Raw genomic sequence first — 194,344 nt, forward strand, 5'->3', positions numbered from 1 at the left:
CCTGGGTAAATGGGGTGTTCCTTCCGGTCCCTACTTGATGTTGCCATTGCTGGGCCCATCTACGGTGCGTGACACCGCTGCCTTGCCTGCCGATTGGTGGGCCGATCCATGGGCGCACAAGGACCCGGTCAACGTCCGCAACATCGGCGTCGGCGTGCGCGCGATCGACCAGCGCGCAACCGTCCTCGAAGCCTCGAACCTGTTCGAAGAGGCCGCCCTCGACCGCTACGAGTTCATCCGTGACGGCTTCATGCAGCGCCGCCAGAGCCAGGTGTACGACGGCGAAAGCGGCCCTGCCAGGGACGAACCGGAGGACGAGCTGGACCAGGCGCCGCCAGCAACGCAGCAGGGTCCGGCAGCGGACACGCAAGTCGCGCCGGAACCGGCGGCGCCAGCCGAAACGCCGCGCAAGTAATGCGCAACCGTAAAAATTGTATGCATATATGAAGTTGGCTTACGCACCGCTGGACGCGGCGCATACTCCAACCTTTCCGCAAACAACGATAAAAGAGAGCTTATGAAACCAATCGCCCAATTGATCGCTACCGCCGCCACGCTCGTCTTCGCCACCAGCGTCATCGCCGCCCCGGCTCCTGCCGCCAATGAAGCGCCGGACGTGCTCGTCAAGCGCATCAGCGCCGACGTCATCGACACCGTCAAGGCCGACAAGGACATCCAGGCCGGCAACCGTTCGCGCATCATGGAACTGGTCAATACCAAGATCCTGCCGTATGTCGACGCCGAAAAAATGACGGCCCAGGCCGCCGGCCGCTTCTGGCGCCAGGCCACCCCGGAACAGCAAAAGCGCCTGTCGGAAGAATTCCGCACGCTGCTGGTCTATACCTATTCCGGCGCGCTGTCCCAGATCAAGAACGAAACCGTCGAGTTCAAGCCGATGCGTGCCGAAGCCGGCGCCACCGACGTCGAGGTGCGTTCGCAGGTGAACGTCGCCCGCGGCGAGCCGATCACCCTGAACTACCGCCTGGCCAAGGGCGCGCAGGGCTGGAAGATCTACGACATCAACGTGCTGGGCGCGTGGCTGGTCGAGACCTACAAGGGCACCTTCGCTGCCGAGATCAACAAGTCGGGCATCGACGGCCTGATCAACAAGCTGGCCGAGCGCAATAAGCAGCTGGCGAACAAGCCGCTGAAGGCGCCGAAGTAAACATGGCCGAAGCAAATCCGATGTTGTCGCTCGACGCCCTGACCTTCGACACCGCCCAGGCGGCGCTGGAGCAGGGCTGCCTGGCGATCCGCGCCGGCGAGACCGTGTTCGACCTCGGCGGCGTGCGCGCCGCCGACTCGTCGGGCGTGGCCCTGCTGCTGGCCTGGCAGCGGCGCGCCCGCGACGCGGGCCAGAAGCTCACGTTCATCAATGTGCCGGCGAACATCGATGCCCTGACGCAGTTGTACGGCCTGGACGGGGTGCTGGCGCGGGGCTGAGCTCCCGGCTTCGCGCTACGTCTTATTCGATGAGCAGACCCGTAGGGTGGACGGGTTCCCCGTCCACGCGTTGAAGCGACCGGGGCGAGCCGTGCAGTGTTTTTGACCGAGGTCGAACGCGTGGACGGGAGACCCGTCCACCCTACGTCCTCCTGTTCCGGTCGTTCCTCCCTCCCCACCGTCCCCGCCAGCCTCTTGCATTCCCGATTTCCCCTATAATGGGTCGTTTCCCCGCCCGGCCTGCGTGCGCCCGCATCGCGGCCACTCCAACAATCAATGACAGCGATCCAGATTAACAGCGTCGAGAAAAGCTACAAGGCCTTCAAGGCCCTGAAAGGCGTTTCCCTGACCATCGAAGAAGGCGAGTTCTTCGGCCTGCTCGGGCCGAACGGCGCCGGCAAGACCACCCTGATCTCCACCATCGCCGGCCTGATCCGTCCGGACGTCGGCAGCGTCGCCATTCACGGCCACGACGTCGTCACCGACTTCCGCGCAGCGCGCAAGAAGCTGGGCGTGGTGCCGCAGGAACTCGTGTTCGACCCCTTCTTTACGGTGCGCGAGACGCTGCGCCTGCAGTCGGGATACTTCGGTATCAAGAACAACGACAAGTGGATCGACGAGGTGATGGAAAACCTCGACCTGACCAGCAAGGCCGACGTCAACATGCGCGCGCTCTCGGGCGGCATGAAGCGGCGCGTGCTGGTGGCCCAGGCGCTGGTGCACAAGCCGCCCGTGATCGTGCTCGACGAGCCGACCGCCGGCGTCGACGTCGAACTGCGCCAGACCCTGTGGAAGTTCATTTCGCGCCTGAACCGCGAAGGCGGCCACACGGTCGTGCTCACTACCCACTACCTGGAAGAAGCGCAGGCCATGTGCCAGCGCGTGGCGATGCTCAAATCCGGTCAAGTCGTCGCGCTCGACACGATGAACGCCTTGCTGCGCCGGGTGTCGGGCTCGCAGCTGATCGTGCACCTGAAAAGCGGAGCATTGCCGCAAGACCTGCGTCACCTGGTCTCGCACGACGAACATGGCAACGGCAGTGGCAACAAATACAGCCTGCGCGTGAACGAGTACGCCGAGGTCGAGCCGATCCTGGCGCGCCTGCGCGAGTCGGGCGCCGTGATCGACGAGATGCAGCTGCAGCAGGCCGACCTCGAGGACATTTTTATTCAGATCATGGAAAAGGGCGCCCTGTGAATTTTATTTCCGTGGGTTTCCGCACCCTGTTCTACAAAGAGATGCTGCGCTTCTGGAAGGTGGCGACGCAAACGATTGCCGCGCCGATCCTGACCGCGATGCTGTACCTGCTGATCTTCGGCCATGTGCTCGAAGGCAGGGTCGAGGTGTATCCGGGCGTGTCGTATACGGCCTTCCTGGTGCCGGGCCTGGTGATGATGAGCGTGCTGCAGAATGCGTTTGCCAACGCCTCGTCCTCGCTGATCCAGTCCAAGATCACCGGCAACCTGGTGTTCATCCTGCTGCCGCCGCTGTCGCACTGGGAAATCCTGCTCGCCTATGTGTCGGCCTCGGTCGTGCGCGGGCTGGCGGTGGGCGCCGGCGTGTTCGCGATCACGGCCTGGTTTGCGCACCTGTCGTTTGCCGCGCCGCTGTGGATCGTCGTGTTCGCGGTGCTCGGTGCCGCCATCCTCGGCACGCTCGGCGTGATCGCCGGCATCTGGGCCGACAAGTTCGACCAGCTCGCCGCTTTCCAGAACTTCCTGATCATGCCGGCCACTTTCCTCGCCGGTGTGTTCTATTCGATCCACTCGCTCCCCGCCTTCTGGCAGGCAGTCTCGCATTTCAACCCGTTCTTTTATATGATTGACGGGTTCCGCCACGGATTCTTCGGGCAGTCCGATATCTCGCCGTGGACCAGCCTTGCCGTCGTCTCCGCATTCTTCGCGGTGCTCGCGGCAGTGGCGATCAACCTGCTGCGGCACGGCTACAAGCTGCGCCACTGAAGCAGTGACTACTTAATATCTAGGAATTATCGTGTCGACCACTCCAGAACTGATCCACAGCTACATCGAAAACGGCCTGCAATGCACCCACCTGCATGTCGAGGGTGACGGCCGCCATTTCTCGGCCCTGATCGTCTCGCCCGCGTTTGCCGGCAAGCGCCCGATCCAGCGCCACCAACTGGTGTACGCAGCGCTGGGCGACCGCATGCGCGAAGAGATCCACGCGCTGTCGATGAAGACGCTGACCCCAGAAGAATACGGAGGCTGAGCATGGATAAACTCCAGATTGTCGGCGGCAAGCGCCTGAATGGCGAGATCGCGGTATCGGGCGCCAAGAACGCGGCGCTGCCCATCCTGTGCGCCGGCCTGCTCACCAGCGGCGACGTCGCCCTGTCGAACGTGCCGCGCCTGCACGACGTCAAAACCATCCTCAAGCTGCTCGCGCAGACCGGCTTGAAGGTGACCCAGGACGACGAGAACGTCACCCTGAACGGCGCCAACATCACCAGCCTGGAAGCGCCCTATGAACTGGTGAAAACCATGCGCGCCTCGATCCTGGTGCTCGGGCCCCTGCTGGCGCGCTTCGGCGAAGCCAAGGTCTCGCTGCCGGGCGGCTGCGCGATCGGTTCGCGTCCGGTCGACCAGCACATCAAGGGCCTGCGCCAGATGGGCGCCGAGATCACGATCGAAGGCGGCTATATCTACGCGAAAGCGAAGAAATTAAAAGGCGCGCGCATCCTGACCGACATGATCACCGTCACCGGCACCGAAAACCTGCTGATGGCCGCGACCCTGGCCGAAGGCGAGACGGTGCTGGAAAACGCGGCGCGCGAGCCGGAAGTGACGGATCTCGCCAACCTGCTGGTCGCCATGGGCGCGAAGATCGAGGGCATCGGCACCGACCGCCTGGTGATCCAGGGCGTATCCGAACTGCATGGCGCCAGCCACGCCGTCATCTCCGACCGCATCGAAGCGGCGACTTTCCTGTGCGCGGTGGCGGCCACCGGCGGCGACATCGTGCTCACCAATACCCGCACCGACATCTTCGATGTCGCGCTGGATAAACTGCGCGAAGTCGGCCTGCAGATGGAGATCGGGCGCGACACGATCCGCGCCCGCATGGACGCGCGTCCGCAGCCGGTATCCTTCCGCACCACCGAGTATCCCGGCTTCCCGACCGACATGCAGGCCCAGTTCATGGCGGTGAACACCATCGCCGCCGGCCCGAGCCGCGTGACCGAGACCATTTTCGAGAACCGCTTCATGCACGTGCAGGAGATGAACCGTCTCGGCGCGCAAATCTCCACCGAAGGCAATACCGCCTTCATCAAGGGCGTCGAGCGCCTGCGCGGGGCGCCGGTGATGGCGACCGACCTGCGCGCCTCGGCCTCGCTGGTGATCGCCGGCATGGCCGCCGAAGGCACGACCCTGATCGACCGCATCTATCACCTCGACCGCGGCTACGACCGCATGGAAGTGAAGTTGTCGAAGGTCGGCGCCGACATCGTGCGCATCAAATAAGCTTCAATCAAGGGCATCATGAGCATCGCAACACAAACGCCTGACGAAGGCCTGATCCTCGCGCTGTCGAAAGGCCGCATCTTCGAGGACACCCTGCCGCTGCTGGAGGCGGCCGGCATCACGGTGCTGGAAAACCCGGAAACCTCGCGCAAGCTGATCCTGCCGACCAACGACCCGAGCGTGCGCGTGCTGATCGTGCGCGCCACCGACGTGCCGACCTATGTCCAGTATGGCGCGGCCGACTTCGGCGTGGCCGGCAAGGACGTGCTGCTCGAGCATGGCGGCGAAGGCATGTACCAGCCGGTCGACCTGAACATCGCCAGCTGCCGCATGTCGGTCGCGGTGAACGCCGGCTTCGACTACGCGAATGCCGTGCGCCAGGGCGCGCGCCTGCGCGTGGCCACCAAGTTCGTCAACACCGCGCGCCAGCACTTCGCGTCGAAGGGCGTGCACGTCGATCTCATTAAACTGTACGGCTCGATGGAACTGGCGCCCCTGGTCGGGCTGTCGGACGCCATCGTCGACGTGGTCTCGACCGGCAACACGCTGCGCGCGAACAACCTGGTCGAGGTCGAGAAGATCATGGACATCTCGTCGCGCCTGGTGGTCAACCAGGCCGCACTGAAACTCAAGCGCGCGCGCTTGCAACCGATTATCGAGGCGTTCGAAAAAGCCTCCACCTCACAAGGCTGAATCATGGCAGTACAGATCCGCAAAATCGACTCCACCGACGACGGTTTTACGCAGCAGCTGCATGCGCTGCTGGCCTTCGAGGCCGCGACCGACGATGCGATCGAGTCCGCCGTCGCGCAGATCCTCGCGGACGTCAAGGCGCGCGGCGACGCCGCGGTGCTGGAATACACCAACCGTTTCGACCGCGTCAATGCGGCCGGCATGGCTGCCTTCGACCTGGCCCAGGACGAACTCGACGCCGCCCTCGCTGCGCTGCCCGCGGCGCAGCGTGCCGCGCTGCAGACCGCCGCCGAGCGCATCCGCGTGTTCCACGAGCGCCAGAAGCAGGAACTGAACGGTTTTACGTACACCGAGCCCGACGGCACGGTGCTGGGCCAGCGCGTCACGCCGCTGGACCGGGTCGGCATCTATGTCCCGGGCGGCAAGGCCGCCTATCCGTCGTCGGTGCTGATGAACGCGATTCCGGCCAAGGTCGCGGGCGTCAAGGACATCGTGATGGTGGTGCCGACCCCGGATGGCGTGAAAAACCAGATGGTGCTGGCCGCCGCCGCGATCGCCGGTGTCACGCGCGTGATCACCATCGGCGGCGCGCAAGCGGTTGCCGCGCTGGCCTACGGCACCGAGACGATTCCCGCCGTCGACAAGATCGTCGGCCCCGGCAACGCCTATGTCGCCGCCGCCAAGCGCCGCGTGTTCGGCACGGTCGGCATCGACATGATCGCCGGTCCCTCCGAGATCCTGGTGCTGTGCGACGGCACGACCGACCCGGACTGGGTGGCGATGGACCTGTTCTCGCAGGCCGAGCACGACGAGCTGGCGCAGGCGATTTTGCTGTGCCCCGACGCCGACTACATCGCCCGGGTCGAAGCGAGCATCCACAAGCTGCTGCCGACGATGCCGCGCGCGGCCACGATCACCACTTCGCTGAGCGACCGCGGCGCCCTGGTGAAAGTGCGCGACATGGAAGAGGCCTGCGCGATCGCCAACGACATCGCCGCCGAGCACCTCGAGATCTCGGCCGAGAATCCTGGGCAGTGGGCCGACCGGATCCGCCACGCCGGCGCCATGTTCCTCGGCCGTTTTTCGTCGGAATCGCTGGGCGACTATTGCTGCGGCCCGAACCACGTGCTGCCGACCTCGCGCACGGCGCGCTTCTCGTCGCCGCTGGGCGTCTACGATTTTCAAAAACGCTCGTCGCTCATCCAGGTGAGCGAAGCGGGCGCCCAGACGCTCGGTAAAGTGGCGGCCGAACTGGCCTATGGCGAAGGCCTGCAGGCGCACGCGCGCAGCGCAGAGTTGCGGCTCAACCCCGTTCCGCTCAAGCAGCCATGACGGACTGGGTCGACCAGGTCTTCTGCGAGGACGCGCTGGCTGGCCTGGCGCGCATCCCGGATGCTTCCATCGACCTGATCCTGACCGACCCGCCCTACAACCTCGGCAAGGACTACGGCAACGGCTCCGACCAGCAAAGCGTCGAAGCCTATCTCGCCTGGACCGAGGAGTGGATCGACGCCGCGCTGCCCAAGCTCAAACCCAACGGCAGCCTGTACATTTTCCTCACCTGGCGCTTCGCCCCCGAGATTTTCGTCATGCTGAAACGGCGCATGACGATGATGAACGAGATCATCTGGGACCGGCGCGTGCCCTCGATGGGCGGCAGCGTGCGCAGCTTCTCCTCGGTGCACGACACCATCGGATTCTTCGTCAGGCGCAAGGATTATTATTTCGACCTCGACGCGGTGCGCATCCCCTATGACGCCGCGACCAAGAAGGCGCGTTCGCGCTCGATCTTCGTCGGCGCGAAGTGGCTCGAGATCGGGTACAACCCGAAGGATGTGTGGAGCGTATCGCGCCTGCACCGCGAGCACCCGGAGCGCGCCGACCATCCGACCCAGAAGCCGCTCGAGATCATCGAGCGCATGATCAAGGCGTCCTGTCCGCCGGGCGGCATCGTGCTCGACCCGTTCATGGGCAGCGGCACCACCGCCATTGCCGCGCGCAACACCGGACGCCGGTTCTGCGGTTTCGAACTCAATCCCGACTACTGCGCCATCATCGACGCGCGCCTGGCCGCGCCGACGCCGGCACTCACCATCAAACAACGCAAGAGCATTGCGCGCGAGGCGAAAGCGGCCATCCGCGCCGCCAGCGCCAGCCCCAGCCCCACCGAGGAGGAAGCATGAGCTTCATCGACAACCTGATCGCCAACGTCATCCGCGAAGACATTCGCGCCATCAGCGCCTATGTGGTGCCGGACGCGAGCGGCTTCATCAAGCTCGATGCGATGGAAAACCCGTATGAATTGCCGCAGGAGCTGCGCGTGGAGCTGGGCCAGCGCCTGGCCGACGCCGTGCTCAACCGCTATCCGGTGGGCACCTATGCCACGCTCAAGGACAAGGTGCGCAGCAAACTGGGCATCCCGGCCGGCTACGAGGTCTTGCTCGGCAACGGCTCGGACGAGCTGATCCAGATCGTCACGACCACGGTCGCGAACCAGAAGCGGCGCGTCACCGTGCTGGCGCCGGTGCCCGCCTTCGTCATGTATGCGCGCTCGGCCCAGTTCGCGGGCGCCGATTTCGTCGGCGTCAAGCTGAAGCCGGACTTCTCGCTCGACATGGAAGCGATGCTGGCCGCGATTGCCCTGCACCGGCCGGCGGTAGTGTTCCTGGCCTATCCGAACAACCCGACTGGCAACCTGTTCGCGGTGGAGGACATCGAAGCCATCCTGCGCGCGCTGGGCGACACCGGTATCGCCGTGCTGGACGAAGCGTATCAGCCGTTCGCCCGCGAAACCTTCATGGACCGGCTCCAGGACTTCGAGAACCTGGTCGTGATGCGCACCGTCTCGAAACTCGGGCTGGCCGGCATCCGCCTCGGTTACATGACGGCCGCGCCCGAGCTGCTGGCCGAATTCGAGAAGGTGCGTCCGCCCTATAATGTCAACGTGCTGACCCAGGTGGCGGCCGAGTTCGTGCTCGACCACGTCGAGGTGCTCGACGCCCAGGCCGCCAGCATCAACGCCGAGCGCGCGACCCTGTCGGCCGAACTGGCGGCGCTGCCGGGAGTCGAAGTCTTTACCTCGAGCGCGAATTTCATCCTGTTGCGCGTGCCCGACGCCGTCGCCGTCTGCGAGAAACTCCGCTCCGAGAAGGTGCTGATCAAAAATTTGAGTAAAATGCATCCCATGCTGGCCAATTGCATCCGTGTCACGGTCAGCACGCCGGAAGAAAATTCCGCCTTCCTGAACGGCCTGAAGGCCGCCCTCGGCGCCTGAGGCCGACGAGTTTCCACGAGTTTTATCCATGACCCGCACCGCAGACATCACCCGCAACACCAACGAGACCCAGGTCCGCGTCTCGCTCAACCTCGACGGTACCGGCCGCCAGAAACTCAACACCGGCGTCCCTTTCCTCGACCACATGCTCGACCAGATCGCGCGCCACGGCATGATCGACCTGGAAGTCGAGGCCGTGGGTGACCTGCACATCGACGCCCACCACACGGTCGAGGACACCGGCATCACGCTCGGCATGGCCATCGCCAAGGCCGTCGGCGACAAGAAGGGCATGACCCGCTATGGCCATGCCTATGTGCCGCTCGACGAAGCGCTGTCGCGCGTGGTGATCGATTTCTCCGGCCGCCCGGGCCTGGAAATGCACATCCCCTGGACCCGTGCCATGATCGGCACCTTCGACGTCGACCTGACCGGCGAATTCTTCCGCGGCTTCGTCAACCACGCCGGCGTAACTTTGCACATCGACAACCTGCGCGGCGTGAACGCGCACCACCAGTGCGAGACCGTATTTAAAGCGTTCGGGCGCGCGCTGCGCATGGCCACCACGCTCGACGAGCGCGCCGCCGGCATCATTCCTTCGACCAAAGGCAGCCTGTAACGCCATGACGAACAAGATTGTTGTGGTTGACTATGGCATGGGCAACCTGCGTTCGGTGGCCCAGGCCCTGCGCGCTGCGGCACCGGAAGCCGACGTGATCATTTCCGGCGAGGTAGCCGACGTCGAAGCGGCCGACCGCATCGTGCTGCCCGGCCAGGGCGCCATGCGCGACTGCATGGCCAGCCTGCGCGCCTCCGGCGTCGAGGAAGCCCTGCTGCGCGCGGCAAGAACCCGGCCGATGCTGGGCGTGTGCGTCGGCGAGCAGATGCTGTTCGAATCGAGCGAGGAGGGCGATACCCCCGGCTTGGGCTTGTTGCCCGGCAAGGTGGTGCGCTTCCAGCTGGATGGAAAAGTCCAGCCCGACGGCTCGCGCTTCAAGGTGCCGCAGATGGGCTGGAACCGCGTACGCCAGACCCGTGCCCACCCGCTGTGGGACGGCATCGAGGACGGCGCCTATTTCTATTTCGTGCACAGCTACTACGCGGTGCCCGGCGAGCGCGACAACACCATCGGCGAAACCGATTACGGCGCGCCGTTCTGCTGCGCCGTCGCGCACGGGAACATCGTCGCTACCCAGTTCCACCCCGAGAAAAGCGCGGCCGCCGGGCTGCGCCTGTACCACAACTTCATCCACTGGAATCCGTGAACGCTGCCGTGTTCACCCCACCGTCACCTAACCGACTACGACCATGCTGCTGATCCCCGCCATCGACCTCAAAGACGGTCACTGCGTTCGCCTGAAACAAGGCGATATGGACCTCGCCACCGTCTTCTCCGAAGACCCCGCCGAAATGGCACTGCATTGGCTGAAAAAGGGCGCGCGCCGCCTGCACCTGGTCGACCTGAACGGCGCGTTCGCGGGTAAGCCGAAGAACGAGCCGGCAATCAAGTCGATCATCCAGGTCGTCCAGGAATTTGCCGAAGAAAACGGCATCGACGAGATTCCGGTCCAGCTGGGCGGCGGCATCCGCGACCTCGACACCATCGAGCGCTACCTGGACGACGGCATCAGCTACATCATCGTCGGCACCGCCGCCGTGAAGAACCCGGGCTTCCTGCACGACGCCTGCGGCGCCTTCCCGGGTTCCATCATCGTCGGCCTCGATGCCAAGGACGGTAAAGTGGCCACCGACGGCTGGAGCAAGATGAGCGGCCACGAAGTGATCGACCTGGCCCAGAAATTCGAGGGCTACGGCGTCGAATCGATCATCTACACCGACATCGGCCGCGACGGCATGATGGGCGGCGTCAACATCGAAGCGACGGTGCGCCTGGCGCAAGCGGTGCGCATCCCGATCATCGCTTCCGGCGGCCTGCACAACCTGGCCGACGTCGAGGCGCTGTGCGCGGTGCAGGACGAAGGCATCGAAGGGGTCATCTGCGGCCGCTCGATCTACGAGGGCACGCTCGACCTGACCTCGGCCCAGCTGCGCGCCGACGAACTGACCGAGGGCGAAGAAGCCTGAGGGCGGACGACAATTTATGCTGGCAAAACGCATCATCCCCTGCCTCGACGTCACCGGCGGCCGGGTCGTCAAGGGCGTCAACTTCACCGAACTGCGCGACGCCGGCGACCCGGTCGAGATCGCGCGCCGTTATGACGGGCAAGGCGCCGACGAGATCACCTTCCTCGACATCACGGCATCGAGCGACGGCCGCGACCTGATCCTGCCGATCATCGAGGCGGTGGCGTCGACCGTGTTCATCCCCTTGACCGTCGGCGGCGGCGTGCGCCGCGTCGAGGACGTGCGGCGCCTGCTCAACGCGGGCGCCGACAAGGTCAGCATGAACACCTCGGCCGTCCAGAACCCGCAGCTCGTCTTCGAGGCCTCGCAAAAGCACGGCGCCCAGTGCATCGTGGTCGCGATCGACGCCAAGCAGACGGCGCCCGGCAAATGGGAAGTGTTTACCCATGGCGGGCGCAACGCCACCGGGCTCGACGCGGTGGCGTGGGCCAAACAACTCGAACAGCTGGGCGCCGGCGAACTGCTGCTGACCAGCATGGACCGCGACGGCACCAAATCCGGTTTCGACCTCGGCCTGACGCGCGCCGTGTCGGATGCGGTCGGGATCTCGGTGATCGCCTCGGGCGGCGTCGGCGGCCTGCAAGACCTGGCCGACGGCGTACTCGAGGGGCATGCCGACGCGGTGCTGGCGGCCTCCATCTTCCACTACGGGCAGCACACGGTCGGCGAGGCAAAACGCTTCATGGCCGAGCGTGGCATCCCGATGCGACTGGACTGACATGCCAAACACCATCACCACGCAGGCGGCGGCCAACGCCAAATGGCTGAAAAAGGTACGCTGGGACGAGCACGGCCTGGTGCCGGTCATCGCCCAGGAAGCGGCCACGGGCGAAATTTTGATGTTCGCCTGGATGAACCGCGACGCCCTGGCGCGCACCGTCGAGACGGGCGAGGCCGTGTACTGGAGCCGTTCCCGTAAAAAACTCTGGCACAAGGGCGAGGAATCGGGGCACACCCAGAAGGTGCTGGAACTGCGCCTCGACTGCGACGAGGACGTGGTGCTGCTGAAAATCGAGCAGGCGGGCGGCATCGCCTGCCATACCGGGCGCCATTCCTGCTTCTTCCAGAAGTTCGACGGCGAGGACTGGCAGGCGGTCGAGCCGGTGCTGCAGGACCCCGACACGATCTATACGAATCCCAAGACAAGCGCAAAGAAGACCCCATGAGCACGACCCTGGCCCGCCTGGCCGACATCATCGAATCGCGTAAGCTCGAAAACGGCGGCGACCCGGCCACCTCGTATGTCGCAAAACTGTTCGCCAAGGGCGACGACGCGATCCTGAAAAAAATCGGGGAAGAAGCCACCGAGACCGTGCTGGCCGCCAAGGATGCGCGCATCTCCGGCGATAGCGCGAAGGTGCTGTACGAATGCGCCGACCTGTGGTTCCATTCGCTCGTCATGCTGGCCAGCTTCGGCCTGAGCCCGCAGCAGGTGCTGGACGAACTGGCGCGGCGCGAAGGCATGTCGGGGCTGGAAGAAAAAGCGGCGCGCAAGGAAGCGTAGCGTCATGCTGGCGTCATCGTACGCCGCTAAGATGAACAGATCGCATGGCGGGACTCGGTGCCACGGCAACCCATTCTGGAGACAACATGGATAACTGTATTTTCTGCAAGATCGTCGCCAAACAGATCCCGGCCGCGGTCGTCTTCGAAGACGAGGACCTGCTCGCCTTCAAGGACATCAACCCGGCCGCGCCGGTGCACTTGCTGGTGATTCCGAAGCAACACGTGAGCACGCTGTCGGACGTGAGCGAGGAGCATACCGCGGTGCTGGGCAAGATGCTGGCGCTGGCGCCGAAGCTGGCGGCCGAGCACGGTGTCGGCATGACGACCGATGCCGAAGGCAAGCGCAGCGGCGGTTTCAAAACCCTGATCAATACCGGGCCGAACGGCGGGCAGGAGGTGTATCACCTGCACCTGCACATGTATGGCGGCCCCCGCCCCTGGCGCGGCCTGGGCACCTGACACGCGCCCATGGCTGCGTTGCAGCGTCTTGCCGTACAAGGCGTACTGTCTTCGACGCTGCGCCTTGCTCCGAGTGCCCCGCACTCAGAGCCCCCGGACGCGTGTCAGGCGCCCTTTGAGGGTAACGAGCGCCTGATACCATTTGACAACATCTTGAACCGGCCACGGATGCGCTGCATCGCTTATACTGGTACGGTAAGCTTCACTGATTTCGGGCGCCTGCGCCCACCGAGGAGATAATCATGGGTTCGATGAGCATTTGGCACTGGGTAATCGTGCTGGTCGTGGTGGTGTTGCTGTTTGGCACCAAGAAGCTGGGCAATGTCGGTTCGGACATCGGCAAGGCCGTCAAAGGTTTCAAGGATGGGGTCAAGGGCGAGGAAGAAAAGAGCGCCGCCAATCCGGCTTCGCCGTCCCAGCCGACCCAGCAGGTAGCGGATAAATCGACCATCGACGTCGAAACCCGCGAAAAGCACCGTTCGTAATCCCGATAAGTTGACAATCGCGCCATGATCGACCTGGGACTGTCGAAGATCGCCATCATCGGTGTGGTGGCCTTGATCGTGATCGGCCCTGAAAAGCTGCCGAAGGTGGCGCGCATGGCCGGCACCCTGTACGGCCGCGCCCAGCGCTACCTGCACGAGGTCAAGTCCGAGGTCAGCCGCGAAATCGAGCTCGACGAATTGCGCAACCTGTCCAAGGAAGTGCACGACACCGCGACCGAGTTCCAGTCCGACGTCGAGCACCACCTCTCGAGCAGCCTCAAGGAAGTCGAATCGGCCTGGCACGGCGACATCCAGCCGGGCATCCCGAGCCCCGCCGCCAGCACCGGCGACCTCGAACGCAAGGCGCGCGACTTCCGCCGCAAGAAGCTGGTGCGTTCGTCGGCCATTCCTGCGTGGTACAAGCACCGCCACGGCGGCAAGACCCGGGTGCTCTCGGGTGCCGCCCGCGTGCGCAAATTCCGCCCCGGCGTGAAATCCAACTCTTCCTTTTTCTAGATCTAGATGACCGACGAAGCGCCAGTCGAAGAAACCTTCATCTCCCACCTCGTCGAACTGCGCGACCGCCTGGTCAAAGCGATCATCGGGGTGGCCGTCGTCTGCATCGCGCTGATGATCTGGCCGGGACCGAAGGAAGTGTACGACTACCTTGCCGACCCGATGCTGCGGTCCTTGCCGGTGGGCGCGAAGATGATCGCGACCGGCGTCGTCTCGCCTTTCCTGGTGCCGATGAAGGTCACGCTGATGCTGGCGCTCATTGTCGCGCTGCCCTGGGTGTTCTACCAGTTGTGGGCCTTCGTTGCGCCCGGCCTGTACGCCCACGAAAAGCGCCTGGTGCTGCCGCTCGTGATCTCGTCCTCGCTGCTGTTCATCGGCGGCGTCGCCTTCTGCTACTTCCTCGTGTTCGGGCGCGTGTTCCACTTCATCGCGGCATTTGCGCCCTCGTCCATCGCGGTGATGCCCGACATCGAAAACTACCTCGATTTCGTCATGTCGATGTGCCTGGCCTTCGGCGCCACCTTCGAGGTGCCGGTGGTGGTGGTGATCCTGGTGCGCATGGGGATCGTCAGCATCGACAAGCTCAAGGAAGTGCGCCCGTATGTCATCGTCGGCGCCTTCGTGATCGCGGCCATCGTCACGCCGCCGGACGTGGTCAGCCAGCTGGCGCTGGCCATCCCGATGTGCCTGCTGTTCGAGCTGGGCCTGCTGGTGGCGCCGATGTTCGTGCGCATGACCCAGGCGCCGGAAGAGCCGGCCTGACTTCACTCGCCGGCGGGCGCCGCCACCTGGATGCGCGCCCGGAAGAACTGGAACAGGACGTGCACCACCGCCAGCACCGGCACCGCAAACACGATGCCGGCCAGCCCCGCCAGTTCTCCCCCCAGCACCACCGCCAGAAACACGATCACCGGATGCACGTGCAGGGCCCTGCCTTGCAGGCGCGGCGTCAGGATATTGCTTTCCAATAGCTGGATGAACAGGAACAGCACGGCGGTAAGCAGCGCCGTCTGCAGCGAGATCGAGAGTGCCAGCAGCACCGCCGGAATCGCCCCGACCCAGGCCCCGAGGTAGGGGATCAGCGCCGTCAGCGCCACCCATGCGCCCAGCAGCAGGGCATACGGCACGCCCAGCGCCGACAGGACCGCCGCCGACAGCGCGCCCTGCACGCCCAGCGACACGGCCAGCCCGCCGAGATAGCGCGACAGCGTAAAGCTGAAGCCATTCCACAGGTCGCGTACGTCATGCCGGTAGCGGTGGGGAGCGACCCGCAATACCCAGTGCTCGAGTTTGCGGGCGTCGGCCAGCAGGTAGACGGCGATGAAGATGAACCCGAACAAGGACATCGCGCCACCGACCGCACCGGCGACGAAGGGCAGGATGGCACCGAGCAGGCGGCGCGCCAGGTCCTGTATCGCGGCCAGCAGGTCGCGCCTGGCATTGTCGAGATACTCGTTGACGGGGAGCGGCAGCAAGTCTTGCGCACCGGAGCGCTCGATCAGTCTCGGCAGTTGTTTGCCGATACGTTCGGCAATCCCGGGAATCGCATTGACCAGGGCCCCCAGCTGATCGAGCAGGATCGGTACCACGCCGATGAAGGCCGTGACGGCCAGCGCGGCCAGCAAGACAAATGACAAACCGATGGCCAGCCCGCGCGGCATGACCCGCGACAGCAGCCTGGTCGGAAACGACAGCACGATCGCCAGCGCGGAGCCGCCCAGCAGGAATTTGAGCAGGCTCGGCACTTGCCAGACCAGCACCAGCAGCGCAGCCAGGGCCAGTGCGGCGAGCCTGTTGCGCGTGCGCCGCGAAACAGGGATGGGCGTGGGCGCGCGGCTCGCCGGCCGGCCCCTGGAGCGCACGGCCGGCTTGCGCGTCGACATGATGGCGCTGTGCTCAACAAGGGCCTGGCCGGGACCCGCGCAAGGTGTTCCTTGCTTCGTCGGCCTGCCGCCCGATCCGGCTCATGGCGCCAGCCAGGGGCTGGCGGCCGCCAGCATCGCCTCCACGCCCATGCGCAGGGTCGGCGAGATAACGGGCGCAAATTGCGGAGAGTGATTCGAGGGAATCTCGTTGGTCTTGCCCTCCTTCTGGAGGCGGTCATACAGCTTGGGGTCGGTGCCGCCGACTGCCCAATACACGGACGGCACGTTCCAGGCCTGCGCGAACCAGGTGAAATCCTCGCTGGCCGAGGCCGGCACGATCTCGGTGACCTTGTCGCTGCCGAACTGGCCCTTGAGCGCCGCCACCACCTTGGGCGTCGCGACCTTGTCGTTGTAGGTCGGCGGGAAACGGCCCAGCTCGGTGAATTGCGGCGGCTTCGGTGCATTCGAGGCGTTCGCTTCCGCGGTGATGATGCGCCTGATCGAATCGAGCACGGTCTTGCGCACCGCGTCGTCGTAGGTGCGGATGTTCAGGTGCAGCGAGGCGTCGTCCGGGATGATGTTGGCGCTGCTGCCCGCCTGCATCGCACCGACGGTGACGACCGCCCCCTCGTTGATGCCGACCTCGCGCGACACGATGGTTTGCAGGCGCATCACGGAGGCGGCGGCCATCACGACCGGGTCGATCGTTTTTTCCGGGGAGGAACCGTGCCCGCCGCGGCCGAAGAGCTTGACCTGCAGGCTGTCGGACTGCGACAGCATCAATCCGACCCGGGTGCCGATGGTGCCGGCGCGCAGGGGCAACACATGCTGTCCCATCACCACGGCCGGCTTCGGGAAGCGCTTGACCATGCCGTCCTCGACCATGGCGCGCGCGCCGGCGCCCGTTTCCTCGGCCGGCTGGAACACGGCCATGACGGTGCCGCGCCAGTTCTTGCGGTTCTCGGCCAGCATCCGCGCCACCCCCATCAGCCAGGTGACGTGCATGTCGTGCCCGCAGGAATGCGCGACCGCGGTCTCGGAGCCGGCATCGTCCTGCGTCATCTTCTTGCTGGCATATGGCAGGCCGGTGTCTTCCTTCATCGGCAGCGCGTCCATGTCGGCGCGCAGCAGCACGGTCTGGCCTTCGCCGTTGCGCAGGATGCCGACGACTCCCGTTTTGCCGACCTGCTCCGTCACCTCGAAGCCCTGCTTGCGCAGCCAGTCGGCCGCGATTTTCGCGGTCCGGGTTTCGTGCATCGCCAGTTCCGGGTTGGCGTGGATGTCCTTGTAGACGGCTTCCAGGTCGCGCAGCAGGGCGGCCGAGGGGGCGGGGAACGCGGACCGGGCCGTTTGCCCGGTCTGTTGCTGCGCCGGCTGCTGTTGCGCATGGACTGCGGGCGCCAGCGCCAGTGCGGCGGCGGCGAGCGCCGCCCCCATCAGCAAACGCGACAGCAAGACAGGGAATCCTGGGGCTGGCTGATGGAGCAGAAGCGAAGGGGGCGGGAAGTGCATGATGTTCTCTCCGTGTAGGTAATCCGGACCATCGCCGGACCATCGCCGGACCATCGCCGGACCAGCGCCGGACCAGTGACGCGCGCAAAGTGGAAACCCTGTCAGAAGACGCCGTACGACAGTCCGATGCCGCCGATCATGGCGCCGGCTGGCTGGCCGGTCTTCATCTTATGCCCGTCGCATGGGCGCGGCGAGCGCCACACACCAAATCGGAGTTGCCAGGGAAACGACGTGCCAAATTCCAGACACTATTTTCCTGTCGGCATGGTTGCCCTGGGCAGGACCGGAAATTGGACTGACCGTAAAACCGTTTGTTCCTGCTCGACATGCAATTTCCGCTCGAAGCGGACCGCATTGTCCGGATAGCGTGCGTCGCCGCTGAGGCGCTTGGTTTAAGGTAGGGACTGGCGTATTGCCGCATGCAAAATTCAACCCCGGAGGAGCCGGCATGGACAGATTTCTGATCGTTTTTCGAGGCGCAACCGTCGGGGAAGAGGAGGGACCGCGCCACCATCCCGAACACTGGAATGCCTGGTTCGACAGCCTCGGCCCGGCGCTGCTCGACCGCGGCGCCTTGAGCCACGGCAGCGTCGAGGTGCCGAGCCGCCTGATCGGCCCCAAGCTGAGCAGCAGCGCCTTGTCCGGCTATGCGATCATCGCCGCCGCCGATTTCAACGACGCCGTGCGCCTGGCCGAAGCCTGCCCGGTCTTCGACGAACAGGGTTCGGTCGAGATCGCCCACCTGCGCTAGGAACCCGGCGGGACAGGTTCTCAGTAAAGCTTCCTGTCAGGTCGGCATTCCGGGCTGCGCGTTCCGGATGCTGTCCAGCACCTCTTGCGCGCGGCCGGCGCCCACCAGCTCGGCCGGCGTCTTGCCGCCGAGCGCGGCCAGCGGCTCGCCCATCCAGGCGCTGGCCGCGTCGTCATTTCCCAGGCTGGCGCGCGCCGCGTGCATGACCGTGTAGTAGGCCTGCGCCTTGCGCGACTGTTCCTCGAAACGATTGCGCAGCGCCGCCAGGGACGCTGGCGTGAGTGATCCTTGTTGAGTCATGTGTCTCCCATGGCGTGAATGATCAGGATGGCCGGATGTGGCTTGGCATCCCGTCATCATACTCCCGATAAATGCGCCGATTGGCGCCGAAAACGCCTGTATTTACGCGCACTTGCCCAGCAGTTCGGGATAGAATCGATGTTTCGTCTGGTAAAAATTGGCATTGCGGAAGTTTCCCGCAGGGTGAAATCAACGGCTCGCCCCTTGCCGCTATTCAGGAATTCATGCAGCGTTCCCCAGCCTCGCCCCCCTCCCAGCATAACAAGCACAAGTACACCGCAGCCGCCTGCGCCCTGGTCGTGCTCGCCGCGTTCGGCGCCGAGACGCTGCGCTGGACGCGCGCCGCCCCGGCGCCCTCGGCACTGAGCATGGCGGCGGCCGCGGGCGGCCAGGCCCGCCTGACCGACATGACGCAATCGCTCATTCCGATGCCGCCGGATACGCCCTCGGCCCATGCGAGCACCCTGGCGACGGTGCCGGGCGGGATGCTGGCGTTCTGGTGGGCCGGCAGCCGCGAGAGCGGGCCCGACGTCAAGGTCTATGCATCCCGTTCGACCAACGGCAAATGGAGCGCGCCCTGGGAAGTGGCGAGCCGCGAATCGCTCGGCAAGATGCTGGGCTTTGGCGTGCGCCGGATCGGCAACCCGGTGACCTGGACTGCGCTCGACGGCAAGGTGCACCTGTATGTCGTCGCCACCGGCCTCGGCGGCTGGGCAGCCTCGCGCGTGGTGCACATGGTGTCGCAGGACGCCGGCGTCCATTTCGAGGTGCGCCGGGTGCTGCCGCTCTCGCCGCTGTTCAATACCAGCGTGCTGGTGCGCTCTTCTCCGGTCGGCCTCGCCGATGGCGGCTGGTGGCTGCCCGTGTATTTCGAGCTGGGCATCAAGTATCCGATGCTGATGGCCTTCGACGGCGACGGCGAACCGGCGCGCCTGGGCCGCATCGGCGAGCGCATGTCGACGCTGCAGCCGGCCATCGTGCCGATGTCGGGCACCGAAGTGCGGGCCTGGATGCGCGACGCCAGCGACGAGCAGCGGGTGCAGCATGCCTTGAGCCGCGATGGCGGCGCCAGCTGGGAAGACCTGCCGGCGCTCGACCTGCCGAACCACAGCACCTCGCTGGCCGCGATCCGCCTCGCCAGCGGCGAACTCCTGATGCTGCACAACCACGTGGTCCCGGGCGGCTCTTCGCGCAGTATCCTGCGCCTGTCGATCTCGAAGGACGGCCACGCCTGGCGCACCGTCGACGACATTGCCAGCGGCAAGGCCGGCGACGAATTCTCTTACCCGACCATGCACCAGGTCGGCGACCAGCTGCACATCACCTACACCCACCAGCGCCAGGCCATCGCCTACCGCGCCTACCGTATCCAGACAGGAGAAAGCATCTGATGAGCTTGCCGGATCTCGCGTGGCAAATTGCCTATGGCCGGCTGGCCTGGGGTGTCGTCATCGCAGCCATGCTGGTCGCGCTGTGGCCGGCGGCAAGGCGCCTGCCGCGTCCAGCCTTCGGCGCCGTGCTGGCCGTGCTTGCGCTGCTGATGGCCTTGCCCGGCGAGGCCTCGCCCGCTTACTGGCTGGGGTTGGCGTTCCAGTACCCGAGCGGCATGCTGCTGGGCTTGTGTCTGCTCGGCCTGCATGCGCGCTGGCAGGGCAGGGCGGCGGGCGACTTCATGCCGCTGTCGGCGGCGGCGGCGATTGCGATCGCCGGTGCCGCGCTCTATCTCGACGCCATCGGCTGGCTGTCGCAGGGTTATTACTACGCCGGTTTCGGCCCGTTCGGGGCGCCGGCCGTGGCGCTGGCCGCGATCGCCGGGTGCGCGCTGGCGCTGCTGCGCGGGCGCGGCGGACGCCAGAACCTGGCCCTGCTGGGCGCGCTGCTGCTGTTCACGCTGCTGCGCCTGCCCACCGGCAACCTGTGGGATGCCGTGCTCGATCCGCTGCTGTGGGCCTGGGCACTGGCGACGCTGGCCAGGCGCGCCGGGCGCCGGATCGCCGGTTTTCCGGCGCGCCGCAAGCTGGCCGAAGCGGACCCCGGCCTGGAACCGGAGCTGCCGGCCTTGCGCACGGCAGCCCCAATCGAACAATTTTCAATCAGTAAGGAGTAGTTTTGGTGGTCAATAGGAAATGGCATACGCATCCGGTAATCCTCATGGCGATTGCCATCAATGTTTTTGTTCTTGGCCTGGCGCTGGCCTGGGCCGGTAATGACTGGGCCTTGGGACGCCTGCTGGTCGAAGATGGTATCGTCGAATGGATGCAGTTCCTCTGCTTTACGGCGACCGCGGCCATGCTTGGCTTCGTCTTCGTCGAACGCCGCGGGCAGCCGGGCACCTCGGCCTTCGAGCTGCTGGTGCTGGCAGGCCTGACCGGACTGGTGGCGCTGGCCGCCCTCGAGGAAATCAGCTGGTTCCAGCGCGTGCTGAACATCACGTCGCCCGAGTTCTTCGTCCAGAATAACCGCCAGGCCGAAACCAACCTGCACAACATGGCAATGGGCAACGGCAGCCTGCACAAGAACGTGCTGCTCAAGCTGATCGTGATCGCCGGCCTGACGCACAACCTGATCTTGCCTTTCCTGGCGCGCAAGCGTCCCGGCCTGCAGCGCTGGGTCGAGCAGATGGGCCTGTACCTGCCGCCGCTGGGCGCCTCGGTGGTCTACGTGACGCTGGTCGCCCTGTCGCACCTGCTGGTCGACCACCCGCGCAAGGGCGAACTCGGTGAGCTCTTCGGCGCCATGCACTACATGGCCACCGTGTTCTACGCCTATTTCGTCGGCGGCAACTACGGCAAGCCGGCCATGTTCGAGGACGCCGTCGCCAACCGCCGCATCTCGGTGCTGTTTGCGATGGCGATGCTGTTCCTGCTGTTGTGCGGCTGGATGCTGAGCGCCGGCGTGGGCGCGGTCGGTTACTGATCGCAGGCCGGGAGGCGGGCAGCGCCGCCAATCAAAAAAAAGCGGCGCCGGGATCTGTTCCCGGCGCCGTTTTTGATTGCGCTGGCGCTGCCTTCAGCGCATCACTCGTAACGCAAGGCATCGATCGGATGCAGGTTGGCGGCCTTGGCGGCCGGCATGATGCCGAATACGATGCCGACCGCGCTGGAAAAGCCGATCGCCATCGCGATCGCCCACCAGGGCACGAAGGCGTCGGGGAAGTTCGGGATCATCTTGGCCGCGCCGAAGCCCAGCAGGTAACCCAGTCCGAGTCCGACCAGGCCGCCGAGCAGCGACAGGGTGGTCGCTTCGATCAGGAACTGCAGCAGGATGTGGTGGCGCTGGGCGCCGAGGGCCTTGCAGATGCCGATTTCGCGGGTGCGCTCGGTGACCGACACCAGCATGATGTTCATGATGCCGATGCCGCCCACCAGCAGCGAGACGCTGACGATGCCGCCCAGGACCATCGTCATCATGCCGATGATCTTCTCGAAGGTTTCTCCCAGCTCGGCCGCGGATTGCACCTTGAACCCGTTGCGCTGCCCGGGTTTCAGTTGATGGGCCGTGCGCAGCAGGCTGGTCAGGCGGCCCTGCACGGCTTCCAGCTGCTCGATGTCGTCGACGGTGAACGTGATACCGATGTCGAGCTTGGCGCCGTTGCCGGCGATCGCCACGCCCACGGCGAACGGGATCAGGACGTAATCGTCCTTGGAAAAGCCGAAGCTTTCGCCTTTCTCTTCGTTCATGCCGATGATCTTGAACCAGTCGCCGCCGATCTCGATGAATTTGCCGACCGGGTTTTCCGGCAACTGCAGCTTGTCGCGCAGCTTGGAACCGATCACGCAGACCTTGCGCCGCGAGCGGTCGTCGTCACCCCGGATGAAGCGCCCATACTGGGGAAACGACTGGCTCGCTTCCTGGTAGGCGGCGGTGACGGCCGTCACCCGCGTAAAAGTCGACTGGCCGGCGTGGCGCACGGTGGTACCGAAGTCGCCGAAGGGGCCAAAGGCCGGCGACACGTTGCTGATGTCGTCGATGTGGGACACGATCTTGTCGAAGTCGTTCATGGTCAGCACGTTGCGCTTGCCCTGCATCGCCTCTTCGAACGGTGTGTCCGAGCGCACGGTCAGGCTGTTCGCGCCGAGCCCCTTGAATTCGCTGCTGATCGAGGCCGACAGGCCCTGGATGATCGACACCACGGCAATGACCGAGGCCACGCCGATGATGATGCCGAGAGACGTGAGAAAACTGCGCAGGCTGTGCGCGCGGATGCTCTGCAGCGCCGAGCGAAAACTCTCGAAGAGGCTAAACATGCGCTGCCTCGCGTGCCCGGAAGGCCTGGCGCTCGCTGTTGACGACGTCGCTCAAGACCTTGCCGTCGGCCAGGCGCACCGCGCGCCGGCAGTGGGCCGCGATGTCCGGCTCGTGGGTCACGATGATGACGGTCTGGCCCTCGGCGTGCAAGGTGTCGAACAGGTGCATGATGTCGGCCGCGGTCGAGGAGTCGAGGTTGCCGGTCGGTTCGTCCGCCAGCAGGATCGAGGGTTCACTGCACAGGGCGCGGGCAATCGCCACCCGCTGCCTCTGGCCGCCCGACAACTGGTTCGGCAGGTGGTCCATGCGTTTTTCCAGGCCGACGCGGGCCATCGCCTCTTTCGCCCGCCGCGCCCGCTCGGCGGGGCGGATGCCGCGGTAGATCAGCGGCTGCATCACGTTCTGCAGCGCGGTGGCCCGGGTCAGCAAATTGAAACTCTGGAAGATAAAGCCGATCTCGACGTTGCGGGTGATGGCGAGATCGGTTTCGCTCATCCCGGCGACATCGCGGCCGTTGAGGAAATACCTGCCGCTGGTCGGACTGTCGAGGCAGCCGAGGATATTCATCATGGTCGACTTGCCGGAGCCGGAAGAGCCGATGAAGGCGACGTAGTCGTTGCGCGCGATCTCGAGGTCGATCCCGTTCAGGGCAGCGATCGTCTCGCCGCCCATCTGGTAATGCTTGGCAATGCCTTCCAGGCGGATCAGGGCTGCGCTGCCGCTCATGTCGCGCTGCTGCCGGCGCTGACGGCGTCCCCCGGTTTCAGGTGGCGCAGGATTTTATAGGGGCCGGTGATGACGCCTTCTCCCGCCTTCACGCCACTCAGGATCTGCTGCTGGCTGTCGTCGGAGACGCCGACGGTGACGACGCGCTTTTCCGCCTTGCCGGCGTTGTTCACGAAGACCCAGTGCTCGGTTTTCACTTGCAGCTTGTCGCGCGATCCCTGTTTCTTGGCGACGTTCGTGTTCTCGTCGTTGTTCGACAGCACGGCCTGCAGCGGCAGCGACAGCGACTTGCCGGAGCTGGCCGTGAAGATCTCGGCACGGCAGGTCATGCCGGGGCGCAGCATCAAGCCCTTCGCGTCGGACAGCTTGACCTTGACGTTGTAGCTGCGCGCCAGCGATGCGCCGGCCTGGGGCGCGCCCGGCGTTTGCTTGGGCGAGAGCGGAATGACCGCCACTTCTCCCTTGAGCGGGGTGTCGGGATAGGCTGCCGTGTGGATCGCCACTTCCTGGCCGATGACGATCCTGGCGATGTCGGCCTCGTCGACATTCACTTCGGTCATCATGGTCGAGGTGTTGGCAATCGTCATCAGGCTCGAGCCCGCGATCGCCACCTGGCTGGCAACAGCCGTTTCGCCGACCTTGATGTCGAGTGCCGTGATGGTGCCGCCGATCGGCGCGCGGATCGTGGTCTTGGCCAGCCTTTCCTTCGACTGCCGCAAGATCGCTTCCACCTGTTCCAGGCGCGTGCGGCTGTTGCGCAATTCGATGCGGGCGCCGTCGACGGCAAAGCGGGCATCGTCGATGACGGCGTCGGAGATCATTTTGACGCGGTGCAGCTCGGCCTTGCGTTTGAGCTGGTTTTCCTGGTTCGCCAGGTTCAGCTGTTGCTGCTCGATATTGATGCGCTGCTGCTTGACGGCCGCCTCCTGCTGCGCCACTTCGGCCCGGTAGCTCTGGTCGTCCAGGTGCAGCAGCAGGTCTCCCTTGGCCACTTGCTGGCCTTCCTTGACGAAGATCGTGCTGACCTTGCCGATGACTTCCGGCGACAGCAGCACCTGCTCCTCATAGAGCAGGTGGCCGGAGGCCAGCACCGACGACTTGATGTCGCGGTAACCGATTTTTTCCACCTCCACCGCCCGCGCCGGCTCGGCGCGGGTGAATTTCATGACGACCGGGACGCAGAAGATCGCGGCCAGCGCGATCCCGAGAATATGCTGCTTTTTCATGCAAGTTGGCTCATGCCATAGGCGAACCACAGGCCGTACACGAGGAGGTAGGGAACCAGGACGACCAGGATCGCGGTCGAGCGCTTGACCTTGGCCCAGGTTTCGAAGCCGATCACCAGCAGGAACATGTTCCAGAAGGTCATCAGGCTGACGGTATCCATCAGGCTGGCGAGCGGGTGCGCAATGTCGTAGTGGAACAGCAACTGGTTCAGCGACACGGGATTCAGCGCGGAATAGCTCAGTTGGCCGCTTGATGCCATCAGGATCTGCATCGCGCCCAGGGGCAGCAGCAGGATGGCGGGCACGCTGGACCACGCCGCCAGGGCAAAACCTTTGCCGAACGAAATGCCGCGCGACAGGGCTTTCGAGACGAGCATCAGGTAGACGCCGGTAATGGCGAACACCAGCGGGTAGCCCACCACCGTGCTGCCGAGGGTGGACACTTGCATCATGGTCTTGCTCATGACTTTGGCCGCCGCCTCGCGTTCCTCGGCCGACTTCATCGTGGTCAGCATCTGGTCGAGCAACCAGGCGAAATCGACCATCGAGTAATACCAGAACATGACCGCGCAGGTCGACGCAATCAGCACCAGCATCGGGAACCAGCCCTTCGGCTTGTCCTCGAGCTGCTGGAAGGTCCTGGTCGGCTCGTAAAACATCGTGGTGAAGGCGCCCACCGGAGAGGTGCCGGCGATCGCTGCGTGATTGGTCAGTTCCATTCATATTCTCCTGGTTACCGCGTCTCACGCGCGGCGCGGCCAGAATAGCAGGGAATATTTGCCCAAAAACTCACCAATTGTTTCTAAGTAGCAAATACTTATGGAGGACGGTCCTGCGCACAAGGCAAAAAAACCGGGGCCGCGACCCCGGCAAAAGCACACGCCTGACAGCGTTACGGACAGTTGCCGATGACGTAATAGCCGGGAGCGGTCTGGGCCAGCGTGGACGTGTAGAAGGTATTGTTCAGTCCCATGTTCTGGTTCGAGCCGTTGGCCAGCGCATAGCCGCCGCTGTCGTGGGCGCGTCCGGCCGTCACGTGGGCGTAATTGCTTGAGGTGGTCGCGGTGCAGACGGAATCCGTGGTGCTGGCCGTGACGCTTGCCGAGCGCGCACTTTCGACCCCGCCGTTGCCGACTGCCGACACCTGGTAGCTGTAGCTGGTCGCCGCCGCCAGGCCGGTATCGGTATACCCGGTCGTCGTCAGCGCCGCGGCGTTCACCCTGCTGCCGTTGCGGTAGACGTGATAGCCGATGGCGCCGTTCGAGGCGTTCCAGCTCAGCGCGATGCTGCTGGTGCTGCGCGCACCGATCGTCAGGTTGGCCGGAGCCTGCAGCGCCGGCGCCGTGCCGACCAAAAATTGCGCGATGGCGCAGGCGGTTGAGCTCAGGCCGGTGCTGCTGTCGGTGGCCGTGACGCTGCCGCTGTAGTAGCCGTCGGCGCGGCTGGCGTAGGCCTTGCTGAAGCCGGCGCCGCTGCCGGCCGCGGCGTCGTCCACCGGCGTCGGCCCGTTCAGCACCACCCGGTAGCTGCCGATGGTGCCGCTGGCCGCGCCGCTGACGGTCACGGTGGAACCGGCGACGCTGGCGCTGCACGAATTCACCGTTGGCGGCGCCGCGCGCGCCACGCGCAGGTTGTTCTTGAACCAGAAGTCCATGGCGAAGGCCGGGTAGTTCACCTTGCTGGCGTCGACGTAATTGCCGCTTTGCCCGCCGGGGCCGGCCGGCCAGGCGTGGCCCATGCCGGTCACCACGATTTCCGAGGTGCGCTGCTTGCCGTTCGCATCGGTATAGGGCGTGTTGCTGCCGCCGGTGGGCACGCTCACGGCGGCGCCCTTCGTATAGCTGCCGCCGTAGGCGAGGCGCATGGCCTGGGCGTCGAGCGGGCCGTAGCCCTGCGCCACCGTATAGTCGTTCGTGCCCCAGATCACGCTGGCGACCTGGGTGGCAAACTCGGGCGCATTGGCGCCGGCCAGGGTCTTGCAGTTGTTGGCGGCGGTGGTGGCCGTGTATCCGGACGGGACCGCGCCGATCTGCGAGGTCGACACGCCCGGCGGCGGGCCGGCGTTGATGCCGATGCCGGCGAAGATGTCCGGCGCCAGGCAGCCGAGCACCATCGTTTCGGCGCCGCCCCCGGACAGGCCGGCGACATACACCTGCTTCGGATCGATCGCATACTGCGGGTTGTTGACGAAACGGTTGATCAGGTCGAGCAGCACGCCGGAATGTCCGGTGCTGCGGCTGTGCGTGCTTTTCGCCCAGTCCCAGCAGTGCGCGCCGTACAGGTTGCCGGTGGCGTTCGGCGCCAGGATCACCGCGCCGTACTGGTCGGCGGCGCCTTTCCAGTTATAGCCCTTGTCGCTGGCGCCGTCGATGATGTCGCCGGCCGCGGTCTGGGCGCAGCCGTGCAGCACCAGCACCAGGGCGCGCTTGGCGGCCAGCGCAGGCGCGGTGGCGGGCCAGTAGTAATAGCCGGTCAGCGCGCCGCCGTTGACGGTGTCGGTGGCCCAGGTCTGGTTGCCGCTCCAGGTGCCCGGGCCGGCCTGCACCTGGGCCTGGGCGCCGGCCCAGGGTGCGAGCGCGGCGAGAAAAAGGGCGCGGCGGGCCGCCCGTGAAAACGAAAATGCCATGAAGCCTCCGTTGCGTAGGAATGACTGCGAGACTGCGAAAAAGCCGGACGTGAGGACGCGGCGGTGCAGCAAGGCGCACCACGGGGCCGGCGGGATCGGTAACAGGCGGGAAGACAGCTGCTGCTAGGAGGCGGGCGCAGGAAGGCTGGTGGTCATGGCTGGTCTCCGGCTGTCGTTATGGTTGTTGCGACGGGAAATCGCCAATTGATTGTAGACCGCGAGCAATTGCACACAAGCGGAGCGCAGGCACGCCATTTGTGCGGTTTTGCACAGGATGGGAAGATGGAAGCGGAAAGGGAAGGGGAAAGCGGCAGCGGCCGGCCAGTCTGACTGGCCGGCCGCTGCCGTGTCGTCGCGGACGTGCTTAGAACGAGTGGCGCACGCCGACGTTGAACACCGATGGATCGGCGCCGAAGGCGGTGGCCGGCGGGTTGAAGCTGCCGCCCGCCGAAGTCAGGCCGAACGCGCCGAGGCCGTTGTTGTTCACGCGCGCATAGCTGGTGTACAGGTTGGTGCGCTTGGACAGGGTGTAGGTATAGGCCAGCGAGAAGCCGTTGCCGCGGGCGCCGGTCTGCAGGCGCTGCTGGTGCCCCGCCAGGAAGAACTTGTTGACGCCGGCAGTGTAGGTACCGCCCAGGATGTAGTGCTTGAACTCGTTGTTCGCGCCTTCAGGATCGGCTTCCATATAGCTGCCGCGCACTTCGAACGCGCCCATGGTGATGCCTGCGGCGAACGCCAGTTCCTTGTCGTCGCCGGTCGCCAGGCGCTCGACACGGTGGTAGCCGCCGCCAACGTACACCGGGCCGTTGCGGTATTCGAGCGCGACGCCAGCCAGGTCACCGGATGGATCGCTTGGGGTGCGCTCGCCCGCGCTGTATGCGGCCAGGGCCGTGAAGCCGGCCATGGAGTTGCTCTTGTAGTTGACCGAGTTCGACAGGCGGCGGGTCGCGCGCAGGTTACCGAAGCCAGCCAGGCTGGAACCGTAGAAACCGTGGCCGAGCGGGTCGCCGGACTGGACGACGGTGGCGATCGGGCTGTATTCGCGGCCCACGGTGACGGTGCCGAATCCGCCTTGCAGGCCGACCACGGCGCGGCGCTGGAACAGCCCTGCCGTATCGCCGGCGCCATTGTCGAGGGCGACGCCGGCTTCGAAGTTGAAGAGCGCCTTCAGGCCATTGCCCAGGTCTTCGGTGCCGCGGAAGCCGATGCGGCTGGTCGACTGGGTGCCCGAGCTGATCACGGTGCGGCTGCCGACGCCCGGCGCGTCGCTGTCTTCACGGCCGACCGAGGCGTCGGCAATGCCGTAGATCGTCACGCTGGACTGCGCATAGGCTGCCAGCGGCAGCAGGGATAACAGGGCGATGGCAAGGCTCTTTTTCTTCATTGAAGCTCTCCGGTTGTGGATGATATGGGGTTTCGAAACGCCGTTCTGGCTGTCTCTCAGGACAAAAACGCACTGTTGCAAAACGCTAACGCTATCAGGACAGTAATGATAATGCCACGAATCATTAGCTCCTTCCTCATTTGGTTTCCGAGAAGCATGTACGGTGTGGCCAAAATGTCGCATGATTTATGGCAACACCGTGGTCAAAGCGGGGCGTGTCCGTTGTATGTAGCTGACGGAATAGGCGAATCCCTGTCGTTTTGAACTCAACAAGAACGCTGGGACAGGCAGGCCCATAAAAAAACCGGGGCACGTGGCCCCGGTTCGCTGCTGCGGCAAGCTTGCCGCCCAGTTCCGTCTCAGTCGCGCATCAGTTCCGCGATCATTTTCACCGGCGCGTTGCCGTAGCTGAGGAACTGGTCGTGGAACTGCTTCTGGTTGAAGCGCTCGCCGAGCGCCTGGCGGCGCTGTTCGCGCAGTTCCATGATCTGCTCGTAGCCGCTGAAGTAGCTGGTCAGCTGCACCGACGACAGCTGCACGCGGCGCCATTTTTCGACCGCTTCCTGGCGCGTCTGGAAGGCCTGGCGCGTCAACAGGTCGAGCGCCTCTTCGCGGCCCATGCCGAGCACGTGCACCGAGTAGTCGAGGATGGTGTTGGTGACGCTTCTCAGGTTCCACTTCGAGTACATCAGCCACATCTCGGGCGCATTCCCGCCGTAGCCCGACTCGAGCATCATGCGCTCGCCGTACACGGCCCAGCCCTCGACCATCGCGCCGTTCCCGAACAGCGATTTCACCAGCGAAGGCGAACGGTTCGCGTGCACCAGCTGGGCGTAGTGGCCGGGGATGGCCTCGTGGATGTTCAGGATCTGCAGGATCCACTCGTTGTACTCGCGCAGGCTGCTCTCGGCCTGTTCCGCCGACAGTCCGTCGAGCGGCGTCACGTTGTAATAGGTCTTGTCCTTGGGGCGGTACGGACCCGGCGCGTCGATGCTGGCGCCGGCCACGCCGCGCTGGTACATCGGCGTCTCGCGCACTTCGAGCGGCTTGTCCGGGTCGAGCGTGAGCAGGTCGTTCTTGATCACCCAGTCCTGCAGCAGCGGGATCTGGCGCCGGATCTCGGGGAAGAAGTTTTCGCGCGCGACGTGGCGCGCCGACAGCTTATCGATCAGCATGCCGATTTTCTGGAAGCGGTCCTGCGGCTTGGCTGTCCCGGCCATGTAGCGCGGCCAGAGTTCGTCCGAGATCGCGTTCATGCGCGTGAGCAGTTCCTCGCGCGCGGCCAGGGCCTTGCGGAAGGTCTGCTCGGCAGTGCTGGACGACTGGATCTCGAGCGCGAATTTTTGTTCATACAAGGCCTTGCCGATCCTGAACGGGCGCGCCTTGCCGTTTTGCGACTGCGTCGCTTCCAGCTTCGTCAGGAAGTCGACATAGCCGATGACGGCCGATCCGGCGTTCGCGATGCGCTGGGCGAAGATCGCCTTTTCCTGCGCAGTCAGGATCGAGTTCTGCGCTGCCTGGCCAAGGTCGGCCAGCACCACCAGCGTGCCCGGCGCCTGCGCGATCGCCAGCTGGGTGTGCTCGCGGGTCGGGTTGACGATGCTGGCCTGGGCCGCCTGGTAATAGGCCGGCACGTTCGTCAGGCGCTTGAGGATGGTGCGCAGGCGCTGCGGTTTTGCTGCGTATTCGGTGTTGAGGATCAGGTCGAGCGGCTGGGCGATGTTGTACAGCGCCGGGTTCCATTCGAACTCGCGGAAGGTCGTCAAACGCCAGCGGTCGGTCTCGAGCTTGTTGATCAGGAGCGCGAGGTCGGTGCGCTGGCGCGGCGACAGCTGGCGCGTGTCGAGCTTGCCGAATTTTTCCAGCCACTCGTTGGCAAAGGCGAGCTTTTTCGCACGCGTGGCATCGTCGGGAATGGTCAGGTTGGCGGCGACGTCGAACTTGCCGACCGCGATGCCGCCTTCCGGATCGACGCGCCACAGCGCCGTCAGGTACTGCATCGACAGCGAATCGGCGCGGCGGTCGAGGCGCTTCTCGCTCGCGACCGGCGTTGGCGCCCGGTCGCTGGCGGCCGCGGCACCGGCGGCCAGGCCGGCCGCGGCGGCGACGGCCTTGCCCTTGTTCTTGCCCGTGGATTTGGCGGCGGCCTTGGCCTTGGGAGCGGCCACGCGCTTGGCGGAGCCTTTCGATTTCCCCGCCTTGGCGACGACCTTGGCCGCTTTCGGCTTCGAGGATTTTTTGGTTTCCTTGGCGGCCACTGGCGCCAGGGCGAGGCTGGCGATGATGGCTGCCAGCGCGAGTTTGGTTTTGATCATGTATTCGGCCCGTAAAAATAAAAAGTCGGGTGGGCGGCGCGTCGAGCGTATGGCAACAACCCCATGGCTGCGGCTAGCCCTGGAGGTGCTGTCAGGCGCTGTCGTGGAACGCGGCAGCGCGCCAGATTAGCATTTTTCGCGCCCGCTGCGCGCCTTTGGTGTTGTAACAATCCGGCCAGGTTCGGTTCGAAAAAGCGGCATCATCACATGGATCGCTTGCCGGCGCCAGGCGGGGCGGCCAGCGCGCCGAGCCCCTGGTGCAGCATCGCCAGCATGTCGGCCGGCGACATGCGCGCCGCGGCGTCGCCGCCTTCGAGCAGGCTGTCGGCCAGGTCGCGCTTGTGGCGGTGCAGCTCGACGATGCCTTCCTCGATCGTGTGGCGCGCGACCAGCCGGTAGATCGTCACCGGCCGCTGCTGGCCCATGCGGTGCGCGCGGTCCGAGGCCTGGTCTTCCACCGCCGGGTTCCACCACGGGTCCATGTGGATCACGTAGTCGGCCGCCGTCAAATTGATGCCGACCCCGCCCGCCTTCAGGCTGATCAGGAACAGCTCTCCCTCTCCCGCCTGGAAGGCGTCGACCCGCTTTTTACGCTCCTGCATCGGGGTTGCGCCGTCGAGGTACTGGTAGCGGATCCCGCGCGCATCGAGGTGCCGGCGAATCAGCGACAGGTGATCGACGAACTGGCTGAACACGAGCACCTTGTGGCGGTTCTCGAGCAGGCCCTCGACCAGGTGCGCGAACGCGGCCAGCTTGCTGCTGGCGATCCCGAGGCCGGGGGCGACGAGCTCCGGATTGCAGACCGCGCGCCGCAGCCGCATCATCTCGGCCAGGATCGCGATCGACTTCTGGCTTTGCGGCGCCTCCAGCGCCGCCAGTTTATCGAGCGCTTCACGGCGCAGCGATTCGTACAGCGCCGTTTCCTCCGGCGTCAGCTCCACCGGCAGCACGATCTCGGTGCGCGGCGGCAGTTCCGTCAGTACCTGGCTCTTGGTGCGGCGCAGGATGAAGGGCTGCGTCAGGCGTTTCAGACGCGCGCGGGCGCCGGCTTCGGCACGTTTGTCGTAGTTCTTGTCCTGCTGGGCCTTTTCGATCGGTCCGGCAAAGCGCAACTGAAACTGGTCGGCCGTGCCGAGCAGGCCCGGATTGATGAAGCGGAACAGGTTCCACAGTTCGCCGAGGTGGTTTTCCAGCGGGGTGCCGGTCGCCACCATGCGAAACGCTCCCTGCAGGGCCATCACCGCCTGCGAGCGGCGCGTGGCCGCGTTTTTGAATGCCTGCGCCTCGTCCATCACGATCGTGTGCCACTTCTTCTTGGCGAACAGCGGCGCCTCCAGCTGCAGCAGGCCGTAGCTGGCCACGACCAGATCGAAAGGACCTGCCTCTTCCAGCATCGCCGCCCGTTCGCCGGGACCGAACAAGCTGACGTTCAGGGTCGGCGCGAAGCGCGCGGCTTCCGCGATCCAGTTGGTGCAGACCGAGGTCGGCGCCACCACCAGGGTCGGGCCGTGCGGCGCGCGCAGCAGGATCAGGGCCAGCGCCTGCAGCGTCTTGCCGAGCCCCATGTCGTCGGCCAGGCAGGCGCCCACGCCCCAGTGCGCCAGGCGCGCCAGCCATTCGAAACCTTCCACCTGGTAGTCGCGCAGCTCGGCCTGCAGCGTGGACGGCAGCTGCGGCACATACTCGGCGCTCTCGGCCATCTTTTGCAGGTGGGTGCGCCAGGCTTTATCGACGTCGACGCTACCCGCCTCGAGGGCCAGTTCCTCCAGCGCGAAACTGGCCAGCGGGTGCACGCGCAGCGCTTCCTGGTCGGCATCGGTGTACGCGGCGAGATCGGTCAGGCGCCGGTGCAGTTCGTGGCTCAGGGCGAGGAACTGGTTGTCGCCCAGCGCCACGAAACGTCCCTCGCTGCTGCGCACCTTGTCGAGCAGGTGGCGCAGGTCCAGCACCCGGTTTTCGTCGACCACGATCTCGCCGTTCGCGGCGAACCAGTCCTTGTCGCGCTTGATGTTCAGGCGCACCGCGCTGGCGCTCACCTTTTTGCTGACGCGGAAGGGCTCGCCCTCGGGCCAGGCGATGACGACCCGCTCCGGGTCGAGCTCCTGCAACTGGCTCACCAGTTCCAGGCAGTGGATCGGCGCGCCGAGCAGCCATTCTTCGTGTTCTTCCTCGGCGCCTTCCAAGGCCGGGCAGCTCGCCACCAGCTGGCGTTCGGCTTCGCGCTCGGCGTTCAGGTCGCGCCTGGCCTCGGTGCGCACGCCGTTGAAATCGGCGATCACGCGCTCGGCGCCGCTGCCGGGCGCGTAATAGGCGCCGCTGTCGGGCAGCGGGCGCACCAGGATGCGCATGCGCAGGCCCTGGTGGTAGGGCAGCAGGTGCACGTGCAGGCGGCCATCGGCCGTGATGCGCTCGATGTCGGCCGCGCTGGCGCCGATGTCCGACTGCACGGTGACGATCGAGGAAATCGCGCCGATCGCCTGCAGCACCCGCACCTCGGCCTCCAATGGCACCACCAGCGATTCGCCGACGATGGCGCCGATGCGGCGGTGCTCGTCGCGGATGCGCACCACGCGCAGGCGGGTCGGCGTCTCGCGCGTGACGACCACGTCGCCGGCGCCTTCGCGCACCGGAGGACGCAGCGAAATCGTGACCTGCTCGCGCGCCGCCTTGACCAGCAATTCCGGCTCCCCCGGCAGCAGTTCGACCCGGGTGCCGGGCGCATCGAACCAGAACAGCAGCGGGTGCCCGATCAGCGCCGCCAGCGCCTTGTCGAGGTCGAATTCGTAGCGCAGCCCGCTGCCGTAATACTGGCGCGCGGCGCCGATGGTCGACACCACCAGGACGTCCTGGGCGGTGAGGAAGTCGAGCGTGGCCGCGCTATCGAGCAGGCGTTTCAGCCCGACCGGGCGGCCGCGGCTCCAGGCGCCCTGCGCGTCGCGCTTCTGTTCGCGCGGCTCGAGTTCCTGCACACCGAGGTGCGGATCGTAGCGGACCAGCCAGACCAGGCGCGATTCTTTTACCGCCTCGACGTTCACGGCCGGCTGCAGGTTGATCAAGGCGTTGAGCTGGCGTTCCCACGGCTGTTCGCGCTCGAACCAGTGGCTCATGTCGGTGAAGCGGCCCTGCTGGCGCAAGGCAATCGCGCGCTGCTCGTGCCCGACCGCACCCGGTCCGCCGAGCTGCCCGAGCAGGGCAGCCAGCTGGGCGCTGATGAAGCCGAAGCCGGCGCTTTCCGAGAGCGCCAGCGCTTCCTCGAGGCGCTGGCGCTGCTGCGCCAGTTGCGGCATGCCGAGCCACCAGTGCAGCAGGGCGCGGAACAGCACCGGCTGCAGCGCCGTCTCCCAGTTGCGCGAAGGCAGCACCTCGGCGTCGACCGTGCCGCCGCGGATCTGGCGCAGCATGGAGAGTTGCTGGTACACGGCCGTGTCGTGGCTCTGCACGGCGCGCGTGGCGCTGTCGAGGTAGCTCTCGACCGCCTTTTGATGCTTGCTGTCGGCGCGCCGCAGCAGGGCCGCCACATACAGGTGGCCGCCGATGCCTTCGAATACCTGCTTGCGCTTGCCAGTCTCGCGGCGCAGCAGTTTCAAGGCCGCGTCGAAGCCGGCCAGCGCTTCGTCGATATGGTCGCGCAGGAGCAGCAGCACGCTGCGGTAGAACAGGGCGGTCGAGTCGTCCAGGCCGGCCAGCAGGGCGGCGGCATCGTCCAGGCGCCCGCACAGGATCAGGTGCTCGGCCAGGTTGTCGCGCAGCTCGATCGACGCATGCGGGTCGGCCGCGAGGGCTTCGGCATAGGCGCGGATCGCGGGCGCGGCGCCCGGCTCGCGCTGGACATGGTCGACCAGCACCGCCAGCACCCCGTGCCTCAGTGCCGGGTTGATGCGCTCGACCAGCTCGGGTTCGAAGGGGCGCGCGCAGATCTCGACCAGCGGGTGCAGGTAGGCCGCCTCATGGCAGCGCCGGCAGGCGTCCAGCAGCGGCAGCACCGTTTTCGGGCCGTCGCCGCCGATCAGCGCCATGCGCAGCAGCGATAGCCCCTGGCGGTAGCTGCGCAGTACCGGGTTGCCCTGCCAGTCGCGCCGCAGCGGGCTGACGCTCTCGAACACGTCGCGCAGCTCGGTAAAACGGCCGTGACGCAGCAGGTAGTCGATGGCCGGCCACGCGGCGGGCGGCGCGACGACGGTGCCGCGCGAAGCCAGCTCGCTCGTCAAGCCGCGCTCGCGCAGCTGCGCCAGCTCGCTTGTCAGCGCGTCCTCGGAGGCGAATTCGCCGAGCGGCTCCAGGTGCTCGCGCAGGCGCGTGCGCCCGAACGGCTCGCCGGCCAGCGCCAGCAGGCCGAGGATCAGCTTCTGGTGCGCCGTGCAGGCAGCGAAGGCGTCGGTCAGGCTGGCTTCGGTCATGCAGCCAGGTTTTCGATCTCGACCGATGGCAATCCTTGCGGCGCCGGGATGCCGAACACGCGCAAATAAAACGCCAGCTCCGCTTCCAGCGTGCGCACCACGCTGTCGGCCTTGCGAAAGCCATGTCCCTCGCCCTCGAGCGTGATGTAGGCGACCGGCACGCCGCGTGCGCGCAGGGCATCGACCATGGTTTCCGATTGCTGCGGCGGCACCACCTTGTCGTCCAGTCCCTGGAAGAAGATCATCGGGCGCTGCAAGGCATCGGTATGGTGGATCGGCGAGCGCGCGCGATACACCTGGTCCGCATGCGCTTTCGGCGCGATCAGGTATTCGTTGTAGTGCGATTCGAACTTGTGCGAGTCGGCGTCGAGCCCCGCCAGGTCGGACACCCCGTAATAGCTGGCCCCGGCTTTGAAGACATCGTGGAAGGTGAGGGCGCACAGGGTGGTCAGGCCGCCGGCACTGCTGCCGCGAATGAGCAGGCGTTCGGGATCGGCCAGGCCGTTGTCGGCCAGGTGGCGCGCACCGGCCACGCAGTCCTCGACGTCGATGATGCCCCACTGGCCCTTCAACAGGTCGCGGTAGACGCGCCCGAAACCGGTGCTGCCGCCATAGTTCACGTCCAGCACGGCAAAGCCGCGGCTGGTCCAGAACTGGGTGGCCAGCTTCAGCGTGCTGGTCGCCATCCCGGTCGGGCCGCCGTGGCCGATCACGATCAGCGGCGGCAATTCGCCCGGCTGCGCCTCGAAGTCCTTGTTTGCCGGCGCATAGTGAAACGCGTAGGCGGTGCGCCCGTTGGCGCTGCGGTAGCGGATGCTGCGCGGGACCGACAGGTACTGTACATCCGGCAGGTTCGTGCTCGACTGCACCAAAATGCTGCGCTTCCCCGTCTCCGGGTCGATCAGGGCCAGCTCCAGCGCGATCGTCGGCGAGCCGGCCAGCACGGCGACGTGCTCGGGCGAGACGCGCAATTCGCGGATTTCTTCATAAGGCGTCTCGATGGGTTCGAGCGTGCAGCCGCGCGTGGACAGGCGCGCCAGGCGGCTGACGCCGTCCTCGATATAGGTGCAGACGATTTCGTCCTCGGAGCGGAAGCCGTACATCGAGCCGCCGAAGCTCCAGTGCGGGCCGCCGAACTCCGCTTCGCGCGGGCACAGCGGATGCACGACGCCGTCCTCGAAACGATACAGATTCCACCAGCCGCTGCGGTCCGACACGAAGTGCAGCAGGCCGTCGGGCGACCATTCGGGCTGGCAGATCGATTCTTCCAGGCCGCCGGCGATCAGGCGGCCGTCGACCAGGCTGCCGTCGTCCGCGATGTCGGCCACCCACAGCTCGGTGCTCTGCCAGGGCATGCGCGGATGGTCCCAGCACAGCCATGCCAGTTGTTTCCCGTCTGGCGACAGGCGCGGCGCCGCATAAAAATCGTTGCCGTCGACCAGGATGGTCTCAAGGCCATCGAAGCCGACCGCGCAGATCGTGTTCACGGGATAGGCCTCGCCTGCGAGGTGGTCTTCGCGCACGGCGACCAGGCGCTTGCGGGCGCGATCCGGCACGAAGTCGGCGTAGCGCACCGCGTCCTCCTTGGTGAGCATGCGTGGTTCGGCACCGGCATCGGCCTGGTACAGGTGGTTGTCGGCGAAATGCGAGAACCAGACCGTGCCCTTGTCCACCGCATAGGCGCCGCCGCCGTACTCGTGCACGCGGGTGCGCACGTTAAACGGGGCCGGGGTCAGTTCCGCGACCTCGCCCGCGCGCCAGCGCTGCAGCGTCGTGCGCCCGGCTTCGCTGGCGCGCCCGGCCAGCCACAGCACGTCGGCGCCGTCGAGCGCCACCTGCGACAGCGGCGTGGCGCCGGCCGCAACCACGGCGGCGCTGATCGGGGAAGTCCAGGTGCCGCAGGGAGCGGCCTGTTTGCGGTTCGGCTGGGTCATGGCGTCGGCATTTTTGAAGGTGGAACCGCATTATAAGAGCGTGGGCGGGTGAGCGGCAGCGCGCTGGTGCCTGACGCGCCGGGGCGCGCACCCCGTGGGCAAACGCACGAAAAAGTCGTTTGCTACCAATCCTTACATTGTCGGAAACATTTACAACTGCTGGTTACTTGCAATGAAACAGCGGTCGGTAACTCATCCGTTTCAAATACTTACATGCTTGGCCTGCTAATTGCTTATGTTTTGCGCATCACCAGCGGATGAGTTAGGCCGCAGGGCTGATGCGCCCAGCCGCTGCCGGCGCGCTGTTATCCGAATCCACCTGCTCCGGTGCCGAGCCTGCAGGCTCATGCCTGGACTGGTGTCGAACAACACATTATCGAATATCGGGAGGACTCCACGCCAGATCGACCACGCCACGCCAGTATTGAACTCTTGCCGAAGCGGAGCATCGCCTTCGCTATTTCCTGATCGAGACTGACAACTTGCCCGTTACTGACATGCCGATAAAAATTCTAACGTTCAGTACCCTGTTTCCTAACGCTGCGAAACCCCATCATGGGATATTCACTGAAACGACGTTGAGGCACCAGCTCGCCACCGGCGAGGTCGAAGCGAAAGTCGTAGCGCCTGTTCCCTGGTTTCCATTTTCCCATGAGGCTTTCGGGACATATCACCTTTTTGCCAAGGCACCGAAACGCGAAAACCGCGTCGGTGTGGAGGTATTTCATCCGCGTTATGTCGCGATACCAAAGATGAATATGTATCTGGCACCCTTCAGCATGGCCTTGTCCGCCAGGCCAGTGTTAGGCCGTTTGCTGGACGAAGGATATGAGTTCGACGTGATCGACGCGCATTATTGCTACCCTGACGGTGTGGCAGCGGTTTTGCTCGCGAAGTATTTCAACAAACCGGTCGTGATTTCCGCGCTTGGGTCAGACATCAACGTGCTCATGAAAGATCCGATCGCCGGACGCATGATGCTGTGGGCGAGTGAACAATCGGCCGCAATGATCAGCGTGTGTCAGGCGCTGAAAACCAGGATGGTCGAGTTCGGGATGGATGAACACAACATCACCCCATTGCGAAATGGCGTCGACCTCGCGCTTTTCAGACCGGTCGACCGCGAGGCAATGCGTAGAAAGCTGAACATGAACCGCTTTACCCTGTTATCGGTAGGGCATCTGATAGAAAACAAGGGACATCATCACATCCTGTCGGCCCTGGCCGACTTGCCTGACGTCGACCTGATGATCGCCGGCAGCGGGCCCGACCGGAAGCGGTTGGAAGCGAGGGCACACGCTGCCGGCGTGGCCGACAGGGTGCACTTTCTGGGGCCTTTACCTCAGCCAAGCTTGCGTGAGTACTATGGCGCTGCCGACGCGCTCGTATTGGCATCAAGCCGCGAGGGTTGGGCTAATGTACTACTGGAAGCGATGGCATGCGGCACGCCCGTGATTGCCAGCGATGTGGGCGGGACCGCGGAAGTCGTGTGCGACCCGGCGGCGGGGGTGCTAATGCCGAGTCCAACGCCGCAATGCGTGGCCGACGGCGTGCGCCAGCTGCGCGCTCACTATCCGGACCATGCTGCGACACGTGCTTATGCCGAAGGCTTCAGCTGGAATGAGACCACCCAGGGCCAGATACGGCTGTTCCTCCAGGCAGCACAGCAACGTCGCTTCAACATTCCAGTACTGTCCGGTTGATATGGCGAATTCGGCAAAGGAAAAAGTCGCGCACGGTGATGTCCCGCTCGTCGCGCATCTCGTCTACAGCTTCGGGTGCGGCGGGTTGCAGACGCTCGTGGCGGAATGCATCAATCGCATGCCGGTGCAGAATTATCGTCACGCAGTCATCTGCCTGACCGATGCGAAAGATGAGGCGGCCAGAATCAGCAGGACGGACGTCGTGTTCCATGACCTGGACAAACCACCCGGGAACAGCGTAACCACGCATCTCAAATTGTGGCGGCTGCTGCGCCGTTTGCGGCCTGCAGTCCTGCATACCTACAATGTCGGAACGATCGAATATCAAGCCATCGCATTGCTGGCAGGCGTTCCGGTGCGGATACACGCAGAGCACGGCCGGGACAGCATCGAAATCGATGGGAAACACAGCAAGTATAATTTGCTGAGGCGACTATTAATTCCCGTCATCGACGCATATGTCCCGGTATCGGCCGATCTCGGTAACTGGCTTCGCCAAACCATCGGCGTACCGGAACACAAGATTGCCATGGTCATTAACGGGGTAGACACAGAACAGTACGTGTCCCCGGATGGTGCTTCCCCGGCGCTACCCCGGCCGTGCTGGATAGGTACGGTCGGGCGCGTTGACCGTATTAAAAACCATGTCGGGCTGCTCGATATATTCGCGGTTCTGCTCGAACGCTTCCCGGCGCCGGCATTCGACCTGCGTCTGGCCATCGTGGGCGACGGCCCCCTGCTCGGGACCTTGCGTGATCGCGTTGCCTCGCAAGGCTGGGGCGAGCGCGTCGCACTGCCAGGCGCTCGCTCCGACATCGCCGACATCATGCGCGGGTTCTCCATCTTCGTGCTGCCATCCCACTCCGAAGCCACACCGGTCGTCATCCTGGAGGCGATGGCGACTGCCCTGCCAGTCGTGGCCAGCCGCGTCGGCGGTATTCCCCAACTCGTCCTGGATCAGCAAACGGGCTTGCTGGCCGACCCGGAAAATACCGCGTCCTTTGTCGATGCGATTTCGACTTACATCAACGATCCGCAGCTGCGAAAAGAGCACGGTGCCGCAGGCCGCGCGCACATTAAGAAAAGCTATAGCGTCGATGCAATGGTCGCCGGCTACGATGCGCTCTACACTCGGCACATGGGACGAAAAGGCAGGCGGCGCTGAGAATCGATGCGCTCTGGTCCAGTTCACAGCCCGCTTCAATCCAGCGCCCAGCGTACGCCGCCGTATTGGCGTGAGATGTATGATCCTTCCATGGCCTGCCAGGCTGAAGCTGGTTCGATCGATCGCTCAAGGAGGACCGCCATGCGCGCTTTGATATTGTCGGCAGCGAGCGTAGTTTGCTTGCTCGGATGCACGACCCCTCAAGAAAAAGCAATGAAGGAACAAGCTGAGATGGAGCGCATGATGGCCGTGTACGGGCCGGCATGCACGCAGCTGGGTTATGCAATGAACACAGACCCTTGGCGCAATTGCGTCTTGCAGTCGGCGACCAGGGACGGCGCCTACCGTAGCGGCGTATCGACGTCGATTTTCGGCGGGTGGGGCAGTGGCGGGCGCGGTTCCGGCATCGGCATCGGGATCGGCGTGGGGCGCTAGTGCCGCCACAAGGGGACCTCCGGCACTGTTAAACTTGCCTGCTCCACACCAAAAATGCTGAGCAAGACATGAAAAGCAGTTCCAGCAGCGCCCTGGTCTATTCCAGCGAGAGCGGGCGCATGTGCCCCGAATGCCGGCACCCCCTTGGGCAGTGCGCGTGCAAGGCCAAGGCCACGCCTGAGGGCGATGGCGTGGTGCGCGTGTCGCGCCAGACGAAAGGCCGGGGCGGCAAGAGCGTTACCCTGGTCAAGGGGCTGGCCCTCGATGGCGCGGCGCTGGCGCTGCTCGGCAAGCAGCTGCGCGCGGCATGCGGCTCGGGCGGCACGGTCAAGGACGGCGTCATCGAAGTGCAGGGCGACCATTGCGAGCGGGTCATGGAGCTGCTCGCCCAGCAGGGACATCGTCCGAAACGCAGCGGTGGCTGACGCTCGAGGACGCCGGACGCCTGCCAGTGCCCGCCGGCTGCGGAGGATGCGATAATACCCCTCTTCTGAGGCCATCCATTGTCTGCCATGCCACAATTTGCTCCGCTCAAGAACGACACCTTTCTGCGCGCGCTGCTGCGCCAGCCGACCGAGTACACGCCCGTCTGGCTGATGCGGCAAGCGGGGCGCTACCTGCCCGAATACCGCGCCACGCGCGCGCGCGCCGGTTCGTTCCTGGGCCTGGCAAAGAATCCGGATTACGCGACCGAGGTGACGCTGCAGCCGCTCGACCGCTATCCGCTGGACGCCTCGATCCTGTTCTCGGACATCCTGACCGTGCCGGATGCGATGGGCCTCGGTTTGTATTTCGCCGACGGCGAAGGCCCGAAGTTCGAGCGCCCGCTGCGCACCGAGGCCGATGTGATGGCGCTGCAGGTGCCCGACATGGCTTCGCTCGACTACGTGTTCAAGGCCGTCACGCAAATCCGCACCGAGATCAATGGCCGCGTGCCGCTGATCGGCTTCTCGGGCAGCCCCTGGACCCTGGCCTGCTACATGGTCGAGGGGCAGGGATCGCGCGAATTCCACACCATCAAAAAGATGCTGTACGCGCGCCCGGACCTGATGCACCGCATCCTCGAGATCAACGCGACCGCCGTCGCCCAGTACCTGAACGCGCAGATCGACGCCGGCGCCCAGGCCGTCATGATTTTCGATTCCTGGGGCGGTGCGCTGGCCGACGGCGCCTACCAGGAATTCTCGCTGCGCTACATGGAACGGGTAGTGAGCCAGCTCCAGCGCGAAAAGGACGGCGTGCGCATTCCGGCCATCGTCTTCACCAAGGGCGGCGGCATCTGGCTAGAGGAGATGGCCGATATCGGCGCCGACGCGCTCGGCCTGGACTGGACCATGAACCTGGGCCGCGCGCGCGCCCTGGTCGGTGACCGCGTTGCCCTGCAGGGCAACCTGGACCCGGCGATCCTGTTCGCCGCGCCGGAGCAGATCCGCGCCGAAGTCGAGCGCTCCCTGAGCGCCTATGGCGCGCCAACGCCGGGTTCCGGGCACGTGTTCAACCTCGGCCACGGCATCTCGCAGTTCACCCCGCCGGAGTCGGTGACGGCGATGGTGGAAGCGGTGCACAGCTTCAGCCGCCGCCAGCGCGCCGGCGCGTGCTGATCTGACACCAGGGTGGCGCTTGCCGCCACCGGTTTTCCCCAATCCACAGCTTTTCGCAGCGCAGCAAAATCACACTTGTTCACATGTTGTAAAACCATGTCTTGCAAGGCTGTGGACATATACAGTATCCCCGTGGATTGCTTAAGTCATTGAAATTGTTGGATTTAATCTTCTGCATGCACGAGAAATGACCGGCGGGAAGCGATTTTTACGTAACAGAAATGATAGCTTGTGCACCCTTGTTCACAAAGTTATCAACAGGCTGGATGGCTCATCAATAAAAATTCCTGTGTTTACCGGCACTTATCATATGCATCGCAGATAATTGTTTAAATCGTCACAGCCCATGGCAATTTACAGGAAGCAAAAACACAGTTATACACAATCGTTGCGGCAGGGTAAGGTAGTTGCTGTGGACTACTTTGATGATGCTAAGTCATTGAATTTGAATGAGTTATTTCTCCTTGGTTTTCTGTGAATCACAGCGGGTTTGACTTAACGTAAACTTCTCCACGGGTCAAGCCCTTCTTTCTCCACAAAGTTGTCCACAGCCTCAAGAATAAGGTCAAGATTGTCGTACTGCATTCTTCAAATCGCCCTCGACACGCCGCTCAACAGCGTGTTCGACTATGGCTGGCCGTATGAAGGCGATGTTGCGCCGCAGGTGGGCCAGCTGGCGCTGGTCAGTTTCGGGCGGCGCGAGGTCGTCGGCCTGATCGTCGCCATCGCCGCCGAGAGCGATGTCCCGGCCGACAAATTGAAGAACGCGATCGCCGTGCGCGACCAGTTGACGCCCCTGTCGCCGCAATGGCTGGCGCTGGCCGGCTTCGCAGCCGACTACTACCAGCGTCCGCTGGGCGAAGTGGCGCTGCCGGGCCTGCCGAAGAACCTGCGGGTACCGAGCACCGTCGCCCTCGACCGCGCCCTGAAAAAAATGGCGAAGTTGCCCCCGCCCGGCGACCCGGCCCCGGTCGACATGCCGCCCTTGAATCCGTCCCAGCAAGAGGCGGCCGACGCCATCGGCGGCGCCACCGGCTTCACGCCGGCGCTGCTGTACGGCGTCACCGGCAGCGGCAAGACCGAGGTCTACCTGCAGGCCTGCGCCCAGGTGCTGGCGCGCGACCCGCAGGCGCAGATCCTGATCCTGGTCCCCGAGATCAACCTCACGCCCCAGCTCGAGGGCAACATCCGCGCGCGCTTCCCAGGCCTGATGCTGGCCACGCTGCACAGCAGCCTGTCCGAAGGGGAGCGCATGCTGCACTGGTTGGCCGCGCACCAGGGCCACGCGCGCATCGTGCTCGGCACGCGCCTGGCGATCCTGGCCTCGCTGCCGCATTTGCAGCTGATCGTGATCGACGAGGAACACGACCCCTCGTACAAGCAGCAGGAAGGACTGCGGTATTCGGCGCGCGACCTGGCGGTGTGGCGCGCGCGCCAGCTCGCCATCCCGATCGTGCTCGGTTCGGCGACGCCGTCGCTGGAAAGCTGGCACCACGCCCAGACCGGGCGCTACGAACTGCTGCAACTGCGCGAGCGCGCCGTGCGCGACGCCGTGCTGCCGAGCGTGCGCCTGCTCGACATGGAGCGCGACAAGCCGAAGGACGGCCTCACCAGCGGCCTGCTGGCGGCCCTGCGCCAGCGCCTGGAGCGCGGCGAGCAGTCGCTGCTGTTCCTGAACCGGCGCGGCTATGCGCCCGTGATCACCTGCGAAGCCTGCGGCTGGATCAGCAACTGCACGCGCTGCACCTCGTTCATGGTGCTGCATAAGCCGGAACACCGGCTGCGCTGCCACCACTGCAGCCTGGAACTGCGCATCCCGCGCCATTGCCCGACCTGCGGCAACGTCGACCTGCAGCCACTCGGGCGCGGCACCCAGCGCTTCGAGGAAGGCTTATCGGCGATGTTCCCGCAGGCGCGCATCCTGCGCATCGACGCCGATTCCACGCGCAAGAAGGGCAGCGCCCAGGAAGCCTTCGACACGGTCCACCGCGGCGAAGTCGACATCCTGATCGGTACGCAAATGGTCGCCAAGGGCCACGACTTCAAAAAGCTGACCCTGGTCGGCATCCTGAACCCGGACACGGCCCTGTTCTCGCAGGATTATCGCGCCAGCGAGCGCCTGTTCGCGCAATTGATGCAGGTGGCGGGCCGCGCCGGGCGTGCAGGTCTCGCGTCCGAGGTGCTGATCCAGACCCGCTACGCCCAGCATCCGCTGTATTCGGCCGTGGTGCGCCACGACTACGACCGCTTCGCCATGAACCTGCTGGAAGAGCGCCACCAGGCCGCGCTGCCGCCCTACATGTACCAGGCGCTGCTGCGCGCCGAGGCGCCGGAGCTGGCGACCGCGATCGCCTTTCTCGAAGAAGCGCGCGACATTCTTCCAACTGATATGGTGACGATCAACGATCCGATCCCGATGACGATGACGCGCGTGTACAACGTCGACCGCGCCCAGCTGCTGGTCGAGTCGCCGTCGCGCCCGGCGCTGCAGGCCTTCCTCAAGGAGTGGTTATCCCTGCTGCGCGCGATGAAGACGCGCGTGCGCTGGTCGCTGGAAGTGGACCCGCTCGACATTTAATCGCAAAACGGCGTATGGTTTGGCGTACACGATGGGGAACAACATGAACACACTACAAGTCGACGTCGCCGTGATCGGCACCGGCACCGCCGGCATGTCGGCCTACCGCGCCGCCAAAGCGCAGGGCGCGCGCACGGTCGTCATCGAAAGCGGGCCTTACGGCACCACCTGCGCCCGGGTCGGCTGCATGCCCAGCAAACTCCTGATTGCCGCGGCCGACGCCGCCCACATGCTCGACGTGGCGCCCGGCTTCGGCGTCCATCCCGGCGAAAAACGCATCGATGGGCGCGCCGTCATGGAGCGCGTGCGGCGCGAGCGCGACCGCTTCGTCGGCTTCGTGCTCGACAGCGTCGAGGATTTTCCGGAACAAGACCGGATCCGCGGCCATGCCCGCTTCACGGGGCCGCATACCCTGCGCATCGACGAGCAGCTTGACATCGAAGCCCAGCGCATCGTGATCGCCACCGGCTCGGCGCCGGTGATGCTGCCGCAGCTGCAGGATGTCGGGCCCGGCGTCGTCACCAGCGACGACGTGTTTTATTGGGACGATCTACCGGGCTCGGTGGCCGTGATCGGCACCGGCGTGATCGGCTTGGAGCTGGGCCAGGCGCTCAGCCGCCTGGGCGTGCGCACCAGCCTGTTCGCGCGCGGCGGCAGCGTCGCCCAGCTGAGCGACCCCGAGGTGCTGCACGCGGCCATGCGCACCCTGTCGGAAGAACTCGACCTGCACTTCCAGACCGAAGTGGTGCGCGCAGAACAGCAGGGCGACCAGATCCTGCTGACCATCCGCGACGCGCTCGGCAAGGAGTCCAGCGCGCGTTTCGACCGCGTGCTGGTCGCGACCGGCCGAAGGCCGAATGTGCACGGCCTCGGGCTGGAGGAAACCGGCCTGGCGCTGCAGGAGAACGGCGTGCCCGTCTTCGACAGCCGCACCATGCAGTGCGGGAACAGTCATATTTTCATCGCGGGCGACGCGAACAACGAGCTGCCGCTGCTGGCCGAGGCGGCCGACCACGGCAAGATCGCCGGAGAAAATGCGGGGCGCTACCCGGACGTGCGGCCGGGCCTGCGCCGCACGGCGCTCGGCATCGCTTTTACGGAACCCAACATCGCCACGCTCGGCAAGAGTTACCGCGCGCTGTGCGAGGACGGGCGGCCGAAGTTCGCGATCGGCAAGGTCTCGTTCGAAAACCAGGGCCGCAGCCGGGTCATGTTGCAGAACAAGGGCATGCTGCGGGTGTATGGGGAATACGGCAGCTGCCGTTTCCTGGGCGCGGAGATGATCGCGCCGCGCGGGGAACACATCGCCCACCTGCTGGCCTGGGCGGTGCAGGCCCACCTGACGGTGCCGCAAATGCTCGACATGCCGTTTTATCACCCGGTGATCGAGGAGGGCGTGCGCACGGCCTTGCGCGACCTGGCGGCCGAGCTGGCGAAGGGGGCGAACCGCACCGATGCGGCCGACTCGGAGCCGGGGACCTGAACTGCAGGGGTGCTTGTGCCGGGGCCCCGCCCCGGCGCCCGCACCGCCGGCGTCAATTCAAATAACTCGCATCCAGCTTGCCCTGCTCGGCCATCTGGCGCACGATGCGCACGGTGTCGATATCGGCTTCCTGGTAGGCCGATTTTTTGAATTCGGCATACATCTGGCTGGCCGGGTCGAGCGCTTCGCCCATCCCGTCGTCGTAGCAAAAGCGCACGAACAGCTGGTACTGGTCGGGCGACTCGATCGTCATGGTCAGGCTCGAGGCGTTGATTTCTCCCTGGGCCGGCACGTCGTAGCGCACTTCCTGCAGCGGCGTGAACAGCACCGTGTCCTCGACGATCAGGTCGCCGTAGCGCAGGCGGCGCTTGAACACGCCGCTTTCGCGCTCGCCGATGGTGCACTCGTCGAGATGCGGGATGAACAGCTTCGGCATTTCCGCGCGAATCACCAGCCCGCGCCACAGCTGCTCGCGCGTGATCGTGTGGGCCAGCGGGTTCATCGGGTCGTTAATTTCAATCAGGTGTTCGAATATCATTGGTTCTCGTGCTTGTAGAGGGTGGCGCCAAAGGCGCATGGTAGCCGATGCAGGCGATTGAGAGCGCCTAACAAAACCTCCATGGCTGCGTTGCAGCGTCTCGCCGTACAGGCGTACTGTCTTCGACGCCGCGCCTTGCCCTGAAGGTTTTGTTAGGCGCTTCAAAAACGCGCTCTTAGTTGGACAGCAGGATCGCATTCTGCCTGCGCTGCAAAAATGCAATGCCGATCAAAATGGCGAAGGAAATTGCCAGCAACACCAGCGCATATGCGTGCGCCGCGCCGTAATTCAACTTTTGCGCTTCATCGTAGAGCGCGATCGAGGCCACCCGCGTCTGTCCTGGAATGTTCCCGCCCAACATCAGCACGACGCCGAACTCGCCCATCGTGTGCGCAAAGCTGAGCGAGACGCCGGTCAGGATGCCGTGTTTCGACAGCGGCATCACGATCGCCCAGAAGGTTTGGCGGCGCGTCAGGCCCAGCGCCAGCGCCGATTGCACCATGTCGCGCCCGACGCCGCGAAATGCTGCCTGGAAGGGCTGCACGGCGAACGGCAGGCTGTAGATCACCGATCCCGCCACCAGCCCGGCAAACGAAAACGGCAGCGGATGGCCGAACACGCTGGTCCAGGCCGCCCCGACCGGCTGCTGGGGTGCCATCAGCATCAGCAAATAAAAGCCGATCACGGTGGGCGGCAGCACGATCGGCAGGCTGACCAGGGTCTCGATAAAAATGATGCCGCGCATCTTGCTGTTGTTGAGCCAATTGGCCAGCGGAATGCCGATGATCAGCAGGACGATGGAGGTGACGGCGGCCAGCCGCAGGGTCAGCCCGATGGCGTCCCACAAGGCGGCCGTGAACTGCGTATCGATCATCGGGTCGCGCCCGGCGGCAGGTCGAAGCCGTTGCGCGCCAGGATCGCGCGTGCCTGCGGTGATGACAGGAAACGCACGAAGCCGGCCGCATGCGGCTGCTGTTCTCCGGCGCGGGTGACGATGGCGCCCTGTTCGATCGGCGCCAGGCCCGTCTGCGGGATCAGCGCATGACGGCCGACGCCTTTCAGTTTGGTCGCGTGCAGGGTCGCAAACGACACGATGCCGAGCTGGGCGTTGCCGGTCTGGACGAATTGCGCGGTCTGGGCAATGTTTTCGCCGACCACGATTTTCGGTTGGGCCGCCGCCCACAGGCCGTCCCGTTCCAGTGCCGCCTTGGCGGCGCGGCCATAGGGCGCAGTGACCGGGTTGGCGATGGCCAGGCGCGCCACGCGCGGATCCTGCACCAGGGCCGCCAGCCCGCGCGCCGGGTCGATTGCCGGGTCGAGCGACCACAGCGCAATGCGGCCGACGGCATAGGGAACCAGCGTGCTGCCGTCGGCCGCGCCGAGCTTGGCGAGCTGGCGCGGATAGTCCATGTCGGCCGACAAAAACACCCCGAATGGGGCACCGTTGCGAATTTGTGCAAAAAAGTTGCCAGACGCACCAAGCGACACCTTGAGCTCGGCATCAGGTGCGGTTTTCCGGTACGCGCCGACCAGTTCGTCGATACAATAGCCGAGATCGCTGGCGGCAGCGACCAGCAGCGGGCGCGCCAGCGCAGGCAGCGCCAGGCTCCACGCCAAGCCCGTCGCCACTGCAAAAATAAGCAATTTTTTCATGCTGAACATTGTAGCGCGCAGCCCCTGCGGCTTCGTTACAATGGTCGGCTGTCTTCAAGAATATTTCCCATGTCCAACGCACCAAAGTTCGGCCTGAACGGGCCGCAAAGCGAAGCCGTGCTTTACCTCGACGGCCCCTGCCTGGTGCTGGCTGGCGCCGGCTCGGGCAAGACGCGGGTGATCACGCAAAAGATCGCGTACATGATCGAGCACTGCGGCTATGACCCGCGCACGATCGCGGCGCTGACGTTTACGAATAAAGCCGCGCTCGAGATGCAGGAGCGCATCGCGAAGCTGCTGAAACAGCCCAAGCAGGCCAAGCAATTGACGGTGTCGACCTTCCACTCGCTGGGCGTCAAGATCCTGCGCCAGGAAGCGGCCGGCGTCGGCTTGAAGGACCGCTTTTCGATCATGGACAGCGACGACTGCTATACCATCGTGTCCGACCTCGGCCTCACCACCGATAAACAGGAAATCCGCCGCATCCAGAATTGCATCTCCTTGTGGAAGAACGGCCTGGTCGATCCGGACGATGCGATCCGCGATGCGAAGGACGAAGACGAGGCCCAGGCCGGCCGCATCTACCGCAGCTATGTCGCCACCCTGGCCGCCTACCAGGCGGTCGATTTCGACGACCTGATTCGGCTGCCGGTGGAGCTGTTCCGCAACAACGAATCGATCCGCGACCGCTGGCAGCGACGCTTGCGCTATCTGCTGATGGACGAGTACCAGGACACGAATACCTGCCAGTACGAGCTGGTCAAGCTGCTCGTGACGGGCCTCGGCAAGAAGCCGATGTTCACGGCGGTGGGCGACGACGACCAGGCGATCTACGCCTGGCGCGGCGCCTCGGTCGAAAATTTAAAAACCTTGCAGACCGACTTCCCGGATCTGCGCGTGATTAAACTCGAGCAGAATTACCGGTCGACCACGCGCATCCTGCAGGCGGCGAATGCCGTGATCGGCAACAACCCGAAGATTTTCGAAAAGTCCCTGTGGTCGGAACACGGCCTGGGTGAGCCGATCAAGGTGCTCGGCATGCAGAGCGACGAGCAGGAGGCCGACCAGGTCGCGATCATGATTTCGTCGGACCATTTTCAGCGCAAAAATAAATGGGCCGATTTTGCGATCCTGTACCGCGGCAACCACCAGGCCCGCATCATCGAGCAGGCGCTGCGCAAGGAACGCATTCCGTACACGATTTCCGGCGGCCAGAGCTTTTTCGACAAGGCCGAAATCAAGGACATCATCGCTTACCTGCGCCTGATCGCCAACGAGGGCGACGACCCCGCATTCATCCGCGCCGTCACCACGCCGAAACGCGGCGTCGGCATGGGCACGCTGGAAGTACTCGGGGAATTCTCGAAGCAGTGGAACTGTTCCTTGTTCGAAGCTGCCTTAAAAGGCGGCATCGAGGCGAAATTGCAGGACCGCCAGCTGCACCCGCTGCGCGACTTCTGCCGCTTCATCAACGAGCTCGAATCGCGCGCCAGCCGTCCGGGCCCGTCCGGCAGCGGCGAAGCGGCCGCCGAGGTGCTCGACGACATGATGAAAGAGATGAACTACGAGCACTACCTGTACGAGAATTTCGACGACCGCGCGGCCCAGGGCAAGTGGCAGAACGTGATGGAGTTTATTAACTGGCTCAAGGAGCGCGGCAACGGCGGACGCGACGGCACCGGCGAGCAAAAGAACCTGCTCGAACTGACGCAGATGGTGGCGCTCATGTCTATGCTCGAGGGCAAGGACGAGGAGCAGGACGCGGTGCGCATGTCGACCCTGCACGCCTCGAAAGGACTGGAATATCCGCACGTCTACCTGGTCGGCGTGGAAGAGGGCATCCTGCCGCACAAGGGCGACCCGGACGACCCGATCGAAAAGATCGCCGCGCGCATCCAGGAAGAGCGGCGCCTGATGTACGTCGGCATCACGCGCGCCCAGCGCACGCTGCAGGTCACCTGGTGCAAGAAGAGGAAGCGCGCCGGCGAACTGGTCCACTGCGACCCGTCGCGCTTCATCAAGGAGATGGCGCTCGACGAGGGCGATGCGGCCCCCAAGGAATCGGAAATCATCAGTCCCAAGGACCGCCTGGCCAGCCTGAAGGCCTTGCTGAATACGCCCAAGCCGGATGCCGGCAAGCTGCTGTCATAATGCCGCCACTTTTTTAAACATGCCAGGAACCGCCGTGGAACACGAAGACCGTTTTGTCGATATCGAAATCAAGCTGGCGCACATGGAAGACCTGGTCGATTCCCTGAACACCACCGTGTACCAGCAGGCGCGCCGCATTGATCAACTGGAAACCATGGTGAACACCCTGGGCGAGCACCTGCGTACCCTGCGCGAGGCCGGGCAGCAGAATCCGGTCAACGAGCGGCCGCCGCATTATTGATTCCTTTTACAATGGGCGCATGACTACCCACCATGCATCGTTTCGCCGGATGGGCGCGCCCGCGCTCGACGTCGCTTTGCAGGACGCGCGCCGGCAGACATTGGCCCTGTTCGATGCCCTGGCCGGCGCCGGCTACGACGGACCGGCCCGGGTACCGCGCCTGGCCATCCTCAATCCGCCGCTGTGGGAACTCGGGCACGTGTCCTGGTTCGCCGAATGGTTTGTCCTGCGCGAGGCCGCCAGCAGCGCGCCGGGCGCTGCCCGCGGGCCCTCTCTGCTGGAGAGCGGCGACCGCTGGTTCGACTCGAACACAGTGGTCCACGCCAGCCGCTGGGCGCTCGACCTGCCCGCACCAAGTGTGATCAAGCAGTATTGCGGCGACGTGCTGGACCGGATCCGCGAACGGCTGGCGCGCACACCCCACGACGACGCGGCCCTGTACCCATTGCGCCTGGCGCTGGCGCACGAGGACATGCATGGCGAAGCCCTGCTGTACACCTTGCAGACGCTCGGAGCCGCCGCGCCTGCTTCTTTCCCTGCCGTGGAGCAGGCGCGGGCTGCCAGCGGCGAGATCGCCTTTGGCGCTGCCCGCTTCCTGCGCGGCGGTGAGCAGGCGCGCGGCTTCGTGTTCGACAACGAAAGGCAGGCGGCCGTGTGCGCGCTCGGCCCGTTCGCGATCGACGCTCGCCTGGTGTCGAATGCGGCCTATCTCGCCTTCATGGGCGATGGCGGCTACGCGTGCCCCGCGTACTGGAGCGCGGCCGGACAGGCATGGCTGAAGGAAAGTGAACGCGCCGCGCCGCGCTACTGGCAGCGCGAAGCGGCAAGCACGGACTGGCACACCCTGGAATTCGGCAGCCGCGTCGCGCTCGATCCGGCCGCGCCGGTGCGCCATGTGAGCTTGTACGAAGCCGAGGCCTACTGCCGCTGGGCCGGAAGGCGCCTGCCGCGGGAAGACGAGTGGGAGGTCGCGGCGACGTCAAACCCGCCCGGCTTCCATTGGGGCCAGTTGTGGGAATGGACGGCGTCGCCTTTCGAACCCTACGCCGGTTTCACGGCCGACCGCTACCGCGAATACTCGGCGCCGTCTTTCGGCAGCTGCCAGACCCTGCGCGGGGCTTCGTTCGCGACGCCGGCGCGCCTGCGCTCGCCCCATTTCCGCAATTTTTATAGGCCCTGGCGCGACGATATGTTCGTCGGGTTTCGTACCTGCGCCCTGTAGCACGCCGCGTCGAGGCCGACCCCTGCCTGCCACGGCACGCCGTACCGGTCAGGCGTGACCGGCACCGCTGTACATCCTTTCAAACTCCCGGATCGGCACCGGCCTGCCCAACAGGTAGCCCTGCAGTGTGCCGCAGCCGCCATCGACCAGGAAGCTGCGCTGCGCTTCGTGCTCCACCCCTTCGGCGACGATGTCCAGCTTGAGCTTGCGCGCCAGGGCGATAATGGCCTCCACGATCGGAACCGCATCCGGATTCAGGTGCACGTCGTGCACGAATGAGCGGTCGATCTTCAATGCCGTCAGCGGAAAGCGCCGCAGGTAAGCGAGCGACGAGTAGCCGGTGCCGAAGTCGTCCAGCGAAAAACGCACGCCCTGGCTGCACAGCTCCCGCATGTGGGCAATGATCTCGGAGACGTTTTCCGCGAAGACGCTTTCCGTGAGCTCCAGGCATAACCTGTCGGCTGGCGCGCCGGTGTGCTGGAGGATGTCGGCCACTTTCCCTGCAAAGTCGTCGCTGCGCATTTGGTGTGCACTGATGTTGACCGCAAGTTCGAGCCTGGCAAGCGTGCGGTCCGTGCGCCAGCGTGCCAGCGCGCGGCAGCTTTCCTCGAGCACGAACTGGCCCAGCGGGACGATCAGCCCCGAGGATTCGGCCAAGCCGATGAATTCGTCGGGCGCGAGCAGCTGGCCACCGGGGTTGCGCCAGCGTACCAGCACCTCGGCGCCGACCAGCTGTCCCTGGCCATCGAACTGGGGCTGGCAGAACAGGACGAACTGCTGCTCGGAGAGGCCCGCGCGCAGGGCGTGCTCAAGCGCCGCCTGGTGCTCGGCTGCTGCCTGCATGTAGGGATCGAAGAAGCGGGCAGTGTTGCGCCCCTCCGATTTGGCGCGGTACATGGCGAGATCGGCCTGTTTGAGCAGGGTGTCGATCTCGGTCGAGGTACAGTCGAAGAGCGCCACGCCGATGCTTGGCGTGCTCAGGAACTGCCGCCCGTTCAGGTGATACGCCTGACCCATCACGGCTTGCAGTTTTTCCAGGACGTGGTGTGTTTCGGCCACGGCCTCGTGCAGGTCCTTGCCGAGCTCTTCGAGCACCAGCACGAACTCGTCGCCACCAAGGCGAGCGAGCTGGTCACAGTCGCGCAGCCGTTCGGCGACCTGGCGCAGCAGCATGTCGCCGACATCATGACCCATCGTATCGTTGAGCAGCTTGAAATTGTCCAGGTCGAGGAAAATGACGGCGCCCATGCGTCCCGAGCGCTGGCTGCGGGCCAGTGCCTTGTCCAGTTCCTCCACCAGCAAGCGGCGGTTCGGCAAGCCGGTCAGGTGATCGAAATTGGCCAGTTCGTAAATCCGTTGCTCGGCAAGCTTGCGCTCGGTGAGGTCGGTGTTGGTGCCCGACACCCGCAGGGCCTTGCCGCTGGGGTCACGGGTAACGAACCCGCGCGACAGGATAGGCAGGTAATGCCCGTCGCGATGGCGCAGGCGCCACTCGACGCTGTAGGTTTCGCGGTCGCCTTCGAGCAGGTCGTTCCAGTAATCGGTCAGGCGCGCTCTGTCGTCGGGATGCATCAGCTCCTGCCAGAGACCGGTATGGCAGCCAAGCTCCCCCGGCAGATAGCCAAGCATGTTCCACCAGCGCTCGGAGTAAAACACTTCGTTCTTGACGAGATCGTAATCCCAGAGAGCGTCAGTCGAACCCTGCAATGCCAGGCGCAGGCGTTCCTCGGATTTTTGCAGCCTTTGTTCTGCCTGTTTCAACGCAGTGCAATCGGTAAAGCACACGACGACCCTGCACAGCAGGCCGTCGATACCGATTTCCGGATAGGCGTTGCAGATCACCCAGCGTACCGATTCCGATCCCTCGCTGCACATGCCGACGACGACCTGCGACTGCTGGCGGCCGGTGTGCAGGACGAGGTTGACGGGGAACTGCTCGGGCGGCATCGGATGACCGTCGTCGCACAGGAAGTGCCAGGCGGTACTGTTGGAAACGGTGCCACGCAGCTGCTCCGGGCTTTGCCCGATCAGTTCGCAGGCAAGCCGGTTAGCATGCAGGATACGGCCGTCCGCGCCGTGCACGACGACACCTGCGGGCAAATGATCAAGCAGGTCGTCGAGTCGACGCTGGATATCCGCGGCAGTGCTGGCGATCATAAGGAGCCCGGCGATAGGATATCAAACGTGCATCCGATGGTAGCACGGACCTGTTGATTCAACTTTGGATGTCAATACGTCCGTGAAAACGCTCCGGTAGCACGCAGTCTTGATGAGCGCGCCTTGTGCAGGGAAGTAGCGCATGCGAGGGTAGGGCTGCACGAATACTTCATCCTACATTGCCTTGCTTCCCAATCGCTCCCCAAGCCGCTTGCCCAGGCACAGCAAGGTCAAGGTCGGCGGCAATCCCCATGGCTCCGGAATCACCGAGGCGTCGCACACGTACAGTCCCGGTGTCTGGGTCTGCAAATGCGCATCGACACCGTCGCCGATGCGCACGCTGCCGCCCGGGTGCGCCGCGAAATGCCAGGATGTAAAGAGGTGACGGGCGCCGGCTTCGCGCAGGATCGCCTTGGCCATGCCGATGCCGTGGGCCAGCTTGCGGCGGTCGCCCGGCTGCAGCGTTTTATCGGCCCAGCGCGGTCCGATGCTGCCGCCGATCTCGTCGCGGATCTTGACCATCATCGACAGGGTGCGGCGGTGCGCGAACAGGCGGTCGACCCGCCCGACTTGCGCCGCAAACGCCGCGTACATCGGCTGCGGCAGGGTCAGGTCGGCCAGCGCGATGCCCTCATCGACCAGGCTCATGCCGGCAGCCATCGGCACCTCGGCGCCGCCGTCGATGTCGTCGACGCTGCCCATCACCGCCACCACCGGATCGCTGAAGAAGGGAGATTCGCGTGGCCCCAGGCTTGATGCGTGCAGCAGGCGCGGACTGCCGATGCCGCCGGCGGCGAGCACGACGAGCGGTGCCGCCACAAGGCGGGCCTTGCCGCCCACGTCGACTTCGACGCCGGCCGCGTGTCCATCTTCCACCAGCACGCGCAGCACGCGGGCGCGCTCGACCAGCTGCGCGCCCAGCGTGCACGCCTCATCGAGAAAATCGCGCGCCGTCCACTTGGCGCCAAAGGGGCAGCCGTAGACGCAGCGCCAGCAGCCGCTGCGGCAGCTGTCTGGCCGGATCATCTTGTCCAGCTTGTGCCAGTCGAGTCCCATGGCGCGCGCCGCAGTCATCATGCGCGCGGCCATCGGGCCGACCAGCGAGTCGGGCAGGGGTGCCATCGGCAGTTCGGCGCCCAGTTGCGCCAGGGCCGGCGCCAGGTCGATGCCATGGCGCGCGAACATGGTCCGGGGTGGCGGGGCGGCCGTCGCAAAATTGATGGCCGAACTGCCGCCAGCCGTGATGCCGGCCACCAGCAGCGAGGCGTCGCGGTGGAGGTAGGCGCCCTTGCCGGGAACGGCGGCCATGGACGCCATCTGCGTGACCGTGCCCGTCAGCGGTTCGGCGCCGCCGCGCTCGAGCACCAGCACGCGCATGCCGGCGCGCGCCAGCTCGCGCGCGGTGCTGGCGCCGCCCGGCCCGCTGCCGACGACGATGGCGTCATACGAAGAACGAAAGATGGGGACCATGGAAGGAGGGGTGTCGGAACACTGCGATGCTACCACGGCGCGTTTCTGCTATGGCGGCGAGAATGTCTATACAACTTTGTATGGGATTGTTTCCAGCGTGCCGACGCAGCAATAAGCCTGCTATGATCTGGCGCGCACCTGTCGGCGGCGATCCCGCGGGCAGCCCTTTCGAGTTCATGAGAGAGACCATGAAACGTCCACAAATGCTCATCATCGCAGCCAGCCTCGCCTTCGTCGGGGCGGCCCATGCAGCTCCCGCCCCAGCACCCGTTACCGCGCCGGCCAGTTCCGGCACAGTGCTCGACGCATCGAATCCCTTCGCCACGCCAAGCCCGCTGCCGTTCAACTACCCGGCCTTCGACAAGATCAAGGACGAGCACTTCCTGCCTGCTTATGCAGCCGGCATGCGCGAACAGCTGCGCGAAGTGGAGGGCATCGCCAACAACCCGAAAGCCCCGACTTTCGAGAACACCATCGTCGCCATGGAGCGTTCGGGCCAGATGCTGGCGCGCGTGGCGGCCGTGTTCTCGAACCTGCAAACGGCCAATACCAACGACCGGCTCGACGCGGTCGACCGCGAAATGTCGCCCAAGCTGGCGGCGCACAACGACGCGATCTACCTGAACCCGAAGCTGTTCAAGCGCGTCGAGACCCTGCACGCCAAGCGCGACAAGCTGGGCCTGGACGCGGAAGCGAAATTCCTGCTCGAGCGCTATTACAAGGAATTCGTGCGCGCCGGCGCCAAGCTGTCGAACGCCGACAAGGAAAAGCTGAAAGCCTATAACGGCCAGATCGCCTCGCTGCAGTCCGACTTCTCGCAGCGCGTGCTGAAGGAAGCGAATGCCTCGGCGCTGGTGGTGAACACCCGAGAAGAACTGGCCGGCCTGTCGGACGCCGAGATCACGGCCGCCGCCGCTGAAGCGAAAAAGCGCGGCCTGGACGGCAAGTACGTGCTCACGCTCGCCAACACCACCATCCAGCCGCCGCTGGCCAGTCTCACCAACCGCGCGGTGCGCGAGCGCCTGCAGGCCGCGTCGATGAACCGCGGCGCGCGCGGCGGCGAATTCGACACGCGCGAGCTGGTGCTGAAACTGGTCAAATTGCGCGCCGAGCGCGCCACCCTGCTCGGCTACCCGAACTACGCGGCCTATTCGCAGGAACTGGAAACGGCGAAGAACCCTGCCGCCGTCAATAAACTGCTGGCCGAGCTGGCCAAGCCGGCGATCGGCAACGCGAAGAAGGAAGCGGCGGCGATGCAGAAGATCGTCGATGCCGAGAAAGGCGGCTTCCAGATCGCCGCCCACGACTGGGCCTTCTACAGCGACAAGGTGCGCGCTGCCCAGTACAACTTCGACGAAAACCAGCTGCGCCCGTATTTCGAGCTGAACAACGTGCTGGTGAACGGCGTGTTCTTCGCCGCCACCAAGGAATACGGCATCACCTTCAAGGAACGCAAGGACTTGCCGGTGTACGACCCCGATGTGCGCGTGTTCGACGTGTTCGACGTCGACGGCAAGCCGCTGGCGATTTTCCTGTTCGACCCCTACGCACGCGGCAACAAGCAGGGCGGCGCCTGGATGAACGAATACGTGTCGCAGTCGCACCTGCTGGGCCGCAAACCGGTGGTGGGCAACCATCAGAACATCCCGAAGCCGGCCGCCGGCGAGCCGGCGCTGCTCACCTACGACGAAGTGCGCACGATGTTCCACGAGTTCGGCCACGCGCTGCACGGCATGTTCTCGAACGTGAAGTACCCGCACTTCTCGGGGACGAATGTGCCGCGCGATTTCGTCGAGTATCCGTCGCAGGTCAACGAGATGTGGGCGATCTGGCCGGAAGTGCTGGCCAACTATGCGAAACATTACAAGACCGGCGCGCCGATGCCGAAGGAACTGCTCGACAAGGTGGTCGCGTCCAAGAAGTTCAACCAGGGCTTCATGACCAGCGAATACCTGGCGGCGTCCCTGCTCGACCAGCGCTGGCACCAGCTGACCCCGGCCCAGATCCCGAACGACGTGCTGGCCTTCGAGGCCAAGTCCCTGAAGGAGGCCGGCGTCGACTTCGCGCCGGTGCCGCCGCGCTACCGCACCACCTATTTCTCGCACTCGATGAACGGCGGTTACTCGGCCGGCTACTACGCCTACCTGTGGAGCGAAAAGCTCGACGCCGACACCGTCCAGTGGTTCGAGCAGAACGGCGGCCTGTCGCGCAAGAACGGCGACCACTTCCGCAAGACCCTGCTGTCGCGCGGCGGTACCGCCGAGGCGATGGACTTGTTCCGCAATTTCCGCGGACGCGATCCGGTCATCGAGCCGCTGCTCGAGCGCCGGGGCTTGACGGGGAACTGAGCGGGCTACCCGATCGATCCGTTCACCGAATGAACACGCGCCGCCCTGCGGTGGCGCGTGGGTTTTTTATTTTTTCAATAGCAACAACATCAATAGAGACTCCATGAACCGTCCTCACATGCTGATCCTCGCTGCCAGCGTCGCAGTCGCCAACCTGGCCTACGCCCAGCCGGCCTCGCTCCTCGAAGCATCGAACCCGTTCGCCAAGCCAAGCACCCTGCAGTACGGCTACCCGGCATTCGACAAGATCAAGAACGAACACTTCGCGCCGGCATTCGCCGAAGGCATGCGCCAGGAAGCGGCCGAGGTCGAAGCGATCGCCAACAACAAGGCCGCGCCGACCTTCGAGAACACCATCGTCGCCATGGAGCGCTCGGGCCAGCTGCTCAACCGCGTGCAGGCCGTGTTCGGCACCCTGAACGGTTCCTACACCAACGACACCCTGCAGGCCCTGGACAAGGAACTGGCGCCCAAGCTCGCTGCCCACAACGACGCCATCCGCCTGAACCCGAAGCTGTACGCGCGCATCAAGGCCTTGTACGACCAGCGCAACAAGCTGAACCTGGACGCCGAATCGAAGTTCCTGATCGAGCGCTACAACAAGGACTTCGTGCGCGCCGGCGCCAAGCTGTCCGCCGCCGACAAGGAAAAGCTGAAAGCCTACAATAGCCAGCTCGCCGCCCTGCAGACCCAGTTCAGCCAGAACGTGCTCAAGGAAGTGAACGCCTCCGCTTTTGTCGTCGACACCCGTGAAGAGCTGGCCGGCCTGCCGCCGAAAGCGATCGAAGCGGCAGCCGTCGAAGCGAAGAAGCGCGGCCTGGAGGGCAAGTTCGTGATCCCGGTCGTGAACACCACCCAGCAGGCGCCCCTGTCGGTGCTGAGCAACCGCGCCACCCGCGAAAAGCTGCTGAACATCTCGATGGTGCGCGGCTCGCGCGGCGGAGAGTACGACAACCGCGACGTCGTCCTCAAGCTCGCCAAGCTGCGCGCCGAACGCGCCGAGCTGCTCGGCTACGAAAGCCACGCTGCCTATTCGCTGGAAGACCAGACCGCGAAGACCACCGGCGCCGTCAATAAACTGCTGGCCGATCTCACCGTGCCGGCCGTGCGCAACGTGAACAAGGAAGCGGCCGAGATCCAGCAGGTGATCGATGCGGAGAAGGGCAATTTCAAGGTCGCCGCCTACGACTGGAACTACTACAGCGACAAGGTGCGCACCGCGAAATACGCCTTCGACGCCAACCAGCTCAAGCCTTACTTTGAACTCAACAACGTCCTGAACGGCACCTTCTTCGCCGCTAATCAGCTGTGGGGCATCACCTTCAAGGAGCGCAAGGACCTGCCGGTCTACGATCCGGACGTGCGCGTGTTCGACGTCTTCGAAGCCGACGGCAAGCACCTGGCCATCTTCACCTTCGACCCGTACGCGCGCCCGAACAAGCGCGGCGGCGCCTGGATGGGCGCCCTGGTCAGCCAGAGCAAACTGCTGGGCCAGAAGCCCGTCATCACCAACAACCTGAACCTGACCAAGCCGGCTGCCGGCGAGCCGACCCTGTTGACCTGGGACGAAGTGCGCACCACCTTCCACGAATTCGGCCACGCGACCCACGGCTGGTTCTCGAACGTGAAATACCCACGCTTCTCGGGCACCAGCGTGCCGCGCGACTACGTCGAGCTGCCGTCGCAGGTCTACGAGATGTGGATGGCCTGGCCTGAAGTGCTGGCCAACTACGCCAAGCACTACCAGACCGGCGAGCCGATGCCGAAGGAACTGCTGGATAAACTGCGCGCCTCGCAGCGCTTCAACGAGGGTTATCGGACGACCGAATACCTGGCCGCTGCCGCCCTCGACCAGAAGTGGCACCAGCTCGGCTCGAAGGCCATCCCGACCGACGTCAAGGCATTCGAAGCCCAGGCACTGAAGGACGCCGGCCTGGATGTCGGCCCGGTCCCGCCGCGCTATAGCTCGACCTACTTCTCGCACGCCTTCTCGGGCGGCTACTCGGCCGGCTACTACAGCTACCTGTGGGCCGAGCGCCTGGACGCCGACGCCGGCGAGTGGTTCAAGGAAAACGGCGGCCTGAACCGCAAGAACGGCGACCGCTTCCGCAAGATGGTGCTGTCGAAAGGCGGCACCATGGACGCGACCGAGATGTACCGCGCCTTCCGTGGCCGCGATCCGGTCATCGAGCCGCTGCTGGAACGCCGTGGCCTGACCGCTAACTAATCGCAGTCAACCTGACGCGGCCCTGCTAACACCAGGTCCGCGTTTTTCATCGTACCTATCATAAGAAGAGAAACCATGAACCGTTCTCACATCCTGCTGGCCGCGGTCAGCCTCGCCGTCGCCAGCATGGCCCATGCCCAGACCAGCGCCCCTGCCGCGCCGGCCGCGCAGGTCCAGCCGGCCACCGCCTTCGACGCCTCGAACCCGTTCGCCAAGCCAAGCACGCTGCCGTTCAACTATCCGGCCTGGAACCAGATCAAGAACGAGCACTTCGCGCCGGCCTTCATGGAAGGCATGCGCCAGGAAGCGGCCGAAGTGGCGGCGATCGCCAACAACAAGGCGGCGCCGACCTTCGACAACACCATCGTCGCCATGGAGCGTTCGGGCCAGTTGCTCAACCGCGTGCAGGCCGCGTTCGGCACCCTGGCCGGTTCGTACACCAACGACACCCTGCAGGCGCTGCAGAAGGAACTGTCGCCGAAGCTGGCCGCGCACAACGACGCGATCCGCCTGAACCCGAAACTGTACGCGCGCATCAAGGCCTTGTACGACAAGCGCAGCAAGCTCAAACTCGACGCCGAGTCAAACTACCTGCTCGAGCGCTACCATACCGATTTCGTGCGCGCCGGCGCCAAGCTGTCCGCCGCCGACAAGGAAAAGCTGAAAGCCTACAATAGCCAGCTCGCCACCCTGCAGACCGCGTTCGCCCAGAACGTGCTGAAGGAATCGAACGCTTCGGCCCTGGTCGTCGACACCCGCGCCGAGCTGGCCGGCATGACCGACAAGCAGATCGATGCCGCCGCCGCTGAAGCGAAGAAGCGCGGGTTGGACGGCAAGTTCGTGATCCCCGTCGTGAACACGACCCAGCAGGCCGGCCTGTCGGTGCTGACCAACCGCGCCACCCGCGAAAAGCTGCTGGCCGCCTCCATGGCACGCGGCTCGCGCGGCGGTGAATTCGACAACCGCGACGAAGTGCTGCAGATCGCCAAGCTGCGCGCCGAACGCGCCGTCCTGCTGGGCTACCCGAACTACGCAGCCTACAACCTGGAAGAGCAGACCGCGAAGAACACGAAAGCCGTCAACAGCCTCCTGGCCGAATTCGCCAAGCCGGCCGTGAACAATGCGAAGAAGGAGGCGGCCGAGATCCAGCAGGCGATCGATGCCGAGAAGGGTGGCTTCCAGGCCGCCGCCCACGACTGGGCCTTCTACAGCGACAAGGTGCGCCAGCAGCGCTACGCGTTCGACGCCGGCCAGCTGCGCCCGTATTTCGAGCTGAACCGCGTGCTGCAGGACGGCGTCTTCTTCGCTGCCAACAAGGAGTTCGGCCTGACCTTCAAGGAACGCAAGGATCTGCCGACCTATAACGAGGACGTGCGCGTGTTCGACGTGTTCGATGCCGACGGCTCGCAACTGGCAATCTTCACGTTCGATCCGTATGCCCGCTCGAACAAGCGCGGCGGCGCCTGGGCCAATGCCTGGGTCCCGCAAAGCAAACTGCTGGGTACCAAGCCGGTGATCGCGAACAACCTGAACGTGGCCAAGCCGGCCGCGGGCGAGCCGACCCTGCTCACCTACGACGAAGTGCGCACCACCTTCCACGAGTTCGGCCATGCGCTGCACAGCATGTTCTCGGAAGTGAAATACCCGCGCCTGTCGCGCGTGCCGCGCGACTACGTCGAGTTCCCGTCGCAGGTCAACGAGATGTGGATGGCCTGGCCGGAAGTGCTGGCGAACTACGCCAAGCACTACCAGACCGGCGCGCCGATGCCGAAGGAGCTGCTCGATAAGGTGCAGGCATCGCAGCAGTTCAACGAAGGCTTCCGCACCACCGAGTACCTGGCGGCCTCGCTGCTGGACCAGGCCTGGCACCAGCTGAGCCCATCGCAGATCCCGACCGACGTCCTCGCGTTTGAAGCGGAAGCCCTGAAAAAGGCCGGCGTCGACTTCGCGCTGGTGCCGCCGCGCTACCGCACGACCTATTTCTCGCACACCTTCTCGGGCGGTTATTCGGCCGGCTACTACGGCTACCTGTGGGCCGAGAAGCTCGACGCCGACACCGTCAACTGGTTCAAGGAAAACGGCGGCTTGACCCGCAAGAACGGCGACCACTTCCGCAAGACCCTGCTCTCGCGCGGCGGCACGCTCGACGCGATGCAGATGTACCGCAATTTCAGCGGGCGCGATGCGCAGGTGCAGCCGCTCCTGGAGCGTCGCGGCTTGACGGGGCAGTAATCCGTTTGTACGTGATGTGACGTTGTACCGCGTGGGCACGAGTGCCCGCCCTACGAACCGGTTTTGTAGGGTGGGCTCTTGAACCCACGCGTTTTTTTCGTGCCCGCGCATACCCCGATCCGGTGTATAACCTGCACCTGATCCCATTCCCAAACAGAACCCCAGCGATGAGTGCTCAATCCCTCCACGGTATTACTTTAGAATCCCTGTTAACCCGCCTGGTCGACCACTATGGCTGGGAGGGGCTCGGCCGCCGGATCGACATTAATTGCTTCCAGAAAGATCCGAGCATCAAGTCGAGCCTGAAGTTTTTACGCCGCACCCCATGGGCGCGCGAGCAGGTCGAGCAGCTGTACCTCGACACCCGCTTCACCAATTAGGCAACAATTAAGCGAGAACCGACATGCTGAACGAGAACGATTCGAACCTGAAGGCGCACCTGAAAAGCCTGCACCGCAGCCTGGCCGACACCGGCGAGGTGGACGAAGAGCTGCAGATGCTGCTGCGCCAGCTCGACGGCGACATCAAGCAGGTGCTCGAGCGCCGCGCCGAAGCCGACCTCGACGCCAACACCTATGGCCTCGCTTCGCGTACCCAGGAACTCAGCGCGCGTTTCGATACGCGCCATCCGACCGTGTCGGCGGCGCTGAAGCAGCTCGGCAACATTCTCGCAAGCATGGGAATTTGAGCCGTCTGCTCAACCACAAGTCATTGATAGATAAGCCATTTTTTAGGGCGAGGAAGAGCGGCCGATAGCGTTTTCCGGTAGAATACCGGCCAATGAACTCCCCATCGAATCTTTTCGCGAGCGTCCCCAAGCGCTCCAGCCGCGCACCTGCCGCGCCCTTCCTCCCGATGACCCGCGCCGAAATGGAGGCGCTGGGCTGGGATTCGTGCGACGTGATCCTGATCACCGGCGACGCCTACATCGACCATCCGAGCTTCGGCATGGCGCTGGTCGGCCGCCTGCTCGAAGCGCAGGGCTACCGGGTCGGCATCATCAGCCAGCCGGACTGGCACTCGGCCGAGCCCTTCCGCGCGCTCGGCAAGCCGAACCTGTACTGGGGCATCACGGCCGGCAACATGGATTCGATGGTCAACCGCTATACGGCCGACCGCAAGATCCGCTCGGACGACGCGTATACCCCGAACGCCGAGCCGAACAAACGGCCGGACCGGGCCGTGACCGTGTACGCCCAGCGCGTGCGCGAAGCCTATCCGGGCGTGCCGGTGGTGATCGGCTCGATCGAAGCCTCGCTGCGCCGCATCGCCCACTACGATTACTGGTCGGATAAAGTGCGCCGTTCGGTGCTGTTCGAATCGAAGGCGGATTTGCTGATCTTCGGAAATGCCGAACGCGCGCTGGTCGACCTCACGCGCCGCATTGCCGCCGGCGAAAACATCAAGGATATCCGCGACCTGCGCGGCACCGCCTTCCTGGTGCCGAACGGCTGGCTGCCGGACGAAGAATGGTCGGTCCACAATTCGACCCGCGTCGACGTGCCGGGCCGCATCGACAAGCAGCCGAACCCGTACGCCATGGCGCTGGAAGACCCGGCCGCCTGTGCGCTCGACAATGCCGCGCCGGAGCCGGTGCTGAAACCGGTCGTGATCATGACGCGCGAGGAGCGGCAGGCCGCCGCCCGCGAAAAGGCGAGAAAGACCGTGGTCCGTTTGCCGAGCTTCGACACCGTCAGCACGGACCCGGTGATGTATGCGCACGCCTCGCGCGTGTTCCACCTGGAGTCGAATCCGGGCAATGCGCGGGCGCTGGTGCAATCCCACGGCGAGCGCGACGTGTGGCTGAACGCGCCGCCGCTGCCGCTCGCCATGGACGAGATGGACAACGTCTACGACCTGCCGTATGCGCGCGCCCCGCACCCGAGCTACGGCAAGGCCCACATCCCGGCCTGGGAAATGATCCGCTATTCGGTCAACATCATGCGCGGCTGCTTCGGCGGCTGCACCTTCTGCTCGATCACCGAGCACGAAGGGCGCATCATCCAGAGCCGTTCGGAGCCGTCGATCCTGCGCGAAATCGAGCTCATTCGCGACACGACCAAGAATTTCGCCGGCACGATCACCGACCTGGGCGGGCCGACCGCGAACATGTACCGCCTCGCGTGCAAGGAAAAAAGCATCGAGGAATCCTGCCGCCGCCTGTCCTGCGTGTACCCGACCATCTGCAGCAACCTCGGTACCGACCACAGCAAGCTGATCCAGCTGTACCGCAAGGCGCGCGCGATTCCCGGCGTGAAAAAAATCCTGATCGGCTCGGGCCTGCGCTACGACCTCGCCGTGCGCTCGCCGGAATACGTGAAGGAACTGGTCACCCACCACGTGGGCGGCCTGCTCAAGATCGCGCCGGAACACACCGAGCAAGCCACCTTGTCGAAGATGATGAAGCCGGGCATCGGCGCCTACGACGAGTTCAAGCGCTTGTTCGAAAAATATTCGCTCGAGGCCGGCAAGAAGCAGTACCTGATCCCGTATTTCATCGCTGCCCACCCGGGCTCGACCGACGAGGACATGCTGAACCTGGCCCTGTGGCTGAAAAAGAACAATTTTAAACTCGACCAGGTGCAGACCTTCACGCCGACGCCGATGGCGATGGCGACGACCATGTACCACAGCCGCAAGAATCCGCTGAAAAAAGTGACCGAGGATTCGGAAGTGGTGGAAACGGCGCGCAGCGGCAAGATGAGAAAAGCCCATAAGGCGTTTCTGCGCTACCACCATCCGGAGAACTGGCCGATCCTGCGCGAGACCCTGGTCAAAATGGGCCGTGGCGACCTGATCGGCAACGGCGAACGCCACCTGGTGCCGGCCTGGCATCCGTCCGAGGATGGGGCCCAGGAAGCGGGCAGCCGCGAAACCGGCGCGCGCACGGCAGGCAAGCGGCCGGCAGGGGTGCCCGCCGCGGTGCCTGGCGTCGAGCGCAAGCGCCCCGGCGGGATGCCGGGGCCGGTGCCGAGGCAGATGCCGTCGATGGCGGCCGCCACCCGGCGCAAGGTCGAGCGCACACCGGTGGCCGCCGCCGCGCCCGCCGGTGTGCGTCCGGCTATCCTGTCGACCATCAAGAGCAAGCCGAAAGCCGGACGCAAATAAACCGCCGACGGCGCTCGACAACAAGCCGGGCCATGCAACTGCATGGACCCGGCTTTTTTATTCACTGTGCATAGGCCAGCGCACCAGTGCCGGCAAAACCGGCGGTGTTGTATCTCGTCTCGAGCGTCAGTACTAAAAAGCGCAATCGTGCAGTCCGCTTTGCGCAAAGCGTGTACTATAAGTTCTTTCAGGAAACACTCGTTAGCTGTTTAACATGATTGGCGGTACTTGCCCGCCATCATCACCCTGCCGGACATCGCTCCGGGCGCAGCCTGTTACGAGGAACACGCAGTGATCGAACTTCACACTTACATGCTGGCAGTCGGCATCGGCAACCTGGCGATTGCCTTGCTGATGGCTGCCTACATGCGCGGCACCCTGCCCACGCCGGGCTTGCGCACCTGGATGTGGGCGCGCATGGTCCTGGGCGCCACCCAGCTGCTTGCCTGCGCGCGCCCGGCCAGCGGCATGACCCTGCTGGCCGTGATCGAATCGGCCGGCTGGACTGCCGGCCTCACCCTCGAGCTGGCGGCCTACGCCGCCTTTTTCGGCTATCCGCAGCTGCGCCGCTATCTCGTGCCGGTGGCGCTGCTGGGCTTGCTTCTGGCCTGCGCGGCGCCGATGACCGGCGTGTCTTCCGCGCCGATGCGTGCCAGCATGTCCGCCATCATGGGCATCGGTTCCTTCCTGGTCGGCGCCGTCCTGCTGCACCCGCGGCTGCCGCGCCCGACCTCGCTGCAGCGCCTGATCGGTTTCAACGACGTCGTGTTCGGCGGCGCGCTGGCGTTCTGGGGCGTGGTGGCGATGGGCGATGGCGCGCAGGCGCGCTCGCTGCAATCGCTGGCCCATGTTTCCGGCTACATGCTCCTGATCGTCAACGGCTTCGGCTTCCTCCTGATGAGCAAGGAACGCGACGACGCGCGCATGGAGCGCCTGGCCACCACCGACGACCTCACGGGCCTGCTGAACCGCCGCGCCTTCTTCGAGCGGGCCGAGGCAGCGCGCATGCAGGCCCTGCGCCAGCGCCAGCCGATTGCGCTGCTGATGCTCGACATCGACCACTTCAAGCAGATCAACGACCGGTTTGGCCATGCCACCGGCGACGAAGCCCTGCTGAAGTTTTCCCTCGCTTGCGGGCAGTCCCTGCGCGAGTACGACATCTTGGGGCGCATGGGCGGCGAGGAATTCGCGCTGGCGCTGCCCGGCACCGACCTCGCGGGCGCGCTGCGCGCGGCCGAGCGCCTGCGCCAGGCGGTGATGGAGACCCAGCTGCTCACTTGCGGCAACTGCTACACGATGACGGTCAGCATCGGCCTGGTCGTGATCGAGCCGGAGGAAGACCTGGCCTCGGCGCTGGCGCGTGCCGACCAGGCGCTGTACCGGGCCAAGCATGCGGGGCGCAATCGCGTCGAAGCCGGCTCACCGCTGCGCCGCCGCGCTTAGCCGCACAACACAGGATCAGTCCCCTGCCGGGGCCAGGTTGGTGAGCAGGTCCTGCACCGCCTGCAGCTGGGCCGGCTTGGTGAGGTGGTGGTCGAAGCCGGCTTCGGCCGAGCGCAGGCGGTCGCTTTCGGTGCCCCATCCGGTCAGGGCGACCAGCCGCATGGTTTCCAGTCCCGGGATGCGGCGCAGCGCGCTCGCGGTTTCGTAGCCGTTCAGGCCGGGCATGCCGATATCGAGGAAGGCCACTTGCGGCAGGAAGCGCCCGGCCTCGGCCAGCGCCGCGATGCCGTCGTGGGCCACCCGCGTCGTATGGCCGCTGGCCTCGAGGATCATCGACAGGGTCAGTGCCGCGTCCACGTTGTCGTCGACCACCAGCACCCGGACGCCCTCGGGCTGGCGCGCGGCTTCGCCACCGTGCTGCCCGCCGCTGCCGGCAACGCCCGCGCCTGCGCCCGCCAGCGGCAGGCTCACCTCGAAGCGGCTGCCGCGGCCGGCGCCGGCGCTGGCGGCCCTGACCGCGCCGCCGTGCAGCTCGACCAGGCGACGGACCAGCGACAGCCCGATGCCGAGGCCGCCCTGGGCGCGTTCGATGTGGCGCTCGACCTGCTGGAACATGTCGAAGATGCGGGTCAGCGAGTCCGCCGGAATCCCGACCCCGGTGTCGGACACCGAGATCAGCGCGGTTTCTCCCTCGCGCCGCAGCGACAGGTCGATGCGCCCGCCGGGCGGCGTGTACTTTGCCGCATTGTTGAGCAGGTTGGACACCACCTGGGTGATCCGGGTGACGTCGGCATCGATCATCAGCGGCTCGTCGGGAACGGCGACGTCGAGGCGGTGGCGGCCGGCTTCGACCAGCGGCAGGCTGGTTTCCACCGCGCTGGCCAGCAGCCCTTTCAGGTCGGTCCGTTCGCGCTTGAGTTCGAGCTTGCCGCCGCTGATGCGGGCGACATCGAGCAGGTCGTCGATCAGGCGCACCATGTGGCCGACCTGGCGCTCCATCATGTCGCGCACGCGGGCCATGGTGGCGGGGTTGTGGCCGCTCAGGCGCATGACGCCGAGCCCGCTGCGGATCGGCGCCAGCGGGTTGCGCAGCTCGTGCGCCAGCGTCGCCAGGAACTCGGTCTTGCGGCGGTCGGCCTCGGACAGGTCGGCCGCCAGCCGGCGCAGCTGCTCTTCGGAACGCCGGCGCGCCGTGATGTCGGTAAACAGCAGGGCCACCTTGCGGCTGCCGGGGCCGCCGATGCGGGTGGCGTAGACGTCGAACCAGCGCCCGAGGGCCGCCGCTTCGTTTTCGAAACGCACCGCTTCGCCGCTCAGGGCCACCTGGCCGTAGGTGTCGAACCAGAAGCGGTCGAGCGTGGGCGCCACCTCGCGCGCGGTCTTGCCCTGCGCGTCCACCAGTCCCGTGTGGCGCTCGAACATCGCGTTCATTTCGAGGAAGCGGTAATCGAGGGCGTGATTGTCCTCGTCGAAGATCATCTCGAGGACGGCGAACCCCTGGTCCATCGATTCGAACAGGGTGCGGTAGCGTTCTTCGCTGGCGCGCAGCTTTTCCGCAGCCCGCTTGCTTTCGGTCGTGTCGAGCACGATCGCCACCATGCCCAGGTACTCGCCCGCAGGGCTGCGCAGCGCGTTGACGCTGGAGGTGGCCGGCACCAGGGTGCCGTCCTTGTGCAGGTAGTGCTTGTCGATGACAAAGGCGGGGCCGCCGGCGGCCAGGGCCTCGACCGCTGCCAGGCTGGCTGCGAGCGAGCCGGGCGCCGTGACGTTGGGCATGCGCAGGCCGATCAGCTCGGCCTCGGAGCGCCCCAGCATCGCGCAATAGGTCTCGTTTGCGAAGGTGATGCTGCCGTGCTGGTCCATCTCGACCACGCCGGTCGCGGCCTGGCCGACCAGCGTCGCGAAGCGCTCGCGGCTCTCGTAGAGCCGGGTCTCGGCCAGCTTGCGCTCGGTCTGGTCGACGCCGTGGACGAGAACGCCCGTGATGGCGCCATCCGCATCGCGCAAGGCCGTAAACACCAGGTCGATGAAGCGTTCTTCGAGCGGCGCGCCGGGACGGCGCTCCAGCATGACGGGCTGGCCGGCGCTGGAATAGGGTGCGCCAGTCCGGTAGACCGCGTCCAGCAGGTCGATAAACCCCTGGGCGGCGATCTCGGGCAGGCCCTCGCGCACGGGCTTGCCCAGCAGTTCGCGCGCGCCGACCAGTTGCAGGTAGGGCTCGTTGATCAGCTCGTATATATGGTCGGGACCGGCGAGCACGCACATGAAGGCGGGCGCCTGGTGGAAGATGTCCATCATGCGCGCGTTGGCAGCCTGCACTTCCCTGAGCAGGCGTTCGCGCTCGGCCTCGGCCTCGACCTGCGGGGTGATGTCGCGCGATACCGCCAGCAGGTTCTGGACCCGGCCATCGTCCGCGCGCACCGCGCTGACCACTACTTCCCACCAGCGCGGCGCGCCCTTCGCGGTCGGGCAGAAGGCCTTCACCTGCCCGCTGCCGCCGGCATGGGCCAGCGCGATCGCGGCATCGATTCCCGCCTGGCTTTCCTGTGGCCAGAACGATGTCCAGAGCGCGCCCGAATACAGGCTGAAGTCGTCGATCTCCATCGCGCACATGCCGTTCCGGTTCATGGCCAGCACCCTGCCGTCATTGCTGAGGATTTTCAAGCAGTCGGGGCTGCTTTCGAACAGTTGCATGCCCAAGGCATTGGTGTCGATGGCGGGACGGGAGGCAGGCGCTTGCTGCATGAGACAGGGTTCCAGGTAAGGGCGGCCGCAAAACGGTTGAGCGGCATGCGAGCTTACGCGATTTTAAAAGAGGAGGGCGCCACGCGGGCTGGACGGAAACGGAAACGAAAATGGAAACGGAAAAAGCAAAAAGGCCCGATAAATCGGACCTTTTTGCTTGATGCTGGCGGAGCGGACGGGGCTCGAACCCGCGACCCCCGGCGTGACAGGCCGGTATTCTAACCAACTGAACTACCGCTCCGTTTTTACTGATCGGTTCTTCTACTAAACTGAATCTGGTGGGCGCTGAGAGGCTCGAACTCCCGACCTAATCCTTGTAAGGGATCCGCTCTACCAACTGAGCTAAGCGCCCCGCTCACTGTATCCAGTTCGTCTGACGTTTGTCATCGCGTCTGAAGAGGCCCGAATCATAGCGTATGGCTTCGCGAATGTGCAAGGGTTTTCCAGAAAAAATATGCAAAACACGTTCCGGCGCCGGTACGGCGCCCGGCCGTGCCGGCGGATGAGGTCCGCGTGGGGGTTGTGACACCATCGTCCCGTCGCCAACGAGGAGCCGATGCCGATGAACTTGCGGGCGACCCTCATCACCGGATGCGCTCGGCACTGCCGGGCCGCTCGCGATTTCGACAGTAACTTTCGATCACAAAGCAATGACTGAACTCAAGTTATCTTGCAGGGTGGCCGGAACACGGTCATTTTCCATGCCAATGACATACTTGAATGTCTTGCCTTATACGCAAGGTAATGGTTGTTGTGACGATGGTAAGGAATCGGTGCCGAAGCTTATTTGGTGTACATACGATCTTTGCAAATAAACGATTTTTTTGTTAATTCGGTCTCGTAAACCGTTGTGAAATCGCCTCATTCGATTCGAAATTCCCGGCGTGCATGATTACTCCGCAGTACATTTTCCAAGCCGCCAGTCGAGGGCGCGCCGGCACACAAAGCCGGTGACCATAAAACAAGGCAACCGCCTTGACGGAAAACTACACAACAAAGGGCTTAACATGAAGTCGACGCATTCGATTCACCCGAGTTTGTTGAAAATCGCTGTCGCAGTCTCCATCGCTACCGGTTCGCTGGGCCTGGCCCAGGCCGCCGGCATCGCCCCCGAAGCCCAGGTCGCTGGCTCGCAACACATCCTCGGCACCGACCGCCTGATCGTGAAGTACAAGGATGCCGGCTCGGCCGTGTTCAAGGGCCAGGGCACGCCGGCCATGACCGCTGCGCGCCAGGCGATCGCCGACCGCGCCGGCCAGGAATTCGGGATGAAGGTCAAGGCGCTGCGCACCACCGCCACCGGCGCCCACGTCCTCAAAATCGACCGCAAGGTGACGAACCAGGAAGCCGAAGCGCTGGCGAAGGAACTGATGGCGCGCGACGCCTCGATCGAATACGCCGAGCCCGACCGCATCCTGCGCAAGATGGCCACCCCGACCGACCCGATGTACACCCAGCAGTGGCACTACTACGAAGCCACGGGCGGCCTGCGCCTGCCGGCAGCCTGGGACAGCTCGACCGGCGTGGGCGCCCGCGTCGCCGTGATCGACACCGGCATTCGTCCGCACGCCGACCTCTCCGGCCAGATCCTGGCCGGCTACGACTTCATTTCCGACGCCGCGATCGCCAACGACGGCGGCGGCCGCGATTCGGATGCCTCCGATCCGGGCGACTGGACCGCCGCCGGCGAATGTGCCGCCGGCGAGCCGGCTTCGAATTCGAGCTGGCACGGCACCCACGTGGCCGGCACGGTGGCCGCCGCCACCAACAACGGCACCGGCGTGGCCGGCGTTGCCTACGGCGCCAAGATCGTGCCGGTGCGCGTGCTCGGCAAGTGCGGCGGCTATACCTCCGACATCGCCGACGCCATCGTCTGGTCGTCGGGCGGCGCCGTGACCGGCGTGCCGAACATCGCAGCCCGTGCCCACGTGATCAACATGTCGCTCGGCGGCGGCGGCGCCTGCGGCACCACCACCCAGAACGCGATCAACAGCGCCCGTTCGCGCGGCACCGTCGTCATCGTCGCCGCCGGCAACGAGAACATGAACGCCAGCAACTCGAACCCGGCCAACTGCGCCGGTGTCGTGACCGTCGCGGCCACCAACCGCAACGGCGCCCGCGCACCGTATTCGAACTACGGCACCGTGGTCGACGTGGCGGCGCCGGGCGGCGACGCCAACGGCTACATCATCTCGACGCTCAACGCCGGCACCAGCTCGCCGGGCGCGGACAACTATGCCGGCTACCAGGGCACCTCGATGGCGACCCCGCACGTGGCCGGCGTGGCGGCGCTGATGATCGCCCGGAACAGCGCGCTGACCCCGGACGAGATCGAGTCCAAGCTCAAGAGCACCGCGCGTCCGTTCCCGGGCACCTGCACCAGTTGCGGCACCGGTATCGTCGATGCCGCCGCCGCCGTGGCTTCGGCCACCGGCACCACCCCGCCGCCAACGACGATCAACGAGACCGAGTCGAACAACACGATCTCGAGCGCGAACGCGGTCAGCGCCAGCGGTACGGTGGTCAACGGCAACATGAGCACCAGCACCGACACCGACTACTTCGTGGTCCAGCTGCCGGCCGGTAAAACCCTGACGGCGACGCTGACCCAGGGTTCGTCGACCAACGACTTCGACCTGTACATCTACAACAGCTCGGGGACGCAGTTGGCCAGCAGCACGAACGGCGCCGGCGCGACCGACACCGCTTCGGTGACGAATACCGGCACCACCACCGTGGCACGCTATGCCCGCGTGCGCTACTACAGCGGCGGCACCGGTTCCACCAGCGGCAAGTACACCCTCAAGCTGAGCTGGTAATCGCTGTTTCGGTAGCGAAGTGAAAAGACGCGCGGCCTGCCGCGCGTCTTTTTTCGTTTGCTCTCGTAGGGTGGACTCCCGAGGCCACCGCCCCTTGCACTCGGAGCCAATTGACGAGATACTGTACGGAATTACAGTAGTCGGCCCCGGCCGCCGCCCGAGTGAACCTCCCCGCACGTAAAATCATCCATTGCGATTGCGACTGCTTCTACGCGTCGGTCGAGATGCGCGACGATCCGTCCCTGCGCGGGCGGCCGCTCGCCGTCGGCGGCCGTCCCGACCAGCGCGGGGTGGTGGCGACCTGCAATTACGAGGCGCGGCGCTTCGGTATCCACTCGGCGATGGCCACCGCCCAGGCCATCAAACTGTGTCCGGAGCTGCTGGTGATTCCGCCGCAGATGGAAAAATACCGGATCGCCTCGCGCCAGATCATGGCCATCTACAGCGACTATACGGACCTGGTCGAGCCGCTATCGCTGGACGAAGCCTATCTCGACGTCTCGAATTCGCCCCATTGCAAGGGCAGTGCCACCTTGATCGCCCAGGAAATCCGCAGACGCATTGTCGAGACCGTCGGCATCACGGCCTCGGCCGGCGTGGCGCCGAATAAATTCGTGGCGAAAATCGCCAGCGACTGGAACAAGCCGGACGGGCTGTTCCTCGTGCGCCCCGAAGAGGTGGACGCCTTCGTGGCGGCGCTGCCCGTCAAAAAACTGCATGGCGTCGGCAAGGTCACGGCCGCCAAGCTGAATAAACTGGGCGCGCAGACCTGTCTCGATCTGCGCGGCTGGACGATGCAGGAGCTGCAGCACCACTTCGGCAACTTCGGCGCCAGGCTGCACGACCTGTGCCGCGGGATCGACTACCGCGAGGTCAGCCCCGAGCGCGAACGCAAGTCGGTCAGCACCGAGGAAACCTATACGAACGACGTGCCGGACCTGCCGGCCTGCCTGTCCCTGCTGCCCGATTTATACGAGCACCTGCTCGGCCGCATCAAGCGTGCCGGTGCCGAAAAATTCATCAATAAACTGTTCGTGAAAATCAAATTTTCCGACTTCCAGCAAACCACCGTCGAGTGCGTGGGCTATGCGCCACACCTGCCGACCTTCGCCCGGCTGATGGAAACCGGCTGGCTGCGCGCCAGCCGCCCCGTGCGCCTGCTGGGCGTGGGCGTGCGCCTGGGCGACACCGAGCACGTCGAGCAACTGCGCCTGTTTGACGAACACACAACACATTAAAACGTTGTTGTTGCCGGCTGAAAATACGGTGACATCAGCGTGTAAAATGTCGTTCCCCTGAAATACTGAGACAACAGAAAGCAACTATGTGGTTCAAGAATCTTCAGATTTACCGTCTGCCCGCACCGTGGGCTTTTACGCCTGAACAAATGGAAGAGGCGCTGGCGCCGCTGGCCTTCACGCCGGCCAACAGCAACGAGTTGCTGCGCCAGGGCTGGGATACGCCGCGTCCGAATGGCGGCTTGGTGCACGTCGTCAACAAGCAGATGCTGATGATGCTGGGCACGGAAAAGAAGCTGCTGCCGGGCTCGGTGATCAACCAGGTGGCCAAGGCCAAGGCGGCCGAGCTGGAAGAGCAGCAGGGTTTCCCGCCAGGCAAGAAGGCGATGAAAGAACTGAAGGAACGCGTGGCCGACGAACTGCTGCCGCGCGCATTCACGATCCGCAGCAACACCTGGACCTGGATCGACCCGGTCAACGGCTGGTTAGTCGTCGATGCCGCCAGCCCGGCCAAGGCCGACGACGTGGTAAAACTGCTGCTCAAGGCGGTCGACCGCATGCCGCTCGAATCGCTGCGCGTGCAGCGCTCGCCTGTCGCCGTGATGACCGGCTGGCTCGAATCGGACGAGGCGCCGTATAACTTCACGATCGACCAGGACACCGAACTGCGCGCCACCGGCGAGAGCCGTGCCGCCGTGCGTTACGTAAAACACTCGCTCGATCCGGAAGACATCCGCCGCCACATCGCCGCCGGCAAGCAGTGCACCCGCCTGGCCATGACTTGGAACAGCCGCATCAGTTTCGTGCTGACCGAATCGCTGGCGATCAAGGGCGTCAAGCCGCTCGACGTGATCAACGAAGGCGGTGCCGTCACCCACAGCGACGACGAGCGGTTTGATAACGACATGATGCTGATGACGGGTGAGCTGGCGAAGATGCTGGCCGACGTGGTCGACGCGCTGGGCGGCGAAGCGAAGGCGTAATACCCCACCGCTTGCCGGGCGCGCCTACCCACCGAAACGGACCCTTGCGGGTCCGTTTTCTATTTCGCCCCCGCCACCTCCTCGCTGGTCGCCGGCTCCTCCGCTTTCCCATTCGTGTATGTCGGCCCCTGGCGGTCCTGGTGCGGCGCCGGCTTGCCCTCCAGCGGCGGCAAGGCTTTCGCCTGCTCCAGGTCGACGCCGGCGATCTCCGCCACGCGGCGCCCGTAATCCTCGTCGCAATGCCACAGGTGCCACACCATGCGCAGCGCAATCGGTTCCGGGCACTGTTTCAGATCGCCGCCGACGTTGTTGACCAGGTCGTCGCGTTCCCAGTCCTCGAAGCTGCGGTAGCGTTCGCCCGCCTGCTTGTAGTCGCTGCGCGTCGCCGTCGTCTGGTAGCGTCCGAGATGGCCTTCCACGTACTGGTGGTAGTCGCGCTGCAGTGCCGGTGCCTCGCGCGTGCCGCCCATCAGGCTCGGCTCGTAGTTGATGTGCTTGTTGTCTCCGCTGTCGTCGACGTAATACGCCATCTGGCCGTCGCGCTGGTTGGTACGTGGCCGTGCCTTTTCTTGTGGCGCATTGATCGGCAACTGCAGGTAGTTCGGCCCGACCCGGTAGCGCTGGGTGTCGGAATACGACAGCGTGCGGCCCTGCAGCATCTTGTCGTCCGAAAAATCGATGCCGTCGACCAGCACGCCGGTGCCGAAGGCCGCCTGCTCGGTTTCGGCGAACACATTGTCCGGATTCCTGTCGAGCACCATGCGGCCCGCCGGCAGCAGCGGGAACTGGTCTTCCGGCCAGCGCTTGGTGTCGTCCAGCGGGTCGAAGTCGAGCTCGGGATGCTCGCCGTCGGCCATGATCTGGATGCAGAATTCCCATTCCGGAAAGTCGCCGCGCTCGATCGCCTGGTACAGGTCGCGGGTGGCGTGGCTGGTGTCGTGCGCCTGGATTTCCGCGGCCTGGGCGGTAGTGAGGTTGCGCACGCCCTGGCGCGGTTGCCAGTGGAAGCGCACCAGGTGGGCCACGCCTTCCTCGTTCACTAATTTATAGGTGTTGACGCCCGAGCCTTCCATTTCGCGGTAGTTGGCCGGAATGCCCCAGGGACTTTTCACCCAGGTGACCATGTGCAGGGCTTCGGGCGAGTTGGCGACGAAATCGTAGAAGCGCCACGGCTCCTGCTGGTTGGTCACCGGGTCCGGCTTGAAGGCGTGGATCATGTCCGGAAACTTGATCGCATCCCGGATAAAAAACACTTTCAGGTTGTTGCCGACCAGGTCCCAGTTGCCGTCGACGGTTTTCAGTTTCACGGCAAAGCCGCGCGGGTCGCGCGCCGTTTCCGGCGAGTCCTTGCTGCCGATGACGGTCGAGAAACGCACGAAAGTCGGGGTCTGCACCCCGACTTCGGTCAGCACCCGGGCGCGCGTGTACTTGCTGGCAGGCTCGTCGCCGATCTTGCCGTAGGCTTCGAAATAGCCGTGGGCACCGGTGCCGCGCGCGTGCACCACCCGCTCGGGAATGCGCTCGCGGTCGAAATGGGTGATCTTTTCGATGAACTGGTAGTTCTCTAGCGTCGCCGGACCGCGCTCGCCGACGGAACGCAGCGACTGGTTGTCGCGCACGGGATGGCCCTGGCGTGTAGTCAGGATGGGACGGTCTGACATGGGAACTCTCCTCTCGGTGCATGGAGAGAAAAGTATAGAAAGTTTATCGGCAGGGCAGCGCTATGCTGCCCCGCGGAATTTTTGTTTGATGGTTTTGCGTATCAGAGCGGCTGGAACACGCCGGCGGCGCGGTTCTTCGTGACGTTGTCCCACGCAAACACCTGGCCATTCATGGCCACGTAGACGCCGGCCGGCAGGGTCTGCGCCACGCCGCAGGCGAAGCCGAGGTTGAACAGGGCGTCCGAATTGGCGATTTCGTAGGGAATCATGGCGCCGGTGAGCACCACCGTCTTGCCGAGCGCGGCGGCACCGAGGACGGCAGCCGTTTGCGGCATGGTGTCGGTGCCGTGGACGATGACGATCGCCTTCTCGCCGGCGGCCTGGCAGGCCTCGAGCACGCGCTGGCGGTCGGCGTCCTGCATGTCGAGCGAGTCGAGCAGGGGCAGCAGCTCGAGCTCGACGGGAATGGTCATGCGGGCACGCTGAAGAACGGCCGGCAAATGGCTTTCTGCAAAGCCGAGCACGCCGGTCAGCTCGTTATAATGTTTGTCGAAGGTGCCGCCGGTGGCGATGAGTCGCAGGGTCATGTCGGTTTATACACGCAGTAAAAAAAGGTGGGTAATGATAGCCGTAATCGGTAGTGTATCCATATGTGACTGCGCTAGAATCGAATGGATCGGATGAGTAGACTGATCTTTTCTTAGGGCATGCCCCATCGAATTCCCATGAAAGCCGTAGCTCCAGGAACCGTTATTTTCCATCGTCATCGCGGGTATGGCGTGATCACCCACGTCAACCTGCTGACCGGCTGGATCTCCGCGCGCTTCGGCAACGAAGCGCGCACGCTCGACCTGAACCTGTCCACCGACGAAGTCCAGCACGCCGACGGCGAGCCGATCCTGTTCCGGCGCGCGCCGCCCGACCGCATGCCGCACGCGCGCCTGATGGCCGTGGTGCGCGCACTACACCAGGCCGGCTACCAGAAGCTGTACCTGTATTCCTGGCCGAAGCCGTCCGGACTGCACTGGCGCTGGCACCTGTTTACGGGACAGCGCAACTGGATGCAGCGCTCCTGGCGCGAAGGCTGGTATGGCTCGGGCGCCGAGTACAACAACAATCCGGTGATGGGCTGGGGAGACTTGCCCGGCGCCACCACCGAAGAGTTGATCCATGCGCTGGCAAAATTCGACCCGCAGGGCCTGGCCCAGGCCCTGGGGCGCGACGAGGACCACACGGCCTGGTTCGCCGACGTGTGCGATGCCTTGCTGCCGGGTTACATGTACAGCCTGAATACCGAGCGCCCGGCCGACGGCCGCCTGATCGAGGCGCCGCCGGTGCCCGTGGTGCCGGTGCGCGCCGGCCTGCAGCCCTATAACGGCCCGGCCATCGGCTGGCCGCCGGGCTGGGCCGGCATGTGGACGAAAGCGCATGCGATGCCGGCGCGGCGCATCAAGCTGACGGGCGAGCCGGAACTGGGCTGAACCGTAGCGTGGTCGGCTACACCCGGCACGATGTCCAGACGCGCCCGATGCGCCGCCCACGCGTTCGACCGGCGAATGCGTAGCCGTGCTATATGCCCCGACCGATCAAGCGTCCATTGAACGCGTGGACGGCAGAGCCGTCCACCCTACAGCGCTTCGGGATTGAGAATATTCGTCGGCTTGCCTGCCGCGAAATTGACCACATTTTCGAACGCGGCGCGGAAATACACTTCGTAACTGTCCTGCTCGACATACCCCAGGTGCGGCGTCGCCAGCACCGTCGGGATGCGCAGCAGCGGCGCATCGGCCGGTAGCGGCTCGTCCGTAAAAACGTCGAGCGCCGCCATCCCCGGCCGGCCGGCGCGCAGCGCCGCCTCCAATGCCTCCGCTTCGACCAGTTCCGCACGGCTGGTGTTCACAAACAAGGCGTCCGGCTTCATGCGTGCCAGGTCGGCGGCGGTGACGATGGCGCGCGTGGCGTCTGCCAGGCGCAGGTGCAGGCTCAGCACGTCGGCCTCGGCGAACAAGGCTGCACGCGACGGCGCAGCCTCATGGCCATCGCTGCGCGCCGCCTGCCGGCTTGCCTCGCTGCCCCAGACCAGCACCCGCATCCCGAACGCCTTGCCATACCCGGCCAGCAGCTTGCCAATCTTGCCGTAGCCCCAAATCGCCAGGGTACGGCCGTGCAGCACCCGGCCTACGCCATTCAGTTGCGGATTGGTCGAGGCCGTCTGCCACAGCCCTTCCTTCAGGTTGTTCGCATAGGGAAGGATCTTGCGGCTGGCTGCCATGATCAGCGCCCAGGTCAGTTCGGCCGGCGCGACGGGCGAACCGACGCCTTCGGCAATGGCGATACCGCGCGCGCTGGCGGCGGCGACATCGACGTGCCCGCTCACCTTGCCCGTCTGCGAGATCAATTTGAGATTCGGCAGCTTCGCCAGCAGCGCGGCCGGCAGACTGGTGCGCTCGCGGATCAGTACCAGCGCCTCGTAGGGCGCGAGCCGGATGGCGAGCTGGCCCAGCCCGCGTGCAGAATTGTTGAACACTTTGACCTCATGACCGTCCAATATTTTGTAACAGTCGAGCGCGGGGGTAGCGTTCTGATAATCGTCGAGAATGGCAATTTTCATCGAAATTGAGCGAAGTTATTGATGAGCACGTAAAAGAATAACGGGTTCCCGGGGAATCGAAGTAGCCCACTACAATAGTCAACTATATTTCCTACATTTTTCATCCTGAAGACCTTGTATCGCGGTTTGTGAGGTGTACAATCGCCCGAATATTAAGGGTTTGACACCATCGAAGTGTATATCAGGCCCTGTTGCATTCGTTCCATGGCGCCTCGCCAGCGAGGCCGTCGACACGACCGCCGTACGCCGCGCTCCACTGGAGCCGGGATTGTCGCAGTGCAATCCCTGGCACACGACGATCCTGCCGTGCCGGGACAAGACAGAATTCTTAATTGGCATTGGAGGTACCATGAACCAGCCCGTGATGGGCGGCGTCGCCGCACTGAACGTTCCCGCTTACATCAAGCACGAAAAGCTTATCAATTGGGTCGCGGACATCGCCGCCCTGACCAAGCCCGACGCCATCTACTGGTGCGACGGCTCGGAAGAAGAGTACGACCGCCTGTGCGCCTTGATGGTCGAGGCCGGCATGATGAAACGCCTGAACCCCGCGAAGCGCCCGAATTCCTATCTGGCACAGTCCGATCCGTCGGACGTGGCGCGCGTCGAAGACCGCACCTTTATTTGCTCGGCCACCAAGGAACAGGCCGGCCCGACGAATAACTGGATGGACCCGGCCGAGATGCGCACGACGCTGAGTGGCCTGTTCGATGGCTGCATGGCCGGCCGCACGATGTACGTGGTGCCGTTCTCGATGGGTCCGCTGGGCTCGCCGATCGCCCACATCGGCGTCGAACTGTCCGATTCGCCTTATGTCGCCGTCAACATGCGCATCATGACGCGCATGGGCAAGGCCGTCTACGACGTGCTGGGCCTTGATGGCGAGTTCGTGCCCTGCGTGCACAGCGTCGGCATGCCGCTGCAGCCGGGCCAGCAGGACGTGCGCTGGCCATGCAACAGCACCAAGTACATCGTCCACTATCCGGAAACCCGCGAGATCTGGTCCTTCGGTTCGGGCTACGGCGGCAATGCGCTGCTGGGCAAAAAATGCTTCGCGCTGCGCATCGCCTCGAACATGGGCTACCAGGAAGCGCAGCAGGGCGGCACCGGCTGGCTGGCCGAACACATGCTGATCCTCGGCGTCGAGTCGCCGGAAGGTAAAAAACAGTATGTCGCGGCAGCCTTCCCTTCGGCCTGCGGCAAGACCAACTTCGCCATGCTGATCCCGCCGGGCTCGTTCAACGGCTGGAAAGTGACCACCATCGGCGACGACATCGCCTGGATCAAGCCGGGCGCCGACGGCCGCCTGTACGCGATCAACCCGGAAGCGGGCTACTTCGGCGTGGCCCCGGGCACCAACGACAAGACTAACTCGAACTGCATGTCCTCGCTGCGCGAGAACGTCATCTTCACCAACGTCGCGCTGACCGACGACGGCGACGTCTGGTGGGAAGGCATGACCAAGGAAGCGCCGGCGCACCTGATCGACTGGCAGGGCAAGGACTGGACCCCGGCGTCCGGCACCAAGGCCGCCCACCCGAACGCGCGCTTCACCGTGGCCGCCACCCAGAACCCGGTGATCGACCCGGCCTGGGACGACCCGGCCGGCGTGCCGATCTCGGCCTTCATCTTCGGCGGCCGCCGCTCGACCACGGTGCCGCTCGTCACCGAGGCGAACAACTGGGTCGAGGGCGTGTACATGGCCGCGACCATGGGTTCGGAAACGACCGCCGCCGCGGGCGGCCAGATGGGCGTCGTGCGCCGCGATCCGTTCGCGATGCTGCCGTTCATCGGCTACAACATGAGCGAGTATTTCCAGCACTGGCTCGACCTCGGCCGCAAAGTCGCCGAGAAGAACCCGGCCGCGCTGCCGAAGATCTACTGTGTCAACTGGTTCCGTACGGATGAGTCGGGCAATTTCGTGTGGCCGGGCTACGGCGACAACATGCGCGTCCTGAAGTGGATCCTGGACCGTACCCAGGGCCAGGCCGGCGGCAACGCCCACCTGTTCGGCACCACGCCGAACTACGGCGACCTGAACTGGGAAGGCATCGACTTCACCGACGGACAGTTCAAGCAGATCACCTCGATCGACCAGGACGCCTGGCGCGAAGAACTCACGTTGCACACGGAGCTGTTCGAAAAGCTGTCCTACCGCCTGCCGCAAGAGCTGGTGGCGACCAAGCAGAAGCTCGAGCAGCAGCTGAAATAAGTTTCTGAGGAGATGGTTGCAATAAGCAACCACATAAGCAGGTAAGGGATAGGCAGCCGCCTATCCCTTTTTTATTTCCTGGAACGCCGGCCACCCCCGCCGGCGCCGGCATCCGCTTTTTCGCAGGCCTGCCGATTTCTGCTGTTCAAACTAGCGCCCCTCCTTCGGTGCGTGGAATAGGCTGTCCTTTTCCACTGTGACCAAGGAGGGACGAGTCATGAAACCGACCATGAAACAGCTCGTTGCGACTTCTGTTGCCGTACTGCTGGCCGGAACGGCCGGCATTGCCGGCGCGCAGGTTGGGGCGGCGAAAGAGGCGGGCACGCCCGGCACGGCGCGCCAGGCCAAGGAAATGAAAAAAGGCATCGAGCACGTCAACAAGGCGGTCCAGGTCGTGCACCGGATGCAGCAAAACCCCGACATGCGGGCCCTGCTGCAGCGTTCGAAAGGGGTGTTCGTGGTGCCCGATTACGGCAATGCCGCCCTCGGTATCGGCGCACGCGGCGGCGCGGGCGTGCTGCTCGTACGCCAGGGCGACACCTGGAGCAACCCGGCTTTCTACAACTACGGCGGCGTTAGCATTGGCCCGCAAGCCGGTGCGGAAGGAGGGGCGATTGCTTTCGTGCTCAATGATCAGAAGGCACTCAACAGCTTCTCGCAGAACAACAAGTTTTCCTTGAATGCCGATGCCGGCCTGACCCTGGTGGACTGGTCGAAAAAAGGCGCGGGCGCTGCCGGCTGGGGCAATATCACGGCATGGGCCGACACCGAGGGCTTGTTCGGCGGCGCGGCACTGAGCGTGGCCGACGTCGATTACGACGAAGACGAAACCGCGGGCTATTACGGACGCCAGGTAGCCGCACGCGATGTCCTGGCCGGAAAGATCAGCAACCCGCAAGCGGCCAGCTTGCGCCAGGCCCTGGCCAGCGCCTCTGCCGGCAAGGCTGGCTCGACCATGGGAAGCAGCGCCACGCATGGCACGACCTCGAGCGGCGAAGGCAAGCGCAGGGACGCGGACGCCGAGCGTAGCCGTTAAGGTGTCGCGCGCAGCGCCCGCGTGACGGACTGCATCGGCCCGGGCGCCGGCCCTGGCCGGGGGAGCGTTCACCCCGGCAGGGCCGTGGACGGGGCCGAGGACCGCTGCAGCCGTCGAGCGAGCGGAGTACTGCGCTCACGCCTGCACCACCACCTCGGTCTTGGCGCCCATAAACTCGTCGAACAGGCGCCGGTGGCAGGCATACGACATCGCGTCTTCCCGTGTGTAATACCCTTCCACCCATCCCAGCAGGAAGGGCAGTTTTTCCTGCTGGGCTTCCATTGACGCGTACTTGTGCGCTTCCCAGGGGCGCCGGCGGTTGTTTTCGAGACAGACGCCGAGGCCGGGATTCATGAATACCAGCTCGGAGCAGCAGGGCAGCGCGCGCTCCGCCAGGTCGCCGTAGCAGCCTTCGGCCACCCAGGCAGCATGGCCGCTGACGAAGGCCAGCAGGTCTGCCCGCACCAGGTCCGGCGCGCGTGGCACGGCGATCTTGCCCGGTTCCCACACGAGGGTGTCCAGGTCAAGGTGGACCAGATCGTGCCGTGCGGCCAGTGCCTTGGCCCGGTGCGATTTGCCCGAGCCCGAGTTGCCGATGATGAGTATGCGCATGGTGTATTCCTTCCCTGTACCTGGCGGCTGTGCCTGCGATTTCCTTGGAGTATTAATATAAGGTATTCAAACGTAGGGCTTGACCCTGACGCAGCGTCAGGCCTCAACCTGTTCCTGCGCTCAAAAGAGAGGACATCAGGAATGCTGCTGAAAATTGGCGAACTGGCGAAACGCACCGGACTGACGGTCCGGGCGCTGCACCATTACGACGCAATCGGATTGCTCTCTCCTTCGGCGCGTTCCGATGCCGGCTACCGGCTTTATAACGAGGCTGACATCGCCCGCCTGCACCGCATCCTGGTGCTGCGCCAACTCGGGATGCCGCTGGCCGATATCGGGGCGACTCTCACCGAACCGCACCTGCCGCTCGCCGGCATGATCGCACACCAGATCGAGATGCTGAGCCGGCAGATCGATGGAGCGAGCATGCTGCGCAGCCGCCTGCAGCGCCTGCACGGCCAGTTGGCGAGCGGGCAGGAGCCGGATCCGGCCGACTGGTTGACTACTTTGGAGCAGATGACGATGTACGACAAATACTTTTCGCAGGACGAGTTGCGGCAACTGCCGCTGTACACCCAGGCCGCGGAGGTCGAGGCGGAATGGAAGGCGCTGGTAGGCGAGGTACGCCAGCTGATCGATGCCGGCGTTCTACCCGCCGCTGCGCAGGCCAGGGCGCTGGCGCAGCGCTGGATGGCCATGGTGGCGCGCGATACCGGCGCCAACCCGATCCTGTTCGCGAAACTGAACACGATGCACACGCAAGAGCCCGCCGTGCAGGAACGTACCGGCATTACGCCGGCGGTGATGGCATTCGTGCTGGCGGCATCGAAGGAGATCCAGTTGACCGCTTACGCGAAATACCTCAACGAGGACGAGCTCGCCTTCATGCGCGCCAACCTCGGCAAGCGCGATGCCGAGTGGCCGCCGCTGGTTGCGCGGGTGCGCACGGCGATGGATGCCGGCTGCGCGCCCGATTCCGCCGAAGCACATGCGCTGGCGCACGAGTGGTTCGACCTTTTCCGCTCGTTTGCAGGGAATAATCCCGTGACCCAGCAAAAAATTCGCCAGGCGCTGGAGAATGAACCGGAACTGAAAGGGCCGGGAATGGTGGACCAGCGCATGCGCACTTTCATCCGTGCGGCGGCCGGAGCAATGCCGCGCGAGTAAGGCCGCGCACCGCAATGCCGCGCCAACGCCACGACAAGCGCGTAAAAAAGGCAGAGCCTCGGCTCTGCCTTTCCTCATGCTGCAACGCGCTTACTGGTTCAGCAGCGGTTTCAGGTACTTGCCCGTCACGCTGGCCGGATTGTCCGCCACCTCTTCCGGGGTGCCGGTCGCGACGATCCTGCCGCCGCCGGCGCCGCCTTCGGGGCCGAGGTCGACGATCCAGTCCGCGGTCTTGATCACGTCCAGGTTGTGCTCGATGATGGCCAGCGTATTGCCCTGGTCGCGCAGGCGGTGGATCACCTTCAGCAGCAAGTCGATGTCGGCAAAGTGCAGGCCGGTGGTCGGCTCGTCCAGGATGTACAGGGTGCGCCCGGTATCGCGCTTGGACAGTTCCAGCGACAGTTTCACGCGCTGCGCCTCGCCGCCCGACAGGGTGGTGGCGCTCTGGCCCAGCTTGATGTAGCCGAGGCCGACGTCGAGCAGGGTCTGCAATTTGCGCGCGATCACCGGCACCGGCTTGAAGAACTCGTGCGCGTCTTCGACCGTCATCTCCAGCACTTCGGTGATGCTCTTGCCCTTGTAGTGCACCTCGAGCGTCTCGCGGTTGTAGCGCTTGCCGTGGCAGACGTCGCAGGGCACGTACACGTCCGGCAGGAAGTGCATCTCGACCTTGATGACGCCGTCGCCCTGGCAGGCTTCGCAGCGCCCGCCCTTGACGTTGAACGAGAAGCGTCCGGCGCTGTAGCCGCGTTCCTTGGCGGTCGGCACGGTGGCGAACAGGTCGCGGATCGGCGTGAACAGGCCGGTATAGGTTGCCGGGTTCGAGCGCGGGGTGCGGCCGATCGGCGCCTGGTCGACCGAGATCACCTTGTCGAAGTGTTCCAGGCCGTAGATCGCGTCGTGCGGCGCCGGTTCCGTCTGCGAGCCGTACAGGTGGCGCGACAGGGCCGGATACAGCGTGTCGTTGATCAGCGTCGATTTGCCGGAACCGGAAACGCCCGTCACGCAGGTCATCAGGCCGACCGGCAGCCTCAATGTCTCGCCCTTCAGGTTGTTGCCGGTCGCATTCGTGATCAACAGCTGGCGCTCCGGGTTGGCCGGGGTGCGCTTCTTCGGCACGTGGATCTTGCGGCGGCCGTCCAGGTATTGCGCGGTCACCGAATGCTCGTTGTTCATGATCTGCTCGAGCGTGCCTTCGGCGATGATCTGGCCGCCGTGCACGCCCGCGCCCGGACCCATGTCGACGATGTAGTCGGCGGTGCGGATCGCGTCTTCGTCGTGCTCGACCACCAGCACACTGTTGCCGATGTCGCGCAAATGTTTGAGCGTGCCGATCAGGCGGTCGTTGTCGCGCTGGTGCAGGCCGATCGAGGGCTCGTCGAGCACGTACATGACGCCGGTCAGGCCCGAGCCGATCTGCGAGGCCAGGCGAATCCGCTGGGCTTCGCCGCCGGACAGGGTGTCGGCGCTGCGGTCGAGCGACAGGTAGTCGAGGCCGACGTTGTTCAGGAATTTCAAACGCGCGATGATTTCCTTGATCACGCGCTCGGCGATGTCCTTCTTGGCGCCCGTCAGTTCCAGGGTCTCGAAAAATTCCAGCGTGTCGCGCAGCGGCTTGTCCGACACTTCATAAATGGCGCGCTGCTGGGCGCCCTGGCCGATCTTGACGAAACGCGCCTCGGTGCGCAGGCGCGCGCCTTCACAGGACGGGCACTTCTTTTCGTTGATGAATTTCGACAGCTCTTCCTTCACCGCCATCGAATCGGTTTCGCGGTAGCGGCGCTGCAGGTTGTTGACGACCCCTTCGAAGGTGTGCTCGCGGATCACGGTGCGGCCGCGCTCGTTCACATAGGTGAACGGGATCGCGGTCTTGCCGGAACCGAACAGGACGGCGTCCTGGGCATCCTTCGGCAACTGGTCGAAGGGTTTGTCCAGGTCGAACTCGTAGTGGGTCGCCAGGTTCGACAGCATCTGGAAATAGAACTGGTTGCGGCGGTCCCAGCCTTTGACGGCGCCGGAGGCCAGCGACAGGTTCGGGAAGGCAACGATGCGCTTCGGGTCGAAGAACTCGATGTGGCCGAGGCCGTCGCACTGGGAGCAGGCGCCCATCGGGTTGTTGAACGAGAACAGGCGCGGCTCGAGTTCCTGCAGCGAATAGCCGCAGACGTTGCACGCAAACTTGTTCGAGAACACGGTTGCCTGCTCGGTGTCCATCTCGTAGGCGACGGCGCGGCCGTCGGCCAGGCGCAGCGCCGTCTCGAAGCTCTCGGCCACGCGCTGCTTGATCTCCGGATTGACTTTGACCCGGTCGATGACCACATCGATCGTGTGCTTTTCCGTCTTTTTCAGTTTCGGCAGGTCGTCGATCTCATAGATCTTGGCTGGATTGACGCCGCTCTGGATACGGAAACGCACGAAACCCTGGGCCTGCATGCCGGCGAAGAGGTCGGAATGTTCCCCTTTGCGGCCGGCCACGACCGGCGCCAGGATCATCAGTTTCGTGCCTTCCGGCATGGCCAGCACGGCATCGACCATCTGCGACACGGTCTGCGCGGCCAGCGGCTCGTGCGGGTGGTCCGGGCAATACGGGGTGCCGACGCGGGCGTACAGCAGGCGCAGGTAATCGTGGATTTCGGTGACGGTGCCCACCGTCGAGCGCGGGTTGTGCGAGGTCGCCTTCTGCTCGATCGAGATCGCCGGCGACAGGCCTTCGATCAGGTCGACATCCGGCTTTTCCATCAGTTGCAGGAACTGGCGCGCATAGGCCGACAGCGATTCGACGTAACGGCGCTGGCCTTCGGCATACAGGGTGTCGAAGGCGAGCGAGGATTTACCCGAGCCCGACAGGCCGGTAATGACGATCAGTTTGTTGCGCGGCAGGTCAAGGTTGATATTCTTGAGATTGTGAGTGCGGGCACCACGAATTCGAATTTCTTCCATTAAATTTTGGCAGGCTTTCAATAAGTTTGTGCGGGGCCGCGCACGATACTGTCGCGGTGAGCGGGCCAATCGGGGGGAATCTGCTAGTTTAACGCGTTTTTGTTCCGGCTGTACATTTGTCCAGTGGTTTGTGTACCAGCGATGCCAGCCTGTCATGCTGCGGGAGCATGCACGGGACTTCCCGGTCCTCCTATGTGGGCAGCATCGCGCGCCGTTCAATGACAAACTGTTCAGGATCCGAAAATAAATCCGCAACAGCGCCCAAGGGGCGCCTCTGTCGGCTGGAATTTTCGCGAACTGCCTCCATTTAAGGCAGCGAAAACGTGCTTTTCGGTCCACCGAAAAATGCTTTTCTCCTACGCCGCTCAGCCTCATAATAGCGTGCTGAATCACCACAGTTCCCTGGCGCTTAGTCAAGTGCAGAGCCAGGGCTCACACACCCTGAAGGAGTCATACCATGGCATCAGTCAACAAGGTCATCATCGTCGGCAACCTGGGCCGCGATCCGGAAATCCGCTACATGCCGAGCGGCGACGCGATCGCCAACATCGCGGTGGCCACCTCGTTCAAGTCGAAGGACCGCAACACCGGCGAGCAAAAAGAGCTGACCGAATGGCACCGCATCTCGTTCTTCGGCCGCCTCGCCGAGATCGTCGGCCAGTATCTGAAGAAGGGTTCGTCGGTCTACGTCGAAGGCCGCCTGCAGACCCGCAAGTACACGGACAAGGACGGCATCGAGCGCTACGCAACCGACATCATCGCCGAGAACATGCAGATGCTGGGCGGCCGCCAGGGTATGGGCGGCGGCAACGACATGGGCATGGATGACGGCGGCGGCTACGAAGCACCGCAGCGCCCGGCACCGCGCCAGGCACCACCGGCGCCGGCAGCCCGTCCGCAGCCGCAGCGTCCGGCACCGAATTTCTCGGACATGGACGACGACATCCCGTTCTGAGGAATACCTGAGACTAGAGTGTAAAGTATTATCCTGAGACCCCCGCGCTGCGGGGGTTTTTTGCTTTCTGAGCAGTGTAAAAAATTGTTGTGTCTGCTTCACAAGTCTTTTACCATGTAGAAACGTAAAGATTTGGAGTCAGTATGGCCCTGTCAATTCGAAGGATCAGGAGTAGTGACGGGGAGCGGCATGCCATCTTGGTCGACGAGGCCGGCATGCCTCTGTTCTATCCCACGCTTTGGATAACGGTAATCCTCCGTGGCGGGGCAAAGGCCCTGAACACAATTCAGAACGCGCTCAACGCGATCAAATGCCTTTACGCTTGGCAGGACTCCCGCGCCATGAATCTCGAGCAGAGGTTTTCTGCAGGAGATCTTCTGGAGGCAAACGAAGTGCACTCACTCAGAGACTTCCTGCAAGAGCGGCTCGGTAACAAGGTGGATCGGAAGGTAGTTCCTCTTGCTCAAAAGAGGAGGGTAGTGAGCGCGAGTAGCCAGTATGCGCGTATGTCTGTGGCAGCAGAATACCTGGGGTTCCTCGCCAGACGACTAAATCCGTCGTCTGAGCAGATCGAACAGCGGATCAACAAAATGGTGGCCCAGATCAAAGCCAATCGCCCTAATCAGATAACAAAAACAATGGACGGCGAGCGGGACGAGAAACATCTCGACGATGCCGCCTTGGACGCGCTCGAGGCCAGACTAAAACCTGGAGCTGAAGGGAATCCATTTATTGATCACACGGTTCAGTTCCGGAATGCTGCCATGTTCGCCATTCTTCGTGCAACAGGCCTGCGCCGCGGAGAGCTACTGAATCTGAAGGTAGACGACATCAATTTCGCGACGAACGTTTTGAAAGTCGTTAGGCGGCCAGACTCCAAACACGATTCCCGTTCGTATCAGCCAGTCGCGAAGACACGCGAACGCCAATTCCCGCTAGATGCTGAACTCGCAAATCGAATCTACGAATACGTAGCGCAGTATCGCAATAGATTTGCCGCCGCCAAGCGGCACGGCTATCTTTTTGTTACGCACGCGCACGGGCCATTCCAAGGGGCACCCCTCTCGAACTCTGGTTTTGGCGAAGTCATCGAGAGCATCAAAGGAATCGCAGGCGCGATTCATGCACACAAACTTCGCCATCACTGGAACTATTCATTCTCGAGCCTCAGTGCTGAGAAAGGCTTGCCTGCCGCGAGAGAGGAAAAGCTGAGGTCCTATTTGATGGGCTGGGAGCCGAACTCTGGTACGGCGGCGATATACAACCGAAGGCACATCAAGAAAGAGGCGGCCGAATCTATGCTGGAGCTTCAGCGCAAGACGTTAGGTAAAAAACTAGGCAATGCTAATGACCGGTAGCGTATCGTCTTTGCAGGTAACTGCTGCGAAGCGCTTTTACGCGCGCGATGGGTATGAGGTCCAGTTTGACACCCCTGTCTGGGTGCTAAGCAAGGACGTAAGTGTGCCAGTTAGTAATGCAGCGGAATATCTAAGCGAATGCCTGCATCAATCGCATCTGGAAGTTCTTGCCTTCTTTGCAAAAGGGAACTCGCCACATTACGTCTGGGTTCTTCATCGGGAATTTTTTTGTTACCTTCGGTTTGTGGGGCGTGCAAAGCAGTTCAGCGTTGAGTCGCTAATTTCCTACCGTGCGTTCTTGGATAAGAAAGGTGAGCCGCGCTTGGCCAGTCTCCGCACGTTCCTCAGAAAATGGTATTCGTTAGGTTACAACGGTGTTCCGCCAGAAACAATTCGGCTTTTCGAAGGATGGAAACTTTCAGGGGGAGAGCGAGGAAACCCCATTCGCTCTATGTGTCCAGAACGCGGCCCTTTGACCGACATTGAAATGGATGCGGTGCTAACCGCCGCTATCGAAGCCTACGAGGGTGGTCGATTGTCGCTGCCTGACATCGCGCTTGCAATGACCGTGATGATGACGGGGCGTCGACCTATTCAGATTACTGCGCTTAAGATTTGCGATCTGCGACCTCAGTCTGACAAGTACTTCCTATACGTACCCAGAGCCAAGCAACGCAAAAACGGCGGATGGCGAAAGTCGTTTAAACAAGTCCCAATCGTGGAGGATCTTTGGTTGCTGCTACAGCAGCAGGCAGAGGCTGTGTATCGAGAATTCAACAGACTCACACATATTACGCCCGATCTGCGTGGAAGATTGCCGCTGTTCGCAGAGTACGCATCGTTGGAAGATATTGAAGATGTTGCTACCCTGCTCGACAGCGATAAGTTGCATATGAAGACCGAGACGCTCGCAAGAACGATGGAGCACGTCGCCAAAGTCATATCAGTAATCAGCGAGAGGACTGGTTCACCGATACACATGAATCCGTACCGATTCCGGTACACCTTAGGCACTAACCTCGGGCGCGAAGGAAAGGGCGAGTATGTTATCGCAGAAGCGTTGGATCACACCGACACGCAGCATACAGGCGTATATGTGAAAAATCTCCCCGAAATCGTGGAACGCATCGACAAGGCTGTCGCGTATCAACTCGCTCCAATTGCACAAGCGTTCCAAGGTGTCATAGTCAAGACTGAAGGTGATGCACGACGAGGCACCGACCCCAATAGCCGCATTTCAAACGGCGTTCAAAACCTGGGAACCTGTGGAAGTTACGGCTTTTGTGGCGCACTGGCGCCCATAGCCTGCTACACCTGCAATCACTTCCAGCCATGGCTAGACGGCCCGCACGAAACCATTCTCCATAACCTGCTTCAAGAACGTGATCGGATTCGCGATCTGACTGGCGACCTCAAGGTCGCTTCAGTAAATGACCGATTGATACTTGCTGTCAGCGATGTGATCTTGCGTTGCCAAGGCAAGAAAGAAGGGGTTGCACATGGCTGAAATTTTGCTGTTCACACCGAAACACGAGTACGACTGCCGCGAGAATCTTGCGGAGTTCGTAGCGATGTGTCGCGAGCGATTGACGGTGTTCGGCGCAGACCTCGATTGGGACGCCGACAATTGGCCTGGGGTGGCGAACTTCACCAAGATTGGTGTTAATTCGCGAAGTTATAAGCGAAAGGATCTCCTTGACGGAGAAATAATACCTTTTGCAAAGGCATACCTTAGATATCAGCAAGGGCATAACCCGACGAAGCTGAAGAATGAGCTAAAAGCACTTCGCTGCATCGAGAAAGCACTTCTACATGCCTGTGGCCGAGCCGATATCACACTGGTTAGCACACAAGTACTAGATGTCGCCGCCGACGTCGCGAAGGAATACAAGGCAACGGCCTATCAAGCCGGAATACAGCTCGTTAAGTTAATCGAATTTCTGAGCGAGAGTGGGATCATTGCCAAACGCATTACCTGGAAAGCCCCGTTCTCCAAACCCAAGGAGTTGGATAGAACAGACTCCGACGGAAAAAGAAAGAGAGCGGAGAAGCTTCCACCAGACCATTGTCTCGAGTATATGGCAGAAATGTTTGTGAACGACCTGAAGTTTCCTCGAGATCGGTTCACGACTTCCATTTTCGCGCTTCTGATGTGTGCGCCATCGCGAATCTCCGAGGCCCAGCTTTTGCCCGTCAACTGTCTGCATTTTGAAAAGGACAGTAAGGGTGTCGAGCAAGTAGGTCTGCGGTGGTGGGCTGGCAAAGGATTTGGAACAGATATTAAATGGATACCCACTATTTTTCAGGATATTGCTCAAGAGGCAGTGCGGCGCCTGGCGGTCCTTTCTGAGCCTGGTCGGTTGCTGGCAAAATATTACGAAGATAATCCGCGGAAATTCTATCGACATGAGGGTTGTCCAGATGTTGATGAGGACGAACCACTTACGCTAAAGCAGGTTGAGCAAGCGCTCGGGTTGAGTTCGAAGAACGGAGGCTCAGTCGGGGTTTTCTTTATGAAATACGAGCCCTACCATGCACTTCGTGCAGCGGGCAGGCCGTTGACATTAGCTTTTCTAAATGAATATTGCCGTAGCCAGCTTCCACAAGGATGGCCGTGGCTGAGGAAGGACTTAGGCATTAAGTACTCGGATGCGCTTTGCTGCTTCCGCATGCACGAGCTTCGTCCCGATCTCAATACAAGTCCGGTGATGCTTTGGGTGCCTGATAACAATGTATTTACGGATGACCTTAAGGTAGTTGTTGGGCGGAACAAAAAAAGCATCTGGCAACGCTATGGTTATAAAAATCTCGATGGATCGGATATCCGCCTGACTTCGCACCAGATCCGCCACTTCCTGAACACTGCGGCCCAGCGCGGAGACCTTGGACAGTTAGATATCGCAAAATGGTCTGGCAGAGCGAACGTTCACCAGAACGCCGTGTACAACCACATGGCAGATGATGAGTATGTTGCTGCTGCCAGAGAAACGGGTATCGGTAATGGGCTGGCCGCCAAAATCAAGGTCAATGCACCGGTCACGTTCGACGATCTGAAGGCTGTCGGCGAAGGGATTGCGCACGTCACCGAGTTCGGATTCTGTGTCCACGATTATTCGATGGTACCGTGCCAGCGATATCGCGACTGTTTGAACTGTACTGAACAGGTCTGCGTAAAGGGCGATCCCGGAAAGTTGGAGCGGTTGAAACTGCAGCGCGATGGTATTCGTCTGCAGCTTGAGAAGGCTAAGGCGGCATCGGCCGATGGCCTATACGGCGCGGATCGGTGGACGCAACATCAACATAAGACGCTGGAGCGGGCGGACGCACTTATTGACTTGCTGGAATCGCCACAAACACCGGACGGCACGGTTATCTGGCTCAGCAATGATCAAGAGCACAGTCCGCTAAAACGGGCGATTGCGGCGCTGTCATCGGAGCCAGCGCTGGAGCAGCCGCCTGAGCCAGATATCGGAGAAATCCGTTTGCTGCTGGCGGGGTTATAGACGTGGCGAAACATTTGACGCCAAAGGATATCGACGCTCTCATTCGACTCCTTGATGCATGGGAAGGAAAGCTGACCTGGGAGATGCTGTGTGATGAGGCCGCGAAATTTGTCGGTTCACGTCCAACACGACAAACGCTTAACACCCATAAGAGGATCAAAAATGCCTACCTAAGTCGTAAGGCGCATCTGAAAACGGGCCTCATCCCATCTAAGAGGCCGGCCAGTTTAGATATCGCTGCACAGAGGATTCGGCGGCTGGAAGGCGAGAATAGTCGTTTAAAGGAAGAGAACGACCGCCTCCTTGAGCAGTTTGTTAGGTGGCAATACAACGCCTATAAGCATGGAATGTTAAAGGCGAAGTTGGATGCTCCCCTGCCTCTAATTGACCGCGATTCTTCCGAAAAGTCGAATCCCAGGTAGAGAAAGTGAGGCCGACCAGTGTCGGCTTCGGGAAACTTATATGTAGCTTTGGCGATGATGGGTGCCAGGAGCGGAGAAATGACTGAAAGCTTAAGCAGCGCAAATCCAATTCGACTTTTCATAGGCGAACTCCTGCAGAATAAGCCTGAGCACGACTGCCTTCGCGCCGTCTACGAAAACTTGGCCAAGAGCGATGGGTGGGCCTACGTATTTGCCAATTTTCACGCGGCCGGCCGACAGATCGACTTGGCCGTTTTCACTGAGAAAACGACTTTGGTTATAGAAGCCAAGGGCTATTTGCTCCCGATACGCGGAAGTGTAAACGGGTTGTGGGAGCAAATCGGTCCGTATGGAAGTCGACAGATCAGCAATGCATACAATCAGGCGCTGGATGCGAAAAATGCGCTCCGCGACGAGATGCAGCGGCTGTGCCGGATTTGGGGATATCCCAATGGGCGTTAGAGCGCCTAACAAAACCCTTTGTTTGTCCTTACAGCAACACCGTACACTGAGCCATTCTGGACGTATGCTCTCGGCCAAGAGCGGACCTTGTCACGTAGGGTCCTGCCAGGGGAGTTACAGCTCTGAAAAGGCAGCAGCGTCGGCTTTGGTGCGCAGCACCTTCACTTTGCCGCGCTGGGTGAGGCCGCTGAGTGAGGTTGGAAGCTGGTCCACCGGGTACTCCTAACGGTGTTGTTGGAAGTATTTATTGAGCACCGATTTATTAGCGTCCTACCAAGCTCTTTCTGGGCACGCACCGTCGCGGTACACTTCCAAGGGTTACTACTTTAGGATGGCCTACGTGCTCTACAAATATCTTAGCTCTGCGCGCATCGACGTTCTCCAGAACTTGAAAATTCGGTTTACTCAACCTTGTGAGCTGAACGACCCCTTTGAGTCAGCGTTGCTTGTGCAGTCGAACGCGTTTCAGGATTGGGAAGCCCAGATGTTGAAAGACGCAGAGCAGTTCATACCGGAGACAGAGGAAGAAAGGGCGGAACTCGAAGAGATAAAGGAAGAGCTTCGACAGAATGCAAGGATGATGACGTCGCCTCAAGCTGTCGGCCGAGAGCTGGCCGATCGTATCAACCGAGCGCAGGGCGTGCTCTCCCTATCTCGTACGAATGACAGTCTCTTGATGTGGGCACACTACGGTGAGTCCCATAAAGGGTATGTGCTGGGATTGGACGATTCCCACCCATGGTTCTACGAGCGGAATGGGCTTGGTGAGGCAACAAAGCCACACAACGTTATCTACACTTCAAGGCGTTCTGCAATCAAGGCAGGAAGTGAAGACTTTTACGACAGGTTGCTCTGCTTTAAATCGCTTGAGTGGGCCTACGAAGAAGAGGTCAGGATTTTCAGGACCTTTGGCGCTAATCAAGAACGGTTTGATCAAAATAACCCGAATGATGTTCACCTCTTTAATATACCTAAAGAGTGCATAAAGGAAATTTTTATTGGAGCAAATGCAATCTCCGATTCAAATTTTGTGGACAAAATTTTCCATGAAGTCTGGCGTAGTCAGTTAGACGTTAAGATTTATGTCGCCTACGTTGATGAGGAAAAGTACGCCCTGAACTTTCGCCCGATTGAAGATCACTGGCCTACCTGAACCGACCATCCCGTAAGCGCTCATGCAAGGTCCGCTTCGGGTCGATAGCGGACGCTAGAATAGGACCGCTTTCGGCCAAGAGCGGACCTTGGCGCGCGATTCCACAACAACCGTTTTCCGATGAATCCAGGGACTGGTACCGACAGACAGCGTAGAGGAGAGTAATTGAAGATGAGTTCGAGCGTCGACTTTCCCGGACATGAGGACAACGTAACGAATATCTCATCCAAGCAGTCACTACATCTTAAAGATCTACTGAAAATTGATGCTCCTAAAATCTCTGTTAGTCATAATTGTTCTGCTGATACTATTTGTCATCGGTATTTTCGCGTATCGACCGGAAAGAAATCCCGACCTCATACGTGCAGTCTATGCGGAGGAAGCATGCGACGCAGCTCGAAAAGCTTTCATGAATGCGCCGCGAGAGGATACATACGCCCATCGACGACATGTCGAGCAGCTTGATGCGGACGTTCGCCGATACTGCGGCTACTAACGAGTAGTGGGCTAGTAGCCTGAGGCGCGCCAGAATTTAGCGTTACGGTAATCCCTGAATGACCACTTAAGGCGTTCTTAACATTAAAAATGCAACAGACTAACTCGTTCTATTTTCAGTGCATAAGCTGCGCTGCTAGTGCATCACAACGCTTTCATATTCGAGGCGGCGCAATCTGTCGAGATTGCTATGAAAGGTTTGCACGCGTTACGGCCGAGCCGATGGCAACGTGGACAGTTGAAAACCTTCAAGACATTGAGCGTACGACGAAGGTTGCCCCTACGCTTATAGCCGTCAAGGCGCCAATGCCGGTACCGGCACCATCCACAGCTGTTACGCATAGGCTGTCCGTCATCCAAAGCTTGCAGTTTAAGAAATACATCCGTGAAAACAGCGGGATGACTGGGGCGGAGGTTGACGAATATCTGAAGGGAATTGCCGATGACGAAAGAGCTGAATTGATGAGCGCGTTCCTTCTAACCATTACGCAAAACACCTCGGCAGTAGGTTCTATTCCCCAGGTCGCAATGCCGCCGGCAGTCGCACTTCCCCTACAAGCGCGACGGTCGAATTCCTCGGCGGTGCCTTCTATCCACATACTGACAGAGAACGCAAATCAGCCGGCCTGCCCAAAATGCCGTTCCACTAAGACTACCTTTAGCAAACAGGGGTTTGGTGTTGGAAAAGCCGCCATCGGTGCCGTACTGACCGGTGGCATTGGCTTACTTGCTGGTGGTATCGGCGCTAACAAAATAAAACTTACCTGTCTCGAATGCGGAAACACGTGGTCAAAAGGTTGACTATTCAGTGACTATCTCCATTAAGTTTGAGAGATCGAGACCGAGCCGCAGGGGCTAATTTGGATCGAATCCCGTCGACGATTCTTTCCAATAGGAAACGTTAAGCCTAGTCGAGTGGCCGAGAACGGCCAAGAGCGGACCTTCAGCTATGGATTTGAAAGGGAGATATGCATGGCAGTGCAACCGAAAACTCCTCAAGAGAAAAAGCGTCTCAGCTACGAGAAAGACCGTCGCAACACGTACGGTGAAAACAGCAAGGCGTCACGCAAAGGCATCCCGTTAGCTAAAGCGCGAGCAAACCGCGCAGAGCGGCACAAGCAGGATCACGTTCTCGCGACAGCAGTTGGCGTTGAGGACAACGACGCCCTGGCTGCTGTTGAAAATCTTGTCCGGAATACGGAACCTCGATACTGGCGTAAGTCCCCGGACACTCCTCTTGGCCAAGTCTTAGACCGGAGAGCTAACAAGTAACAGACGTCCGCAATGGGTCGTTAGCGGACGCTACAATAGTCCGCCGTGAACCGCGACTCGATTTCGCGGTTCACGGCGCTTTAGGGCCAATACGTCGGGCCTTGTATATCAGCTTCATTTTTTGCTTTGCCTCTTCTGGAGTTAGCCCTACTGTTTCACCAGCGTCGGTGATGTAGACAGGATGCTCTACAGAATCCTCTTCGTATGCGCGAATTTCCCGAACTTTTGTCCAACGCCAGGTAGAGACCTTGTCCCTTCGAAAAGGTTCTAGTAGGGAGATATCAACAATTTTTGCAGTTTGGTTATTTTTGAAACGTAAGCAAAAATCGAGTACATCCCGGCTATCCCAAAGGATCGACGTCTGGTAAATCCAGCTGCGCCCCTCCTTCTGGCCGTAGTTGACGAAAACATACAACATTCCCAAAGTGAGGGTTGCAGTACGCCAGGTCGAAAATCCAGGGCCAATGGAGAACATCATCGCCTCATCTGCCGCGTAGGTAGTAATCATCTGCTTCCTCAAAATTAGAAAATGAACACTATAGATTGTAGCCCTATAGTGTTCGCCGTGAGTACATCGTACCTTTTGTGCGGAGGTACTTGTGGTGTTGCTCAAACGGTTCGGAATCGGGTTGCAGAGAGCACGGAAGAGTCGGAAATTGACCCAGGAAGACTTCTCAGTCGTGTCGAGCAGAACCTATCTCAGCAGCTTAGAACGCGGGATCAAAGCGCCGACGATTACAAAAATTGAGGAAATTGCAACGGTAATCGGTGTGCATCCTCTCTCGCTGATCGCGTACGCATACCTTCCTTCTAGCTCGGTAGAACGCGCGGAATTTTGGGAAGCAATTACCGCCGAAATAGGCTCGTTTGACTACGATGCCGCCCCGGATACTGCGGGCAAACTACGCTGAAGTTTCGTCAAGCCAGCTGTTGAGAGCTGCAACCTGGTCGTGACGTTGCGAACAGGTCTGCTTACGACCCAAAGCGGACCTAGTCGACACGCCCATCCTACTTCATTGGAGACTTTGCACTTGCTAGCATGGCCCTGGGGTTCGCTTTCACGAGGAGTCCCTGTGATCAAGCCGGTCCGTAGTGACAAACAACGAAAGCGCCGGCCCTTGCATCGATGGCAGGACAGACGCGGAACGGATGGAATGGCAGCAGACACTGCTGCCCCTGCCGGAATGCCTCGTCTCGCTATGACGCGGCACTACCGGTTACGTCGTATCAGGCCGGCGTGCCGGAATTTTTTTTGCCTGGTTGCGGCGCCGGCTGTGCTGCCTGGCCCTGCATATTGCCCTGGGATGAGGCGCGTTCGGCCCGGCCCTCCGATTGCATGCTGGCGGCCGCGATGTCAGCCGTACTGTGTGGACTTCCGTCGGCTCGGGCGCTATCCTTGCTGCCCCCTTGCGTCCCATCTTGTTGAAACGGTTCACGGAAATTCTTCATGAATTCCTCTTTCTGGCGTGCATTGGCTTCGACCTGTTCCGCGGAGACACGCGTCACCTCGTCCGCCAGTGCCTGGGCCGTACGCGACGTTTCACGGCCATGCTGCTGGGTGACGCGTGCGAGATCCACCTGCGATCCTGCCGCAATACGGGAAATATGCTGCTGGTAGGCGTGCATATGTTCCGTAGCCGATTTGGTATCAGGCAGGATCGTGCCGGCGAGGGCGCTGCTCTGCCCGCTCGCCAGCATGCGCCGGCCAACGCCGAGGGACTCCTCCAACATGTCCTGGCCGAGCTTGAAATTTGCCTGGCATACACTTTGAAACGAGGCCGACAGCGACTGCGAAAAATCGTTGAAAAAGGCGAACTGCGAGTCGAGGTGCGAACGCAGGGCCGGATTGACGGATTGAGTAAATGGAAACATGAGCTACCTTTCAGTTGAGCCGTACGGAGTACGCTCACTGTCAGTACAACTGGGGGGATTCCTGGCGTACCAGGGAAGAGGCAGCAACTCGCTGCTCGAATGCAGGATCTCGAAGGGACCGTGCGAACAAGACTACTATGCGCTGATTTTTAGCCGCACGGGACGAACTGGGAAAAGTATTTACGTGTATGGAATCCCGGCAAGTGTTGCAACAGAGGGCGGCTTCCGGTTTGCGCCGCCAGCCTCCCGCAGTGCAACCGCGCCTGTCGCAGGAGCGACCTTCTTACGGGTTCTTCAGGATCCAGTCCGTCACGCCAGGCCATACGATGCGCAGGGTCTGTGTGCCCATGAACAAGCCGATATGGCCACCCGGCACAAGCTTCTGGACGATTTTCCCCGGCGGCGTACCGACTAGCGCTGCCGCGCGAAATACCTGTTCCGGCGTCGTGATATCGTCCTGCTCGCCGGCCAGCAGGAACAGAGGCACCTTGATATCGGCGAGCGCGAGGCGGCGCTCCATGCCGACGAACTCGCCCCTGGCAAAACGGTTCTCCTTGAACAGCTGCTCGATCACTTGCAGGTAATAGGCTCCGGGCAGGTCGTTCGCGTTTTCGTACCAGCTTTCAAATTTCGCCGTGCGCCGGACATAATTCGTGTCCTCGATGTTCTGGTACAGCGCGAGGTACTTGTTTGCATACTGCTCGACAGGATGCATGTTCTTCCAGCCTGCCAGCATGAAGCTGCCCGGCATCAGGCCATTGCCGATCTCGACCATGTTCCGGAAGGTGCTCAGCGGCAGGCTATGGGCCAGTTGCCTGATCGGGCCATCGCCCGCGTCGGTGTCGATCGGTGCGCCCGCCAGCACCAGGCTCCGCACCTTCCCGGGAAAGCGCGCTGCGTACATCGCGCCCAGCCATCCGCCCTGGCACAGCCCGACCAGGTGCACCGTACCGCCGAGCTCGTCAATGGCTACGTCCAGGCTGGCCAGATAGGTATCGATGTCGAAGTCGCGCATCTGCGCCGTTGCGGGCTTCCAGTCCGTCACCAGGAGGTGACCGGCGCCGTAAGTGAGCATGGTTTCCACCAGGCTGTGCTCTCTTTCGTAGTCGGCAATCGTCGAGCTGTGCCCGGCAAATGGCGCAATGATCAGCACCGGCACGATGCCGGGACCGCCTGCGGAAAATTCCCGCAGGCGCATGGTGTCGATGTCGAGGCGGATCCGGTTGGGCGATGCCCATTCGGGGGGCGCCGGGTGCTCGATCAAGCCGACAGCCGCGACATAGTCGAGGGCACGTTGCATGTCAGCGAGCATCTCGTTGCCAAACATCGTGGCCGCGACCAAGGGCCAGAACAGCGGCACACTGTGTTCCGTGGACGTTCGAGGCAAGGCGCTAGCGGGCCGGACTGGGGTTTGAAGCAGCATTGATTTCTCCAGGGATGATCGAACGGCTTGTTGACGTGGTGGCCGATTCAGTAGCCATCGGTGCATTGACTTGCTTTGGAAACCGGCGCAACGTGTGGTGGTGATGGAGGCGTCATGCGTACCCTGTTTCTCCTGGTAGACCAAGTGGGGAGCCCTTCCCAAACCGACGAGTCGGCCCTTGACGATGCGCTCGCGTGCACGTTTCCCGCGAGCGACCCGGTCGCCGTGACCTTCCACCCTTCCGCGATCGTTGCATCGGTTCCCGTGGAAATCAGTCAACGCTAGGCACCTGCCCGGTCGATGGTCGCGAGCCCGGCACGAGGCGAAGTCCTACCGCGCCCTCGCCAGGCAGCGGTACCGTTTCAAAGCCGAGTTTGCGTGCCAATGCCAGCAGGGGCCGATTCTGTGCCGCGGTTTCTCCGACGATCTCGCCGGTGCCCCGGCCGCGGCAATAGCCGATCAGCTTGTTCATCAATATTTCCCCCAGCCCCTGCCGTTTCAGGTCGGAGCGCACGACGATGGCGAATTCGGCCCTCGCATTGTCGGGATCGGCCACCACGCGCGCCACGGCCAGCGTTTCCGGCTCGCCCTGCGGGCTCAGGCGGGTCGCCACGAACGCCATTTCGCGGTCATAGTCGATCTGCGTGAAACGGGCCAGCTGCGATGGCTGCATGTCGCGCACGTGGATGAACATGCGGCAGCGCACGTCCTCTGGTGTGAGCGCATGGAAAAACGCCACATGCGCGGCGCCGTCCTCCGGCCGGATCGGGCGCAACGTCACATCCGTCCCATTCCACTTGATCCGTTCTTCGAGTTGCTGGGGATACGGCAGGATGGCGAGGCGTCCGAATGGATCGGCGCCAGGCTCCGATACCGCCACCCGCACGCGGGCATCGAGCGCAATCACCCCCTGGCCGTCGGCCAGCAGCGGGTTGATGTCGAGTTCTGCGATCTCGGGAATATCGATGACGAGCTGGGCCACTTGGATCAGGGTATGGCAGATCGCATCGATATCGGCTTTCGGGCGGTTGCGATATCCCGCCAGCAGCTTCGATATGCGCGTTCGCGAGACCATGTCGCGCGCAAGCACCATGTTCAGGGGCGGCAGGCCGACCGCGTGGTCGGCAGTCACTTCCACCGCGACGCCGCCCTGTCCGAACAGGATGACCGGCCCGAACACCGGATCGGTTGTGACGCCCACGATCAATTCATGCGCCTGCGGACGCCGCACCATGGCCTGAACCGAAAAACCCTGCAGCCGCGCCTCCGGCTGCAAGCTCGACAGGCGCTGGTGCATCGCTTGCGCAGCGGTGCGCACGGCCGCCGGGGTCTCCAGGTCGAGCGCGACGCCGCCCACATCCGACTTGTGGTTGATGTCCGGGGACAGTATCTTGACCGCGACCGGGAAGCCGATGTCCTGCGCGCTCGCCACCGCCGCGTCGACGCTGCGTGCGATCCGCGTCTGCACCACCGGAATGCCATATGCCGCCAGTACCTCCTTCGCTTCCGGCTCCGACAGCATCTGGCGACCGCCGGCCAGCGCACCGCGCGCAAGCGCCTGCGCCTTTGTCCGGTCGGCGGCAATATCGCCCGGCACCGCAGGCGGCACCTGCATCAGCAAATCCTGGTTGCGGCGGTAATGGACGATCTGCATAAAAGCATGTACCGCGTCTTCCGGGGTATCGAAGCACGGGATGCCCGCATCGGAGAACATGGCGCGCGCCTGCGCTACGGCGTCGCCGCCCAGCCAGCATGCGAGGATGTTGCGCGGCGTCGCGCGCGCCAACGGAACCAGTGCCCTGGCGATCTCGGCGCTGGAGACGATCGCCGTTGGCGCATGGATGAGGAGGACCGCGTCGGAACCGGTGTCCTGCAGCAGGGCCCCGAGCGCATCGACATACCGGCTCGCGGGAGCGTCGCCGATGATATCGACCGGATTCGCATGCGACCATGTACGGGGCAGGCACTCGTCGAGGCGGGCCAGCGTGGACGCAGCCAGCACGCCCAGCGTGCCGCCGCTGCATACGAGCTCATCGGTCGCCATGACCCCGGGGCCGCCTCCGTTCGTCTGGATCGCCAGGCGTTCGCCGCCGGACGGACGCACATGCGCCAGGGTTTCCACCGCGTCGAACAGGTCTTCCGTCGACAAGACCCGCAACATGCCGGCGCGCCTGATCGCCGCGTCGTACACGTCGTCGGCTCCTGCCAGGGCGCCGGTATGCGAAGCGGCAGCCTTCGCGCCCTCGGGTGCGCGCCCGGCCTTGAGGATGATCGTCGGTTTGCTGCGGGCGGCGGCGCGCGCAGCCGACATGAACTTGCGCGCATGCTTCAGGTCTTCCATGTAGATCAGGATGGCGCCGGTATCCGGATCGCCCGCGAGGTAATCGACGACATCGCCGAAATCGACATCGGCGCTGTCGCCCAGCGATATGAACTTGCTGAAGCCAATGCCGCGCGAGCTGGCCCAATCGAGCACACCGGTCACCAGCGCGCCCGACTGCGATACGAAAGCGATTTTTCCCGGCAATGCTCCCGTGTGCGCGAAGCTCGCATTCAGACCGATGCCCGGGACCAGCAAGCCGACGCAGTTCGGTCCCAGCAAACGCAACAGGTAAGGCCTAGCTTCATCCAGGACTGCCTGCCTGAGCGTACGTCCCGACGTGTCGTGCAGGGCGCCGAGGCCGGCCGTGAGCACGATGGCGGCGCGTGTTCCGGCCGCGCCGAGTTGGGCAATGATGCCCGGCACCGTGGCCGGGGGAGTGCAAATGACGGCCAGGTCGGGTGCCGTGCGCAGCATCGCGACGCTCGGGTAAGCGGTGCGGCCGGCCAGCATCGTGTGCTTCGGGTTGATCGGATAGATCGTGCCCTCGAAGCCGCCCTCGATCAGGTTGCGCAGCACGGTTGCGCCAACGCTGTGCTCCTTGTCGGAGGCGCCGATGACGGCGACCGATCGCGGGGCAAACAAGTAGTTCAGGTTTCGTATGCTCATTGCTGCCTTTGTCGAATATGCTCATGCGTCCGCCCGGTTGGGCTTACATCGTGATCGCGACTTTCAGAACCCCGTCACGCTGGTGTGCGAACAGGTCGTAGGCTTCCTCGATCCGGTCCAGCTTGAACCGGTGCGTGACCAGCGGCTCCAGGTCGACCCGCCCGGAAGCCACCACATTCATCAGCCGGCGCATTCGCTCCTTGCCGCCAGGGCAGAGGGTGGTGACGATACGGTGGTCTCCCAGGCCGGCGGCGAAGGCGTCGAGCGGCAGCGAAAGTTTGCCGGAATAGACACCGAGGCTGGACAGCGTACCGCCCGGTTTGAGTGCGCGCAGGCAGCTCTCGAAGGTTTGCTGCGTACCGAGCGCCTCGATGGCAACGTCCACACCGCGGCCGCCGGTCAGGCGCATGATCTCCGTCAGCGGGTCGACCCTGGTATGGTCGATGACGACATCGGCTCCGAGCTTTTTCGATACCGCCAGGCGCGCTTCCACGCTATCGACCACGATGATCAGGCTCGCCCCCCTGAGTTTGGCGCCGGCGGTCGCGCACAAGCCGATCGGACCCTGGGCAAAAATCACGACGGCATCGCCGATGCGGATGCCACCCCGCTCCGCTCCGCCGAATCCGGTACTCATGATGTCCGGACACATCAGCACCTGTTCATCGCTGAGCCCGTCCGGGATCGCTTCCAGGTTTGCCATTGCCTGGGGCACGAGCAGATATTCGGCTTGCGCACCGTCGATGGTGTTACCGAAGCGCCAGCCGCCTGCCGCCTTGCCTCCGCACTGGGCCTGGTGGCCATCGAGGCACGGGTTGCATTGCCCGCATGGCGTGATGGCTCCGACCACAACCCGTTGGCCGACGGCATAGCCCGTGACGCCCGCCCCGAGTTCGGCGACGACGCCGACAGGTTCATGGCCAATGGTCAATCCCTCCTTGACCGGGTACTCGCCGGCAAGGATATGGATGTCCGTTCCGCAGATCGTGGTGGTGGTGATCCGAATCACGGCCTCGCCCGGGCCGGCTACCGGAATCGGCTTGTCCGCCAATTCTATTTTTCCAGGGCGGAGAAAGACTGCTGCTTTCATGGTGCGCATGCTGAACCTCCATAGGGTCGCCAGGCAGCGGTGAGAAGCAGGATGCGGACGGCCGCGGTCCACACCGATCGCAAAGATTGCGCTGTACTGCTGCTCTGTCGATGACACGCCAGGCAGGCCATTGGCCCATGCTGGATTGAAAGAGAGTAACTGCCTTGGTACGAACCGGGCTGGCTGTGTCACCGTTGAGGCGCCGGGTCGTGTAGCGGAAGAGCGCCAATCAGAAAGGCGGCGTTGCGGCGATGCTCGATCGACGCCGGACAGGACAAAGCGTTGATGCCTTGGCATGCTTCATCATGGGCGCTATAAGACGACAAAGCAAGCGGTGTATTCGAGCAGGCGCAGCTGTCTTATAAAGCGCGTTGCCATGCCGATCGGCAATGTGTTGTTAATCGGATGATATGACCTGATACGCTCCCGAATGCGTAAGATAATTCCTACGACACAGGGGATTCGGTTAGAGTCGGCAGATGATCCCCCTCCTGACCGTGACACTCACCTCCGAACTCGACGTCATCGCGTCGAGGCGGCGCGCGCGCGAAATCGCAGCGTTCTGTGCCTTCAGCCGGCAGGATCAAACACGTATTTCGACGGCGGTTTCCGAGCTCGCACGGCATGCTTGCGGGGCCGGTGGATCGGTACGGTTTTTGGTGACGAAGGAAGCCGGACGCCAGTCGCTCGTCGTCGTCGTCGAAAGCCGTTCTTCGGCTGGGCTCGACAGCATTACCAGGAGAGACGACAGCCTGCCGGCTGGAGACGTGTTGGTGTCGGCCGCCACCAGGCGTTTCATCGAGCGCTGCGGGTTGACGGCCGACAGTAATGGGGCGCAGGTAACATTACGCATGCCGTTTCCGGCACACACCCGACATCTCGACGTGGACGCGCTGTGTCACGCCATCCGCAATTTCAATGCGCTGCCGGCCAGTGTCGCGTTGTCGGACGTGACCTTGCAGAATCGCCTGCTGAGCGACGTGTTGGCCGACCTGCAGACAAAGCAAGTCGAATTGCTCACAATTTCGAAGGAACTCGAAGAGACGAACAAGACCGTCGAGACCTTGAACCGCCTGCTTTGCGAAAAAGCCGAATCGCTGCTCGTGGCGGACCAGCGCAAGGACGCATTCCTTTCAACCCTCAGCCATGAGCTGCGCGGTCCCCTGTCGGCCACGCTGATGGGAGCACAGCTGCTGCACCGTCATCCCGCCGACCCGGCGCGCGTCAACGACCTGAGCCAACTGATCACCAGGCAGGCCAGCCATATGAGCCGTCTGGTCGAGGATCTGCTCGACGTTTCCCGTATCGGCCGCGGCCTCCTTTCGATCGAAAAGGTACAGGTCGACATGCGCGAAGCAGTCCAGGCAGCCGTCGAGCAGCTGACGCCGGCCCTGCAGAGGCAACAACATAGCATCCAGGTGACGCTGCCGCAGCGCCCGTGCATGGTGGACGGCGATCGAACCAGGCTGGTCCAGATAATCGGCAATCTGTTGGGGAACGCGATCCGCTACACACCCGACGCCGGCCACATCCAGGTGGTTCTGCAATTACATGGGACGTCTCTTGGCCTGGAAGTAGCCGATGACGGTATCGGAATTTCTCCCGAGCTGATGCCGAAGTTATTCGATTTGTACATGCAGGGCGAACCTTCTTCCACCGCACGTACCGGTGGTCTCGGTCTTGGATTGGCCCTCGTCAGGAGTCTGGTCGAGATCCACCACGGCACGGTTTCCGCCACGAGTGCCGGGGTCGGGAAAGGCAGCGCATTCCACGTCATTCTTCCTTTGGCCGCGGGGACTGCCGACATGAGCACGCAGGTCGCCGGTACGGTTTGACACGCCTGTTTGCGGCTAGCGCGCCAGTCGGCGCCGGCGCCCGCGTCGAGCTACTCGTCGTGACGGGCGGGCTGCGTCATTCGCTGCGGTGCATCCGGGGTGTATGCGTAACCCCTTCGTCGTCGTCCTGCAGCGCCCCGCGCTCGGCATGCATGCTGTCGGAAAGCGACTGCTGCTCCTCTTCGCTCACCTCCGGCGGGTCGAGCATGTCGGCGACCATCGCGCGCAACTCGGGCGTTTCCCACGGCAGGCCACACCGTTGCCTGCCATGAATATGGTGCCTGATCTCGCTGTCTTGCTCAGGGCTGAGCGGCAGGCCGCGACAGATGGATGCAGGATCGGATTCCATGACGATCTCCCCTTCGACACGTTAAGAGATAGCTCAAGCTACGCGCATTCCGCTCCCAGAGGCGCGCGTGACGCGGACTACGGGATTGGATCGGCAGACTCCTCACAAAGACGGATGCGAGTACAGTATCTGGACGAGAGCCGTTGCTAATGAGGAAAACTTGTCAGCTAGGTTGTGGTGACCTGGACGTCCGCTTCGGACCCGGAGCGGACATCTATTGCAACGTACGTATTTTCTTGTGGTCTTACTTAAAACGACCTGAACCCCAGTCGTTGCCGATGGACTCACCCATTGTAGTCGCTCACAAGCACGGCTGAAATGCTGTGGCTGCGCATGCTCAGCCCGGCTTGCGTAATGGCGTGCTACCAGTTGCCTGGATTGACGGTCCCTGCACGTGGCCCTGCACAGAACCGTTCTCCGATAATCCATCGAACTGCATGCTTGAGTCTGTGCTCGCGCCTGTGCGTTTAGTATTGCCAGCCGTATGGTCCACCCCATGCCCTTCAGCGCGTTTGATATCGGCTGGCTGGAACGGATCATGGAATTTCTTCAGGGCGGCTTCCTGTTGATGCATGCTGCGAGCGGTTTCCTCGCTGGCAGCGCGCGACACCTCGTATAGTCTCTTCGACCATGGTTTGGCCCGGTTTCGGGGTCGCGTCGCAGACAGTCTGGAAGTATCCAGCCAGGGCCTGCTCAAATCGTTGAATAAGTGAGCTGTGAATGAGGTGGGATCGAACAGCGGGATTACTGGAGGGAGAATCTGGATACGTGAGGAATCCTATTGTATGTCGAGCCGTAACGTATCGCGACCAGAATGTGATCGAAGTCGGCAAAGCTTGATGGATCGAGTAGAGATGCAGCGACGTGCCGTGCTAAATGCGGGACTGGGAATCCTACGAACAAGGCCACTATCCGCCTGTCTCCTCGTGCACGGCACGATTTGCGGCATTATTTTACTGTCATGGTGCCGTGCAAGTTGACCTATAGACCGAGAGTATCTAGCCGAGCAGCAATGCCTGCATCTGGAAAGCATCGAGAGGCTTGCTGAAGAAGTAACCTTGTCCCTCACGACATCCATGCAGTTTGAGGAACGCGAGTTGCGTCGCATTCTCGATGCCTTCTGCAATGACGCGCTGATTCAGGCTCTTGCCCATGCCGATTACGGCACTGACAATTGCTCCATTACCATCCAAGGTCCCATCGATCGCCCTGACGAAGGACTGATCAATCTTGAGCACATCGATCGGGAACTGGTTCAAGTAGCTCAAGCTGGAGTAGCCAGTGCCAAAGTCATCCACGGCGATCTGCACGCCGGTCGCCTTGAGCTTTGTCAGCAGTTCGGCACTGGCAGCGACGTCGCGCATGAGCACGCTTTCGGTTAATTCCAGCTGCACGCAGCCCGGGTCAACGCCGCTCGACTGGAAGACAGTCATGGCATAGCCGAAAAATTCGTGGTGACGGAACTCCAGGGCGGATACATTGATGGCGATCGACACCGGAGCCGATCCGCTATTCCGCCACCGTACCACTTGCGCGCATGCTTCGCGCAGTACCCATCGTCCAATAAGAATGATCAGGCCACACTCTTCCGCGATACGGATGAAGCGCTCTGGTTTTGTCATTCCCCATTCGGGATGGTCCCATCGCAATAGAGCTTCAACGCCCGTAACCTGACAGCTTTCCAGGTCCACCTTGGGCTGGTAGTGCAGTATGAATTCTTGGTGATCGAGCGCCCGGCGCAAATTACTTTCAATCAGCTGGCGTTCAACGGCGCGCGCATTCATCTCCTCGCTAAAAAACTGGTAATTGCTGCGCCCGCGCTCCTTAGCATAATACATGGCAGTATCGGCATTTTTGATCAACGCATCGGCATCCCCTCCGTCCGCGGGAAACACGCTGATACCGATACTGGTCGAGGTATGCAGTTGCTGTCCCTCAATTACGAAAGGCTTCGATAGGGCAATCAGGATTTTTTTGGCCGCCAGCGCGGCATTGTGTGGCCGCTGTTCGTCGGCCAAGAGGATAACGAACTCATCGCCCCCATGACGGCTGACCGTATCCGATAGGCGCACGCAACTAAGCAAGCGCTCCGCCACCGCCTGGAGCAGCCGGTCGCCGGTATCATGGCCGAGAGAGTCGTTGATGTGTTTAAATTTATCCAAATCGAGGAAGAGCAGCGCCGGGCTGGCCGCGCTGCGCCTGGCCATAGAAATGGCCTGCGTGATCCGGTCATGCAGGAGGACACGATTAGGCAGCTTGGTGAGAAAGTCGTGCTGTGCCAGATGCCGCATTGTCGACGTTAGCGCGACGGTATGGGAGATGTCCCGAAATACCATCACGGCACCAACAAGCCGCTCGTTCCAATCGAAAATCGGCGCAGCCGAATCCTCGATAGTCTTTCGTTGTCCACTGCGATTGACCAAGATTACGTCTCCCGCCAGAGCTTGGTCGCGGCCGTTTTTCAGTACCTCGCCGACTGGATTAACAACCAGTTCGCCACTACCGGCATCAACAATGACAAGCACCTCCGCAATCGGCTTTCCACTTGCCTCGGAACGAGACCACCCGGTCATTTCTTCCGCAGCAATATTTAGGTAATCGACACGTCCATGCATGTCGACCGAGATGACGCCATCGCCAATTGAATCGAGTGTGATCTGGGCGCGTGCCAGAGCCACATACGCGCCCTGTTCTACTTTCATGCGCTCGATGACGTTACGTAGAGACTGAGGCACCAGGCTATTGTCGAAATATCCCCGCGATAACCATCCTTGTGCGCCGTGTTGCACGGCCTCCCTCGCGGCGTCCTCTTCCTCAGCCCCACACAGCATCATGATCGGCGTATGGCGCGCAGCATCGTATACCTGCGCAAAGCACGGCAAACCGCGGCCGTCAGGCAACATCTCCATCAAGATCGCGTCGATCCCGCCGCGCTGGATTCGCCCCAAGGCCTGCGCCAGGGTCGACACGTCCTCGACCACGAAGGGGCCGTCGGACGCCTGGCCCAGTGCCTGCTTCAAGGCCTGTACGTCGTCCTGGCGCGCTGAGATGATGAGGATCTGGTTTGCCATGCTGCCTCCGCCATACAGGTTGCCGCGGCAACGCCGCAGCGTCGGCAGATGCCCGGACAGGCAACGGTGCCTAGCCAGTCGAAACGTCTCCCGGCAAGATCGCGTTCAAATGCAGGAACCCATGCAGTCCCATCGCCAGTCGGATACTCCCTGCACCCGGCATTGGCTTGAAGAAGATCCCGACGTAGCCTTTCAGTGGCGACAGCTCGTCGCTCACAGGACGGGAGTATCGACTTCATGCAAGTCAACATCGGCGGATGCGCGCGACTGCTTGCCCAGGACGCTCGAAACCATTGCATCTCGTCCAGCTCGATCAAGCCCATGGCATGCTTTTCGCACCTTAGCCTTCTGCCTGAAACCCATGCTAGCACGAAGCGCGTCTATCGACGCGTGCCCCCATACTTCGCCTGCAACGCTGATGCTCAAAAAAGAATTCGGCGCATTTTCACCATCCGACTGGCGATGGGCGTACACTCGAATCCAGTGTTGCGCATGCAACGCTCTCCTACCTCATGGTCGCCGCCCTTGCGCGGCATGACGAACGCTTTGTCCTCGGTGACCACGATCAGTCCGCACGCTGCGGGCCGTACCCAGGCGAAGCACGACGATGCACCCCATAACCTTGCAGACTCATGCGTCGCATGCCGAAGCATCGGCATGCATGCTCGAACAAAGACAGCAGGAGGATCTATGCGATATCAAATGAAAGCCGTGTTCAACGAGCGCGTCAAGGCCGAGCAGGCGCTGGACCGATTACTTGGCTCGGGATACGCACGCGCTGATGCTCAGCTGGTAACGCTGACCGGCGCGACATCAGCCGTGCATGCCGCCGCGTGCGTCAAGTGGCGTGAGCACTCGGGCACATCGGCCGTCCAACTCCTGTCGCGCTTCCTGCATCACGCACGCGGCGGTGCGGCAGGCGCTGACAGGCCCCGGTCGCCCGACAGCTACCTGCTCACCCTTGCGATCGATTCCGAGTCCGAATCGGATCGCGCTGTATCGCTCGTCTCCAATCTGGTTCGTATCGGCAGCGACGACGTCGGGCTTGACACGTCGGCGCCTTTTCGTTTCGCTCGTCATCTCCACGACAGCGAAAGGTTCCGCAACCGTTCGTGGCAGGAAGCAGCCGGCGATCTGAAGGTGCTATGGGAGGCGCACGAACCCACCGGGGCGCGAGGGGATGCGGCCGAACTGGCGCTGCAACGGGGTTGGGAGAGCATGCGGCCGGAAATCGATAACGATGCTTACCGCCGCAGTCACTGGTACACGAGCTACCTGCGCCACCCTGCGCAGGCCATTGCCAGACAGGACCCTGGTTCGATCCTTGCCGCCGCCGAGAGAAAGGCCGCATGGAAGCGAAAGCATCCCGGCGAACTCACGCCTTGGGAAAACTTCGTGGATGCCGTGAAGCATGGGTGGGAGAGAAGCACGCTGGGAGACGATACAAGCGAGGCCAACTACCGTTCGCATCACGCACGCTACTACCCGCACATGAACTACGACGACCTCGCTCCAGTTTACCGCTATGGGAACAATCTCCGCTGCCGGGGCGCTTTCCAGGGCCGCAGTTGGGATGACGCCGAACCGGAAATACGGGCGGAATGGAAACGCGATCTTCGCGAAGGAAAGCCACTGACCTGGGACGAGACAAAAGCGGCCGTGCACCACGGTTGGGATCAAACGAGGCACTGATCAGGCAATGCATTGAGGGAATTTCCGACCTGTCGACCTGTTCGAGGCCACCCGGCTTGCACGCGCAGCATCGGCGCAAGCCGGATGGTTTGATTCCTTTTGGACCATGACTATATTAAATCGATCAAAGCAGATATGAATTCCCGGCTTGAAACACGCAGAAATGCCGAAGAACGAGCGCTCGTCAATTTCGGCCGCGTTTTGAATCGGGACTGGGGTAGCCCCTATGCGCGACATTTTCTGGAGTCTGTCGGGGTGGAAGAATCAGTCATACAGCGGGTCATCACGCACGGGGAGCCTTTGCCGATTGATAAGTCGCACAGGAGACGCTAACCGAGCCACCGCGCTTTGGACCTTCGTTGCGGACGAGGAAAATCATGGAATTTGTAAATGAAATCATGCTTGACGGCGTGATGTACTGCTTCGAAGAATTTGATCAGGTCGCCAAAGCGCATGCGTGGATCGACGCGCATCGACAGGATACTAGACAGTTCAGGAGTGCATTTCCCGATGCCCGTCCAGTCAGCACCAATCCATACGGCGCAATTAGAAAGCTCGGCGGTTGATGCCGTTCGGATATTTGTGCGTTGCGGGTTAATCAACCTCTTTTCTGTAACGCCGACGCCCCATTGACGAAGTTTTCCGTTCTGGCAAACGGAACTGTCTCTTTCAGGTCTGGCTTGCGCCAATTCTCGACAGACCTGCTAACAGCCGTTTTGCATACTCATTGCGCGCTCTTCGATGCCCAGCTTCCCCGTGCGGCGCCGCTCGTCACCATGACGAAATCGGATTGATTGCCAAGGAATTATGGCAGAGATTGCACCAATTCAACCAACGTCTTTCGATCATTCGATAATGCCAACTGAGTAGGGCTACGGAACGTCGAGCGCGAACGCATGTTAAAAAAATTCAGGCGCCTCGCGCACTCGGTCCGCTGTTGACCCGAAGCGGACATGCGAATCAGGCCTATATTTTCGACAAAAGATGCCGCGTGACGAACAGCATGGCTGCACTTCCAGCCAGCCACATGAGCATGAATGAGCAATAGCGGATGGTGAGTGGGTCCAAGGCTTGCTTCGGTGCGCCAGATATGTGTCCAGTGATACCTACATCAGAAAGCGCCCATGTGACGCACATGGCCATCAAGATGTATGACGCGATTGCTCCAATCCCGACAAACCACCAAAAATGTGGAAGCACGGACCGCCACAGGTATGCGAGAACGCCTACTGGAAATACTGGACCAATAAGACCAAAAGGGATTGCCAAACTAAACGGGTTCATCAGGGAAGATTTCCAGTGAGTTTCAAGGCTTGGGTTCAGTAGTCGAATCGCCGCTCTTGGCCGAAAACCGTCGCTCGGACTGGGTCAGCTTAGCCACGGTCCACTAACCGCACGCCAACGAGGCCCGCTTGGCCTTCTGGTCTCGACTGATCGCTACAGTCGAGGCAAGCCACAGGCTCAGCGCAGCCGCGATGCCTGCGATGCCGCCGCCTAGCGGTGCGGAGACCAGGAAGCCGATGCCAGCAAACAACAGCAAAGATGCGCCGAGCATGTAAAAAGGACGGAACGAGGCAGCGTGGGCGATAGGGAGGAAATGTAAGCCGACGACAAGGGCAATCGCTGGTAGAAGCAGGTCGGGCCGGTGCAAGTTGTTGACGATGTTCGATGCGAGGAAGATGCCGATTCCCTCACCAATGCTACTCCACATCAGTGCTTTTTTGGTTCGCTCGGAAAGGATGACGCCGGTGCCCCCCAGGTCGATCGTGTGTATCGCAGCGGCCCCAATGATCAAGAACACAATGAAGGGCAAAGTCAACATAACGAGCCCAACCTGCCATTGCAAATGCATTGTTAGCGCGGCAAACACCGCACCGAAGAAGCCCATGATTACCGCACCCCGAGCACCCATTTCGTTTCCCTTCTAAAATTGTGGTCAAACAAGTGCCGTTCAGAATACAGCATTGAATTCGGTGAAAATACGCAGATTGTCACGTCTGAATCGCTAGGCAACCGTTGGGCGGATTGTTAGCTGCAAAGGGGGCTTACAAAGGTCCGCTTCTGGCCGATTGCAGACGTTTAGCATGGCTCAGTGTAGGGTGTTTCTGTCAGGACAACCAAGGGGTTTTGTTAGGCGCTCTGAACCGCCCCGGCTTTCGTGGAGGCCGGTTAGTGTGAGTCAGGCCGGGATGGCTTGACTGCTCAGTTGCTTGTAATAGTTTGCCTCAGCTTCGGCCGGCGGTATATAGCCGAGCGGTTCCAGCAGTCGGTGATGATTGAACCAGGACACCCATTCCAGCGTCGCCAATTCGACAGCCTCGCGTGTTTTCCAGGGAGCGCGGCGGTGGATCAACTCAGCCTTGTAGAGCCCGTTGATGGTCTCGGCCAGGGCATTGTCGTAACTGTCGCCCTTGCTTCCCACAGACGGCTCGATGCCGGCTTCTGCCAGGCGCTCGCTGTACTTGATCGACACGTATTGCGAGCCTCTGTCGCTGTGATGGACCAACGCGTTTCGTTCGGGCTGACGCGCATACAACGCCTGCTCCAGCGCGTCGAGCACGAAATCGGTCCGCATCGTGCTGCTGACGCGCCAGCCGACGATGCGCCGAGCAAAGACGTCGATCACGAAGGCGACATAGACGAAACCCTGCCAAGTCGAGACATACGTGAAGTCGCTGACCCACAGCTGGTTTGGCCGCTGTGCCTTGAACTGGCGGTTGACCCGGTCGAGCGGACATGGCGCTTTCGCATCTGCAATCGTCGTGCGTACGACTTTACCGCGCATCACGCCTCGCAGGCCGGCCTTGCGCATCAAGCGCTCGACCGTGCAGCGGGCTACATCGGTTCCCTCACGTCGCAGCTGGCGCCAGACCTTGTCGGCGCCGTAGACCTGCAGGTTCGCCTGCCAAACGCGTTCAATGTCGACGCTCAGCACATCGTCGCGCTGGGCACGTGCACAACGCAACTCAGGGTTACGCTGCTGCGCGGCGTATCGCCAGTAGCCCGACGGCGCGACCTGCATCACCCGGCAGATCGGCTCGACACCGTAAGCATGGCGGTACTGGTCGACGAATGCCCTCACGGCTTGAAGCGGCGGTCGAGCTCCGCCTGGGCGAAAAACGCACTCGCCAGACGCAGGATCTCGTTCGCCTTGCGCAATTCACGCACCTCTCGCTCGAGCGCCTTAACGCGCGCCTCTTCGGCGGTTGTCGGCACTGGACGCTGGCCCGTATCACGCTCCTGCTGGCGTACCCAGCGACGCAACGTCTCCGGCGTACAGCCGATCTTTGCCGCGATCGACGTGATCGCCGCCCACTGTGACTCGTACTGGCTGCCGGCTTCGCTGACCATGCGCACGGCACGCTCGATGACTTCGGGGGAATACTTGGGTTGCTTCTTCATGACTCCATTCTCTCAAACAATGGAGCCTCTACAAAACCCGGGGCGGTTCACTCTTAGAAGGGGCTTCTATTCCCTCATGACAGGAGACGCGATCGGTGACCTCCGCTCATTGTGATTGGGTGGCCATCGCAATGAGAAGATTTTTTTGGCCGCGCACCGTCGAAACGCAACAGTTTCATGTATGATAGAAAGGTCGGCTACCGGCATTTTTTTACCTCTAAGACGGATCTCCTTGCTCGTCAAATTGGCGACGCAAGCTTGATTTCGAAGCTTAAAATTTTCCTATCGACTGCTTACCTTCAATTAAAACGTAAGCCTCTTGATGCCCAGATGCTTTCAGCATCGTCTAACAGCAAGTTAGAGATCGCACCGTGGTGTTGGTCAATTTCTACAATAAGACACCTTCAGGCACCCAGGTCGCTTTAGAGTTGAGTGACGATGAGCTCGTTGTGTTCAATTCGTTGACTACTGGCGCAAGAGCTCTTGCCGCACAAGTGGCAGCGCTGGTCGCCTTTGATTTTAATATGCACAACGGGAATACCATTCCGAAATGGGAAGGTGCCGACTATTTCGTAATGGCCCGCAGAAGCTTCGGCTATCCGGCCAACCGAGAAAAGTTGCGAGCGATTGCAGCGGAATGGGTCAATGCGGGGTGTCCCGGCCAAGTCAAGCGCATCTAGGCCGACGGAGCCAATCATGAGTAGGTTTGTTGATGGATGGTTGCCATCGGTAAGGATGGCCAACGATCATCTTCAAAGAGCGCGAAATGTAAAGTTTTTGAGAGCAAAGAGAGTAAAACTTTACGTAATACTTTACACATTGAAGTGCTATAACCTCACGATACGGGAAATTGATGAGGTAAGGCTGGGCTAACAAAAGGAGTAGTGGAACTTTTTTCACTACAAGGTGTTAACAACCGTTCTAAGCCGCACCGGCACCGCTAGTTCGGTTCACAGAAAAGCGAAGCCATTGATTTGGCTTCGCTTTTTTCATTGGCGCCCCGTAAAGCAGGGCTGGATGAGGGCACGTTTGAGCTGGTCGGATACTTGTGATCACTCTTCTTTGGGAAGAGTTTGTCTTTCTCCGCAGGATATGTCTACAAACGACTCATCTATGCACAGCGCTTGATCTGTCTCAAACCCGCTACGCATAGAAAAAATCCCGCTTCGCTTGTTGGTAGGCTTTTTGACATGGCCGGGAAGCCTGTTGTCAGGATTCCCACAAGTGCGAACCGAAAACGCGGGGTGAAACTCGCGGCGGGGCGCCTTGTTTCTGCTTTTTTGATGATGTCATAGGGACAACGTCGGCAGGGCCACGCCGGGTGGTTTTCTGTCCGGCCTGAGCTGAGGAGAGCATCATGCGTAACTTGAACAGCACCGAGCTGCAACACGTGTATGGCGGCGGCGGCGGCGGCCAGCCTGATGACAAGTGCAAGAGCAACAGCAACAACAAGTGCAAGACCAAGAGCAAGAGCAACAACAAGTGCAAGACCAAGAGCAAGGGCAAGAGCTGCGATTGCTGAGTGAGCGGCCGACAACGCCTTATGTGGACTGTGCGGCCGAGGCAATCCGGCACCGGCAAGCATGACGCCGGCGGTGCCTGAAACGCTTCCCCACTGCACTGTCTTTTTCGGCCCGGGGCAGCGCTGACGCTTCCGGGCCGATTCAGGAACCAGGGGGATACAACATGAAGCGGGAAGGTGAACTGAACGGTACGCTCGCGCAGGCAACAGGATCCGAACAGGAAATGTGGCTGCTGGGACAGGCGCCATTACGTAAATACCTGGATTTCGTCGAAGACATCGGGCGCGACCCGAAAACCATCGACCGCATCGCGCTGGTACAGGAATGGGGCGCTGCCGCCGCCTGGTATGAAGAACTGCGCCGGCGCGAGGCCGGCATTGCCGACCACCTCGACTGCAGGCCGCTCGATCCCGCGCTGTCGCCGGCGGCCGCCGAGCTCCTCGCCAGCGACCGCTTCATACAAACCTTCGACCGGCTGCCGGCGCGGCTGGAGATGGTGGAGCTGGCCCACCTGGTGGTGTGTCAGAACCATGTCACGCGCAGCTTCGTCGACCGCCTCAAGGAACGGCTGGGACCGGACCCGGAACCGTCCGCGCTGTTCCGGTTTTGCCTGCCGGCGCAGGAATGCCCGACCCCGGTACGCATCCGCGAACTCGGCTCGAAACGTTATGAGTTCCGCTCCGACTCGACCGATTTCCGCCTCCATGAAGTCGCGCTGCTCAAACCGCAGCAGTTGTCGGGCTACGCGTCGTTCGGCGCGGTGGCGGCGGCGCTCGGATTGGTGGTCGGCTACAGCTCGAACTTCCTGAATGCGGTATGCGACGACGACAGCGGCCGGCTGTTGCTGCACAACGGTTACCACCGCGCCTGCGCTTTGCTGGAGCTGGGTGTGACCCATGCGCCCTGCGTGGTGCAGACCGTCATGTCGCGCGATGAACTGGACCTGGTGGCGAAACCGCTCGTCGCGAACGACCCGGGCTATTTCTTCAACGCGCCGCGTCCGCCGCTGCTGAAGGATTTCGTCGACCCGCAGATCCGCAAGATCGTGCCGACCCGAAAAGTGTCGCGCGTCATCGAGGTCGCCTTCGAAGTGCGGGAATACATCGGGGACGACGAGCCCATGGAACACTAGCATGCATGACGGAGGTGGCGAACGCGAGCACGGCCCTCTGTGGACGGTGTGGTTGGCCCAAGGCAGCACAGGAAGGCATGACGCGTGCTGGAGTGTGCTGCTCCCCAAGCACCCCGTTTTTCCGGCCCGGGAGTTCGGTGACGCTCCCGGGCCGTCAGCAACCAGGGGATGAAAACATGAAAAGGGATAGCGAACTGAACGAGACGCTGGCGCAGGCGGCGAGTACCGAACAGGAGATGTGGCTGCTGGGACAGGCGCCGTTGCGCAAGTACCTCGATTTCATCGAGGACATCGGCTCTGGCCCGAAGCCGGGCAATCACACTGCACTGGTCCAGGAATGGAGTGCCGCCGCCGCCTGGTACGAGGAACTGGCCGAGCGCGAGCCCGGCATTGCGGACAAGCTCGACTGCAGGCCGATCGATCCCGCGCTGGCGCCACTGGCCGACGAGATCCTCGCGATTGACCGTTACCAGCGCACCTTCGACCATTTGCCGGCCAGGCTCGCCATGGTGGAGCTGGCCCACCTGGTGGTATGCCAGAACCACGTTACCCGCAGCTTCGTCGACCGGCTCAAGGAACGCCTGGGACCGCATCCGGAACCGGCTGCGCTGTTCCGCTTTTGCCTGCCGGCCCAGGACAGCCAGGCGCCGGTGCAAATCCGCGAACTCGGGTCCAAGCGTTATGAATTCCGCTCGGACTCGACCGATTTCCGCTTTCACGAGCCTGTGCTGCTCAAGCCCCATCAATTGGCCGAGTACGCGTCGTTCGGCTCGGTCGCGGCGGCCGTTGGCCTGGTGGTCGGCTACAGCTCGAATTTCCTGAATGCCGTGTGCGACGACGATAGCGGGCGCCTGCTGCTGCACAACGGTTACCACCGCGCCTGCGCCCTGCTCGAACTGGGCATCACCCATGTTCCCTGCGTGGTGCAAACCGTCACCTCGCGCGACGAGCTGGACCTGATTGCGAAACCGATCGTCGCGAGCAGCCCCGGCTATTTCTTCAATGCGCCGCGTCCTCCACTGCTGAAGGACTTCCTCGACCCGAAGATCCGCAAGCTCCTGCCCATCCGCAAGGTGTCGCGCGTCGTCGAGGTGTCCTTCGAGGTGCGCGACTACATGGCCGAAGATTTCGTCACGGACCGCTAGCATGAACGACGGCGGCCGCGAACTCGTAGACGAACGCCCACCCAAAGGCGAGCGTGAACGCGGCAGCGCCGTCGGGGTGCCGCTGTTCCGGCCCGAGGTGCTGCGCCACCAGCAATCGGAATGGCTGGGAACCATCCTGGTCAAGCCACGCGCGATGAACTGGTGGTTTGCCGGCCTGGCGGCGTTGACGGTGCTGGCCATCCTCCTGCTCCTGTTTGCGGCCAGCTACACGCGCAAGGCAGCCGTGTCCGGCTGGCTGGTCCCGCAGCAGGGGATGGTGCGCGTGTTCGCGCCGCGTGCCGCGGTCGTGAGCTCGGTGCTGGTCCGCGAGGGGGCACAGGTGAAGCAGGGCCAGCCGATGGCGCAACTGTCGACGGAAGAGCAGAGCGCCGCGCTGGGCGATACCCAGGCCGGCACCGTGCGTGCACTCGAGGCACAGCGTGCGACGCTGGAGGTGGAAAGGCTGCGCGCCCAAGAGATGGTCGCGCAGCAGCGTGCCGCCCTGACCACCCGCTACGACACGCTCGGGCGCGAGGCCGACAACCTGCGCCAGGAAATCGAGGTCCAGCAAAAGCGCCTGGCGCTGGCACAGCAATGGCAGCAGCGCCTCGGGGGGCTGCAGGGCAGCGGTTATATCTCGGAGCAGCAGGTGCGGGTCGCCGCAGAAAGCGCGCTCGACCAGGCAGCGAAGCTGCGCACGCTGCAACGCGGCGTGCTGTCGCTCGAACGTGAACGCGCCACGGTCAGGGGAGAGCTCGACCAGCTGCCGTCGAAAATGGCGACCCAGGAAGCGGTCATCGCCCGCACCCTGGCCGTCAACAGCCGTGAGCTGGGCGAAGTCGAAGCGCGGCGCTCGCTGGTGATCCCGGCGCCGCAGTCAGGGACGGTTACGGCGGTCCATGCGCATGCCGGCACCGCGGTCGGGCCGGCGGCACCGCTGCTGAGCATTGTGCCGCGCGGCGCCGTGCTCGAGGCGCACCTGTACGCGCCGAGCCAGGCGATCGGGTTCCTGCATGCCGGGCAGACCGTGCTGTTGCGTTACCGCGCCTATCCGTACCAGAAATTCGGCCATGCACGCGGCGTCATCGCCAGCGTGTCGCGCACCGCGATGGAACCATCCGAACTGCCGGCCGTTTTCACTGGCAACACGGCGGGGACTCCGGCCGAAGCGCTGTACCGCGTGACAGTCAACCTCGAACGTCAATATGTCACGGCCTACGGCAAGCCGGCACCGCTGCAGCCGGGCATGCAGCTCGACGCCGACGTGCTGCTCGAGCGGCGCCGGCTGTTCGAGTGGGTGCTCGATCCGTTGTACACGCTGACGGGGAGAATGAACCAATGATGAGCTGGCAAGAAAGCGCAGGATACGGCGGCCGCCTGCCCATGATCCTGCAGACCGAAGCGGCCGAGTGCGGGCTGGCTTGCCTGGCCATGATTGCTTCCTTCCATGGCGAGGGCTACGGCCTGATACAGCTGCGGCGCCGCTACGGCCTGTCGCAACGCGGCGCCTCGCTCAAGGACATGGTCGCGATCGCCGGCCATCTCGGCATGACGGCGCGGCCCTTGCGGCTGGAAGCGGACGAACTGCCGCTGCTGGCGACCCCCTGTATCCTGCACTGGGACCTGAACCATTTCGTGGTGCTCAAGCGCGTCACCGCAGCCGGGGTCGTGATTCACGATCCCGCTTATGGCGTACGGCGTCTGGCGCACGCGGAGGTGCTGCGCCACTTCACCGGCGTGGCATTGGAACTGAGCCCGGCGCCCGGCTTTGTCGCGGCCGAACCCGTGCCGCGCGTGCGGCTGCGCGCGCTGGTCGGCAAGCTGGTTGGAATCCGGCGTTCGCTCGGCGTGCTGGCATGCATGGCGTTGGCCATCGAACTGCTGGGCGTCGTCAGCCCGTTCTTCATGCAGTGGGTGGTCGATGAGGCGCTTGTCAGTGCCGACCGCGACCTCCTGCTCACGCTCGCGCTCGGCTTTTTGTTCATCCTGTTGCTGAGGGTGGCTATTACCGCCATGCGCGGCGCCACGCTGATCGCGATCTCGAGCACGCTCAAGGTCTCCGGACGGGCCAGTCTGTTCGCCCATATGGTGCGGCTGCCGACGCAGTATTTCGAGAGCCGGCACCTGGGGGACGTGCTGTCTCGTTTCGGTTCGCAGGAAACGATCTTGCAGGCGCTGACCACGCATCTGGTCGAAATCATCCTCGATGGCCTGATGTCGCTGATTACGCTGGTGGTCATGTTCGTGTATGCGCCCGGGCTCGCGACACTGGTGGTGTCCGCGGCACTTCTGTATGCCTTGTTGCGTGTAATCTCCTATGCCAGCCTGCGCAATGCTTCGGCCGAGGCCATCGTTTGGGGAGCGCGACGTGACAGCCACCTGCTGGAAACGCTGCGCGGCATGAAGACGATCAAGTTGTTCAATGCGCAGGCGGCGCGCCAGGCCCACTGGCTCGGCCTGCTGGTGCAGACCGTGAATCGCCAGGTGACCACGCAAAAGCTCGGTTTGTTGTTCCGGACCGTGAATTCGACTTTGCTTGGCGTAGTTGCCGTGCTGGTGATCTGGCTCGGTGCGCTACGGGTGTTGGATAACACGTTCTCGGTCGGGATGCTGCTCGCCTTTATCAGCTACAAGGACCAGTTCCTCAGCCGCGTGAGTGGCCTGATCGATAAGGCGATGGAGCTCTGGATGTTGCGCCTGCATGCCGAGCGCCTTGCCGACATCGCACTGACGGCGCCCGAGGACGAGGGCGTCGCGCCCCCGGATGACGGCACTGCGCGCGTGCCGCTGGCGCTCGAGTTGCGCGGACTGCGGTTTCGCTACGGCGCCAGCGACCCCTGGGTCATCGACGGTATCGACCTGTCGATTGCGCCTGGCGAGTCGGTGGCCATCGTCGGCCCTTCGGGCTGTGGCAAGACCACGCTGCTGAGGATCATGGCAAGCCTGCTCGAACCCACTGCGGGCGAGATTCTGATCGACGGGCGGCCCCTGAACGGCGCCGGCCTGGCGCAGTACCGCTCCCAGATCGGCGTGGTGCTGCAGGACGACCAACTCTTCGCAGGCTCGATTGCGGACAACATCAGCTTCTTCGCGGACGCGCCATCGATTCCGCGCGTCCGCGACTGCGCACGCCAAGCCGGCGTGCTGGACGACGTGGACGCCATGCCGATGGGCTTCCATACCTTGATTGGCGACATGGGCACCGTGTTGTCGGGCGGCCAGAAGCAACGCGTCCTGATTGCACGCGCCTTGTACCGTGAACCAACCCTGCTGTTGCTCGATGAGGCCACCAGCCACCTCGACGTGGCCCGCGAGCAGCAAGTCAATGCCGCCATCAAGGATTTGCCGATGACCCGGATCATCGTTGCCCACCGGCGCGAGACGATCCTCTCGGCGCACCGGATCATCGTGCTCGACAAGGGGCGGATCGCAGCCGACCTGCATGGCGAGCGCGGGCGCGAGGAATTCCTGGCGCTGGCCGGCGCCACCCTGGCACCCGAGGAGATCAAAGTGCTGGCCTGATCCTGGTACGACCGTCCAGCTCGAAGGACGCATTCGACAACGAGCTGCAAGGCTCGTTTTTTTTCGCCAGGGGCCGGCCGCCATCGCGAATCGGCCCGGCATGTTTCCGGGTAGCTGGCCCGTTCTGCGCCGCGAATCGAATGCGCAGCAGGATCATCTACAATGACTCGTCAATCCCATCGAGCGACTTCCGGGAGGGTGCCGCGTCCAGCGAAGGAGCGAACATCATGGCCATCGAGCCGACCGACCAGCAAGGCCCCGGTGCTGCCGCGCCAGGTCCGCAAGCGTCCGAAGCGCCGGCAGGCAAGTGGCACCCGCCCCTCGAGCGCAGCCGCTTCGGCGGCACGGCGCGCCGGCCCGAGCGGCCAGTGGAGGATGAGCCGCCGGTCTCGCGCAGCGACCTCAGCAAGGGGCCGCAGGAAGTGCTCGAGGACCGCACCGCGAGCCTCCACTGGAGCGTCCTGGCGATCTCGTCGGTGGTGATCCTCGCCTTCTCGTCCTGGGCCATCCTGATGCCACTCGATGCGCGCGCCACGATGAAAATGGCCGTCGACTGGATCGCGATCAACCTCGGCTGGTACTACGTCCTCACGATGACCCTGGTGATCGGTTTCGTGCTGTGGGTCGCGTTTTCCAAGGAGGGCGACGTGCGGCTCGGTCCCGATCAGTCGCGGCCGCAGTACAAGCTCGTGACCTGGGTCGCGATGCTGTTCGCCGCAGGCGTTGGGATCGACATGCTGTTCTATTCGGTGACCGGCCCCGTCTTCCAGTACCTGCATCCGCCCGCCGGCGCCGGCGGCAGCGCCGCCGCCATGCAGGATGCGGTGGTCTGGACGATGTTTCATTACGGCGTCGCCGGCTGGGCGATGTATGCGCTGCTCGGGATGGCGATGGGATACTTCGCCTACCGCTGGGGCATGCCGCTGTCGATCCGCGCCGCCCTCTATCCGCTGCTCGGCAAGCGGGTGCGCGGCCCGCTGGGCGACGGCATCAGCATCATCGCGCTGGTCGGCACCGTGTTCGGCGTCGCCACCTCGATGGGCATCGGCGTGGTGCTCCTGAGCGTCGGCTTTTCGCTGATCTTCGGGCTCGAGCAAGGGCTGGCGCTGCAGATCGCGCTGGTCATCGGCGCGGTGATCCTGACGATCGCCGCCACCACCTCGGGCGTCGACCGCGGCATCCGCTGGATCTCCGAGCTCAATTTGTGGAGCGCCGTGGCCATGATGGTCTACATCCTCGTGACCGGGCAGACCGCCTTCCTGCTGAACGCCTTCGTCGAGAACGTCGGCCAGTTCCTCGTCACCTTCCCCGCGCGCACGCTGCGGACCTTCGCCTACGAGCCCGGCGGCGCCGAGTGGATGGGCGGATGGACGCTGTTCTTCTGGGCGTTCTGGCTCGCCTGGGGACCCTTTGTCGGCGTGTTCCTGGCGCGCATCTCGCGCGGGCGCACCCTGCGCGAATTCGTGATCGCGGCGATCACCGCCCCGGTGCTGTGCGACTTCATCATCGTGTCGCTGTTCGGCAATTCGGCCCTGTACCAGGTCATGCTCGGCAACATGGACTTCGCCCAGCTGGCGATCGACAGTCCGGAGCGCGGCTGGTATGCGCTGCTGGAAATGTTCCCGGGCGCGATGTTTTTGATCGGACTGGCAACGCTGTCGGGCTTGCTGTTCTACCTGACCAGCGCGAACTCGGGCGCCATGGTGATGTCGAATTTTTCGGCCTCGATCCCCGATCCGTCCCAGGACGGGCCGAAGTGGCTGCGCATCTTCTGGGCCGTGCTCACCGCGCTGCTCACGGTCGCCATGCTGCTCGCCGGCGGCGTGACGACGATGGAGTACGCGACCCTCATCTTCGCCTTGCCGGTGACGATGATCGCCTACCTGGTCATGGCCTCCTTCCACAAGGTGCTGCGCATGGAGCGCGCCGAGCGCGAGGGGCAAGTACTGCACCGGCGCTCGATGGCCCCGGCCGGCGGCCACCTGCCGGAGCGCTCGTGGAAGCAGCGGCTCGAGCAGATGCTCGCGTTTCCGACGCTGCGCCAGGTTACCCAGTTCCTCAACCGGGTGGTGCGGCCGGCGCTCGACGACGTCGCCGCCGAGTTCCGCAACCAGGGTTACGAGGTCGAGCGCAGCGCCGTGACGAATGCCGGCGGCATCGAGGAACCCCTGCTGCGGGTAGCGATGGATACCTTCCGCGCCTTCCACTACCACGTCGCCATCGTCGAGGCGCCGGTGCCCATGTTCTCCGGCCGGATGTCGCGCGAGACCGACGTCTACTATCGCCTCGAGGTATTCACCCAGACCGGTTCGGGAGGCTATGACCTGATGGGCCTGACCCGCCAGCAGGTGATTGCCGACGTGCTCGAGCGATACGAGGCCCACCTGGCCTTCCTCACCTACTCGACGCAGACCGATACCGCATCCGTGCTGACGCCGCCGGTGCCGCAGGACAGCGCCGGCAGCGCCGACCTGGCAGCGAAAAGGGAATGAGGCGTCAGCGCTTGCCGGGCGCCGGGCTGCGCTCGTTTTCTCCCTCGACGATCGTGTACACGTCGCCTGCGGTGACGCCGGCACCGCGCTTGCGCGCGCGCAGGTCGCGGTAGACGGCCGCGCGCATGATCAGCATCGACACTACGGGCGCCGTCATCAGCAGGAAGACGGAAATGATCACCTCGTGGACCACCGCGCGCGCCTGGATCACCGTGAAATACACCATCGAAGCGATCAGGATGCAGCCGGCGCCGAGCGTGATCGTGATGGCAGGGCCATGCATGCGCTGGTAGAAGCTGGGCAGGCGCAGCAGGCCCAGCGTGCCGATCAGGACGATGCTGGCGCCCAGGACCAGCAGCAGTGCGATGGGAATCGCGGCCCAGGCGGGCAGGTCGGGGATGCCGGTCATTCGATGATCTCCCCGCGCATCAGGAATTTCGCCATCGCCACTGTCGAAACAAAACCGACCAGCGCGATCAGGATGGCCACCTCGAAATACACCTGCGTGCCGAAGCGGATGCCCAGCACCAGCGCCAGCACCATGCCGGTCATCCACAAGGTGTCCAGGGCGAGCACGCGGTCGTGCGCGGAGGGGCCGAGCACCAGGCGCAGCGCGCACAGCAGCATCGCCACCAGCACGCACACGAGGGCATAGGCTATCGAGAGTTCAAGCAAGGTCGCCACGGGTGCGCTCCGTTTCAAAGATGTCGATCAGGGGTTGTTCGTAACGGGTCTTGATGGTGTTGATCCACCACTGCGCGTCGTGCAGGTCGAACACGTGCAGCGACAGTTCGTAGCGTTCGGGCAGGATCTCGACCCAGACCGTGCCCGGCGTCATGTTGATCAGGCAGGACAGCATGGCCAGTCCATAGGGATCGCGGATGCTCAGGGGGATCCGGATGAACTGCGAATTGACCTTCTTGTAATCGGCAAACAGGATGATGTGGCTGACGTTGAAGCAGGAGCGCACGATCTCGACCGACGCCATGCCCAGCAGGCGCAGCAGGGTGAGGGGCGCGCGCATGCGCGGGTAGCCGAGCGGCTGCAGGTGCCGCACCAGTAGCGGGATGGCGATGCCGAGCGCGGCGCCGAGCAGGATGCTGGCGGCATCGAAGGCCTGGTTCAGCAGCAGCCACAGCACGCACAGCACCAGCGCCATGACCGGGTGGGGAAGCCAGCGCATGATCGTCCGCTTCATGGGGCCTCCTGGCGGCTGGCAGGGCCGGGCACGGGCGCTTCGGTCAGCACCCGGCGCACGTAGTTGGCCGGGTTGTGCAGGTCGGCGCTGGCGCGGCCGAGATAATCGAACAGCGGGCGCGCCTGGATCGTCATGCCTACCGACAGCAGCAGCAGGGCGCTGATCGGCGCCACTTCCGACAGCTGCAGGCGCGGCGGCGCCATGATTTCCGCGGCCCAGAAGGTGCGTACGCCAAAGCGCATCATGGAAATGACGGCGATCAGTCCCGACACGATGATCAGCGCCATCAGGGTCCAGCCGGTCGCGCCGATGCTGCCGCTCCCGGCTTCCGGATTGAGCAGCGCATGGAACATGCCGAACTTGGCGACGAAACCCGACAGCGGCGGCAGGCCGGCGATCATCAGGGCGCAGGCAGCGAATGCGAGCGACAGGAAGGCCATCGCCGCCGGCACGCCCTTGCCGCGCGGCTCTTCCGGGGTGTCTTCGACGGCCCAGGCTTCCATCGTCAGCGCCAGCATCGCCGAACCCGGCGTGCGGATGCGGTCGATCAGCTCGATCAGGAGCAGGAAGGCGGCCACCGCCAGCGTCGAGCCGATCAGGTAGTACAGGCCGGCCGTCACCAGCGAAGGCTGGCCGTAGCCGATCACCGCCAGCAGCGTACCCGAGGACACCACCGCGCTGTAGCCGGCCATCCGTCCGGCGCTGTCCGAGGACAGCATGCCGGCCGCGCCGAACACGATGGTGGCCATGCCGCCCCAGACCAGGGCGTCGTAGCCGAAGCCGGTGGCCGCTCCGGCCTGGTCCCCGAACAGCAGCAGCCACAGGCGCAGGATGACGTAGGCGCCGACCTTGGTCATCAGCACCAGCATGGCCGCCACCGGCGGCGAGGCGGCGGCATAGGTCGTCGGCAGCCAGAAGCCGAGCGGCCACATCGCGCCCTTGGTGAGGAAGGCCAGCGCCAGCACCGCCGCGCCGACTTTCAGCAGGGCGATCTCGTTGGGACCCATGGCGCCGATGCGCACGGCCATGTCGGCCATGTTCAGGGTGCCGGTGGTGGCGTACATCAGGGCCGTGCCGAGCAGGAACAGCAGCGAGGCCGCCAGGTTGACCGCGATGTATTGCATGCTCGCGCGCAGGCGCTCGGCGTTGTAGCCGTGCAGCAGCAGGCCATACGAGGCCGCCAGCATCACTTCGAAGAAGACGAACAGGTTGAACAGGTCGTGCGTCAGGAAGGCACCGTTGATGCCCATCAGCAGGAACTGGAACAGCGAGTGGAAATGCACGCCGATCCGGCTCCAGCGCTGCATCGCGTAGTGCAGCGCCGCCAGTGCCAGCACGGCGGTCAGCAGCAGCATCAGCGCGGCCAGCCGGTCGGCGACGAGCGCGATGCCGAAGGGCGCGGCCCAGTTGGCCGCGAGATAGACGCCGATGCCGCCCGGCCAGGCGCCGCCGTCGGCCTGCGCCATCAGCAGGCAGGCGACGACCAGCTGGGCCAGCACCGAGGCGTAACCGACTGCGAACTTGGCGCCGTGCCGGCCCTGGGTCAGCGGCACCAGCACGGCGCCGCACAGCAGCGGCAGCAGGACCGGCAGGATGATGAGGTGTTGCGGGAGGAACGCCGGCATCATACTTCCGGCTCCTCGCCGTCGACGTGGTCGGTACCGGTGACGCCGCGCGTGCCGATCATCACCACTAGGTACAGCGCCGTGGTGGCAAAGCCGATCACGATCGCGGTCAGGACCAGCGCCTGGGGCAGCGGATCGGCCAGCACGGACGGGACGATCCGGGTGCCGGCGGGCGTGAACGGCGGCTTGTCGAGCCAGACCCGTCCCATGACGAAGATGAACAGGTTGACCGCATACGACATCAGCATCAGGCCGGTGAGCACCTGGAAGCTGCGCGGGCGCAGCAGCAGCCAGATGCCGGCGCCGAACACGATGCCGATGGCGAGCGAAAGAACGGCTTCCATCAGGCAATCTCCTTGGCCGGGGGAATGGTGGCGCGGGTCGCCCCGGGCGGGGCGCGGTGGCTGCGCAGGGACTGGTGCGCCAGGGCGACCAGGATCAGCATGGTGGTGCCGACCACGACCAGGAACACGCCGAGGTCGAACACGAAGGCGCTCGGCACGTGGATCTCGCCCAGCACCGGCAGGTCCAGGTGCGCCGTGTGGCTGGTGAGGAAGGGGTAACCGAACAGCCAGGCGCCGAGGCCGGTTCCGCAGGCCGTCACCAGGCCCCAGGCGATCCAGCGGTGCGGGCGCAGGCGCAGGCGCGATTCGATCCATTCGGTGCCGCCGACCATGTACTGGACGATGAGCGCCGTGGCGAAGATCAGGCCGGCGACGAAGCCGCCGCCCGGCAGGTTGTGGCCGCGCATGAAGAAGTAGACCGCGATGATGCCCATGAAGGGCAACAGGAAGCGCAGGTAGACGGCCGGGATCTGCAGGTAGCCGCTGCTGGCCTGCTGCGCCGGCGTCTGGGTCGCCGCCGGGTCGACGTCGCTGGCCTGCTGCACCGGAATCGCGATGCTCTCGGGGGCCGGGCGGAAACGCCGCAGCAGTGCGTAGACGGTCAGCGCGACCGCCACCAGCACCGTGATTTCGCCCATCGTGTCGAAGCCGCGGAAGTCGACCAGCAGCACATTGACGACGTTGGCACCGCCGCCTTCGCTCAGCGCACGCTCGAGATAGAAGTCGCTGATGGTGGGCGGCGCCTCGCTCGACAGCAGCGCATAGGTGGCGGCCGCCAATCCGAGGCCGCCGCCGACCGCGACCGCGGCGTCGCGCCCGCGCCGCAGCCAGGAGCTGGCCGGCACCCGTGCCGCCAGGCCGGCCGGCGCGAAGCGCGGCGGCAGCCAGCGCAGGCCGAGCAGGATCAGCACCGTGGTCACCGTCTCGACCATCAGCTGGGTCAGCGCCAGGTCGGGCGCCGACATCCACAGGAAGGTCAGGCTGGTGACGGCCCCGGTGCCGCCGACCAGGATCAGGGCCACCAGGCGGTGGTATTTCGCCTGGTAGGCCGCCCCCAGCGCGCACACCGCGCCGATCACCCACAGCAGGGCAAACAGCGGATCGAGGGCGGACAGGCTCAGCGGCGGCAGCGCGGGCAGGGGCCGCACCACCAGCAGCGGCACCGCCACCATCATCACCATCAGCAGCAGCAATTGCAGTTGCAGGCGCCGGGTGCCGCTCCAGCGCAGCAGCCAGGCGGCCGCCTGCGACAGCGCCAGCAGGCTGCTCTCGTAGGCCTGGGCGCCGTTCAGCCGGTACAGCACCGGCACCCGTTCGCGTTCGGCCAGGCCCGCATAGCGGCGCAGCAGCAGGTAGAACAGCACGCCGCCGGCCAGCGCCGCCACGCTCATCATGAGCGGCAGGTTGACGCCGTGCCAGATGGCGAGACTGTATTCCGGCAGGGGGGCGCCGATCACCGATTGCGCCGCCACCGCCAGCACGTCGCCGACCACGAGATTGGGCATGATGCCGACCGCGATGCACAGCAGCACCAGGCATTCGACCGGGAAGCGCATCCAGCGCGGCGGCTCGTGCGGCTCCTGCGGCAAGTCGGTGGCCAGCGGGCCGAAGAACACGCTGATGAAGCGCAGCGAATACGCCACGCTGAACACGCCCATCGCCACGGCCGCGTACGACATGCCCCAATGCTCGCTGCCGCCGACCTGCATCGTCTCGGCGAAGAACATTTCCTTCGACAGGAAGCCGTTGAGGAAGGGCACCCCGGCCATGGCGGCGCTGGCGACGATCGCCAGCGCCGCCGTCTGCGGCATGGCGCGCCGCAGCCCGCTCAGCTGGATCATGTCGCGGGTGCCGGTTTCATGGTCGATGATGCCGACCGCCATGAACAGCGAGGCCTTGAACACCGCGTGGTTCATCGTGTGGAACACCGCCGCCACCACCGACAGCGGCGAGCCGATCGAGAGCAGGACGACGATCAGGCCCAGGTGGCTGATGGTGGAATAGGCCAGCAGGCCCTTCATGTCGTTCTGGAAAATCGCGAAGAAGGAACCGATCAGCAGCGTGCACACGCCCGCGGCGCCGAGGATCCAGCTCCATTCGGGGGTGCCCGACAGGACCGGCCACAGGCGGATCAGCAGGAAGATGCCGGCCTTGACCATCGTTGCCGAGTGCAGGTAGGCCGAGACCGGGGTCGGCGCCGCCATCGCATGCGGCAGCCAGAAGTGAAAGGGGAATTGCGCGCTCTTGGTCAGGGCGCCGAGCGCAACGAGCACCAGCGCCGGGAGATACCAGTCGTGGGCGCGGATCCGGTCGCCGGCGGCCAGCACCGTGTCGAGCTCGTAGCTGCCGGCGATGTGGCCGAGGATCAGGACACCGGCCAGCAGGCACAGTCCGCCGAACGTGGTGACGGTAAAGGCCATGCGGGCGCCGCGGCGGGCGTCGTTGCGGTGCTGCCAGTAACCGATCAGCAGGAAAGAGGTGACGCTGGTCAGTTCCCAGAAGATGACGAGCTGGATCAGGTTGCCGGACAGGACCACGCCCAGCATCGAGCCCATGAAGGCGAGCATGTAGGCGAAAAAGCGCGCTACCGGGTCGCGCTTGGACATGTAGTAGCGTGCGTACACCAGCACCAGCAGGCCGATGCCCAGCACCATCAGGGTAAACACCCAGGCCAGGCCATCCATGCGCAGCATGAGGTCGAGGCCGAATTCGGGCAGCCATTCGTAGCGCTCGCGCAGGATCTCGCCGTCTCCGACACTGCCGAAGGCGTAGATCGCCAGTCCCAGCGCCGCCAGCGTGACGGTGCCGGCGACGGCGGCCGGGCGGTTGCGCGAACCTTTCGGCAGGCAGGCGGAAATGAGCGCGCCGAGGAAGGGGAGAAGAACGACCAGTGACAGCATCGGCGTCACCCGGTCCGGCGCGCGCGACGCGGTGCGTGTGGCGGCAGGTCAGGAGGTTTCATCAGGCCCTCCCGAGCGGATCAGGAAGGTGGCGCAGGCAAGACCGGCCTGCGATGGGGACGCGCGGCGGCGCGACCGTGCCGGCGGGCGATCGCAATCGATGCTCAGGTCGGTGGCCGGCAACCATCGTTGTTGCCCTACCGTATTCATGCCTTGGTTCACGTACGCCTCCCTCGCGGACAGTCTCGAACCCGCGCTAATGTACCGTTTTTATGGTGATGACGGCAACGCATTAGCCGAGCCAGCCGGTCCAGCCGATGCCCGACAAGGCGTGCGTGCACTCGGGAACCGGCCCAGGGGGCTATTCTAACGGGAAACAAAAGGCACCAAGGATTTTGCGCACCTGCCCGGGTGCGCAAAATCCGGCCGCTCAGCCCAGCGCGGCCTCGATGGCTGCGACCAGCGCGGGGTCGTCCGGCTTGACGTCGGGGGCGAAGCGGGCGATGACCTGGCCGTCGCGCCCGACGAGGAATTTCTCGAAATTCCACATCACGTCCGACGGGTTTTTCGGGCTCAGGCCGTGCTGGGCCAGCTTGTCGGCGAAGGTGCTGCCGTCAAGCTGGCGCGCCTGCGGCTGGGCGGCGACGAGCTCGCGGTAGAGCGGGTGGCGCGCCTCGCGGTTGACCTCGAGCTTCTCGAACATCGGGAAGCGCACGCCATAGTTACGCTGGCAAAAGTCCGCGATCTCGGCCTCGGTGCCCGGCTCCTGGGCGCCAAAATCGTTGCAGGGAAAGCCCAGCACGACCAGGCCGCGTTCTTCGTATTTCTCGAACAGCTTCTCGAGGCCGGCGTATTGCGGCGTCAGGCCGCATTGCGATGCGACGTTGACGATCAGCATGACTTTGCCGCGGTAATCGCCGAGCGTGGCTTCCTGGCCCTCGAGGCGGCGCAGCGGAATGTCGAACAAGTTGGCGCTCATGTGCTCTGTCCTTTGATTGCGGAATCGCTATCCTACCGCGTGCCGCAAAAGCGTGCCGGCCAGGCTGGTTCAACAGGGTACCCCGCGCCGCGCGTGCATCAGCGGCCGGCGGCCGCGTTGTCGAGTTCGCTCAGCTGCTTGAGCCTGCGCGCAGTCAGCAGCGCGCGCCAGCCGGACCCCGGCACCTGCGGGTGGCGGATCGAACCGAACAGTTCCATCGCGTCGCGGTAGGCCAGCCAGGCACGCTGGGTCTTCTCGACGCCGCTCTTGCGGATCGTACCCAGGTAGGACGAACTGGCGGGCCGGGTCAGCATGAAGCGCCGGTAGGTCTCGTTCATTTTTTCTTCCAGGGCGGCGAACTCGGCCTCGGAGAAGCGCGGCGCCTTGCCCGCTTCCGCATCGAGGATGTCGGCGCTGAAGGTGTCGAGTTCGAGCGCTTGCGCGTCGAGCTGCAGCGAGCGCGCGGCGCCGCTGCCGGTGTCGGTTTCGTAGTCGACGCGGTGCTGGGCAAAATACTGCACGGCCTTGGTCGCCATCTCCAGCCCGAGCTGCTCCTTGGCGCTCCAGCCGCGCGCGATGGTGGCGAGCTGGGCTGCGCGCGACTTGTCGCGCTGGCGTTCGCGCACGGCCGCGCACTGGCCGCGCTTGTCGGCGCTGGCGACGTCGTCGCAGACGTCGAGCGCGGCGCGGTCCTCGCCGCTGGCGCGCCGCCGCAGGTGCTGCACCCGCGCCTTCATTTCGTCGACCGGGCTCTGGATGCTGCAGGCGTACTTCAGGGCCAGGTCGAAGTTCGGCGTCATGCCGGCGCCATTCGCATACAGCATCATCAGGACCCCGTGGGCCTGGGTGCGCACCGCGCAGGCGCGCACCTTGTCCCAGTCCGCCTTGCCGGCCTCGGGCAGGTTGAGGGTGTCGTAGTACAGCGCGCCGGCGTCGCAGGCTTCTCCCTTGCCGGCGGCGGCCGTCTGGTGCTCGCGCGGCAGCGTGTGACGCGCGACGCGCAGGCATTGGCGGTACCAGTCGCTACCGCGCAGTACCTCCGGCGGGGCGCCGTACACATTCGGGTAGGGCGCTGCCTGGGCGGCGCCGGCCAGCAGGGTCGCCACGAGAAACGGCCAGTACGCACGGGACATCGCATTCTCCTCAAAAGTTTCCTGTTGGAAGCTTTAACGCTACCGCGAGCCGGACTCGTCGGTGGTGAGGTGGCGCAACCGGCGCGGCGGCGGACCCGGTCGAGCGACTTTTTGATTGCGCGTCCGGAGCCCGTTCTCTCAAGGGTTTTTACATTCCGTAACGGCTTTTTGAGCAGAAATAAATTGATTGCATGCAATACGTTTAACAGCCCGTGCATCGCTGCTAACTACTTGATTTTTCGACTGTGATCGCCATGCAACGCGCGTAAATTTTTTCCGTACGGCAAACCAAAAATGGGATGTGGGTGCGTAAAATTGCCCCCCATCAGCTTCTTGACGCCAACCGTTTGCAGGTTGGCGTTTGTTTTTTCCACCCCTGTTAGCAGTCAGTCACGAACAACCTGGCGCCAGGCATTTACTCAACGATTCAACGATCCATGCAAACCTCTGTTGCCGCTGTCCCCGCCCCGATTTCTTCGTCGCGCCGCTCGGTTCTCGTTCAAGTCCAGGACTATGCCCTGCCGGTGCTGTTTGCACTGTTCGGCCTGGTGATGGGCTCCTGGGCCGGCCGCATTCCCGCCCTCGCCGAGCGTCTGCACGTGTCGCACTCGGCCCTGTCGATGGTGCTGCTGTGTGGCGGCGTCGGCGCCTTGCTGTCGTTCCCCGTATCGTCGTTCCTGATGAGTAAGTTCGGCGCCCGTAAATCGCTGCTGATCTCGGGCCTGGCCCTGCTGGCCGTGCTGGTGTCGATCGGCCTGGCGCCCTCGGTGTCGCGCCTGATGATGGCGGTGCTGCTGCTCGGCATCACCGCCAGTACCTATGACGTCGCGATGAACTCGATTGCCGCCAAGCGCGAAAAAGAGTCCGGCAAGTCGGAAATGTCGATGCTGCATGGCTTGTGCTGTGCCGGCGGCCTGGTCGGCGCCACCCTGGGCAGCATCATGGCCGGCCTCAAAATTGCTCCGGCAACCCACTTCATCATGCTGGCCGGTCCGCTGGCGCTGCTGCTGTGGGGTGCCTGCCAGATGCTCGACGCCGGCGACACCGCCGAGACCGTCGAAAAGAAGAAGTTCGCACTGCCGCGCGGCCCGATGGCGCTGCTGGGCCTGCTGGGCTTCCTGGGCGCAATGTCGGAAGGCAGCATCGCCGACTGGAGCGGCGTGTTCCTCAAGGAACACTTCAACGTCACCGCCGGCATGGCGCCGCTCGGCCTGACCTGCTTCTCGGCGATGATGCTGGTCTCGCGCCTGGTCGGCGACCGGCTCAAGACCCGCTACGGCGCCCAGCGCCTGCTCACCAGCGGCGCGCTGCTGGCCGCCGCCGGCCTGTTCTTCGCGGTGCTGTCGCCGAACGCGTACTTCGCACTGGGTGGCTTCGCCGTCGCCGGCATCGGCATGGCGCTGCTGTTCCCGTTCGTGTTCAGCGCCGCCGGCGCCCACGGCCCGGTGGCGCTGGCCGGTGTCGCCAGCATGGCCTACAGCGGCACCCTGATGGGGCCTCCGGTGATCGGCGCCATCGCCCACCATGTCGGCATGCAGGTAGCCATCGGATATGTCGGCGGCCTGTCGCTGGTCATCGCCCTGGTTGCCAGCCGTACCCGCCTGCTGAAATAAGCCGTTTCAGGTTTTTTTGAAGTCATCGTCGCGCCGGCTCATGCCGGCGCGACGTCTTTCAGCCACTGCCGTGGCGACACCCCCACCAGCCCCGTAAACGCCCGCGTAAAGGCGGGCGCGCTCGTATAGCCGGCCTGGCCGCTGACCACCTTGACCGGCATCCCCTTGCGCAGCAGGTCCTGCGCCAGGCCGATGCGCCAGCGCGTCAGGTATTCTCCCGGCGGCATTCCCACCACGTTGCGGAAGTGCTCGGTAAAGCGGGCGCGCGACATGCAGGCCTCGCGCGCCAGCGTCTCGAGTTGCCAGGGCTCGTGCGGGCGCTCGTGGATGGCTGCCAGCGCCGGCGCCAGCTGGCGGTCCGCCAGGCCCGCCAGCAAGCCGACCGACAGGCTGCCGTGCTCGAATTGGTGGCGCAGCACCTGGATCATCAGCACGTCGCACAGGCGGTCGAGGATCACCTCGCGCCCCTGGTTGGCGCACGAGGCTTCGGCGAACAGCAGCTCGATCGTGTGTTCGAGCGCGCGCACGCTGGAGAAGGGCAGGTGCAGGCATGCGGGCAGCGCGCGCGCCAGCGGATTGGCGCCGCCGTCCTCGAAACAGATGTGGGCGCACAGCAGCTTGGCGCTGGCGCCGTCGGGTACCTCCAGCGCATGGGCGCTGCCGTGCGGGTAGAACACCATGGCCGGCGTGTCCACCCGCAAGGGCGGCAGGCCCTCCTGGCGGAAGATCACGGGGCCGGAGCGCACCAGGTGCAACTGGCCCGCCTCGGTGTCCTGGGCAAATGCATTGGCATCGCAAAAGACCCCGTTGAAGAACACCCGGGCCCGAAACGAGTAACGGCCGACCAGCGATGAGATCTTGTCCATAAGCTCCTTGTCGGATATGCAGCCTATTCTGGACGATCTGCAATCTTTTGAGAAGCATTACCGCTGGACTTTCAGTGTCTCCTAAGTCTCGGGCCAGAGCCTGCGGTGCAGGGCGGCGATCTGTTCCGGCGGCAGGCGCGGCACGCGGTCGATCGTCAGGATGCCGTTCTGCTCGTGCTCGACGTCGGTCAGCTGGGTGTAGCACAGCCCGGCGAGGAAGGGCAGCGAGGCCAGGCCCTCCATCAGGGTGCGATAGCGCAGCGCCAGTTCGTCCTCGTCGCGCACGTTGCCGTAGGAATCGTACAGGCGGTCGCGCCGCCGTTCCGGGCCGCTGGGCGCCAGCAGGTAGCCGCCGACCTCGGAAAACACGATCGGCTGGCCGCGGTACTGGGCGCCCGGCAGGAACAGGGCCTTGGCCTTGTGCCAGCCGGTCTCCGGCGGCAGGCCGGTCAGGCGCGTGCTGGCATAGCGTTCGAGCAGCGCCTCGACCGGGTGCGAGTAATCGTGGATCGTGCAGACGTCGGTGACGTCGGTATGCTGCCAGCCGTCGTTGTCGATCACCGGCCGCGTGGCGTCCACCAGGCGCGTGCGCGACACCATCCGTTCCAGGAAATCGTGCTGGTGCGGATGGCGCATGAGCTCCGGGAAACCGAAGCTTTCGACCACGGGTACCCAGGCGATGATGGACGGGTGGTTGGCGTCGCGCATGACGGCGCGCAGCCATTCGATTTCGAGCCGCTCTTCGGACTCCTCCGACCACGAGCGCGCGTTCGGCATTTCCTCCCACACCATCAGGCCGAGCCGGTCGCACCAGTAGAGCCAGCGCTCGTGCTCGATCTTCTGGTGCTTGCGCACGCCGTTGAAGCCGAAGCGCTTGGCCCAGGCCACGTCTTCGCGCAGGGCCTCGTCCGAAGGGGCCGCGAGCAGGGTGTCGGGCCAGTAGCCCTGGTCGAGCGCCATCAGCAGGAAAATGCGCTTGCCGTTCAGGTGGAACCAGCCGTCCTTCAGTTCGATCGAGCGCAGGCCGACATAGGACTCGACCGTGTCGACCAGCTGGCCGCGGTGCAGCAGGCGCACGCGCAGCCCGTACAGGTGCGGCGCGTTCGGCGACCAGGGCTTGGGGTCGGGAATGGCCGTGCGCAGTTCGAGGGTGGCGCCGCGGCTGGCGGTGCGGGTAGTGGCGCAGACCCGCGGCGATTCGAGGTCATCGAGCACGTCGAGCTCGGCCTCCCATTCGCTGAACGGGCCGTGCAGGTGCACCGAGACGGCCAGCGCGCCGCCCGGATCGGCCTCCAGCACGCGCAGGTAGTCGATGCGCAGCGGCGCCACCGGCTCGAGCCAGACGTTTTGCCAGATGCCGCTGGTGCAGTAATAGTAGATCCGCACCGGCGTGCCCGAGGCCGACTGCTTGCCGCGCGGCTGGTAGGGATCCTGGCGGTCCTCGACGCGCACCGTGACCCGGTTCTGGCCGGGCCGCAGGTAGGGCGCGATGTCGAACGAAAACGGCACGTGGCCGCCCCGGTTGCGGCCCGCCACGCGGCCGTTGATCCAGACGTCGGCACGGTAGTCGACCGCGCCGAAATGCAGCAGCAGGGCACCGCTGCCCCAGTCCTCGGGCAGCTCGAAACTTCGGCTGTACCACATGACTTCGTGGATCTCCTTGCTGCCGATGCCGGACGTCGTGGATTGGTAGGGGAAGGGCACCAGGATCCGCTGCGGCAGTTCGCGGCCATCGAACCAGCGCCCGGCCAGGCCGAGGTTGGCATCGTCGAAAGCGAACTCCCACCAGCCATCGAGGCTGGCCCACTGCTGGCGCACCATCTGCGGACGCGGATAGGGTGCGCTCGGGGTGTCGAGACTGCGCATGATAGGGGTAGAACAGGGGTGGGGAAGGTGACTGGTTTTGTTTTGCGTTCGAATAAAGTGTACACCCGAATCGCATAGAACTTTCAAGCCCCCGCAGGTCTCCAAACATGAGTTCACAACGCAGTTTTTCAGGCGGAGGCGGCCATGGCGCAAGGACTCGATGCAGGCTCGATCACCCTCTATCACGACGCTGTTTTGCAGGTGGCGGAACACGCTTCCGATGCCCCCGGCGCCGGTGGCGACGCCTGGCGCGCGGTCGCGGCGAACCACCGATTTAATTGTTTGCTGTGGCGCGAAGAAGACAAAGCGCGCCGCCAGGACGTTCCCGCCGCCGACATCGCCGACGGCAAGCGCCGCATCGACGCCTACAACCAGCAGCGCAACGATGCCGTCGAGGCGATCGACGAAGCGATTCTCGGCGCGCTGGCGTCGGCAGGCGTCACGCCGGGGCCCGACGCCCGGCTGTCGAGCGAGACCGCCGGCGCCATGATCGACCGCCTCTCGATCCTCGCCCTCAAAATCCACCACATGCGCGAACAAACCTTGCGCCTCGATGCGGGCGCGGCGCACGTCGACGCCTGCGCGGCACGGCTGGGGCGGCTCGTCACCCAGCGCGCCGACCTGTGCGGCTGCCTCGACCGCCTGCTGTTCGAAACCCGCGACGGACGCGCCTACTTCAAGATCTACCGGCAGTACAAGATGTACAACGACCCGGCGCTCAATCCCTGGCTGTACGGCGCCGCGCGCGCGCCGAACGCACCGGGACCGGGGCGGCCGGCATGACCGCCGTCGTCGATGTCCTGATCCCCAGCTGCGAACGGCCGGCGGCGCTGGCGGTGACGCTCACCGCCCTGGGCGCGTCGAGCGGGCCGTCGCTGCGCATCGTGCTGTCCGACCAGTCCGAGCGCGCCGCGGCCGTCGAGCAGCCCGAGGTCGCGGCCGTGCTGCGCTACCTGCGCGCGCGCGGCATCGCCGTCGACACCCACCGCCACCTGCCGCGGCGCGGCATGGCGGAGCAGCGCGCCTTCCTGCTGGCGCAGGCCAGCGCGCCCTTCTGCCTCTACCTCGACGACGACGTCATCGTCGAGCCCGACTTGCTGGCCCGCCTGCACGCCGCCATCGTCGCGCAAGGCTGCGGTTTCGTCGGCAGCGCCGTGCACGGGCTGAGCTACCTCGGCCAGGTGCGGCCGGGGCAGGAACACATCGAATACTGGGAGGGGCGGGTCGAGCCCGAAACCGTCAGGCCGGGCCTGCCGGCCTGGGCGCGCCACCGGCTGCACAGCGCCGCCAACCTGTTCCACGTGCAGTCGCGCCGCGCGCCCGGCGCCGGCACCCGCCTGTACCGGGTTGCCTGGGTCGGCGGCTGCGTGCTGTTCGACAGCGTCAAACTGCGCGCCTGCGGCGGCTTCGATTTCTGGCCGGCGCTGCCGCCCGGGCATTGCGGGGAGGACGTGCTGGCGCAACTGCGCGTCATGGAGCGCTACGGCGGCTGCGGCATCCTGCCCTCGGGCGCCTATCACATGGAGCTGCCGACGACCGTCACCGCGCGCGAGGTCGATGCGCCCTACGTTTTGCTGGGCGCGGCGTCCGCTGCCCAACGCCAGGCCGACGCGGCGGCGCAATGAGCAGGGAGCATGCTGCCGGCAAGCTGGCGGGGGTGCGCAGGATCGGCGTACTGCGGCCAAATGCCGTGGGCGACTTCGTGTTCGCCCTGCCGGCGCTGCATGCGCTCAAGCGAGCCTATCCGGATGCCGAACTGGTCCTGCTCGGGCTGCCGTGGCACGCCGCCTTCCTCGCGGGCCGGCCGGGGCCGGTGGACCGGGTCGTCGTCGTCCCGCCCATGCCCGGCATCGGCCTGCCGCCGGATGCGCCTGACGACGGCACGGCGCTGCGCTTCAGCCGCGCCATGCAGGCGCAGCGCTTCGACATCGCCTGCCAGATGTATGGCGGCGGCAGGTTTTCGAATCCCCTGGCCGCCTCGTTCGGCGCACGCCTGAGCATTGGTACGCGTGCCGCTGGGGCGCCGGCCCTGGATCGATGGGTGCGCCATGCGGAGCCGGGCAACCGCCGCCTGGCCCTGCTCGAAGTGGTGGCGCTGGCCGGCGCCGTGGAGGCGAGGCTGGAGCAGGAGCTGGCCGTCACGCAGGCCGACCGCGACGAGGCGGCCCGCGTCGTGGCGCATGCCGCGCCACAGCCGCTGCGGCCGGCCGGCTCGGCAGAGGATCCGCTCGCCTGGACAGGCGTGCGGGCGCGGGCAGGCGACGAGGACGCGCTGCGGGATGCAGCGCTTGCCGGGGCCCGCACCGCTGCAATCATTTCGTCTGCATGCGGCGCGCCGGCAAGCCAGGAAACGCCTGCACGCCCGGCGCCACCCCTGGTGCTGCTGCAGCCAGGCTCGACTGACCTGCGTCGCTGCTGGCCAGCCGCATCGTTCGCGGCCGTCGGCGACGCCTTGGCGCGCATGGGGGCGCAGGTTGCGGTGAACGGCACCGCAGCCGAGGCGCCGCTGGTGCGCCGCGTGATCGAATCGATGGCAGCGCCTGCCATCGACCTGTCCGGCAAGCTGGGCCTGGGCGGGCTGTGCGGCCTGATCGAGCGGGCGGCATGCGTGGTGTCGAACGATACCGGCCCCCTGCACCTGGCGCTGGCGATCGGCACGCCCGCCGTCGGCATCTTCTGGCTGACGAACCTGATCGACGGCACGCCCTTGCGCCAGGGGCTGCTGCGCGCCGCGCTGTCGCTGCGCCAGGACTGCCCGACCTGCGGCGCTGTCAACCTGAGCAGCCGCTGCCCTCATGAGGCCAGCTTCGTGGCCGATGTGCCGGTCGATCAGGTGATTGCGCTGGCCGCGGACATCCTGCATGAAACCGGGGCTGCTGCCTTGCGCTGGAAGGTGTGAACGCCGCGCGCTATCGCGCTCGCGTGGGTCGCAGGCCATTCCTCAGCCTGTCGAGCGAGCCTTTGACGGAAGCATCGTCGGGCGGGCGCAGTGCGGTCCGGCCGAGGTCCAGGGTGAAGCAGTCAATGTTCGATTCCAGTTCGACGAGCAGTGGAGGCGTCCTGTCATGGGCCATCGAAAAAGGAGATGCCGCGGTTGTCAAAAATTGTATACTGGAAATACCCTCACCAGCGCTTCGACAACCATGAAACGTGTTCTGACTGCCGCCATGATTCTCCTGCTGTCGGCCTGCTCCAGCCCGGAATTGAAAACGGATGAAATGCAGCGCATTGCAGCCTCCATACCGAGCGAAGAGGGGAAGGTTCTGTATGCGACGGTGGCAATCTGGTTGCCGGGTTCCAGTGACTATCGTTTCAAGGCCACCGAGCCCAAGGTTCCGGGTGTGGCTGTCGTGACCGAAAAGGCTTTTTTGTTCCAGCAATGGGGCGGCGTGCGAGGAATGACGAACCTCAAACGTATACCGGTGTCCGAGATTGAAAACGCCCATTTGCTCCCCTTGGGACGAAGCCTGCGGATCGCACTCTACCAACGCGGCGGCTCCGTTGACTCGTTCGCTTCATCGGACGGCGGCGGCGAACTCAGCATGCAACCTGGCACGCGTGAAATACATCGTGTCCTGACCGGGTTGGGTGCCCCATCCTTCCCTGTCTCGCCGCCCTGAGAACCTGTCCCAGTAGGGAATGAGTCGCTGTCGGCGCGCCTGACAAGCGGGGGCGGCCTTGCTCGTCGCGCAGTTGGCAGGCCCGTGGCTTGCCATGCGGCGTCCTCGCGCCTTGCCTGCGTTTGCCGTGCATCGCCTACGCGCATGTCGCCTACGCGCATGTCGCCTACGCGCATGTCGCGCCAGCTTCCTCCTCCCTACTGGGACAGGTTCCAGGAGCGCTCGAAACACGTCCATGCGGCCGGGGCACGCGTGCCATTCACACCCGCGCAACGCCATCGACGCCGCCGCCTCGTCCGTCAGGCTATCTCAGGCGCTGTCCGCTTCTGGACGAATGTCCCCGGCATCTTCAATACGATCGCGTCCGGCCGGCGCTGACATCGAAGGCAGAGCGCTACCAGTAGGGCCACATCCCCGCCGTGCGCTGGCGTTCCGGGTCGGTGTCGGCAAGCAGGGCGCGCGCGTGCTGCAGGACCGCGGCCGAGCGCTGGGCGTCGGGGTCCCAGATGCAGCGGTGCTTGTCGCGGTCGAGCGGTGCCCAGCGCGCGATGTCGGCCTTGCTGAAAATGACCACGCTTTTCAGGCGCAGGCCGGCGGCGATATGCGACACGCCGGTATCGTTGCAGACCAGCAGGCGCGCATTCTTCATCAGCGCGGCCATCGCGCCGATCGAGATCGGTGCGGCCGCATTCACGGCACGTGCCTGCATGTGGCTCGCCACTTCGTTGGCGAGGTCGGACTCGTCGGCCGAGCCGGTCAGCACCACGTTCACGCCGAACTCGGCGGCAAGCCGGTCCGCCACTTCGGCGAAGCGCTGCGCCGGCCAGCATTTGTCGCGCTTGCGGGCGCCCGGATGGACGCAGATATAACTGCCCGGCGCCAGGCCGGCCGCAATGCCGCTCGCCTCGAGTTCCTTGCGGTCGTCCTGCGCCAGCGGGAATTCGAGATAGTCGCCCACGGCGCTGGCGCCGAGGCGCTCGACCAGCCGCAACAGCCGGTCCGGTTCGGCTCCGACTTTCGGATAGGGAAACAGGACGGTGCGTTCGGTGTGGACGGCCTCGCCATCGCGGTAGCCGGCCATCGTGCCGGCACCGAAGCCGGCCACGATGTCGTTGGTGACGGCGCCGTTGCCGTGCAATTGCAGCGCCAGCGTGCAGCGCCGCGCACAGAGGCCGGCGTAGAAGGGCGTGAGTTCCTCGTGGCGCATCGGCTGTTCCGGCAGCAGGGGGTGGCCGGGGAAGGGCACGAAGTCGTCGATATAGGTCTGGAAGCGGCGCGCGAACTGGCGTGCCCAGGGCAGGCCGACCAGCGTGATGCGTGCCTGCGGCAGGGCAGCGCGCAGGGCCCGCAGCGCCGGCACCGCGCACAGCATGTCGCCCAGGTGCAGCGCGCGGAATACGAGCACCGATTCGACCTCGAGTCGATGCAGCAGTGGACGCCGATACATCGCTTCCTCCGTTGGGTGAGATGACGACATGGCTGAGTAATGGATGTCCAGAGAGCCGATGAGCCGATGAACCGGTGGTGTCAATGCCGCAATAAACGGTCCAGCACGTTGCGGGTAATGCGTTCGACCCGGCGGTCGCGGCCGTCGGCCAGCACTTGCGCCCAGTCGGTCGTGCCCGCCGAAAAGACCGTGCCGCCCCGTTCGAACAGGCCGAGCGTGGCCGCGTGTACGCCTTCGCCTGCGGCGTGGCGCTCGCGCGGCGGCAATTCCTGCCAGCGCCGGTCGAGGGGGCAGGCGGCGAGCAGCTGGTAGGCGTCCGGCGTGCCGCCCTCGTCGGCCCAGGCCGACAGGGTGGCCGTCCCGCTGGCGCGGTCGAAGGTGTCGAGCGGTGCGCCGTCGCATTCGTAGCCGGCCAGCGGCGGCCAGGTGTCGGCCCCGAAGGAGGCGCCGCGGGCCAGGCCGGTGCCTTCGAATACCCAGTGGTCCGGTTGCTGGACGATGAAGCCGGAGGTGTGGCGCGCGCCGTCCCACCAGCCGCCGCCGTGGCGGTAGCTGACGCCCGCGAGCCGGTCTTCGGGGCGCCCGGCGCCGTGCGCCGGCCACCAGTGGTCGAAGGCGCCGCGCGGCCCGCCCTGGTGGCAGGCGAGTGCCCGGCCGGCGTCGACCAGGTGCACGCGCCACCAGCACAGGTTGGCGGCGAAGAAGGCGAGGTTGCCGCCGGCGGCGACGAAATCCTCCAGCGCGTTGCGCGTCGGCTCGGTCCAGTATTCGTCGTGTCCGGCCGACACCAGCAGCCGGTAGCGCAGCGGCAGCTCCGGATCGGCGTGGATGTCGAGGTCGGTGCAGAACTCCGGCGTATAGCCCTGGCGGACCAGCCAGCGGATGAAGCGCGCGTCCCAATGGGCGAAGGTCTGGCGGCTCGAGGTGGCGTCGTAATGGTCGGGCGCGCCCCAGGTCGGGCCGCCGATGCCCCCGCCGGGCCGGCACAGCGACACGCGCGCGCCTGGCGGGTCTTTCGATGGCGGCGGGTTGCAGTAGTAGCAGCCGCCACCGCTGAAATTGTAGGCGTGGTAGGTGGCCAGCGGCAGCTTGTAGAGCAGGCCGCTCCGGCGGTTGCCGGGCCGGCCGGCGCCGCGCTGTCCGCGCACGACGAACAGGGCCGCGCCGGCGTCGAGCGCGAGCGAAAGTGGTCCCCTGCCGCCGGCTTCCTCGAGATGGGCGATGTACACCGCCGAGCTCCAGTGCGCCGGCACCGCGAATTCATAGGCCGGCCAGTCCCAGTCGTCGCCGGCGCCACGTTCGCGCGCGCGCTCGCCCGCCAGCCACGACGAGCTGTGCAGCGCCTCGAAACCGTCGCGCCAGCGGTAGAAGTGGACGCGAAAGCGCGGGCTGTCGGTGGCGACGTGCAGCACCAGCCGCTCGCCGGGCAGCACGCTGGCGCGGCCGGGATAGGCGTTGATCATTCCGGCAGCTCCGGCTCGGTGCGCTTGCGCACCAGGTAGGGCGGCATCGCCAGCGCATGCAGCGGCATGCGCCGGAACGAGGCGACCGCCTGGGCCGGCGTTTCGACGATCGGCTCGTCCTTGCCGTTGAACGAGGTGTTCAGCAATACCGGCACGCCGGTGCGTTCGGCAAAGCCGGTCAGCAGCGCGCGCAGCAGCGGATCGTCGTCGGGGCCGACGGTCTGGAGGCGGGCGGTGCCGTCCACGTGGGTGATCGCGGGGACGGTGCAGGCGCGCCCGGGCCGTACCGGGGCGGCGAACTGCATGAACGGCGAGGGGCCGGCGAGGTCGAACCAGGCATGCGCGTGCTCGGCCAGCACGACCGGCGCCAGCGGGCGGAACCATTCGCGCTGCTTGACCCGGGCATTGATCCAGTCGCGGACAATGCCGCGGCGCGGGTCGCCCAGGATGCTGCGGTGCCCGAGCGCGCGCGGCCCGAATTCGCTGCGTCCCTGGTACAGGGCGACTACCTTGCGCGCGCACAGCAGGTCGAGCATGCGTTCGCGCAGGCGGTCCTGGCTCGTGAAACGGTCGACGATCAGGTCGGGCACATCGGCCAGCGCGGCCGCGATGTCGCCCGGCCGCGGCGCCGGCCCGAGGTAGTCGTGGCGCCAGCGGTACGCGCAGGACTGGCCGGCCAGTTCCGTCAGGCCGTACAGCGCGCAGCCGAGCGCGGTGCCGGCGTCGCTCGGCGCCGGCGGGATGAACAGGCCCTGGTAGGGTGTCTCGCGCAGCAGACGCTCGTTGGCCGAGCAGTTCAGCGCGGTGCCGCCGGCGAAGCACAGGTTCGTCATGCCGGTGGTCTCGTGCAGCCAGCGCGCCACGGCCAGCAGCGCGTCCTCGAACGCGCGCTGGCCCGCCGCGGCCAGGTTGGCGCAGTCGGAGAAGCCAACGCCGGGCATGCCGTAGCGGAAGCGCGCGCGCTCGGCCAGCAGGCTGCGCCAGGCGGCAGGAATGGTCACGCGGCAGCCGTCGACCGCGAGCGGCGGCAAGCCGAGCGCGCGCGCATCGCCATGCGGTGCCAGCCCCATGACCTTTCCTTCGTTGCCCTCTCCGGGGAACAAGGCCTGGGTGAGCAGGAAATAGAACATGCCCAGGCCGACGAGGCGGGTGTCGTCGCGGTCCCACAGCTGTTTGCCGATGCAGGCGACCTGCTCGCGGGTCGCCGTATAGAACGAGGACACCTCGCGCCAGTCGCCGGGCACGCCGGCGGCCCCGCTCCAGCTTTCGGTGAACTCGGCGGCCGGGCTGCCCTGGCCGTCGACGACCATGACGGCCGCCTCGCGAAACGGAGATGGGTGGAACACGCTGTACAGGTGCGCCAGGTGGTGCGAGATGCGCGCGCGCCGGCAGCCGGGCGCCAGCACCAGGGTGTCCGCCAGCTCGGCTTCGTAGTCGGGCAGCGAATCGATTTCGGCGTCCGACGAAAAGCACTCGACCAGCACGTCGATCGGCCGCTCGAGCCCGGGCAGCGAAGGAAGATAGTGGCGGCGCAGGTCGCCCGGTTTGCCCCAGTGGTGCTTGTGCCGCGTGAGCCGTTCTTTCTGGATCGCCCACATGAGATCGGAACCGTGCATCAGGCAAATGCTGGCGTCCTGGGTGCGGTTTATGCCGAGCACAACGGGCGCGTCGTTCATCGTCATCTCCTCGTTTTTGTTCAGCGATGGGGCGATCCAGTCAGCACTTTGAGCGCCACGCGGGATGAATAGTTCGGACTGCCGCACGCGCATGATGCAGGTCCGGTCGACGGCGAAATGGCGAAACTTGGCGCGCCATTGGGAGTCAGAGGCGAGGGCGGAATGCCCGCTGCTGCCGGGCTCGTTGAGGCAGGCGGCGGACACGGGGCGCCGGCTCGCGGTATGATGGACCACCTGCTTTCAACCGCTACCGACATGCTGCGCACGCCCCCGACCTTCACCCCGCTGATGGCGCCTCAGGCGCATCCCGACCCGCTGACCTTCCTGTTCCATGGCGGACGCCTGCTCGTGCGCGAGCACGACCTCGCCTTGCCGGACGCCGCCGCGCTGGCCGCGCTCGGCCTCGATCCCGCCCATGTCCAGCCGGTCGGACTGCTGGGCGAGCGCTATTGCCAGGCCGGCTGGCGCGAGACCGACGCGGTGCCGGAGGGCTATGCCTGGCGCGGGCTGCGTTCGCTGTTTTTCGGCGAGTGGGAAGAGCCGATGATGGGCGTGGCCGGACGCGCGGCGCAGGTCGCGGAATGGGCGCGCACGCACCGCTTCTGCGGCGCCTGCGCGCACCCGATGACGCGCGTGGCGCACGAGCGCAGTTTCAAATGCGGCCATTGCGGGCATCTGGCCTATCCGCGCATCTCGCCGGCGATGATGGTCCTGATCCGCAAGGGCGACAGCGTGCTGCTGGCGATGCACATAGCCTCGCCGTCGAAGCGTTTTACGCCGCTGGCGGGGTTTCTGGAGGCGGGCGAATCGATCGAGGAAGCGATCCACCGCGAGGTCTACGAGGAAGTCGGGCTGCAGGTGACGAACCTGCAGTATTTCGCGAGCCAGTCATGGCCTTTCCCGCACTCGCTGATGATCGCCTTTACGGCCGAGTACGCGGGGGGCGAGATCCGGGTCGACCCGAGCGAGATCGCCGAGGCACGCTGGTTCGGCCCGAACGACGAATGGCCGGAGCGCGTGCCGCAGGTCTCGGTCTCGAGCGTGCTGGTCGACGCGCACCGGCCGCCCGGACGCTAAGCGCGCCTAAAAAACCGCCATGGCGGCGTTGCAGCGCCTCGCCGTACCCTCGTACTGTCTTCGGCGCAGCGCCTTGCCCTGACAGTTTTGTTAGGCGCCCTAAGTCTACTCCTAGGACTGCCTGATAGCGGCCGGTATCTCTGATCCGGTCCGCACCTCGACCGCCGCCTGGGCGCGCACCACATCGTCCGGCCGCGCGCCGGTGCCGCGCAACTGCACCGCGCGCTGCAGCAGGTCGAACCAGAACGGCGCGCCGAACAGGGTCGTCGCGGCCGTCACGATCCAGCCCGCCGCCTGCAGCGCGAACGCGCTGTTGAGTACCGGCGGGAAGCTGGTCCAGCCGATCGGCATGGCGAGCAGCTGGCGCAGGGTCTGGGCGTCGAGCGCGCCGGGCACGGCCCCGATGTGGGCTGCCAGCTGCGGCTGCTGCCACAAGGCCTGGAACAGGGCGATGCTGTCGATGTTGAACAGGATTGCCAGCAGCAGCGACAGCAGGAACGAAATCAGCAGCTGGCGCCGCTTGTAGCTGCCCGAGACGCGCTGCATGGCGCTGTCGAACCAGCTTGCCAGCGAACGCTGGAAACGCTCCAGGTCGCCCCCCGCGCGCGCATGCAGCCCCTGCAGCGCGCGCCGCACCTGCGGATCGGCGATGGCATCGATATCGGCGCGCAGGCGCGCGAAGTCGCCCGGCACCTGCTGGATGCTGTCGATCAGGGCGATCGCGAAGTGGGCCGGCTCGACATACGACGGCCGGCTGGCCAGCGCGCGCTCGTCGAGCGTGTTGCCGTTGCTGTGCGGATTGACCAGCGGATGGGCATACACGGCCTGCGCCAGCGCCTCGAAGCGCGGGTCGTTGAGCATGCTTTTGATACCCGCCAGCAGCGTGTTGGCGCGCAGCCGGAAGGCCGCCGCCAGCGCTTCCTGCACGGTGGCGACGATCAGCGCCACCGTGCCGTAACAGAACGTCAATCCGATTGCCAATTCCAGTACCGAGCTTCCGAACATAGGCCGCCTCCAGGGGTTAGGGTCCTCGTTCACGCTAGCGCAAGGGTGTTTTTGATGAGTCCGGTTTGCTCAAGAAAAGGGCAGCGGCCGGTCGCTTCCGCGCATTTTCTATATACTGGCGGCAATCGCATTTTTAGGCGCATTTTTTGAGTGCCTCAGCAGGCCTTCAGGGCAAGCGCGTCGTCGAAGACAGTCCGAGAGTAGGGCGAGACGATGCAACGCTGCCATGGAGGTTTGATTAGACGCTCGCGGGCGCATTTTTAGGATTCCCATGTCTGACAAAGAAATATTCACCGAACACGACTGGCGTCGTCTGCTGACCAGCCTCGGTGAAGATCCGAACCGTCCCGGCCTGCACGAAACGCCGGCGCGGGTTGCCAAAGCCTGGAAGCACTGGACCTCGGGCTACGGCCAGGATCCGGTCGAGGTGCTGAAGGCCTTCGAAGACGGCGCTGAGCAATACAACGAGCTGATCGTGGTGCGCGGCATCCCGGTCTACAGCCATTGCGAGCACCACCTGGCGCCTTTCTTCGGCAAGGCCACCATCGGCTATGTGCCAAACGGGAAAATCGTCGGCCTGTCGAAACTCACGCGCCTGGTCGACATCTTCTCGAAGCGCCTGCAGGTGCAGGAGCGCATGACGATGCAGATCGCCAACGCGCTGATGGAAGTGCTGGAACCGAAAGCCGTCGGCGTCGTGGTGAAATGCCGCCACATGTGCATGGAAAGCCGCGGCATCCGCACCCAGGGCGAGGAAACCATCACCTCCTGCATGCTCGGCGAACTGCAGCCGAACCTGGCGCTGCGGACCGAGTTTCTCGCCCTCGCGCGCGACTGATTCCACCCTGGCCGCAGGGCGCGCGCACGCCCGCCGGGAACCTGTTCATAAACTTCGCCTCAAAGGGATTTTGGGGCGAACGACATGGCCAGGCCCGAATTCCCCAGTGACATTCCACGCGAGCAATTCGAGCTCGTGCGCGACATGCTCGAGGCGGCGCGCCGCAAGACGCGCCCGCGCAAGCACGACCTCTACGACGTGTACTGCGCGGTGCTGTACTTCCTGCACACCGGCGGGGCATGGCGCAGCTTGCCGCGCGACTTTCCGCCATGGCGCACCGTGCACGAATATTTCACCCAGTGGACGATGGTGCGTGACGGCCAGCACACGCTGCTCGAGCAGACGCTCGAGAAGCTGGGGCGCGAACCCGAACTGGCGCAGTTGCACCGGCTGATGCGGCCGCGGTGAGGGCGTGTCCCGGTCGGGACCGGATCGGCTGCGCGCTCGCGGAGCCCTTGCAGCGTTGCGCGGTTGCATCATATCTACTTGCCTTCAGAACATTGATCTGACATCAAGCAGAGAATGGCGTCGACGCGGCCCCTCCTGTCACAATTTGTTGCGATTTCAAACCGTGCGTGCCGAACGGCTGGGCTAAGCTCAGGCATTGTCTCTTTTGCATCAAGCCATGTTCGACGCCCTGAATCACTCGCTGTTTTCGCTTATTAACGCCGCGCCTGGCCTCTCCGGCTGGCAGTTGCATGGCGCCCTCTTTGCCGCCGAGTGGCTGATCATGATCGTGCCGCTTGGGCTGGTGCTGATGTGGACCAATGGTGTGCCGGCGCAGCGCGACGCGGCCGTGCGCGCCCTGTTGTCCGCCGTGATTGCGCTCACGCTGAGCAAGATCATCGGCTTGCTGTGGTTCTATCCGCGTCCCTTCGTCGTCGGGATCGGCCAGACCTTCCTCGACCACGCGCCGGACAGTTCCTTCCCCAGCGATCACGCCACCAGCATGCTGTCGGTGGCGCTTGCGCTGACGCTGTGCCGGCTGCGCGAGGCGCAACGCTTCGGCGTGGCCCTGCTGGCGCTGTCGTTGCCGGTGTGCTGGTCACGGGTCTACCTCGGCGTGCATTGGCCCCTCGACATGGTGTGCGCCCTGGTGGTGTCGGGCCTGGCCGCGGTCCTGGCCAACAGCGGGCGCGGGCAGGCGGTGGCGCGCGCAATGGCCGCGCTGATGCAAGCCGTCTACCGGCGCGTGCTGGCGGCCCCGATCGCGCGCGGCTGGTTGCGTCCCTGAATCAGGCCGGCGGTTTTTCCGCCACCGCCGGCTCGAAGATCAATTCCTTCTTGTCGTCGAGGTGAAACACGCCGAGCGGCTGCCCGGTCACCTGCTCGGGCGCCTCCAGCTCGCTGCAGTCCTGGGTGTCGACGCGCCAGGCCTGGTCGCCGGCGCGCAGGGTGTACTCGTTCTCGCCGGAGGCGAACAGTTCCAGCTCGAGTTCCCCGATCGGCAATTCTCCCAGCGCAATGCGGCGTTGGCAGTCCGGCATGCGCGCCGCGACCAGTTCGAGTGTGACGTCCTTCTTCCAGAACCAGTTTTGCACCGCCCGCAGCGTCAAGGCGTGCTCATTGCCGTCGATATAATACGTGGCCGAGTCATCGACGCAGCCGGCCAGCAGCAGGGGGGCGAGCAGAAGAAGTTTACGCATGCAGGGTTCCGATGTTCGGCGCGGCAGGTGCGGCGCCCCGGGCCAGTATAGAACGCCCCGTTCTCGCCGTGCAACTGAGCGGTATCGGCGCCACGGGCGCCAAGCATTCTCCCGGACTCCGCCGATCGGCGAATTCGGCGATCATGAAACCGTTGTCTTCTCAACCAGCATCCAGATGAAACAGCCCGACTACGAACTGCTCGGCGCCGCGGACGCCAAACCCGTCAAGATGTGGACCCGCGGCGTGCCCGTCGAAGCGGGTGCGAAGGAGCAGCTTGCCAAGCTGGCGCAGTTGCCCTTCGTGTACCACCATGTCGCCGTCATGCCCGACGTGCATATCGGCAAAGGCTCGACCATCGGCAGCGTCATCCCGACGCTGGGCGCGGTGATCCCGGCCGCGGTCGGGGTCGATATCGGCTGCGGCATGATGGCGGCCAAAACCACGCTGCGGGCGCAGGACCTGCCCGACAGCCTGGGTAAATTGCGCAGCGCCATCGAGCAGGCCATCCCGCACGGCATGTCGCCGAAAACCCGCAAGGCCAGCGGACGCGACGTCGGCTCCTGGGACCACCCGCCGCCGCCCGTCGATGCCGGCTGGGCCACGCTCAAGGACGAGTTCGACGCCCTGTGCCGCAAGTGGCCGAAACTGCGCGGCACCAACAATTACAAGCACCTCGGCACGCTCGGGAGCGGCAACCATTTCGTCGAAATCTGCCTCGACGAAGAAGGGTTCGTGTGGCTGATGCTGCACTCCGGCTCGCGCGGCGTCGGCAACGCGATCGGCACCCATTTCATCGAGCTGGCCAAGCAGGACATGCGGCGCCACATGGTGAACCTGCCCGACGCCGACCTTGCCTACCTCGAAGAGGGCACCCAGCACTACCGGGATTACGTGGAAGCCGTCGGCTGGGCCCAGAAGTTCGCACGGGTCAACCGCGAAGTCATGATGCAGAACCTGATCCGCGCAGTGCGCGGCGTGATCACGAAACCCTTCGAGACCCATGTCGAAGCGGTCAATTGCCACCACAACTATGTGCAGCAGGAACGCCACTTCGGCCGCGACGTGATGATCACCCGCAAGGGTGCGGTGTCGGCGCGCGCGGGCGAGCTGGGCATCATTCCGGGATCGATGGGCGCCAAGAGTTTTATTGTGCGCGGCAAGGGCAATCCGGACAGTTTCAATAGCTGCAGCCACGGCGCCGGGCGCATCATGAGCCGCACCGAGGCCAAGCGCCGGTTTACCCGCGTCGACATGGAACGCGCCACGCAAGGCGTCGAGTCGCGCAAGGACGAGGGCGTGATCGACGAGATCCCGATGGCGTACAAGGACATCGACGCCGTCATGCGCGCGCAGAGCGAACTGGTGGAGGTGGTGCATACCCTCAAGCAGATCGTCTGCGTGAAGGGGTGAGCTGGGCGTTTGCGAACGGCGTAGGGTAGGCAGGTTCCCTGCCTACGCGTTCGACCATCGGATGAGTAGTCGCTGCATATGCCCGAGTTGAGCAGACGCTCGTCGAACGCGTGGGCGGAGCCCACCCTACGGTCGTTCGATCCGTTTCGCCTGCAGAGTCGCGATCGCCGCCAGCGAGCCCGGCAAATCGAATTCATGTTCCGGCGCGACCTTGCGCAAGGCCTCGATCGGCGCGTAACCCCAGTGCACGGCGGCAAAGGCGACGCCGGCCCGCCGCGCGGCCAGGGCATCGGTTTCCTGGTCGCCGATGTACAGGGCGGCACCCGGCGCGACGGCGGCGCGCTGCAGCACCTTGCGGATGCGCGCGGTCTTCCCGAAGATCGACATGCCGCACTCGTACTGGCTGATCAGGGCCGCCAGGTCCGGCCCCAGCACGCGGCGCACGTTGTCTTCCGAATTCGAGGACACGATGGTCAGCCCGATCGCGCCGCGCGCCAGTTCGCGCAGGGCGTGGTCGACCTGGGGAAACAGCCGGATGCGGTGCGTGTTCTGGCTCATCAGCGTCTTGAAGCTGGCGGCGGCCAGCGGTAGCTTCCAGGCCGGCATGCCGACGTGGCGCATCATGTCGCGGGTGCCGATGTGGCGCAGCTGCTCGACTTGCGCCGGGTCGATGCGGCGAAAGCCGTGCTGGTCGGCGATCTCGTTAAAAACGCTCAGGAAGAACGGGAACGAGTCGGCAAGCGTGCCGTCGAAATCGAAGATGGCGAGGCGGTAGGTCATGCCAGCAGGGTAGCGGAGCCATGGCAGGCAATACAAGCGTTGCCGTACAAGGCTTGGTAAAACTGCAACAGGGTGGGAGTTGCTCAACCCTGGGCGGCGCGCTCCGGCACCACGAAGGCCAAGCTTTCCTCGAACGAACGCAGCACCATGTCCACGTGCTCCTGCACGGCCGTCTGGCTGACCGTCGCTTCGCCGAAGGGCAGGCGGATCGTCACCAGCAAGGCGTTCGGCAGCTTCGCGCGCAGCTCGTCGGCCACGCGCTGCCATTGTTCGAGCGTGGCTTCGACCGGATAGCTGAGGAACACGGTCGAGACGAGGTCGGCCTTGTCGGGGCCGGAATTGTCCTGGTCCGGGCCGAGCACCGCGCTGCGCGCATCGACACCCAGCTCGCGCAGGGCGCGCACCAGCAACTCGCTGAGCAGGTCGTCGCGCTCGGTGCCCAGGCCCACGCACAGCACCACCGAATGCGAGGGCACGTCGAGCGAGCCCTGCCAGCGGCCCAGGCGTTCCTCGCGCATCTTGCGCAGGTGCGCGCCGACGTTGGCGTCGAGCAGCGAGACGCGTCCTTTCCTGCGCGCCGGCGCGCCCGAGATCGGCGTCAGCGTGGCGGCGACGTCCGCGATCGTGCTGCGGATGCGCGCTTCCTGCTGGGTGTCGATCTGGCCGCTGCGTCCTTCGGTGGTCGCCAGGGCAATGCCCGGCAGCAGGATCTGGTCGCAGTAGCGTGCAAAGCTGTGGCGGCCGAGATAGGAACGGGCATCGGAAATGATGGCGTGCCGCTCGCCGGCCAGCACACGCTGGTAAAAGCGCTGGGCCACGTTCACGTTCGGCACGTCGCCCAGCAGGATCGTCACCGGCTCGAGCGCGCGCACGTGACGTCCGGCCACCACCAGGCACAGCGTGAGCGGGGTCGACAGCAAGAGCCCGATCGGGCCCCACATCGCGCCCCAGAACAGCGCCGAGACGATCACGGCCAGCGGAGAAAGGCCGGAGCTGTGCCCGTACACCTTCGGCTCGACCACGTGCGCCACCACCAGTTCGAGCGCGACGAACATCGCCAGGCAGGACAGGGCGAGGGTCCAGCCGGGGTCGATCGCGGCCACGAAAATGGCGATCAGCACGCCCGCCACCATGATGCCGAGGTAGGGCACGAAGCGCAGCAGGCCGCTCAGGGCGCCCCACAATGCCGCGTGCGGCACGCCGAAGGCCCACAGCAAGATGCCGGTGAGCGCCCCGAAGGTGAAATTGACGACGAACTGCGACAGGAAGAAGCGCGACACGCCGCGCGTGGCGTCGGACAGGGCGCGCACCGTGCGGCTGATCTCGGCCTGGCCGGCGAGCCGGATCACCCGGTCGCGCAGCGACTCGTGTTCGAGCAAAATAAAGACCAGCAGCACCAGCACCAGGCCGGCCTCGCCGATCGGTCCCCAGGCCAGCGCGAACAGGCGCGCCAGCGTGTCGCGCGTGGTGGCGCGCGGCGCGCGGATTTCCACCGGCAGCGGCTGGTTGGCGCCGGTGCTGAGGGTGCCGCGCTTGACCGTCACCGGCGGTAGCGGCGGCAGCGCCTGCTGCGGCGCCACCGCGCTCAGCTCGGCCTCCAGGCGGGCGAACGGACGCTCCGTGACTTCGCGCACCCGCTCGATCTTCGAGCGGATCGCCGCGCGGTACTGGGGCAGGTCGGCCGTGACGGCGACCAGCTGGAAGGCGAGGATGGTGCTCACGCCCACCACGCAGGTGCCGGCCAGCAGCACCGACACCAGGGTGGCGGGCAGGCGCCCGAAACCGACCCGGCGCAGGCCGCGGATCAGCGGCGCCAGCACGAGGCTCAGGATCGAAGCGAGGGCCAGCGGCTGGAGCACGTCGCGGCCGAAGTACAGCAAGCCCAGCACGCAGGTGGCGGTGACGATGGCGCTGGAAGTGATGTATTTGAACAGGGACGAGTCTGAATCGCGCATCGGGCTGGCAGGTAGGTCGGCTTCGTGGGTCCGCTTGTTGATCGACGCCGGCGGCCGATCGACCCGGCCACGCCAGCGCGAGCAGTCTAGCACCAATGGCAACTCGGCAGTTCCCGCAGGCATCAAACCCGAGCCTGGTGCATGGCCCATGTGTATCCAGCGCAACTCCGTAGGGTGGAGCGGGCGGCGAACCGCTCCCGACTCCACCTTGGATGACCCGGAACGCACTCCCCATGCCGCCGCTACGCACGCCGCATTCAACAGTGTGTTTACTTCCCCTGAACGGCCTTACAATCTTGCTAACCTACTATCTGCATTTTCCGAACCTCATGGCCCAAATCCATCCTGCCGGCTGGCGCGAGATGTCCGTCACCGGGAATGCAGCGCGCGAGATCGAAACCCTGGCCCTGCTCGAGCAGCGCCTCTCCGACACGCCCTATCACATCTACCACGGGGTGCACTGGACGAACGTCGAGGCCGGCTTCTCGGTGTACGGCGACGTCGACTTCATCGTGCTCGCCCCCAACGGGCGCATGCTGCTGATCGAGCAGGTGGCCGGCTTCCTCAACGAAACCCGGGATGGACTGCTGAAGAATTTCCAGGGTAAGCCCCGCAAGATCCGCGCCCACATCCTGCACACGATCGAGGGGCTGACCCGGCGCTACCAGGGAGAACTGTCGATCGACTACGTGCTGTACTGCCCCGACTACACGGTGCGCGACCCGAACCTGGCCGGGATCGACCCGCGCCACATCATCGACGCGACCAACAAAGGACGGCTGGCAAGGGTGATCCGCGAGGCGCTGCCGATCACCGACAAAACCGAGGACTTCGACAAGATCACGCGCTTCCTCGGCGACACCCTGAGCTTGCGCCCCGACCCCAGCTCGATGATCGGCTCGGCCACGCAGATGGTGACGCGCCTGTCCGGCGGATTGGCGACCTGGGCGCGGCGGCTGGAATTTGCGCCATTCCGCCTGCGCGTGGTCGGCACGGCCGGCAGCGGCAAGACGCAACTGGCGCTGGCCGAATACCAGGCCGCCATCGACGCCGGCCTGCGCCCGCTCTACGTCTGCTTCAACCGGCCGCTGGCCGACCACATCGAGCGCCTGGTGCCGCCGGGCGGGCGCGTGTCGACCTTCCACATGATGTGCGACGCCTACATGCGCGCCCAGGACGTGACCCCGGACTATTCCTCGCCCGAGGTCTGGCACGACATCGAAACCGCGCTGGCCGAAGTCGCCCTGCCGGAAACCTGGCAATTTGACGTCCTGATCGTCGACGAGGGACAGGATTTTTCGAGCGCCTGGCGCGACATCGTGCTCGGCATGCTGAAAGAAGGGGGACGCGCAATCTGGCTGGAAGACCCGGACCAGAACCTGTACGGACGCCAGATGGTGCAGCTGCCGGGCTGGGTCAAATTGCATTCGGACACCAACTACCGCAGCCCGCGCCAGATCGTGCAGATGCTCAAATCGATCGGCGCCGCGCGCGAGCCGGTCGAGGCGGGCAGCCCTTTCAAGGGCGCCGACATCGAGGAATTGACCTATCCGGAAGGCGACGTCGAGGCGATGCTGGCGCAGACCCGGCGCGCGGTGACGACCTGCCTGGCAGCCGGCTTCGGCCGCCACGACATCGCCATCTGCTCGTTCCGCGGGCGCGAAAAATCGGCCATCCTGAACCTGGACAAGCTGAGCGACGCCCATACGTTGCGCTCGTTCACCGGGGAATACGATTTGTTCGGCAACCCGGTGTTCCGCGAGGGCGGCTTGCTGGCCGAATCCGTATATCGCTTCAAGGGACAGTCGGCGCCGGCGCTGATTTTTACGGAGATCGATTTCGAGGAGATGACGGATCTCGTGCTGCGCAAGCTGTTTGTCGGCATGACGCGCGCGCGCCTGAAACTGGTGCTGGTGATGAGCGACAGGGCCTCGCTGCAGTTGCTGGACCGGATGCAGGCGGACTAGCCGCCCTCCGCGCCGTCTTGCGGCATGGACGCCGCCTGCTTAGCCACCCGCACGCAGTTGCGCCCGCCGTGCTTCGCCTCGTACAGCGCCAGGTCGGCCGCATTCACCAGCCCCTGCATGTCGTTGCCGTGCTGCGGATACGAGGCGACCCCGATCGACGCGGTCGCCGCGATGCGCTGGCCGTCGTGCAGCACCTGGCCGGCGGCGATCGCCAGCCGGATCGCATCGGCGCGTTTGAGCGCGTTCTCGATGCCGCATTCCGGCAGCAGCACCACCATCTCTTCACCGCCCATGCGGCAGGCCACGTCGCAGGAGCGGATGTTCTCGCGCAGCGTCTGCGCCACCTTGCGCAGCACGGCGTCGCCCGCTTCGTGGCCATAGGTGTCGTTGATGCGCTTGAAGTGATCCAGGTCGAGCACCAGCACGCTGAGCGGGGTGCCGCTGCGGCTTGAACGCACCAGCTCGCGTTTCAGCACTTCGTCCATGTAGCGCCGGTTGTAGAGCTGGGTGAGCGGGTCGACGATCGACTGCTGGCGCAGCGACACGCGCAGGCGCACGTTGCTCAGCGCCAGGCCCAGCTGCTCGGCCAGCTGGCCGATCCAGGCGCGCTGGTCCTCGGCGCCCTCGAGCAGGCTGGCGCCCGTGACGGTCAGGCAGCCGATCACGTCGCCCTGCGTCACCAGCGGCAGGCACAGGCGGGGAACGCCGGCCTGGCCCGCGTGGCGGCAGGCCAGGCCCTTGTCGCCGTCGTACTGGTGCGCACGGCCGCGCCGCAAGGCCCAGCAGTCGAGCGCCTCGATCAGTTCCGGCTCGTCCGCGAAGCTGCCCCAGCCCGCCTTGCGCTCGAGCACGTCCCGCGAATTGTTGTACAGGTAGAGGCAGCCGGAGAGCCGGGGCAGCAGGCGCGGCAGGTAGCTGGCCATGATGCCGGCCGACTCGTCGACCGTCTCGGCCAGCTCCAGCGAGTGCATCAGCTCGGCGCTGCGAAAGAGCAGGGCGTTCTGCACCGAGATCCGTTCGCCGGTCACACGCGCCTGCTCGGCCGCCTTTCTCGCCTTGTACTCGGCCGCATTGCGCTGGCGCAGGACCCGCCCGGCAGCGACCAGCACGGCAACCAGGAACAGGATGTTGGTCAGCGTCGCCCCCAGGCTGGCCTTGGCCGCCAGCCTGGACGTCGCCAGCAGCCGCTCGCTGAGCGTGTGGCGGCGCTGCGCGTCGATCGCCAGCTCCTGGCCGATCAGCTGGCGCAGTACATCCATCTGCGCCTTGCCGGTGCCGGCACTGGTGAACGCCGCCGCAGCGTCGAAACCCTGCGTGCGGCGCAGGGCAATAATCCGCGCGACGGTCTCCATCTTGACGGCGGCGGCCTGCTCGATCGCGGCGGCGCGCGCCAGCTCCTCCGGGCCCGTCAGTTGGCGGCGCAAGGCCTCCTGCGTGGCGGGGATGGCGTTCACTGCCGTGTGATAGGGCGCGAGGAAGCGTTCCTCGCCCGTGATGACGAAGCCGCGCTGGGCGGTCTCGGCGTTGAGCAGCTGTTCCAGCAGGGTCAACTGCAAGCGCCCGATCGCCGATGCGCCGCGCAGCTCCGCCATCGCTGTCGTCACCTGCTGGTTGACGAACATCGGCAATGCCGCCACGGTCGACATGACGAGGATGATCGCGCCGGCGGCGACTTTCAGCTTGTTTTCGAATTTCATGTGCTAGGGCCAACACCGACCAAGTCGCAGTGCCGAGGTAAGCACCCCTGAAGCAGCCCCGCGGTGGATGGCGATCGTGACAAACGGAGAGGTTACCACACGCAAACTTACCGGCAGCCACGGGAGCTGTCGCGTGGTAGCGATTCTTCAAGCTCGGCTATGATGGCCCCCCGGTGAGGATTGCCAAGCATGGAACGTGGATGAAAGCAGGAGCAGGAGCAGCAGCACCCGCAGTGGAGCGGGCAGAGTTCGGAGTAATCAATTTATTCAAAGCGGTGGCGGCGCAGCTGATCGTGCTGCATCACCTGGCCTTCTACGGGCCGATGGCGGACCACGCGCGGCCCTTGATGCCGGACCTGATCGACTGGCTGGCCGGCGACGCGCGGATTGCCGTGCAGGTGTTTCTCGTCATTGGCGGCTTCCTTGCCGCAAAATCCTTGTCGCCGGAGGGCCTTCCCGGCTTGGTGAACCCGTTCGCGACGATCTGGCGCCGTTACCTCAAGCTGGCGCCGCCGTTCATGGTGGCGATGCTCCTCGCCATCGGCGCTTCTGCGCTGGCCAGCACCTGGATGATCCACGATTCGATTTCGGCACCGCCGAGTGTGGGCCAGCTGGCGGCGCACGCGCTGCTGCTGCACGACGTGCTCGGCTATGAGGCGCTGTCGGCGGGGGCCTGGTATGTGGCCATCGATTTCCAGCTGTATGCGGTGTTGAGTTTGCTGCTGTGGATGGGTGGGCGCCTCGCGGGGAAGCGGGTGCTGCCGTGGCTGATGCCTTTGGTCGTGACCGTTGCGGTCGGGGCCTCGCTGCTGTTTTTCAATCGGGATTCGGAATGGGACATCTGGGCGCCGTATTTCTTTGGAAGTTACGGCCTGGGTGTGCTCGCCTGGTGGGCGGGCGATTCTGTTCACCGACCGCGCACTGTCGCCGTGCTGCTGCTCATGATCGCGTTACCTGCACTGGTGGCGTTGGCACTGGATTTTCGCAGTCGCATTGCTGTTGCCGTGGCGGTGGCGTGCGTGCTGGTTTTGTTCGGCCGCCTAGGGACCTCTTCGGTCTCCAATGGAGCGTGGAGACTCGTTAGTGTCCTCGGGAAAATATCATATTCGGTCTTCCTGGTTCACTTCCCGGTTTGTTTGTTCGTGAACGCAGTGTTTGTCAGTTTCCTGCCAAGTCAGGGGTCTTTGCAAGCAGTGGGCGCCTTAATTGCATGGGCAGGGAGCCTGGCTGCCGGAGCCATATTTTTCAGATGGGTTGAGTTGCCGATTGGTCGTGCATTGACGCCGTGCTCCGCCGGGCTACCGACGATCGAACGGCGATGGAGCCGCCGTCTACGGGAAAACATGTCGAAGACTCAGGAAGGAACAAATCGCTAATATGAGGGAAACGAAAACCTCGGTGCGCGACGGGTTGGCTCCCTGGTCGAAGCGGCAGTTACGGAAGCTCCACCAAGCATGCAGAAGGCCAAATGCAAAGCCCCCGAGATGGCTGAAAACGTCGCCGGGCCCCCATGTCAGATCCAGCAGCGTTTGCAGGGCCAATATCCACACTGTGGGCTTTACGGGTATCGAGACGTTGCCAGGTAGTTGACCACGGAATTTTGCGCACGCATATAAATGGGCTGCGATGAGGCCCATGATTCCGCCGGATGCACCGATCACCAGTTGGTGCTGCGAGAACGCCATGCTCAACAGGGATCCGCAGATCGCCGATAAAAATACGATATTCGTGAAGCGCGCGGTGCCGAAAAGTGCAACGACATGACGGCCTACGATCGACAGCGCAATGATGTTCAGGCCGAGATGGAAAGGCGACAGGTGGAGGTGGAACGAAGCAAGGAATCGGTAATACTCGCCGGATGCAAAGATGTGCTTGGTGAGCGCGCCACGATAGACTGCGTCGTCATCTATGTGTTCTATTGCGTTTGTGCTAAGTGCAACATACAGTAAAGCGAGAAGCACCGCCAACATATCCGCAACCCACACGTTCCATTGCACCCGCCGCATCGACACGACGGCGGTTTGCTCTGCCGTTTCCGCAGTCTGGTTTTGAATACATAAATCGCTCAAGAGGCGAACGCAACGGTAGAAATCGTCTTGTGAGTGGAAGATACGTCGCTCTATTATTATCGGCGCTTGCTCCTTCTGCCCTACCAATATGTGCGTCATTTCCTTCGATGAATAAAATTCGTGTACCGAGTTAATCGACGTAAGGCGTAGTCGGACTGGTTTTATTGCGAGGCGGGGTATCCGCATCGAGTCGCCGGAAATCGTAATTGGCTGGACTTTGCCTAGGAAATACACTCTTAGCAATGCCAGACTCATCCCTGAGAAGAACAAAACAAGAATGGCTAGGCGCGGATAAAGTATGCGTCCTTCGACGAACGCAAATGACGGAGCCGAAACGACCGCGCACAAAATAATAAGCAGCAGCCGGGTCCGCAACGCTACAAAGGTGGCGTGGCGGTTGACTTTCCAGCTTATGGTCGTGTCTTCCATAATGGCCTCTTGGTAGCTGCATGATGAGTTAGTCATCATGCAGCCTGCTACGCACTCTTACCTTCGAAGCTCAGCCGCGTAGGAAGCGATAGCCAGCCACTCCGGCAAGTACACCGATGGCTATCACGGAAATCGGCGCAGCGGCAAATGCTACTCCCACAGCCGTTGCTCCCCATGCGGCTCCACCAAAGGAGGTATATCCGATCGCACCGGCTAGAGCGAGTGCACCGCCTGCCTCAATCTTGTGTTTCTCTGCCAGAGAATCCAACAGCCCGCACCCGGATACACATTCAATTTCGCTTTCACTGAGGGTTTTCATTATCTTCTCCAATTAAATGAAATTCTTCTGGGCTTAAAAAGCACCAGCACCTATGGCAGACCCGTCCGCCAACAAATTCATTTTATTTGAACGAGGCGAGGGTAGAGTTGATTAAAGTTGGATGTTGCTTTGTGGAATTTAAAATTTGGGCGGATTTATATTGCAGTTAGCAAATAAAGCAGAATTTGTGGGCGAAATTATCTAATGCGTGGGGTGATGCATATTCATGGGTCGATTCGTTTGTATAACCCTAAAAAATCTCAGTCTGTTATCGCGATGTAGGGCACATGTGTGGCGAAATTTTCCAGTCGTGGCGATTTTGTTGGGGTCACATTAAACGCATGAAAAAAAGCATTACTGATTGACCTTAATGCCAGACTCCGGAGAATCTAATCGGAATCTTTTTGCTGACGCTCTTGCAACCAGCTCACCGCACGCTTTGGCAGCATTAAGTTGCCGGGATTTTGGCGTAATTCCCGCAGTCGCGGATGACGTGGAGCCCCTCTTGTTTATCGTAGCTATTGTTCCGTGCCGACCGCAACCAGATGGCAGCAACTTCGGGGGTTTTCAGGGCCGCGCCCAATACCTTCCCCGAGCTGGGGCGTACGGTGCTGTCCCGTTACGCCGCCATGCTTTCTTCCTCTTCACGCAACTTCTGAAGATCGCTTTGAAGGTAATCATGCTTGATTTCCCCCTGTTGCAAGACGACAACGCGCTGGGCCATGCCAATCGTTTCGGGTCGGTGTGCCACCAGAATCCGAGTCAGATCGAGCGTCTTGATGGCTGCATTGACCGCTTGTTCATTCCAAACGTCCAAGTGACTGGTCGCCTCATCGAGGACGAGGATCTTCGGCCCTTTATAGAGCGCGCGGGCTAGCAGGAGCCGTTGTTTCTGACCGCCGGATAAGCCGCTGCCAATGTCACCGATCAGGGTGTTGTAACCCATCGGCATGGCCGCAATCTCCGGATGGATCGCCGCCAGCTGTGCGCATATCTGAACGCGCTCGAGATCGGTCGTCGGAGAGAAGAAGCTGATGTTGTCGGAAATCGACCCGGCAAAGAGGCCATCGTCCTGCATGACCGTCCCGATGAGACTCCTGAAGTTAGCGTTGCCCATCTGCGGCAATGTCATTCCATCGATCAGGATGTCCCCCTCGGTCGGTTCAAGCAAGCCCAACAATAACTTCATCAGCGTCGTTTTGCCGCATCCCGAAGGACCGGTCACCGCAATGCACTCACCGGCAGGAATGACGAGATTGAGATTCTGAACGATGAAAGGCTCAGCGTCGCCATAGCGGAAGGAGACATTGCGAAACTCGATCGATGGGTTAATGGCATCCGTATCGATTTCGGATTCTTGGTTACCCGCCTCCGGCTCGGTCATAACAATGTCGGCCAGTCGGTTGCCATGCAGCCGCAGCATTTTCAGCTCGAATACCTTGTCGACGAGACCGGTCATGCGGGAGCTGAACTGGTCCTTGTAACTGATGAATGCGAACAGCATCCCGACGGACAGCATGTTGTCCAGCACCAGGGTCGCGGCCAGCCAGATCACCAGTACTCGCTCGCCGCTGAACAGGAAGGTGTTCGCGCTCTGGTAGGTGACGCCGAGTTTGGCGATGCGCAGGTCCGCATTGAACTGTTCGATCAGGGCGTTCATCCAGCTGGCGCGGCGTTCCTCGCTGCGTCCGAACAGGCGGATGCTCTGGATACCACGGACCGATTCCATGAAATGGGTCTGCTGTGTTGCCGCATGGATGATCTGCTCCGCCGTCGCGTCGCGCAGCTTGCCGAAGATGGCCAAGCGCAGCAGGATGTATAGGACAACGGCCATGCAAGCAATCGCCGCGAGCTTCGGGCTATACAGAAACATCATGATCAGGGTTCCCAGCACGAGAATGCCGTCGATGACCGCTTCGACAAACTGGGTGGTCAGGCTGCGCTGAATGGTCTCTATCGACCCGAAGCGCGACACGATATCTCCAGTGTGGCGCTTTTCGAAGTAGGGAAGGGGAAGCTTCATTAAATGACTGAAGGCGTTCCCGAACCACTGGAAGTTCAGATTCATCGACAGGGACGTGGTAATCCATGCACGTACCGCGCCGATCGCGGTTTGTAACACCACCAGCAGCAGGAACCCGAAGCCGAGGATGGTGATCAGGTCCCTGTCCGATGCCAGCAGCGCTTCGTCGATTACCCACTGCATATAGAACGGCGCAACGAGGGCGCACAGTTGCAGCACCAGGCCGATGAGCAGTAATTGAAGCATGCCGCGCCGCAGTCCAGTGACACGGCCCATCAAGGCCAGCAGGGGGAAGTTTTGCGTTTCTTCTTTCTTGACGAATTCCGCAGTCGGCTGAAGCTCCAGTGCCACACCGGTGAAATGCTTTGCAAATTCTGCAAGCCGGAGGCGCCGCACCCCGATGCCTGGATCGTGAATGACTGCATGCGTGCCCGTGACTGCCTTGAGGACCACGAAATGGTTCATGTCCCAGTGCAGCAGGCAAGGCATCCTGAGTTGCGGCAGGTTTTCCATCTCGAGCTTCAGAGGACGAGTCTGTAGTGCGAGTCCTTGCGCCATGGTCATGACGCCCTTGAGCGTAGCTCCCTTGAGCGACACCGAAAACCGTTGGCGCAGGCTGGCCAGATCGAGTCGGTGCCCGAAATAGCTGGCTACCATGCATAAACAGGCAAGTCCGCATTCTGCCGCTTCGGTTTGCAGGATGACCGGAAGCTGGTTGCGGCGCCAAAAGGAATTTTGCAGGCCGGTGTTCGGTTTCATGTGTCTTCCAGGGTGGTGAGCGACTGTTGCACAGGGCTGTGCTACCGGCGTCCAGTGATGCTGAGCAGCGGCTCGAGGATCCATTCATAGAGACGGCGGTGGTCGAGATGAATGCTGGCGTCGACCACCATTCCTGATTTCAGCGGCAACTGATTGCCGTAGGCCTGGATGGTCTGGGAATCGAGGGTCAGGCGGATCCGGTACAGCGGTTCCGCCGCGGCGTTCTGAGGCAGGCCCAGCTCATGGGGCAGCATCGAGGTGTCGAACACGTCCCGCACACGCGCCCGGTGCTGGCCAAACTTTTGGTAGGGATAGGCCTGATAGCGCAGCAATACCTGCATGTCCGGCTTGACGAAACCGATCGAACGCGAGGGGAGGTACACCTCGGCTTCCAGTTGTGCACCCTCGGGGAGTACGGACGCGAGGGTGGTGCCCGGCGCGATGGTTTGGCCGACTTCCGCGGCAAGGGCGCCGACGGTACCGGCAACGGGTGCGCGCACGAGTATTTCGCGGCGCGCTTCGTTTTCCGTCAGGTTTTGCTCAAGCGAGGAGGCATTCCTGCCCAGCACACTAACTTCACGCTGTGCTTGCAACTGCAGGTCGTTCAGGTCCGCTTGTGCTGCCGCCAGTTCACGTTGGCTGCCGGCGTGGACACGCTCCAGATCGGCGAGCCGCTGGCGCTGGTCCAGCAGCTCGGCCTGCTTGTCCTGCAACTGAGCGGCAGAAATATACTTCGTTGCCTCCAGTTCGGAATAGCGATTGAGCGCCGCCTCCGCGAGCGCGACCCGCCGCTTTTGCAAACCGATCTGTCCGCGCGCGCGCTCGGCTTCATCGACGATGTCGCGAATGCGCCGCTGTGCCGCCGAAATGCGTTGTGCTCCCTGCAGCTCCGATTGCTTCAGTTCTGACCGCAGACTCACGAGCTGGCGCTCAAGCAGGGCGGAAATTTTTTTCTCGGCAGATTCGCTGGTTCCGCTGCTGCGCTCACTGGAGAGCACGAACATAATCTGGCCGGCCTTGACTGCTTGCCCTTCCGTCACGCCCTTGCGGATGATGATGCCGCCTTGGCTCGGTGTCACCCGAATCACTCCCGCAGCCGGCAGCAAGACACCCGTCGCCTGGGCCTTTCGTGTCGTACTGAACAGGATAAAGAAGGCGATGATGCACAGCGCGATGCAGACGAACACTGCGGTAAGAACGCGGTGACTGACGGGACTGGCGAGCATCACGTCCCCATACTGCTGGGCTTTCGCATGCTCGACGGCTTGCGAGCGAAACAGCAATCGGTTGCCTGTTTCCTTCTGCGTATCCGACGGTGCAGAGACTTGATTCATGTGAGAAGAATTCGAACATATTGGGGCGGGATTGCACTTTGGAAAGATACCTGTGGCTCCCTTGAGTTCTATAGACTTTCCGCAAACCATGAGTGAACACTGCGCGTAAGGAAAGCGTGGAGAGAGCGATACAGGAAAACAAGCAATAGCCCCAGAAATCTTTCGACCTAGCAACGCTCATTTGGTAGCATCCCGCAATGAACGCTACCCCCGCCTACGAAATCGCCCCTCCAAGCATCCGCCGCCGCCAAACCCTGGCCCTTGTCCTCCTGGTCGTCACCGGTGTCATCAACTACCTCGACCGCGCGACCCTGGCCGTCGCCAACGAATTCATCCGTGCCGACCTCGGCCTGTCGCTCGGCCAGATGGGGCTGCTGTTGTCGGCATTTTCCTGGAGCTACGCGCTCTGCCAGCTACCGGTCGGCGCGCTGGTGGACAAGATCGGGCCGCGCTGGCTGCTGGGCATGGGCCTGGTCGTGTGGTCGCTGGCGCAGGCGGCGGGCGGGCTGGTCTCGACCTTCGGCTGGTTCGTGATCGCGCGCATCGTGCTCGGGATCGGCGAGGCGCCGCAATTCCCGGCCGCGGCGCGGGTCGTCAGCAACTGGTTCCCGCTGCGTGCGCGCGGCACGCCGACCGGCGTCTACAATTCGGCCTCGCCACTGGGCGTCGCGCTCGCGCCTCTACTCCTGTCGCCGCTGATCGCCGCCACCAGTTGGCATTGGGCCTTCTTCGTCACTGGGGCGATGGGCCTGGTAGCGGCCGTGGTGTGGGTCGCCCTGTACCGCGATCCGGTACGCGCCGAGATGTCCAAAGCCGAGATCGCCTACCTGGACGCCGGGCAGAGCACCGAGGCGGCGCCGGAAACGAGTTTTGCCTCCTGGCGCGCGCTGTTCCGGCACCGCGCCACCTGGGGCATGCTGTTCGGCTTTAGCGGATCGGTCTACCTGAACTGGGTGTATTTGACCTGGCTGCCGGGCTATCTGCGCACCGAGCGCCAGATGGACATTGCCTATGCCGGGCTGGCCGCGTCGATTCCCTTCGCCTGCGGCTTTGCCGGGGCCCTGATCGCCGGCTGGGCCTCCGACCGCGTTGCCCGCAATTCGACATCTCCGCTGGCCGGCCGGCGCACGGCAGTGGTCGTGGCGATGCTCGGCATGGTGGCGTTCACGATTCCAGCCGCGCTGGTCGAGAGCAATACCGTCGCGATTGCCTGCATTTCGATCGTGATCTTCCTCGCCAACGCGGCGTCGGCCTGCTCGTGGTCGCTCGTAACGGTGGTGGCGCCGCGCAGCCGCATCGCTTCGCTGGGTGCGATCCAGAACTTCGGCGGCTTTATCGGAGGCGCGCTGGCGCCAATTCTCACCGGTTTCATTGCGCAGAGCTGGTCTTTTGTGCCGGCCCTGCTTACCGGCGCCGGCATTGCCTTCGTCGGTGCGATGTCCTATCAGTTCCTGGTGGTGCGTTCGATTCCCGAGCAGGAGTAAGGACAAAAAAAAGCCAACCTCGACGGTTGGCTTTTTGATGACTTCGTTGACGAATCAAACGTCGATATTCCCCGCCTGCAGCGCATTCGACTCAATAAAGTTCCTGCGCGGCTCGACCTCGTCGCCCATCAGCGTCGTAAAGATCTGGTCCGCCGCAATCGCGTCTTCGATCTGCACACGCAGCAGGCGGCGTACGGTCGGGTCCATCGTGGTTTCCCACAGCTGTTCCGGGTTCATCTCGCCCAGCCCTTTATAGCGCTGCTTCGACACGCCACGTTCGGCTTCTTCGCGCAGCCACTGCATGGCCGTGTGGAAGTCGGTGACGGCGAATTCCTTCATCTTTTCGCCTTCGCCGCGGCGCATGATCGCGCCTTCGCCCATCAGGCCGTTGAAGGTCGCGGCCGAGCCAGCCAGCACGGCATAATCGTTGCTGGCGACGAAGTCGGCGTCGACCTGGGTGACCTGCACGTTGCCGTGGCGGATGCGCTCGATGCGCAGCGCGTGCTTTTCGCTCAGCTCGTCGGAACGGACGTGCACGGTAACGGTCGGGTCGGCGATCGCGGCGGCCATCGCGGCGGCCGAGGCTTGGGCGTTTTCCAGCGTGGTGAGATCAAGCGTGACGCCGCCGGCGACGATCGCGGTCAGGGCGGCGCGGTCGATCACGCGGGTCAGGCGCATCATGATGGCGTTCGCCAGGTTGTACTGGCGCACCAGTTCGGCCAGGGCCGGGCCGTTGATCGGCTCGGCGCCTTCGCGCGGGATCAGGGACGCCGTGTTCAGCGCCACCGTCATCATGTAGCTCGCTTCCTCGACGTCGTCCTTCAGGTAGCGCTCGTCGCGGCCGGACTTCACCTTGTACAGCGGCGGCTGGGCAATATAGATGTGGCCGCGCTCGACCAGCTGCGGCATCTGGCGGTAGAACAGGGTCAGCAGCAGGGTGCGGATGTGGGCGCCGTCGACGTCCGCATCGGTCATGATGATGATGCGGTGGTAGCGCAGCTTGTCGACGTTGAATTCGTCCGGGCCGATCGAGGTGCCGAGCGTCGCGATCAGGGTCGTGATCTGCTCCGACGACAGCATTTTCTCGAAGCGCGCCTTTTCCACGTTCAGCACCTTGCCGCGCAGCGGCAGGATCGCCTGGAACTTGCGGTCGCGGCCCTGCTTGGCGGAACCGCCTGCCGAGTCACCCTCGACGATGTACAGTTCGGCCAGCGCCGGGTCGCGTTCCTGGCAGTCCGCCAGTTTCGACGACAAGCCCAGGCCGTCCATCACACCCTTGCGGCGCGTCAGGTCGCGCGCTTTTCTAGCCGCTTCGCGGGCACGGGCCGCTTCCACGATCTTGCCGCAGATGATTTTCGCGTCGTTCGGCTTTTCGTTCAGGAAGTCGGTGAGGGTTTTGGCGACGATTTCCTCGACCGGGCCGCGCACTTCCGACGACACCAGCTTGTCTTTCGTCTGCGACGAGAATTTCGGCTCAGGCACTTTCACCGACAGCACGCAGGTCAGGCCCTCGCGCATGTCGTCGCCCGAGATTTCCACTTTCGCCTTTTTCGCGAAATCGTTCTCGTCGATGTATTTGTTGATCACGCGCGTCATCGCCGCGCGCAGGCCGGTCAGGTGGGTGCCACCGTCGCGCTGCGGGATGTTGTTCGTGAAGCAGAGTACCTGTTCGTTGTAGGCGTCGTTCCACTGCATCGAGACGTCGACCGCGATGTTGGTGCCATGCTCGGACACGCGCTCGCCGGTGGCCTGGAACACGGTCGGGTGCAGCACGCTCTTGGTCTTGTTGATGTACTCGACGAAGCCGCGCGTGCCGCCTTCGAAGGCGAACACTTCTTCCTTGCCGGTGCGGTGGTCGCTCAGCTTGATGTTGACGCCGTTGTTCAGGAAGGACAGCTCGCGGATGCGCTTGCTCAGGATCTCGTAGTGGAATTCGACAGTGGTGAAGATTTCCTCGTCGGCCCAGAAGTGCACCTCGGTGCCGCGTTTATCCGTTTCGCCGATCACCTTGATCGGGGAGACTTCGAAGCCGTCGACGATTTCGATTTCGCGGTTCTGCGGCACGCCGCGCACGAATTCCATCTGGTGCACTTTGCCTTTTTGGCGAACGGTCACGCGCAGCAGCTTCGAGAGCGCATTCACGCAGGACACGCCGACGCCGTGCAGGCCGCCCGACACTTTATAGGAGTTCTGGTTGAACTTGCCGCCGGCGTGCAGTTCGGTCAGGGCGATCTCGGTCGCCGAGCGCTTCGGCTCGTGCTTGTCGTCCATCTTGACGCCGGTCGGGATGCCGCGGCCGTTGTCGGCGATCGAAATCGAATTGTCCGCGTGGATGGTCACATGGATTTCGGTGCAGTAGCCGGCCAGCGATTCGTCGATCGAGTTGTCCAGCACTTCGAAGACGAGATGGTGCAGGCCGGTGCCGTCCGAGGTATCGCCAATGTACATGCCCGGCCGCTTGCGGACCGCTTCCAGGCCTTCCAGAATTTGAATCGAGCTGGCGCCGTACTCGTCCGACTGCGTCGGCGATTGGGGCATTTGATTGGTGTTATCGGACATGGACTGCTTTCTCAAAAAACTGTGTATTCAGACTGCTCAGTTCGGGCCAACCCGGCAATAAGCAAGGCCAGCCCGAATGCTGAGTTCAATGCGCGCGATTTAAATGCGCATCGGCATGACGACATACTTAAAATCGCCATTGTCGGGAATCGAGATCAGGGCCGACGAATTCGAGTCGCCCAGCGCGATGTTCACCTGGTCGCATTTCAGGTTGTTCAGTACGTCGAGCAGGTAGGTGACGTTGAAACCGATGTCGATCTGGTCGCCGCCGTAATCGATTTCGAGTTCTTCGACCGCTTCTTCCTGGTCGGCATTGGTCGAGCTGATCTTCATGCTGCCGGGGGTGATGATGCAGCGCACGCCCTTGAACTTGTCGCTGGTCATGATCGCGGCGCGCTGCAGCGAACGCAGCAGCTCGTCGCGGCTGATCGTGAAGTCGTTCTTGTAACCCTTCGGGATCACGCGGGTGTAGTCGGGGAATTTACCCTCGACCAGCTTCGACACCAGTTCGATGTCGGCAAAGGTCAGTTTTACCTGGGCCGCAGCGATGTCGAGGCGCACGGTCTCGTCGCTTTCTTCGAGCAGGCGCTGCAGTTCGATGATGGTCTTGCGCGGGATGATGACTTCCTGGCGCTCGAATTCCTGCTCGGCTTCCACCTGGCAGAAGGCCAGGCGGTGGCCGTCGGTCGCCACGGCGATCACTTTGTTGCCGTCCAGTACCAGCAGCAGGCCGTTCAGGTAATAGCGGATGTCCTGCTGGGCCATCGCGAAGTGCACCATGTTGAACAGGTGCTTCAAGGTCTTTTGCGGCAGCGTGACCGACGCGTTATACGTATCGGCCACCGACATCGTCGGGAATTCCTCGGCCGCCAGCGTCTGCAGCGCGAAGCGCGACTTGCCGCTCTGCACGGCCAAGCGCTTGTTCGCCAGCGTCATCGTGACGTCGCCCGATTCCGGCAGCGCGCGCAGGATGTCGAGCAGCTTGCGCGCGGCCACCGTGGTGCCCGTGATGTCGTCGCCGGAGCCGATGTTGGCCAGCGTCGTGATCTGCACTTCGGTGTCGGTCGACAGGAAGGAGACACTCTCGCCGTCCTTGCGGATGAGGATATTGGCCAGAATCGGCATGGTGTGCCGACGCTCGACAATACCGCTCACGATCTGCAGTGGCCGAAGCAGCGTGTCTCGGGTGGTTTTGACCAATTGCATAGTTGTCCTCGAAAGGTTTATTAGATGAAAGTATTTCTAAAGCACTATTCTGCCGCTTGCTGTCGGTAAATGCCACCCCTTGCGCAAGCGGCCCGGATCAGCCTTTGAGGGTCTGTTCCAGCACGTGCAGTTCGTGGTTGCACTCGGGATTTTTCTGGCGGTCGCCGGCGATCTTGCGCACCGCGTGCAGCACCGTGGTGTGGTCACGGCCGCCGAACAATTCCCCGATCTCCGGCAGGCTTTTTTGGGTCAGCTCTTTCGCCAAGTACATGGCGATCTGGCGCGGGCGGGCGATGTTGGCTGGGCGCCGCTTCGAGTACATGTCGGCGACCTTGATGTTGAAGAAGTCAGCGACCGTCTTCTGGATGTTTTCCACCGAGATCTGCCGGTTCTGCACCGACAACAAATCCTTCAGGGCTTCCTTCACGATGTCGATCGTGATGTCCTTGCCGTGGAAACGCGAGTAGGCCAGGATCTTGCGCAGCGCGCCTTCCAGCTCGCGCACGTTCGAGCGCAGGTGTTTCGCCACGAAGAAGGCGACATCGTCCGACAGGATCACGCCCTCGGACTGCGCCTTCTTCAAGAGAATCGCGACGCGCATTTCCAGCTCCGGCGGCTCGATCGCGACCGTCAGGCCGGAGTCGAAGCGCGAGATCAGGCGGTCGTCCATGCCGGTAATCTCTTTTGGATAGGTATCCGAGGTGATGATGATCTGCTTCTTCGCGGCGATCAGGGCCTCGAACGCATAGAAGAACTCTTCCTGCGTCCGGCTCTTGCCGCCGAAGAATTGAATATCGTCGATCAGCAGCATGTCGAGCGAGTGGTAATAGTGCTTGAAGTCGTCGAAGCCCTTGCGCTGGTAGGCGGTGACGACGTCGCGCACGTACTGCTCGGCGTGGATGTAGCGGATGCGCGCACCCGGCTGGTCGGCCATGACCTGGTTTCCGATCGCATGGATCAAGTGGGTCTTACCGAGGCCGACGCCGCCGTAGAAGAACAGCGGGTTGTACGACACGCCGGGGTTGTTCGCGACCTGGATCGCGGCCGCGCGCGCCAGCTGGTTGGCCTTACCGGTCACGAAGCTGTCGAAAGTCAGGTCCGGGTTGATACGGCTCTGCTCGCGCTTCGGCGAGTTGGCGATGTTCAGGTTCGGCTGGGGCTCGACGGCCTGGTTCGACGGGCGCAGCTGGCCCTCCGTGGAAGCGGCCGGGGCAGGGCGCACCGCGTCCGGCTTCTTCACGTTCAGGCGCGGGTCGAGCACGAACTGGACCTCGACCGGGGCTTCCCAGTACTGGCAGGCCAGCGCGGTGATGCGGTTGGCAAACTGCGACTTCACCCAGTCGAGCTTGAAGCGGTTGGGCGCTGCAATGCGCAGCTTGCCGTCCTCGTAATCGAGGGCGACGAGCGGTTTGATCCATGCGCTGTATTGCTGCGGCGTCAGCTCGAGCTCCAGCTGCGCGGAAGCGGTCTGCCAAAAATTTTCCATGTGTGCGGCTTAGTGATACGTAACACGCTATTTTACCCGTTTTCTCCGTAGTTATCCACAGGCAGCGCGACATTTTCGCCGACAGGCTGGGGATAAAACGCGAGTTATCCCACGCGCAGGAAACGGTGGGAAACAACACCCGCCTTGACAGGCAAGTGTCAAGTAGGGTCTAATTCAGGGTTCCCTGTCCGCCCGCTTGTCAGCCAGTCGATTGATGGCCCTGATATGCACGGATGAGCTGTGTGGCGTGACGCTGGCTTAACGACTGCGAACTGTCATCGGCGCCGATTCCTGACGAGACGTCAGACCCGATTTTGCATCCTATTTTGCTTTAAGCGAGACCACCATGAAACGTACTTACCAACCTTCCGTCGTTCGTCGCAAGCGCACGCACGGCTTCCGCGCACGTATGGCTACCCGTGGTGGCCGCCAGGTTCTGAACGCACGCCGCGCCAAGGGCCGCAAGCGTCTGGCTGTCTAAGCCAGTAGTGCCTGATCGACCGCGGTCAGCCATGACAGGCGAAGGTTCGCACGACTTCGCGCGCGCTCGGCGCATTCTAAAAACGGATGAATTCTCATCCGTTTTTCGTTTGCGGCCAACGCAAAAATCCGCGCATTTTGTGCTGTACACCCGGCCCAGCCCGCTCTCCCATGCGCGGCTGGGCATCGTTGCGGCCAAGCGCTTCGCGCCGCGCGCCGTCACCCGGAATACGATCAAGCGCATCACGCGCGAGCTGTTTCGCACTAGCGAACTGCAGGCGCTCGATTGCATCGTCCGCCTGGCGCGTCCGGTCAACACCAAGGCCGGTCCGGCGACCAACAGCGCATTGAAGCGGCTGCTGCACGCCGAATTGTCGCGCCTGCTCGGTTCGCAAAGCCTCAGCTCGCAGCGTCCACGCCGCCCCGCGGCAGCGCCGCCGCCCACGCCATGAAAACCGCCCTCATCTGGATCGTACGAGCCTACCGGCTCCTGCTGTCGCCGATGCTCGGGCAGAATTGCCGCTTTTACCCGTCCTGTTCCAGCTATGCCATCGAGGCGCTCCAGACCCATGGTGCGCTGCGCGGCAGCTGGCTGGCCGCGCGCCGCCTCGGCCGCTGCCATCCGTGGAACGCGGGCGGGGTCGACCCCGTGCCGCCCAAGGGTCACAAGCATTCCCATTCAGCCGCTTGCGGTTGCAACCACTCCTGATCAATACCTCAATGGAAATCAACAAACGTACCATTCTGTGGATTGTCTTCACCGTCTCGCTAGTCATCCTGTGGAATAACTGGATGGTGTCGAACGGCAAGCAATCGATGTTCTCGGCCACGCCGCCGGCCAAGGTTGCTCCCGCACCGACCACCACCGCCGCCAACGGCACGGCCGGCGTGCCTGCCGCGGCCGCCCAGCCTGGCACGGTGCCGGGCGTCGCCGCCCAGCCGGCCACGCCGGCGCCGGTGCAAGCCGAGCGCATCACCGTCACCACCGACATCGTCAAGGCCGAGATCGACACCGTCGGCGGCGTGATCCGCCGCCTTGAGCTGCTGAAGTTCCCGGACCACTTCGACAAGACCAAGAACCAGGTCTTGTTCAACGTGGAGGGCAACAACGTCTACCTCGGACAGACCGGCCTGATCGGCTCGACCCCGGCCGGCGTGCTGCCGAACCACAATACCCCGTTCGTGGCCCGTCCAGGCCTGCGTACGCTCGACGGCAATAACACGGTGCAGATCGTGCTCGACGCCGAGCAGGGCGGCGTGCGGCTGACCAAGACGCTGACCTTCAAGCGCGGCGATTACGTCATCGACGTGCGCCACGACGTCACCAACCTGACCCAGGCGCCGGTGCAGCCGTCGCTCTACATGCAGCTGCAGCACGACGGTAACAAGCCGCCGGGCGATTCCTTCTTCATGCCGAGCTTCACCGGCCCGACCATGTGGACCCCGGAAGACAAGTACCAGAAGCTGAGCTTCGAGAACATCGAGAAGGGCAAGGCCGAGCACGCAACGAAGGCGAACGGCGGCTGGGTGGCGATTTCGCAGCACTTCTTCGTGTCGGCCTTCATCCCGAGCGAGAACGCGCCGCGCGAGATCTACACCAAGAAGCTGGCGACCAACCTGTACGCGATCGGCACCGTCCAGCCGCTGGGCACCGTTGCGCCGGGCGGCACCGTCTCGAACACGGCGCGCCTGTACTCGGGCCCGCAGGACGAGAAGACCCTGGAAACCATCACTCCTGGCCTGGAACTGGTCAAGGACTACGGCATGTTCGCGATCATCGCCAAGCCGCTGTTCTGGATCATGGACCAGATCCACAAGGTGCTGGGCAACTGGGGCTGGACCATCATCGCCTTCACCATCCTGATCAAGCTGGCCTTCTTCCCGCTGTCGGCCGCCGGCTACCGCAGCATGGCGAAGATGCGCCTGGTGACCCCGAAGATGCAGGCGATCCGCGAGCGCTACAAATCGGACCCGGTCAAGATGCAGCAGGCCACGATGGAGCTGTACAAGGCCGAGAAGATCAACCCGCTGGGCGGCTGCCTGCCGATCCTGGTGCAGATGCCGGTGTTCCTGGCCCTGTATTACGTGCTGCAGGCATCGGTCGAGATGCGCGGCGCGCCGTGGATCGGCTGGATCCAGGACCTGACCCAGCCCGACCCGTTCTTCATCCTGCCGGTGCTGTACGCGATCTCGATGTTCATCACGCAAAAGCTGAGCCCGCAACCGGCGGACCCGATGCAGGCCAAGATGATGCTGTTCATGCCGCTGGCGTTCTCGGTCATGTTCGTGTTCTTCCCGGCCGGCCTGGTGCTGTATTGGGTGGTCAACAACCTGGTGTCGATCGCGCAGCAGTATGTGATCACCAAGCGCTACGAGACCCCGAAGAAATAATCTTCGTGGTCTGAACCGGAAGCCCGTGGACTCCACGGGCTTTTTTTATGCAGGCAGGTTCCTGCTGTAAATGATCTACAATCCGCCCCATGAAGCTAGACACCTCTCCCATTGCGGCGATTGCCACCGCACCCGGCCGCGGCGGCATCGGCGTGGTCCGCGCCTCCGGCAAATCGCTCTCGTCCCTGATCGAGGCGCTCTTCCCCGGCACCAAATTGGCGCCGCGCCACGCCACCTATATTCCCTTCACCTCCGGCGACGGCAGCGTGATCGACCAGGGCCTTGCCCTGTATTTCAAGGGCCCGCATTCGTACACCGGCGAAGACGTGCTGGAACTGCACGGCCACGGCGGTCCGGTGGTGCTGCAGATGCTGCTCGCCCGCGTGCTGGAAGCGGGGCGGGAAACCGGCCTGCGCCTGGCCGAACCGGGCGAATTCACGCGCCGCGCCTACCTCAACGACAAGCTCGACCTGGCCCAGGCCGAAGCCGTGGCCGACCTGATCGACGCCTCCACCGAAGCGGCGGCGAAATCGGCCTCGCAGTCGCTGTCGGGCGCCTTCTCGCAGGTGGTGCACCGCCTGGTCGAGCAGACCATCAATTTGCGCATGCTGGTCGAGGCCACCCTCGATTTCCCGGAAGAGGAGATCGATTTTCTGGAAAAATCGAACGCGCGCGGTCAGCTGGCCGCGATCGTCGACTCGCTCGAGCACGTGTTCCGCCAGGCGGCGCAGGGCGCGCTCCTGCGCGAGGGCCTGAACGTGGTGCTGGTCGGCCAGCCGAACGTGGGTAAATCCTCGCTGCTCAATGCGCTGGCCGGCGCCGAGGTGGCGATCGTCACGCCGATCGCCGGCACCACGCGCGACAAGGTCAGCGAGACGATCCAGATCGAGGGTATTCCCCTGAACATCATCGATACCGCCGGCATCCGCGCCATCGACGAGGGGATCGATGTGGTCGAGCGCATCGGCATCGAGCGCACCTGGGGCGAAGTCGGCAAGGCCGACGTGATCCTGCATTTGTTGGATGCCAACCTGGGCCCGAGCGCGGCCGACGAACAGATCGTCGCCGCCTTCCCGCCCGGGGTGCCGGTGGTGCGCATCTGGAACAAGATCGACCTGTCCGGACACCGCCCCATGGTCGAGGGCGCGGCCGACGCGACCCACATCTACCTGTCGGCCAACGAGCAGCTCGGCATCGATCTGTTGCGCGCGGAACTGCTGCGCATCGCCGGCTGGCAGCAGACCGGGGAGTCCTTGTACCTGGCGCGCGAACGCCACCTGATCGCGCTGCGCGCGGCGCGCCAGCACCTCGACATGGCGGCCCAGCATGCGGCCCAGGACGACCAGTCGCTCGACCTGTTTGCCGAGGAGTTGCGGCTGGCGCAGGATCAGCTCTCCAGCATTACCGGGGCGTTCACGCCGGACGATTTGCTGGGGGTGATTTTTAGCCGATTCTGTATCGGTAAGTAAGGTAGGGTGGACCGGGCAGCGAACCGCTCCCGAGTCCACGCGTTGACGCAAGCAGCGTTGACGCGGCATCCAGCAGAGCCTCTGAATGCGCCTTGGTCATTCAGCCTGAGCCGCGTGGGATCCTACGAGAAACGGAGCACTTTGCCGAGCGCGGCGCGTCCGCCTGCGCCGCGCGTCCATCGCACAGTCCACGAAGACACACGCCCGCGGCGGCGTGTGCGACGACATCCACCAGGTTCAAGACGCGATATCACGCAGGCCCTTGGGGGCCACGATAAATCGTGTAGCAACTTCGCGCGATGATAAGATAATCATCCTGTGAATGGGGGGGCGCATCATGAAAAAGCCCATCTATAAAGTCTTGTATGTCCAGGTGTTGTTCGCGATTATCATCGGTGTCTTGCTAGGCATCTACGATCCCGGCCTCGCCACCGCGATGAAGCCGCTCGGAGACGGCTTCGTCAAACTGATCAAGATGATCATTGCCCCGGTGATCTTCTGTACCGTCGTCACGGGGATCGCCGGCATGCAGGACATGAAAAAGGTCGGCCGCGTCGGCGCCAAGGCCCTGGTCTACTTCGAGATCGTGTCGACGTTCGCGCTGGCGATCGGCCTGGTCGTCGCCAACCTGATCAAGCCGGGTGCCGGTTTCAACGTCGACCCGACCCACCTCGACACCAGCGCGATCGCGCAATATACGGACAAGACCAAGTCGCTGTCGACCGTGGATTTCCTGATGAACATCATCCCGAACACGTTCGTGGACGCGTTCGCCAAAGGCGAGATCCTGCAAGTCCTGCTCATCGCCGTCCTGTTCGGCTTCGCGCTGTCGTTTCTGGGGGAGCGCGGCCGTCCCCTCGCGCGCCTCATCGAGGACATCTCGCACGCCATCTTCGGCGTCGTGAACATCATCATGAAGGCTGCCCCGATCGGTGCGTTCGGCGCCATGGCCTTCACCATCGGCAAATACGGGGTGAAGTCGCTGATCCCGCTGGCCTCGCTCGTCGGCTCGTTCTACCTGACCTGCGCGCTGTTCATCGTGCTGGTGCTGGGCTTCATCGCCCGCATGACCGGTTTCTCGATCTTCCGCTACCTCGCCTACATCAAGGAAGAGCTGCTGATCGTCCTGGGCACGAGCTCGTCGGAAAGCGCGCTGCCTGCCCTGATGCGCAAGATGGAAAAGCTGGGCTGCCCGAAATCGATCGTGGGCCTGGTCGTGCCGACCGGCTATTCGTTCAACCTGGACGGCACCAATATCTACATGACGATGGCCGCCCTGTTCGTTGCGCAAGCGACCAATACCCACCTGACCCTGACGCAGCAACTCACGATCCTGTTCGTCGCGATGCTGACGTCGAAAGGCGCATCGGGCATCACCGGCGCCGGCTTCATCACGCTGGCCGCGACGCTGTCCGTCGTGCCGACGATCCCGGTAGCGGGCATGACCCTGATCCTCGGCATCGACAAGTTCATGAGCGAATGCCGCGCGCTGACCAACATCATCGGCAACGGTGTCGCCTCGATCGTCGTGTCGAAGTGGGAAGGCGAGCTCGACAAGGAGCGCTTGACCGCCGAGCTGCGTCATCCGAGCCCGGACCTGGACGACTCGCTGCGCGTCGTAGCCGCGCACGAGACCGCCTGACTCCCGAGTTTTACTTGGAGAAGATTGGATCCTTTCTGCCAAGCTGGATCTTCCCGGGCCGCGCTGACGGATGCCAAGCCAGGATGAGATGGAAAGCGGCAGGTTTTTGCCGAGCGCGGCGCGTTCGCGTGCGCGGCCATGCTAGGCTCTCCTCACGTCAACAGAGGAGCCACCATGCCCGACACGAACACGCACGCGCGCCGCACCGTATTGAAAGGACTGGCGGCGCTCTCCGGCGCCGCCCTGCTGGCGTCCTGCGCCAGCGTCCTCGGCCCGCGCGAAGTCGACCTGCCGCTGTACAAGCTGCAGGCCAGCCTCGACCGCCGCTTCCCCGTCGACAACCGCCTGCTCGAACTGTTCGACGTGCGCCTGTCGCGCCCGCAACTGGACGTGCTGCCGGGCGACCGCGTCTCACTGACGGTGGACGCCAGCATCGCCCAATCCTACCTGCGCAATCCGTTGGCCGGGACGCTGGCGTTTTCGGGGCGCTTGTACGTCGACCCGGCGCGCAGCGGCGTTTACCTGGCCGAGCCGCGCGTCGAGCGCTTCGCCGTCAGCGGCCTCGATGCGGCGGCGCAGCGCCAGCTGGCGCGCGCCGCCAACGGCTTGCTCGACCGGGCCATCCTCGACATTCCCGTCTACAGCTTCCGGATGGAGGACCTGCGCTATGCCGGCGTCCAGTACGTGCCGACCCGCATCGCCACCACGGCGAACGGCCTGCGCGTGTCGCTCGAGCCGGCGCAGACGCGCTGAGCCCGCCTTGCATTCTGTTACACAAAAGACCCCTCCGCAGTCCCGCGCACGATTGGAAAACGGCCGGCATGCCTTATCCGTACTGCTATGATTTCCGCAGCCGATACGGTCTTTTGACGCACTCGACGCTGCCATCAGGCGAGGTGTTGCAAGCTTGCCGCAATGGCTCAGGAGCGGCGCCAAGGCCATTGCGGCTGCGCCGGGTTGGGCGCACACTGAAACATCAGGAACGGTTGTGGCAGCGCTGGCGGGCATCGGCCCTGTGGTTGCGTTGCCTCATGTTTGAAATGTTCCGCTTAAGTAATATTGCTTCACGGATCAATGTGCTGCGGTAGGAGGGTAACCTTGGAAACGATACAAGACAGCGTGATGAACGACAGTGTAGCGTCCGAGCCCATCGCCGCAGGCGTGGCCTCTGCCGCCGTGCAGGCCCGGCCAACCCGGCTCAGCCTGCCACCGAAGGGTTCGTGCTGGTACTGCGAAAAGCCGGTCGACAGCGTGCGCCGCTTCTGCGGCAAGGACTGCACCGACGCCTTCGACGAAGAAGCCGAATACACGCGCTGAGCGCGCGCCATCCACAACCCATCGCGGCGTGCGTCCTTCGCCGCAACGGCCTGGCGTTTTCGGCGCTGGCGCCTCGCCGATCCGCCAGGCGCTCCACAGCGTGAAGCCGAAGCCTTATTCTCCGGCTGCCTCGGCGCGGTCGAGCAGCGCCAGGGCGCGCTCGTAATCGAAGGCCAGCACCGCCGCGCAAACACCCTCGTATTCCCGCTCGCCCAGTTGCGCTGCCAGTTCGGTGCGCGCCGCCGTCACCAGTTCGACCGCGGCGCCGTCGCCGATGTCGAGCATGGCGCGCAGCCTGGCCAGGGCGCGGGGCACGGCCGGTGTCGCCGGCGGTGCCGGATCTTCTGCGGCCGGCGCCATGCCGTCCAGTGCGTGCAGCACGCGGGCGAGCGCTTCGCCGGTGTCGCGGCACAGGGTGTCGATATCGTCCCCGCCGTGGCGCAAGGCCTGCTCGAAGGCCAGCGTGCAGGCGTGCAAGCCGCTCGCTTCGATCATCCCGGCCGCACCCTTGAGCGTATGCGCCAGCCGTTGCGCGCCGGCCAGGTCGCCGGCGTCGAGCGCGGCGCGCAGCGCCGTGCCGGTGTCGTGGTAGTCAAGCCGGAAGCGCGCCAGCGCGCGCAGGTAGAGTTGGCGGTTGCCCATCAGGCGCTCGACGCCGGCTTCCACATCGATGACCGGCGCGCAGCCGGGCAGGGGCAAGGAAGAATCGGAACCGTGCCTCATTGGCGGATGGCGGCGCGCTTACAGGGTCGTGAACGACCAGTTGCGCGATACCGGCGTGCCGCCCACGGTACCGGCAAAGCTGACCTCGTAGACGGTACCCGCGGCCAGCCGCGCCAGCGGCACGATTGCTGCCGACGAGCGGCCGGTATTCGTGTCGTTGGCAGTCGTCAGCAGCCGCACCGCCAGGTCGGCGCCGCCGCGCGGGCGCACGGTGAAGCTGGTCACCTGGATGGTCGCGTCGATGTTGGCGTGCACGCTGATCGGATAGCCGACTTCGTTGCGGTCGGGGACCGGATCGGGCTTCTCGGTATCGCTGAAGAAGTTGCGCGGCACGGCAGTCTGGCCGCCGAACGGCCATACCGCGATCTGCCCGCGCGCCAGGCCCGGGCCATAGCCGTTGTTGGCGGTGAAATCGGCGGTGAAATAGTTATAGCCGGTGCTGGTGGTGGCCGCGCCGGTACCGATTTCCTTGAACACCGGCTCGAAGATCACGAAGCGGTGATACACGGCGGTGATCAGTTCCTCGGCCATGTACTGGCCCGAACCGTTGCTGGTGGCGGAAATGACTTCGCCGTAGGCGCGGCTGTTATTCACGTTGAACACATAGCCGGCCGACTGCAGGCGGTCGGCCAGCGTGGCGCCGGTGAAGCCCTGCTTGCCGGGCGTCTGGTCGTGGGTGATGGTGTCGTTGATGCGCTGGTAGTCCGAGTGGCCCTGTGCCGCGATGTCGACGATGTTGTTGCGCACCAGCGTAGACATGCCGATCTGGGCCCTGCGGAAGTTGATCCATTCGCGCCCGTCGAGCGCGATGTTGCCGGTCAGGACAGGCGCGCCGGGGGCGGGCGGCGCCTGCGTCACCGGTGGCGCCGGGGTCAGCGGATCGGGAACGATCGGCGCCGTCGTCGGCGGCGGCGCCGTGCCGGTGGGCGGCGGCGCGGGGGCTTCCGAACCGCCCCCTCCGCCCCCGCAAGCGGCCAGGGCAAGGGCGGTCACGCATCCCGCCAGTATCGTCCTCACGCGAAGCAGCTCGCTCATCCCCATACTCCCGATTCGTATTAACGCCAAAGTGGCACACATTCTAGGATAAAACCGATCCGCATGACGACGGGCACCGTGCGCGACCGTAAGCATGCGCCCTGTAGAATACGGAGTATCCCCATCCAGCCCGGACCTGAATTGAACCAACCCCGCCCTGCACGCTTCGCGCGCGCCAAGTTCGCCCTGCCAAGTTTTGTGACGCTGCTGTCGATCGCCTGCGGTTTCGGCAGCATCGTCATCACGGTCGACAACGCCCAGGTCGGCGCACCCGGCGACTTCCGCCTGGCCGCCATCCTGCTGGTGCTGGCCGGCGTTTTCGACGCGCTCGACGGTTTCGTCGCCCGTGCCACCAATACCCAGTCCGACTTCGGCGTGCAGCTCGATTCGATTGCCGACGTCATGAACTTCGGCTGCGCACCCGGCCTGCTGCTGTACTGCTACGGCTTCGCCCAGCTCGGCGAAGCGCACCCCACCATTTTGCGCATGGGCGCGCTGGCCTGTTTCATCTTCGTGACCTGCGGCGCACTGCGCCTGGCCCGTTTCAATATTTCGGTCGGGCGTACCGATCCGCGCTACTTCGTCGGCATGCCGATCACCGCCGGCGCCGCCTGCGTCGCCTCGGTGGTGGTGGCCTGGCCCGATCCGGTCCGGTCCGCCGCCGGCGCCTTCGCCGTGATGGCGCTGATGGTGGCGGTCGGCACCCTGATGGTGTCGACGGTAAGGTTTCCTAGCAGCAAGCAACGCCTGACCAAGGGCATCTTAATCGCGATTGCGGTGGCCGTGCTGCTCCTGATCATGTTGCGGACACGCTTTTTCGCGCTGTTCTTTGTGCTCTACGTGAGCGCGACGCTGCTGCTCAACATTGGCTGGCGCGGCGGCTGGCGCGGCGTTGCGCCGCCGGTGGTCTATCCGGACGAGGAAGACGAAGAGAAACTATAGGGTGTCAGCGGCCTGGCAAGCCTTCAGGCGAACTTGTCGAGCAGGGCCGCCAGCCGGGCCGCGACGGCGCGCGCGGCGTCCAGGTCTTCGGCCCCTTCGCTGTGGGTGACGACGGTGGCGGTCAGCAGCTGCACGAAGGAGCGGTCGAGCGCCTTGCGCGCCGCCGCCATTTGCTGGGCGACGGCCTCGCAGTCCGCAGGCTCGGCCGCCAGCGCAATCAGCTTCTGGACCCCGCGCAGCTGGCCCTCGATGCGCGCCAGGCGGTTCAGCAGGTCTTTCTTTTGCTGCGCCGTCAGCGCGCTGCCCTCGACAATCTTGACCGGCTCGGCCATGGCGTCAGGCGACTTCGTGGCCGCGCGCGGCGCGCAGGATCGCGAACCAGTCGCTGCGCTCGAGCGTGAAGCCGGTGGCGGCCACCGCTGCCGCGATCGAGGCGATCTTGCCGCTGCCGGTGAGGGGCAGCGGACGGCTCGGCAGGGCCATGATCCACGCGAACACGACGCTGACGAAGGGCTGCCCGATGCGCTCGGCGATGGCCTCGATCGTGGCGCGCAGGTTCACGCTGCGCTCGTCGCCGGCCGCGAACAGGCGCCCGCCGCCCAGCGGCGACCAGGCCATCGGCGCGATGCCGAGGTCTTGCAGGCCGTCGAAGGTTTCGTCGAACATCGGCGCCGTGGCCAAGGGCGAGAACTCCACCTGGTTGGTTGCCAGCGGCACCCGCCGGTTCAGGGACTCGAACTGGTGGCGCGTGAAATTCGACACCCCGACATGGCGTACCTTGCCGGCCGCCTGCAGCGCGATGAATGCTTCGGCGACTTCGTCGAAATCCATCAATGGGTCCGGGCGGTGGATCAGCAGCAGGTCGAGGTAATCGGTCCCCAGTTGGCGCAGCGATTGCTCGCAGGACGCGACGATGTGCGCGCGGCGCGCGTCGTAGTGCTGGATGGTGTGTGCCGGGCGTGCCGGCGAGACCAGCTTGATGCCGCACTTGCTGACGAGTTCCATGCGCCCGCGCAGCGAAGGCTGGGCCCGCAGGGCTTGGCCGAACAGTCCCTCGACACCGTAGTTGCCGTAGATGTCGGCATGGTCGAAGCTGGTCACGCCCATTTCCAGGCAAGCCTCGATGAAGGCGATGCGCTGCTGCACCGACATGTCCCATTCGCCGAGCCGCCACATGCCGGCGACCACGCGCGACAGCGACAATGCGGGGCCATCCTTGCGGGTGAGGATGCGGGGGCAGGAGAGGGCGGCAGGCTGGGTCATCGAGGGGATTTTTTTGCTGGAATGGTAACGGTGCATTATAGCGGCGAGCCGAAATCGGGGCCGGTGCACGCAAGGTGGACGGCCCCACCCGTGGATGCACCAATTTGGTGCAAAAACAACAATGCCCGCCGGGCGCGAGCCGGGCGGGCATTGAATACACAACAATCCGCTTATTTCATCATCAAGCGCATCGAGTCCCAGGCGCGGCCGAAGATGCTCGCTTCCGGCACTTCTTCCAGGGCGACGACCGGCAGCACCAGCAGCGGCTTGTTGTCGACCATCATGCGCAGCGTGCCGATGCGGCCGTTCAGTGGCAGCGGGGCCATCAGCGGGTCCTTGCGCTCGAGCACAGGCTTGAGCTTGCCGGCGACGCCTTTCGGCACCGTCACCAGGATATCGTTGGTGAAGCCGACCTTCACGGTCGACTGCGCGCCCTTCCACACTTCCGGCGTGGCGATCGTCTGGCCCTTCGCGTACAGCCTGACCGTGTCGAAGTTCTGGAAGCCCCAGTTCAGCAGCTTCTGGCTTTCCTGGGTGCGCACGCCATCCGAGCTGGCGCCCGAAATGACCGAAATCAGGCGGCGCTGGCCGCTGTTACCGTTCGGGCGGCGCGCCGAGGCGATCATGCTGTAGCCGGAGGAAGTGGTGTGGCCGGTCTTCATGCCGTCCACGGTCGGATCCAGCCAGAGCAGGCGGTTACGGTTCTGCTGCGTGATCTTGTTGTAGGTGAACTGCTTGACCGAATCGATCTTGTAGAACTCGGGGAAGTCGCGGATCACGTTCTGGGCCAGGCGCGCCAGGTCGTTCGCGGTCGAGTAGTTGTCCGGGCTCGGCAGACCGTGCGGATTGGCGAATTTCGTGTCCTTCAGGCCCATGCGCTGGGCTTCGCGGTTCATCAGCACGACAAAGGTGCCTTCGTCGCCGGCGACAGCCTCGGCCAGGGCGACGGCGGCGTCGTTACCCGATTGCACCATCAGGCCGTGCAGCAAGTCGTCCACGCTGACCGGGACGGCCGGGTCGATGAACATCTTCGAGCTGCTGGAGTCGACTTTCCAGGCGCGGGTCGACACGTTGACCATCGTGTTCAGGGCCAGTTTCTTGTCGCGGATCGCCTGGAAGGTGACGTAGGCCGTCATGATCTTGGTGAGCGATGCCGGTTCGATGCGGGTGTTCGGTTCCTGGGCCGCGATGACCTGGCCGCTGGTGGCGTCGAGCAGGAGCCACGAGCGCGCGGCGATCTGCGGTGCCGGCACGGTTTGCGCGCTTGCCGACATCATCAGCAGGCTGGCGGCCACGGCCGCAATCAGTTTTTTCATGGGAGCTATGTGAGTCAGTAGTAAAGCGGTGGTGAAAAAGCGAATCGAGACAATGCTCTTCAGGCAAGGCCTTGCGGCATTGCCTAAAGGAATGGATTCAATGAAGCGCCTAATTATAGGCCATGTGCTGCGCTCAATTGTTACGGCGCCACATTTGGAGGACAAGATTTTTGATTGGATTCAGGCGCTTATGGAAGAAATGGTCCGCGCCCGGGATCACGATCACGGGGATTTCCAGCGGCCGCGCCCAGTCGAATACCATCTGCAGCGTGATCGTATCGTCGAGTTCGCCGTGGATCAGGATCGTATCTTCCGGCACGTGCGGCATCGGCCATTTGCCGGCCGCGCTGCCGACCAGCACCATGCGTTCGATGGCGTCAGGCTTGCCCTCGTTTTCCAGGCGCGCGCGCAACTGGGCCTGCACGAAGGTGCCGAACGAGAACCCCGACAGCGCCACCGGCAGGCCCGGATATTGTTCCTGCATATGCGCCATCATGACCGCCATGTCGTCGACTTCGCCGTGGCCGCGGTCGTGCACGCCCTCGGACTGGCCGACGCCGCGGAAATTGAAGCGCGCCGTCGCATAGCCGAGCGTCACGAAGGTGCGGGCGAGGGTCTGCGTGACCTTGTTTTCCATCGTGCCGCCATACAGCGGGTGCGGGTGGGCGACCAGGGCGATGCCGCGCGGCGCATCTTCAGGCAGGTCGAGCATGCATTCCATCTTGCCTGCCGGGCCATCGAGGAAAAAACGTTTCGAAAACTTGTTCATGTAGTCCGGAATATCAGTATCGACGGCGAAGCGTCAGATCTTGAGGCGCTCGACGACCTTGCCGCCGAGGATGTGGGTGTCGATGATGTCGTCGATGTCCGACGTGTCGACATAGGTGTACCAGGTGCCTTGCGGGTAGATGACCACGACCGGGCCTTCCTCGCAGCGCTCCAGGCAGCCGGCCTGGTTGATGCGCACCTTGCCCGGCTCGTTCAGGCCGAGCGCCTTGATGCGTTTTTTTGCATGCTTTTGCGCGACTTCGGCGCCGGCCTTGCCGCAGCTCTGGCGGCAGTTCTCGCCCTCGCGCACGTTCATGCAGAAAAACACGTGATGTTCGTAAAAGGGTTTGTTCTCGTCGTTCATGTCAGTCTCGTCCCGTCTTGCGTGGCCAGCTGCAATGATACGCGTTCTTAAGGAGACCTCGAAAACCGTAGCGAGCGGAAGCAATGTCGTCCGAGCCCCAAATGGGGTGATGCTCGCTGTACGAAAGTACAGCGAGCACCACAGGGCGGCAGTGCGACGCGCAGTAGGTTTGCGAGGTCTCCTAACCGCGATTGAGTTTATGGGAGGGGAGCAGCAGGAACCACAGCGCGAAGAAGGGCCACATCAGGGACAGGAACTGGGCCGCGCCGTTAAAATTCAGAAACTTTCCCTGCACCCAACCCTGTAGCGTGAGCATGAAATACGGGTTCGCGGGAATCGTGTTCACCACGATCAGGCTCAGGATCAGCGAGACCACGGCCAGGCGCCGCTGCGCCAGCTGCGGCGCGAAGGCCAGGCCGGCGAGCATGATCGCGCCGATCAGGAAGCCGCCCTCGGCGCCCGGCGTGACCCAGACGAAGGCGTTATCGGGCCGGAACAGCAGCGAACTGGCGAGGGCCTTGACGACCAGCGCCGCGCCCACCATCAGCAGCACCAGCGTGTAGCGCGGCGCGCCCCGGCGCAGCAGGCACAGCAGGGTCAGCGCCGCGCCCGTCATGCCGCAGGCCGTGATGATGGTTTCCGACAGCCAGTACTGCTCCACGCTCATGGCCGGTCCGGGACGCAGCATCGCGACCAGGTCGATGTCCTCGTCGAACAGGTTCGAGAGCCAGCCCGAGACGATCGGCAAAACCTGGCCATGCCCGAACAGGAAGCTCTGCGGATAGATCTGGGCCAGCGGCCACAGCGCCAGCAGCACCAGGCCCTGGCTCGCGTGCGGCGCGAACCAGCGCCGCCGCAGCCGGTTCAGGCGGCCCTCGAGGAGCAGGCCGCGCGCCAGCAGCGGGCCGAGGCAGGCGCCGATGAAGGTGCCGGCCGAGTTGGTCAGCAGGTCGAGGTTCGAGGGCACCCGGCTCGGCAGGAAGTTCTGCACCGTCTCCATCGTGCCCGATACCAGGATGCCGAGGACGGTCGCCAGCAGCGCCGCCCATACCCCGCGCACGAAGGGGTACATCGCCAGCACCAGCAGCACGCCGAGCGGGACGTAGCCGACGATGTTGACCATCACGTCGAAGCCGGTCCAGTAGCGCTGCTTGACCAGGTTCAGGAAGGACAGCAGCGGCAGCCCGTTGCTGCGCCAGCCGGAAAACGGGAACCAGCTGGCGTAGACGATCAGGAGCAGGTAGGCCAGCAGCGCCGCGCGCGAGATGGGCGAACCGCGCCGGCGCCGCTCTTCCTCCGGTATCGGCGCCTCGTGCAGCGGCGCGTCGTTCGTGTTCATCGCTTGCGGGTGTCGATGCCGGCCAGCCATGCGGTGATGTCGGCGGCGACACCGTCGGTGCTGGCGGCCAGCGCCCGCGCGCCGCCCGCGGCGTCGGCGCTCGGTGCCGGGGTGGCGCGGTTGAAGGTCTTCTGGTCGAGCAGCGTGTGGCTGTTGAACACCGAGGCGCGCAGCACCAGCTGGCCTTCGCTCTGGGCGGTGCTGGCGAAGGCGTGCGAGAAGTCGTCGACCTCGAGGCGCAGGATCGGCACGTCGGTGTTCGAATCGGTTGCCGACAGCACCTTGATACCGGCCTGGGCCAGGCGCGACTTGACGCGCTGCGTCACCAGCAGCAGCGGATTGGCGGCCCAGCGCGCGTAGGCATAGGCGCGCGCCTGGAGCGGATCGTCGTAGTTCAGGCGGTAGATCATGCGCTCGTTCTCGAAGGCCGGCGAACCGGTCGCGTCCATCACGACGATCGCCGCCAGCGGCGCCTGCGCGACCTGGGCCACGGGCGGGCCGAGCGGGCCGAAATCGAAATGGTTATTGCCGGGCGCCTTGCTGCCGGACGCGCAGCCGGCAATCGAGAGGGCGAGGGCGGCGGCGCCGAGGAAGCGGAGCGGGCGCATGGTCGTGTGCATGTTCAAGATGAGCCTCATTTGGTCGGGGCGACGAAGCCCGGTTCGCCGGGGCCGGGTTGGAGGGTGTTACCGCCGAACAGGATGCTTTGCGGACGGTCGCCGATCGCGTCCGAGGTGCGGCGCACCGAGCGCAGCGCACTGCGCGCTTCGTCGGTCATGCGCACCAGGTGCGGCAGCGTCTCCGCTTCCAGGTCGGAGGTCACGCCCTGGAGCGAGCCGATGGCGTCGTTCAGGCGGTTCATCGGGCCGTCGGGCGCCTGCAGGCCGGTGGCCAGGCGGTCGTAGTTCTGGACTGTCTTGGTGGCGCTGTCGGCAAAGGTGTTGAACGAATCCAGGCTCCGGTCGAGCTTGTCGGCCACGCGCGGCAGCTTGTCGATCGTCGGGCCCAGGCGCTCCGGAATGCGGCCATAGGCTTCGGCTGCCTTGCTGATGTTGTCGAAGGCGCCGATGATGGTCTTCTGGTTCTCGTCGCTCATCAGGTTGTTGAGGCGCTCGGTGATCTCCTCGGTGCGGTCGAGGATGGCGACGCCGCGTTTTTCCAGCTGGTCGAGCAGGCCCGGGCGCAGCGGGATGCGGCCCACGTGCTCCGGATCGGTCTTCAGGATGGGCGAACCGGTGCGGTCGTCGTCGAGCTGGATGAAGGCGATCCCGGTCACGCCCTGGTAGCCGAGCGAGGCAAAGGTGGTGGTGGTGATCGGCGAGCCGACTTCGACCGACAGCTTGATCAGGATCTGGCCCGTCACCTTCGGGTCGAACACGATTTCGTCGACGCGGCCCACTTCCAGGCCGCGGTAGCGCACCGTGGCTTGCGGGTTCAGGCCGGGAATCGACTGGGTGGTGACGATCTCGTAGGGCGACAACTCGGTCCTGTCGCGGTTCAGCCAGAGGCCGATCAGTACGGTGGCAACCAGCAGGACTATCGTGAAGATGCCTGTCATCAGGGCATAAGATCGGTTTTCCATATCACTCCTTGGGTTCGTCCTCGGCGGCTTCGTCGCGTTCTTCATCGCGTTCCTCATCGCGTTCATCCAGCACTTCGAGTGCCCGTTGTCCGCGCCCGCCGAGGAAGAATTGTTTGATGAACGGATGGTCCACCCGCAGCACGTCGCGCGACGGGCCCACCGCCAGCACGTGCTTCTCGGCCAGGACCGCGATGCGCGAGGAGAGCGCAAACAGCGTATCGAGGTCGTGGGTGACCATTACCACGGTCAGTTTCAGTTCGCGGTGCAGGGCCTGGATCAGCGTGACGAAGGCATCCGACGCGTCGGGGTCGAGGCCCGCGGTCGGCTCGTCCAGGAACAGCAGTCTCGGCTCCAGCGCCAGCGCGCGCGCCAGGGCCGCGCGCTTGGTCATCCCGCCCGACAGGTCGGACGGCATCTTGTTCGCGTGTTCCGCGCCGAGGCCCACCATATCCATTTTCAGCAGCACGGCGTCGCGGATCACGTCTTCCGGCAGCGCGCGCAGCTCGCGCATCGGCTGGGCGATGTTGTCGAACACGGTCAGCGCCGAATACAGCGCGCCCTGCTGGAACAGCATGCCCCAGTGGGTGCGCATACGCTGCAGGCGCTCGGGACCGGCCTCGCTGATGTCTTCGCCGAACACCCGCACGCAGCCGCGCGCCGGGCTTTCCAGGCCCAGCATCTGGCGCAGCAGCACGGTCTTGCCGGTGCCGGAGCCGCCCACGATCGACAGGATTTCGCCCGCATAGATTTCCAGGTTCAGGTCCTGGTGCACGACGGTCTTGCCGAACTTGGTCCACAGGCCGCGGATCTCGACCACCGGCGGGCCGACGTCTTCTTCCGGTTTGCGGTTGAGCTGCTGGGGTACGCGCTGCTGTTCAGCCATCAGAAACCCACCCCGCTGAAGATGATCGCATACACGGCGTCGGCCAGGATCACGACCGTGATCGATGTCACCACCGAGGTCGTCGTGCCGCGCCCCAGGCTTTCGGTGTTCGGCTTGATGCGCAGGCCGAAGTGGCAGGACACCAGCGCGATCAGCACGCCGAAGGTCATGCCCTTCAACAGGCCGATCGTGTAGTTCACCAGCGGCACCGCATCCGGCAGCTTTTGCAGGAAGTAGCGGAACGACAGGCCCAGTTCCAGCTTGGCCGAGGCGGCGCCGCCGAGCAGCGCCATGGCATCGGTCCAGACCACCAGCAGCGGCATGGCGACGGCCAGCGCCACCACCTTCGGCATGATCAGGCGGTAGCCGTGCGAGATACCCATCACCAGCATGGCGTCGAGCTCCTCGTTCACCCGCATCACGCCCAGCTGCGCCGTGATCGAGGAGCCCGAGCGGCCCGCGACCAGGATCGCCGCCAGCAGCGGGCCGAGTTCACGGATCACGGCCATGCCGAGGATGTCGACCAGGTAGATGTCGCCGCCGAACTGGCGCAGCTGCTGCGCCGACAGGAACGAGAGCACGACGCCGATCAGGAAGCCGACCAGGGCCGTGATGCCCAGCGCCTGGAAGCCGGAGTGATAGATGTTGGCCGAGATCTCGCGCCAGGGGCCCGTGTTCGGGCGCCGGATGAAGCGGCCCAGGTCCTGGATCAGGCGGCCGATCAGTTCGATGAAGCCGTGCAGGTGTTCGAAAAAACTGAGCAGGCCGGCGCCGAGCACGATGATCCAGTTCAGCGGACTGGTCTTCTGGCGCGGCAGGCTGTGGCGGCTGGCCTGTTCGATGCGGGCAAACAGTTCTTCCTGGCGCGGATCGAGCAGGAGGTGACGGGGGCGTTTCTTGCCCCAGGCGTTCCACAGCAACTGGGCGCCGATATGGTCGATGCTGTCGACGCCGGTCAGGTCCCAGGCCAGCTCGGATTTGTTCTTGATCCCGGCCAGCATGCGGTTGATGCCCTTGAGCTGGCCCTTCTGGCTCAGCGCATGCACCTGCCAGACACCGCTCGCCATGACAGATTGCGCCGCGCCGCCGGCGGAAGGCTGAATCGTCAATATTGGCGTATTTTCAATCTGCATTGTTGCAGTGTAAAAGGAATTCGCCGACTCTGCCATTGGTCGTCGCCCTAGCGTGCTCAGGCAGCAAGGTGACGAAGTTGACGGGCTGGCGCCGCAGGGCCGGGCGCCGCGCCCGTCTTTTCCCTGTCCTTTTCCTTGGCTTTGGCGGCGCCGTCGACGCTGCCGGCGTAGTCGCTCGCCACCAGGGCGGCGGCCTGCTCGCGCTCCATGCCGGTCAGGGCCAGCCATTCGACCACCAGTTTCGCCAGGCGCTCGAGGGCGATCCGGTGGGTGGCATCGGTCTTCGTGTACATCCAGTTCGAGAACGCCATGAAGTTCTCGAACGGACGCACGCCCAGCAAGACGCGCACGGTGTTGGCGAAGCGTCCCGAGTTGGCCACCAGGTCCCAGTAGCGCGCAAAGCGCACCAGGCGCTGCATGGACGGGAAGTCGATCAGGCTGGTGGCCAGCACGGTATACGGCGGCGCCGGGTCGTACACCATTTGATAAGGCTCGGTATGGCGAATGATCGGCGTGCCGCGCAGGCGCTTCAGGATGCCGAACTGGATCTCGTGCGCGCCCAGGCTCACCAGCTGGTCGAAGCCGCGCGCGAAGCTGGCGACGTCCTCGCCGGGCAGGCCGGCGATCAGGTCCACGTGCAGGTGCGCCTGCGAGTGCTCGCACAGCCAGCGGATGTTCTCCATCGCCTTCTCGTTGTTCTGGCGCCGGCTGACCAGGGCCTGCACCTCGGGATTGAAACTCTGGATGCCGATCTCGAACTGCAGGGCGCCCGGCGGGAACTGGGCGATCGTCTCCTTCAGCGCTTCCGGCAGGTGGTCCGGCACCAGCTCGAAGTGGGCGTAGACCGGGTCGTCCGGGTGCGCGGCCAGCTTGTCGAGGAAGAACTGCATGATCTTCTGGCTGGTCTTGACGTTCAGGTTGAAGGTGCGGTCGACGAATTTGAACAGGCGCGCGCCGCGTGCGTGCAGGCTTTCCATCTGCGCCAGGAAGGCGTCCAGCGGGAACGGCCAGGCGGTCTTGTCGAGCGAAGACAGGCAGAACTCGCATTTGAAGGGGCAGCCGCGCGAGGCTTCCACGTACAGGGTGCGGTGCGCGATGTCCTCGTCGCTATACAAGGTGTAGGGCAGGGCGATCTCGTCCATGGGCGGCTGCACCCCGGCGTGGATCTTCATCAGCGGCTTGGGGCCGTTCAGGATGTCCGCGCACAGCTTCGGAAAGGTGATGTCTCCCCAGCCGGTGACGACGTAGTCGGCCAGTTTCGCGATCGCCTGCTCATTCGTTTCGTAGGACACTTCCGGGCCGCCCAGCACGATCGTCACCTCGGGCGCCACGCGCTTGAGCATGGCGACGACCCTGGTCGTTTCCTCGACGTTCCAGATATACACGCCGAAACCGACGATGCGCGGGCTGTGCAGCAGCAGGCGCTCGACGACGTCGGCGGTCTTGGCGCCGATGACGAATTCCTGGATGCGGGTGTCGCATGCCAGCGGCCCCATGTTCGCCAGCAGGTAGCGCAGGCCCAGCGAGGCGTGGGTGTAGCGGGCGTTGAGGGTGGACAGCAGGATGGTCATGAGGCGAAGTGGCAGGGTAGCGAAGCGGCAAAGGGGGCATTTTACGCGCTGGGGCCACAATCGGTACTGGCGCCCTTTGATCTTGCCTGTTAGAATGCGGCACGGAATTCAGGGATCTGTTGCCCAGTTGTGGAACAGCCTCCCAGCAAGTTATGCCTGATGACCATAGCAAGTCGGTCCCACCCCTTCCCATCCCGAACAGGACCGTGAAACGACTTTGCGCCGATGATAGTGCTGCAACCAGTGTGAAAGTAGGTTATTGTCAGGCTAGTTATAAGAGAAAAACCCAGCCCTGTGCTGGGTTTTTTTTTCGTCTTCGCCGCGCCGGGGCGGGCCGATACGCCCCCCTATTAGCAGCGGCGCGCACCGATGGGCAAGCCATCAACTTGGCTAGGTTAAAAAAGGCTGGCGGACGGACAAACTGATTCTCCGCGTCAAGAGGGCCGCTCAGGATGGCGCCTCCACGGGTTCTTTCGTTTTTCATCTCGCACGCGGCACGGCCGCAGAAAGCGTTAACATGAAACGTCAGCCAGGCGCAACCCAGCGCCGTTTTTCCGCTTGTTTCCCTCCTTGTTTTCCTCCTTGTTTCCCTCTTTTCCTGCAAGCGGGCCTTGCTGCAAGCTTCTTCGTCCTGGCCGGCTGCAGCGACTCCGGCGATCCAGCCAAACCTGCCGCGCCGCCCCCGCCGGTAGCCACCGCTTCCCGCATCCATGTCGACGTCGCACGCACCACCTACGGCGTGCCCCACGTGCGCGCCAACGATTTCCGCAGCCTCGGCTATGGCCTGGCGTATGCGTACGCCCAGGACAACCTGTGCATGTTCGCCGACTCGGTGCTGACTGTGCGCGGCGAGCGCGCGCGGTTCTTTGGCGGCGAAGCCAGGGCGACCCAGCGCAGCGGCGACGAATACGGCGCGGCCAGCGGCTTCATGGACCTCAAGAACGAGGACAGCGACTTCTTCTTCAAGGGCTATCTCGACATCGAGCAGCTGCGCGCCAGCTATGCCGCCGGCAGCGCCGAGCCGCGCGAACTGGTCGAAGGCTATGTGGAGGGCTATAACCGCTACGTCAACAACTTCGCCGGCCAATATCCGGCCGCCTGCAATAACGCCAAATGGGTGCGCCCGATCACGGTCGACGACATGTATTTGGTCATGGCCGAGAAAGCCCTGCATGCCTCGGGCCAGGTGTTCTCGAAAGAGTTCGTAGCCGCCGGGCGCCCGGCCTGTTGCTCAGGTGCTGCGGGCAGCGTCGCCGCCCGCAGCGGCAAGGCGACACTCGACCCGGCCTTCCTGCTGGCCCGGCTCGACCGCTTTAACCGGCAAGGCATCGGCAGCAATGCCCTGGCCGTCGGCAAGGAGCTGTCCAGCAACGGACGCGGCCTACTGCTCGGCAATCCGCACTATCCCTGGACCTCGTCCGACCGCTTTTACCAGGCCCACCTGACCGTGCCCGGCCGATACGATGCGATGGGCGTCATCATCGGCGGCGTGCCCGCGGTCGTGATCGGTTTCAACCGCGACGTCGCCTGGAGCCACACGGTCACCACCGCGCTCCACTTCACCACCTTCCGGCTGGCGCTCGATCCGGGCGACGCCAGCGGCACCACTTATCTGTATGACGGCAAGCCGGTCAAGATGCGCTCCAAAACGGTGACGGTCGACCTGTTGCAGGCCGACGGCACGCTCGCCAAGCGCAGCAAGACCTTCTGGTTCAGCCAGCAGGGCGCGGTCATCGTCAAGCCGGAAGCCGGCATGACCTGGAGCGGGACGGCTGCCTATGTGTTGGCCGACCCCAACCGCAACAACACCCGCATGCTCGAACAGTGGCTCGGCATCGGCAAGGCCGGCAGCGTGCAGGCGCTCAAGGCCTCGCTCGACCAGGTCGTCGGCCTGCCCTGGGTGAATACGGTGGCCGCCGACCGCGCCGGCAGCGCCCTGTTTGCCGATGCCAGCGTGGTGCCGCACATGACTGCCGCGAAGTTCGGCGGCGACTGCATGCTGTTGCCGGCAGCCCTGCTGTTCGACGGCTCGCGCAGCAGCTGCGCCTGGGGATCGGATCCGAATGTCCCCGCGGGCATCTTCTCGCCCGTGAACGGCCCGTCGCTGCTGCGCCTTGACTACGTCGGCAATTCGAACGACAGCTACTGGCTGACCAACCCGCATGTTCTGCTGACCGGGCCGGCACCGCTCGGCTACTCGCCCCTGTATGGCCGCGTGGGCGTCGAACAGCACCTGCGCACGCGGATCGGGTTCCGGCAGTTCGACGACCTGCTGGGCGAGGGCCGCAAGCTGGGGCTGGTGGATTTGCAAAAGCTGGCATTCGCGAACCGCCTGTACGCCGCCGAGCTGGTGCTGCCGGAACTCCTGCCGGCATGCTCGAGCGGCAGCGACCAGGTCCTGCTGCAGGCTTGCGCGGCGCTGGGCGCCTGGGACCGCAAGGTCAACATCGACAGCCGGGGCGCGGTACTGTTCCGTGAGTTCTGGAACACGGCGGCGGCCATTCCGAACAAGTGGGCGGTGCCCTTCAACCCGCGCGACCCGGTGAACACCCCGCACGGCGTGGCGCCGGCCGCGCTGCCGGCAATGCTGGCGGCGCTCAAGAATGCCGCGCTCAAGCTGCAGTCGCTCGGCATTCCGCTGGACGGCCGCCTTGGCGACTACCAGACCGAGACCCGCAACGGCGTGCGCTTCCCTCTCCACGGCGGCATCGGCAACATCGACGGCTCGTACAACTCGCTGACCATCCGCAGCGGCTTGACCGCCAACGGCTACGACGGCGTCTACTGGGGCCAGAGCTATATCCAGACCGTGGGCTTCGATGACGCGGGACCGGTCGCCTATGCGATGCTGACCTATGGCCAGTCGACCAACCCCCGCTCGCCGTACTACACCGACCAGCTGGGCGTGTTCTCGCGCAAGGAGTGGCCGTTGCTGCCGTTCACACAGGACAAGATCAAGGCCGACCCCCACTATATGAACCTGACCTTGACGGAATAGGCGACAGGCGGACCCCGGCGCAAAAAAGAGACTTGCGGAGCGCCGCCGGGGTTCGCTATAATGCGCCTCCCGCTGCAGTAGCGCTGCGAAACCACCAACGAAATCAAGTAGTTGGGCGTTGTCGAAAGTGC

Annotated in this window: 162 protein-coding genes, 2 tRNA genes, 1 rRNA gene, 1 pseudogene and 1 other annotated feature (1 of these 167 cut by a window edge); of the genes and pseudogenes, 93 read left to right on the forward strand and 73 right to left on the reverse strand. The window is 63.9% G+C overall.

Going from position 1 to position 194,344, the window contains the following annotated elements; translation table 11 throughout:
* The 21 genes from ACFPAH_RS08400 to tatC form a co-directional block, all read left to right on the forward strand.
* On the forward strand, nt 1-415 hold the end of the coding sequence (locus tag ACFPAH_RS08400; RefSeq protein WP_379743543.1) for a VacJ family lipoprotein. It extends 425 nt beyond the left edge of the window; 415 of the gene's 840 nt are visible here — the last part of the coding sequence; its start codon lies off the left edge, out of view; the stop codon is at nt 413-415.
* 102 nt (nt 416-517) lie between these two features.
* Nucleotides 518-1,165 carry an MlaC/ttg2D family ABC transporter substrate-binding protein gene (locus tag ACFPAH_RS08405; RefSeq protein ID WP_379743546.1) on the forward strand — a complete coding sequence of 216 codons (648 nt, stop codon included), beginning with the start codon at nt 518-520 and terminating at the stop codon, nt 1,163-1,165.
* A 2-nt stretch (nt 1,166-1,167) separates the two neighbouring features.
* Complete coding sequence (locus ACFPAH_RS08410) at nt 1,168-1,443, forward strand: STAS domain-containing protein (protein ID WP_379743549.1); 276 nt, start codon at nt 1,168-1,170, stop codon at nt 1,441-1,443.
* 276 nt (nt 1,444-1,719) lie between these two features.
* Nucleotides 1,720-2,640 carry an ABC transporter ATP-binding protein gene (locus ACFPAH_RS08415; protein ID WP_379743552.1) on the forward strand — a complete coding sequence of 307 codons (921 nt, stop codon included), beginning with the start codon at nt 1,720-1,722 and terminating at the stop codon, nt 2,638-2,640.
* Nucleotides 2,637-3,404 carry an ABC transporter permease gene (locus ACFPAH_RS08420; RefSeq protein ID WP_379743555.1) on the forward strand — a complete coding sequence of 256 codons (768 nt, stop codon included), beginning with the start codon at nt 2,637-2,639 and terminating at the stop codon, nt 3,402-3,404. Before ACFPAH_RS08415 ends, ACFPAH_RS08420 begins: the two co-directional genes overlap by 4 nt.
* Before the next feature lie 31 nt (nt 3,405-3,435).
* A complete protein-coding gene (locus ACFPAH_RS08425; RefSeq protein WP_379743558.1) occupies nt 3,436-3,672 on the forward strand; it encodes a BolA family protein in 237 nt (78 codons plus the stop codon).
* Nucleotides 3,673-3,674: 2 nt separating this feature from the next.
* Nucleotides 3,675-4,925, forward strand: coding sequence for a UDP-N-acetylglucosamine 1-carboxyvinyltransferase (gene murA / locus ACFPAH_RS08430; RefSeq protein WP_379743561.1), 1,251 nt, complete (start codon nt 3,675-3,677; stop codon nt 4,923-4,925).
* Nucleotides 4,926-4,943: 18 nt separating this feature from the next.
* The gene (gene hisG / locus ACFPAH_RS08435; RefSeq protein ID WP_379743565.1) at nt 4,944-5,618 is read left to right on the forward strand and encodes an ATP phosphoribosyltransferase; all 675 of its coding nucleotides are present in this window, start codon (nt 4,944-4,946) and stop codon (nt 5,616-5,618) included.
* A 3-nt stretch (nt 5,619-5,621) separates the two neighbouring features.
* Nucleotides 5,622-6,950, forward strand: a complete 1,329-nt coding sequence (hisD, locus tag ACFPAH_RS08440; protein ID WP_379743568.1) for a histidinol dehydrogenase — start codon at nt 5,622-5,624, stop codon at nt 6,948-6,950.
* Nucleotides 6,947-7,801: a DNA-methyltransferase gene (locus ACFPAH_RS08445; protein WP_379743571.1), complete on the forward strand. Its 855-nt coding sequence runs from the start codon at nt 6,947-6,949 to the stop codon at nt 7,799-7,801. Before hisD ends, ACFPAH_RS08445 begins: the two co-directional genes overlap by 4 nt.
* Nucleotides 7,798-8,892 (forward strand): histidinol-phosphate transaminase, encoded by a 1,095-nt coding sequence (gene hisC, locus ACFPAH_RS08450; RefSeq protein ID WP_379743574.1) that lies wholly within the window; start codon nt 7,798-7,800, stop codon nt 8,890-8,892. Before ACFPAH_RS08445 ends, hisC begins: the two co-directional genes overlap by 4 nt.
* A gap of 28 nt (nt 8,893-8,920) precedes the next feature.
* Nucleotides 8,921-9,511 carry an imidazoleglycerol-phosphate dehydratase HisB gene (gene hisB / locus ACFPAH_RS08455; RefSeq protein WP_379743577.1) on the forward strand — a complete coding sequence of 197 codons (591 nt, stop codon included), beginning with the start codon at nt 8,921-8,923 and terminating at the stop codon, nt 9,509-9,511.
* 4 nt (nt 9,512-9,515) lie between these two features.
* Entirely contained in the window at nt 9,516-10,157 is a 642-nt protein-coding gene (gene hisH, locus ACFPAH_RS08460) for an imidazole glycerol phosphate synthase subunit HisH (protein WP_379743580.1), read from the forward strand.
* Nucleotides 10,158-10,200: 43 nt separating this feature from the next.
* On the forward strand, nt 10,201-10,977 hold the full coding sequence (gene hisA / locus ACFPAH_RS08465) for a 1-(5-phosphoribosyl)-5-[(5-phosphoribosylamino)methylideneamino]imidazole-4-carboxamide isomerase (protein WP_379743583.1): 777 nt from the start codon (nt 10,201-10,203) through the stop codon (nt 10,975-10,977).
* A 16-nt stretch (nt 10,978-10,993) separates the two neighbouring features.
* Nucleotides 10,994-11,755: an imidazole glycerol phosphate synthase subunit HisF gene (gene hisF / locus ACFPAH_RS08470; RefSeq protein WP_379743586.1), complete on the forward strand. Its 762-nt coding sequence runs from the start codon at nt 10,994-10,996 to the stop codon at nt 11,753-11,755.
* Between the two features lies 1 nt (nt 11,756).
* On the forward strand, nt 11,757-12,203 hold the full coding sequence (hisI, locus tag ACFPAH_RS08475) for a phosphoribosyl-AMP cyclohydrolase (RefSeq protein ID WP_379743589.1): 447 nt from the start codon (nt 11,757-11,759) through the stop codon (nt 12,201-12,203).
* Nucleotides 12,200-12,541 carry a phosphoribosyl-ATP diphosphatase gene (locus ACFPAH_RS08480; RefSeq protein ID WP_379743592.1) on the forward strand — a complete coding sequence of 114 codons (342 nt, stop codon included), beginning with the start codon at nt 12,200-12,202 and terminating at the stop codon, nt 12,539-12,541. Before hisI ends, ACFPAH_RS08480 begins: the two co-directional genes overlap by 4 nt.
* A gap of 86 nt (nt 12,542-12,627) precedes the next feature.
* A complete protein-coding gene (locus ACFPAH_RS08485; RefSeq protein ID WP_379743595.1) occupies nt 12,628-13,002 on the forward strand; it encodes a histidine triad nucleotide-binding protein in 375 nt (124 codons plus the stop codon).
* A 242-nt stretch (nt 13,003-13,244) separates the two neighbouring features.
* Nucleotides 13,245-13,487, forward strand: coding sequence for a Sec-independent protein translocase subunit TatA (tatA, locus tag ACFPAH_RS08490; RefSeq protein WP_379743598.1), 243 nt, complete (start codon nt 13,245-13,247; stop codon nt 13,485-13,487).
* Nucleotides 13,488-13,511: 24 nt separating this feature from the next.
* On the forward strand, nt 13,512-14,003 hold the full coding sequence (tatB, locus tag ACFPAH_RS08495) for a Sec-independent protein translocase protein TatB (RefSeq protein ID WP_379743601.1): 492 nt from the start codon (nt 13,512-13,514) through the stop codon (nt 14,001-14,003).
* 6 nt (nt 14,004-14,009) lie between these two features.
* Nucleotides 14,010-14,765 (forward strand): twin-arginine translocase subunit TatC, encoded by a 756-nt coding sequence (gene tatC, locus ACFPAH_RS08500; protein ID WP_379743604.1) that lies wholly within the window; start codon nt 14,010-14,012, stop codon nt 14,763-14,765.
* Between the two features lie 2 nt (nt 14,766-14,767).
* Here the strand turns inward: tatC and ACFPAH_RS08505 are convergent, their stop codons facing one another.
* Complete coding sequence (locus ACFPAH_RS08505; protein WP_379743607.1) at nt 14,768-15,886, reverse strand: AI-2E family transporter; 1,119 nt, start codon at nt 15,884-15,886, stop codon at nt 14,768-14,770.
* Nucleotides 15,887-15,967: 81 nt separating this feature from the next.
* Entirely contained in the window at nt 15,968-17,323 is a 1,356-nt protein-coding gene (locus ACFPAH_RS08510) for a M20 family metallopeptidase (protein WP_379743610.1), read from the reverse strand.
* Between the two features lie 505 nt (nt 17,324-17,828).
* On the opposite strand from ACFPAH_RS08510, the gene ACFPAH_RS08515 reads away from it, so the two are divergent.
* The gene (locus tag ACFPAH_RS08515) at nt 17,829-18,131 is read left to right on the forward strand and encodes a hypothetical protein (RefSeq protein ID WP_379743613.1); all 303 of its coding nucleotides are present in this window, start codon (nt 17,829-17,831) and stop codon (nt 18,129-18,131) included.
* Between the two features lie 36 nt (nt 18,132-18,167).
* On the opposite strand, the gene ACFPAH_RS08520 is transcribed toward ACFPAH_RS08515, so the two are convergent.
* Complete coding sequence (locus ACFPAH_RS08520; RefSeq protein WP_379743616.1) at nt 18,168-18,431, reverse strand: MbcA/ParS/Xre antitoxin family protein; 264 nt, start codon at nt 18,429-18,431, stop codon at nt 18,168-18,170.
* Nucleotides 18,432-18,655: 224 nt separating this feature from the next.
* Here ACFPAH_RS08520 and ACFPAH_RS08525 point away from each other — a divergent pair, with 224 nt between their 5' ends.
* From ACFPAH_RS08525 to ACFPAH_RS08535, 3 genes are read left to right on the forward strand one after another with little or no spacing between them, the layout of a single operon-like run.
* Nucleotides 18,656-19,822, forward strand: coding sequence for a sialidase family protein (locus ACFPAH_RS08525; RefSeq protein ID WP_379743619.1), 1,167 nt, complete (start codon nt 18,656-18,658; stop codon nt 19,820-19,822).
* Nucleotides 19,822-20,538 carry a hypothetical protein gene (locus tag ACFPAH_RS08530; RefSeq protein ID WP_379743622.1) on the forward strand — a complete coding sequence of 239 codons (717 nt, stop codon included), beginning with the start codon at nt 19,822-19,824 and terminating at the stop codon, nt 20,536-20,538. Before ACFPAH_RS08525 ends, ACFPAH_RS08530 begins: the two co-directional genes overlap by 1 nt.
* Before the next feature lie 44 nt (nt 20,539-20,582).
* On the forward strand, nt 20,583-21,347 hold the full coding sequence (locus ACFPAH_RS08535; protein ID WP_379743625.1) for a hypothetical protein: 765 nt from the start codon (nt 20,583-20,585) through the stop codon (nt 21,345-21,347).
* Between the two features lie 101 nt (nt 21,348-21,448).
* On the opposite strand, the gene ACFPAH_RS08540 is transcribed toward ACFPAH_RS08535, so the two are convergent.
* The 9 genes from ACFPAH_RS08540 to ACFPAH_RS08580 all read right to left on the reverse strand — a co-directional run bounded on the left by ACFPAH_RS08540 (nt 21,449) and on the right by ACFPAH_RS08580 (nt 37,287).
* Nucleotides 21,449-22,678: an ABC transporter permease gene (locus ACFPAH_RS08540; RefSeq protein ID WP_379743628.1), complete on the reverse strand. Its 1,230-nt coding sequence runs from the start codon at nt 22,676-22,678 to the stop codon at nt 21,449-21,451.
* Nucleotides 22,671-23,405 (reverse strand): ABC transporter ATP-binding protein, encoded by a 735-nt coding sequence (locus ACFPAH_RS08545; protein ID WP_379743631.1) that lies wholly within the window; start codon nt 23,403-23,405, stop codon nt 22,671-22,673. The genes ACFPAH_RS08540 and ACFPAH_RS08545 overlap by 8 nt, the downstream gene beginning before the upstream one ends.
* Nucleotides 23,402-24,631, reverse strand: a complete 1,230-nt coding sequence (locus ACFPAH_RS08550; protein ID WP_379743634.1) for an efflux RND transporter periplasmic adaptor subunit — start codon at nt 24,629-24,631, stop codon at nt 23,402-23,404. The genes ACFPAH_RS08545 and ACFPAH_RS08550 overlap by 4 nt, the downstream gene beginning before the upstream one ends.
* Nucleotides 24,628-25,350 carry a YIP1 family protein gene (locus tag ACFPAH_RS08555; RefSeq protein WP_379743637.1) on the reverse strand — a complete coding sequence of 241 codons (723 nt, stop codon included), beginning with the start codon at nt 25,348-25,350 and terminating at the stop codon, nt 24,628-24,630. The genes ACFPAH_RS08550 and ACFPAH_RS08555 overlap by 4 nt, the downstream gene beginning before the upstream one ends.
* Nucleotides 25,351-25,523: 173 nt before the next feature.
* Nucleotides 25,524-27,257 carry a PHB depolymerase family esterase gene (locus ACFPAH_RS08560; protein ID WP_379743640.1) on the reverse strand — a complete coding sequence of 578 codons (1,734 nt, stop codon included), beginning with the start codon at nt 27,255-27,257 and terminating at the stop codon, nt 25,524-25,526.
* A 364-nt stretch (nt 27,258-27,621) separates the two neighbouring features.
* On the reverse strand, nt 27,622-28,641 hold the full coding sequence (locus ACFPAH_RS08565; protein ID WP_379743643.1) for a porin: 1,020 nt from the start codon (nt 28,639-28,641) through the stop codon (nt 27,622-27,624).
* 359 nt (nt 28,642-29,000) lie between these two features.
* Nucleotides 29,001-30,956: a DUF885 domain-containing protein gene (locus ACFPAH_RS08570; protein WP_379743646.1), complete on the reverse strand. Its 1,956-nt coding sequence runs from the start codon at nt 30,954-30,956 to the stop codon at nt 29,001-29,003.
* Between the two features lie 203 nt (nt 30,957-31,159).
* Entirely contained in the window at nt 31,160-35,353 is a 4,194-nt protein-coding gene (locus tag ACFPAH_RS08575) for an SNF2-related protein (RefSeq protein WP_379743649.1), read from the reverse strand.
* On the reverse strand, nt 35,350-37,287 hold the full coding sequence (locus ACFPAH_RS08580; RefSeq protein ID WP_379743652.1) for a prolyl oligopeptidase family serine peptidase: 1,938 nt from the start codon (nt 37,285-37,287) through the stop codon (nt 35,350-35,352). The genes ACFPAH_RS08575 and ACFPAH_RS08580 overlap by 4 nt, the downstream gene beginning before the upstream one ends.
* A gap of 503 nt (nt 37,288-37,790) precedes the next feature.
* Between ACFPAH_RS08580 and ACFPAH_RS08585 the strand changes: the two genes are divergently transcribed.
* From ACFPAH_RS08585 to ACFPAH_RS08615, 7 genes are all read left to right on the forward strand, one after another.
* On the forward strand, nt 37,791-38,990 hold the full coding sequence (locus tag ACFPAH_RS08585) for a glycosyltransferase family 4 protein (RefSeq protein ID WP_417568500.1): 1,200 nt from the start codon (nt 37,791-37,793) through the stop codon (nt 38,988-38,990).
* A 1-nt stretch (nt 38,991) separates the two neighbouring features.
* Entirely contained in the window at nt 38,992-40,155 is a 1,164-nt protein-coding gene (locus tag ACFPAH_RS08590; protein ID WP_379743658.1) for a TIGR03088 family PEP-CTERM/XrtA system glycosyltransferase, read from the forward strand.
* A gap of 213 nt (nt 40,156-40,368) precedes the next feature.
* Complete coding sequence (locus tag ACFPAH_RS08595) at nt 40,369-40,590, forward strand: hypothetical protein (RefSeq protein WP_379743661.1); 222 nt, start codon at nt 40,369-40,371, stop codon at nt 40,588-40,590.
* A 68-nt stretch (nt 40,591-40,658) separates the two neighbouring features.
* The gene (locus tag ACFPAH_RS08600) at nt 40,659-41,015 is read left to right on the forward strand and encodes a translation initiation factor Sui1 (RefSeq protein ID WP_379743664.1); all 357 of its coding nucleotides are present in this window, start codon (nt 40,659-40,661) and stop codon (nt 41,013-41,015) included.
* An 87-nt stretch (nt 41,016-41,102) separates the two neighbouring features.
* Nucleotides 41,103-42,191 (forward strand): uroporphyrinogen decarboxylase, encoded by a 1,089-nt coding sequence (gene hemE, locus ACFPAH_RS08605; RefSeq protein WP_379743667.1) that lies wholly within the window; start codon nt 41,103-41,105, stop codon nt 42,189-42,191.
* 571 nt (nt 42,192-42,762) lie between these two features.
* On the forward strand, nt 42,763-44,769 hold the full coding sequence (locus tag ACFPAH_RS08610) for a primosomal protein N' (RefSeq protein WP_379743670.1): 2,007 nt from the start codon (nt 42,763-42,765) through the stop codon (nt 44,767-44,769).
* A gap of 43 nt (nt 44,770-44,812) precedes the next feature.
* Nucleotides 44,813-46,252 carry a dihydrolipoyl dehydrogenase gene (locus ACFPAH_RS08615; RefSeq protein WP_379743673.1) on the forward strand — a complete coding sequence of 480 codons (1,440 nt, stop codon included), beginning with the start codon at nt 44,813-44,815 and terminating at the stop codon, nt 46,250-46,252.
* 52 nt (nt 46,253-46,304) lie between these two features.
* Here ACFPAH_RS08615 and ACFPAH_RS08620 read toward each other — a convergent pair whose 3' ends face one another.
* The 3 genes from ACFPAH_RS08620 to modA form a co-directional block, all read right to left on the reverse strand.
* Nucleotides 46,305-46,790 (reverse strand): SRPBCC family protein, encoded by a 486-nt coding sequence (locus ACFPAH_RS08620; RefSeq protein ID WP_379743676.1) that lies wholly within the window; start codon nt 46,788-46,790, stop codon nt 46,305-46,307.
* 175 nt (nt 46,791-46,965) lie between these two features.
* A complete protein-coding gene (gene modB / locus ACFPAH_RS08625; protein ID WP_379743679.1) occupies nt 46,966-47,664 on the reverse strand; it encodes a molybdate ABC transporter permease subunit in 699 nt (232 codons plus the stop codon).
* A complete protein-coding gene (gene modA, locus ACFPAH_RS08630; protein WP_379743682.1) occupies nt 47,661-48,443 on the reverse strand; it encodes a molybdate ABC transporter substrate-binding protein in 783 nt (260 codons plus the stop codon). The genes modB and modA overlap by 4 nt, the downstream gene beginning before the upstream one ends.
* 69 nt (nt 48,444-48,512) lie before the next feature.
* On the opposite strand from modA, the gene ACFPAH_RS08635 reads away from it, so the two are divergent.
* Genes ACFPAH_RS08635 through senA form a run of 3 tightly spaced genes read left to right on the forward strand, consistent with a single transcriptional unit; the run spans nt 48,513 to nt 52,057 of the window.
* Nucleotides 48,513-50,594 (forward strand): UvrD-helicase domain-containing protein, encoded by a 2,082-nt coding sequence (locus ACFPAH_RS08635; RefSeq protein WP_379743685.1) that lies wholly within the window; start codon nt 48,513-48,515, stop codon nt 50,592-50,594.
* A gap of 34 nt (nt 50,595-50,628) precedes the next feature.
* The gene (locus ACFPAH_RS08640) at nt 50,629-50,835 is read left to right on the forward strand and encodes a SlyX family protein (RefSeq protein ID WP_379743688.1); all 207 of its coding nucleotides are present in this window, start codon (nt 50,629-50,631) and stop codon (nt 50,833-50,835) included.
* A 19-nt stretch (nt 50,836-50,854) separates the two neighbouring features.
* On the forward strand, nt 50,855-52,057 hold the full coding sequence (gene senA / locus ACFPAH_RS08645; RefSeq protein WP_379743691.1) for a selenoneine synthase SenA: 1,203 nt from the start codon (nt 50,855-50,857) through the stop codon (nt 52,055-52,057).
* Nucleotides 52,058-52,105: 48 nt separating this feature from the next.
* On the opposite strand, the gene ACFPAH_RS08650 is transcribed toward senA, so the two are convergent.
* Both ACFPAH_RS08650 and ACFPAH_RS08655 read right to left on the reverse strand, forming a co-directional pair.
* Nucleotides 52,106-54,214, reverse strand: coding sequence for an EAL domain-containing protein (locus ACFPAH_RS08650; RefSeq protein WP_379743694.1), 2,109 nt, complete (start codon nt 54,212-54,214; stop codon nt 52,106-52,108).
* Nucleotides 54,215-54,388: 174 nt separating this feature from the next.
* Complete coding sequence (locus ACFPAH_RS08655) at nt 54,389-55,684, reverse strand: FAD-dependent oxidoreductase (protein ID WP_379743697.1); 1,296 nt, start codon at nt 55,682-55,684, stop codon at nt 54,389-54,391.
* A gap of 188 nt (nt 55,685-55,872) precedes the next feature.
* Here ACFPAH_RS08655 and ACFPAH_RS08660 point away from each other — a divergent pair, with 188 nt between their 5' ends.
* From ACFPAH_RS08660 to ACFPAH_RS08690, 7 genes are all read left to right on the forward strand, one after another.
* The gene (locus ACFPAH_RS08660) at nt 55,873-58,032 is read left to right on the forward strand and encodes a M3 family metallopeptidase (protein ID WP_379743700.1); all 2,160 of its coding nucleotides are present in this window, start codon (nt 55,873-55,875) and stop codon (nt 58,030-58,032) included.
* A gap of 103 nt (nt 58,033-58,135) precedes the next feature.
* Complete coding sequence (locus tag ACFPAH_RS08665) at nt 58,136-60,259, forward strand: M3 family metallopeptidase (RefSeq protein ID WP_379743703.1); 2,124 nt, start codon at nt 58,136-58,138, stop codon at nt 60,257-60,259.
* A gap of 75 nt (nt 60,260-60,334) precedes the next feature.
* On the forward strand, nt 60,335-62,491 hold the full coding sequence (locus ACFPAH_RS08670; protein WP_379743706.1) for a M3 family metallopeptidase: 2,157 nt from the start codon (nt 60,335-60,337) through the stop codon (nt 62,489-62,491).
* A gap of 167 nt (nt 62,492-62,658) precedes the next feature.
* Nucleotides 62,659-62,871: a VF530 family DNA-binding protein gene (locus ACFPAH_RS08675; protein WP_379743709.1), complete on the forward strand. Its 213-nt coding sequence runs from the start codon at nt 62,659-62,661 to the stop codon at nt 62,869-62,871.
* Nucleotides 62,872-62,894: 23 nt separating this feature from the next.
* Entirely contained in the window at nt 62,895-63,179 is a 285-nt protein-coding gene (locus ACFPAH_RS08680) for a DUF4404 family protein (RefSeq protein ID WP_379743712.1), read from the forward strand.
* Between the two features lie 167 nt (nt 63,180-63,346).
* Nucleotides 63,347-65,599 (forward strand): YgiQ family radical SAM protein, encoded by a 2,253-nt coding sequence (locus tag ACFPAH_RS08685; protein ID WP_379743965.1) that lies wholly within the window; start codon nt 63,347-63,349, stop codon nt 65,597-65,599.
* A 291-nt stretch (nt 65,600-65,890) separates the two neighbouring features.
* Entirely contained in the window at nt 65,891-67,042 is a 1,152-nt protein-coding gene (locus ACFPAH_RS08690) for a sensor domain-containing diguanylate cyclase (RefSeq protein ID WP_379743715.1), read from the forward strand.
* A 15-nt stretch (nt 67,043-67,057) separates the two neighbouring features.
* Here ACFPAH_RS08690 and ACFPAH_RS08695 read toward each other — a convergent pair whose 3' ends face one another.
* From ACFPAH_RS08695 to ACFPAH_RS08705, 3 genes are all read right to left on the reverse strand, one after another.
* Nucleotides 67,058-69,787, reverse strand: a complete 2,730-nt coding sequence (locus ACFPAH_RS08695) for a PAS domain-containing protein (protein WP_379743718.1) — start codon at nt 69,785-69,787, stop codon at nt 67,058-67,060.
* A 164-nt stretch (nt 69,788-69,951) separates the two neighbouring features.
* Nucleotides 69,952-70,028: transfer RNA gene (locus ACFPAH_RS08700), tRNA-Asp, on the reverse strand.
* 35 nt (nt 70,029-70,063) lie between these two features.
* A tRNA-Val gene (locus ACFPAH_RS08705) sits at nt 70,064-70,139 on the reverse strand.
* 655 nt (nt 70,140-70,794) lie between these two features.
* On the opposite strand from ACFPAH_RS08705, the gene ACFPAH_RS08710 reads away from it, so the two are divergent.
* The 3 genes from ACFPAH_RS08710 to ACFPAH_RS08720 all read left to right on the forward strand — a co-directional run bounded on the left by ACFPAH_RS08710 (nt 70,795) and on the right by ACFPAH_RS08720 (nt 74,827).
* Nucleotides 70,795-72,606, forward strand: coding sequence for a S8 family serine peptidase (locus ACFPAH_RS08710; protein WP_379743721.1), 1,812 nt, complete (start codon nt 70,795-70,797; stop codon nt 72,604-72,606).
* Between the two features lie 161 nt (nt 72,607-72,767).
* A complete protein-coding gene (dinB, locus tag ACFPAH_RS08715) occupies nt 72,768-73,844 on the forward strand; it encodes a DNA polymerase IV (RefSeq protein WP_379743724.1) in 1,077 nt (358 codons plus the stop codon).
* Between the two features lie 86 nt (nt 73,845-73,930).
* The gene (locus ACFPAH_RS08720) at nt 73,931-74,827 is read left to right on the forward strand and encodes a recombination-associated protein RdgC (RefSeq protein ID WP_379743727.1); all 897 of its coding nucleotides are present in this window, start codon (nt 73,931-73,933) and stop codon (nt 74,825-74,827) included.
* Between the two features lie 59 nt (nt 74,828-74,886).
* On the opposite strand, the gene ACFPAH_RS08725 is transcribed toward ACFPAH_RS08720, so the two are convergent.
* Together ACFPAH_RS08725 and ACFPAH_RS08730 are read right to left on the reverse strand one after the other, a co-directional pair.
* The gene (locus ACFPAH_RS08725; protein ID WP_379743730.1) at nt 74,887-76,488 is read right to left on the reverse strand and encodes a catalase; all 1,602 of its coding nucleotides are present in this window, start codon (nt 76,486-76,488) and stop codon (nt 74,887-74,889) included.
* A 101-nt stretch (nt 76,489-76,589) separates the two neighbouring features.
* Entirely contained in the window at nt 76,590-77,075 is a 486-nt protein-coding gene (locus ACFPAH_RS08730; protein WP_379743733.1) for an asparaginase domain-containing protein, read from the reverse strand.
* Nucleotides 77,076-77,213: 138 nt separating this feature from the next.
* Between ACFPAH_RS08730 and ACFPAH_RS08735 the strand changes: the two genes are divergently transcribed.
* On the forward strand, nt 77,214-77,969 hold the full coding sequence (locus ACFPAH_RS08735) for an L-asparaginase (protein ID WP_379743736.1): 756 nt from the start codon (nt 77,214-77,216) through the stop codon (nt 77,967-77,969).
* Between the two features lie 146 nt (nt 77,970-78,115).
* On the opposite strand, the gene ACFPAH_RS08740 is transcribed toward ACFPAH_RS08735, so the two are convergent.
* Nucleotides 78,116-79,099 carry a D-2-hydroxyacid dehydrogenase family protein gene (locus tag ACFPAH_RS08740; RefSeq protein ID WP_379743739.1) on the reverse strand — a complete coding sequence of 328 codons (984 nt, stop codon included), beginning with the start codon at nt 79,097-79,099 and terminating at the stop codon, nt 78,116-78,118.
* 349 nt (nt 79,100-79,448) lie between these two features.
* Here ACFPAH_RS08740 and ACFPAH_RS08745 point away from each other — a divergent pair, with 349 nt between their 5' ends.
* Both ACFPAH_RS08745 and ACFPAH_RS08750 read left to right on the forward strand, forming a co-directional pair.
* Nucleotides 79,449-81,311, forward strand: coding sequence for a phosphoenolpyruvate carboxykinase (GTP) (locus tag ACFPAH_RS08745; protein ID WP_379743742.1), 1,863 nt, complete (start codon nt 79,449-79,451; stop codon nt 81,309-81,311).
* Nucleotides 81,312-81,540: 229 nt separating this feature from the next.
* On the forward strand, nt 81,541-82,347 hold the full coding sequence (locus ACFPAH_RS08750; RefSeq protein WP_379743744.1) for a lipid-binding SYLF domain-containing protein: 807 nt from the start codon (nt 81,541-81,543) through the stop codon (nt 82,345-82,347).
* A 135-nt stretch (nt 82,348-82,482) separates the two neighbouring features.
* Here the strand turns inward: ACFPAH_RS08750 and ACFPAH_RS08755 are convergent, their stop codons facing one another.
* The gene (locus ACFPAH_RS08755) at nt 82,483-82,959 is read right to left on the reverse strand and encodes a hypothetical protein (RefSeq protein WP_379743747.1); all 477 of its coding nucleotides are present in this window, start codon (nt 82,957-82,959) and stop codon (nt 82,483-82,485) included.
* A 141-nt stretch (nt 82,960-83,100) separates the two neighbouring features.
* Between ACFPAH_RS08755 and ACFPAH_RS08760 the strand changes: the two genes are divergently transcribed.
* Nucleotides 83,101-84,126 carry a MerR family transcriptional regulator gene (locus ACFPAH_RS08760; protein ID WP_379743750.1) on the forward strand — a complete coding sequence of 342 codons (1,026 nt, stop codon included), beginning with the start codon at nt 83,101-83,103 and terminating at the stop codon, nt 84,124-84,126.
* A 90-nt stretch (nt 84,127-84,216) separates the two neighbouring features.
* Here the strand turns inward: ACFPAH_RS08760 and uvrA are convergent, their stop codons facing one another.
* Nucleotides 84,217-87,066 (reverse strand): excinuclease ABC subunit UvrA, encoded by a 2,850-nt coding sequence (uvrA, locus tag ACFPAH_RS08765; protein ID WP_379743754.1) that lies wholly within the window; start codon nt 87,064-87,066, stop codon nt 84,217-84,219.
* A 457-nt stretch (nt 87,067-87,523) separates the two neighbouring features.
* Between uvrA and ssb the strand changes: the two genes are divergently transcribed.
* The 9 genes from ssb to ACFPAH_RS08810 all read left to right on the forward strand — a co-directional run bounded on the left by ssb (nt 87,524) and on the right by ACFPAH_RS08810 (nt 96,686).
* On the forward strand, nt 87,524-88,021 hold the full coding sequence (ssb, locus tag ACFPAH_RS08770) for a single-stranded DNA-binding protein (RefSeq protein WP_379743757.1): 498 nt from the start codon (nt 87,524-87,526) through the stop codon (nt 88,019-88,021).
* 215 nt (nt 88,022-88,236) lie between these two features.
* Entirely contained in the window at nt 88,237-89,379 is a 1,143-nt protein-coding gene (locus tag ACFPAH_RS08775; RefSeq protein WP_379743759.1) for a tyrosine-type recombinase/integrase, read from the forward strand.
* Nucleotides 89,369-90,886 carry a site-specific integrase gene (locus tag ACFPAH_RS08780; protein WP_379743762.1) on the forward strand — a complete coding sequence of 506 codons (1,518 nt, stop codon included), beginning with the start codon at nt 89,369-89,371 and terminating at the stop codon, nt 90,884-90,886. Before ACFPAH_RS08775 ends, ACFPAH_RS08780 begins: the two co-directional genes overlap by 11 nt.
* A complete protein-coding gene (locus tag ACFPAH_RS08785) occupies nt 90,879-92,882 on the forward strand; it encodes an integrase (RefSeq protein ID WP_379743765.1) in 2,004 nt (667 codons plus the stop codon). Before ACFPAH_RS08780 ends, ACFPAH_RS08785 begins: the two co-directional genes overlap by 8 nt.
* Before the next feature lie 2 nt (nt 92,883-92,884).
* Nucleotides 92,885-93,304 carry a hypothetical protein gene (locus tag ACFPAH_RS08790; RefSeq protein WP_379743768.1) on the forward strand — a complete coding sequence of 140 codons (420 nt, stop codon included), beginning with the start codon at nt 92,885-92,887 and terminating at the stop codon, nt 93,302-93,304.
* A gap of 78 nt (nt 93,305-93,382) precedes the next feature.
* The gene (locus tag ACFPAH_RS08795; RefSeq protein ID WP_379743771.1) at nt 93,383-93,766 is read left to right on the forward strand and encodes a nuclease-related domain-containing protein; all 384 of its coding nucleotides are present in this window, start codon (nt 93,383-93,385) and stop codon (nt 93,764-93,766) included.
* A gap of 340 nt (nt 93,767-94,106) precedes the next feature.
* A complete protein-coding gene (locus ACFPAH_RS08800; RefSeq protein WP_379743774.1) occupies nt 94,107-94,919 on the forward strand; it encodes a DUF2971 domain-containing protein in 813 nt (270 codons plus the stop codon).
* 717 nt (nt 94,920-95,636) lie between these two features.
* The gene (locus tag ACFPAH_RS08805; protein WP_379743777.1) at nt 95,637-96,215 is read left to right on the forward strand and encodes a hypothetical protein; all 579 of its coding nucleotides are present in this window, start codon (nt 95,637-95,639) and stop codon (nt 96,213-96,215) included.
* 171 nt (nt 96,216-96,386) lie between these two features.
* Nucleotides 96,387-96,686, forward strand: a complete 300-nt coding sequence (locus ACFPAH_RS08810; protein ID WP_379743780.1) for a hypothetical protein — start codon at nt 96,387-96,389, stop codon at nt 96,684-96,686.
* Nucleotides 96,687-96,756: 70 nt separating this feature from the next.
* Here the strand turns inward: ACFPAH_RS08810 and ACFPAH_RS08815 are convergent, their stop codons facing one another.
* Nucleotides 96,757-97,194, reverse strand: a complete 438-nt coding sequence (locus ACFPAH_RS08815) for a hypothetical protein (RefSeq protein ID WP_379743783.1) — start codon at nt 97,192-97,194, stop codon at nt 96,757-96,759.
* 94 nt (nt 97,195-97,288) lie between these two features.
* On the opposite strand from ACFPAH_RS08815, the gene ACFPAH_RS08820 reads away from it, so the two are divergent.
* Nucleotides 97,289-97,597 (forward strand): helix-turn-helix domain-containing protein, encoded by a 309-nt coding sequence (locus tag ACFPAH_RS08820; RefSeq protein ID WP_379743967.1) that lies wholly within the window; start codon nt 97,289-97,291, stop codon nt 97,595-97,597.
* A gap of 316 nt (nt 97,598-97,913) precedes the next feature.
* On the opposite strand, the gene ACFPAH_RS08825 is transcribed toward ACFPAH_RS08820, so the two are convergent.
* The 4 genes from ACFPAH_RS08825 to ACFPAH_RS08840 form a co-directional block, all read right to left on the reverse strand.
* On the reverse strand, nt 97,914-98,558 hold the full coding sequence (locus ACFPAH_RS08825; protein ID WP_379743786.1) for a phasin family protein: 645 nt from the start codon (nt 98,556-98,558) through the stop codon (nt 97,914-97,916).
* Between the two features lie 283 nt (nt 98,559-98,841).
* Nucleotides 98,842-99,918, reverse strand: coding sequence for an alpha/beta fold hydrolase (locus ACFPAH_RS08830; RefSeq protein WP_379743789.1), 1,077 nt, complete (start codon nt 99,916-99,918; stop codon nt 98,842-98,844).
* Nucleotides 99,919-100,252: 334 nt separating this feature from the next.
* On the reverse strand, nt 100,253-102,970 hold the full coding sequence (locus ACFPAH_RS08835) for a GNAT family N-acetyltransferase (protein WP_379743792.1): 2,718 nt from the start codon (nt 102,968-102,970) through the stop codon (nt 100,253-100,255).
* 43 nt (nt 102,971-103,013) lie between these two features.
* Nucleotides 103,014-104,069, reverse strand: a complete 1,056-nt coding sequence (locus ACFPAH_RS08840) for an NAD(P)-dependent alcohol dehydrogenase (protein WP_379743795.1) — start codon at nt 104,067-104,069, stop codon at nt 103,014-103,016.
* Nucleotides 104,070-104,539: 470 nt separating this feature from the next.
* Here ACFPAH_RS08840 and ACFPAH_RS08845 point away from each other — a divergent pair, with 470 nt between their 5' ends.
* Nucleotides 104,540-105,895, forward strand: coding sequence for an ATP-binding protein (locus tag ACFPAH_RS08845; protein ID WP_379743798.1), 1,356 nt, complete (start codon nt 104,540-104,542; stop codon nt 105,893-105,895).
* Between the two features lie 76 nt (nt 105,896-105,971).
* On the opposite strand, the gene ACFPAH_RS08850 is transcribed toward ACFPAH_RS08845, so the two are convergent.
* The 3 genes from ACFPAH_RS08850 to ACFPAH_RS08860 all read right to left on the reverse strand — a co-directional run bounded on the left by ACFPAH_RS08850 (nt 105,972) and on the right by ACFPAH_RS08860 (nt 109,315).
* On the reverse strand, nt 105,972-106,244 hold the full coding sequence (locus tag ACFPAH_RS08850) for a hypothetical protein (RefSeq protein ID WP_379743801.1): 273 nt from the start codon (nt 106,242-106,244) through the stop codon (nt 105,972-105,974).
* Between the two features lie 337 nt (nt 106,245-106,581).
* Complete coding sequence (locus ACFPAH_RS08855) at nt 106,582-106,818, reverse strand: hypothetical protein (RefSeq protein WP_379743804.1); 237 nt, start codon at nt 106,816-106,818, stop codon at nt 106,582-106,584.
* A gap of 424 nt (nt 106,819-107,242) precedes the next feature.
* Nucleotides 107,243-109,315: a putative bifunctional diguanylate cyclase/phosphodiesterase gene (locus ACFPAH_RS08860; RefSeq protein ID WP_379743807.1), complete on the reverse strand. Its 2,073-nt coding sequence runs from the start codon at nt 109,313-109,315 to the stop codon at nt 107,243-107,245.
* Nucleotides 109,316-110,005: 690 nt separating this feature from the next.
* Between ACFPAH_RS08860 and ACFPAH_RS08865 the strand changes: the two genes are divergently transcribed.
* Together ACFPAH_RS08865 and ACFPAH_RS08870 are read left to right on the forward strand one after the other, a co-directional pair.
* Nucleotides 110,006-111,007, forward strand: coding sequence for a hypothetical protein (locus tag ACFPAH_RS08865; protein WP_379743809.1), 1,002 nt, complete (start codon nt 110,006-110,008; stop codon nt 111,005-111,007).
* A gap of 377 nt (nt 111,008-111,384) precedes the next feature.
* Complete coding sequence (locus tag ACFPAH_RS08870) at nt 111,385-111,573, forward strand: hypothetical protein (protein WP_379743812.1); 189 nt, start codon at nt 111,385-111,387, stop codon at nt 111,571-111,573.
* Nucleotides 111,574-112,394: 821 nt separating this feature from the next.
* Here the strand turns inward: ACFPAH_RS08870 and ACFPAH_RS08875 are convergent.
* Nucleotides 112,395-112,895 (reverse strand): hypothetical protein, encoded by a 501-nt coding sequence (locus ACFPAH_RS08875; protein ID WP_379743815.1) that lies wholly within the window; start codon nt 112,893-112,895, stop codon nt 112,395-112,397.
* A 291-nt stretch (nt 112,896-113,186) separates the two neighbouring features.
* Nucleotides 113,187-114,409 (reverse strand): IS3 family transposase gene (locus ACFPAH_RS08880; protein ID WP_379743818.1). Its coding sequence is split into 2 segments (ribosomal slippage): nt 113,187-114,121 and nt 114,121-114,409, totalling 1,224 coding nucleotides; the frame shifts between segments, so codons are not numbered across the junction.
* Nucleotides 114,015-114,131: a sequence feature (AL1L pseudoknot), on the reverse strand. It overlaps the preceding gene by 117 nt.
* A gap of 371 nt (nt 114,410-114,780) precedes the next feature.
* Between ACFPAH_RS08880 and ACFPAH_RS08885 the strand changes: the two genes are divergently transcribed.
* The 7 genes from ACFPAH_RS08885 (at nt 114,781) to betT (ending at nt 124,223) form a co-directional block, all read left to right on the forward strand.
* On the forward strand, nt 114,781-115,089 hold the full coding sequence (locus tag ACFPAH_RS08885; RefSeq protein WP_379743821.1) for a hypothetical protein: 309 nt from the start codon (nt 114,781-114,783) through the stop codon (nt 115,087-115,089).
* 677 nt (nt 115,090-115,766) lie between these two features.
* A complete protein-coding gene (locus ACFPAH_RS08890) occupies nt 115,767-115,931 on the forward strand; it encodes a hypothetical protein (RefSeq protein WP_379743824.1) in 165 nt (54 codons plus the stop codon).
* Nucleotides 115,932-116,095: 164 nt separating this feature from the next.
* Nucleotides 116,096-117,064 carry a hypothetical protein gene (locus tag ACFPAH_RS08895; RefSeq protein ID WP_379743827.1) on the forward strand — a complete coding sequence of 323 codons (969 nt, stop codon included), beginning with the start codon at nt 116,096-116,098 and terminating at the stop codon, nt 117,062-117,064.
* A 176-nt stretch (nt 117,065-117,240) separates the two neighbouring features.
* Nucleotides 117,241-118,209, forward strand: a complete 969-nt coding sequence (locus ACFPAH_RS08900) for a hypothetical protein (RefSeq protein WP_379743830.1) — start codon at nt 117,241-117,243, stop codon at nt 118,207-118,209.
* A gap of 1 nt (nt 118,210) precedes the next feature.
* A complete protein-coding gene (locus tag ACFPAH_RS08905; protein ID WP_379743833.1) occupies nt 118,211-119,551 on the forward strand; it encodes an HlyD family secretion protein in 1,341 nt (446 codons plus the stop codon).
* The gene (locus tag ACFPAH_RS08910) at nt 119,548-121,731 is read left to right on the forward strand and encodes a peptidase domain-containing ABC transporter (RefSeq protein ID WP_379743836.1); all 2,184 of its coding nucleotides are present in this window, start codon (nt 119,548-119,550) and stop codon (nt 121,729-121,731) included. Before ACFPAH_RS08905 ends, ACFPAH_RS08910 begins: the two co-directional genes overlap by 4 nt.
* A gap of 227 nt (nt 121,732-121,958) precedes the next feature.
* Entirely contained in the window at nt 121,959-124,223 is a 2,265-nt protein-coding gene (betT, locus tag ACFPAH_RS08915; RefSeq protein WP_379743839.1) for a choline BCCT transporter BetT, read from the forward strand.
* 4 nt (nt 124,224-124,227) lie between these two features.
* Here the strand turns inward: betT and mnhG are convergent, their stop codons facing one another.
* From mnhG to ACFPAH_RS08955, 8 genes are all read right to left on the reverse strand, one after another.
* Nucleotides 124,228-124,632 (reverse strand): monovalent cation/H(+) antiporter subunit G, encoded by a 405-nt coding sequence (gene mnhG / locus ACFPAH_RS08920; RefSeq protein WP_379743842.1) that lies wholly within the window; start codon nt 124,630-124,632, stop codon nt 124,228-124,230.
* Nucleotides 124,629-124,907, reverse strand: coding sequence for a K+/H+ antiporter subunit F (locus ACFPAH_RS08925; protein WP_379743844.1), 279 nt, complete (start codon nt 124,905-124,907; stop codon nt 124,629-124,631). Before ACFPAH_RS08925 ends, mnhG begins: the two co-directional genes overlap by 4 nt.
* Nucleotides 124,891-125,421, reverse strand: coding sequence for a Na+/H+ antiporter subunit E (locus ACFPAH_RS08930; protein WP_379743846.1), 531 nt, complete (start codon nt 125,419-125,421; stop codon nt 124,891-124,893). Before ACFPAH_RS08930 ends, ACFPAH_RS08925 begins: the two co-directional genes overlap by 17 nt.
* On the reverse strand, nt 125,418-127,049 hold the full coding sequence (locus ACFPAH_RS08935) for a monovalent cation/H+ antiporter subunit D (protein ID WP_417568499.1): 1,632 nt from the start codon (nt 127,047-127,049) through the stop codon (nt 125,418-125,420). The genes ACFPAH_RS08930 and ACFPAH_RS08935 overlap by 4 nt, the downstream gene beginning before the upstream one ends.
* A complete protein-coding gene (locus ACFPAH_RS08940) occupies nt 127,046-127,390 on the reverse strand; it encodes a Na+/H+ antiporter subunit C (RefSeq protein WP_379743848.1) in 345 nt (114 codons plus the stop codon). Before ACFPAH_RS08940 ends, ACFPAH_RS08935 begins: the two co-directional genes overlap by 4 nt.
* Complete coding sequence (locus ACFPAH_RS08945; RefSeq protein ID WP_379743850.1) at nt 127,390-130,290, reverse strand: monovalent cation/H+ antiporter subunit A; 2,901 nt, start codon at nt 130,288-130,290, stop codon at nt 127,390-127,392. Before ACFPAH_RS08945 ends, ACFPAH_RS08940 begins: the two co-directional genes overlap by 1 nt.
* A gap of 430 nt (nt 130,291-130,720) precedes the next feature.
* Nucleotides 130,721-131,269 carry a glutathione peroxidase gene (locus ACFPAH_RS08950; protein WP_379743852.1) on the reverse strand — a complete coding sequence of 183 codons (549 nt, stop codon included), beginning with the start codon at nt 131,267-131,269 and terminating at the stop codon, nt 130,721-130,723.
* Between the two features lie 98 nt (nt 131,270-131,367).
* Nucleotides 131,368-132,402 carry a lysozyme inhibitor LprI family protein gene (locus ACFPAH_RS08955; RefSeq protein ID WP_379743854.1) on the reverse strand — a complete coding sequence of 345 codons (1,035 nt, stop codon included), beginning with the start codon at nt 132,400-132,402 and terminating at the stop codon, nt 131,368-131,370.
* Nucleotides 132,403-132,839: 437 nt separating this feature from the next.
* On the opposite strand from ACFPAH_RS08955, the gene ACFPAH_RS08960 reads away from it, so the two are divergent.
* The gene (locus ACFPAH_RS08960) at nt 132,840-134,015 is read left to right on the forward strand and encodes an MFS transporter (protein WP_379743856.1); all 1,176 of its coding nucleotides are present in this window, start codon (nt 132,840-132,842) and stop codon (nt 134,013-134,015) included.
* 38 nt (nt 134,016-134,053) lie between these two features.
* On the opposite strand, the gene ACFPAH_RS08965 is transcribed toward ACFPAH_RS08960, so the two are convergent.
* Nucleotides 134,054-134,881, reverse strand: a complete 828-nt coding sequence (locus tag ACFPAH_RS08965) for an AraC family transcriptional regulator (protein ID WP_379743858.1) — start codon at nt 134,879-134,881, stop codon at nt 134,054-134,056.
* An 81-nt stretch (nt 134,882-134,962) separates the two neighbouring features.
* A complete protein-coding gene (locus tag ACFPAH_RS08970; protein ID WP_379743860.1) occupies nt 134,963-136,747 on the reverse strand; it encodes a glycoside hydrolase family 2 protein in 1,785 nt (594 codons plus the stop codon).
* 144 nt (nt 136,748-136,891) lie between these two features.
* Here ACFPAH_RS08970 and ACFPAH_RS08975 point away from each other — a divergent pair, with 144 nt between their 5' ends.
* The 4 genes from ACFPAH_RS08975 to ACFPAH_RS08990 all read left to right on the forward strand — a co-directional run bounded on the left by ACFPAH_RS08975 (nt 136,892) and on the right by ACFPAH_RS08990 (nt 140,367).
* Entirely contained in the window at nt 136,892-137,530 is a 639-nt protein-coding gene (locus ACFPAH_RS08975) for a DUF4254 domain-containing protein (protein WP_379743862.1), read from the forward strand.
* Nucleotides 137,527-138,372, forward strand: coding sequence for a glycosyltransferase family 2 protein (locus ACFPAH_RS08980; RefSeq protein ID WP_379743864.1), 846 nt, complete (start codon nt 137,527-137,529; stop codon nt 138,370-138,372). The genes ACFPAH_RS08975 and ACFPAH_RS08980 overlap by 4 nt, the downstream gene beginning before the upstream one ends.
* The gene (locus tag ACFPAH_RS08985; protein ID WP_379743866.1) at nt 138,369-139,646 is read left to right on the forward strand and encodes a glycosyltransferase family 9 protein; all 1,278 of its coding nucleotides are present in this window, start codon (nt 138,369-138,371) and stop codon (nt 139,644-139,646) included. Before ACFPAH_RS08980 ends, ACFPAH_RS08985 begins: the two co-directional genes overlap by 4 nt.
* 244 nt (nt 139,647-139,890) lie before the next feature.
* Nucleotides 139,891-140,367: a hypothetical protein gene (locus ACFPAH_RS08990; protein ID WP_379743868.1), complete on the forward strand. Its 477-nt coding sequence runs from the start codon at nt 139,891-139,893 to the stop codon at nt 140,365-140,367.
* Nucleotides 140,368-140,761: 394 nt separating this feature from the next.
* Here the strand turns inward: ACFPAH_RS08990 and ACFPAH_RS08995 are convergent, their stop codons facing one another.
* From ACFPAH_RS08995 to ACFPAH_RS09005, 3 genes are all read right to left on the reverse strand, one after another.
* The gene (locus ACFPAH_RS08995; protein WP_379743870.1) at nt 140,762-141,814 is read right to left on the reverse strand and encodes a glycosyltransferase family 9 protein; all 1,053 of its coding nucleotides are present in this window, start codon (nt 141,812-141,814) and stop codon (nt 140,762-140,764) included.
* Nucleotides 141,815-141,894: 80 nt separating this feature from the next.
* On the reverse strand, nt 141,895-143,277 hold the full coding sequence (locus tag ACFPAH_RS09000; RefSeq protein ID WP_379743872.1) for a N,N-dimethylformamidase beta subunit family domain-containing protein: 1,383 nt from the start codon (nt 143,275-143,277) through the stop codon (nt 141,895-141,897).
* Nucleotides 143,274-144,953 carry a carbamoyltransferase gene (locus ACFPAH_RS09005; RefSeq protein WP_379743874.1) on the reverse strand — a complete coding sequence of 560 codons (1,680 nt, stop codon included), beginning with the start codon at nt 144,951-144,953 and terminating at the stop codon, nt 143,274-143,276. Before ACFPAH_RS09005 ends, ACFPAH_RS09000 begins: the two co-directional genes overlap by 4 nt.
* Nucleotides 144,954-145,208: 255 nt before the next feature.
* On the opposite strand from ACFPAH_RS09005, the gene nudC reads away from it, so the two are divergent.
* Entirely contained in the window at nt 145,209-146,030 is an 822-nt protein-coding gene (gene nudC, locus ACFPAH_RS09010) for an NAD(+) diphosphatase (RefSeq protein WP_379743971.1), read from the forward strand.
* 111 nt (nt 146,031-146,141) lie between these two features.
* Here the strand turns inward: nudC and ACFPAH_RS09015 are convergent, their stop codons facing one another.
* Nucleotides 146,142-146,999 (reverse strand): hypothetical protein, encoded by an 858-nt coding sequence (locus tag ACFPAH_RS09015; protein ID WP_379743876.1) that lies wholly within the window; start codon nt 146,997-146,999, stop codon nt 146,142-146,144.
* A gap of 307 nt (nt 147,000-147,306) precedes the next feature.
* Between ACFPAH_RS09015 and folE the strand changes: the two genes are divergently transcribed.
* From folE to ACFPAH_RS09030, 3 genes and pseudogenes are all read left to right on the forward strand, one after another.
* On the forward strand, nt 147,307-147,873 hold the full coding sequence (gene folE, locus ACFPAH_RS09020; RefSeq protein ID WP_379743878.1) for a GTP cyclohydrolase I FolE: 567 nt from the start codon (nt 147,307-147,309) through the stop codon (nt 147,871-147,873).
* Between the two features lie 84 nt (nt 147,874-147,957).
* Nucleotides 147,958-148,233: pseudogene (locus tag ACFPAH_RS09025) on the forward strand (transposase); the annotation flags it as partial.
* A 265-nt stretch (nt 148,234-148,498) separates the two neighbouring features.
* Complete coding sequence (locus tag ACFPAH_RS09030; protein ID WP_379743880.1) at nt 148,499-149,107, forward strand: phosphatase PAP2 family protein; 609 nt, start codon at nt 148,499-148,501, stop codon at nt 149,105-149,107.
* A gap of 1 nt (nt 149,108) precedes the next feature.
* Here ACFPAH_RS09030 and ACFPAH_RS09035 read toward each other — a convergent pair whose 3' ends face one another.
* Nucleotides 149,109-149,519, reverse strand: a complete 411-nt coding sequence (locus tag ACFPAH_RS09035) for a hypothetical protein (protein ID WP_379743882.1) — start codon at nt 149,517-149,519, stop codon at nt 149,109-149,111.
* A gap of 175 nt (nt 149,520-149,694) precedes the next feature.
* Between ACFPAH_RS09035 and ACFPAH_RS09040 the strand changes: the two genes are divergently transcribed.
* On the forward strand, nt 149,695-150,930 hold the full coding sequence (locus ACFPAH_RS09040; RefSeq protein ID WP_379743884.1) for an RtcB family protein: 1,236 nt from the start codon (nt 149,695-149,697) through the stop codon (nt 150,928-150,930).
* Nucleotides 150,931-151,056: 126 nt separating this feature from the next.
* On the opposite strand, the gene ACFPAH_RS09045 is transcribed toward ACFPAH_RS09040, so the two are convergent.
* Together ACFPAH_RS09045 and ACFPAH_RS09050 are read right to left on the reverse strand one after the other, a co-directional pair.
* Nucleotides 151,057-151,710, reverse strand: coding sequence for an HAD hydrolase-like protein (locus tag ACFPAH_RS09045; RefSeq protein WP_379743886.1), 654 nt, complete (start codon nt 151,708-151,710; stop codon nt 151,057-151,059).
* 83 nt (nt 151,711-151,793) lie between these two features.
* Entirely contained in the window at nt 151,794-153,665 is a 1,872-nt protein-coding gene (locus tag ACFPAH_RS09050; RefSeq protein ID WP_379743888.1) for an AI-2E family transporter, read from the reverse strand.
* 329 nt (nt 153,666-153,994) lie between these two features.
* Here ACFPAH_RS09050 and ACFPAH_RS09055 point away from each other — a divergent pair, with 329 nt between their 5' ends.
* Nucleotides 153,995-155,632 carry an ATP-binding domain-containing protein gene (locus ACFPAH_RS09055; RefSeq protein ID WP_379743890.1) on the forward strand — a complete coding sequence of 546 codons (1,638 nt, stop codon included), beginning with the start codon at nt 153,995-153,997 and terminating at the stop codon, nt 155,630-155,632.
* Here ACFPAH_RS09055 and ACFPAH_RS09060 read toward each other — a convergent pair.
* The gene (locus ACFPAH_RS09060; protein ID WP_379743892.1) at nt 155,629-157,329 is read right to left on the reverse strand and encodes a diguanylate cyclase; all 1,701 of its coding nucleotides are present in this window, start codon (nt 157,327-157,329) and stop codon (nt 155,629-155,631) included. The two genes, ACFPAH_RS09055 and ACFPAH_RS09060, sit on opposite strands and share 4 nt — an antisense overlap.
* A 200-nt stretch (nt 157,330-157,529) precedes the next feature.
* Here ACFPAH_RS09060 and ACFPAH_RS09065 point away from each other — a divergent pair, with 200 nt between their 5' ends.
* Nucleotides 157,530-158,705 (forward strand): acyltransferase family protein, encoded by a 1,176-nt coding sequence (locus tag ACFPAH_RS09065; RefSeq protein WP_379743894.1) that lies wholly within the window; start codon nt 157,530-157,532, stop codon nt 158,703-158,705.
* Here ACFPAH_RS09065 and ACFPAH_RS09070 read toward each other — a convergent pair.
* The 4 genes from ACFPAH_RS09070 to ACFPAH_RS09085 form a co-directional block, all read right to left on the reverse strand.
* Nucleotides 158,661-159,827 carry a rhomboid family intramembrane serine protease gene (locus tag ACFPAH_RS09070; RefSeq protein ID WP_379743896.1) on the reverse strand — a complete coding sequence of 389 codons (1,167 nt, stop codon included), beginning with the start codon at nt 159,825-159,827 and terminating at the stop codon, nt 158,661-158,663. The genes ACFPAH_RS09065 and ACFPAH_RS09070 overlap by 45 nt on opposite strands.
* A 70-nt stretch (nt 159,828-159,897) precedes the next feature.
* On the reverse strand, nt 159,898-160,146 hold the full coding sequence (locus ACFPAH_RS09075) for a hypothetical protein (protein WP_379743898.1): 249 nt from the start codon (nt 160,144-160,146) through the stop codon (nt 159,898-159,900).
* 619 nt (nt 160,147-160,765) lie between these two features.
* On the reverse strand, nt 160,766-162,928 hold the full coding sequence (locus ACFPAH_RS09080) for a peptidase domain-containing ABC transporter (RefSeq protein WP_379743900.1): 2,163 nt from the start codon (nt 162,926-162,928) through the stop codon (nt 160,766-160,768).
* A gap of 41 nt (nt 162,929-162,969) precedes the next feature.
* Complete coding sequence (locus ACFPAH_RS09085; protein WP_379743902.1) at nt 162,970-164,262, reverse strand: HlyD family secretion protein; 1,293 nt, start codon at nt 164,260-164,262, stop codon at nt 162,970-162,972.
* Between the two features lie 197 nt (nt 164,263-164,459).
* Between ACFPAH_RS09085 and ACFPAH_RS09090 the strand changes: the two genes are divergently transcribed.
* The gene (locus ACFPAH_RS09090; protein WP_379743904.1) at nt 164,460-165,746 is read left to right on the forward strand and encodes an MFS transporter; all 1,287 of its coding nucleotides are present in this window, start codon (nt 164,460-164,462) and stop codon (nt 165,744-165,746) included.
* Between the two features lie 54 nt (nt 165,747-165,800).
* Here the strand turns inward: ACFPAH_RS09090 and gyrB are convergent, their stop codons facing one another.
* The 3 genes from gyrB to dnaA form a co-directional block, all read right to left on the reverse strand.
* A complete protein-coding gene (gene gyrB / locus ACFPAH_RS09095; RefSeq protein WP_379743906.1) occupies nt 165,801-168,305 on the reverse strand; it encodes a DNA topoisomerase (ATP-hydrolyzing) subunit B in 2,505 nt (834 codons plus the stop codon).
* Nucleotides 168,306-168,404: 99 nt separating this feature from the next.
* A complete protein-coding gene (gene dnaN / locus ACFPAH_RS09100) occupies nt 168,405-169,511 on the reverse strand; it encodes a DNA polymerase III subunit beta (protein ID WP_379743908.1) in 1,107 nt (368 codons plus the stop codon).
* A gap of 97 nt (nt 169,512-169,608) precedes the next feature.
* The gene (gene dnaA / locus ACFPAH_RS09105; protein ID WP_379743910.1) at nt 169,609-170,997 is read right to left on the reverse strand and encodes a chromosomal replication initiator protein DnaA; all 1,389 of its coding nucleotides are present in this window, start codon (nt 170,995-170,997) and stop codon (nt 169,609-169,611) included.
* Between the two features lie 346 nt (nt 170,998-171,343).
* Here dnaA and rpmH point away from each other — a divergent pair, with 346 nt between their 5' ends.
* From rpmH to ACFPAH_RS09145, 8 genes are all read left to right on the forward strand, one after another.
* Nucleotides 171,344-171,478 (forward strand): 50S ribosomal protein L34, encoded by a 135-nt coding sequence (gene rpmH, locus ACFPAH_RS09110; RefSeq protein WP_040378179.1) that lies wholly within the window; start codon nt 171,344-171,346, stop codon nt 171,476-171,478.
* A gap of 31 nt (nt 171,479-171,509) precedes the next feature.
* Nucleotides 171,510-171,929 (forward strand): ribonuclease P protein component, encoded by a 420-nt coding sequence (gene rnpA / locus ACFPAH_RS09115; RefSeq protein ID WP_379743912.1) that lies wholly within the window; start codon nt 171,510-171,512, stop codon nt 171,927-171,929.
* Complete coding sequence (yidD, locus tag ACFPAH_RS09120) at nt 171,926-172,186, forward strand: membrane protein insertion efficiency factor YidD (protein ID WP_379743914.1); 261 nt, start codon at nt 171,926-171,928, stop codon at nt 172,184-172,186. Before rnpA ends, yidD begins: the two co-directional genes overlap by 4 nt.
* 11 nt (nt 172,187-172,197) lie before the next feature.
* Nucleotides 172,198-173,868: a membrane protein insertase YidC gene (yidC, locus tag ACFPAH_RS09125; protein ID WP_379743916.1), complete on the forward strand. Its 1,671-nt coding sequence runs from the start codon at nt 172,198-172,200 to the stop codon at nt 173,866-173,868.
* A gap of 89 nt (nt 173,869-173,957) precedes the next feature.
* Entirely contained in the window at nt 173,958-175,337 is a 1,380-nt protein-coding gene (gene mnmE, locus ACFPAH_RS09130; protein ID WP_379743918.1) for a tRNA uridine-5-carboxymethylaminomethyl(34) synthesis GTPase MnmE, read from the forward strand.
* 337 nt (nt 175,338-175,674) lie between these two features.
* Nucleotides 175,675-176,979: a dicarboxylate/amino acid:cation symporter gene (locus tag ACFPAH_RS09135; protein ID WP_379743920.1), complete on the forward strand. Its 1,305-nt coding sequence runs from the start codon at nt 175,675-175,677 to the stop codon at nt 176,977-176,979.
* A gap of 174 nt (nt 176,980-177,153) precedes the next feature.
* Entirely contained in the window at nt 177,154-177,732 is a 579-nt protein-coding gene (locus ACFPAH_RS09140; protein WP_379743922.1) for a DUF1439 domain-containing protein, read from the forward strand.
* 345 nt (nt 177,733-178,077) lie between these two features.
* Nucleotides 178,078-178,296, forward strand: a complete 219-nt coding sequence (locus ACFPAH_RS09145; protein WP_379743924.1) for a hypothetical protein — start codon at nt 178,078-178,080, stop codon at nt 178,294-178,296.
* Nucleotides 178,297-178,410: 114 nt separating this feature from the next.
* Here ACFPAH_RS09145 and ACFPAH_RS09150 read toward each other — a convergent pair whose 3' ends face one another.
* Together ACFPAH_RS09150 and ACFPAH_RS09155 are read right to left on the reverse strand one after the other, a co-directional pair.
* Nucleotides 178,411-178,995 carry an Hpt domain-containing protein gene (locus tag ACFPAH_RS09150; RefSeq protein ID WP_379743926.1) on the reverse strand — a complete coding sequence of 195 codons (585 nt, stop codon included), beginning with the start codon at nt 178,993-178,995 and terminating at the stop codon, nt 178,411-178,413.
* Nucleotides 178,996-179,037: 42 nt separating this feature from the next.
* The gene (locus ACFPAH_RS09155) at nt 179,038-180,054 is read right to left on the reverse strand and encodes a CAP domain-containing protein (protein WP_379743928.1); all 1,017 of its coding nucleotides are present in this window, start codon (nt 180,052-180,054) and stop codon (nt 179,038-179,040) included.
* Between the two features lie 141 nt (nt 180,055-180,195).
* On the opposite strand from ACFPAH_RS09155, the gene pssA reads away from it, so the two are divergent.
* Nucleotides 180,196-180,996 (forward strand): CDP-diacylglycerol--serine O-phosphatidyltransferase, encoded by an 801-nt coding sequence (gene pssA, locus ACFPAH_RS09160; RefSeq protein ID WP_379743930.1) that lies wholly within the window; start codon nt 180,196-180,198, stop codon nt 180,994-180,996.
* Nucleotides 180,997-181,019: 23 nt separating this feature from the next.
* Here the strand turns inward: pssA and ACFPAH_RS09165 are convergent, their stop codons facing one another.
* The 11 genes from ACFPAH_RS09165 to ACFPAH_RS09215 all read right to left on the reverse strand — a co-directional run bounded on the left by ACFPAH_RS09165 (nt 181,020) and on the right by ACFPAH_RS09215 (nt 191,215).
* On the reverse strand, nt 181,020-181,328 hold the full coding sequence (locus ACFPAH_RS09165) for a metal-sensitive transcriptional regulator (RefSeq protein ID WP_379743932.1): 309 nt from the start codon (nt 181,326-181,328) through the stop codon (nt 181,020-181,022).
* A 4-nt stretch (nt 181,329-181,332) separates the two neighbouring features.
* Nucleotides 181,333-182,259 (reverse strand): aldo/keto reductase, encoded by a 927-nt coding sequence (locus tag ACFPAH_RS09170; protein ID WP_379743934.1) that lies wholly within the window; start codon nt 182,257-182,259, stop codon nt 181,333-181,335.
* Between the two features lie 170 nt (nt 182,260-182,429).
* On the reverse strand, nt 182,430-183,575 hold the full coding sequence (locus tag ACFPAH_RS09175; RefSeq protein WP_379743936.1) for a D-alanyl-D-alanine carboxypeptidase family protein: 1,146 nt from the start codon (nt 183,573-183,575) through the stop codon (nt 182,430-182,432).
* Between the two features lie 133 nt (nt 183,576-183,708).
* Nucleotides 183,709-184,344: an alpha/beta hydrolase gene (locus tag ACFPAH_RS09180; protein WP_379743938.1), complete on the reverse strand. Its 636-nt coding sequence runs from the start codon at nt 184,342-184,344 to the stop codon at nt 183,709-183,711.
* A gap of 33 nt (nt 184,345-184,377) precedes the next feature.
* Nucleotides 184,378-184,707, reverse strand: a complete 330-nt coding sequence (locus ACFPAH_RS09185; protein WP_379743940.1) for a (2Fe-2S) ferredoxin domain-containing protein — start codon at nt 184,705-184,707, stop codon at nt 184,378-184,380.
* A 181-nt stretch (nt 184,708-184,888) separates the two neighbouring features.
* On the reverse strand, nt 184,889-186,046 hold the full coding sequence (locus ACFPAH_RS09190; protein ID WP_379743942.1) for a VanZ family protein: 1,158 nt from the start codon (nt 186,044-186,046) through the stop codon (nt 184,889-184,891).
* The gene (locus ACFPAH_RS09195; protein ID WP_379743973.1) at nt 186,043-186,666 is read right to left on the reverse strand and encodes an ABC-type transport auxiliary lipoprotein family protein; all 624 of its coding nucleotides are present in this window, start codon (nt 186,664-186,666) and stop codon (nt 186,043-186,045) included. Before ACFPAH_RS09195 ends, ACFPAH_RS09190 begins: the two co-directional genes overlap by 4 nt.
* A gap of 14 nt (nt 186,667-186,680) precedes the next feature.
* The gene (locus ACFPAH_RS09200) at nt 186,681-187,628 is read right to left on the reverse strand and encodes an MlaD family protein (protein WP_379743944.1); all 948 of its coding nucleotides are present in this window, start codon (nt 187,626-187,628) and stop codon (nt 186,681-186,683) included.
* Nucleotide 187,629: 1 nt separating this feature from the next.
* Entirely contained in the window at nt 187,630-188,511 is an 882-nt protein-coding gene (locus tag ACFPAH_RS09205) for an ABC transporter ATP-binding protein (RefSeq protein WP_379743946.1), read from the reverse strand.
* Nucleotides 188,511-189,644, reverse strand: coding sequence for an MlaE family ABC transporter permease (locus ACFPAH_RS09210; protein WP_379743948.1), 1,134 nt, complete (start codon nt 189,642-189,644; stop codon nt 188,511-188,513). The genes ACFPAH_RS09205 and ACFPAH_RS09210 overlap by 1 nt, the downstream gene beginning before the upstream one ends.
* 56 nt (nt 189,645-189,700) lie before the next feature.
* Entirely contained in the window at nt 189,701-191,215 is a 1,515-nt protein-coding gene (locus tag ACFPAH_RS09215; protein ID WP_379743950.1) for a B12-binding domain-containing radical SAM protein, read from the reverse strand.
* Between the two features lie 155 nt (nt 191,216-191,370).
* Between ACFPAH_RS09215 and rrf the strand changes: the two genes are divergently transcribed.
* Both rrf and ACFPAH_RS09225 read left to right on the forward strand, forming a co-directional pair.
* Nucleotides 191,371-191,483, forward strand: a 5S ribosomal RNA gene (gene rrf, locus ACFPAH_RS09220).
* A 249-nt stretch (nt 191,484-191,732) separates the two neighbouring features.
* On the forward strand, nt 191,733-194,213 hold the full coding sequence (locus tag ACFPAH_RS09225; protein WP_379743952.1) for a penicillin acylase family protein: 2,481 nt from the start codon (nt 191,733-191,735) through the stop codon (nt 194,211-194,213).
* Nucleotides 194,214-194,344 lie beyond the last annotated feature (131 nt).

It is taken from the genome of Massilia sp. GCM10023247 (genome assembly GCF_042653325.1).
In the GTDB taxonomy this organism is placed as follows: Bacteria; Pseudomonadota; Gammaproteobacteria; order Burkholderiales; family Burkholderiaceae_D; genus Telluria.

Bases quoted from the DNA above. Each gene is read 5' to 3' on its own strand.
- ACFPAH_RS09035 (WP_379743882.1), bottom strand. From the start codon at position 149,519: ATGCGTAAACTTCTTCTGCTCGCCCCCCTGCTGCTGGCCGGCTGCGTC.
- ssb (WP_379743757.1), top strand. From the start codon at position 87,524: ATGGCATCAGTCAACAAGGTCATCATCGTCGGCAACCTGGGCCGCGAT.
- ACFPAH_RS08530 (WP_379743622.1), top strand. From the start codon at position 19,822: ATGAGCTTGCCGGATCTCGCGTGGCAAATTGCCTATGGCCGGCTGGCC.
- ACFPAH_RS09210 (WP_379743948.1), bottom strand. From the start codon at position 189,644: ATGCAGATTGAAAATACGCCAATATTGACGATTCAGCCTTCCGCCGGC.
- ACFPAH_RS08895 (WP_379743827.1), top strand. From the start codon at position 116,096: ATGAAGCGGGAAGGTGAACTGAACGGTACGCTCGCGCAGGCAACAGGA.
- ACFPAH_RS08870 (WP_379743812.1), top strand. From the start codon at position 111,385: ATGGAATTTGTAAATGAAATCATGCTTGACGGCGTGATGTACTGCTTC.
- ACFPAH_RS08755 (WP_379743747.1), bottom strand. From the start codon at position 82,959: ATGCGCATACTCATCATCGGCAACTCGGGCTCGGGCAAATCGCACCGG.
- ACFPAH_RS09000 (WP_379743872.1), bottom strand. From the start codon at position 143,277: ATGATCAACGCCTATCCCGGCCGCGCCAGCGTGCTGCCCGGCGAGCGG.
- hisB (WP_379743577.1), top strand. From the start codon at position 8,921: ATGACCCGCACCGCAGACATCACCCGCAACACCAACGAGACCCAGGTC.
- ACFPAH_RS09050 (WP_379743888.1), bottom strand. From the start codon at position 153,665: ATGCGCGATTCAGACTCGTCCCTGTTCAAATACATCACTTCCAGCGCC.
- ACFPAH_RS08825 (WP_379743786.1), bottom strand. From the start codon at position 98,558: ATGTTTCCATTTACTCAATCCGTCAATCCGGCCCTGCGTTCGCACCTC.
- ACFPAH_RS08505 (WP_379743607.1), bottom strand. From the start codon at position 15,886: ATGTCGACGCGCAAGCCGGCCGTGCGCTCCAGGGGCCGGCCGGCGAGC.
- ACFPAH_RS08815 (WP_379743783.1), bottom strand. From the start codon at position 97,194: ATGATTACTACCTACGCGGCAGATGAGGCGATGATGTTCTCCATTGGC.
- tatB (WP_379743601.1), top strand. From the start codon at position 13,512: ATGATCGACCTGGGACTGTCGAAGATCGCCATCATCGGTGTGGTGGCC.
- ACFPAH_RS08950 (WP_379743852.1), bottom strand. From the start codon at position 131,269: ATGAGCGCCAACTTGTTCGACATTCCGCTGCGCCGCCTCGAGGGCCAG.
- modB (WP_379743679.1), bottom strand. From the start codon at position 47,664: ATGATCGATACGCAGTTCACGGCCGCCTTGTGGGACGCCATCGGGCTG.
- ACFPAH_RS08670 (WP_379743706.1), top strand. From the start codon at position 60,335: ATGAACCGTTCTCACATCCTGCTGGCCGCGGTCAGCCTCGCCGTCGCC.
- ACFPAH_RS09090 (WP_379743904.1), top strand. From the start codon at position 164,460: ATGAACGCTACCCCCGCCTACGAAATCGCCCCTCCAAGCATCCGCCGC.
- ACFPAH_RS08615 (WP_379743673.1), top strand. From the start codon at position 44,813: ATGAACACACTACAAGTCGACGTCGCCGTGATCGGCACCGGCACCGCC.
- ACFPAH_RS09075 (WP_379743898.1), bottom strand. From the start codon at position 160,146: ATGAAAACCCTCAGTGAAAGCGAAATTGAATGTGTATCCGGGTGCGGG.
- ACFPAH_RS08405 (WP_379743546.1), top strand. From the start codon at position 518: ATGAAACCAATCGCCCAATTGATCGCTACCGCCGCCACGCTCGTCTTC.
- ACFPAH_RS08845 (WP_379743798.1), top strand. From the start codon at position 104,540: ATGATCCCCCTCCTGACCGTGACACTCACCTCCGAACTCGACGTCATC.
- ACFPAH_RS08580 (WP_379743652.1), bottom strand. From the start codon at position 37,287: ATGACCCAGCCGAACCGCAAACAGGCCGCTCCCTGCGGCACCTGGACT.
- yidC (WP_379743916.1), top strand. From the start codon at position 172,198: ATGGAAATCAACAAACGTACCATTCTGTGGATTGTCTTCACCGTCTCG.
- ACFPAH_RS09170 (WP_379743934.1), bottom strand. From the start codon at position 182,259: ATGACCCAGCCTGCCGCCCTCTCCTGCCCCCGCATCCTCACCCGCAAG.
- ACFPAH_RS08735 (WP_379743736.1), top strand. From the start codon at position 77,214: ATGAAAGCCGTAGCTCCAGGAACCGTTATTTTCCATCGTCATCGCGGG.
- dnaN (WP_379743908.1), bottom strand. From the start codon at position 169,511: ATGCAATTGGTCAAAACCACCCGAGACACGCTGCTTCGGCCACTGCAG.
- ACFPAH_RS09005 (WP_379743874.1), bottom strand. From the start codon at position 144,953: ATGAACGACGCGCCCGTTGTGCTCGGCATAAACCGCACCCAGGACGCC.
- ACFPAH_RS08680 (WP_379743712.1), top strand. From the start codon at position 62,895: ATGCTGAACGAGAACGATTCGAACCTGAAGGCGCACCTGAAAAGCCTG.
- ACFPAH_RS08785 (WP_379743765.1), top strand. From the start codon at position 90,879: ATGGCTGAAATTTTGCTGTTCACACCGAAACACGAGTACGACTGCCGC.
- tatC (WP_379743604.1), top strand. From the start codon at position 14,010: ATGACCGACGAAGCGCCAGTCGAAGAAACCTTCATCTCCCACCTCGTC.
- ACFPAH_RS09225 (WP_379743952.1), top strand. From the start codon at position 191,733: ATGAAACGTCAGCCAGGCGCAACCCAGCGCCGTTTTTCCGCTTGTTTC.
- ACFPAH_RS08900 (WP_379743830.1), top strand. From the start codon at position 117,241: ATGAAAAGGGATAGCGAACTGAACGAGACGCTGGCGCAGGCGGCGAGT.
- ACFPAH_RS08910 (WP_379743836.1), top strand. From the start codon at position 119,548: ATGATGAGCTGGCAAGAAAGCGCAGGATACGGCGGCCGCCTGCCCATG.
- ACFPAH_RS08970 (WP_379743860.1), bottom strand. From the start codon at position 136,747: ATGCGCAGTCTCGACACCCCGAGCGCACCCTATCCGCGTCCGCAGATG.
- ACFPAH_RS08675 (WP_379743709.1), top strand. From the start codon at position 62,659: ATGAGTGCTCAATCCCTCCACGGTATTACTTTAGAATCCCTGTTAACC.
- ACFPAH_RS08840 (WP_379743795.1), bottom strand. From the start codon at position 104,069: ATGCGCACCATGAAAGCAGCAGTCTTTCTCCGCCCTGGAAAAATAGAA.
- ACFPAH_RS08780 (WP_379743762.1), top strand. From the start codon at position 89,369: ATGACCGGTAGCGTATCGTCTTTGCAGGTAACTGCTGCGAAGCGCTTT.
- ACFPAH_RS09195 (WP_379743973.1), bottom strand. From the start codon at position 186,666: ATGCACACGACCATGCGCCCGCTCCGCTTCCTCGGCGCCGCCGCCCTC.
- ACFPAH_RS09215 (WP_379743950.1), bottom strand. From the start codon at position 191,215: ATGACCATCCTGCTGTCCACCCTCAACGCCCGCTACACCCACGCCTCG.
- ACFPAH_RS08990 (WP_379743868.1), top strand. From the start codon at position 139,891: ATGAAACGTGTTCTGACTGCCGCCATGATTCTCCTGCTGTCGGCCTGC.
- ACFPAH_RS08655 (WP_379743697.1), bottom strand. From the start codon at position 55,684: ATGGTCCCCATCTTTCGTTCTTCGTATGACGCCATCGTCGTCGGCAGC.
- ACFPAH_RS08590 (WP_379743658.1), top strand. From the start codon at position 38,992: ATGGCGAATTCGGCAAAGGAAAAAGTCGCGCACGGTGATGTCCCGCTC.
- ACFPAH_RS08520 (WP_379743616.1), bottom strand. From the start codon at position 18,431: ATGACTCAACAAGGATCACTCACGCCAGCGTCCCTGGCGGCGCTGCGC.
- ACFPAH_RS09190 (WP_379743942.1), bottom strand. From the start codon at position 186,046: ATGAACACGAACGACGCGCCGCTGCACGAGGCGCCGATACCGGAGGAA.
- ACFPAH_RS08595 (WP_379743661.1), top strand. From the start codon at position 40,369: ATGAAGGAACAAGCTGAGATGGAGCGCATGATGGCCGTGTACGGGCCG.
- ACFPAH_RS08960 (WP_379743856.1), top strand. From the start codon at position 132,840: ATGCAAACCTCTGTTGCCGCTGTCCCCGCCCCGATTTCTTCGTCGCGC.
- hisG (WP_379743565.1), top strand. From the start codon at position 4,944: ATGAGCATCGCAACACAAACGCCTGACGAAGGCCTGATCCTCGCGCTG.
- modA (WP_379743682.1), bottom strand. From the start codon at position 48,443: ATGAAAAAATTGCTTATTTTTGCAGTGGCGACGGGCTTGGCGTGGAGC.
- ACFPAH_RS08545 (WP_379743631.1), bottom strand. From the start codon at position 23,405: ATGAGCGGCAGCGCAGCCCTGATCCGCCTGGAAGGCATTGCCAAGCAT.
- hisA (WP_379743583.1), top strand. From the start codon at position 10,201: ATGCTGCTGATCCCCGCCATCGACCTCAAAGACGGTCACTGCGTTCGC.
- ACFPAH_RS09080 (WP_379743900.1), bottom strand. From the start codon at position 162,928: ATGAAACCGAACACCGGCCTGCAAAATTCCTTTTGGCGCCGCAACCAG.
- ACFPAH_RS09070 (WP_379743896.1), bottom strand. From the start codon at position 159,827: ATGGAAGACACGACCATAAGCTGGAAAGTCAACCGCCACGCCACCTTT.
- ACFPAH_RS09175 (WP_379743936.1), bottom strand. From the start codon at position 183,575: ATGAAAAAACTGATTGCGGCCGTGGCCGCCAGCCTGCTGATGATGTCG.
- ACFPAH_RS09180 (WP_379743938.1), bottom strand. From the start codon at position 184,344: ATGAACAAGTTTTCGAAACGTTTTTTCCTCGATGGCCCGGCAGGCAAG.
- ACFPAH_RS09165 (WP_379743932.1), bottom strand. From the start codon at position 181,328: ATGGCCGAGCCGGTCAAGATTGTCGAGGGCAGCGCGCTGACGGCGCAG.
- ACFPAH_RS08650 (WP_379743694.1), bottom strand. From the start codon at position 54,214: ATGATCGCCAGCACTGCCGCGGATATCCAGCGTCGACTCGACGACCTG.
- ACFPAH_RS09065 (WP_379743894.1), top strand. From the start codon at position 157,530: ATGAAAGCAGGAGCAGGAGCAGCAGCACCCGCAGTGGAGCGGGCAGAG.
- ACFPAH_RS09060 (WP_379743892.1), bottom strand. From the start codon at position 157,329: ATGAAATTCGAAAACAAGCTGAAAGTCGCCGCCGGCGCGATCATCCTC.
- ACFPAH_RS08550 (WP_379743634.1), bottom strand. From the start codon at position 24,631: ATGAAAAAGCAGCATATTCTCGGGATCGCGCTGGCCGCGATCTTCTGC.
- ACFPAH_RS08805 (WP_379743777.1), top strand. From the start codon at position 95,637: ATGGCAACGTGGACAGTTGAAAACCTTCAAGACATTGAGCGTACGACG.
- uvrA (WP_379743754.1), bottom strand. From the start codon at position 87,066: ATGGAAGAAATTCGAATTCGTGGTGCCCGCACTCACAATCTCAAGAAT.
- ACFPAH_RS09030 (WP_379743880.1), top strand. From the start codon at position 148,499: ATGTTCGACGCCCTGAATCACTCGCTGTTTTCGCTTATTAACGCCGCG.
- ACFPAH_RS09140 (WP_379743922.1), top strand. From the start codon at position 177,154: ATGCCCGACACGAACACGCACGCGCGCCGCACCGTATTGAAAGGACTG.
- gyrB (WP_379743906.1), bottom strand. From the start codon at position 168,305: ATGTCCGATAACACCAATCAAATGCCCCAATCGCCGACGCAGTCGGAC.
- ACFPAH_RS08980 (WP_379743864.1), top strand. From the start codon at position 137,527: ATGACCGCCGTCGTCGATGTCCTGATCCCCAGCTGCGAACGGCCGGCG.
- ACFPAH_RS08635 (WP_379743685.1), top strand. From the start codon at position 48,513: ATGTCCAACGCACCAAAGTTCGGCCTGAACGGGCCGCAAAGCGAAGCC.
- betT (WP_379743839.1), top strand. From the start codon at position 121,959: ATGGCCATCGAGCCGACCGACCAGCAAGGCCCCGGTGCTGCCGCGCCA.
- ACFPAH_RS08740 (WP_379743739.1), bottom strand. From the start codon at position 79,099: ATGAAAATTGCCATTCTCGACGATTATCAGAACGCTACCCCCGCGCTC.
- ACFPAH_RS09040 (WP_379743884.1), top strand. From the start codon at position 149,695: ATGAAACAGCCCGACTACGAACTGCTCGGCGCCGCGGACGCCAAACCC.
- ACFPAH_RS08600 (WP_379743664.1), top strand. From the start codon at position 40,659: ATGAAAAGCAGTTCCAGCAGCGCCCTGGTCTATTCCAGCGAGAGCGGG.
- ACFPAH_RS08575 (WP_379743649.1), bottom strand. From the start codon at position 35,353: ATGACCGAAGCCAGCCTGACCGACGCCTTCGCTGCCTGCACGGCGCAC.
- murA (WP_379743561.1), top strand. From the start codon at position 3,675: ATGGATAAACTCCAGATTGTCGGCGGCAAGCGCCTGAATGGCGAGATC.
- ACFPAH_RS08930 (WP_379743846.1), bottom strand. From the start codon at position 125,421: ATGAAGCGGACGATCATGCGCTGGCTTCCCCACCCGGTCATGGCGCTG.
- ACFPAH_RS08795 (WP_379743771.1), top strand. From the start codon at position 93,383: ATGACTGAAAGCTTAAGCAGCGCAAATCCAATTCGACTTTTCATAGGC.
- ACFPAH_RS08875 (WP_379743815.1), bottom strand. From the start codon at position 112,895: ATGGGCTTCTTCGGTGCGGTGTTTGCCGCGCTAACAATGCATTTGCAA.
- ACFPAH_RS08485 (WP_379743595.1), top strand. From the start codon at position 12,628: ATGGATAACTGTATTTTCTGCAAGATCGTCGCCAAACAGATCCCGGCC.
- ACFPAH_RS08940 (WP_379743848.1), bottom strand. From the start codon at position 127,390: ATGGAAGCCGTTCTTTCGCTCGCCATCGGCATCGTGTTCGGCGCCGGC.
- yidD (WP_379743914.1), top strand. From the start codon at position 171,926: ATGAAAACCGCCCTCATCTGGATCGTACGAGCCTACCGGCTCCTGCTG.
- rpmH (WP_040378179.1), top strand. From the start codon at position 171,344: ATGAAACGTACTTACCAACCTTCCGTCGTTCGTCGCAAGCGCACGCAC.
- ACFPAH_RS08620 (WP_379743676.1), bottom strand. From the start codon at position 46,790: ATGATATTCGAACACCTGATTGAAATTAACGACCCGATGAACCCGCTG.
- ACFPAH_RS08905 (WP_379743833.1), top strand. From the start codon at position 118,211: ATGAACGACGGCGGCCGCGAACTCGTAGACGAACGCCCACCCAAAGGC.
- ACFPAH_RS08745 (WP_379743742.1), top strand. From the start codon at position 79,449: ATGAACCAGCCCGTGATGGGCGGCGTCGCCGCACTGAACGTTCCCGCT.
- ACFPAH_RS08750 (WP_379743744.1), top strand. From the start codon at position 81,541: ATGAAACAGCTCGTTGCGACTTCTGTTGCCGTACTGCTGGCCGGAACG.
- ACFPAH_RS08710 (WP_379743721.1), top strand. From the start codon at position 70,795: ATGAAGTCGACGCATTCGATTCACCCGAGTTTGTTGAAAATCGCTGTC.
- ACFPAH_RS09205 (WP_379743946.1), bottom strand. From the start codon at position 188,511: ATGGCTGAACAGCAGCGCGTACCCCAGCAGCTCAACCGCAAACCGGAA.
- hisH (WP_379743580.1), top strand. From the start codon at position 9,516: ATGACGAACAAGATTGTTGTGGTTGACTATGGCATGGGCAACCTGCGT.
- ACFPAH_RS08445 (WP_379743571.1), top strand. From the start codon at position 6,947: ATGACGGACTGGGTCGACCAGGTCTTCTGCGAGGACGCGCTGGCTGGC.
- ACFPAH_RS08965 (WP_379743858.1), bottom strand. From the start codon at position 134,881: ATGGACAAGATCTCATCGCTGGTCGGCCGTTACTCGTTTCGGGCCCGG.
- ACFPAH_RS08570 (WP_379743646.1), bottom strand. From the start codon at position 30,956: ATGATCAAAACCAAACTCGCGCTGGCAGCCATCATCGCCAGCCTCGCC.
- ACFPAH_RS08850 (WP_379743801.1), bottom strand. From the start codon at position 106,244: ATGGAATCCGATCCTGCATCCATCTGTCGCGGCCTGCCGCTCAGCCCT.
- ACFPAH_RS09185 (WP_379743940.1), bottom strand. From the start codon at position 184,707: ATGAACGACGAGAACAAACCCTTTTACGAACATCACGTGTTTTTCTGC.
- ACFPAH_RS08540 (WP_379743628.1), bottom strand. From the start codon at position 22,678: ATGTTTAGCCTCTTCGAGAGTTTTCGCTCGGCGCTGCAGAGCATCCGC.
- tatA (WP_379743598.1), top strand. From the start codon at position 13,245: ATGGGTTCGATGAGCATTTGGCACTGGGTAATCGTGCTGGTCGTGGTG.
- ACFPAH_RS08935 (WP_417568499.1), bottom strand. From the start codon at position 127,049: ATGATGCCGGCGTTCCTCCCGCAACACCTCATCATCCTGCCGGTCCTG.
- ACFPAH_RS08835 (WP_379743792.1), bottom strand. From the start codon at position 102,970: ATGAGCATACGAAACCTGAACTACTTGTTTGCCCCGCGATCGGTCGCC.
- ACFPAH_RS08995 (WP_379743870.1), bottom strand. From the start codon at position 141,814: ATGTATCGGCGTCCACTGCTGCATCGACTCGAGGTCGAATCGGTGCTC.
- ACFPAH_RS08955 (WP_379743854.1), bottom strand. From the start codon at position 132,402: ATGTCCCGTGCGTACTGGCCGTTTCTCGTGGCGACCCTGCTGGCCGGC.
- ACFPAH_RS09200 (WP_379743944.1), bottom strand. From the start codon at position 187,628: ATGGAAAACCGATCTTATGCCCTGATGACAGGCATCTTCACGATAGTC.
- ACFPAH_RS08415 (WP_379743552.1), top strand. From the start codon at position 1,720: ATGACAGCGATCCAGATTAACAGCGTCGAGAAAAGCTACAAGGCCTTC.
- hisI (WP_379743589.1), top strand. From the start codon at position 11,757: ATGCCAAACACCATCACCACGCAGGCGGCGGCCAACGCCAAATGGCTG.
- hemE (WP_379743667.1), top strand. From the start codon at position 41,103: ATGCCACAATTTGCTCCGCTCAAGAACGACACCTTTCTGCGCGCGCTG.
- ACFPAH_RS08480 (WP_379743592.1), top strand. From the start codon at position 12,200: ATGAGCACGACCCTGGCCCGCCTGGCCGACATCATCGAATCGCGTAAG.
- rnpA (WP_379743912.1), top strand. From the start codon at position 171,510: ATGACAGGCGAAGGTTCGCACGACTTCGCGCGCGCTCGGCGCATTCTA.
- hisC (WP_379743574.1), top strand. From the start codon at position 7,798: ATGAGCTTCATCGACAACCTGATCGCCAACGTCATCCGCGAAGACATT.
- ACFPAH_RS08535 (WP_379743625.1), top strand. From the start codon at position 20,583: ATGGCGATTGCCATCAATGTTTTTGTTCTTGGCCTGGCGCTGGCCTGG.
- ACFPAH_RS08760 (WP_379743750.1), top strand. From the start codon at position 83,101: ATGCTGCTGAAAATTGGCGAACTGGCGAAACGCACCGGACTGACGGTC.
- nudC (WP_379743971.1), top strand. From the start codon at position 145,209: ATGCTGCGCACGCCCCCGACCTTCACCCCGCTGATGGCGCCTCAGGCG.
- hisD (WP_379743568.1), top strand. From the start codon at position 5,622: ATGGCAGTACAGATCCGCAAAATCGACTCCACCGACGACGGTTTTACG.
- mnhG (WP_379743842.1), bottom strand. From the start codon at position 124,632: ATGACCGGCATCCCCGACCTGCCCGCCTGGGCCGCGATTCCCATCGCA.
- ACFPAH_RS08515 (WP_379743613.1), top strand. From the start codon at position 17,829: ATGGACAGATTTCTGATCGTTTTTCGAGGCGCAACCGTCGGGGAAGAG.
- ACFPAH_RS09135 (WP_379743920.1), top strand. From the start codon at position 175,675: ATGAAAAAGCCCATCTATAAAGTCTTGTATGTCCAGGTGTTGTTCGCG.
- ACFPAH_RS09155 (WP_379743928.1), bottom strand. From the start codon at position 180,054: ATGAGCGAGCTGCTTCGCGTGAGGACGATACTGGCGGGATGCGTGACC.
- hisF (WP_379743586.1), top strand. From the start codon at position 10,994: ATGCTGGCAAAACGCATCATCCCCTGCCTCGACGTCACCGGCGGCCGG.
- ACFPAH_RS08560 (WP_379743640.1), bottom strand. From the start codon at position 27,257: ATGGCATTTTCGTTTTCACGGGCGGCCCGCCGCGCCCTTTTTCTCGCC.
- ACFPAH_RS08720 (WP_379743727.1), top strand. From the start codon at position 73,931: ATGTGGTTCAAGAATCTTCAGATTTACCGTCTGCCCGCACCGTGGGCT.
- ACFPAH_RS08665 (WP_379743703.1), top strand. From the start codon at position 58,136: ATGAACCGTCCTCACATGCTGATCCTCGCTGCCAGCGTCGCAGTCGCC.
- ACFPAH_RS09085 (WP_379743902.1), bottom strand. From the start codon at position 164,262: ATGAATCAAGTCTCTGCACCGTCGGATACGCAGAAGGAAACAGGCAAC.
- mnmE (WP_379743918.1), top strand. From the start codon at position 173,958: ATGAAGCTAGACACCTCTCCCATTGCGGCGATTGCCACCGCACCCGGC.
- ACFPAH_RS08945 (WP_379743850.1), bottom strand. From the start codon at position 130,290: ATGCTGTCACTGGTCGTTCTTCTCCCCTTCCTCGGCGCGCTCATTTCC.
- folE (WP_379743878.1), top strand. From the start codon at position 147,307: ATGTCTGACAAAGAAATATTCACCGAACACGACTGGCGTCGTCTGCTG.
- ACFPAH_RS08525 (WP_379743619.1), top strand. From the start codon at position 18,656: ATGCAGCGTTCCCCAGCCTCGCCCCCCTCCCAGCATAACAAGCACAAG.
- ACFPAH_RS08555 (WP_379743637.1), bottom strand. From the start codon at position 25,350: ATGGAACTGACCAATCACGCAGCGATCGCCGGCACCTCTCCGGTGGGC.
- ACFPAH_RS08775 (WP_379743759.1), top strand. From the start codon at position 88,237: ATGCCTCTGTTCTATCCCACGCTTTGGATAACGGTAATCCTCCGTGGC.
- ACFPAH_RS08860 (WP_379743807.1), bottom strand. From the start codon at position 109,315: ATGGCAAACCAGATCCTCATCATCTCAGCGCGCCAGGACGACGTACAG.
- senA (WP_379743691.1), top strand. From the start codon at position 50,855: ATGACTACCCACCATGCATCGTTTCGCCGGATGGGCGCGCCCGCGCTC.
- ACFPAH_RS08695 (WP_379743718.1), bottom strand. From the start codon at position 69,787: ATGCAGCAAGCGCCTGCCTCCCGTCCCGCCATCGACACCAATGCCTTG.
- ACFPAH_RS09045 (WP_379743886.1), bottom strand. From the start codon at position 151,710: ATGACCTACCGCCTCGCCATCTTCGATTTCGACGGCACGCTTGCCGAC.
- dnaA (WP_379743910.1), bottom strand. From the start codon at position 170,997: ATGGAAAATTTTTGGCAGACCGCTTCCGCGCAGCTGGAGCTCGAGCTG.
- ACFPAH_RS08855 (WP_379743804.1), bottom strand. From the start codon at position 106,818: ATGCATCAACAGGAAGCCGCCCTGAAGAAATTCCATGATCCGTTCCAG.
- ACFPAH_RS08890 (WP_379743824.1), top strand. From the start codon at position 115,767: ATGCGTAACTTGAACAGCACCGAGCTGCAACACGTGTATGGCGGCGGC.
- ACFPAH_RS09055 (WP_379743890.1), top strand. From the start codon at position 153,995: ATGGCCCAAATCCATCCTGCCGGCTGGCGCGAGATGTCCGTCACCGGG.
- ACFPAH_RS08975 (WP_379743862.1), top strand. From the start codon at position 136,892: ATGGCGCAAGGACTCGATGCAGGCTCGATCACCCTCTATCACGACGCT.
- ACFPAH_RS08865 (WP_379743809.1), top strand. From the start codon at position 110,006: ATGCGATATCAAATGAAAGCCGTGTTCAACGAGCGCGTCAAGGCCGAG.
- ACFPAH_RS08985 (WP_379743866.1), top strand. From the start codon at position 138,369: ATGAGCAGGGAGCATGCTGCCGGCAAGCTGGCGGGGGTGCGCAGGATC.
- ACFPAH_RS08810 (WP_379743780.1), top strand. From the start codon at position 96,387: ATGGCAGTGCAACCGAAAACTCCTCAAGAGAAAAAGCGTCTCAGCTAC.
- ACFPAH_RS08410 (WP_379743549.1), top strand. From the start codon at position 1,168: ATGGCCGAAGCAAATCCGATGTTGTCGCTCGACGCCCTGACCTTCGAC.
- ACFPAH_RS08660 (WP_379743700.1), top strand. From the start codon at position 55,873: ATGAAACGTCCACAAATGCTCATCATCGCAGCCAGCCTCGCCTTCGTC.
- ACFPAH_RS08685 (WP_379743965.1), top strand. From the start codon at position 63,347: ATGACCCGCGCCGAAATGGAGGCGCTGGGCTGGGATTCGTGCGACGTG.
- ACFPAH_RS08730 (WP_379743733.1), bottom strand. From the start codon at position 77,075: ATGACCCTGCGACTCATCGCCACCGGCGGCACCTTCGACAAACATTAT.
- ACFPAH_RS08725 (WP_379743730.1), bottom strand. From the start codon at position 76,488: ATGTCAGACCGTCCCATCCTGACTACACGCCAGGGCCATCCCGTGCGC.
- ACFPAH_RS08565 (WP_379743643.1), bottom strand. From the start codon at position 28,641: ATGAAGAAAAAGAGCCTTGCCATCGCCCTGTTATCCCTGCTGCCGCTG.